The 226,584-nt window shown below is 61.5% G+C and carries 224 protein-coding genes and 4 pseudogenes (2 of these 228 running past the window's edge); 104 read left to right on the top strand and 124 right to left on the bottom strand.

Annotated elements, in window-relative coordinates; all coding sequences use genetic code 11:
* The 3 genes from QMO82_RS14885 to QMO82_RS14875 all read right to left on the bottom strand — a co-directional run.
* On the bottom strand, positions 1-177 hold the start of the coding sequence (locus QMO82_RS14885; protein ID WP_183607670.1) for a hypothetical protein. 426 nt of this gene lie to the left of the window's left edge; 177 of the gene's 603 nt are visible here — the first part of the coding sequence; the start codon lies at positions 175-177; the stop codon falls past the left edge of the window.
* A 142-nt stretch (positions 178-319) separates the two neighbouring features.
* Entirely contained in the window at positions 320-622 is a 303-nt protein-coding gene (locus QMO82_RS14880) for a hypothetical protein (RefSeq protein WP_183606823.1), read from the bottom strand.
* Between the two features lie 274 nt (positions 623-896).
* Positions 897-1,568 carry a hypothetical protein gene (locus tag QMO82_RS14875; protein ID WP_183606824.1) on the bottom strand — a complete coding sequence of 224 codons (672 nt, stop codon included), beginning with the start codon at positions 1,566-1,568 and terminating at the stop codon, positions 897-899.
* Between the two features lie 360 nt (positions 1,569-1,928).
* Between QMO82_RS14875 and QMO82_RS14870 the strand changes: the two genes are divergently transcribed.
* Complete coding sequence (locus QMO82_RS14870) at positions 1,929-4,712, top strand: EAL domain-containing protein (protein WP_183606825.1); 2,784 nt, start codon at positions 1,929-1,931, stop codon at positions 4,710-4,712.
* A 268-nt stretch (positions 4,713-4,980) separates the two neighbouring features.
* Here the strand turns inward: QMO82_RS14870 and QMO82_RS14865 are convergent, their stop codons facing one another.
* The 25 genes from QMO82_RS14865 to QMO82_RS14745 form a co-directional block, all read right to left on the bottom strand.
* Positions 4,981-5,649, bottom strand: coding sequence for a hypothetical protein (locus QMO82_RS14865; RefSeq protein ID WP_183606826.1), 669 nt, complete (start codon positions 5,647-5,649; stop codon positions 4,981-4,983).
* 247 nt (positions 5,650-5,896) lie between these two features.
* The gene (locus QMO82_RS14860; protein ID WP_183606827.1) at positions 5,897-6,235 is read right to left on the bottom strand and encodes a hypothetical protein; all 339 of its coding nucleotides are present in this window, start codon (positions 6,233-6,235) and stop codon (positions 5,897-5,899) included.
* 7 nt (positions 6,236-6,242) lie between these two features.
* On the bottom strand, positions 6,243-6,803 hold the full coding sequence (locus tag QMO82_RS14855; protein WP_183606828.1) for a hypothetical protein: 561 nt from the start codon (positions 6,801-6,803) through the stop codon (positions 6,243-6,245).
* Between the two features lie 4 nt (positions 6,804-6,807).
* A complete protein-coding gene (locus QMO82_RS14850; RefSeq protein WP_183606829.1) occupies positions 6,808-9,174 on the bottom strand; it encodes a SpoIIE family protein phosphatase in 2,367 nt (788 codons plus the stop codon).
* Entirely contained in the window at positions 9,174-10,346 is a 1,173-nt protein-coding gene (locus QMO82_RS14845; protein WP_097621990.1) for a class I SAM-dependent methyltransferase, read from the bottom strand. The genes QMO82_RS14850 and QMO82_RS14845 overlap by 1 nt, the downstream gene beginning before the upstream one ends.
* Positions 10,343-10,816, bottom strand: coding sequence for a hypothetical protein (locus tag QMO82_RS14840; protein WP_183606830.1), 474 nt, complete (start codon positions 10,814-10,816; stop codon positions 10,343-10,345). Before QMO82_RS14840 ends, QMO82_RS14845 begins: the two co-directional genes overlap by 4 nt.
* Before the next feature lie 80 nt (positions 10,817-10,896).
* Positions 10,897-12,549 carry a bifunctional diguanylate cyclase/phosphodiesterase gene (locus tag QMO82_RS14835; protein ID WP_183606831.1) on the bottom strand — a complete coding sequence of 551 codons (1,653 nt, stop codon included), beginning with the start codon at positions 12,547-12,549 and terminating at the stop codon, positions 10,897-10,899.
* A 205-nt stretch (positions 12,550-12,754) separates the two neighbouring features.
* Positions 12,755-13,759, bottom strand: coding sequence for a C-terminal binding protein (locus tag QMO82_RS14830; RefSeq protein WP_183606832.1), 1,005 nt, complete (start codon positions 13,757-13,759; stop codon positions 12,755-12,757).
* A 37-nt stretch (positions 13,760-13,796) separates the two neighbouring features.
* Entirely contained in the window at positions 13,797-14,774 is a 978-nt protein-coding gene (locus QMO82_RS14825; RefSeq protein WP_183606833.1) for a ketopantoate reductase family protein, read from the bottom strand.
* A 39-nt stretch (positions 14,775-14,813) separates the two neighbouring features.
* Entirely contained in the window at positions 14,814-15,995 is a 1,182-nt protein-coding gene (locus tag QMO82_RS14820) for an acyl-CoA dehydrogenase family protein (protein WP_183606834.1), read from the bottom strand.
* Between the two features lie 114 nt (positions 15,996-16,109).
* Positions 16,110-17,213, bottom strand: coding sequence for an LLM class flavin-dependent oxidoreductase (locus QMO82_RS14815; protein ID WP_183606835.1), 1,104 nt, complete (start codon positions 17,211-17,213; stop codon positions 16,110-16,112).
* A gap of 138 nt (positions 17,214-17,351) precedes the next feature.
* On the bottom strand, positions 17,352-18,443 hold the full coding sequence (locus QMO82_RS14810; RefSeq protein ID WP_183606836.1) for an LLM class flavin-dependent oxidoreductase: 1,092 nt from the start codon (positions 18,441-18,443) through the stop codon (positions 17,352-17,354).
* Positions 18,440-20,167: an ABC transporter ATP-binding protein gene (locus QMO82_RS14805; RefSeq protein ID WP_183606837.1), complete on the bottom strand. Its 1,728-nt coding sequence runs from the start codon at positions 20,165-20,167 to the stop codon at positions 18,440-18,442. Before QMO82_RS14805 ends, QMO82_RS14810 begins: the two co-directional genes overlap by 4 nt.
* A complete protein-coding gene (locus QMO82_RS14800) occupies positions 20,146-20,994 on the bottom strand; it encodes an ABC transporter permease (RefSeq protein ID WP_183606838.1) in 849 nt (282 codons plus the stop codon). The genes QMO82_RS14805 and QMO82_RS14800 overlap by 22 nt, the downstream gene beginning before the upstream one ends.
* Positions 20,991-22,001, bottom strand: coding sequence for an ABC transporter permease (locus tag QMO82_RS14795; protein ID WP_183606839.1), 1,011 nt, complete (start codon positions 21,999-22,001; stop codon positions 20,991-20,993). Before QMO82_RS14795 ends, QMO82_RS14800 begins: the two co-directional genes overlap by 4 nt.
* 37 nt (positions 22,002-22,038) lie before the next feature.
* A complete protein-coding gene (locus tag QMO82_RS14790; RefSeq protein WP_183606840.1) occupies positions 22,039-23,691 on the bottom strand; it encodes an ABC transporter substrate-binding protein in 1,653 nt (550 codons plus the stop codon).
* A gap of 96 nt (positions 23,692-23,787) precedes the next feature.
* Positions 23,788-26,148 carry a molybdopterin guanine dinucleotide-containing S/N-oxide reductase gene (locus QMO82_RS14785; RefSeq protein ID WP_183606841.1) on the bottom strand — a complete coding sequence of 787 codons (2,361 nt, stop codon included), beginning with the start codon at positions 26,146-26,148 and terminating at the stop codon, positions 23,788-23,790.
* Positions 26,149-26,193: 45 nt separating this feature from the next.
* Entirely contained in the window at positions 26,194-27,570 is a 1,377-nt protein-coding gene (locus tag QMO82_RS14780; protein WP_183606842.1) for an FAD-binding oxidoreductase, read from the bottom strand.
* Between the two features lie 158 nt (positions 27,571-27,728).
* A complete protein-coding gene (locus QMO82_RS14775; protein WP_183606843.1) occupies positions 27,729-28,331 on the bottom strand; it encodes a 2-hydroxychromene-2-carboxylate isomerase in 603 nt (200 codons plus the stop codon).
* Positions 28,332-28,333: 2 nt separating this feature from the next.
* Entirely contained in the window at positions 28,334-28,912 is a 579-nt protein-coding gene (locus QMO82_RS14770; RefSeq protein ID WP_183606844.1) for a TetR/AcrR family transcriptional regulator, read from the bottom strand.
* A gap of 436 nt (positions 28,913-29,348) precedes the next feature.
* A complete protein-coding gene (locus QMO82_RS14765) occupies positions 29,349-30,200 on the bottom strand; it encodes a sugar phosphate isomerase/epimerase (RefSeq protein ID WP_183606845.1) in 852 nt (283 codons plus the stop codon).
* Entirely contained in the window at positions 30,197-31,402 is a 1,206-nt protein-coding gene (locus QMO82_RS14760; protein WP_183607671.1) for an NAD(P)/FAD-dependent oxidoreductase, read from the bottom strand. Before QMO82_RS14760 ends, QMO82_RS14765 begins: the two co-directional genes overlap by 4 nt.
* Positions 31,403-31,474: 72 nt before the next feature.
* Positions 31,475-31,786: a MocE family 2Fe-2S type ferredoxin gene (locus QMO82_RS14755; protein WP_183606846.1), complete on the bottom strand. Its 312-nt coding sequence runs from the start codon at positions 31,784-31,786 to the stop codon at positions 31,475-31,477.
* Positions 31,783-32,817: a sterol desaturase family protein gene (locus QMO82_RS14750; RefSeq protein WP_183606847.1), complete on the bottom strand. Its 1,035-nt coding sequence runs from the start codon at positions 32,815-32,817 to the stop codon at positions 31,783-31,785. The genes QMO82_RS14755 and QMO82_RS14750 overlap by 4 nt, the downstream gene beginning before the upstream one ends.
* A gap of 152 nt (positions 32,818-32,969) precedes the next feature.
* Positions 32,970-33,971 carry a LacI family DNA-binding transcriptional regulator gene (locus QMO82_RS14745; protein ID WP_183606848.1) on the bottom strand — a complete coding sequence of 334 codons (1,002 nt, stop codon included), beginning with the start codon at positions 33,969-33,971 and terminating at the stop codon, positions 32,970-32,972.
* Positions 33,972-34,239: 268 nt separating this feature from the next.
* Between QMO82_RS14745 and QMO82_RS14740 the strand changes: the two genes are divergently transcribed.
* From QMO82_RS14740 to QMO82_RS14730, 3 genes are all read left to right on the top strand, one after another.
* A complete protein-coding gene (locus QMO82_RS14740; RefSeq protein ID WP_183606849.1) occupies positions 34,240-34,932 on the top strand; it encodes a type 1 glutamine amidotransferase domain-containing protein in 693 nt (230 codons plus the stop codon).
* Positions 34,933-35,073: 141 nt separating this feature from the next.
* Positions 35,074-35,487, top strand: a complete 414-nt coding sequence (locus QMO82_RS14735) for a GFA family protein (protein ID WP_183606850.1) — start codon at positions 35,074-35,076, stop codon at positions 35,485-35,487.
* Between the two features lie 133 nt (positions 35,488-35,620).
* Positions 35,621-36,064 carry an SRPBCC family protein gene (locus QMO82_RS14730; protein ID WP_183606851.1) on the top strand — a complete coding sequence of 148 codons (444 nt, stop codon included), beginning with the start codon at positions 35,621-35,623 and terminating at the stop codon, positions 36,062-36,064.
* Positions 36,065-36,230: 166 nt separating this feature from the next.
* Here QMO82_RS14730 and QMO82_RS14725 read toward each other — a convergent pair whose 3' ends face one another.
* Positions 36,231-36,401: a hypothetical protein gene (locus QMO82_RS14725; RefSeq protein ID WP_246718254.1), complete on the bottom strand. Its 171-nt coding sequence runs from the start codon at positions 36,399-36,401 to the stop codon at positions 36,231-36,233.
* A 562-nt stretch (positions 36,402-36,963) separates the two neighbouring features.
* Between QMO82_RS14725 and QMO82_RS14720 the strand changes: the two genes are divergently transcribed.
* Entirely contained in the window at positions 36,964-44,478 is a 7,515-nt protein-coding gene (locus tag QMO82_RS14720) for a VCBS domain-containing protein (protein WP_283196649.1), read from the top strand.
* A 208-nt stretch (positions 44,479-44,686) separates the two neighbouring features.
* Here the strand turns inward: QMO82_RS14720 and QMO82_RS14715 are convergent, their stop codons facing one another.
* Positions 44,687-44,860, bottom strand: coding sequence for a hypothetical protein (locus QMO82_RS14715; protein ID WP_183606852.1), 174 nt, complete (start codon positions 44,858-44,860; stop codon positions 44,687-44,689).
* A 156-nt stretch (positions 44,861-45,016) separates the two neighbouring features.
* On the opposite strand from QMO82_RS14715, the gene QMO82_RS14710 reads away from it, so the two are divergent.
* A complete protein-coding gene (locus tag QMO82_RS14710; RefSeq protein WP_183606853.1) occupies positions 45,017-45,217 on the top strand; it encodes a hypothetical protein in 201 nt (66 codons plus the stop codon).
* 1 nt (position 45,218) lies between these two features.
* Positions 45,219-45,422 carry a hypothetical protein gene (locus QMO82_RS14705; protein WP_183606854.1) on the top strand — a complete coding sequence of 68 codons (204 nt, stop codon included), beginning with the start codon at positions 45,219-45,221 and terminating at the stop codon, positions 45,420-45,422.
* 104 nt (positions 45,423-45,526) lie between these two features.
* Here QMO82_RS14705 and QMO82_RS14700 read toward each other — a convergent pair whose 3' ends face one another.
* Complete coding sequence (locus QMO82_RS14700) at positions 45,527-46,417, bottom strand: SDR family oxidoreductase (protein ID WP_183606855.1); 891 nt, start codon at positions 46,415-46,417, stop codon at positions 45,527-45,529.
* Between the two features lie 91 nt (positions 46,418-46,508).
* Between QMO82_RS14700 and QMO82_RS14695 the strand changes: the two genes are divergently transcribed.
* Together QMO82_RS14695 and QMO82_RS14690 are read left to right on the top strand one after the other, a co-directional pair.
* Complete coding sequence (locus QMO82_RS14695; protein ID WP_183606856.1) at positions 46,509-47,339, top strand: helix-turn-helix transcriptional regulator; 831 nt, start codon at positions 46,509-46,511, stop codon at positions 47,337-47,339.
* A 252-nt stretch (positions 47,340-47,591) separates the two neighbouring features.
* Positions 47,592-49,124 carry an Ig-like domain-containing protein gene (locus tag QMO82_RS14690; RefSeq protein WP_183606857.1) on the top strand — a complete coding sequence of 511 codons (1,533 nt, stop codon included), beginning with the start codon at positions 47,592-47,594 and terminating at the stop codon, positions 49,122-49,124.
* Positions 49,125-49,232: 108 nt separating this feature from the next.
* Here QMO82_RS14690 and ftsZ read toward each other — a convergent pair whose 3' ends face one another.
* On the bottom strand, positions 49,233-50,255 hold the full coding sequence (ftsZ, locus tag QMO82_RS14685) for a cell division protein FtsZ (protein ID WP_183606858.1): 1,023 nt from the start codon (positions 50,253-50,255) through the stop codon (positions 49,233-49,235).
* Positions 50,256-50,491: 236 nt separating this feature from the next.
* Here ftsZ and QMO82_RS14680 point away from each other — a divergent pair, with 236 nt between their 5' ends.
* Positions 50,492-50,890 (top strand): hypothetical protein, encoded by a 399-nt coding sequence (locus tag QMO82_RS14680; RefSeq protein WP_183606859.1) that lies wholly within the window; start codon positions 50,492-50,494, stop codon positions 50,888-50,890.
* A 372-nt stretch (positions 50,891-51,262) separates the two neighbouring features.
* Positions 51,263-52,963 carry an acetolactate synthase 3 large subunit gene (locus tag QMO82_RS14675; protein ID WP_183607673.1) on the top strand — a complete coding sequence of 567 codons (1,701 nt, stop codon included), beginning with the start codon at positions 51,263-51,265 and terminating at the stop codon, positions 52,961-52,963.
* Between the two features lie 126 nt (positions 52,964-53,089).
* On the opposite strand, the pseudogene QMO82_RS14670 reads toward QMO82_RS14675, so the two are convergent.
* Positions 53,090-53,333, bottom strand: a pseudogene (locus QMO82_RS14670) (hypothetical protein); the annotation flags it as partial.
* A gap of 131 nt (positions 53,334-53,464) precedes the next feature.
* Here QMO82_RS14670 and blh point away from each other — a divergent pair.
* Positions 53,465-54,745 (top strand): bifunctional sulfur transferase/dioxygenase Blh, encoded by a 1,281-nt coding sequence (blh, locus tag QMO82_RS14665; RefSeq protein ID WP_183606860.1) that lies wholly within the window; start codon positions 53,465-53,467, stop codon positions 54,743-54,745.
* Between the two features lie 155 nt (positions 54,746-54,900).
* A complete protein-coding gene (locus tag QMO82_RS14660; RefSeq protein WP_183606861.1) occupies positions 54,901-55,470 on the top strand; it encodes a hypothetical protein in 570 nt (189 codons plus the stop codon).
* Here QMO82_RS14660 and QMO82_RS14655 read toward each other — a convergent pair.
* Entirely contained in the window at positions 55,461-55,958 is a 498-nt protein-coding gene (locus tag QMO82_RS14655) for an HIT family protein (protein ID WP_183607674.1), read from the bottom strand. The two genes, QMO82_RS14660 and QMO82_RS14655, sit on opposite strands and share 10 nt — an antisense overlap.
* Before the next feature lie 208 nt (positions 55,959-56,166).
* Between QMO82_RS14655 and QMO82_RS14650 the strand changes: the two genes are divergently transcribed.
* The 9 genes from QMO82_RS14650 (at position 56,167) to QMO82_RS14610 (ending at position 63,196) form a co-directional block, all read left to right on the top strand.
* On the top strand, positions 56,167-57,090 hold the full coding sequence (locus QMO82_RS14650) for an MYG1 family protein (RefSeq protein WP_183606862.1): 924 nt from the start codon (positions 56,167-56,169) through the stop codon (positions 57,088-57,090).
* 198 nt (positions 57,091-57,288) lie between these two features.
* Positions 57,289-57,678, top strand: a complete 390-nt coding sequence (locus tag QMO82_RS14645; protein WP_183606863.1) for a cytochrome c family protein — start codon at positions 57,289-57,291, stop codon at positions 57,676-57,678.
* A 147-nt stretch (positions 57,679-57,825) separates the two neighbouring features.
* Positions 57,826-58,644 (top strand): cytochrome c oxidase subunit II, encoded by an 819-nt coding sequence (locus tag QMO82_RS14640; RefSeq protein WP_183606864.1) that lies wholly within the window; start codon positions 57,826-57,828, stop codon positions 58,642-58,644.
* 104 nt (positions 58,645-58,748) lie between these two features.
* The gene (gene ctaD / locus QMO82_RS14635; protein ID WP_183606865.1) at positions 58,749-60,518 is read left to right on the top strand and encodes a cytochrome c oxidase subunit I; all 1,770 of its coding nucleotides are present in this window, start codon (positions 58,749-58,751) and stop codon (positions 60,516-60,518) included.
* Entirely contained in the window at positions 60,515-61,228 is a 714-nt protein-coding gene (locus tag QMO82_RS14630; RefSeq protein ID WP_183606866.1) for a cytochrome c oxidase subunit 3, read from the top strand. The genes ctaD and QMO82_RS14630 overlap by 4 nt, the downstream gene beginning before the upstream one ends.
* A 9-nt stretch (positions 61,229-61,237) precedes the next feature.
* Positions 61,238-61,957: a heme-copper oxidase subunit III family protein gene (locus QMO82_RS14625; RefSeq protein WP_273880997.1), complete on the top strand. Its 720-nt coding sequence runs from the start codon at positions 61,238-61,240 to the stop codon at positions 61,955-61,957.
* Positions 61,958-61,964: 7 nt separating this feature from the next.
* Positions 61,965-62,330, top strand: coding sequence for a cytochrome C oxidase subunit IV family protein (locus QMO82_RS14620; protein WP_183606868.1), 366 nt, complete (start codon positions 61,965-61,967; stop codon positions 62,328-62,330).
* A 27-nt stretch (positions 62,331-62,357) separates the two neighbouring features.
* Positions 62,358-62,954, top strand: coding sequence for a dienelactone hydrolase family protein (locus QMO82_RS14615; RefSeq protein ID WP_183606869.1), 597 nt, complete (start codon positions 62,358-62,360; stop codon positions 62,952-62,954).
* A 38-nt stretch (positions 62,955-62,992) separates the two neighbouring features.
* Positions 62,993-63,196 carry a hypothetical protein gene (locus QMO82_RS14610; RefSeq protein WP_183606870.1) on the top strand — a complete coding sequence of 68 codons (204 nt, stop codon included), beginning with the start codon at positions 62,993-62,995 and terminating at the stop codon, positions 63,194-63,196.
* Between the two features lie 141 nt (positions 63,197-63,337).
* Here QMO82_RS14610 and QMO82_RS14605 read toward each other — a convergent pair whose 3' ends face one another.
* From QMO82_RS14605 to QMO82_RS33820, 9 genes are all read right to left on the bottom strand, one after another.
* Positions 63,338-64,576: an SfnB family sulfur acquisition oxidoreductase gene (locus QMO82_RS14605; RefSeq protein WP_183606871.1), complete on the bottom strand. Its 1,239-nt coding sequence runs from the start codon at positions 64,574-64,576 to the stop codon at positions 63,338-63,340.
* A 37-nt stretch (positions 64,577-64,613) separates the two neighbouring features.
* The gene (locus tag QMO82_RS14600; protein ID WP_183606872.1) at positions 64,614-65,393 is read right to left on the bottom strand and encodes an ABC transporter ATP-binding protein; all 780 of its coding nucleotides are present in this window, start codon (positions 65,391-65,393) and stop codon (positions 64,614-64,616) included.
* A 101-nt stretch (positions 65,394-65,494) separates the two neighbouring features.
* Entirely contained in the window at positions 65,495-66,838 is a 1,344-nt protein-coding gene (locus QMO82_RS14595; protein WP_183606873.1) for an ABC transporter substrate-binding protein, read from the bottom strand.
* A gap of 72 nt (positions 66,839-66,910) precedes the next feature.
* Positions 66,911-67,957, bottom strand: coding sequence for a branched-chain amino acid ABC transporter permease (locus QMO82_RS14590; RefSeq protein WP_183606874.1), 1,047 nt, complete (start codon positions 67,955-67,957; stop codon positions 66,911-66,913).
* 3 nt (positions 67,958-67,960) lie between these two features.
* Complete coding sequence (locus tag QMO82_RS14585) at positions 67,961-68,857, bottom strand: branched-chain amino acid ABC transporter permease (RefSeq protein ID WP_183606875.1); 897 nt, start codon at positions 68,855-68,857, stop codon at positions 67,961-67,963.
* A complete protein-coding gene (locus tag QMO82_RS14580) occupies positions 68,857-69,768 on the bottom strand; it encodes an ABC transporter ATP-binding protein (RefSeq protein WP_183606876.1) in 912 nt (303 codons plus the stop codon). The genes QMO82_RS14585 and QMO82_RS14580 overlap by 1 nt, the downstream gene beginning before the upstream one ends.
* Positions 69,769-69,878: 110 nt before the next feature.
* Positions 69,879-70,988 carry a dimethylsulfone monooxygenase SfnG gene (sfnG, locus tag QMO82_RS14575; protein ID WP_183606877.1) on the bottom strand — a complete coding sequence of 370 codons (1,110 nt, stop codon included), beginning with the start codon at positions 70,986-70,988 and terminating at the stop codon, positions 69,879-69,881.
* 28 nt (positions 70,989-71,016) lie between these two features.
* On the bottom strand, positions 71,017-71,601 hold the full coding sequence (gene msuE, locus QMO82_RS14570; RefSeq protein WP_183606878.1) for an FMN reductase: 585 nt from the start codon (positions 71,599-71,601) through the stop codon (positions 71,017-71,019).
* Positions 71,602-71,639: 38 nt separating this feature from the next.
* A complete protein-coding gene (locus QMO82_RS33820; protein WP_312863022.1) occupies positions 71,640-71,990 on the bottom strand; it encodes a hypothetical protein in 351 nt (116 codons plus the stop codon).
* Here QMO82_RS33820 and QMO82_RS14565 point away from each other — a divergent pair.
* The 7 genes and pseudogenes from QMO82_RS14565 (at position 71,980) to QMO82_RS14535 (ending at position 81,672) form a co-directional block, all read left to right on the top strand.
* Positions 71,980-73,049, top strand: a pseudogene (locus QMO82_RS14565) (helix-turn-helix domain-containing protein). The gene QMO82_RS33820 and the pseudogene QMO82_RS14565 sit on opposite strands and share 11 nt — an antisense overlap.
* A gap of 242 nt (positions 73,050-73,291) precedes the next feature.
* A complete protein-coding gene (locus QMO82_RS14560; protein ID WP_183606880.1) occupies positions 73,292-74,485 on the top strand; it encodes an efflux RND transporter periplasmic adaptor subunit in 1,194 nt (397 codons plus the stop codon).
* A 130-nt stretch (positions 74,486-74,615) separates the two neighbouring features.
* Positions 74,616-75,320, top strand: a complete 705-nt coding sequence (locus tag QMO82_RS14555; RefSeq protein WP_183606881.1) for an ABC transporter ATP-binding protein — start codon at positions 74,616-74,618, stop codon at positions 75,318-75,320.
* The gene (locus QMO82_RS14550) at positions 75,317-76,456 is read left to right on the top strand and encodes an FtsX-like permease family protein (protein WP_183606882.1); all 1,140 of its coding nucleotides are present in this window, start codon (positions 75,317-75,319) and stop codon (positions 76,454-76,456) included. The genes QMO82_RS14555 and QMO82_RS14550 overlap by 4 nt, the downstream gene beginning before the upstream one ends.
* 4 nt (positions 76,457-76,460) lie before the next feature.
* Complete coding sequence (locus tag QMO82_RS14545; RefSeq protein WP_183606883.1) at positions 76,461-77,660, top strand: ABC transporter permease; 1,200 nt, start codon at positions 76,461-76,463, stop codon at positions 77,658-77,660.
* A gap of 445 nt (positions 77,661-78,105) precedes the next feature.
* On the top strand, positions 78,106-79,593 hold the full coding sequence (locus QMO82_RS14540) for a right-handed parallel beta-helix repeat-containing protein (RefSeq protein WP_183606884.1): 1,488 nt from the start codon (positions 78,106-78,108) through the stop codon (positions 79,591-79,593).
* A gap of 594 nt (positions 79,594-80,187) precedes the next feature.
* On the top strand, positions 80,188-81,672 hold the full coding sequence (locus QMO82_RS14535) for a right-handed parallel beta-helix repeat-containing protein (protein ID WP_183606885.1): 1,485 nt from the start codon (positions 80,188-80,190) through the stop codon (positions 81,670-81,672).
* A 65-nt stretch (positions 81,673-81,737) separates the two neighbouring features.
* On the opposite strand, the gene QMO82_RS14530 is transcribed toward QMO82_RS14535, so the two are convergent.
* Both QMO82_RS14530 and QMO82_RS14525 read right to left on the bottom strand, forming a co-directional pair.
* Positions 81,738-82,019, bottom strand: coding sequence for a nodulation protein (locus QMO82_RS14530; protein ID WP_183606886.1), 282 nt, complete (start codon positions 82,017-82,019; stop codon positions 81,738-81,740).
* A gap of 175 nt (positions 82,020-82,194) precedes the next feature.
* Positions 82,195-82,971, bottom strand: a complete 777-nt coding sequence (locus QMO82_RS14525) for a protocatechuate 3,4-dioxygenase (protein ID WP_183606887.1) — start codon at positions 82,969-82,971, stop codon at positions 82,195-82,197.
* Positions 82,972-83,304: 333 nt separating this feature from the next.
* Here QMO82_RS14525 and QMO82_RS14520 point away from each other — a divergent pair, with 333 nt between their 5' ends.
* Positions 83,305-84,885, top strand: a complete 1,581-nt coding sequence (locus tag QMO82_RS14520; RefSeq protein ID WP_183606888.1) for a Na+/H+ antiporter — start codon at positions 83,305-83,307, stop codon at positions 84,883-84,885.
* A gap of 144 nt (positions 84,886-85,029) precedes the next feature.
* Here the strand turns inward: QMO82_RS14520 and QMO82_RS14515 are convergent, their stop codons facing one another.
* Complete coding sequence (locus QMO82_RS14515) at positions 85,030-86,931, bottom strand: potassium transporter Kup (RefSeq protein WP_183606889.1); 1,902 nt, start codon at positions 86,929-86,931, stop codon at positions 85,030-85,032.
* Between the two features lie 412 nt (positions 86,932-87,343).
* Between QMO82_RS14515 and QMO82_RS14510 the strand changes: the two genes are divergently transcribed.
* Positions 87,344-88,519 carry an MFS transporter gene (locus tag QMO82_RS14510; RefSeq protein ID WP_183607675.1) on the top strand — a complete coding sequence of 392 codons (1,176 nt, stop codon included), beginning with the start codon at positions 87,344-87,346 and terminating at the stop codon, positions 88,517-88,519.
* 489 nt (positions 88,520-89,008) lie between these two features.
* The gene (locus tag QMO82_RS14505; RefSeq protein WP_183606890.1) at positions 89,009-89,431 is read left to right on the top strand and encodes a TIGR02594 family protein; all 423 of its coding nucleotides are present in this window, start codon (positions 89,009-89,011) and stop codon (positions 89,429-89,431) included.
* A gap of 36 nt (positions 89,432-89,467) precedes the next feature.
* Here the strand turns inward: QMO82_RS14505 and QMO82_RS14500 are convergent, their stop codons facing one another.
* Together QMO82_RS14500 and QMO82_RS14495 are read right to left on the bottom strand one after the other, a co-directional pair.
* Positions 89,468-90,253: a class I SAM-dependent methyltransferase gene (locus QMO82_RS14500; RefSeq protein WP_183606891.1), complete on the bottom strand. Its 786-nt coding sequence runs from the start codon at positions 90,251-90,253 to the stop codon at positions 89,468-89,470.
* A gap of 277 nt (positions 90,254-90,530) precedes the next feature.
* Entirely contained in the window at positions 90,531-91,928 is a 1,398-nt protein-coding gene (locus tag QMO82_RS14495) for an aspartate aminotransferase family protein (protein ID WP_183606892.1), read from the bottom strand.
* Positions 91,929-92,344: 416 nt separating this feature from the next.
* Here QMO82_RS14495 and QMO82_RS14490 point away from each other — a divergent pair, with 416 nt between their 5' ends.
* The 3 genes from QMO82_RS14490 (at position 92,345) to QMO82_RS14480 (ending at position 94,644) form a co-directional block, all read left to right on the top strand.
* On the top strand, positions 92,345-92,707 hold the full coding sequence (locus tag QMO82_RS14490; protein WP_183606893.1) for a hypothetical protein: 363 nt from the start codon (positions 92,345-92,347) through the stop codon (positions 92,705-92,707).
* Between the two features lie 277 nt (positions 92,708-92,984).
* Complete coding sequence (locus QMO82_RS14485; RefSeq protein WP_183606894.1) at positions 92,985-93,491, top strand: GNAT family N-acetyltransferase; 507 nt, start codon at positions 92,985-92,987, stop codon at positions 93,489-93,491.
* A gap of 220 nt (positions 93,492-93,711) precedes the next feature.
* Entirely contained in the window at positions 93,712-94,644 is a 933-nt protein-coding gene (locus QMO82_RS14480; RefSeq protein WP_183606895.1) for an ornithine cyclodeaminase family protein, read from the top strand.
* Between the two features lie 247 nt (positions 94,645-94,891).
* Here QMO82_RS14480 and dapB read toward each other — a convergent pair whose 3' ends face one another.
* The 3 genes from dapB to QMO82_RS14465 all read right to left on the bottom strand — a co-directional run bounded on the left by dapB (position 94,892) and on the right by QMO82_RS14465 (position 96,355).
* On the bottom strand, positions 94,892-95,710 hold the full coding sequence (dapB, locus tag QMO82_RS14475) for a 4-hydroxy-tetrahydrodipicolinate reductase (RefSeq protein ID WP_183606896.1): 819 nt from the start codon (positions 95,708-95,710) through the stop codon (positions 94,892-94,894).
* Positions 95,711-95,723: 13 nt separating this feature from the next.
* Positions 95,724-96,077 carry a hypothetical protein gene (locus QMO82_RS14470; RefSeq protein WP_183606897.1) on the bottom strand — a complete coding sequence of 118 codons (354 nt, stop codon included), beginning with the start codon at positions 96,075-96,077 and terminating at the stop codon, positions 95,724-95,726.
* Between the two features lie 62 nt (positions 96,078-96,139).
* Positions 96,140-96,355, bottom strand: a complete 216-nt coding sequence (locus tag QMO82_RS14465) for a hypothetical protein (RefSeq protein ID WP_183606898.1) — start codon at positions 96,353-96,355, stop codon at positions 96,140-96,142.
* A gap of 186 nt (positions 96,356-96,541) precedes the next feature.
* On the opposite strand from QMO82_RS14465, the gene QMO82_RS14460 reads away from it, so the two are divergent.
* Entirely contained in the window at positions 96,542-96,931 is a 390-nt protein-coding gene (locus tag QMO82_RS14460; protein WP_183606899.1) for a VOC family protein, read from the top strand.
* Between the two features lie 110 nt (positions 96,932-97,041).
* Here the strand turns inward: QMO82_RS14460 and QMO82_RS14455 are convergent, their stop codons facing one another.
* Entirely contained in the window at positions 97,042-97,602 is a 561-nt protein-coding gene (locus QMO82_RS14455; protein ID WP_246718255.1) for a histidine phosphatase family protein, read from the bottom strand.
* Positions 97,603-97,918: 316 nt separating this feature from the next.
* Here QMO82_RS14455 and QMO82_RS14450 point away from each other — a divergent pair, with 316 nt between their 5' ends.
* Positions 97,919-98,392: a VOC family protein gene (locus QMO82_RS14450; RefSeq protein WP_183606900.1), complete on the top strand. Its 474-nt coding sequence runs from the start codon at positions 97,919-97,921 to the stop codon at positions 98,390-98,392.
* 103 nt (positions 98,393-98,495) lie between these two features.
* On the opposite strand, the gene QMO82_RS14445 is transcribed toward QMO82_RS14450, so the two are convergent.
* Positions 98,496-98,897 carry a GFA family protein gene (locus tag QMO82_RS14445; RefSeq protein ID WP_183606901.1) on the bottom strand — a complete coding sequence of 134 codons (402 nt, stop codon included), beginning with the start codon at positions 98,895-98,897 and terminating at the stop codon, positions 98,496-98,498.
* A gap of 428 nt (positions 98,898-99,325) precedes the next feature.
* Here QMO82_RS14445 and QMO82_RS14440 point away from each other — a divergent pair, with 428 nt between their 5' ends.
* A complete protein-coding gene (locus QMO82_RS14440; protein WP_183606902.1) occupies positions 99,326-101,194 on the top strand; it encodes an ABC transporter ATP-binding protein in 1,869 nt (622 codons plus the stop codon).
* A 19-nt stretch (positions 101,195-101,213) separates the two neighbouring features.
* Here QMO82_RS14440 and QMO82_RS14435 read toward each other — a convergent pair whose 3' ends face one another.
* The 5 genes from QMO82_RS14435 to QMO82_RS14415 form a co-directional block, all read right to left on the bottom strand.
* On the bottom strand, positions 101,214-101,366 hold the full coding sequence (locus QMO82_RS14435) for a hypothetical protein (protein ID WP_246718256.1): 153 nt from the start codon (positions 101,364-101,366) through the stop codon (positions 101,214-101,216).
* A gap of 5 nt (positions 101,367-101,371) precedes the next feature.
* Positions 101,372-101,821 carry a LysE family transporter gene (locus QMO82_RS14430; RefSeq protein ID WP_246718257.1) on the bottom strand — a complete coding sequence of 150 codons (450 nt, stop codon included), beginning with the start codon at positions 101,819-101,821 and terminating at the stop codon, positions 101,372-101,374.
* A 155-nt stretch (positions 101,822-101,976) separates the two neighbouring features.
* Positions 101,977-102,753 carry a phosphodiester glycosidase family protein gene (locus tag QMO82_RS14425; protein WP_183606903.1) on the bottom strand — a complete coding sequence of 259 codons (777 nt, stop codon included), beginning with the start codon at positions 102,751-102,753 and terminating at the stop codon, positions 101,977-101,979.
* 264 nt (positions 102,754-103,017) lie between these two features.
* On the bottom strand, positions 103,018-103,191 hold the full coding sequence (locus QMO82_RS14420) for a hypothetical protein (protein WP_164735915.1): 174 nt from the start codon (positions 103,189-103,191) through the stop codon (positions 103,018-103,020).
* A 245-nt stretch (positions 103,192-103,436) separates the two neighbouring features.
* A complete protein-coding gene (locus QMO82_RS14415) occupies positions 103,437-104,651 on the bottom strand; it encodes an argininosuccinate synthase (RefSeq protein ID WP_183606904.1) in 1,215 nt (404 codons plus the stop codon).
* Between the two features lie 125 nt (positions 104,652-104,776).
* Here QMO82_RS14415 and QMO82_RS14410 point away from each other — a divergent pair, with 125 nt between their 5' ends.
* On the top strand, positions 104,777-105,244 hold the full coding sequence (locus tag QMO82_RS14410; RefSeq protein ID WP_183606905.1) for an Lrp/AsnC family transcriptional regulator: 468 nt from the start codon (positions 104,777-104,779) through the stop codon (positions 105,242-105,244).
* A 209-nt stretch (positions 105,245-105,453) separates the two neighbouring features.
* Here QMO82_RS14410 and QMO82_RS14405 read toward each other — a convergent pair whose 3' ends face one another.
* On the bottom strand, positions 105,454-106,293 hold the full coding sequence (locus tag QMO82_RS14405) for an SDR family oxidoreductase (RefSeq protein WP_183606906.1): 840 nt from the start codon (positions 106,291-106,293) through the stop codon (positions 105,454-105,456).
* 128 nt (positions 106,294-106,421) lie between these two features.
* Here QMO82_RS14405 and QMO82_RS14400 point away from each other — a divergent pair, with 128 nt between their 5' ends.
* On the top strand, positions 106,422-106,799 hold the full coding sequence (locus tag QMO82_RS14400; RefSeq protein ID WP_183606907.1) for a helix-turn-helix domain-containing protein: 378 nt from the start codon (positions 106,422-106,424) through the stop codon (positions 106,797-106,799).
* A 27-nt stretch (positions 106,800-106,826) separates the two neighbouring features.
* Here the strand turns inward: QMO82_RS14400 and QMO82_RS14395 are convergent, their stop codons facing one another.
* On the bottom strand, positions 106,827-107,639 hold the full coding sequence (locus QMO82_RS14395; RefSeq protein WP_183606908.1) for a hypothetical protein: 813 nt from the start codon (positions 107,637-107,639) through the stop codon (positions 106,827-106,829).
* A gap of 247 nt (positions 107,640-107,886) precedes the next feature.
* On the opposite strand from QMO82_RS14395, the gene QMO82_RS14390 reads away from it, so the two are divergent.
* Complete coding sequence (locus QMO82_RS14390; RefSeq protein WP_183606909.1) at positions 107,887-108,762, top strand: helix-turn-helix domain-containing GNAT family N-acetyltransferase; 876 nt, start codon at positions 107,887-107,889, stop codon at positions 108,760-108,762.
* 133 nt (positions 108,763-108,895) lie between these two features.
* On the opposite strand, the gene QMO82_RS14385 is transcribed toward QMO82_RS14390, so the two are convergent.
* The gene (locus QMO82_RS14385) at positions 108,896-109,099 is read right to left on the bottom strand and encodes a hypothetical protein (protein ID WP_183606910.1); all 204 of its coding nucleotides are present in this window, start codon (positions 109,097-109,099) and stop codon (positions 108,896-108,898) included.
* A 469-nt stretch (positions 109,100-109,568) separates the two neighbouring features.
* Positions 109,569-110,210 carry a dihydrofolate reductase family protein gene (locus QMO82_RS14380; protein WP_183606911.1) on the bottom strand — a complete coding sequence of 214 codons (642 nt, stop codon included), beginning with the start codon at positions 110,208-110,210 and terminating at the stop codon, positions 109,569-109,571.
* Positions 110,211-110,300: 90 nt separating this feature from the next.
* Here QMO82_RS14380 and QMO82_RS14375 point away from each other — a divergent pair, with 90 nt between their 5' ends.
* The gene (locus QMO82_RS14375; protein WP_183606912.1) at positions 110,301-110,822 is read left to right on the top strand and encodes a helix-turn-helix domain-containing protein; all 522 of its coding nucleotides are present in this window, start codon (positions 110,301-110,303) and stop codon (positions 110,820-110,822) included.
* A gap of 15 nt (positions 110,823-110,837) precedes the next feature.
* Here the strand turns inward: QMO82_RS14375 and QMO82_RS14370 are convergent, their stop codons facing one another.
* Genes QMO82_RS14370 through QMO82_RS14360 form a run of 3 tightly spaced genes read right to left on the bottom strand, consistent with a single transcriptional unit; the run spans position 110,838 to position 113,460 of the window.
* Positions 110,838-111,641 (bottom strand): ABC transporter permease, encoded by an 804-nt coding sequence (locus QMO82_RS14370; protein ID WP_183606913.1) that lies wholly within the window; start codon positions 111,639-111,641, stop codon positions 110,838-110,840.
* 2 nt (positions 111,642-111,643) lie between these two features.
* A complete protein-coding gene (locus QMO82_RS14365) occupies positions 111,644-112,444 on the bottom strand; it encodes an ABC-2 family transporter protein (protein WP_183606914.1) in 801 nt (266 codons plus the stop codon).
* Positions 112,441-113,460 carry an ATP-binding cassette domain-containing protein gene (locus tag QMO82_RS14360; protein ID WP_183606915.1) on the bottom strand — a complete coding sequence of 340 codons (1,020 nt, stop codon included), beginning with the start codon at positions 113,458-113,460 and terminating at the stop codon, positions 112,441-112,443. The genes QMO82_RS14365 and QMO82_RS14360 overlap by 4 nt, the downstream gene beginning before the upstream one ends.
* A gap of 174 nt (positions 113,461-113,634) precedes the next feature.
* Between QMO82_RS14360 and QMO82_RS14355 the strand changes: the two are divergent.
* Positions 113,635-113,733 (top strand): annotated as a pseudogene (locus QMO82_RS14355) (NAD(P)H-dependent oxidoreductase); the annotation flags it as partial.
* 68 nt (positions 113,734-113,801) lie between these two features.
* Here the strand turns inward: QMO82_RS14355 and QMO82_RS14350 are convergent.
* Positions 113,802-114,392 (bottom strand): GNAT family N-acetyltransferase, encoded by a 591-nt coding sequence (locus QMO82_RS14350; RefSeq protein ID WP_183606916.1) that lies wholly within the window; start codon positions 114,390-114,392, stop codon positions 113,802-113,804.
* A gap of 53 nt (positions 114,393-114,445) precedes the next feature.
* On the opposite strand from QMO82_RS14350, the gene QMO82_RS14345 reads away from it, so the two are divergent.
* Positions 114,446-114,643 (top strand): hypothetical protein, encoded by a 198-nt coding sequence (locus tag QMO82_RS14345; RefSeq protein ID WP_183607716.1) that lies wholly within the window; start codon positions 114,446-114,448, stop codon positions 114,641-114,643.
* Here the strand turns inward: QMO82_RS14345 and QMO82_RS14340 are convergent.
* From QMO82_RS14340 to QMO82_RS14325, 4 genes are all read right to left on the bottom strand, one after another.
* Positions 114,640-115,128: a BA14K family protein gene (locus tag QMO82_RS14340; protein WP_183606917.1), complete on the bottom strand. Its 489-nt coding sequence runs from the start codon at positions 115,126-115,128 to the stop codon at positions 114,640-114,642. The genes QMO82_RS14345 and QMO82_RS14340 overlap by 4 nt on opposite strands.
* Positions 115,129-115,337: 209 nt before the next feature.
* Positions 115,338-115,547, bottom strand: coding sequence for a hypothetical protein (locus QMO82_RS14335; RefSeq protein WP_003580016.1), 210 nt, complete (start codon positions 115,545-115,547; stop codon positions 115,338-115,340).
* Between the two features lie 187 nt (positions 115,548-115,734).
* Positions 115,735-115,971, bottom strand: coding sequence for a hypothetical protein (locus QMO82_RS14330; RefSeq protein ID WP_179874152.1), 237 nt, complete (start codon positions 115,969-115,971; stop codon positions 115,735-115,737).
* Positions 115,972-116,044: 73 nt separating this feature from the next.
* Positions 116,045-116,881, bottom strand: coding sequence for an alpha/beta fold hydrolase (locus QMO82_RS14325; RefSeq protein ID WP_183606918.1), 837 nt, complete (start codon positions 116,879-116,881; stop codon positions 116,045-116,047).
* 499 nt (positions 116,882-117,380) lie between these two features.
* Between QMO82_RS14325 and QMO82_RS14320 the strand changes: the two genes are divergently transcribed.
* Entirely contained in the window at positions 117,381-118,337 is a 957-nt protein-coding gene (locus QMO82_RS14320) for a S1C family serine protease (protein WP_183606919.1), read from the top strand.
* 38 nt (positions 118,338-118,375) lie between these two features.
* Here QMO82_RS14320 and dusA read toward each other — a convergent pair whose 3' ends face one another.
* The 4 genes from dusA to QMO82_RS14300 all read right to left on the bottom strand — a co-directional run bounded on the left by dusA (position 118,376) and on the right by QMO82_RS14300 (position 121,271).
* The gene (gene dusA / locus QMO82_RS14315) at positions 118,376-119,377 is read right to left on the bottom strand and encodes a tRNA dihydrouridine(20/20a) synthase DusA (RefSeq protein WP_183606920.1); all 1,002 of its coding nucleotides are present in this window, start codon (positions 119,375-119,377) and stop codon (positions 118,376-118,378) included.
* Between the two features lie 189 nt (positions 119,378-119,566).
* A complete protein-coding gene (locus QMO82_RS14310) occupies positions 119,567-119,779 on the bottom strand; it encodes a cold-shock protein (RefSeq protein ID WP_003540801.1) in 213 nt (70 codons plus the stop codon).
* 554 nt (positions 119,780-120,333) lie between these two features.
* A complete protein-coding gene (locus QMO82_RS14305; RefSeq protein WP_183606921.1) occupies positions 120,334-120,801 on the bottom strand; it encodes a DUF3828 domain-containing protein in 468 nt (155 codons plus the stop codon).
* Between the two features lie 83 nt (positions 120,802-120,884).
* A complete protein-coding gene (locus QMO82_RS14300) occupies positions 120,885-121,271 on the bottom strand; it encodes a GNAT family N-acetyltransferase (protein ID WP_183606922.1) in 387 nt (128 codons plus the stop codon).
* Between the two features lie 334 nt (positions 121,272-121,605).
* On the opposite strand from QMO82_RS14300, the gene QMO82_RS14295 reads away from it, so the two are divergent.
* Both QMO82_RS14295 and QMO82_RS14290 read left to right on the top strand, forming a co-directional pair.
* Entirely contained in the window at positions 121,606-122,328 is a 723-nt protein-coding gene (locus tag QMO82_RS14295) for an SOS response-associated peptidase (protein ID WP_183606923.1), read from the top strand.
* A gap of 122 nt (positions 122,329-122,450) precedes the next feature.
* Positions 122,451-123,149: a hypothetical protein gene (locus QMO82_RS14290; RefSeq protein ID WP_183606924.1), complete on the top strand. Its 699-nt coding sequence runs from the start codon at positions 122,451-122,453 to the stop codon at positions 123,147-123,149.
* Between the two features lie 766 nt (positions 123,150-123,915).
* On the opposite strand, the gene uvrB is transcribed toward QMO82_RS14290, so the two are convergent.
* Positions 123,916-126,897: an excinuclease ABC subunit UvrB gene (gene uvrB / locus QMO82_RS14285; protein WP_183606925.1), complete on the bottom strand. Its 2,982-nt coding sequence runs from the start codon at positions 126,895-126,897 to the stop codon at positions 123,916-123,918.
* A gap of 277 nt (positions 126,898-127,174) precedes the next feature.
* On the bottom strand, positions 127,175-128,965 hold the full coding sequence (locus QMO82_RS14280) for a glycoside hydrolase family 15 protein (protein ID WP_183606926.1): 1,791 nt from the start codon (positions 128,963-128,965) through the stop codon (positions 127,175-127,177).
* Between the two features lie 388 nt (positions 128,966-129,353).
* On the opposite strand from QMO82_RS14280, the gene QMO82_RS14275 reads away from it, so the two are divergent.
* From QMO82_RS14275 to QMO82_RS14260, 4 genes are all read left to right on the top strand, one after another.
* Positions 129,354-129,695, top strand: coding sequence for a lipoprotein (locus QMO82_RS14275; protein ID WP_097619213.1), 342 nt, complete (start codon positions 129,354-129,356; stop codon positions 129,693-129,695).
* Positions 129,696-130,072: 377 nt separating this feature from the next.
* The gene (locus QMO82_RS14270; RefSeq protein ID WP_246718259.1) at positions 130,073-130,306 is read left to right on the top strand and encodes a DUF982 domain-containing protein; all 234 of its coding nucleotides are present in this window, start codon (positions 130,073-130,075) and stop codon (positions 130,304-130,306) included.
* 146 nt (positions 130,307-130,452) lie between these two features.
* On the top strand, positions 130,453-130,842 hold the full coding sequence (locus tag QMO82_RS14265) for a hypothetical protein (RefSeq protein ID WP_183606927.1): 390 nt from the start codon (positions 130,453-130,455) through the stop codon (positions 130,840-130,842).
* Between the two features lie 220 nt (positions 130,843-131,062).
* Positions 131,063-131,440 (top strand): hypothetical protein, encoded by a 378-nt coding sequence (locus QMO82_RS14260; RefSeq protein WP_272782312.1) that lies wholly within the window; start codon positions 131,063-131,065, stop codon positions 131,438-131,440.
* A gap of 268 nt (positions 131,441-131,708) precedes the next feature.
* On the opposite strand, the gene QMO82_RS14255 is transcribed toward QMO82_RS14260, so the two are convergent.
* Complete coding sequence (locus QMO82_RS14255) at positions 131,709-132,164, bottom strand: DUF805 domain-containing protein (protein WP_183606929.1); 456 nt, start codon at positions 132,162-132,164, stop codon at positions 131,709-131,711.
* Positions 132,165-132,343: 179 nt separating this feature from the next.
* A complete protein-coding gene (locus QMO82_RS14250; RefSeq protein ID WP_183606930.1) occupies positions 132,344-133,111 on the bottom strand; it encodes an adenylate/guanylate cyclase domain-containing protein in 768 nt (255 codons plus the stop codon).
* 338 nt (positions 133,112-133,449) lie between these two features.
* Between QMO82_RS14250 and QMO82_RS14245 the strand changes: the two genes are divergently transcribed.
* Positions 133,450-135,663 (top strand): adenylate/guanylate cyclase domain-containing protein, encoded by a 2,214-nt coding sequence (locus QMO82_RS14245; protein ID WP_183606931.1) that lies wholly within the window; start codon positions 133,450-133,452, stop codon positions 135,661-135,663.
* A 19-nt stretch (positions 135,664-135,682) separates the two neighbouring features.
* Here the strand turns inward: QMO82_RS14245 and QMO82_RS14240 are convergent, their stop codons facing one another.
* Complete coding sequence (locus tag QMO82_RS14240; protein WP_183606932.1) at positions 135,683-136,207, bottom strand: YHS domain-containing (seleno)protein; 525 nt, start codon at positions 136,205-136,207, stop codon at positions 135,683-135,685.
* 44 nt (positions 136,208-136,251) lie between these two features.
* Positions 136,252-136,842, bottom strand: coding sequence for an ankyrin repeat domain-containing protein (locus QMO82_RS14235; protein WP_183607677.1), 591 nt, complete (start codon positions 136,840-136,842; stop codon positions 136,252-136,254).
* A gap of 328 nt (positions 136,843-137,170) precedes the next feature.
* Here QMO82_RS14235 and QMO82_RS14230 point away from each other — a divergent pair, with 328 nt between their 5' ends.
* Positions 137,171-137,554 carry a response regulator gene (locus QMO82_RS14230; protein ID WP_183606933.1) on the top strand — a complete coding sequence of 128 codons (384 nt, stop codon included), beginning with the start codon at positions 137,171-137,173 and terminating at the stop codon, positions 137,552-137,554.
* 49 nt (positions 137,555-137,603) lie between these two features.
* Positions 137,604-137,858 (top strand): hypothetical protein, encoded by a 255-nt coding sequence (locus QMO82_RS14225; protein WP_183606934.1) that lies wholly within the window; start codon positions 137,604-137,606, stop codon positions 137,856-137,858.
* A gap of 33 nt (positions 137,859-137,891) precedes the next feature.
* On the opposite strand, the gene QMO82_RS14220 is transcribed toward QMO82_RS14225, so the two are convergent.
* A complete protein-coding gene (locus tag QMO82_RS14220; protein WP_183607678.1) occupies positions 137,892-138,812 on the bottom strand; it encodes a LysR family transcriptional regulator in 921 nt (306 codons plus the stop codon).
* 100 nt (positions 138,813-138,912) lie between these two features.
* Here QMO82_RS14220 and QMO82_RS14215 point away from each other — a divergent pair, with 100 nt between their 5' ends.
* Positions 138,913-139,794 carry an NmrA/HSCARG family protein gene (locus QMO82_RS14215; RefSeq protein ID WP_183606935.1) on the top strand — a complete coding sequence of 294 codons (882 nt, stop codon included), beginning with the start codon at positions 138,913-138,915 and terminating at the stop codon, positions 139,792-139,794.
* A 231-nt stretch (positions 139,795-140,025) separates the two neighbouring features.
* Positions 140,026-140,835, top strand: a complete 810-nt coding sequence (locus QMO82_RS14210) for a class I SAM-dependent methyltransferase (protein ID WP_183606936.1) — start codon at positions 140,026-140,028, stop codon at positions 140,833-140,835.
* 62 nt (positions 140,836-140,897) lie between these two features.
* Here the strand turns inward: QMO82_RS14210 and QMO82_RS14205 are convergent, their stop codons facing one another.
* The gene (locus QMO82_RS14205) at positions 140,898-141,728 is read right to left on the bottom strand and encodes an RDD family protein (RefSeq protein WP_183606937.1); all 831 of its coding nucleotides are present in this window, start codon (positions 141,726-141,728) and stop codon (positions 140,898-140,900) included.
* 285 nt (positions 141,729-142,013) lie between these two features.
* Between QMO82_RS14205 and QMO82_RS14200 the strand changes: the two genes are divergently transcribed.
* From QMO82_RS14200 to QMO82_RS14190, 3 genes are all read left to right on the top strand, one after another.
* The gene (locus tag QMO82_RS14200) at positions 142,014-142,361 is read left to right on the top strand and encodes a DMT family protein (RefSeq protein ID WP_003560330.1); all 348 of its coding nucleotides are present in this window, start codon (positions 142,014-142,016) and stop codon (positions 142,359-142,361) included.
* Between the two features lie 185 nt (positions 142,362-142,546).
* Complete coding sequence (locus tag QMO82_RS14195; RefSeq protein WP_183606938.1) at positions 142,547-144,058, top strand: DUF1800 family protein; 1,512 nt, start codon at positions 142,547-142,549, stop codon at positions 144,056-144,058.
* 12 nt (positions 144,059-144,070) lie between these two features.
* The gene (locus QMO82_RS14190) at positions 144,071-145,243 is read left to right on the top strand and encodes a DUF1501 domain-containing protein (RefSeq protein ID WP_183606939.1); all 1,173 of its coding nucleotides are present in this window, start codon (positions 144,071-144,073) and stop codon (positions 145,241-145,243) included.
* Between the two features lie 302 nt (positions 145,244-145,545).
* On the opposite strand, the gene QMO82_RS14185 is transcribed toward QMO82_RS14190, so the two are convergent.
* Positions 145,546-146,133: a hypothetical protein gene (locus QMO82_RS14185; RefSeq protein WP_183606940.1), complete on the bottom strand. Its 588-nt coding sequence runs from the start codon at positions 146,131-146,133 to the stop codon at positions 145,546-145,548.
* A 19-nt stretch (positions 146,134-146,152) separates the two neighbouring features.
* Positions 146,153-146,539, bottom strand: a complete 387-nt coding sequence (locus QMO82_RS14180; RefSeq protein ID WP_183606941.1) for an acyl-CoA thioesterase — start codon at positions 146,537-146,539, stop codon at positions 146,153-146,155.
* Positions 146,540-146,775: 236 nt separating this feature from the next.
* On the opposite strand from QMO82_RS14180, the gene QMO82_RS14175 reads away from it, so the two are divergent.
* The 6 genes from QMO82_RS14175 (at position 146,776) to QMO82_RS14150 (ending at position 153,877) form a co-directional block, all read left to right on the top strand.
* Positions 146,776-148,596 carry a methyl-accepting chemotaxis protein gene (locus tag QMO82_RS14175; RefSeq protein WP_283196648.1) on the top strand — a complete coding sequence of 607 codons (1,821 nt, stop codon included), beginning with the start codon at positions 146,776-146,778 and terminating at the stop codon, positions 148,594-148,596.
* 157 nt (positions 148,597-148,753) lie between these two features.
* Entirely contained in the window at positions 148,754-150,100 is a 1,347-nt protein-coding gene (locus tag QMO82_RS14170; protein WP_183606943.1) for an extensin family protein, read from the top strand.
* A 113-nt stretch (positions 150,101-150,213) separates the two neighbouring features.
* Positions 150,214-150,561 (top strand): CAP-Gly domain protein, encoded by a 348-nt coding sequence (locus QMO82_RS14165; protein ID WP_097619117.1) that lies wholly within the window; start codon positions 150,214-150,216, stop codon positions 150,559-150,561.
* A 318-nt stretch (positions 150,562-150,879) separates the two neighbouring features.
* The gene (locus QMO82_RS14160; protein ID WP_183606944.1) at positions 150,880-151,275 is read left to right on the top strand and encodes an Ohr family peroxiredoxin; all 396 of its coding nucleotides are present in this window, start codon (positions 150,880-150,882) and stop codon (positions 151,273-151,275) included.
* 107 nt (positions 151,276-151,382) lie between these two features.
* Positions 151,383-152,447 (top strand): DUF3095 family protein, encoded by a 1,065-nt coding sequence (locus QMO82_RS14155; RefSeq protein WP_183606945.1) that lies wholly within the window; start codon positions 151,383-151,385, stop codon positions 152,445-152,447.
* 131 nt (positions 152,448-152,578) lie between these two features.
* A complete protein-coding gene (locus QMO82_RS14150) occupies positions 152,579-153,877 on the top strand; it encodes an epoxide hydrolase family protein (protein ID WP_183606946.1) in 1,299 nt (432 codons plus the stop codon).
* 43 nt (positions 153,878-153,920) lie between these two features.
* On the opposite strand, the gene QMO82_RS14145 is transcribed toward QMO82_RS14150, so the two are convergent.
* The 3 genes from QMO82_RS14145 to QMO82_RS14135 form a co-directional block, all read right to left on the bottom strand.
* Complete coding sequence (locus QMO82_RS14145) at positions 153,921-154,331, bottom strand: NUDIX hydrolase (protein WP_183606947.1); 411 nt, start codon at positions 154,329-154,331, stop codon at positions 153,921-153,923.
* Between the two features lie 27 nt (positions 154,332-154,358).
* Positions 154,359-154,862, bottom strand: a complete 504-nt coding sequence (locus tag QMO82_RS14140; RefSeq protein ID WP_183606948.1) for a MarR family winged helix-turn-helix transcriptional regulator — start codon at positions 154,860-154,862, stop codon at positions 154,359-154,361.
* 116 nt (positions 154,863-154,978) lie between these two features.
* The gene (locus QMO82_RS14135; RefSeq protein WP_183606949.1) at positions 154,979-156,034 is read right to left on the bottom strand and encodes a GlxA family transcriptional regulator; all 1,056 of its coding nucleotides are present in this window, start codon (positions 156,032-156,034) and stop codon (positions 154,979-154,981) included.
* A 162-nt stretch (positions 156,035-156,196) separates the two neighbouring features.
* Here QMO82_RS14135 and QMO82_RS14130 point away from each other — a divergent pair, with 162 nt between their 5' ends.
* From QMO82_RS14130 to QMO82_RS14105, 6 genes are all read left to right on the top strand, one after another.
* On the top strand, positions 156,197-157,075 hold the full coding sequence (locus QMO82_RS14130; protein ID WP_183606950.1) for an ABC transporter substrate-binding protein: 879 nt from the start codon (positions 156,197-156,199) through the stop codon (positions 157,073-157,075).
* Between the two features lie 183 nt (positions 157,076-157,258).
* Positions 157,259-158,011, top strand: coding sequence for an amino acid ABC transporter ATP-binding protein (locus tag QMO82_RS14125; RefSeq protein ID WP_183606951.1), 753 nt, complete (start codon positions 157,259-157,261; stop codon positions 158,009-158,011).
* 7 nt (positions 158,012-158,018) lie between these two features.
* Positions 158,019-158,678, top strand: coding sequence for an amino acid ABC transporter permease (locus QMO82_RS14120; protein WP_183606952.1), 660 nt, complete (start codon positions 158,019-158,021; stop codon positions 158,676-158,678).
* Entirely contained in the window at positions 158,675-159,337 is a 663-nt protein-coding gene (locus QMO82_RS14115; RefSeq protein ID WP_183606953.1) for an amino acid ABC transporter permease, read from the top strand. Before QMO82_RS14120 ends, QMO82_RS14115 begins: the two co-directional genes overlap by 4 nt.
* 23 nt (positions 159,338-159,360) lie before the next feature.
* Positions 159,361-160,590, top strand: a complete 1,230-nt coding sequence (locus QMO82_RS14110) for an Atu1372/SO_1960 family protein (RefSeq protein WP_183606954.1) — start codon at positions 159,361-159,363, stop codon at positions 160,588-160,590.
* 1 nt (position 160,591) lies between these two features.
* Positions 160,592-161,803, top strand: a complete 1,212-nt coding sequence (locus QMO82_RS14105; protein WP_183606955.1) for an FAD-dependent oxidoreductase — start codon at positions 160,592-160,594, stop codon at positions 161,801-161,803.
* Positions 161,804-161,956: 153 nt separating this feature from the next.
* Here the strand turns inward: QMO82_RS14105 and QMO82_RS14100 are convergent, their stop codons facing one another.
* Positions 161,957-162,727, bottom strand: coding sequence for a siderophore-interacting protein (locus tag QMO82_RS14100; RefSeq protein WP_183606956.1), 771 nt, complete (start codon positions 162,725-162,727; stop codon positions 161,957-161,959).
* Positions 162,728-163,051: 324 nt separating this feature from the next.
* On the opposite strand from QMO82_RS14100, the gene QMO82_RS14095 reads away from it, so the two are divergent.
* The 4 genes from QMO82_RS14095 (at position 163,052) to QMO82_RS14080 (ending at position 166,211) form a co-directional block, all read left to right on the top strand.
* On the top strand, positions 163,052-163,357 hold the full coding sequence (locus tag QMO82_RS14095) for a hypothetical protein (RefSeq protein WP_183607717.1): 306 nt from the start codon (positions 163,052-163,054) through the stop codon (positions 163,355-163,357).
* Positions 163,358-163,497: 140 nt separating this feature from the next.
* A complete protein-coding gene (locus QMO82_RS14090; protein ID WP_183606957.1) occupies positions 163,498-164,280 on the top strand; it encodes an alpha/beta fold hydrolase in 783 nt (260 codons plus the stop codon).
* Positions 164,281-164,526: 246 nt separating this feature from the next.
* Positions 164,527-165,486, top strand: a complete 960-nt coding sequence (locus QMO82_RS14085) for an acetylxylan esterase (protein ID WP_183606958.1) — start codon at positions 164,527-164,529, stop codon at positions 165,484-165,486.
* Positions 165,483-166,211, top strand: a complete 729-nt coding sequence (locus QMO82_RS14080) for an esterase family protein (RefSeq protein WP_183606959.1) — start codon at positions 165,483-165,485, stop codon at positions 166,209-166,211. The genes QMO82_RS14085 and QMO82_RS14080 overlap by 4 nt, the downstream gene beginning before the upstream one ends.
* Before the next feature lie 16 nt (positions 166,212-166,227).
* Here QMO82_RS14080 and QMO82_RS14075 read toward each other — a convergent pair whose 3' ends face one another.
* The 13 genes from QMO82_RS14075 to QMO82_RS14015 form a co-directional block, all read right to left on the bottom strand.
* On the bottom strand, positions 166,228-167,220 hold the full coding sequence (locus QMO82_RS14075) for a dihydroxyacetone kinase subunit DhaK (RefSeq protein ID WP_183606960.1): 993 nt from the start codon (positions 167,218-167,220) through the stop codon (positions 166,228-166,230).
* A gap of 51 nt (positions 167,221-167,271) precedes the next feature.
* Positions 167,272-167,679: a hypothetical protein gene (locus tag QMO82_RS14070; RefSeq protein ID WP_183606961.1), complete on the bottom strand. Its 408-nt coding sequence runs from the start codon at positions 167,677-167,679 to the stop codon at positions 167,272-167,274.
* A 1-nt stretch (position 167,680) separates the two neighbouring features.
* Positions 167,681-169,261 carry a putative PEP-binding protein gene (locus QMO82_RS14065; protein ID WP_183606962.1) on the bottom strand — a complete coding sequence of 527 codons (1,581 nt, stop codon included), beginning with the start codon at positions 169,259-169,261 and terminating at the stop codon, positions 167,681-167,683.
* On the bottom strand, positions 169,245-169,589 hold the full coding sequence (locus QMO82_RS14060) for an HPr family phosphocarrier protein (protein ID WP_183606963.1): 345 nt from the start codon (positions 169,587-169,589) through the stop codon (positions 169,245-169,247). The genes QMO82_RS14065 and QMO82_RS14060 overlap by 17 nt, the downstream gene beginning before the upstream one ends.
* Positions 169,589-169,987 (bottom strand): dihydroxyacetone kinase phosphoryl donor subunit DhaM, encoded by a 399-nt coding sequence (dhaM, locus tag QMO82_RS14055; RefSeq protein WP_183607679.1) that lies wholly within the window; start codon positions 169,985-169,987, stop codon positions 169,589-169,591. The genes QMO82_RS14060 and dhaM overlap by 1 nt, the downstream gene beginning before the upstream one ends.
* Positions 169,988-170,001: 14 nt before the next feature.
* A complete protein-coding gene (gene dhaL / locus QMO82_RS14050) occupies positions 170,002-170,622 on the bottom strand; it encodes a dihydroxyacetone kinase subunit DhaL (RefSeq protein ID WP_183606964.1) in 621 nt (206 codons plus the stop codon).
* Between the two features lie 47 nt (positions 170,623-170,669).
* Positions 170,670-172,313, bottom strand: a complete 1,644-nt coding sequence (locus QMO82_RS14045; RefSeq protein ID WP_183606965.1) for a dihydroxyacetone kinase subunit DhaK — start codon at positions 172,311-172,313, stop codon at positions 170,670-170,672.
* 53 nt (positions 172,314-172,366) lie between these two features.
* Positions 172,367-173,374, bottom strand: a complete 1,008-nt coding sequence (locus QMO82_RS14040) for an ABC transporter ATP-binding protein (RefSeq protein WP_183606966.1) — start codon at positions 173,372-173,374, stop codon at positions 172,367-172,369.
* Positions 173,367-174,464: an ABC transporter ATP-binding protein gene (locus QMO82_RS14035; RefSeq protein ID WP_183606967.1), complete on the bottom strand. Its 1,098-nt coding sequence runs from the start codon at positions 174,462-174,464 to the stop codon at positions 173,367-173,369. Before QMO82_RS14035 ends, QMO82_RS14040 begins: the two co-directional genes overlap by 8 nt.
* A 3-nt stretch (positions 174,465-174,467) precedes the next feature.
* Entirely contained in the window at positions 174,468-174,686 is a 219-nt protein-coding gene (locus tag QMO82_RS14030; RefSeq protein ID WP_183606968.1) for a hypothetical protein, read from the bottom strand.
* On the bottom strand, positions 174,683-175,636 hold the full coding sequence (locus QMO82_RS14025) for a carbohydrate ABC transporter permease (protein WP_097619133.1): 954 nt from the start codon (positions 175,634-175,636) through the stop codon (positions 174,683-174,685). The genes QMO82_RS14030 and QMO82_RS14025 overlap by 4 nt, the downstream gene beginning before the upstream one ends.
* Positions 175,633-176,601 carry a carbohydrate ABC transporter permease gene (locus QMO82_RS14020; protein WP_183606969.1) on the bottom strand — a complete coding sequence of 323 codons (969 nt, stop codon included), beginning with the start codon at positions 176,599-176,601 and terminating at the stop codon, positions 175,633-175,635. The genes QMO82_RS14025 and QMO82_RS14020 overlap by 4 nt, the downstream gene beginning before the upstream one ends.
* 119 nt (positions 176,602-176,720) lie before the next feature.
* Positions 176,721-178,046, bottom strand: a complete 1,326-nt coding sequence (locus tag QMO82_RS14015) for an ABC transporter substrate-binding protein (RefSeq protein ID WP_126829532.1) — start codon at positions 178,044-178,046, stop codon at positions 176,721-176,723.
* A 518-nt stretch (positions 178,047-178,564) separates the two neighbouring features.
* Between QMO82_RS14015 and QMO82_RS14010 the strand changes: the two genes are divergently transcribed.
* The 4 genes from QMO82_RS14010 (at position 178,565) to QMO82_RS13995 (ending at position 185,035) form a co-directional block, all read left to right on the top strand.
* The gene (locus QMO82_RS14010; protein ID WP_183606970.1) at positions 178,565-180,010 is read left to right on the top strand and encodes an MFS transporter; all 1,446 of its coding nucleotides are present in this window, start codon (positions 178,565-178,567) and stop codon (positions 180,008-180,010) included.
* A 279-nt stretch (positions 180,011-180,289) separates the two neighbouring features.
* Positions 180,290-181,354 (top strand): sensor histidine kinase, encoded by a 1,065-nt coding sequence (locus QMO82_RS14005; protein WP_183606971.1) that lies wholly within the window; start codon positions 180,290-180,292, stop codon positions 181,352-181,354.
* Between the two features lie 715 nt (positions 181,355-182,069).
* A complete protein-coding gene (locus tag QMO82_RS14000) occupies positions 182,070-183,089 on the top strand; it encodes an alpha/beta hydrolase (RefSeq protein ID WP_183606972.1) in 1,020 nt (339 codons plus the stop codon).
* 11 nt (positions 183,090-183,100) lie between these two features.
* Positions 183,101-185,035, top strand: coding sequence for a mechanosensitive ion channel family protein (locus QMO82_RS13995; RefSeq protein WP_183606973.1), 1,935 nt, complete (start codon positions 183,101-183,103; stop codon positions 185,033-185,035).
* A gap of 28 nt (positions 185,036-185,063) precedes the next feature.
* On the opposite strand, the gene QMO82_RS13990 is transcribed toward QMO82_RS13995, so the two are convergent.
* Positions 185,064-185,423, bottom strand: coding sequence for a hypothetical protein (locus QMO82_RS13990; RefSeq protein WP_183606974.1), 360 nt, complete (start codon positions 185,421-185,423; stop codon positions 185,064-185,066).
* Between the two features lie 78 nt (positions 185,424-185,501).
* Positions 185,502-186,146, bottom strand: a complete 645-nt coding sequence (locus QMO82_RS13985) for a helix-turn-helix domain-containing protein (RefSeq protein ID WP_183606975.1) — start codon at positions 186,144-186,146, stop codon at positions 185,502-185,504.
* A 157-nt stretch (positions 186,147-186,303) separates the two neighbouring features.
* Here QMO82_RS13985 and QMO82_RS13980 point away from each other — a divergent pair, with 157 nt between their 5' ends.
* Positions 186,304-187,263 (top strand): hypothetical protein, encoded by a 960-nt coding sequence (locus tag QMO82_RS13980; RefSeq protein WP_183606976.1) that lies wholly within the window; start codon positions 186,304-186,306, stop codon positions 187,261-187,263.
* Between the two features lie 373 nt (positions 187,264-187,636).
* Here the strand turns inward: QMO82_RS13980 and QMO82_RS13975 are convergent, their stop codons facing one another.
* From QMO82_RS13975 to QMO82_RS13965, 3 genes are all read right to left on the bottom strand, one after another.
* Entirely contained in the window at positions 187,637-189,427 is a 1,791-nt protein-coding gene (locus QMO82_RS13975; RefSeq protein WP_183606977.1) for a hypothetical protein, read from the bottom strand.
* 92 nt (positions 189,428-189,519) lie between these two features.
* Positions 189,520-190,188, bottom strand: coding sequence for a response regulator transcription factor (locus tag QMO82_RS13970; RefSeq protein WP_183606978.1), 669 nt, complete (start codon positions 190,186-190,188; stop codon positions 189,520-189,522).
* Entirely contained in the window at positions 190,178-191,404 is a 1,227-nt protein-coding gene (locus tag QMO82_RS13965; RefSeq protein WP_183606979.1) for a sensor histidine kinase, read from the bottom strand. Before QMO82_RS13965 ends, QMO82_RS13970 begins: the two co-directional genes overlap by 11 nt.
* A gap of 455 nt (positions 191,405-191,859) precedes the next feature.
* Here QMO82_RS13965 and QMO82_RS13960 point away from each other — a divergent pair, with 455 nt between their 5' ends.
* From QMO82_RS13960 to QMO82_RS13940, 5 genes and pseudogenes are all read left to right on the top strand, one after another.
* Positions 191,860-192,066, top strand: a complete 207-nt coding sequence (locus tag QMO82_RS13960) for a hypothetical protein (RefSeq protein WP_183606980.1) — start codon at positions 191,860-191,862, stop codon at positions 192,064-192,066.
* A gap of 148 nt (positions 192,067-192,214) precedes the next feature.
* A pseudogene (locus QMO82_RS13955) lies at positions 192,215-192,992 on the top strand (arginine deiminase family protein); the annotation flags it as partial.
* A gap of 204 nt (positions 192,993-193,196) precedes the next feature.
* Complete coding sequence (gene cax, locus QMO82_RS13950) at positions 193,197-194,291, top strand: calcium/proton exchanger (RefSeq protein ID WP_283196647.1); 1,095 nt, start codon at positions 193,197-193,199, stop codon at positions 194,289-194,291.
* Complete coding sequence (locus QMO82_RS13945; RefSeq protein WP_272782353.1) at positions 194,288-194,653, top strand: potassium channel family protein; 366 nt, start codon at positions 194,288-194,290, stop codon at positions 194,651-194,653. The genes cax and QMO82_RS13945 overlap by 4 nt, the downstream gene beginning before the upstream one ends.
* A gap of 126 nt (positions 194,654-194,779) precedes the next feature.
* The gene (locus QMO82_RS13940) at positions 194,780-195,016 is read left to right on the top strand and encodes a hypothetical protein (RefSeq protein ID WP_028756251.1); all 237 of its coding nucleotides are present in this window, start codon (positions 194,780-194,782) and stop codon (positions 195,014-195,016) included.
* Positions 195,017-195,051: 35 nt separating this feature from the next.
* Here the strand turns inward: QMO82_RS13940 and QMO82_RS13935 are convergent, their stop codons facing one another.
* The 5 genes from QMO82_RS13935 to QMO82_RS13915 all read right to left on the bottom strand — a co-directional run bounded on the left by QMO82_RS13935 (position 195,052) and on the right by QMO82_RS13915 (position 200,481).
* Positions 195,052-196,206, bottom strand: a complete 1,155-nt coding sequence (locus tag QMO82_RS13935; protein WP_183606982.1) for an AI-2E family transporter — start codon at positions 196,204-196,206, stop codon at positions 195,052-195,054.
* Positions 196,207-196,370: 164 nt separating this feature from the next.
* A complete protein-coding gene (gene ppk2, locus QMO82_RS13930; RefSeq protein WP_183606983.1) occupies positions 196,371-197,213 on the bottom strand; it encodes a polyphosphate kinase 2 in 843 nt (280 codons plus the stop codon).
* A gap of 26 nt (positions 197,214-197,239) precedes the next feature.
* Positions 197,240-198,931, bottom strand: a complete 1,692-nt coding sequence (locus tag QMO82_RS13925) for a SulP family inorganic anion transporter (protein ID WP_210305703.1) — start codon at positions 198,929-198,931, stop codon at positions 197,240-197,242.
* A gap of 51 nt (positions 198,932-198,982) precedes the next feature.
* Complete coding sequence (locus QMO82_RS13920; protein ID WP_183606985.1) at positions 198,983-200,140, bottom strand: HlyD family secretion protein; 1,158 nt, start codon at positions 200,138-200,140, stop codon at positions 198,983-198,985.
* Positions 200,140-200,481 carry a DUF3302 domain-containing protein gene (locus QMO82_RS13915; protein WP_183606986.1) on the bottom strand — a complete coding sequence of 114 codons (342 nt, stop codon included), beginning with the start codon at positions 200,479-200,481 and terminating at the stop codon, positions 200,140-200,142. The genes QMO82_RS13920 and QMO82_RS13915 overlap by 1 nt, the downstream gene beginning before the upstream one ends.
* A 312-nt stretch (positions 200,482-200,793) precedes the next feature.
* On the opposite strand from QMO82_RS13915, the gene QMO82_RS13910 reads away from it, so the two are divergent.
* Genes QMO82_RS13910 through QMO82_RS13900 form a run of 3 tightly spaced genes read left to right on the top strand, consistent with a single transcriptional unit; the run spans position 200,794 to position 203,507 of the window.
* A complete protein-coding gene (locus QMO82_RS13910; protein ID WP_183606987.1) occupies positions 200,794-201,108 on the top strand; it encodes a hypothetical protein in 315 nt (104 codons plus the stop codon).
* Positions 201,109-201,150: 42 nt separating this feature from the next.
* Positions 201,151-202,539, top strand: coding sequence for a DUF3300 domain-containing protein (locus QMO82_RS13905; protein WP_183606988.1), 1,389 nt, complete (start codon positions 201,151-201,153; stop codon positions 202,537-202,539).
* 29 nt (positions 202,540-202,568) lie between these two features.
* A complete protein-coding gene (locus QMO82_RS13900; protein WP_183606989.1) occupies positions 202,569-203,507 on the top strand; it encodes a DUF2950 family protein in 939 nt (312 codons plus the stop codon).
* Between the two features lie 127 nt (positions 203,508-203,634).
* Here the strand turns inward: QMO82_RS13900 and QMO82_RS13895 are convergent, their stop codons facing one another.
* A complete protein-coding gene (locus QMO82_RS13895) occupies positions 203,635-204,138 on the bottom strand; it encodes a CYTH domain-containing protein (protein ID WP_210305704.1) in 504 nt (167 codons plus the stop codon).
* A 25-nt stretch (positions 204,139-204,163) separates the two neighbouring features.
* A complete protein-coding gene (locus QMO82_RS13890) occupies positions 204,164-204,631 on the bottom strand; it encodes a hypothetical protein (protein ID WP_183606990.1) in 468 nt (155 codons plus the stop codon).
* 263 nt (positions 204,632-204,894) lie between these two features.
* Between QMO82_RS13890 and QMO82_RS13885 the strand changes: the two genes are divergently transcribed.
* The 4 genes from QMO82_RS13885 to QMO82_RS13870 all read left to right on the top strand — a co-directional run bounded on the left by QMO82_RS13885 (position 204,895) and on the right by QMO82_RS13870 (position 210,563).
* A complete protein-coding gene (locus QMO82_RS13885) occupies positions 204,895-206,667 on the top strand; it encodes a hypothetical protein (protein WP_183606991.1) in 1,773 nt (590 codons plus the stop codon).
* Between the two features lie 336 nt (positions 206,668-207,003).
* Positions 207,004-207,555, top strand: a complete 552-nt coding sequence (locus QMO82_RS13880; RefSeq protein ID WP_183606992.1) for a DUF924 family protein — start codon at positions 207,004-207,006, stop codon at positions 207,553-207,555.
* A 91-nt stretch (positions 207,556-207,646) separates the two neighbouring features.
* On the top strand, positions 207,647-210,184 hold the full coding sequence (locus QMO82_RS13875; RefSeq protein WP_183606993.1) for a mechanosensitive ion channel family protein: 2,538 nt from the start codon (positions 207,647-207,649) through the stop codon (positions 210,182-210,184).
* Positions 210,185-210,296: 112 nt separating this feature from the next.
* Positions 210,297-210,563, top strand: coding sequence for a hypothetical protein (locus QMO82_RS13870; RefSeq protein ID WP_003560251.1), 267 nt, complete (start codon positions 210,297-210,299; stop codon positions 210,561-210,563).
* Between the two features lie 17 nt (positions 210,564-210,580).
* Here QMO82_RS13870 and arsK read toward each other — a convergent pair whose 3' ends face one another.
* From arsK to QMO82_RS13840, 6 genes are read right to left on the bottom strand one after another with little or no spacing between them, the layout of a single operon-like run.
* A complete protein-coding gene (gene arsK / locus QMO82_RS13865; RefSeq protein WP_183606994.1) occupies positions 210,581-211,816 on the bottom strand; it encodes an arsenite efflux MFS transporter ArsK in 1,236 nt (411 codons plus the stop codon).
* Positions 211,813-212,538 (bottom strand): arsenical resistance protein ArsH, encoded by a 726-nt coding sequence (gene arsH / locus QMO82_RS13860; protein WP_183606995.1) that lies wholly within the window; start codon positions 212,536-212,538, stop codon positions 211,813-211,815. The genes arsK and arsH overlap by 4 nt, the downstream gene beginning before the upstream one ends.
* Positions 212,513-212,935 (bottom strand): arsenate reductase (glutaredoxin), encoded by a 423-nt coding sequence (arsC, locus tag QMO82_RS13855; RefSeq protein WP_183606996.1) that lies wholly within the window; start codon positions 212,933-212,935, stop codon positions 212,513-212,515. The genes arsH and arsC overlap by 26 nt, the downstream gene beginning before the upstream one ends.
* Positions 212,932-213,627: an MIP/aquaporin family protein gene (locus tag QMO82_RS13850; RefSeq protein WP_183606997.1), complete on the bottom strand. Its 696-nt coding sequence runs from the start codon at positions 213,625-213,627 to the stop codon at positions 212,932-212,934. Before QMO82_RS13850 ends, arsC begins: the two co-directional genes overlap by 4 nt.
* A complete protein-coding gene (locus tag QMO82_RS13845; RefSeq protein WP_183606998.1) occupies positions 213,627-214,154 on the bottom strand; it encodes an arsenate reductase ArsC in 528 nt (175 codons plus the stop codon). The genes QMO82_RS13850 and QMO82_RS13845 overlap by 1 nt, the downstream gene beginning before the upstream one ends.
* Positions 214,151-214,507: a helix-turn-helix transcriptional regulator gene (locus tag QMO82_RS13840; RefSeq protein WP_183606999.1), complete on the bottom strand. Its 357-nt coding sequence runs from the start codon at positions 214,505-214,507 to the stop codon at positions 214,151-214,153. Before QMO82_RS13840 ends, QMO82_RS13845 begins: the two co-directional genes overlap by 4 nt.
* A 42-nt stretch (positions 214,508-214,549) precedes the next feature.
* Between QMO82_RS13840 and QMO82_RS13835 the strand changes: the two genes are divergently transcribed.
* The 6 genes from QMO82_RS13835 (at position 214,550) to QMO82_RS13810 (ending at position 219,227) form a co-directional block, all read left to right on the top strand.
* Positions 214,550-215,074: a DUF6428 family protein gene (locus QMO82_RS13835; RefSeq protein ID WP_183607000.1), complete on the top strand. Its 525-nt coding sequence runs from the start codon at positions 214,550-214,552 to the stop codon at positions 215,072-215,074.
* Between the two features lie 133 nt (positions 215,075-215,207).
* Positions 215,208-215,711: a DinB family protein gene (locus QMO82_RS13830; protein WP_183607001.1), complete on the top strand. Its 504-nt coding sequence runs from the start codon at positions 215,208-215,210 to the stop codon at positions 215,709-215,711.
* Between the two features lie 16 nt (positions 215,712-215,727).
* The gene (locus QMO82_RS13825; protein WP_183607002.1) at positions 215,728-216,339 is read left to right on the top strand and encodes a TetR/AcrR family transcriptional regulator; all 612 of its coding nucleotides are present in this window, start codon (positions 215,728-215,730) and stop codon (positions 216,337-216,339) included.
* A gap of 249 nt (positions 216,340-216,588) precedes the next feature.
* Complete coding sequence (locus QMO82_RS13820) at positions 216,589-216,732, top strand: hypothetical protein (RefSeq protein WP_183607718.1); 144 nt, start codon at positions 216,589-216,591, stop codon at positions 216,730-216,732.
* Between the two features lie 146 nt (positions 216,733-216,878).
* Entirely contained in the window at positions 216,879-217,709 is an 831-nt protein-coding gene (locus tag QMO82_RS13815) for a response regulator (protein WP_183607003.1), read from the top strand.
* A gap of 186 nt (positions 217,710-217,895) precedes the next feature.
* Positions 217,896-219,227 (top strand): diguanylate cyclase, encoded by a 1,332-nt coding sequence (locus tag QMO82_RS13810; protein ID WP_183607004.1) that lies wholly within the window; start codon positions 217,896-217,898, stop codon positions 219,225-219,227.
* A 93-nt stretch (positions 219,228-219,320) separates the two neighbouring features.
* On the opposite strand, the gene QMO82_RS13805 is transcribed toward QMO82_RS13810, so the two are convergent.
* Together QMO82_RS13805 and QMO82_RS13800 are read right to left on the bottom strand one after the other, a co-directional pair.
* Positions 219,321-220,340: a GlxA family transcriptional regulator gene (locus tag QMO82_RS13805; protein WP_183607005.1), complete on the bottom strand. Its 1,020-nt coding sequence runs from the start codon at positions 220,338-220,340 to the stop codon at positions 219,321-219,323.
* 294 nt (positions 220,341-220,634) lie between these two features.
* Entirely contained in the window at positions 220,635-220,835 is a 201-nt protein-coding gene (locus QMO82_RS13800) for a hypothetical protein (RefSeq protein ID WP_183607006.1), read from the bottom strand.
* Between the two features lie 277 nt (positions 220,836-221,112).
* Here QMO82_RS13800 and QMO82_RS13795 point away from each other — a divergent pair, with 277 nt between their 5' ends.
* The 3 genes from QMO82_RS13795 (at position 221,113) to greA (ending at position 222,332) form a co-directional block, all read left to right on the top strand.
* Complete coding sequence (locus QMO82_RS13795; RefSeq protein WP_171602806.1) at positions 221,113-221,346, top strand: DUF2171 domain-containing protein; 234 nt, start codon at positions 221,113-221,115, stop codon at positions 221,344-221,346.
* 124 nt (positions 221,347-221,470) lie between these two features.
* Positions 221,471-221,656, top strand: coding sequence for a DUF3008 family protein (locus tag QMO82_RS13790; RefSeq protein WP_028756545.1), 186 nt, complete (start codon positions 221,471-221,473; stop codon positions 221,654-221,656).
* 193 nt (positions 221,657-221,849) lie between these two features.
* Complete coding sequence (greA, locus tag QMO82_RS13785) at positions 221,850-222,332, top strand: transcription elongation factor GreA (RefSeq protein ID WP_183607680.1); 483 nt, start codon at positions 221,850-221,852, stop codon at positions 222,330-222,332.
* Positions 222,333-222,527: 195 nt separating this feature from the next.
* Here greA and QMO82_RS13780 read toward each other — a convergent pair whose 3' ends face one another.
* Positions 222,528-223,421, bottom strand: coding sequence for a LysR family transcriptional regulator ArgP (locus QMO82_RS13780; protein ID WP_183607007.1), 894 nt, complete (start codon positions 223,419-223,421; stop codon positions 222,528-222,530).
* 100 nt (positions 223,422-223,521) lie between these two features.
* On the opposite strand from QMO82_RS13780, the gene QMO82_RS13775 reads away from it, so the two are divergent.
* The 3 genes from QMO82_RS13775 (at position 223,522) to QMO82_RS13765 (ending at position 225,594) form a co-directional block, all read left to right on the top strand.
* Positions 223,522-224,130: a LysE/ArgO family amino acid transporter gene (locus QMO82_RS13775; RefSeq protein WP_183607008.1), complete on the top strand. Its 609-nt coding sequence runs from the start codon at positions 223,522-223,524 to the stop codon at positions 224,128-224,130.
* 268 nt (positions 224,131-224,398) lie between these two features.
* The gene (locus tag QMO82_RS13770; RefSeq protein ID WP_183607009.1) at positions 224,399-225,340 is read left to right on the top strand and encodes a LysR family transcriptional regulator; all 942 of its coding nucleotides are present in this window, start codon (positions 224,399-224,401) and stop codon (positions 225,338-225,340) included.
* Between the two features lie 98 nt (positions 225,341-225,438).
* Positions 225,439-225,594, top strand: a complete 156-nt coding sequence (locus QMO82_RS13765) for a hypothetical protein (protein WP_003560194.1) — start codon at positions 225,439-225,441, stop codon at positions 225,592-225,594.
* 124 nt (positions 225,595-225,718) lie between these two features.
* Here QMO82_RS13765 and QMO82_RS13760 read toward each other — a convergent pair whose 3' ends face one another.
* Positions 225,719-226,069, bottom strand: coding sequence for a hypothetical protein (locus QMO82_RS13760; RefSeq protein ID WP_183607010.1), 351 nt, complete (start codon positions 226,067-226,069; stop codon positions 225,719-225,721).
* Between the two features lie 33 nt (positions 226,070-226,102).
* Positions 226,103-226,584: the final stretch of a glycine betaine ABC transporter substrate-binding protein gene (locus tag QMO82_RS13755; protein WP_283196646.1), read on the bottom strand. 520 nt of this gene lie beyond the right edge of the window; the window shows 482 of its 1,002 coding nt (coding positions 521-1,002); its start codon lies off the right edge, out of view; its stop codon occupies positions 226,103-226,105.

Raw genomic sequence — 226,584 nt, 5'->3', positions numbered from 1 at the left:
CAGCTTTTGTTCGGTGAGACCCGGACCCTCCGGCTTGTAGAATACGGAAAGGAAAGGCACTTCTCTGGTCAGCAGCACGCCCTGTTTGGTCTCATTGGCGGTTAAGCAATTGCCAAAGGCTGGCACCGCTAAAGTTATTCCGACCAGTAGCGACAAACTTCTTAGCAAGATTGACATTCGGGGTACCCCCTCATCCAAATCCGCTACCTCGCTTGGATGAAATTGCTCCATCTTGTTCAAGCCGTCCCATCGGCTCCGCCGTCTTCATCCAGATCATGAACCGGCAGATACATATTCTTCTCCAATAATCCGCCGACTGCTACCGTCCACAACCGACACAGTGTTTGATAATTCCCATCAGATCCAAAGCAAAAAATATCGTCAAAAAAGAGCTTATCGCCACCGCAAAAGGCATAGCGATAAAAAACTTCGCTTTCGGCTTCGCCAGGAAGCGATCATGTGCATAAGTTCCCCAATAGACCTTGGGGCCGAAGTCTTCGCTGAAATCGAAGCCGTTCTTGCGGTAAAAAATGATCGATGTGATGCACCAATACCAGCAATAAGCGCAAAGGCCGCCCACGACGCAGAAAGGCAGCCACAGTTCAAATTGATCTTCACTCAATCAAGATTCCCCATCGGTGGAAATCTCGTCGATCCGGCGGGCGGGGCGTCCTCGACGAGGGTTGCGGTGTCAGTGGCGGTCATGGTGTCCGGCTCGGCCGTAGTTCTTTGGTGCGATCCGCGCAACTAAAAGTATCTCCGGTCGACACTATTTTTTCACGAGGGCAATCACTCAAAGTGCGTTGGAATGGAAAAGCGCAGCCGCCGAGGACGGAAGCCACCAGAAACAGGCAAACGAAGCGGGTCATCATTTCTCTACTACAATGTGGAGATGCTTATTTGTTCGATGTTAAATTGGCTCTCGCGTATTGGCCGCGCAGCGGTTCTCGCACCGCTGATATGTTGACCTTCTTTCTGAGGATTGCGCATAGTTCGATGGCTAGAACGTTCTCAGGATGCAGCAAGGTCTGCCGCTCGGCTTTGGTTTCTCCTAAATCCTCGGTAACTACTTGATACATATCCGCTATTTCCATCCGTGGAATCGGCTTGCGGAGCTTTCCATCCTCATAGGCAACACGCTCAGCTTCCTGATACTGCCGATAGGCCTCATTCACGCTGGGAATGTTCAGCGCTTGGGAAGAGATGTCATTCCGAACAAACTCCATGCACCCTCGCGGATAGTGATCGCCCAGGGCATCAAAGACATCGCCTGCCCTCTTCAGCACCTCGATTGCAGAAGCGTCGCTCGCAGCCGACAATGCCGCTTGGCCGTATTTCCGAAAAATTTCGGACGCAGCCGTCAACGCGACCTCCTCGTCTCCTGCCTGGAACTTCGCGTTTACCTCCCTTGCTTCATCCATATGGTCCATGAAAATCGCGTGGAGCAACGGGTTGGTGCTCGCAAGATCATTCATTAACTCCTCGACCGATCCCGGCATCGCATCTTGTGCGATCGCTGCCGATGCCAGAAACCCAACCCCCGCGCATAACAATAAGAAATTTTTCATCCAAACCCTTTCCCACTTTGCACGACCTCAAAGACCCATCAGTCCATCGTGACGCCGTCGGCGTCAATGTGGCTGTCCGCTGGGTTGATCGGCTATCCGCAGGTCTAGCTATTGGCGTTGCAGATGCGCGTTTATCTGAGATACGCGGCCATGATGCCTTGACGGCCTTACCGATGACCGCCAGCCGAAAATCCATTCACCATATCAAGACACTCCCCATAAACGTTAATCCCATAACAGCACCTCCAGCGCGCCCAAACCCCCGCATTTCCCTACGCCATCCCCGCCAGCTGCCGCACGCCTTTCAACCTTCCTTAAGCGCCCGCTGATTAGCGTGTCCCCGAATTGAGGGTCTGTCTTATGTTCACCGTTCTGACGTGCGTTACCGAGCAGCATAATCTCACGCTGGTCGGTCTCGCGGGTTTGATCTGCTTTCTCGCCAGCCTTTGCGCGATGGTTCTGCTCGATCGGGCGACGTCTTCCGATGGCGCTGCCCGGTGGGTGTGGATCGGGACGGCGGGGGCGGCTGGCGGCTTTGGGATCTGGGCGACGCATTTCGTCGCCATGCTGGCTTACGACCCCGGTGTCGTCGTGGGTTATCATGCCGGCTTGACGCTGGTTTCGCTGCTGGTCGCGATCGTCGCGACCACAGGCGCGATCGCAGCCAAGATCGGCTATACCAGGTGGGTGGCGAATATTCTGGCGGGCGTGCTCTTCGGCGCCGGCATCGGGTCGATGCATTTTTCCGGAATGCTCGCCATCGAATTCCCGGGCGATATTTCGTGGGATGGCGGGTTCGTGGCGGTGTCGGTCGCACTCGGCATCGCCTTTTCGGTCGCGGCCTTTCGGTTTGCGGGCAGGGGCGAGCGGTCGCTTCTCGGCAGGCTCGCGCCGACGCTTCTGTTGACATCAGGTGTGGTCGCCCTGCATTTCACCGCGATGGCCGGTGTCACCGTCACGCCCGGCATTGTGGCGCTCGATCCCGCGACGCTGCTTTCGCCCGCGGTCATGGTGGTGACGATCGCCGCCGTCACCTTTTCACTGCTGGCAGCGGGTTTTGCGGCGGCCATTTTCGCCGTGCGCTCGGAGGCCAAGACCGCCAAGGCGGAGCGCAATTTCAAGCTGCTCGTGCAGGGCGTCACCGACTACGCCATCTGTATGCTCGATCCCGACGGCAAGGTCAGTAACTGGAATGCCGGCGCCGAGCGCGCCAAGGGCTATCGCGCCGAGGAGATCGTCGGCAAGGATTTCTCGCTGTTCTATTCGGCGGAAGACTGCCGGAAAGGCCTGCCGCAGCGGGCGCTCGAGACCGCCCGCACCGAGGGCAAGTTCGAAGCGCAGGGCTGGCGCTATCGCAAGGACGGCTCCTCCTTCTGGGCCGATGTCGTAATCGACGCGATCCGTGACGAAGCCGGCGCGCTGATCGGCTTTGCCAAGATCACCAAGGACAACAGCAAGCAGAAGGCCGATGCCGACCGGATCGAGGAGGTGACCCGCAATCTCGACGTGGCGCTCCAGAATATGGGGCAGGGTATTTGCATGTTCGACGGAGACGAGCGCCTGGTGCTCTGCAACAAGCGTTATCTCGATATCTTCCGCTTCCCCGAGGGTTCGGTGCGGCCGGGCATGCCCTACCGGCAGATTGTCGAAATCGGCTATGCCGCCAACACCGAGGATGCGGCGGAAGCGGCTGCCCAAGCCGAGGCGCATTACATCAGGAACATGGCGCTGATCCGGGCCGGCGCCGGCAGCGCGGTGCACACATATGCGAGCGGTAAGTCGATCCAGCAGAATGTCAACATGCTGGCCAATGGCGGCTGGGTCGTCACCTTCGAAGACATCACCGACCGGCTGAAATCCGAGGAGCAGGTCGCCTTCCTCGCCAAGCACGATGGGCTGACGGGCCTGCCGAACCGGCTGCAGTTCGGCGAGCGCGTTTCCGAGGAACTGATGGTCGCGGACCGGGTGAGCGGCCATGTCGCCGTCATCGGCATCGATCTCGACAAGTTCAAGGAGGTCAACGACCAGCACGGGCACGCCACCGGCGACATCGTTCTCGTCGAGCTCACCCGGCGTCTCGGCGCGGCGCGGCAGGAGGGCGAGTTCATCGCCCGCTTCGGCGGCGACGAGTTCGCCGCAACCAAGCGCTTCGACGATTTGAACGCGCTCCACGATTTCATCAGCCGGCTCGAAAGCGCGCTCGGCGGCACGGTCACCGTCGACGGCTTCGAGATCAAGACCGGCGCCAGCCTCGGCGTTGCGATCTATCCGAACGATGCCGAGAGCGTCGATGGGCTTCTCGCCAATGCCGACCTGGCCATGTACCGCGCCAAGCACACCCTGCTGCAGAGGGTCTGCTTCTATGAGGCTGATATGGACGAGACCGCGCGCCACCGCCGCGCGCTCGCCAACGACCTCTGGGCCTCAATCGATCGCAACGAGCTTCATCTGCACTATCAGGTGCAGAAATCGGTGCGGACGGGAGAGATCACCGGCTACGAGGTTCTCTTGCGCTGGCGCCATCCCGAGCGCGGCAATATCCCGCCGATGGATTTCATCGGCCTTGCCGAGGAATGCGGCGCGATCCTGCCGATCGGCGAATGGGTGCTGCGCGAAGCCTGCCGGGAGGCGGCGAGCTGGAGCAACGGCCACAAGATCGCCGTCAACCTCTCGCCGGTCCAGCTCGGCCATGCCGACATGGCGGTCGTGATATCAGGCATCCTCGCCGAAACCGGCCTCGACCCGCGGCGTCTCGAAATCGAGATCACCGAAAGCTCCATCATCATCGACAAGGACAAGGCGCTGCGCACCATGCGGGAGATGAAGGCGCTCGGCGTCTCGATCGCCATCGACGATTTCGGCACCGGCTACTCCTCGCTGGAGACGCTGCGCTCCTTCCCCTTCGACAAGATCAAGCTCGACAAGAGTTTCATGGCCGAGGTCGAAAGCAACGCCCAATCCAAGGCGATCGTCCGGGCCATTCTGGCGCTCGGCCGCAGCCTGGAGGTGCCGGTGCTGGCGGAAGGCGTGGAAACGCAGGCGCAGTTGGATACGCTTTTAGAAGAGCAGTGCGACGAGGCACAAGGTTATCTGCTCGGAAGGCCGCAGGCGATGCGCGCGCCGTCGATCGAAAAGGCGGCTTGAACAGTAAAGGCGGACGGGAGCGGAGAGGTTGCGGCTTAGTTCCTTCGCCCCGTTTACGGGGGTCCGAAGGACGGGTCGAGACCCGTGGCTCGACCCCGGTCGGTGGCGGCAGCCGGATGAGGGGCGTCCTCATCCATCTCCTACAGCAGGTTTGAGCCGGAAATCGCAAAAAAAGAGCATTTCCGTTACTCAAACAAACGGAAATGCTCTCTTAATTTAGTGCGGAGCCATTCTGGGGCGCTTCGCACCGCCTGCACCTCACTCGCGGCTATTCGTCTGACGTTGCCGGGGGACGTTTTTCCAGCGAGGTGCGGATTTGATCGATCTTTCCGTTCGCGTCGCCAACGCCAAGGATGGTCTTGGCTTGGTCAAGAACGGCCGGGCTGACCTGACCGGTTTTCGTTGCGGACGCCAATGCCTCCTCCAGCGCCTCGTCCCCTAACAGAGGGTCATCGGCTGCGGGCTCGGTTCCATTGTCGAGTTCGTATTGGGCATAAGCCACGGCATAGGCCGCGATGGCGGTCATGCGTGGGTCCGACGTATGCATCAACGCCCTGTAATTCCGTTTCAGAGAGTTCAGGCCCGCAAGTTGCGCCGACAGGTTCTTCTCTTTCTTGACGGTTTTGGTCTCATCCGCCTTGGACTTGCTGCCTGCGTCAGCGGATTTGCCTTTCAGGCCTGAGGATTTGGCGCTGCCATGGGCTGCACCGCTGTGATGGCTTGAGCCGTTGCCCTGGTTGCTGCTGCCGTGGCTGCCGCTGTTTCCATTGCCGCCGCCGTTACCGCCGCCATTGCCGCCGCCGTTGCCACCCCCATTTCCGCCACCGTTGCCGCCGTCCTTTGCGAGCGCTGATATGTCGAAGCCTGCAATGGTTGCCGGGCTTGCTGCAAGGGCCAGCGAGAGTGCGGCCAAGGACGCCAAAGTTGCTATCCGCATCATTTTCCTCCGGATCGGCTCATCAAGCGCGGTGTGAGTGCACCGCGTCTGGAGATGTCAGAGGTTAGACCTTGATTGCGTCTTGCACATCGGCCCGAGGTCCGGATGTCGGTCGGACTATGGTCCTAAACAAATGGAAGTACTTAACAAATCCATATCATCACCCGGGCCGGCGTCAGGCGATATCCGCGCGGGTCAGCGGAGACCGATGCCCTCACGCAAGCGTCCCGATTGGACCGAAGGAGAATCACGCCAAGCGCAAATCGAGAAGCGGGTGTAGCTTCTTGAGGTTCGGCAGCGACTTGGCCTGCCAGGGATATTGATTGGTGCCTTTGATGACGAGCAGCAGGTCGCCGATCTTTCTAGCTTCGATCGTCAATTTGGCCAGGAGATTTATGCCCGAGGAATTGAGAAACTCGAGACCGGTCAGGTTGAACGTCACCTGTTCGTGCCCCTCATGAAGCAGGCCTGAAATCAATGAATAAATGGGTGCATAGGCGTCCGGTCCTGCCAGCCGGAATACGCCGTCGAAATATACCTGGTTTCTTTCCGCCCATACGCGGAAATTTTCGTCGCTGATTTCCATTCTTCGCTCACGGATTGGAGGAGGGCGGCATCGCCACGGCTGCAGTCGTCGTCAGTATGATCCGCTGGTCATTGTTCTCTTCGAACGCCCAAGCCATTTTTGCCTCGTAGTCGCTCAGAAGGGTGAGCAATCCCAAGCCCGAACCGCTCGTTGTCGATATGGCATTGGTTTCGATTTGCTCAAGAAGAAGTTCCCCCGGGTCTTTCGATTGGAGGCGATGCAGCAGTTGCTGGAAGCGGGACGATGTCACGCCATCGATCGTGTTCTTCACCCTTATCAGAAAAGCTCCGTCGAATATGCCGGCTTCAATGAGGATCTCGCCAGGCTGTCGAAACTTGACGGCATTTTCAATCAATTCGTTGCTGAGATATTCGATGTCATGATGCGCCTGCACGTAGTCTTTCTTTGAACGTGAATACGGCAGAGCCATGACTTCCGCTATGAAGTCCGCCGTCATTCCCGAGTGCTTCCATCCCAGCTGAAGCGGTCCGTCGCTTAACGTGAGGCGGGTGCCCGAGCCTAAGCTTATATCAGCCAGAGATTCCATGCCATATACCGTTGGCGTCATTGGTTCACCTATGCCGCACGGCGAGAAGGGTGATGTCGTCGTAAATCTTCTGCGATCCGACAAAGCGCATCAATGCCGCTACAATTCCTGAAACGACTTTCTCGGCATCCTGACCCTTCAATCGAAGTGCTTCGCGGCAGAGACGTTCGATGCCGAAGAGTTCTCCCGCGTCGTTTGCGGCTTCTGTTACGCCGTCGGTATGCAAAAGTATGAGGTCTCCCGTCTCGAACGCGATTTCACGGGTTTTGATGAAAGCGGAAATATCGGCTTCCAGCCCGATCGGAATGCCCAGATCCATGGTGTCTATGCGCTCGACCTCGCCGTTCGCCCGCACGACGACAACTTCCTCGTGTTGTCCCGACAGGATCATCTCTTTCCCGTCGTAGTCAAGAAACGCCAGAGTGAGGTGCTTATCGATTTTCGTCCTGACGATATTCTTAAACAGGGCGCTGTTCAGATTGGTGAGAAATTTCACCGCATCGGTATTTCCGGCTTCCTGCAGGGCGCGGGCGACGGACTGAACCATCAGCATCAACACGCCGCTTTCCAGCCCGTGTCCGGTGACGTCGCCGATGCCGATCTTCAACCGGCTTCCGCTCTTCAAAACGTCGTAATAATCGCCGCCGACTTCTTCCGCCGGTCTCATATAGGCGGCGATCTCGAGCGCCTGAAAGTCCTCAAGCTCCTGATGCAGCGGAAGAACCATCAACTGGATTCTCTCGGCGACGGCCAGCTCTGTTCCGAGACGCCTGTTTTCTCGCTGAAGTTGTGAATTCAGCATCGAAATCTCTTCCTTTGCATCTGCGATCTGAGCGGTTCGCTCCTCGACGAGCTGTTCGAGATTTTCCGTGTGATAGCTGATCTCTTGGGCCATCCGATTGAATGCTTCGCCAGCCGCGCCGACTTCATCCTTGCTTGTTATGGCCACCCTGACCGAATAATCCTTCGCCTGAATACGTTTGGCGGCACCTGCCAGTGCACTGATGCCGCCGGTTATTCGTTTCGAGGCGGCAAATACCGCGATGGTCACGATCAGCAATGACATCAAAATCGCTAGGATTTGGTAGAGCACGATCCGGTTCGTCGCCTCGGAAATCTTGGCCTGGGCAGCATAGAGCGAGGCCTCGATTTCTCGCTCGGGCACAACCACCCCCAGCAACATCGCCTCTTGCCGAACCGGGCCACTGACCCAGAGATTGGTCGCCGGCAGTTTCTTGACGATAACGATATAGGGGACCTCGTTGCCGTCCTGCTGCAACAGCAGGTGCTGAATGCCCTGTTCTCGGTCAAGAGCCAGTTTGGCGATGGCAGGCTGGGAGCTTCCCTTCAGCGAGCGCTGCAGGCCGGTCAAGGCGCCGGCGCCGGCGCCGCCCGCATCGCTCGCAGAACGCAGACCGAGGGTTTTTTCTCCTGTGCCGTTGATCGCCACGACGTTTCCGTCGGACATTGCCAGAAATCCAAAGCCGGACTGGGCCACTTTCACATTCTCGACAATCTGTGCGAGCTGGTCGAGTGTGATGTCGGCGCCGGCCGTCCCGGCAACGTCCTTCCTGTCGGCTGTCCACAATGGATGGAAGAAACTGACGATCAGCTTGCCGGTAATAGCATCGGTATAGGGCGCTGTCTGGGTTATATCGTCGGCGACCGGACGCGTTTTCATATCCTTGGCCCAGCCCTGCCAGGACTCATAAAGTCCGGGAAAAAAGAAGTCCCAGAAATCGGCCTCGTTGTGACCGGGATAAAGCCGGTCGAAGGTCTGAGCCTGGTCGGTGTAGGGCGCGGTCCTGAAGATCGGTCGTGCTTTCGACCCGATATAATACATCTGCAGCTTTGAAGCACCGTGCTGCATCAGGCTCGGCGCAATAAGATCCAGAACAGCGCTCGCCTGGATATCGCTCTCCACAGCGGGCCTCGGTCTATGATCTTGTCCGAGCAAGTACCCCCAGACGCTCACGACAGAGACAGAACCCGGAGCGTTCTGGGACCACTTCCCCTTCTGATCGTAGGACAGGCTGACGCTGCCGGGAGAAGTGCGAGCGATTGCCGCGCCGACGTCCGAATTCCGCTCGGGATCGTCGATCTGCGCCTGGAGCACACCTGCCAGGGTACCGACGTCGCTATGAACCTGCCGCAGGAGCAGGCTCACCTGGGCTGCTGTGGAATCGGCATAGGTGCGGATGTATTCCTGGCTTGCAGCTTCAAGACCCTGGCCGACCTCGAGCGTTGCGTCACGCGATAGCCTCTGAACGTTCCAAAGTGCCAGTCCACCGCTGACCAGCAGGTCAAAGAGGACGGCTCCGCCGACGACCAGGATGAACTTTGCCCGAAACGAGGCCAATCCTGCCGGTCTTTTCGATAATTGCGCGTCCATTACAGCGGCTTTCTTCCGGATGCAGCCCAGATCGGCCAGCCTGCGTAACCCTTGGGGTGAAGAGCGGCAAAGATGTGATCCTTGAATCCCTGCCGGAACCTGCGAATGAAATCCACGGAGTCGCCCCGTCGGACGGCCATCTCACCGGCGTAGACATTTTCCCAAGCTTCGATGATGTCTGCGAAGTCCTGGGGATCCCCATCAAGGTTGGTCACCATGAAGCAGTCGACCTTGATGTCATCGAACCCCGCATCGGCGAGGAGATGGCGGCTTTTCGGCCCCATTTCGACATCCATGTGGAAATGCCTGAACAGTTTGGCGACCTCCTCGTAAGTCCATTTTATTGTTTCAGCATGTGGCTCGCCCAGGCAATGCGAATTTTTCTCGTTGGTGATGTAGACGCGGCCGCCTGGTTTGCAGATTCGGTAAAGCTCCCGCAGCAGCATCTCGGGACGGTCGAAAATCTGCAGCGAATGTCGGCAGGTGACAAAGTCAAATTGGTTGTCTCGAAGCAGCATTTGCGAGGCGTCACCATAGGTGTACTCGATTCCCTGCAGATCGAAATCGGCAGCGACCTTGCGGGCATAGTCGAGGCTGCGCACGGAATGATCCAGCGCGACAAGGCGTGCCGGTTTGAACTCCCGCTGAACCAGGGCGGCAAAATCACCAATTCCGCAGCAGATATCGGCGATGACAAGGCCGTTGCGCAGGCCATGGCGAGGCAGCAGTTCGCGTTCGTGCCTCCATGTCATTTTCGTCTGGGTGCGCAGAATGGGAATGAAACTCTCATCCTCGACGAAGGTCTGGCCCGGATAAAATGCCGAATCGTAGACTTCGACCGACAAGTTTGGTTGTGAGGCGACCAAGGTCTCGAACAACGAGGTCGACCATGCCACCACGCTCGACGTAATGATGACGATCCTGCGTTCCGGCCTGGCCCGGCAGCTTGCCGTCAGGACATCGGACAGGGCGGCGAAGGCCGTCATGTTGATGTGCGTCAGACGTTTGACATTGAGGTAAACGACCCCGCTGTATTTTTCCAAACTTTGCCGCACGAGCTTCAGGACATCGGCAATCTCACCGGCGCTTTCGGGCCGCATCTTGCCAGCCAGCAAAAGTTCCTGATTTGTCGGATCGAAATGCGCGGTGAAGGGCAGGGGAAGCAGGTTCATTGGAAGTCCTCCCTGGAGGGGAAATCCGCGATGATTTGCATCCCGTGCACGTCGTCTTCTTCAATACGGATAGCGGCGCGGAATATTGTCGCCAAATCTCGGAGCAAGACTGTTTCTTCGGACTTCGTGACCAGGTCTGCGGAGCCGGCGACAGGCTGACGGTCAAATGCGTCCTCGCGAGGAAACGCAATTCTCAGCCGATTGAATGTCGCGCTGCGATAGAGACCGAACCTGATCCTTCCAGGCGCTCTGGTCGAACGGAAAGCAAGTTCAACGAGTTCGTTTGCCGCGACGGAAAGAAAATTGGAATATCGAGCGGGATCGCTGTGGCTTTGCCCCAGAATTTCCGAGAGATATTCGGTAATCCCGTCGCAAAGCTGCCACCGGGATTTGAACATCGCAAGGTTCATTTCCAGCGATACCATCGGCACGAATGCGTGGTCGTCGAAGCCAGATGCTTCCTCTTCCAATCCACCCTCCATCAGTTTTGCCCGGGGCGTCAGGCTAATGCTTGCGACAGTTGAAGGCACGGCAAAAAATCGGTTGTTCGTTATGGCAGAGCGTGCCGCACAGATGTTTCCGCCCGGGCGATGAACTCGTCGATTGCCTCGACCGGTAGCGGCCTGCTCACCAAATAGCCTTGAAGTCTGTCGCAGCCCACGTTGCGCAGCCATTCCGCTTGAGCCGGCGTTTCAACACCTTCGGCTGTCACCTGCATGTCGAGACCATGTGCCAGGTCCACAATACAGCGGACGATTGTCTGACTTTTCGGATCGCTTTCGAGATCGGTGATAAAGTATTTGTCGATTTTGATCGTGTCGAAAGGGAATGTCTTCAGATAGCTCAGCGAAGAATATTCGGTCCCGAAATCATCCAGCGAGATTCGTAGCCCCAGCACGTTGAGCGTATTCAAGGTATCGATGTTATTGACGGTCCGCTCAAGCAGCACGCTTTCGGTTATCTCGAGTTCCAGACGATCGGGCGGCAACCCGACCAGGTCGAGCGTCTGGGATATCCGATCGGTGAGGCCGCTCGTCAAAAATTCAGCCGCCGACACATTGACGGCGACGAGGTAGTTCTGCGGCCACTTCATTGCCTCGCGGCATGCCTGCTCCAAAACCCATGCACCTATTTCGGGCATCAGTCCATCGGCCTCGGCCATCGGAATAAATGTCACGGGGGGAATATTTCCAAGGAGAGGGTGGTGCCACCTCAGCAATGCTTCGAAGCCGACAATGCAGCCGCCCTCTGCGATGGGTTGGTATTCGACGGAGAATTCCTGTTGGACCAAGGCCATGCGAAGGCTGCGGCGCAGCAGTTCGCGTTGCTCCAGCAATTCAAGCATTGAGGGATCAAACGCGCTGGCGCGGCCGCGCCCCTCTTTCTTCGCAGCGTAGAGTGCGAGGTCGGAGGCTTTCATCAGCTGCTCCGGAGTTGTTCCATCAGGTGGAGCGGTCGATATGCCAATGCTGGAACCAACAAATACCGTGATGCCATCTATGGTGAAGGGCTTTTTGAATGCGGCAACCAAAGCTTCTGCCAGGTGGTGTGCTTTGGCCGGATGCCCCGAGCCCGTCGATATGACGGTGAATTCGTCACCCGCCAGTCGATAGGCTCTGTCATCAGCGGTCAGGCAGCCTTGAATACGCCTTGCTGCGAATTGAAGAAGCTTGTCTCCGGCCGGATGCCCGAGCGTGTCGTTCACGGGCTTGAAATCGTCAAGGTCGAGCTGCATCAGGGACAGGGTCTCGTTCGAGGCTGCGGTCTCCTGTAACAACTCGGTGAGGTCGTCGCTGAACTGGCGTCGGTTCGGCAGTCCAGTCAGTGGATCGTGGGTGGCGAGATGCAAAAGGGTTGCCCGCTCCTCGTCGATAGGTTCCTCGGACCGAACCACGGCAAACAGATCTCCGATCTTGTAAATCGTCAGTCCGCGCCACCCAGACCTGCTGGGATCGCCAAATATCCGCAAAGGCTGGGTACCATCGCCCATGGAAGCGAAAGCGAGGGTAATTTCCGATTTGTCTAATTCTGTAAAATGCTCCCAAAACGACGCTGCTGGTTTGACGGAAGCAGGCAGCTCATTGCCCAGCAAATTCTCGACGGGATTGAAATCGCGGTCAAAGAACAAAAGCCGGTCGATCGAGCTCAAAACTTTTGCCTCCGTTTTTCCGCCGGCCGAGCGGGCCGCACGAATTTTCCGCATGTCCAAGGCTCTCCCTCGCCGCAGGTCCTAATCAGTTATCGTAGCAGTTCGACTCCCACACAACTTGTGCACGTTAAGATTTACATTAGGCATTTCTGATTAACAATCCCCAACCGCAGCATTGAGATACACTTATGTCACGGATAAGAAGAAGCAATCGATCGCCCTCACGCCGGTCTCTGAAGGACAGGACCACGGGAGGCCGTCACGCGGTGATCCGATTTCGAAGCCTGCCTTCATCGAGCAATATTCTCACCGTCCGCGCTGCGTTTTGGCGCATCTCGACCGCGGCGTGATCGGAGTAAAAGGCATTGTGCGGGGTTATCACCAACCGTCCTGCGAGCCAGTCTTCGCGGTTGCGCCAGGCCGAAAGCAGCGGATGGTCGCCTGGCGGCTCCTGCACCAGCGTGTCAATCGCGGCCGCTGCCAGGTGACCGCTCCTCAGGGACGCTTCAAGCGCATCGAGATCATCGATAAGTTCGCCGCGGGCCGTATTGACCAAAATGGCTCCGGGTTTCATCCGGGCCAGCCCGTCGCCGTCCAGCATGCCGCGTGTCTCGTCCGTGGCCGGACAATGGAGCGTGACGATGTGAGACCGTGCGAAAAGATCGCTCGGATTGTCGGTGCGCTCGTACCCCACCGCCTTTTCGTGACCAGGCGGTTGGCCGGGATCATAGCCGAGGATGCGAAAGCCGAACGGCTTCAGGCGGTTGATGACCGCCGTTCCGATCCGTCCGACACCGACGACGCCCACAGTGGCCCGGTTTGCGCGGGAAAGCGGCTTGAGGCTGTGGACCTGCCAGCCGGACGTATAGCCACGGGCGCGCGCGTCATGTTCCCACAGCCGTCTTTGCAGAGACAGGATCATCGCGACCGCGTGGTCGGCAACCTCCTCGGTGCCATAGTCCGGGTTGTTGGCGAAGGGGATGCCGGCGTCCGCCAAGGCCGCGATATCGATCTTCTCGTAACCGACTCCGTACCGCACGACGCCCCTGCAGCGGGTGAGATGAGCGATGCTTCGCCGCCCGAGCCGTGCGCCCCAGACCATCAGGGCGTCGAGCCGGGCGAGGCGATCGGCAGCGAAAAGCGTTTCATCCGTGGTGGCGAAGAAGTCGATCTCGACATCCTTGCCGAGCACCTCGGCCTCGAGGTCCGGCGTGCCGATCATGTGGTCGGTAATTCCGACCACATATTTTCTCTGTTCTGTCATTCGGAAGAAGAGCCGCCCTCGTTTATCGATCCCTTGGTCATGCGAACCGTCCTACCTCTTCAATGCCCAGCGAACCCGGCTTGCCCCCATCGCGTGCGAGCCTTGCCGCCGCTCGTTGGAAGGCCGCGTTGAGGGGGGCGGCCACGCCGTGAAGACGTCCGAGCCGCACGATCTCACCGTTCAGGTAATCAACCTCACTTGACGTGCCGCGCACGAAGCTCTGCCATGTCGATTGCTGGCCGCGTTCGATGCCGCTGTCTTCGGCGACGCGCCAGCCCGATATGTCGACCCTCCGTTCCGACGGAGCCGCCAGATCGTATCCCGCCGCCTTCAGGACGGTGCGCGCTTCCTCTGCCAATTCGGCGGCTGCTTTTGCGCGAGCCTCCGGCGTGCCGGCGAAAAGCTCGACCGCGTTGGTGGCATTGTGCTGCAGCTTCGCGGCCTTCCAGCGGCGAATGTCCGCACGGGCTTCGGCCAGATATCCCGCCTTCGTCAGGTCGGAGACAATTGCCGATGCGGTATCGTCCAGCCCGTGCGGATAGCGTCCGAGCGTGACAACGCCGAGATTCGGTTCACCGCCGACGACGACCTCACCGGTCACGGTGTAGCGCGCGGGAATGAGAATGCTGGCCGCATAGACATGATGGAAGCGCCGCAGCGCGATATCCTCGGCGGCCAGCCCGTTTTGGAACGTGACCAGCGGCAGATCGGATGCGAGGCCCGCGCCGTCCACATCGCGCCAGGCCCAGAAATCGGTTGCCGCCTCGACATCCTGCGCCTTGACTGTGAGGATCAGGATATCGTCCGGCTTCAGAGCGGGCGGCGTTGCGGTGTCGACCACGTTGAGTTGAACCAACCGGGTTTCCCTCGGGCGGCGATAAGAAAGCCCATGGGCTGCGATATGAGCGATCTGCGCGCCGCGTCCCACCAGAACGTAAGGAATGTCGCGGGTTTCGAACTCGGCGGCAAGGCTGGCACCGACCGCGCCGGCGCCGATGATGATGTAACGTGTCATGTAGGTCCGCTGCAAATTGAGTTGAGAGGTCCTGTCGCGTCAGGCAGTTTTAAGGACGGGGACGCCTGTCGAATAGGTCGGTAGAGCGGCCTCATCCCGGTTCCAACGGTCGAAGGCGGCGCGCCCCAAAATGGAAATCGATACGTCTTCCTGCGGAGCGTGGACGAGCACGGACTGGATGTCCCGGAAATGCCGTTCAAGCCCCAGCTCGGCGTTAAGGCCCGGATTGCCGATGCCGCGCACCGCGATCTGGACGGCCTCACGCAACTGCCGGCCGGCAATAAGCCGGGCTCTTATGAATTTTTCCGCGTCACTTTGGCCGGCTTCGAGCGGGCCAAAAATGATCTGGCGGGCGCCGGAGACAAGCAGGTCGATTTCGCCCGAAAGCGTCACGAAACGCTCCGTGCGGGCAATGGGATGGCCGAGATTGGTCGGCACCCGCTCATGCGCGAAGCGGATGAAGGCGGCCTGCGCGGCTTCGGCCACGCCAAGATAGAGCGCGGTCAGCGCCAGCGTGAGCGCCGCATGGGCGCGATTGTCCTGTTGCGCCACTGTGGCGTCGGTGAGATCAAGCACGTCTTCTACCGGGATTTCGACGTCGATATATTCGACGTCATGCGAACCTGTGGCGCGCATGCCGAGGCTGTTCCAGTTTTCGATCACGCGAATGCCAGGCAGTCCATTCGGCACGACGAAGGTTCCAACCCGCGTTGGGGTTTCATCGGTATGCGCCCAGACGAGGAAATGCGTGAGGCCATGCGCGCCTGTTACGAAGCGCTTGCGACCGGTGATCGACCAGCCGTTCGCCGTACGACGGGCGCGCGTTGCCGGCAGACCGCCACGCGCCGGCGACCCCAGTTCCGGCTCGACGCGGGCGGCGTTGAGCAGCAGCGGGCGCTGCTTCCCCTCCGCGAGCAGGCTGGTGTAGAGATCTTCCGGCCAATGGTTTTTTCCCGCCTGGCCGAGATGGGTGAAGATCGTCATGGCGCTGATCAGCGCGACGGACGGATCGCCCCGCCCGAGAGCGGCTAAGATGTGAGCCGTGTCGGCAAGGGTGGCACCACCTCCGCCATAGCGGACGGCGACGGTGCTTTCCAGAAGGCCGCTTTCATGAACGGCACGAATACCCGTCCATGGAAACTGACCAGTACGATCCGCTTCCGGAGCAGCCTCGGCTAGAACCCGCGCGGTTGCGTTCAGGACGCTTGTGTCATGGGGCATGTCGTTGAAGCCTTCTGATGGACGCCCGAGCGATATCCTCCGACGCGATGAAGGTAGCGTCGCCTGCCCGTTCGGGGATTGAATGCACGGTCCTACCGTACCGGACCGCGATCATCAGGCGGCCGCCTTCTTCTTGGCCTCTTCCCGCTCGCGGATACCTTCGCGCACGAGCGGCAGGATATAGCGGCCATAATCGACGGCATCGTTGTAATTGTCGTAGCCGCGGATCGAGATCAGATCGGCGCCAAGATCGATATAATCGAGGATGGAATCGGCGATGGTGCGCGGCGAACCCACCAGCGCGGTGGTGGCGCCGCTGGCATTGGTGGCGGTCACAGTCGGATACCACAGGGCGCGGTCCTGCACATGGCCGCGCGCCGCAATGTCCAGCAACCGCTGCGAGCCGACATTTGCCGGACGTGGAGCCGAAAGCGGCGCGCGGCTCAAACCCTTCTCGCGGTTCTCGTTCAGCCGCTCCAGAACCTTGTGCGCCTTCGCCCAGGCCAATTCGTCGGTCTCGGCCACGATCGGTCGGAAGGTGACCCAGATGCGCGGACGGTCTGCGCGGCCGGCCTTGGCGGCTTCGTCGTAAATCCGGTCGATCTGCTGCTTGGTCTCGGCAAGCGGCTCACCCCATAGGCCGAAAATGTCGCACAGCGAACCGCCGATCCGGTAAGCCGCATCCGACGAGCCGCCGAGCGAGATGGGGATGAGGCCCTTGGTGGGACGCACGGCGCTGCGAAACTGCTTGAACTGGTAGTATTTCCCATCGAAATCGAAGGGCTCGGTCGACGTCCAGGCCAGACGCAGGATGCGAATATATTCCTCCTGCCGCTCGTAACGCTCTTCCTTGTTGAGGAAGTCGCCTTCACGCGCCTGCTCCTCGTCGCTGCCGCCGGCAATGAAGTGAACGACGACACGCCCGCCACTCAACTGATCGAGCGTCGCCAGCGACTTCGCCGCGACCGTCGGATAGACAGTGTTCGGACGCAGCGCGACGATGATGCTGAGCTTTTTCGTATGGGCGAGGATCGTCGCTCCGAGCGTGAACGGATCAAAGGAGGACGAGGAATAGGGGATCAGCGTGTAGTTGAAGCCATAATCGTCGAGCGCGCGTGCGTACCGCTCCAGAAAACGCGCATCCACCGGCGCGTCGGGAATGGGGTTGAGGTCATTGGAGGCATTGGCAAAGCTTGCGCTGATGAATTCCGCGGCCATGTGAGCGTTTCTCCCGGGGTTGCCGAACATGCCTTCACGTTATGGCGCGAGAAATCCAATAGGAAGACAGGTCTTTCTTTTTCTACTAAAACTGTAGAAAATATTCGCGCGCCGCTGCCGGGCGGAGAAGAGTGTGGTTCAAACGTTAGGCGACCAGCCGAGGTTGGGAGCCACCGTGTCTGCCAGGTCCGCCAGCAGCCGTACGTTTTCGGCAAGGTCGAAGGCGGGGGGAAGGAAGAGCACAACCTCGTCAGCGGCGGCAAGGCCCGGGTCGTCAAGCACAGCCTGAAGCACCTGGTCGGGCGTGCCTTGGAAGACAGGGGAAATCTGGATGCCGGGCGGCTGATTGACTGGCGCGGCCGGCGTCAGCGCGCCCTTGGGACGGGACGCGGCAATTCCCTGGGTGCGGCGCTCGAGGTCGTAGGCGGCGTATTTTTCCCGAAGCTCGGCCGTGGTGCCGACCAGGATCGAGGCGGCAACGGCGACCGGCGGCGGCTGGGTAGCCCAGGTCTCGCGCCAGGTCGCACGGTAAGCCGCGATGCAGCGGGCCTGATACTCCCCGAAGGTTTCGCCCTCGTCATGGTCGTGCTGTACGGTCCCTGAGATCAGCCCGATCCCGAGCTTGGCAGCCTGCACTGCGGAATCCAGGCTCGCCGAGCCCTGCCTGATCCGGGACCGCAGGGTCGGACTGTGCGGCGTCACCCGCAGTTCGGTGCCTTCCGGAGCGCCTTGGGCTTGCCCGGCTACGGTGTGGAGGACTTCGCCCGAGATCGCGGCGAGGAAGCGCGCCTGGCGGCGCTTGGCTTCCGTCCGGGCATCGGTGTCAACCGCACCGAAGACAGCGTCGAACGCCGCATTGGCGCCGGTCGAGATGGCCAGTTCCAAGCGGCCGCCGATCAGCAAGTCGGTCGTGCCGGCCGCTTCGGCGAGCAGGATCGGGTCCTGGTAGCGCATCGGGATAACAGCCGAGCCGAGCGTGATATGCTTTGTATGCTGGCCGGCCGCGGCGAAGAACGGAAGCGGTGAAGAGAGGTAGTGGTCGAAGTGCCGCTGGTAGGCCCAGCCCGACTGATAACCCAGCCGCTCGGCGGCCTTGAACAGCTCGATCCCGTCGCGCAACCCCTGCGCCGGCCCGGCGTCGTCGTTGAAGGACACCCGGGTGTTGAAGCCGAGCCGCTGCTTCGGACGGAACGGCGCGGGCAGGGGGACGGCAGGCGCGGCGATGGTCATGCGATCTTTTCCTCGTTGACGAAACGCTGCGGTCTAGGGTTGGGCACGCGGGCGATACCGGCGGCGCCTGATGGGATCGACTCCAGCAGCGAGCGTGTGTACGGCTCCCGGGGGCGTTCGAAGATGTCGGTGACGGTCCCATGTTCGACGATGCGCCCGCGCTGCATCACCGAGACTGTGTGGGCGAGCTGGCGCACCAGAGCCAGGTCGTGGGAGACGAAGACATAGGTCAGGCCGAGCCTGGCTTGCAGCGACAGTAGTACCTCGACGATGTCGGCCTGGACGCTGACGTCGAGCGCGGAGGTCGGCTCGTCGAGCACGATCACATCAGGCTTGAGCACCAGCGAACGGGCGATGGCGACGCGCTGGCGCTGGCCGCCTGACAGGGCTTCCGGCTTGCGCAAGAGTAGGTGCTCGCCGAGCCCGACATTCTCCAGCGCTTCGCGCACCCGCGCGGACCGCTCCTCGCTGGTTCCGATCTTGAACCGGTCGAGCGGTTCTCGCACCAGCTGCTCGACTTTCCAGGTCGGGTCCAGTGACGTGAACGGGTTCTGGTAAACAAGCTGAAGGTGACGCCATACCGCGCGCAGGGACTCGGGCGAGCGACCGGCGAGCTGCTCGCCGGCGACAGCGATATTGCCGGTGTCGGGTTGCTCGAGCCCGAGCAGCAGCCGGATTGCCGTTGTCTTGCCCGAACCGGATTCGCCGACCAGCGCGTGTGTGGTGCCAGCCGGGACGGCAAACGACACGTCATTGACGGCGGTGAGAATCTTGCCGTCCACCGTGAAAGTCTTGGTGACGCCGCTGACCTCGATCTTCGGTGCCTTGCCGGCCTTGGTCCCCAGGAAACGGAAGCCGGGGTCGCGCAGCGCACGGTAGCGATCGGGGTTGAGGGCAGGGACGTCGGCGTGCAGCTTCCTGGCGTATGCCGAGGTGGGCGCGGAGAAGACGGAAGCGGTGCTGCCGGCTTCCTGGACGACGCCGTCCTTGAGCACCACCAGCGAGTCCGCCCGCTCGGCGGCGATCGCCAGGTCGTGGGTGATGAGAAGCAGGCTGATCTCAAGCTCGTGCTGCAACTTGGAAAGCAGGTCGAGGATACGCTTCTGGATCGTGACGTCGAGCGCAGAGGTCGGCTCGTCCGCGACCAGCAGCGATGGCCGTGGCAGGACAGCAAGGCCGATCAGCACACGCTGCAGCATCCCGCCGGAGAGTTGGTGCGGGTAGGAGTCGTAGACACGCTGAGGGTTGTCGAGCCCGACCTGGGCGAAGGTTTCCAGGATGAGCGCCTTGCGGATTGCCTTATTGGGCTCGTCGAGGAGTGCGGCCGCTTCCATCGCCTGGGCGCCGATTGTCCGCACCGGGTTGAGCGAGTTGCCGGGATCCTGCGGGACGAACCCGATCGCCCGTCCTCTGAGCGGCCGGAAATGGCGCTCCGGGAGGCTTAGCACCTCCTGCCCGTCGAACTCGACGCGGCCGGCAGCGCGTCCACCGCCGGGGAGCAGCCGCAACACAGCGCGGGCGATGGTCGACTTGCCCGAGCCCGACTCGCCGATGAGGGCAAGGCTCTTGCCGCGGCCGAGTTCAAACCCGACGTTGCTGACGACTTCGTGCGGTCCGTAGGAAACCGACAACCCGTCGATCCGGAGCAGGGGGGCTGATCGCTGGGGTGCCGAGCCGGCGTCGTTGCGGGCGAAAAGCTCAGTCAGTCTGTCTTGCGAAGCCATCGGCTGATCCTGTTCACGGAGAGGACGGTTGCGATCGTGACGAAGGCGGGCGCGTAAACCAGCCACGGCCATTTGAGATAGTCCTTGCCGATCGAGATCAGCAGGCCCCAGTCGGAAGCCGGCGGCGGGTCGCCGTAGCCGAGGAAGGCGAGACTGGCGATCACCAGGATCGAGTCGCCGAACTGCAGCACGGCAAGCGGCAGCACCGAGCGCGAGGCGTTCGGCAGCACGTGGCGCCACAGGATGTGCCAGCGTGATCCACCGAGCAGAAAGGAAGACTCGACGAATGTCGCCTGCCGGGTCTTGATCACTTCCGAGCGCATCACCCGGGCGAACAGGGCGACGGCCGAAACGCCGGTTGCGATGGCGGCATTCGTGGTGTCGAAGCCGATCGCGGTGACGACGATGACGGCCAGCAGGAATTTTGGAATGGCAAGCAGCACGTCGACCAGGCGGGCGAACAGGATGTCCACCCAGCCGCCGAAGAAGCCGGCCAGGAGGCCGATGAGGCCACCGGCGACAACGCCGATGACGACGGCGATCAACGCGCTCGCCACGGAGGAGGCCGTGCCAAAGACGACGCGGGTGTAGAGGTCGCGGCCGAGGTGATCGGTGCCGAACCAGTGCGCCGCACTGGGGCCGAGCAGCTTTTGAGCGGGAACGCCGTTGACCGGGTCATAGATCGTGAACAGGCCCGGGGCGAGCGACCAGGCGATGGCAAGCGCGACGATAGCGAAAGACAGCGCGACGACCGGTGGCACGCGCAGGGCCGTCAGCCGGCTGATCGCCGTGGCGCGCGAGCTGGAGTATGTGGAAGCGAGGGTCATGACGTCACCGCCTTGGGGATGCCGGCGGAGCCTTCGTCAGCCGTGGTTGGACGGCGCTCGGGAGCGCCAAGCAGTTTCACGCGCGGGTCGAGCAGCGGGTAGGTAAGATCGGCGATCAGGTTGACGATCACGAAGACCACCGCCGCCAGCGAGACGACCGCCTGGAGGACGGGCAGGTCCTGCGTGCTCACCGACCGCTGCACCAGGCTGCCGAGACCGGTGCGTCCGAACACCGTCTCGGTGATCAGCGAGCCGCCGAGCAGTTCGCCGATCGTCAGCGCGATGACGGTGATAACCGGCAGCGATGACGGCTTGAGCAGGTGCTTGGCGAACAGGCGCATTTGCCCGAGGCCGCGGCCCCTTGCGACGGCGGCGTATTCCTGCCCGGACTCATGATCGAGGTTGGCGATCAGCACTTCGGCGATTTGCGCGGAGATGGGGATGCCGAGCGCGGTGGCCGCAAAAAGGGTTGCCCAGAAGCTGTCAGGCTCGATCACGCGAAAGACGCCGAGCTGGAAACCGAAGAGATGGATCAGCACCAGGCCGATCACGAAGTTCGGCACCGACAGGAACAGGGACGGGAAACCGCGCAGCAGGCCTTGGCCGAACCGTTTTGGCAGAAACTGCGTGCCATAGGCGATCACCGCCGACAGCAGCAGTGCGACGACGAGGCCTGCGGAAGCAAGGACCAAGGTCGACGGCAGCACTTCGGCGATCAGGGTCGATACGGGCCGATTGGTCCGCATCGACAGGCCGAGATCGCCGGTCACGAAGTCGGAAAACGACGTCCATAGCTGAACGGGGATCGGCTTATCCAGGCCCTGGGCGGCGATGATCTCCTTGATCTCATCCGGCGTGAAGCCGTTCTGAGGGTTGTTCAGGACATTGGTGATCGGGTCGCCGGGCAGGATGCTGACGACGACGAAGGTGAAGACATAAGCCAGCAGGATCACGACGATCGCCTGTACGAGGCGTTTTGCGGCGTAGTTTAGGTAGGCTTTGCTCATGCCGTCACCCTCTTACGTTGCTCGGTGGAATTGCGGGTTATTCGCTTTTCGTGGCCGTGTAGTAGCTGGCATAGGCGACACCGTTATAGACCTCGCCCTTGAGCTTCGGAGACTGCACGTAGATCCGCTGGACAATCTGCGTGCGCGGGATGAAGTAGCCCTGCTCAAGGATGTATTTCTGCAGTTCGTCGAGGAGCGGTTTGCGGCTTTCGATGGAGCCGGCGCCGGCGATCTTGTCGCGGAGTTCGTTGAGGGTCTTGTCGCTCTCGTCGAGGGCGAACCAATTCTCGCCGTTGTTGGCGTTCGTCAGGATACTGGCGACGGTGCCTGCGTCGATGAAGCTGCGGGTCACCTCGTAGGCCGGCACGGCGGGGCTGCCGTATTTGACCTTTTGGCCGTAGGTGACGACATCGTAGGAACGGATAGCGACTTTCCAGCCGATCTTGCCGAGTTGCTGGGCGATAAGCTCATCGACCGATTTCGAGGTTGCGAGGTAGGGGTTGGAATTCAGCGTCAGCACCAGCGGCTCGCCGTTCTTGGTGCGGATGCCGTCGGCGCCCTTTGTCCAGCCCGCTTCGTCCAGAAGCTTCTCGGCCTTTTCGGGGTTGTAGGCCAAAAGCGCGCTTTGGTCGGTCGCTCCCGGCACGTTGCTCTGGATGAAGGAGGTCGCCAGTTTCCAGTCTGATGTATAGACGGTGTCGATGATCTCCTGGCGATTGATGCCGGCCTGCAGGGCCTGGCGTACTTTCACGTCGTCATATGGCGCAAGCTTGGTGTTGACAGCCCAGCCGTTGACGAAGCCGAGATAGCGTGGTGTCGCGACGGTGAAGCCCTCTGCCTTCAGAGACTCCAGCTCCTGCGGCGAGGCGTTGTAGGCGACGTCGGCCTGGCCCGACTGGACAGCAGCCACGCGCAGCGACGGCTCGGACACCAGCTTATAGGTGATCGTGTCGAGGTAGGCCGGGCCGGTATGGCCGACCGCTGAGGGACCCCAGTTGTAATCCTTGCGCTTGACCAGCTTGACGAAGTCGCCTTCCTTCCAGGAATCGACCACATAGGGGCCGCTGCCGGAGGTCTTGCTGAGGTCGGCCTGTTGGGCGGCAGGCTGCGCGAGGGTCTTGGGAGAGATCAGGATCGATCCGTGGTAGCCGAGCGTCGGGATGAAGCCGAGCGTCGGCTTCTTGAAGAAGACCTTCACTGTGCTCGCGTCGACGGCCTCGGCGTGGTCGTAGGTTTTCGGGAAGAGGCCGATCGGGTTGATGCCTTCGCTCTTGCGGCCGGCGTACCAGATGTCGAGGTTGGCGACGACGGCTGATGCGTCAAGTGGCGTGCCGTCCGAGAAGGTCACGCCGCTCTTCAGGTGTAGGGTGAACTCAGTGGCTTTGTCGTTCTGCTCCCAGCGCTCGGCGATCCAGGGGCTGACCTTGCCGTCGGCATCGACGTAAAGGAGCTTATCGGTCACGTGGCCCCAGATGTGGCCCTGGAAGCTTGAGATCGCGCTGTTGTTCGGGATCCAGGTATCGCCCAGCGAGTCGATAAGGAAGGTGATGTCACCGCCATTGTGCGGGCTATCGGCACTCAGAGCCGGATTGAACTCCGCCGTTACCACCAAGGCGGCGATTGCCAGTGCAGAGGTGGCGATCAGCAGACGACGCCGGGGAAGGGAGAACGGGGAAAAGCGTTCGATCATAATGCGGTCCTGTATTGTTTGCCGAGGAGATCACGACGCATAGCCTAAGCAGGGCAACAGGAGGGAGAAAGACCAGTTGTTCTTTTTCTACTAAATTTATGGATTATTTTGTTCGGTTTCCGGGTGTGTGCGGATCAGCTTTTCCGGAGACTTCTCAGCTTGGTCCAAAAACGTCATTCCCTCGAATATCCGCACCGGAGGCGGTTCGCCGGCGAACCGCTCCGCCTCAACCCTGGTAAGCTGTCCGGTCGAGCCCTGAGCCAATTGCGAGGTTCCGACGTCGCGGGTGAGGATGTTCGGGTTGCCGTGGATGCACATGGACTTCTCGGCAGTCGGGCCGTCGGGCTCGAACCATGCACCCGTCGCAAGCTGCATCACGCCTTTTCGCACGTCCTCGCTGATCACCGCTGCCGCAAGGCAGCTGCCGCGGGCGTTGAAGAGCCTCAGGATGTCGCCATGGGCGATGCCGCGCTCGGCCGCGTCGGCTGGGCTGATCCGGACCGGTTCCCGGCCTTTGATCTTGGTGGAACGACTGAAATCGCCATAGTCCAGCTGGCTGTGCAGCCGCTGATGCGGCTGGTTGCAGACCAGATGGAGCGGGTAGCGGCTCTCGTCGGCCTCTGCCTCCACCTTGGCAGGATACCATCGCGGATGGCCGCGGCAGTCGTCGTAACCGAAGCTCTCGATCGTCTCGGAAAAGATCTCGATTTTTCCGGATGGCGTTTGCAGCGGAGATGCAAGCGGATCATCGCGAAAGGCACGCGCCGGTCCGCCGTCGTCGGGTTTGAGCGGCAGGCGTATCTCTCCGCGTTCCCAAAACGTCTCGAAGTCCGGAGCTTCGTGTCCACCGGCGATGAGCGCCTTGCGCGTTGTTTCGAAAAGGAAGGTGAGCCATTCCCGGCTGGTGCGGTTTTCGGTGAACTCTTCGAATTTGCCGAGACGGCGGGCTATCTCGGAGAAGATCTCATAGTCGTCCCGCGCTTCGCCGACCGGCTCGATCAGCTTCTTCATGGCGATCATCAGCGGATCGCGGTCCGCCGCGCCGATGTCGTCCCGCTCGAGCGTGGTCGTTGCCGGCAGCACGATATCGGCGTGGCGGGCGGAGGACGTCCAGGCCGTCTCATGCACGATGATGGTCTCCGGCCTCCTGAACGCCGCCCGCAGCCTGTTGAGATCCTGATGGTGATGGAACGGGTTGCCTCCTGCCCAATAGACGAGGCGGATATCGGGATACCGCATCGCGTGGCCGTTATAGTGGAATGGGTCGCCCGGATTGAGGAGCATGTCGGCGATGCGCGCGACGGGAATGAAATCCGGCACCGGATTTTTGAACTGGCTAAAGGTCGGCAGCGGGACGGCGAGCTGGTGTTTGCCGATATTGCCCAATGCCCCAAGGGAATAGGAATAGCCGCCGCCATCCAACCCGATCTGCCCGAGCATGGCGGCGAGCACGATGCCCATCCAGACCGGCTGTTCGCCATGGTCGGCACGCTGCAGGGAATGGCTGACGGTGATCAGCGTCCTGGCGCGCGCCATGGAAAGCGCGAGCTTCCTGATGGTGTCAACGCCGATGCCGCAGATGTGGGACGCCCATTCCGGGCTTTTTTCGACACCATCGATCCGGCCAAGCAGGTAATCTTCAAATCCTTCGTAGCCCACCGTGTAACGGTCGAGGAATCCACGGTCGTGCAATCCCTCGCTGACCAATACATGCGCAAGACCGAGCATCAGCGCGACATCGGTGCGTGGCATGATCGGCAGCCACTGTGCATTCACCTCAGCAGGAAAATCGTCTTTCAGAGGGCTGACGAGGACAAAACGCGCACCTCGCGCGTGCGCGCCGTTCAGCGTCCGGGGCACGATATGGGCGCTGATGCCGCCGCCATGCACATCGGTGTTCTTGAGCGCCATTCCGCCGAAGGCGACGACCAGTTCGCTGCTCCGCTCGATGGCGTCCCAGGTGACGCTCTTGCGGTCGAAATGGTCATATGGTCCCAAGACGTGCGGGATGATGACCATCGCCGCGCCGGAGCTGTAAGTGTTGACGGATCGCACATATCCGCCCAACACATTCAAAAACCGGTGGATCTGGCTCTGTGCATGATGGAAGCGTCCAGCGCTCGACCAGCCATAGGACCCGCCGAACACGGCTTGCGGGCCGAAATCTGCATAAACGCGCCGAAGCTCCTTCGAAACGAGGTCCAGCGCCTGCGGCCAGCTGAGTTCGACATAATCGTCCGCTCCGCGATTTTGTGCGTTTCCGGTGCTGCCCTCGAGCCAGCCGCGCCGGACGGCCGGACGCCTGATGCGCGCGGGGCTATGAGCGACAGCCGGCAGATTGCCCAGCAGGGGCGATGGATGCGGGTCGGCCGGATGGGGCCGAATTTCGAGCTTTCCGTCTTCGTAGCGGCCGGAAAAGGCGCCCCAGTGGGAGCTATGGGTCTGAAACGAACTCATCTATAAAGCTCCAGGCAAACAAGGGTTTCAACGAGCCGCCGGCGTCTATCCGGGCAGGACTTTGCCCGGGTTCATGATGCCTGTCGGATCGATGGCATTCTTGATGACGGCCATCAGATCCACGGCATCGCCATATTCCCCGCGCAGATAACCAATCTTGCCGGTGCCCACGCCGTGTTCGCCGGTAGAGGTGCCGCCTACCGAAATCGCATGTTGCACCATCTTTTTGTTGATGGCTGCGACCTCATCGAGTTCAACTTGGTTCGTCGGATCGACGGCGAAGACGACGTGGTAATTGCCATCGCCGACATGGCCGAGAATGGCGGCGGGAACGCTGCAGTCGCGCAGAAGCTCGCGCGTCTTCAGAATGCAGTTGCTGAGCTGTGAGACAGGGACGCAAACGTCGGATGACCAGCCTTTGGCGTTCTGTCGCTGGGAGACGACCGCGTAGAACGCGTTGTGACGCGCCTTCCACAGCCGGTTGCGCTCTTCGGCTGCGTTTGCCCATTCGAAATCCTTGCCGCCATTCTCCTCGACGATGGCCTTGACCATATCGACCTGCTCCTGAACCCCAGCCGGAAAGCCATGGAATTCGAAGGCGAGCGTGTCCTCGATCTCCAGCGACAGATTGGAATAGGCATTGACGGCCGCGATCAGGCCGCGGTCCATCAACTCCATGCGGGCAACCGGTATGCCGAGCTGCACGACCGCAATTGCCGCATTGACCGCCTGCTCGACGCTTTCGAACGAGCAGAGTGCTGCGGAAATCGTCTCCGGGAGACCGTAGAGCCTGAGTGTCACCTCGGTGATGATGCCGAGCGTGCCCTCGGAACCGACGAACAGTCTGGTCAGATCGTAGCCGGCCGACGATTTGCGCGCCCGGCCGCCGGTGCGGATGACCTGGCCGCTCGGCAGGACGACGGTCAGCGACAGGACGTTTTCGCGCATGGTGCCGTAGCGCACGGCGTTCGTCCCCGATGCCCGCGTTGCGGCCATGCCGCCGATCGAGGCGTTGGCGCCGGGATCGATCGGGAAGAACAGGCCCATATCGCGCAAATATGTGTTCAGTTGCTCGCGGCTCACCCCGGCCTCGACGGTGCAATCGAGATCCTCGGCGCTGACGCGGACGATCTGCGACATGCGGGAGAGATCGATCGAGACGCCGCCGCGCACCGCCGTCAGATGGCCTTCGAGCGAGGTGCCCGCGCCAAAGGCGATCACCGGCACGTCTTCCGCCGCGCAGAGCCGGACGATCTCGGCCACGTCCTCGGTGGTTTCCGCAAACACGACGGCATCCGGGATGGCGGGTGTGTGGTGAGATTCACCGCGGCCGTGCTGTTCGCGCAAGGCCCGCGAGGTGGAGAAGCGATCGCCGAAACGGATGCGAAGCGTTTCGGAAAGAGCGGGAGAGAATGCACTCATTTGCCGTCTCCGCGCCCGTCAGGAATGATGAGGTTCGGATGATCCGGATGCGCCACCGGCCATTCGGTGGAGATGATGGACATGGAGTGCTCCGGATGTACTCTGGCGTGCGGGCGAACGGGCCGTAGCCGTCTGGCGCCGACCTGCACGGTTGTGGGTCAGGCGGCGATTTTGTCGCCGTTGAGATGGCGCTCGAGGAATGGCAGGCTGTCCTGCCCCCAGTACAGTTCATCCTCGTATCGGAAGGTCGGAAGCCCGAAAACGCCGGCGGCCTTGGCGGTCTCGGCGTTTGATTTCCAGATCGCCTGGGTGTTCTCGGCTTGAGCGCGTTGCTCCAGAGTTGCGCCGTCGAACCCTGCCTTATCCGCAATTGCGCGACGAACCTCGGCTCGGCCGATATCCTCGCCACGCGTCCAGAAGGCCTCCTGAAGAGCCTTTGTCAGCCTGAGCCAATCCTGCCCCGCATCGATGGCGGCAATGACCAGGAAACCGGCGGGCGTCGGATCAGACAGGGCGGCGCGGTTTTCGAAGTTGAGCACCTTGCCCCGCAGCGCGGCCCAACGTTTCAGGTCCTTAACCCAATAGGCGCGGCGCGCTTCCGGCCGGTTGCGTGAATAGATCGCGCCATTATCCTCGATCAAAGGGATCACATAGGGGCGGATCGATGCCCCATGCTCCGAGGCGAGAGCCGCAAACGGCTCGAGGCCGATAAAAGCCCAAGGAGAGCCAATGCCGAAGAAGTAATCGATGGTCTTTGTCATGTTCAGTTCTTCTTAGGAGATGTGGTCGAGTAGATTGCCGCGTCGAATACGGAAAGTGCGCAGTCCCGGGCGACGAGAACGGCCTGGGGATCGCGTCCGACCGCGACCGTGGCAAGGGCGCCCTCATAGAGAAGGGAAAGGTGAGCCGCCGCTTGATCGGGCCTGACATCGGCCTTCGACAGGATGGTGCGAAATATGTCCCTCACGACCTTCTTGTGCGTTCGCGCGACGGTCAGGACACGTTCGGAATCGCCGTGCTCGGCGACGGCAAGTGCAAAGGCGCAGCCCCGAAACTCCGGGCTATCGGCCTTTTCGTACAAGCGTTCAAAAATCAGTTTGATCTGATCCCTCGGAGCGCTCGCCGCATCCAAAACCTCCTGTAGCGACCGGATGACGCGGTCGTGGCGATCCTGGAGATAGGCTGCCACGAGATGGTCCTTGGAGGGGAAGTGTCGATAGAGTGTCGCCTTGGCAACATTCGCTTCTTCGATGATTCGATCTATGCCGACGGCGCGAATGCCCTCGCTGTAAAAAAGCGCGCTGGCGGCGGTCAGGATCTGATCTGATATAGGCTCTTTCATTGGATCGCTTCGGGTTGGGAATGTCTCATGGGATCAGCAAGCCTATATCATCAGGCCATTGCAAGCGTTCCTGCCGGGGTTCGGTGCATTGTTTGGCGATCGGTTGCGTCGAACGGACGAGAAACCGAGAAGTCAAAGGTTTGGCTATGCTGCCTTCGACCGGTGGAGTCCTTAAGGAACAGGTCGTTTTTGTTTTTCGTCTCGCTTGGCACTCCCTATCGACCGTTGGCAGATGATTCCGCTCGATTTGTCATGCGAAAGCTAGAGGATTGAGACATGTCGAGAAAGACAGGTCGTTCTTTTTCTACTGAATTTGTAGAAAATGTTTCGTCCGCGGCTGTTGCAGACAGCGGAGTTTTTCGCGGCCATAGGCGGCAATCTCATGCGCGGGTCCGTCGACCATGGCTTTCGCGAATCTCGGGATGCCGGCCCCGATTTAAGGCGCAGCAGCCTCGAGGCCAGTCGCTACCCAAAGTTCAAGGATCATCTGCCGAAGCGCCAAGGCCTCCGCCCACCGGTCCGTCTGGTCGTTGCCGTCTCTGCCGGTGATCGCATAGGGTTTTGGCCCCAGTTCACAGGTGAAGACCAGCTCGGCGTCATCGGCGGCGCGTGATCGCCAATGGCGAAAGCCATATTCCCACCACTGCAGGAAGAGATCGACCCAGGTCCGGTGATGCGGAAAGGAGATCTCGATCTGCACCTGCTCGCGCGAGGCGACCCGGCCGTGAAATGCGTGGGCGTTCTGCAGAATGCGGTGGATCAGCACGTGGTTTTCCTCGTCGACGGGAAAGGCGAATTCGCGGCCGACGAGGTAGTGCGACAGGTCGGCCAATAGCGGCAGCTCGGGACGCCGGTCCAAAAGATCCAGCGTGAAGAACAGGTCCGTCGTCATCCTGTCGCGATGGGTTTCGATGAACACCGGAATGCCGGCTTCTCCCGCGAGCTGCATCCAGCCGTCGAGGAGCGGCAGGCAGGCCTCGATGCGGCGCGGACGGATATCAGGCTGCAGGTTGATGTGGCTGACCGGAAATTCCGCGGCAAGTTCCAGTGGCAGACGCAGGTCGTCGACGCAGCGAGGGAAGCAGACCGCCTCGATCTTCAAGCCGGTGCCCCGGGTTGCGTCGTTCAGAAGAATGACATCCCGGCGGTTTGTGTAGTGCGCACTGATGCCGTCGAACCCGGCCTCGGAGATCATTGCGATGTTCTCGTCGAGACTGCGCTCGAACCCGTCTGTGTGCCGGCGCTCCATGGCCCAGAGCGACTGGAAGATCAGCAGCTTCTGCATCATGCGGCCCGCGCGCTCTTCAGAAGCGTTTTGAGGTTTATGCCGGGGTCGGCCAGTTCCACAGGGCTGGGGCTGATACCTGCGGCAATCAGCATCTCGGCGAGTTTGATGTCCTTGGCGAGGCTATTGCCGATGCCGAGACCCGCCGCAGCCACCAGACGCCCATCGTCCAGATAGAATTCAAGCTCGCCGTCGGCGATCGAACGCAGAATGATCTGATGCGCGGGCTGCGGCCGCCCCGCCACCTGGAGGCCGAGATCATACTGGTCGGACCAGAACCAGGGGAGGGCGGTAGAATTCTCGGCGGCACCGAGCATGTTCCGCGCTGCGGTCTCGGCCTGCGTCCTGGCGTTCCGCCAGCTTTCAAAACGAATATGTCCGCCGCCGGGTTGGGCCACCGCCGCGCAATCGCCTGCGGCGAAAACATTCGGTGCGCTGGTGCGAAGACAGATGTCTGTCAGAATTCCGTTGCCCGTGGCCAATCCGGCCGCTTCCGCGAGGGCTGTTTCCGGCAGGACGCCGATCGCACCGACGACAAGATCGGCGGCCACCAGGCTGCCATCGGTCAGGGTGACGCCATCATCGCCGATTGCCGCAACGCCGCGATCGAGGTGAAAGCGCACGCCTTCGGCAGCATGTCTGGCATGGAGCTTTTCGGCAAAACGGGCAGGGACGGCGCGGCCCAAAGGTTTCGGCGCGGCTTCGATCACGCTGACCTCAACGTCCTTTCCGCGAAGGACCGATGCAAGTTCCATCCCGATCAGACCCGCGCCGATGATCGCCACACTCCGGCCCGGCGCAATATTGGAGAAGATCGCTTCGGCGTCGGCGTGGGTACGGAAGTCGAGCGCGCGCTCTGCCCCGGGGCATGTGAGCCGTCTTGGCCGCGCGCCGGTGGTGAGAAGCAGCTTTTCGTAACGCAACGCCCGCCCGTCGCTCAAGGTCACCATTTCCGTGCCGGTATCCAGTCTTATGGCCGACACCCCTTTGAGATAGGCGATGCCGGCCGCATCCAGCGCTTCTGCCGCGCAGATCAGCTTCATCTGCACCGCATCGTTGACGGTCTTCGACAAAGGAGGCCGTTCATAAGGCAAGTGAGGCTCGGTTCCGACCAGTGTGACGGACCTGGAATAGCCCGCCTCGCGCAGGGCAAAGGCCGCCCGGGTGCCGGATTCGCCCGCGCCGATGATGACGATGCCGTCCATGTTTTCTCCATAAAAACGCCGGGTCACCCGGCTTCCTCCCGAAGGGCATCGGGGCCATCCGATACGCGCGGCCTAGCCGAGGGCGACGCGAACCTCTCCGTCGATCACCTCTGCCGGATAGGTCTTCAGGTTTTCGCAGGCCGGAAGCCTGAGGGCCTCGCCGGTGCGATAGTCGAAGGAGCCGGAATGTTTTGGACATTCCACTTCGAAATCCATGACCAGGCCTTCCGCGAGGTGGATCGCCTCGTGGGTGCAGAGGCCGGCGGTGCAGTAGACGCTGTCGTCAGGCCCACGGTAGATCGCGTAGGTGCGCCCGCCGTGGTCGAAGCGGATGGCCCCTTCCTGTTCGATATCGTCGAGTTTGCCAACTGAAACCCAGGTCATTCGGCCGTCCCTCCGACTTCCAGGCGGGCCTTGCGAGCCGCAAGCCTTTCCTTCCGTCTGCGGTAGCGCTCCTGCATCTGTGCTTCACCTTCGGGGGAGCCGTCGTGCCAGGTGCCGAACCATTTATCGAGCGGGATCAGGGCGTCGCCGTAGTTCACCTCGAAGTATTTGTGGTGGAGGTAATGTGCATAGGCGTGGCTATCGACCAGCCCGTCCTTGCCGATCTCGACCTTGTCGAAGCCGACATGGCCGGGAATTGCCCCGAAACCCGCATAGTGGATCTGGTAGAGCATGATGATCGGGTTGGAGGGCAGGAACAGGTGGTAGAGGGCCGTTCCGAAATAGAGCAGATGCTCGACAGGGTGCATCGACAGCGATGACCAGGGCGAGGGGTTCACCGAATTGTGGTGAACCGAGTGCACCCACTTGTAGAGGAGAGGTGTGTGGATGAGCCGGTGAATGCAGAAAAAGTGGAACTCGTGAATGATCGGCACCACGAGCGCGACGAGCGCCAGCGTCCACGGGTTTTCCGCGAAGCTCAGCCACGGCGCGTAGCCATTGGCATAGGCCCAAAGCATCCCCACCTCGATGGCGGTCCAGATCACCACGCCGGACAGGAAGGTGCGCAGGATGTTGTCGAGGTTCTGACTTTCGAACCAGAACGCCTTGCTCTTCTGCTCGGCCGGGAATTTGCCATTGTATTTGAAGCGGTTTTCCTGGCGCTTCAACACATAAAGATGAAGCTCGAAAGCGCCGTAGAACAGGAAGACCGAGACGGCGTTGACGGCATAGAGCCACGCGACCCAGCCCAAGCTCAGCGATTTCATCGTATCGACCGGGGGAATGACCCAGGCCCAGTAGGCGAGCGCAGACAGGGCAAAAATCACGTTCCAGGGAAGGAAGTAGTGCGGCAGCCATTTCAGGATCGCCGTCAGCCGCGGCGGAAAGGCGAAAACCGGCGCGGTCTCGACCGGCTGGTCCGGCGCCCAGTCGCCGCGCTTGTTGCGCTTACCGAATTTCATATCATCCATTGGCATCTCCTCCGGGCGCCGGAGATCTCCGTGCCCCACACATATCTCTGGTGGGGTGATCCGGTGTCGCTCGTCTCGCGCCGGGTCTCCTCCCCGACGCGAGAGTAGCAGGGGCGCTTGCGAACGCCGAAGCCTTCTTTGATCTGATTAGATCAAAGGCCTTCCTTGGTGATGGTGATGAAGTGAATGGGAGCCCGGTCCGGCTCGATATCGGTCAAACCGATGCGGCGCAGGATGACGTCGAGTGCGCGGCGCGCCTGCGCCTCCGGCGCCTGATCCAGCACCACGTCCATGATGCCATCCAGCAAGGCGGCGCGCGTGTATTCGGTCAATTCGTGCCCGACGAAGAACACGTCGCGGCCGCGCGGATGCCGGCGAAGCACTTTGATGAGGGCGGAGTTGGCGCCGCCGGCATTATAAAGACCGGCAAGGCCGGGATACATCTCCAGGGCCGACCACAGGAGATCGGCACTGGAGCGCTCCTCATCGCCGCCGAATCCCAGCCATTCGAAGCTGGAGGCGCTGGGATGTTCATGAAAATAGGCTGAAAAGCCGCGGATCCGATCGCGATGCACCTGATAAATGGGGTGGCAGATTGCAACGACAGGCCCGGTCCGGGCAGCCATTCGGCTGATGTAGAGCGCGGCCGTCCGGCCGGCGGCATTGTTGTCGATACCGATAAATTCGCCGACGTGCTCGGACGCGCGTGTCACGACGTGCACGACCGGCAGACCTTGCGCATTTACCTTTTCCACTGCGGCACTGATCACCGGGCTGCTCGGCACCGCAAGGATCAAGCCGGCACGGGAAAGGTCGGTCGACAGGATGCGCCGCGCGATCGCCTCCGGATTCAGTTCGTCGGTGAAGCTGCGGTGCACGACGACCAGGGGGTCGAGGGTAGCGGCTATTCTTTCGAAAGCATGCGAAAGGCGACGGTAGAAGCTCGTCTCCGGGCGAACCATCAGCACTTCTATCCTGAGCAGGCCGCGATGGGTTTCGGGAAGCTTGCGCGGGTAATCCAGGCGACGTGCGGCGGATATGACCTTCTCGACCAGTTCGGGGCGAACGCCCCCACGCCCGTTCAGCACCCGCTCGACCGTGGCTGTTCCCACGCCGGCATGGCGGGCGATGTCCCGGTAATTCGGCTTGCTCACTTTCCAGGTCCCTCGAATGGCCTTACGCGACGTCGTTTCCTCTTCATACACCTTAGCCTCAAATCTCACAGAGGCTAAGGGGCGCGCGACATCGGTTCTTGGTGAGGTTGCCTAAAGCAATTCCCGCAAACACCATGCGAGAGAGCTTGTTTCGCGGCGCAGCCGCTCTATGTCCCCTCCGGTTTCAGCATGAGATTGCAGGCAGTATTTCACCGTAAATCCGGGTGCCGACGGTTTGTCCGCCGGCCGGCTTTGAAGGAGCTGAGCAATGAAAATTCTCATGGTTCTCACATCGCATGATCAGTTGGGAAACACCGGCAAGAAGACGGGTTTCTGGCTCGAGGAGCTTGCCGCTCCTTACTTCGTTTTCCGTGATGCCGGGGTCGACATCACGCTCGCTTCGCCGAAGGGCGGTCAGCCTCCGCTCGATCCAAAGAGCAATGAGCCGGCCTTCCAGACGGAAGCGACGCGACGGTTTGAACAAGACACGGCCGCAAAGGCTGGGCTCGCCAACACCGTGAAGCTGTCCGAAATCAACCAGGGGGACTATGACAGCGTATTCTTTCCCGGAGGGCACGGCCCGCTTTGGGACCTGACGAACGACCGTTATGCGCTGTCGCTCATCGAGGACATGCTTTCAGCGGGAAAACCCGTGGCGCTCGTCTGCCACGCCCCCGGTATCCTGACGAATGTGAAGGCGCCGGATGGAACGCCCATCGCCAAGGGCCGGGCCGTCACGGGGTTCACCGATTCCGAAGAAGAAGCCATGCACCTTGTCGACGTTGTTCCCTATCTGCTCGAGGACGTGCTGAAAGAGCAGGGCGCAAAGTTTTCGAAGACGGCGGATTGGGGCGTGCATGTCGTTCAGGATGGTCTGCTGATCACCGGCCAGAATCCGGCTTCGTCAAAACAGGGCGCCAGAACGCTCCTTGAGGCTTTGAAAAAGCAAGATGCGGCTTAGGCGACGGCCACCGCCGGAGATCAAAGAGAAACCGTTCATTGGGCCCGTCGGCCCGGCCGCAGGCACGTCTCCACGACGGCCTGCGGCATGACGGCGTCGGCAGCCAACGTAAGACGCGCGAACTGATGAAAGGCGCCGGACATGACCGGGAAATATACGGGGCAGTGCGCCTGCGGCGCGGTAAAATTTGCATTCGACACCGACCCGAACTTTGTCGCCAACTGCCATTGCCTGGATTGCAAGAAGGCGTCGGGCGGCGAGGCGGCGACATTCTTCGCCATACCGCAGGATGATTTTTCCTTGATCGCCGGCCGGCCGAAAGCGTTTCATTACATCGCCGCTTCCGGCAAGGGACTCGATCGCAATTTCTGCCCGGATTGTGGCGCCAGACTGTTCAGCAGCAACCTGGAAAGCTTTCCCGGCCTTGTCTTCGTGACGCTCGGCAGCCTTGACCGACCCGAGCTGATCGAGCCGGGGGTCGAAATGTTCACCAAGCGCCGGCTGAAATGGGCAAGGCCGCTCGATCTCCCGCAATTCGACGGCATGCCCGGCTGAACTGCTCGACTGCATGCGCAGTGAACGCGGCGCGCCAAGCAATTTTCTTGAAGAAATATTCGATCCGGTGTCGGATCGGCCAAATCACACCCGTCCTAGCTTCGTCCATTCCGTCATTCAAAGGATTACGATCATGCCGAACACCATACGCCTGCACCGTGTTCTCGCGACCAGCCCGGACAAGGTCTATCGCGCCTTCATCGAGGCCGACGCGCTCGCCAAATGGCTTCCGCCGAACGGTTTTCTCTGCACCGTGCATCATCTGGAGCCGGCTGTCGGCGGCACCTTCAGAATGTCATTCCGCAACTTCACGACTGGCAACAGCCACGCCTTCGGCGGCGAATTTCGCGAGCTCGTCCCGGGCGAACGCGTCCGCTATACGGACAAGTTCGAAGACCCGAACCTGCCGGGCGAAATGGAAGTCACCGTGACGCTGAAGAAAGTCTCGGTCGGCACCGAGGTGGACATCACCCAGGCCGGCGTGCCCGACGTCATCCCGCCCGAAGCCTGCTACCTCGGCTGGCAGGAGTCGCTGCGCAATCTTGCCCGGGTCATCGAGCCGGATATCAACGATTAAGTTTCGTCAGGTTGAAGCGTAGCCGCTCGCAGCCGCTTGCTGCGTCTGCGCATGGCTCGGCCCTCTGCCTCCGCCCGTCATTCCGCGAATATCCTCGGAATTCTGGGCGGAGAGTTGAGCGTTCCAGAGGTGGCTGGGGTGCGACCCGACGGCATCGATCGATTTGCTAAGCATAATCCGCGCTCTGATCGATCGTCTCGCGTGCGGGAAGCAGTGACGTTAACCAGAGGGAATACGCCAGGGACATGCCTGGCGACCACACGATCATCGGCAGTGTTATCACCTCAGAGATCAGCTTGGCCATTCCCTGCGGATCGAGCTCCCAGAAGAACAGCATGGGCGGGGTGTCCAGTCTTTCCTTTCGCATGTCTTCGAGCACGGACGCGGTGGCTGCTTGTTCGGCTGGTGACGCGTTCTGAACTGGAACGATGGCGGTTGTACCATTATTTTCGGCTTCGTCGGACGTTTGGAGCTCCTTCTTTGGCTTCGTCGTGGAAAGCCGATCCGAGACAACATCCCGATGAAATGATCGGCGTGGAGCAGCCGGTGCAGACCTAAGCGAGGAAAAGCGGAAAGGCTCTCAAGTTTGGGCCCGCGCTTCGTAAGCGCTTTGCGCGCCGTCATCCCACCCCACCGCCCGTCAGTATCGAGGTCTGCGACTTCGGCGTCTCTCGCGGCGAATTCCTGGATAAATTTACCATCGCAAGAAAATCGTCTTTCATTTCACAGTATATGTGTTAACACTTTATTAGGGATGGGGAGTATTCCGGCTATAATTTAAGAAAAATTGGCGTTGTTGCCGATAGTGCCGGCGCGGCCGCGTGTTCACGCGTGTCGTTCTGGTTTGATAGTCTTGAATCATCGCCGGGTTACTTGTTTTGTGTTATGGGAGTATTTTGATGGGTACGCAAAGCACCGGCGGCGGCAGCACGACTTCTTTCTCCAATACGCCGCAGGCGAAGGATGACTCTTACATCTGGACAGAAGACCAACTGCTCAGTCTCCAGCTTTACAATGCGGCTACCAAAACCATAACCCTTGACGTGATGTCGAACGATCTTGGCGGGAATGCCAAATCCCTCTTTTCGGTCGACGACGGAGATGGCAATCCAATTACCACCGACTATGAGCTTCTTGCGAAAGACGTCGGAACGAATGGGACATCTGCCTGGGAGAAGACCCTGCTCGGCAATTGGGTCAGGATCAATAATGCAAAGATCGAATACCGTCTTAGTGATGGAAGCGGCATCGCGGGCTCGGGCGCGGATATCAACACGCTGTCTGCCGGTGAAATCCTCAAAGATAGTTTTGTCTACGCGATACGGCTCGGCAATGGCACACTAAGCGAGGCAAATGTCTCGATCTCGCTCACCGGCGCCAACGATGCGGCTTCGATCGTCGTCGATGCGACGGTCACCGACGATCGGGCGACGGTCGAGGCGGGTGCGGCCGGCAGCGGCGATGCGAGTGCCTCCGGCAAGCTGACGGTCAGCGATGTCGACGACGGCGAGGCGGCGTTTGCCGTCCCGGCCTCCCTCAACGGCATCTATGGCAGCTTCACCTTCAATGCCGCCAGCGGCAGCTGGACCTATACGCTCGACAACAGCCGGGCAGCGACGCAGGCGCTCAACCAGGGCGACGCCGTCAGCGACACGCTGAGCGTCAGCTCGCTCGACGGCACGGCCAGCCACAACATCGTCGTCGCCATCACCGGCGCCAACGATGCGGCTTCGATCGTCGTCGATGCGACGGTCACCGACGATCGGGCGACGGTCGAGGCGGGTGCGGCCGGCAGCGGCGATGCGAGTGCCTCCGGCAAGCTGACGGTCAGCGATGTCGACGACGGCGAGGCGGCGTTTGCCGTCCCGGCCTCCCTCAACGGCATCTATGGCAGCTTCACCTTCAATGCCGCCAGCGGCAGCTGGACCTATACGCTCGACAACAGCCGGGCAGCGACGCAGGCGCTCAACCAGGGCGACGCCGTCAGCGACACGCTGAGCGTCAGCTCGCTCGACGGCACGGCCAGCCACAACATCGTCGTCGCCATCACCGGCGCCAACGATGCGGCTTCGATCGTCGTCGATGCGACGGTCACCGACGATCGGGCGACGGTCGAGGCGGGTGCGGCCGGCAGCGGCGATGCGAGTGCCTCCGGCAAGCTGACGGTCAGCGATGTCGACGACGGCGAGGCGGCGTTTGCCGTCCCGGCCTCCCTCAACGGCATCTATGGCAGCTTCACCTTCAATGCCGCCAGCGGCAGCTGGACCTATACGCTCGACAACAGCCGGGCAGCGACGCAGGCGCTCAACCAGGGCGACGCCGTCAGCGACACGCTGAGCGTCAGCTCGCTCGACGGCACGGCCAGCCACAACATCGTCGTCGCCATCACCGGCGCCAACGATGCGGCTTCGATCGTCGTCGATGCGACGGTCACCGACGATCGGGCGACGGTCGAGGCGGGTGCGGCCGGCAGCGGCGATGCGAGTGCCTCCGGCAAGCTGACGGTCAGCGATGTCGACGACGGCGAGGCGGCGTTTGCCGTCCCGGCCTCCCTCAACGGCATCTATGGCAGCTTCACCTTCAATGCCGCCAGCGGCAGCTGGACCTATACGCTCGACAACAGCCGGGCAGCGACGCAGGCGCTCAACCAGGGCGACGCCGTCAGCGACACGCTGAGCGTCAGCTCGCTCGACGGCACGGCCAGCCACAACATCGTCGTCGCCATCACCGGCGCCAACGATGCGGCTTCGATCGTCGTCGATGCGACGGTCACCGACGATCGGGCGACGGTCGAGGCGGGTGCGGCCGGCAGCGGCGATGCGAGTGCCTCCGGCAAGCTGACGGTCAGCGATGTCGACGACGGCGAGGCGGCGTTTGCCGTCCCGGCCTCCCTCAACGGCATCTATGGCAGCTTCACCTTCAATGCCGCCAGCGGCAGCTGGACCTATACGCTCGACAACAGCCGGGCAGCGACGCAGGCGCTCAACCAGGGCGACGCCGTCAGCGACACGCTGAGCGTCAGCTCGCTCGACGGCACGGCCAGCCACAACATCGTCGTCGCCATCACCGGCGCCAACGATGCGGCTTCGATCGTCGTCGATGCGACGGTCACCGACGATCGGGCGACGGTCGAGGCGGGTGCGGCCGGCAGCGGCGATGCGAGTGCCTCCGGCAAGCTGACGGTCAGCGATGTCGACGACGGCGAGGCGGCGTTTGCCGTCCCGGCCTCCCTCAACGGCATCTATGGCAGCTTCACCTTCAATGCCGCCAGCGGCAGCTGGACCTATACGCTCGACAACAGCCGGGCAGCGACGCAGGCGCTCAACCAGGGCGACGCCGTCAGCGACACGCTGAGCGTCAGCTCGCTCGACGGCACGGCCAGCCACAACATCGTCGTCGCCATCACCGGCGCCAACGATGCGGCTTCGATCGTCGTCGATGCGACGGTCACCGACGATCGGGCGACGGTCGAGGCGGGTGCGGCCGGCAGCGGCGATGCGAGTGCCTCCGGCAAGCTGACGGTCAGCGATGTCGACGACGGCGAGGCGGCGTTTGCCGTCCCGGCCTCCCTCAACGGCATCTATGGCAGCTTCACCTTCAATGCCGCCAGCGGCAGCTGGACCTATACGCTCGACAACAGCCGGGCAGCGACGCAGGCGCTCAACCAGGGCGACGCCGTCAGCGACACGCTGAGCGTCAGCTCGCTCGACGGCACGGCCAGCCACAACATCGTCGTCGCCATCACCGGCGCCAACGATGCGGCTTCGATCGTCGTCGATGCGACGGTCACCGACGATCGGGCGACGGTCGAGGCGGGTGCGGCCGGCAGCGGCGATGCGAGTGCCTCCGGCAAGCTGACGGTCAGCGATGTCGACGACGGCGAGGCGGCGTTTGCCGTCCCGGCCTCCCTCAACGGCATCTATGGCAGCTTCACCTTCAATGCCGCCAGCGGCAGCTGGACCTATACGCTCGACAACAGCCGGGCAGCGACGCAGGCGCTCAACCAGGGCGACGCCGTCAGCGACACGCTGAGCGTCAGCTCGCTCGACGGCACGGCCAGCCACAACATCGTCGTCGCCATCACCGGCGCCAACGATGCGGCTTCGATCGTCGTCGATGCGACGGTCACCGACGATCGGGCGACGGTCGAGGCGGGTGCGGCCGGCAGCGGCGATGCGAGTGCCTCCGGCAAGCTGACGGTCAGCGATGTCGACGACGGCGAGGCGGCGTTTGCCGTCCCGGCCTCCCTCAACGGCATCTATGGCAGCTTCACCTTCAATGCCGCCAGCGGCAGCTGGACCTATACGCTCGACAACAGCCGGGCAGCGACGCAGGCGCTCAACCAGGGCGACGCCGTCAGCGACACGCTGAGCGTCAGCTCGCTCGACGGCACGGCCAGCCACAACATCGTCGTCGCCATCACCGGCGCCAACGATGCGGCTTCGATCGTCGTCGATGCGACGGTCACCGACGATCGGGCGACGGTCGAGGCGGGTGCGGCCGGCAGCGGCGATGCGAGTGCCTCCGGCAAGCTGACGGTCAGCGATGTCGACGACGGCGAGGCGGCGTTTGCCGTCCCGGCCTCCCTCAACGGCATCTATGGCAGCTTCACCTTCAATGCCGCCAGCGGCAGCTGGACCTATACGCTCGACAACAGCCGGGCAGCGACGCAGGCGCTCAACCAGGGCGACGCCGTCAGCGACACGCTGAGCGTCAGCTCGCTCGACGGCACGGCCAGCCACAACATCGTCGTCGCCATCACCGGCGCCAACGATGCGGCTTCGATCGTCGTCGATGCGACGGTCACCGACGATCGGGCGACGGTCGAGGCGGGTGCGGCCGGCAGCGGCGATGCGAGTGCCTCCGGCAAGCTGACGGTCAGCGATGTCGACGACGGCGAGGCGGCGTTTGCCGTCCCGGCCTCCCTCAACGGCATCTATGGCAGCTTCACCTTCAATGCCGCCAGCGGCAGCTGGACCTATACGCTCGACAACAGCCGGGCAGCGACGCAGGCGCTCAACCAGGGCGACGCCGTCAGCGACACGCTGAGCGTCAGCTCGCTCGACGGCACGGCCAGCCACAACATCGTCGTCGCCATCACCGGCGCCAACGATGCGGCTTCGATCGTCGTCGATGCGACGGTCACCGACGATCGGGCGACGGTCGAGGCGGGTGCGGCCGGCAGCGGCGATGCGAGTGCCTCCGGCAAGCTGACGGTCAGCGATGTCGACGACGGCGAGGCGGCGTTTGCCGTCCCGGCCTCCCTCAACGGCATCTATGGCAGCTTCACCTTCAATGCCGCCAGCGGCAGCTGGACCTATACGCTCGACAACAGCCGGGCAGCGACGCAGGCGCTCAACCAGGGCGACGCCGTCAGCGACACGCTGAGCGTCAGCTCGCTCGACGGCACGGCCAGCCACAACATCGTCGTCGCCATCACCGGCGCCAACGATGCGGCTTCGATCGTCGTCGATGCGACGGTCACCGACGATCGGGCGACGGTCGAGGCGGGTGCGGCCGGCAGCGGCGATGCGAGTGCCTCCGGCAAGCTGACGGTCAGCGATGTCGACGACGGCGAGGCGGCGTTTGCCGTCCCGGCCTCCCTCAACGGCATCTATGGCAGCTTCACCTTCAATGCCGCCAGCGGCAGCTGGACCTATACGCTCGACAACAGCCGGGCAGCGACGCAGGCGCTCAACCAGGGCGACGCCGTCAGCGACACGCTGAGCGTCAGCTCGCTCGACGGCACGGCCAGCCACAACATCGTCGTCGCCATCACCGGCGCCAACGATGCGGCTTCGATCGTCGTCGATGCGACGGTCACCGACGATCGGGCGACGGTCGAGGCGGGTGCGGCCGGCAGCGGCGATGCGAGTGCCTCCGGCAAGCTGACGGTCAGCGATGTCGACGACGGCGAGGCGGCGTTTGCCGTCCCGGCCTCCCTCAACGGCATCTATGGCAGCTTCACCTTCAATGCCGCCAGCGGCAGCTGGACCTATACGCTCGACAACAGCCGGGCAGCGACGCAGGCGCTCAACCAGGGCGACGCCGTCAGCGACACGCTGAGCGTCAGCTCGCTCGACGGCACGGCCAGCCACAACATCGTCGTCGCCATCACCGGCGCCAACGATGCGGCTTCGATCGTCGTCGATGCGACGGTCACCGACGATCGGGCGACGGTCGAGGCGGGTGCGGCCGGCAGCGGCGATGCGAGTGCCTCCGGCAAGCTGACGGTCAGCGATGTCGACGACGGCGAGGCGGCGTTTGCCGTCCCGGCCTCCCTCAACGGCATCTATGGCAGCTTCACCTTCAATGCCGCCAGCGGCAGCTGGACCTATACGCTCGACAACAGCCGGGCAGCGACGCAGGCGCTCAACCAGGGCGACGCCGTCAGCGACACGCTGAGCGTCAGCTCGCTCGACGGCACGGCCAGCCACAACATCGTCGTCGCCATCACCGGCGCCAACGATGCGGCTTCGATCGTCGTCGATGCGACGGTCACCGACGATCGGGCGACGGTCGAGGCGGGTGCGGCCGGCAGCGGCGATGCGAGTGCCTCCGGCAAGCTGACGGTCAGCGATGTCGACGACGGCGAGGCGGCGTTTGCCGTCCCGGCCTCCCTCAACGGCATCTATGGCAGCTTCACCTTCAATGCCGCCAGCGGCAGCTGGACCTATACGCTCGACAACAGCCGGGCAGCGACGCAGGCGCTCAACCAGGGCGACGCCGTCAGCGACACGCTGAGCGTCAGCTCGCTCGACGGCACGGCCAGCCACAACATCGTCGTCGCCATCACCGGCGCCAACGATGCGGCTTCGATCGTCGTCGATGCGACGGTCACCGACGATCGGGCGACGGTCGAGGCGGGTGCGGCCGGCAGCGGCGATGCGAGTGCCTCCGGCAAGCTGACGGTCAGCGATGTCGACGACGGCGAGGCGGCGTTTGCCGTCCCGGCCTCCCTCAACGGCATCTATGGCAGCTTCACCTTCAATGCCGCCAGCGGCAGCTGGACCTATACGCTCGACAACAGCCGGGCAGCGACGCAGGCGCTCAACCAGGGCGACGCCGTCAGCGACACGCTGAGCGTCAGCTCGCTCGACGGCACGGCCAGCCACAACATCGTCGTCGCCATCACCGGCGCCAACGATGCGGCTTCGATCGTCGTCGATGCGACGGTCACCGACGATCGGGCGACGGTCGAGGCGGGTGCGGCCGGCAGCGGCGATGCGAGTGCCTCCGGCAAGCTGACGGTCAGCGATGTCGACGACGGCGAGGCGGCGTTTGCCGTCCCGGCCTCCCTCAACGGCATCTATGGCAGCTTCACCTTCAATGCCGCCAGCGGCAGCTGGACCTATACGCTCGACAACAGCCGGGCAGCGACGCAGGCGCTCAACCAGGGCGACGCCGTCAGCGACACGCTGAGCGTCAGCTCGCTCGACGGCACGGCCAGCCACAACATCGTCGTCGCCATCACCGGCGCCAACGATGGACCAGATAGGCAGGCACCGACCGACATTAAGCTGACGCCTGTCGTTCCGGCGGACAGCGTCAACTTCAATAATTTTGAGTTCAGTGGTTTGCTGTCGGCGACTGATCCCGACACAGGTGGGTTCAGCTTCAGCATTGCCTCGCAGTCGAATCCGGGCTTGTTTTCGATAACCGGCAATACGCTTAGTTCGGGTGAGCTATCGACGAACGGTTCGTTTTCAGTGACGGTAATGGCGACGCAGACCGGTGATCCTATTGGGCCGACCTTCGAAAAGACCGAGACGTTCACGATTATCACCGGTGGCAATGGCAATACACAGGACAATCCGAGCGGTGGAACGGGCGACGATGTGCTCTACGGCGGTGGCGGTAACGATATGATGTTCGGGCTCGGAGGTGACGACACTCTTTTTGGCCAAGACGGCAATGACACCCTAAACGGTGGTGTTGGCAACAACACCCTGACCGGGGGCGTGGGAAATGACACCTTCTTTTTCCAAAGATTTGCCACCACCACGAACCATATGACTGACTTCAATGCTGGGACGAATAGCACAACCGTGGACAGGTTCCAATTGGACGTTGGAGGCGGCACGTTCGAGTTCGCCGTCGGCAACAACAATACAAGCGTGGACAACGTGAAGGTGGGAAACAACGGCACGATCAATGTTGCCGGAACGGAGGTTGCCGTCAAAACGGACGTGAGCGTCACGAACGCGACCGTCCAGAGCACCATCAATAGTTACAGCAACATAACCACAGGGGCATTGTTCGTGTTCCACAACACGGATCTCGGCCATGCGGCGGTCTACTACGATCAGAACCCAAGTTCAGCCGGCGGAGCGGTGCTGGTCGCTGAATTCGACAACATCACCACCCTCGGCGGGCTTTCAAACTTCAACTCGGGCGACTTCTTGTTTAGCTGAGGCGGTCTGTGATCACTCGACTGCGGCGTCAATGACAGGATCCATCGGCGGCGCGGGCAGGTGTCTTCCGACAGCAGCGAGATTCTGCACTCATTCCCGTGCTCGGGCCTGACGGGGAGGTCCCGGAAGTTTGTGCGCCCAGCGCGCTGGGCGCGAAGGATTCATCGGGTGAGCATCAGGTCACACGCGTTGCGGCAGCCTGCCGACCTCAATTGCTGCCGTCGTTTGGCCGTGCTTTGGCGCTGTCATTGCTGCTGTCCGAGGCGGTTTTCCCGTCCGGCTGTTGGCCGAAATAGGTGCCACCAAGGTGGCCGCCGGCGCTGGTATTTCTGACCTGTCGCTCGGCGCGTTTCTGAAGGTCACGAACGTTGGTCTTGCTCATCTTCGGCTCCATGTTTCAGGTTGCGACCTCACACCAACCGATGGGCGGCGCCACTGTTCCATATTTTCTGTGCCAACTCCCCGCCGTGATCTCGCAAAAGCGTGGAACAGTTCCGGCTCTTTGCGGTTTTCCTTACTCAAACCAAGGAGAACGAAGATGGGAATGACGACACCGAGGGATGGCGCTCCCGGCACCACCGACCAGTCCCCCCGCTGGGAGGGTCCGAAGGGCAATAGGCCGCGCGGCTACATGAAAGCCAAGGATGATCCGGATCGCGATCGCGACGCGAAGGGCGAAAACAACCGCGATCCCGAAACGAAGAATATCAGCGATGGACTGAAGCAGAAGGGCGAATGAGATGGCTGATCCCGAAAAAGACGCAGCCGGCCAGTTCGCCAAATCCCAGGCCGACCGGAAAAGCAGCGGTGTGGCCTCCGCCAAACCGACCGTCATCACCGGGTCGGAAGATGCCACGGTGAACAAGAACCCGCCCGGCAAGAAGAAACCCGAGAAGGATTGGGATATCAACTACGATCCGGCCGACAGGAACGAGAGCCGTTAGCACTAGCTCCGGCTGTCGCTGCTTCTCCTCACGAGCCACGCCGCGAGGTATTTCCGTTTTCTCCAGTCACGGAAATTGCTCCAATCATATCTAGACACCTGTTCTTACCCCCCGAAATAGGCGGGATGGTCGATATCGGCGAGGAGGCCGGGCTGCTTTGGCTGCCAGCTGAGCAGCGCGCGGGTATGCTCGCTCGATGTCGGGACGTCGAAGCCGGCGAACATGCCGAACCAGCCAAAATGCTCGGCCGCTTCTTCTCGTGAGAGCGAGACAGCGGGCACATCGAGACGCCGGCCGATGACCTCGGCAATCTGCCTGAAGGAAACTCCCTCTTCCGCGACTGCCAGGAACGGGCCGCCGACGGCACCGCGCTCCAGCGCCAGGCGATAGACGCGGGCGGCATCGAGCCGGTGTACGGCCGGCCAGCGGTTCTGCCCTTCGCCGATATAGGCTGAGACGCCCTTGCGCCGGGCCAGATCGATCAGGATCGGCACGAAGCCGTGGTCCCCATGGCCATGCACCGAGGGCGGCAGCCGGACGGTGGAGGCGCGCACGCCACGCGCGACAAGCGATACCGCGGTGATTTCGGAGGCGCGAGGGTAGGTCTGCGACGTCGGCATGGGCGGATCCTTCTCGGTGCCAACGCGGCCGGGGGCAAAGCCGAGGCCGGCTGTGACCAGCAGCGGACGATCGGAGCCTTGGAGGGCTTCGCCGAGCGCCTCGATGGCGCGCCGGTCGGCGGCGCAGTTTTCGGCGAATTTCGAGAAATCGTGGTTGAAAGCCGTATGGATCACGGCGTCCGCCCCAGCTGCACCGCTCTTCAGACTGCCCAGGTCGTCGAGCGTGCCGCGATGGACCGCAGCACCGGCTGCCGCCAGTTGATCCGCTCCCTTGTCCGAGCGGGTGAGGCCGAGCACCTGATGGCCGGCGGCGATCAATTCATTGACGACGGCCGAGCCGACCCAGCCGGCGGCTCCAGTGACGAATACGCGCATGTGGTATCTCCAGTTTTTGCCGGAGACACATATCGGCCCTGCCTATATCATGGTAAAGTAGTGACATTATCATGGTATAAAGGCTAACAGGATGGGTGAATTCGTCACCTCGGAGAACCGGCTCGGCGCCTATCTGAAGGATCGCCGCGTCAGGCTCGATCCCGCCGCCCTCGGTTTTGCGGGGGAGCGGCGGCGCACGCCGGGTCTGCGGCGCGAGGAGGTGGCGAGCCGCGCCAATATCAGCCCGACCTGGTACACCTGGCTGGAGCAGGGGCGCGGCGGGGCGCCGTCTGCCGACGTGCTCGACCGGATTTCTCGCGCGCTGATGCTGACTGATGTCGAGCGCGAGCATCTCTTCCTCATCGGTCTCGGCCGGCAGCCCGAGGTGCGCTACCACAGGCAAGAGGGCGTGACGCCGAGGTTGCAGGGCGTGCTCGATGCGCTGGACCCAAGCCCGGCGCTGATCCGCAACGCCATCTGGGACGTGATTGCCTGGAACCGGGCGGCAACCGTGCTTTTGACCGATTACGGCGCGCTGCCGCCGGAAGAGCGCAACGTGCTGCGCTTCATCTTCCTCGATCCCCGCGTGCGCGCTGCCCAGTACGACTGGGAAAGTGTCGCCCGCTTCGTCGTCGCCGCCTTCCGCGTGGATGCGGCCCGCGCGGGCGCCGCGGCCGAGGTCGAGCCCCTCGTCGACGAACTCTGCCGCAAGAGCCCCGAATTCCTGGCGATGTGGCGTGACAACGACGTGCGCGCCCACGGCGAGGGTGCCAAGCACATCAAACACCCCATCCTCGGCCCACTCGCTTTCGAATATTCCGCCTTCCGGGTGGATGGCCGGCCGGATCTCAGCATGGTGGTGTATAACCCGGCGACGGCGGAGGATGCGGCGAAGACCAAGGGGTTGCTGGCCGAGAGGTGAGGGCAATCGTCCATCGATGATATAGCGATCATCATCGCCTCTGAGGATGGGCGCGCCCGCCTCAAAGCTGCAGCCTCCGGCTTCAGGATGAGGCTGTCCTGAGCGTGGGCGCAGGCATCCTCCGAGCTCTTTTGCGTGACAAAGCTGTGAAACTCTAAAATACCACTCCTGATAGAGAATCTGTTGACCTGCCCGGTCCTGGCTGCTTTCCTCCCGATAGACAGAGGCGAATGGATCTTGAAGGAGATATCCATGACAGAGCTTGCAAAACCTGTGGCGGTCGATGATGTCAGGAGCGCTTCCGAGAATGATGTGATTTCAGGCAATCTGCTGGATAATGATCTGGCTGGAGGCTCCGGGAACCTGTTTCTCAGCTTCTTCGACGGCGAGCGGGTACTTGCCAAGAAGGGTGGCGCGATCACTGATATCGAGGGAGAACACGGCACGTTTCACGTCAGGGCTGGCGGCTCCTACAGCTATACGCTGAACGAGGCCTCCAAGGCGGGTTTTCTCCAGGGGATGACGCTGACCGAGACGATTGGCTGCAAGATTTCCGACGGCGCCGGCAATACCGATGTCGGCCACTTCAAGCTCGACATTCACGGCGTCACGAGCCCGCCGGTCGCGGTCGATGACGGCTTCTCCTTTCACGAGGGAAGCGAGATGGCACGCAACGTGCTTGCCAATGATCGCGCGGGAGAGGTGGATGCGCTCTTCTTGCGCTCGGTCAACGGCACCAGCATTGCTGCCGGGCAGGGCCAGACGACCGACGTGGCGGGGGAATTCGGCACCTTCCATTTCGCAGGCGATGGAAGCTTTACCTACGATCTCGATCCGGCAGTGAAGGGCGGCCTCGACGACGGCGAGCATGTCACGGAGAAGCTCCAGTACAAGGTCTCCGATGGCGCCGGCCATGCGGATGCCGGCGTGATCACGCTGACCGTCGACGGCGCGACGGACGGGAAGTCGTTGAATACGGATCATGTCGAGGCCCAGGCCGATGTCGTGCGCCCCTTCGATGACCACTACGAACTCCAGGGGGTGGCGATTGATCCGCTGACGGGCAAATTTTACGTCAGCTCCGGCCATGGTTTCCCGGATGATTCCATGGTGAGCATCTACGACAACGCCGCCGCATTCGACGCCGGCAAGGCCAGCGGCGCCATCTCTCTCGGCGACTATGACAAGGGCGAATATGACATCGGCGGAACCTATTTTTCGGTCCGCGGCGGCGAGATCATCGGCCGAACCAACGAGGCGAGAGGCGAGGAGGACCCTTTCCCCGATCAGACCTATCTCGCAAAGTGGGATGCCGCCGACGGCTCGCTCGATCAGAAGGGTGCTTCGATTCCCGGCCTTATCGGTGAGAATGGGGCGGGTACGTTCGACTGGGGCGGATTCACGGCCGTCAATACGATGCAGGATTCGACCGGCATCTACGTCGTCGGCCGCATCAATGATTCCACCTGGCAGGTCTCCAAAATCGATCCCAATACGCTGAACCCGATCGAATCCAAGACCTTTTCGGCCGGCGGGCTCGGATACGGCTTTGCCGTCAACGGCACGTTCTTCTTCGGCGATTCCTCCGGCAGCGAGCATATCGGCACGGCATTCGACTTTGCGACCGGGGTCAAGACAACGGTCGATGTCAACATCGCCACATCAGGAGACGACTCTACCACCAACGTGGTCTATGATTCAGCGGCGGACAATCTCTACATCACCAACAGCATGACCGACGAAATCTCGGTGGTGCACAACATCTCGGACATACTCTTCGCCTGACGGTCTTTACTGGCCGAATGGTAACGCTGCCCCGCCCGTTTTTCACAGGATGGGGCGGCGTTTATCCGCTCGGTGCCGTGGTGAACAGACCAATATAACAGTAGCCGCTTACTGCAGCGTACGCGTCTGGATCTGTTCGGCCGGGGCGTGAGAAGCGGATGCGGGCAGGGAGCTGCCTTCCAGGCCGGTCGCCACGACCGAGACGCGGAACTTGCCGTCAAGGCTGCGGTCGAAGATGGCGCCGACGACGATATCGGCGTCATCCTGCACCTCGTCGCGAATGCGGCTTGCCGCTTCGTCCACTTCGAACAGCGTCATATCCGAGCCGCCCGATATCGAGATCAGCACGCCTTTGGCGCCTCTCATCGAGATATCATCGAGAAGCGGGTTGGCGATTGCCGCTTCCGCCGCCTTCATCGCGCGGCTCTCGCCGGAGGCTTCGCCAGTGCCCATCATGGCGCGTCCCATGCCTTGCATGACCGACTTCACGTCGGCAAAATCGAGGTTGATCAGGCCTTCCTTGACGATGAGATCGGTAATGCAGCCGACGCCGGCATAGAGCACGCGGTCGGCCGTCATGAACGCCTCGGCGAAAGTCGTTTTCGCATCGGCGATGCGGAAAAGGTTCTGATTGGGAATGACGATGACGGTATCGGCTGCCTGACGGAGTGCCTCGATGCCGACTTCCGCCGTCCGCATGCGGCGATTGCCCTCAAAGGTAAAGGGCTTGGTGACGACGCCGACCGTCAGGATGCCGGCGGCACGTGCGGCGCGCGCGATGACAGGTGCAGCACCTGTGCCCGTCCCGCCGCCCATGCCGGCGGTGACGAAACACATGTGCGATCCTGCCAGGTGATCCATGATCTCATCGATCGACTCCTCGGCCGCCGCATGGCCGATCTCAGGCAGTGACCCGGCGCCGAGACCCTCCGTCACGTTCGCGCCGAGTTGAATGCGCCGCGTCGCCTTGGACGTGGCGAGGACCTGGGCGTCCGTATTTGCGGCGATGAATTCAACGCCTGCCAACTTTTCCGCGATCATATTGTTGATCGCATTGCCGCCACCGCCACCGACGCCGATGACTGTAATATGCGGCCGCAGTCCCGAAATGCCGCTCTTGGCGTCCGTCATCGCACTCTCCTTTGATGCTTCGTTCACGCCACGCCCTCGTCGTGGCCAGCGAATCGGCGCTTAGGATAGCCGCCCAACAAGGCAGAGGCGAGGCGAAAGAAGTCTTAGGGGCCGCCGTCGAAAGCCCGCCGCACGAATGAGTTGCGGATTTCGACAAAAGCCCTGACGGGGCGTGAACCAAAGCCGCGCCGGGGTGTTTACCGACATGTCTCATATCTCCCGAAAGGACGGTTCCCATGCAAAGTCTTCTTCTATCGGGCCTTGCCCTTGCGGCGCTAGCCGGCGCTGCCTTCGCGCAAGAGCCGTCCGCCCCGCCATCCGCCGGGACGCCGCCCGCGGCGGCCGAGCCAAGCTCACCGCCTCCGCCTGCATCCGGCGATGAGGGGGCGATGCGGGGCGGGCAGGATGGGCCGCCGAGAGACCGGCCCGATTACCGATGGCACGGTTCGAGAGGCCACATGGGCTTTCGTGGTTTCCGGGGCCATCACCCGCCACCGCCGCTGTCCAAGGCAGCGCATTTCCGGATCGAGGACGGGAACACCCGGATCGATCTGCAATGCGCCGAGGACGAACCGACGAAGGCTTGCGCCGATCTGCTGCTGCAGGTGATGGATCGTTTGCAGGGCCAGGATTAACCTTGCTCATCCGCGCGTGAAACGGGATGCCGGCGACGATGCGACCAACCGCGTCTCGGGTCTCCCGCTTCCGACCGGCTGTCGGGCTCCTCAAGTACAATTTCTCCGGGAGCATTGACGACGCCCCAATTTGCATTTAGCTATGCTGCCATGAAAATCGCAATGGTTCTGGCAGTGGTGATCGGGCGCATGGGCAGGGTGGTGTAACCATCCGGCGAAGGCACCCATGCGCGGTAAGCAGGCTCCTGACGGGGCCTTTTTTTATGCCCTGAATCCGGGCGCGCGCCTCGTCGGACTTTCCACACATCATCACACTGATCAAGGAACGGAACCATGAGATCCCGTCATTCCATCGACATCCCGCGCGCGCAGATGACCGGCGCGGAAATCGTTCTCCAGGCGCTGAGAGACAACGGCGTCCGGCATATTTTCGGCTATCCCGGCGCTGCCGTGCTGCCGATCTACGACGAGCTTTTCCAGCAGGAAGACATCAGGCACATTCTGGTTCGCCATGAGCAGGGCGCCGGCCATGCCGCCGAGGGATATGCCCGCTCGACGGGCAAGGTCGGCGTCATGCTGGTCACGTCGGGTCCCGGCGTCACCAACGCGATCACGCCCCTCCAGGATGCCTTGATGGATTCCGTCCCGCTCGTCTGCCTGTCCGGCCAGGTACCGACGACGCTGATCGGGTCCGATGCGTTCCAGGAATGCGATACCGTCGGCATCACCCGAGCCTGCACGAAACACAATCGGCTGGTCGGCGACGTCAACGACCTTGCGGCGACCATCCACGAGGCCTTTCGCATTGCCAGATCCGGCCGGCCCGGCCCCGTTCTGGTCGACATGCCCAAGGACGTGCTGTTTGCGAGCGGCAGCTACACGCCGCCGGAGGCCGTCGCCCCGCGAATAAGCTACCAGCCGGACCGTCGTGGCGACATCGGGAAGATCGAGGCTGCCGTCGCTCTGATGGCGACGGCGCGCCGGCCGGTCATCTACGTGGGCGGCGGCATGATCAATTCCGGCCCTGAAGCGGTAAAGCTGTTGCGGGAGCTGGTCGATCTCTCCGGCTTCCCCGTCACGTCGACGCTGATGGGGCTCGGCGCCTATCCGGCTTCCAGCCCGAACTGGCTGAAGATGGCCGGGCTTCACGGTTCCTATGAGGCCAATATGGCGATGCACGACTGCGACCTCATGCTCTGCATCGGGGTGCGCTTCGACGGTGGGATCACCTCCAGCATCGATGGTTTCTCACCGAATTCCCGGAAGATTCATATCGATATCGATGCTTGCTCGCTCAACAAGACTGTGTGCGCCGATATCGGCATCCGGGGCGATGCCGCCCACGTGCTCGCCGACCTCGTTCGTCTGTGGCGGGCGCTGCCGCAGGCGCCGGAGCGGGCGGGACTGACCGAGTGGTGGGGCACGATTGCGGGCTGGCGGGCGCGGCGATCGTTTTCCTACGCGATGCGCGACGACGTCATCATGCCGCAATATGCCATCGAGCGGCTCCATCAGCTGACGAAGGATCGGGATACTTACATCACGACGGAGGTCGGCCAGCATCGGATCTGGGCGGCGCAATATTACGACTTCGAGCGGCCGAACCGCTGGATGACATCAGGCGGCCTGGGGACCATGGGATACGGGCTGCCCGCCGCCCTCGGCGTGCAGATCGCCAATCCCAACAGCCTCGTCATCGACATAGCGGGCGATGCCTGCGTGCAACTGACGATGAAGGAAATGTCGGCCGCCGTACAGTACGAGGCGCCGATCAAGATCTTCATTCTCAACAATGGCTGTTCGGGAACGGTTCGGCAGCGGCAGCACGGAAACCCGGATTTCGTGAAACTTGCGGAAGCCTATGGCGGACACGGCATTCGTTGCGAGAAACCCGGCGAACTCGACGACGCGATCCTGGAGATGATCGAGGTCGACATGCCTGTTCTGTTTGACTGCCGCGTCGCAGAACTCGCCAATTGCCTGCCGATGATCCGCAGCGGCCGGGCACACAATGACATGCTGCTGCCCGGCGGGCTCGACAATCCGCCATTTGACGTCGGCAGACCTTGGTAGAAAGGGGCAGCCCTGAAGCGCGCACCGCGACGGCAACATCAAGGCCGTATGCGTCGCATGCGTCGGACGCTGACGCACCCGCCTCGTCCCTCGAGCCCCTCCGGGACACCGCAGGATGAGGCTCTCTTGGGTATGAACGCCGCGGCGGAGCACGGGAATCTCACGCCACGGCTTCTGCGGCAGGTCGCTGGTCGGCAGCACCAGCATGCCGTCTCGCTGAAAGACTGGCCAGCGACGGCGCGGCATCGGTCCAATCGCCGGTCGGCATTAAGCAGAATTGCAGCGATCCCGAAAGACGGGCTGCGACGCTGTCGTTTTGACCGGGGAGCCGGGGCCGGGCGGGAGTTTGGGAAAAGCCTCTCGCCGGTATCGTTGGGCTTTCCGGCTGGGCTGCAAGCGCAGGGGAGTGCCAAGCGTCTATTCTTGCGCTCGGCAATATACTTGTGAGATTGTATCGATATACATGCGATAATGCCTGATCAGGGCAGCGCGGGGGCTTCGATGACATCCGTGAGGGTCAATGAGCTGATATCGGTGGCGGGACAGCCCGATGCCGCGGGCTTTGCCGCTTTTGCGGCAGACGGCTTTGCCGGCGTCATCAATGCCCGGCCGGATGGCGAGGAGCCGGGGCAGCCCGGCAATGCGGCGGAAAAGGCTTCCGCCGCCGCTGCCGGGCTTTCCTACAGCTTCATACCGGTGAAGGGGCAGGAGATTACCGAGGCCGACATCCGCGCCTTCCAGACAGCGATGGCCGAGGCCAGGGGGCCGGTTGTCGCCCATTGTAAGAGCGGCACGCGGGCGCTGACGCTCTATGCGCTGGGCGAGGTGCTCGACGGGCGGATGAAACCCGGGGATGTCGAGACTTTCGGTCAAAACCTCGGCTTCGATCTTGCCGGCGTGCGCCGCTGGCTGGAGAAGCGGACAGGGCAGGCGGCTGATGTGAAGGCCTTCTTCGAACCCCGCACCTGCAGCGTGCAATATGTCGTTGCCGACCCGGTGACGAAGCGCTGCGCCATCATCGACCCCGTGCTCGATTTCGATGAGATGTCCGGGGCGACGGGCACGGTCAATGCCGACGCCATCCTCGCCCATATCGAGAGCGAAGGGCTGACCGTCGAGTGGATCCTCGACACGCATCCGCATGCCGATCATTTCTCCGCCGCACATTACCTCCAAGGAAAGACCGGTGCGGCGACGGCAATCGGCGCCCATGTCACCGATGTGCAGGCGCTCTGGAAGGAGATCTACAACTGGCCGGCACTCGCAACCGACGGCTCGCAATGGGACCGGCTGTTTGCCGAAGGCGACACCTTCGAGATCGGTGCGCTTGGAGCCCGCGTGATGTTCTCACCTGGCCATACGCTTGCCTCGATCACCTATGTCATCGGCGACGCCGCCTTCGTGCACGATACGGTGTTCACGCCGGATTCCGGCACCGCGCGCACGGATTTCCCGGGCGGCAGTGCTGCCGCCCTCTGGCACTCGATCCAGGCAATCCTGTCGCTGCCCGAGGAGACACGGCTCTTTTCCGGTCACGACTATCAGCCTGGCGGCCGCCACCCGCGCTGGGAAAGCACGGTTGCCGCCCAGAAACGCACCAATCCGCATATATCAGGCATCGACGAGGCCGGCTTCGTGGCGCTGCGCCAGGCGCGCGACCGCACGCTGCCGAAGCCGAGGCTGATGCTGCACGCGCTGCAGGTCAATATCCGCGGCGGGAGGCTGCCCGAGCCGGAGGGGAACGGCCGGCGATATCTGAAGATTCCGCTGGATGCGTTGTAGGGGCGGCTGGTGCTGGCAACAGCCGAATCGTTCAAGGCGCATTTTCTGCCGGGAATTCGACCTTGAGGCGGCGGCGCGACCTCACTGGCCTTTTTCCTGGACTGGCGTATGATTTCTGAGCGCCGCCCGCGCGCCCGGTCGAACGGAGTTTCGAGATGCTCGAACGAAATCAGTTTCCCCTGCGCCCCGTCGTCCCCGGCTTTGCTGTCGCCTGGGTCGTCGTCATTTCAGGTGCGAGCGTCGCCCTCAGCCTGCTTTTTGCCTGCGTCACGCCCTTCGTGGCCCTGGCGGCGGTATCGGCGGTCATTCTTCCCCGGCGGATGGCGGTAACGGCGGTGCTGCTGGCCTGGCTCGCCAACCAGATGGTCGGATACCTCGTGCTCGGCTATCCCCAGACCTGGGACAGCTGTGCCTGGGGTCTGGCGATCGGTGTTGCGGCATCTGCAGCGCTCGCCGCAGCGCTTGGGGTGCTTCGTCTGGCGGCCGACCTTGCCGTCACCATGGCCGGCGCTTTCCTGGCCGGATTCATAACCTATGAAGGTGTGCTCTTTGCCGCCACGGCGGTGCTTCCGTCAGGCGAGGGCGCGTTTTCGGCATCCGTCGTGGCCGATGTCCTGCTGATCAATTCCCTGGCCGCGATCGGGCTGATCTGCCTGCATGCCGGCGCTGCTGCCGGCCGTGCGTTCGTCGTACGCCAGCCGGGACCGGCGCTGTCTCAAGCTTGAGGCGGCTGAAACCACATTGCTTCCCGCAACAACTGGATGACCTCTGAGACCGATGGCCCTTTAACCGGCGGCGGCTCTGCACGTTCGCAGAACTCGCGCCAGACAAACAGCGTCAGTTCCGCGCCATCCGTTGCGGTTTCCCCCGGTCGCTCCGCAAAATTCCGGAGCAGGCGATAGCGAGCATCCTTCCAGAATAACTCTTCCACCCAGTCATATATCGGGATCACATGGAAATGGATCGGATAACCGGGCGTGTGCCCATATCGGCCGATATAGACGCGCTGCGCATTCAGTTCCCGTTTCAGAGCGCTCTGAGCCCTTGCGAGCAACGGGCCGAATTCGGCCAAGGCGTCTACGGACAAATTCCACAGATCGTTGGTGTTGGTCTTGGAGCTGATCATGAGATAGCCGGGAAGGGCGGAGTCCATCCGGTGGTTCACCAGCCAGCCGGACGTTTCGGCAACATGAAAGTGCGGAGGAATCTCCAAGCGCTGCCTCTTTTCGTTTTCGCAAATGTCGCCGTTCACTTCTGATGGCCGCAGAATAGGCAGTTTTGCGAGGGCTGCAAATGGCGCATCCGAGACACAACCAAGGCCGAAGTCCAAGAGCCTCATCCTAGAGAGACTTGTCGTCATATCCGCCAACCGCTATCTGGTGCTGACCCAGGCGAACCCGCCGAAAACGATAAGGCCTTTCATGATCCCCGATTTCCTCGTCACCCATTCCGGTGGCTTTCATGCCGACGAATTGCTGTCGAGCGTCGTCCTGAGCCGGCTTTTCCCGCAGGCGCGTATCGTCCGCAGCCGCGCGCCGGAATGGATCACGCCGGGCGAAGACCGCATCATCTATGATGTCGGCGGAACCTATGACCCTGCTGCCGGGATATTCGATCACCATCAGCGCGGCGCGCCGCTGCGCGAAGATGGCCAGCCCTACAGCTCGTTCGGCCTGATCTGGAAGCACTACGGCCGTGATTATCTTGCAGCCACCGGTCTTCCAGAGGCACATGTCGAGGCGATGCATGGCTCTTTCGACGCCAGCTTCGTGCTGCCGATCGATCTGACCGACAATGGCGCGCTCAGCCCCTCGGGGCCTTTGGCCGGCTTGACGCTGCCGGTGCTGCTGGAAACCCTGAAACCGGTTTTCGATGAAGCGGAGCCGGAGGCCGACGATCGCGCCTTCCACGCTGCCTTGGCCATCGCCCGCAGTTTCGTCGAGGCCAGGATCGCTCAAAGTGCCGCAAAATTGCGGGCCGAGGCGATCGTGCACCGGGCAATCGAGGCTACGGGGCAGGGGCGTGTGCTGGAGTTGCCGAGGGGAATGCCCTTTCGTCCAGCCATCGTCAAGGCGGGCGCCGATCATCTGCTGTTCGTCGTCCACCCGCGCGAAAAGGATTGGTGTGTGACCGGCATCCGCCGCGCCGAGGAGGGCTTCGAGCTCAGGGCCGAACTGCCGGCGGCTTGGGCCGGCCTGACCAATGGCGCGCTGGAGGCGGTGTGCGGCATAGAGGGCGCGAGCTTCTGCCACAACGGCCGCTTCATCGCCGCTGCCAGGACCCGCGAGGCGGCGCTTGCCATGGCCGAGTTGGCGGTAGATGAGGCGCTTTCGATCGGGACGTAGGTCGAATGGCGGCAGCTCAGGCAGGTCATCCACGCCGGATCCACCGAAGATCAGATCGCCTTCAGGTAGCCCCAATTGTGGAACGGATTGACTTGCGGCCGCGAAGGACTAAGCTTTAGCCATAACAACCACTACCCATACGCGAGAGATCGCAGAGGGTGCGAGTGGCTGGCGACCTTGAGGAGGATGAGGTTTGCCGTGGATTACCGTATTGTTCTGCTGATCGCCACATCCGTTATTGCCCTTTTCCCTGGTAGCGCCGGGGCGCAGGAGGGTGATGCGACGGCCGGTGCCGTCGTTTTCAAGAAATGCGCAACCTGTCATGTCGCCGATTCCGATACGAACAAGGTCGGTCCGTCGCTGAACAAGCTGTTCGGCAGGAAGGCCGGGACGCATCCTAATTTCGCCTATTCGGCTGGAATGAAGGCTGCCGGCGAAGGCGGTCTCGTCTGGGACGAGACAGTACTGCGCGACTATCTGCACAATCCGAAAGCAAAGGTGAAGGGCACGAAGATGGCCTTCGTCGGCGTGAAGGACGATCAGGAGATCACCGATCTCATCGCCTACCTCAAACAATATTCTCAGTGATGGGCAATACTCCAAACGACGGGCCTTTGATCGGCGTCGCATGCCTAAATCGCCGTAATTGCCGATATTTTCTATCTGTGCGATAATAAAGACGGACTTTTTGCGGAATGTGGTTTCACGGGTCAACCTGCTCGAGGAGGAGCGGACATGGCTGTCGTGCTGATCCTCGTCCTGATTGTCGTCGGCTCCGTGCTGTTCCATGTGCTGAGCCCGTGGTGGTGGACGCCGATCGCGTCCAACTGGACTTATATCGACAGCACCCTCGTCATCACCTTCTGGATCACCGGCATCGTCTTCGTGGCGGTGGTCTTGTTCATGGCCTATTGCGTCTACCGTTTCCGGCACAAGCCGGGCAACCGGGCGCATTACGAGCCTGAGAACCGCAGGCTGGAGGTGATGCTCGCCTCGGGAACGGCGGTCGGCGTCGCCGCCATGCTGGCGCCCGGCCTCATTGTCTGGAACCAGTTCATCACGGTGCCCGCCGATGCCGCTTCGGTGGAGGTCGTCAGCCAGCAATGGCTGTGGAGCTTCCGCCTGCCGGGGGCGGACGGGAAGCTCGGCCGCGCCGAGACACGCGACGTCACGCCCGAAAACCCGCTCGGCCTCGACAAGAACGACGCGAGCGGTCTGGACGATGTGATCGTCGAGGGCGGCGAGCTGCATCTGCCGATCGGCAAACCGGTGCACATTTTGCTACGCTCGATCGATGTGCTCCACGATTTCTACGTGCCCGAGTTTCGCGCCAAGATGGACATGATCCCCGGTATGGTCACCTATTTCTGGCTGACGCCGACGCGCACGGGGACCTTCGAGATCCTCTGCGCCGAACTCTGCGGCGTCGGCCATCCGCAGATGCGCGGCACGGTTGTCGTCGATAACGACGCGGACTACCAGACCTGGCTCGGGCAGCAGCAGACATTCACCCAGTTGACGGCGTCTTCGGGAGAGCCGCCGCCGGTCAACTGACGTGGCGCTGCGGCCTGGAGGCCGCGTGCCGGTTCAACGAACCGGAGAAGCAGTCGCAGGCGGCAGCCGGTTCAAGGAACCGGCGGGGAAAGGGAAGAGAGATCATGGTCGAGATTCCATCCGGCAGCATCCCCTCCGCCGAAGTCGAGGATGTCGAGCTTTATCACCCGCACAGCTGGTGGACGAAATATGTGTTCAGCCAGGATGCCAAGATCATCGCCGTGCAATATTCGATCACCGCCATTGCGATCGGCCTGGTGGCGCTGGTGCTCTCCTGGCTGATGCGGATTCAACTCGCCTTTCCCGGCACTTTCGCCTTTATCGATGCCGATCACTATTACCAGTTCATCACCATGCACGGCATGATCATGGTGATCTATCTGCTGACCGCGCTCTTCCTCGGCGGCTTCGGCAACTACCTCATTCCGCTGATGGTCGGCGCCCGCGACATGGTGTTTCCTTATGCCAACATGCTGAGCTACTGGATCTATCTGCTTGCGGTGCTGATCCTCGCCGCCGGCTTTTTCGCTCCCGGCGGCCCGACGGGGGCCGGCTGGACACTTTATCCGCCGCAATCAGTTCTCTCAGGCACGCCTGGTGGTAAGGACTGGGGCATCCTGCTGATGCTCACCTCGCTGATCGTCTTCATCATCGGTTTCACCATGGGCGGGCTGAATTATGTGGTAACGGTGCTTCAGGGACGGGCGCGGGGCATGACGCTGATGCGGATGCCGCTCACCGTCTGGGGCATCTTCACCGCGACTGTGATGGCGCTGCTCGCCTTTCCCGCCCTCTTCGTCGCCTGCGTCATGATGCTGTTCGACCGCGTGCTCGGCACCAGCTTCTTCATGCCCGCCATCGTCGAGATGGGCACGCAGCTGCAGCACGGCGGCGGAAGCCCGATCCTCTTCCAACACCTCTTCTGGTTCTTCGGCCATCCCGAGGTCTATATCGTGGCGCTGCCGGCCTTCGGCATCGTTTCGGACCTGATCAGCACGCATGCGCGCAAGAACATCTTCGGTTACCGGATGATGGTCTGGGCGATCGTCGTCATCGGGGCGCTGAGTTTCGTCGTCTGGGCGCACCACATGTATGTCAGCGGCATGCACCCGGCCTTCGGCTTCTTTTTCGCCACCACGACGCTGATCATCGCCATCCCGACGGCGATCAAGGTCTACAACTGGGTGCTGACGCTCTGGCGCGGCGATATCCACCTGACGCTGCCGATGCTCTTTGCGCTCGCCTTCATCGTCACCTTCGTCAATGGCGGGTTGACCGGCCTCTTCCTCGGCAATGTCGTCGTCGACGTGCCACTGTCGGATACGATGTTCGTCGTGGCCCACTTCCACATGGTCATGGGGGTTGCGCCGATCCTCGTCATCTTCGGGGCGATCTATCACTGGTATCCGAAGGTGACGGGACGCATGCTGGACGAGGTGCTCGGCCAGATCCACTTCTGGATCACCTTCCTCGGCACCTATGCGATCTTCTTTCCGATGCATTATCTCGGCCTGCTCGGCGTGCCGCGCCGCTATTTCGAGATGGGAGAGACGGCCTTCGTTCCGCCTTCGGCCCATACGCTGAATATCTTCATAACAGTCATGGCCCTCGTCGTCGGCGCCGGGCAGATGGTCTTCCTGTTCAATCTGGTCTGGAGCCTTTTCCGGGGCAGGGAGGCCGGCGGCAATCCATGGCGGGCAACGACGCTGGAATGGCAGACGCCGCAGACGCCACCGGCGCACGGCAACTGGGGCAGGGACCTGCCCGTCGTTTATCGCTGGGCCTATGATTACAGCGTGCCGGGGGCCGCCGAAGATTTCATCCCGCAGAATGTGCCGTCAAGCGATGGCGTCACCCGCGAGGCCCCGGCATGAGCGTCGTATTGATCTTTCTGGCCGCCATCGCCGCCATCATGATCTGGTGGCTCTCCGGGCAGCGGCTGACTTCGAAGCCCTGGCTGGAGACCGGCTCGGTGCAGATGCCGGTTCATGACGGCACTGAGCGGCCGCCGGTGCCGGCGGTGAAGATCGGCCTCTTCGTGTTTCTCGGCGTCGTCGGCGCCGTCTTCAGCCTTGCCGTCAGCGCCTATTTCATGCGTGCGGCGTCGGCCGACTGGTGGGCCACACCGGTTCCGCGGTTGCTCTGGGTGAATACTGCGGCACTGGCCTTGAGCAGTGCGGCGCTGCAATGGGCGAAACGAGAAGCGGGGCAGGGCCGCATGGAAAGCCTGCGGCCGGCGCTCGTTACGGCACTTGCGCTTGCCGTCTTCTTTCTCGCCGGGCAGATCCAGGCATGGCGGGAGCTGACGGCGGCCGGCTATGTGCTTGCCGACAACCCTTCCAACAGTTTCTTCTACATGCTGACCGGCCTGCACGGGTTGCATATCCTCGGCGGGCTTGCCGTGCTCGCGCACACGACGGTCAGGGCATTTTCAGCCGACGTCGCGCCGGAGAGGCTGCGCCTCAGCGTCGATCTTTCCGCCATCTATTCGCATTTCATGCTCGCCGTCTGGCTGCTGCTCTTCGCGCTCTTTGCCGGCTGGGCCAATGACTTCGTCGATCTCTGCCGCACGTTGATTAGCTAGGGGGTGCAGATGGCACAGACTATCGAGACACACAGCGGGGCGGACCTCAGGCCGGCGGGCCTTCGCGGTGTCGCCGCCGATTTCAGCTCGGATCAGCGCGCCTTCAAGACCGCCTCCTGGGGCAAGGCGATGATGTGGATCTTTCTGCTCAGTGACACCTTCGTGTTCGGCTGTTTCCTGATCGCCTATATGACCGCCCGCATGTCGACGCCAGTCCCATGGCCCAATCCGAGCGAGGTCTTCGCGCTGCATATCGGCGGGCAGGACGTGCCGCTGATCCTGATTGCGATCATGACTTTCGTGCTGATCTCGAGCAGCGGCACCATGGCGATGGCGGTCAATTTCGGCTATCGCCGCGACCGCCGCACGACCGCGATCCTGATGCTGCTGACGGCTCTTCTCGGCGCAACCTTCGTCAGCATGCAGGCCTTCGAATGGACGAAGCTGATCACCGAAGGCGTGCGCCCCTGGGAAAACCCGTGGGGGGCGGCACAGTTCGGATCGACCTTCTTCATGATCACCGGCTTTCACGGCACCCATGTCACGATCGGCGTCATCTTCCTCCTCATCGTCGCCCGCAAGGTCTGGCGCGGCGATTTCGATGTGGAACGGCGCGGCTTCTTCACCAGCCGGAAAGGCCGCTACGAGGCCGTCGAGATCATGGGCCTCTACTGGCACTTCGTCGACCTGGTCTGGGTCTTCATCTTCGCATTTTTCTATCTGTGGTGAGGTCGTCATGAGCGAGACAACGGCGCATGCACAAGTCCAAACGGCGCATGCTGAGGCACACACCGGACAGCAGCACCCGATCGGGCTCTACTTCTTCGTCTGGGGCCTGCTCTTCGTGCTCAGTGCGGCATCCTACATGGTCGATTATCTCGGCGTCCAAGGCTATCTGAGATGGACGCTGATCCTGCTGTTCATGATGCTGAAGGCCGGGCTGATCGTCGCCGTCTTCATGCACATGGCCTGGGAAAGGCTGGCGCTCGTCTACGCCATCCTGCTGCCGCCGGTGCTGGTGCTGGTTTTCGTGGCGCTGATGGTCTCGGAAGCGGATTATACGATCTTCACCCGGCTCGCCTTCTTTGGTACGACACCGTAGATAGCGATCATCGGTGGAAGGCTCGGTATGGCTGAGGTCTTGTTGTTTCACCACGCACAGGGGCTAACCCCAGGTGTGCGTACGTTCGCCGACGCTTTACGGGCAGCCGGCCACATCGTGCACATGCCTGATCTGTTCGACGGGCGCACATTCCCAAGCATCGAAGAAGGGCTCGCCTATATCGGTCAGATCGGGTTCGACGCCATCAGGGAGCGCGGCGTCCGCGTCGCCGACGAACTGCCAGCCGAGCTCGTCTATGCCGGGTTTTCGTTCGGTGTGCTGCCGGCGCAGAAGCTGGCGCAGACGCGGTCTGGCGCCCGCGGGGCTCTGCTCTTCTATTCCTGTCTGCCGATCCGTGGCGAGTGGGCCTTCGGACCCTGGCCGGATGGAGTGCCGGTCCAGATCCACGGTATGGACAACGATCCGATTTTCGTTGGCGAGGGCGACATCGATGCCGCCCGCGAGATCGTCGAGACGGTCGAGAATGCCGAGCTTTTCCTCTACCCCGGCGATCAGCATTATTTCGCCGACAGCTCGCTCCCGTCCTATGACGCGGATGCGACCGCGCTCCTCACCAGCCGAGTGCTCGCGTTCCTGGACGCCTTGGAGGACACGTCTGGCTGAGGCCGTAGGGCAAAGCGACGGGGGTGAGGGTGGTCGAGATGGCTCCGCCGATGGTCGACACCAACCTCGGCGGCGGCGTGCGTGCCGGGGGTGCGAAGCGGCAATACATGATGTCGCCGGAGGAATTCGCCATGGAGGCGCTTGCCCAGCTGGAGAATGACCAGGACGAGCTGCTGGTCGGCACGTCGGTCCACGCGCGAAAGCACCGTGAGGGAATGTTCGAGCGGTTGAACGGCGGCTGACCTCAAACCGCTGACATTCCAGGGAGCAGATCATTTCGAAACGTCGAGCTCCCTGAACGATCTCGGTATATATACAGTGGCGATGAGGTTCCTCTCGCCACTGCAATATTCTGATTTTCGAAGCGCGAATGACAGCCTGGTTTAACTCCAGGCGTGCAGCGGCGGCTTCTCTCCATTGAGGAAGTATTTGCCGAGGATCGAGTATTTCCACCGCACCGGATCGTGCAGCGTATGCGTCCGGGCATTGCGCCAGTGGCGGTCGAGATTGTGTTCGGCAAGCGTCGAGCGCGTGCCCGCCAGCTCGAACAGCTTGTTGGTCGCCTCGATAGCGATCTCGGTCGAGAGGATCTTGGCCTCGGCCGTGAAGACCTGGGCTTCCGCCACGGTATCGGCAGTGGGATCGGCAACCGCCCGGTCGATCGCATGTCCGGCTTTGTCGAGCAGCGCCTGCGCCGCATGCAGGCGGAGTTGGAGGGCGCCGACTGCCTGGATCGTGTAGGGATCGTCCCAGGCGTGGTCGAGACCACTGTCCACCCAGGCGCGGGACTTGGTCCGAACGAAGTCGATCGTCTCCTTGATCGCTGCCGACGCGATGCCGGTATCGACGGCAACCTGGATGATCTGGAAGATGGCGCCGTCCGCCGTCGGCTTGTCGTACCCCTTGTATCCCGGCACCAGCCAGGTCTTGTCGACTTTGACATTGTCGAGGATGACGGTGCCCGAGAGCGTGGTTCGCTGGCCGAAGCTCGACCAGTCGTCGATGACGGTCAGACCCGGCGCATCGCGATCGGCGATCGCGTACCAGGCGCGGCCCTCGTCATCGAGCGCGACGATCGGCACCTTATGGGCAAGCAAGGCGCCGGACGAATAGAATTTCCGACCGGTCACCACCACGTGGTCGCCATGGTCGACAAACTTGGTTTCGAAATCGACCGCGCGCTTGGAGCCGAATTCCGAAAAGGCATTGCCGAAGCGGGTGCCCTTGAGGATTTCGCCGAACAGCAATTCCTGCTGCGCTTTGTCCGAAGCCGTACGGATTGCCGCTACGACGCCGAGATGGTTCTGCGAGATCTGGCCGATCGACGAATCCGCCTCGGAGATGATCTCGACCACCTTTGCAAGCGTGACGTAGGAGACCTCCGGTCCACCGAACGCCTTGGGCACATTGATCGACCAGAGCCCGCTCTGCGAGAAGGCATCCAACTCTTCCGCCGGCCAAATCCGCTCGCGGTCACGCTCTGCTGAGCCCTTGACGAACTCCGCGGCGAGCCGGTGGGCGACCGCGATCGCTTCTGCGTCGTCCTTGATGATATGCGCAGGTTTTTCCGGGCGTTTGACACCGGGTACGGCAACCCTGTCTGTTTTAGCGATGACGTTCATTTCGGTCTCCCTTCTGAATGATGGATATGAGGGTGGATCAGGCCGCCGGCCTGTCATGGGCGAAGGCCGCGCCTTCGCCGAGATAAAAAGCCTTGATGTCGTCACGGCTGCGCAATTCGGCCGCGGAACCCGACAGCACGGCGACGCCGTTTTCGATGACGGTGGCATGGTCGGCATATTGAAGCGCCACCGTCGAATTCTGTTCGGCAACTAGGATGGAAAGCCCGTCCTCCCGGTTGAGCGCCTTGAGCGAACGGAAGATATCCTTGATCACCAGCGGTGCCAGACCCATCGAGGGCTCGTCGAGAACAAGCAGCCGCGGTCGCGACATCAGCGCGCGGCCGATCGCCGTCATCTGTTGCTCGCCGCCTGAAGTAAGCCCTGACGCCGCACGGCGCTTCTCCTTGAGCCGGGGGAAAATGGCATAGATGCGCTCGAGGTCGGCAGCGATCTCGCGCCTGGATGACGAGCGCCCGAGACCGCCGGAGATGAGATTTTCCTCGACCGACAGGCTTTTGAAGCAATGCCGCCCTTCGAGCACCTGTACCAGGCCCGATCGCACCAGATTGGCGGGCTTTTCGCTCAGCACATCGCGGCCTTCGAAACGGATCGTGCCCGATGTCACCTGGCCTCGTTCGGCCGGCAACAGGTTCGAGATAGCCTTCAGCGCCGTCGTCTTACCCGCACCATTCGATCCGAGCAGGGCGAGGATTTCTCCGCGCCGCAACTGAAAGCTCACGCCGTTCAGGGCCTTGATCGTCTTGTTGTAGACGGCATGCACGGACTTGATATCAAGAAGGATCGTTTCGTCGGACATGTCGCTCGTTCCAAATCAATCGGCAAGAGAGGCGCGGCGTAGCAACCGGATCCGCCGCACCATGGGATGAGGGATGGCGGCTTGCGCCATCCCTTGACTCGTCAGTTCGTGGTCGCGATGCCTTCGGCATCGGCCGCCGTGCGCAGCTTGATGCCCTTTTCCTTGGCGTAGGCCTCCGAGGACTTTTCGATGATCGGACGCAGCAGCTTCCAGTCCGGCGCGATCCAGTCGGAGACGACGTTCCACTTCTTGCCGTCCCATTGCTGGAAGGTCACATAGCCATCGCCTTCATGGTTATCCCAGGAGACGTTGATGGAGTGGAACAGGTCCTTGGCGCCCAGTGCTGCGACCTTGGCCTCATCGAGCTTCAGGTGCTCGAAGCCCCAGCGCACTTCGTCGCCGGTCAGCGTACGCTTGCCGAATTTTTCCTGTGCGGTGCGGATCGCCTCGACGTTCAGGATGCCATTGACGATGCCGAGGTTGTGGTAGACCGAGCCGATGCGCTTCTTGTCTTCGAGATTACCCTTGCCTTGATCGTAGAGCGTCTTCACGATCTCCTGCAGGACTGGATACTGCTGACCCGAAGCCTGGGTGGTGATCGCGGTATAGCCGACCGCCGCCTCGCCAGCGGGGATCACGTCTTCTTCCGAATTCGACCAGACATTGCCGACGATCTTGGAGGCGGGGAAGCCGACCTTGGCCGCCGTCTTCAGCGCCACCGGGTTCATCACGCCCCAGCCGCGCAGAACGACGTAGTCCGGCTTGGCGCGACGGATCGTCAGCCACTGCGACTGCTGCTCGTTGCCGGGATGCGGCACTTCGATCTGCTGAACCGTGAAGCCATACTTCTCGGCCAGCAAGTCATAGATCGGAATGGTTTCCTTGCCATAGGGCGAGCCGTGATAGAGCACGACGATTTTCTTGCCCTTGAGCTTTTCGAGACCACCTTCCCTAGAGGCAAGGTAGTTCACGATACCGGACGTTTCCGAATAGGGGTTGAGCAACAGCGGGAAGACGTAGGGGAAGACGCGTCCGTCGGTAGAGTCGGTACGGCCATGGTTCACCGTGATCAGCGGCACCTTGTCGCCGGTGATGCGGTCGATCATGGCATAGGCGATGCCGACCGAAAGCGGGTTCCAGGCCGCCGCGTTCGGGTGGCTCTTCTGGCGCTCGTAGCATTCGACGCCGCGCTCGACCTCGTACTGGGTTTCGCATTCGTCCCAGGTGAGCTTGACGCCGTTCACGCCGCCATCGCGGGTATTGATCAGGTTCAGGTAGTCGATGAAGCCACCGAAGAATCCGGTGCCGCCGGCGGCATAAGGTCCGACGCGATAGCTCTGCAGCGGGAAATATTGCTCATCGGCATGGGCAGGCGCCAGGCCGACCCCGCCGATGATGGCAAGCGCTGCGACCGCCGCCTTGACTGTGGTTTTCAGACTTTTCATTGGACAAACTCCCTCTGTTGACCGGCGCCGCCGGCGTTCCAACGCGTTAAAAGATGATGATGATGTGGCAGCTCAGCCGACGGGTTCGGGCGTGTTGGGCCTGAACCGTCCGGTCAGCCGCCTTCCGAGCGCAGCGAGCCCATCGGGTTCGAGGATCAGGAAGGCAATGATGAGTGCGCCGATGACGATGCGCTGGCTCATGTCGAGCACGCCGGAATCGAACAGATCGCCCAGCAAGAACGATCCGACCCGCGACAGTACGACCGGAAAGACCACCATCAGCGCCGCGCCCAGGAAGGAGCCGCGGATCGTCGCCAGCCCGCCGATGATGACGATGAACAGAATCTGGAACGACCGGTCGAGATTGAAGCCGGCCGGCTCCACCGTGCGCAGATAGGCAAAGGCCCAGAGCACACCGGCGACCCCGATGATGAAGGACGAAAGTGCGAAGGCGAGCAGCTTGGTGCGCAGCACCGGCACGCCAATGATCCGGGCCGCCGTCTCGTTGTCCCGAATGGCGATGAAGTTGCGGCCGGTCTGCGAGGATGCGACGCGCCAGGCGAAGAAGGTCAGCGCAGTGACGACGATCAGCGCGAAATAGTAGCGTCCGGTCGAACTGTCGAAATCGATGCCGACGATGGTGAGCTTCGGCGCGTCGATCACGCCTGACGGGTTGTCGTTGGAGAACCAGCCGAACTTGGTCAGCGCCCACTGCACGAAGAACTGTGCTGCAAGCGTGGAAACGGCGAGATAGAAGCCGCGCAGGCGCAGGCTTGGCAGGCCGAAGACGATGCCGACCGCAGCGGCGATGCCGCCGGCGAGCGCGATGGAGACGAGAAGCGGCAAGCCTTCGACACGCAGATTGAAATTGAAGGCGGCGAAGGCGCCGACGGCCATGAAGGCCGCACTGCCGAGCGATACCTGCCCGGCATAGCCGGTCAGCAGGTTAACGCCGACGCCAGCCAGCGACAAAGCCAGGAACGGCAGCAGCAGCGCTTCGATCAGATAGCTCGAGCCGATAAAGGGCACGATGCCGAAGGCGAAGACGAGGATGACAAGCGGCGCGATCCAGCCCGGAAATTTTGCCGAAACGATGGGTTGGGAGGTGATGGCAGCCATGGCTCAGACCCTTTCCACGAGCTTCTGGCCGAACAGGCCGGATGGGCGGATGAGCAGGAAGACCAGCGCGATGGCGTAGGCGAACCAGCCCTCGATGCCGCCGCCGAAATATTCGCCGATATAGACTTCGGCGAGCTTTTCCGAGGCGCCGATCAACAGGCCGCCGACGATGGCGCCGGCAATTGAATCGAAACCGCCGAGCACGAGCACCGGCAGGGCCTTCAGCACCACCAGCGACAGCGAGAACTGCACGCCGCTGCGCGCACCCCAGAGAAGGCCTGCGACCAGGGCAACGAGACCCGAGGTTGCCCAGACCGTGGCCCAGATGCGCGGCAGGCGAAGCCCGACGGCGAGTGCCGCGAACTGGTCGTCCGCCACCGCACGGAAGGTCAGGCCGACCCGGGTATAGCGAAAGAAGAGCGTCAGCCCGATGACCATGAGCGCTGCGACCGCCGAAGCGAAGAGATCGAACTGCGAGATGAAGACACCATAAAATTCGAAGGGCACGTCCTCGATGCCGAGTTCCAGGGCATGGACCTGCGTGCCCCAGAGAAGCTGGGCAGCACCCTCGATGACGTAGGAAAGCCCGAGCGTCGCCATGAACAGCGTGATCGGCGGTTTGTTGACGAGCGGCCGAAGCACGGCGCGTTCGATACCGATGCCCAGCAGCACCATGATGGCGAAGGTGAGCACAAGCGCGAGATAGAAAGGCACTCCGCGCTCGACCAGCGAAACGAATGTGAGAGCGGCAAACAGGAGCAATGCCCCCTGCGCAAAATTCAAGACACCCGAGGTCTTGTAGATCAGCACGAAGCCAATCGCGACGAGCGAATACATGATGCCGGAAAGCAATCCGCCGGTCAGCACCTCGAGGAAGAAGAGATAGTCGAAACTTTCCATCACACGTCTGCCTCTTCCTGGTCTTCGCGGGCAACGCCGAGATAGGCGTCGATGACGGCCTGGTCGGCGCGGACTTCCGCCGGCGTGCCGTCGGCGATCTTGCGGCCGTAATCGAGCACGGCGATTCGGTCGGAAAGTCCCATGACCACGCCGATATCGTGTTCGATCAGGATGATCGTCGTGCCGTAATCCTCCCGCGCGGCGCGGACGAAGCCGGCCATTTCCTGCTTTTCGGTGGCGGTCATGCCGGCCATCGGCTCGTCGAGCAGCAGGATCTGCGGATCGGGCACGAGTGCGCGAGCAAGTTCGACGCGCTTCTGCAGGCCATAGGGCAGCGAGCCGGCCAGCCGGTCATGCACATGGCCGAGACGCAGGAAATCGATGACCTGCCGTGCCCGTTCGCGCGCCTCGCGCTCTTCGCGGCGGGCGCGGGGCGAACCGAACGCCTGGCCGATGAACGTCGAGCGGCGCTGGAATGTCAGCCCGGTCATGACGTTTTCAAGAACCGTCAGCCCTTTGAACAGGGCAAGGTTCTGGAAGGTGCGGGCGATGCCCAGCCGTGCGGCTTTTTGCGCCGGCACCTGCTTATAGGTCTTGCCATTGAGGCTGACATCGCCGGCATCCGGCCGGTATTGCCCTGAAATCACATTGATCAACGAGCTTTTGCCGGCGCCGTTCGGGCCGATGATCGCGCGAATCTCGCCCGGCTGGACCGCAAGATCGACATTGGCGATCGCCGTGACGCCTCCGAAGGAGAGCGTGATACCCGCGAGCGCCAATATCGGCGGGTGGCTCAGCGCATTGCTGTCGACATTCGCCACGCGACGGGTCGATGGACCGGACACCGGCAGCGGGGAATAGTCCCTCACCGCAGAGGTCTCATCAAGTGCCGTGTAATGCGCATTCACCATCGTCTGCTCCGTTGTGCGCAGGACCGCAGGCCTTGCCTGCAGACACGCGCCGCCATCCGGTTCCCCTGGAATGGGGAGCCGTTCGCGATTTCAATTTGGGAAGGAAGCCGTTACTCGGCGGCTTCCAGCCGCTGATCTTCGATCGCTTCCAGTTCGCGGACGATCGGCAGGACGTGCTTGCCGAAGTATTCCACCTCTTCCTGGAAATGCAGGAAGCCAAGGAGAATGAGGTCCGCCCCCGCCCGCTTGTGACCGATGATGCGTTCGGCCACCTGTTCCGGCGTGCCGATCAGGTTCGAACGGAACCCGTCATTGTATTGCACCAGATCCTGGAAGGTGGACTTCGCCCAGTTGCCTTCGCGCTCCGGCGACGAATTCCCGGCATTCTGGACCTCGTGATGGAAACCCTTGACCGCTTCCGGAATGGCCTTGTCGAGGATCTCCTGGAGGACCTCCTGCGCTTCCTTCTCCGAAGAGCGGACGATGCCGAAGGCATTCATGCCGATCTTCGTGCGCCAGCTCTTGCCGAAAGCCTTTTCCTTGGTGCGGATGTCATCCACCTGGGCCTTCAGACCTTCCGGCGTATTGCCATTGGTGAAGTACCAGTCGGACACGCGTGCCGCCATGTCGCGGGCCGCGCGCGAGGAACCGCCCTGGAATACCTGCGGAATGCCGCCGATCGGCTTCGGCTTCATCGAATAATCCGTAAAGCGATAGAAATCGCCGCGCAGATTATAGACGTCTTCCGTCCAGATGCCGCGGATCGCACGGATGAACTCCTCGGAGCGGCGATAGCGTTCATCATGGTCCAGCCAGGGCTCGCCGATGGCGGCGAACTCGCCGCGGAACCAGCCGGAGACGATGTTAACGTCGACGCGGCCGTTGGTGAGGTGGCTGATGGTGGCGATCTGCTTGGCGAGCAACGCCGGGTTCCATGGCCCGGGCAGGACGGCGGCAATGACACGGAGCTTTTCGGTGGCCGCAAGAAGGGCGTGGGAAAAGGAGACCGACTCGTGCTGGTTGTCGGCGCCGTATCCGGCCGTGAAGCGAATCTGGCTCAAGGCAAACTCGAATCCTGACTGTTCGGCGATTTGGGCGAGCTTGCGATTGTAGTCGATGCCCCAATCGGTGCGTTGCTCGACCGAGCTGATGACCAGGCCGCCCGATACGTTCGGCACCCAGTAGGCAAACTTCAAGGGTTCTTTCTTCGATTGTGACATCGGTCTCTCCGTGCTTATTCGTGATTTGTCAGGCGGTTAGCCGCGATTGTTCTTCAGCGCGGGACAAGGCGAGTGTCTTGGCGTGCGGAAGGATCAGTTCCAACTCGCGCACGGCCGCTCTGATCCGTTTCTGGATGTCTGAACTTGCAACGGCATAGGAGTCGAACTCGCTTTCGAGTGCATAGACCGAAGTTGGGAGCGGCAGTGCCTTGAAGAAGCTGAACAGGGGCCGGAGCTGATGGTCGATCATCAAACCGTGCAACGGCGTTCCGCCCGTTGCGGCGAGGATCACCGGCTTGCCGATCAGCGCCTCATAATGAACCAGGTCGAACAGGTGCTTGAACGCCCCGCTATACGAAGCGCGATAGACCGGGGAGCCGACGATGAGGACATCGGCGCTCTCAACCGTGCGCACGATCTCCGCGCCTTCCTCATCCAGTTGGTCAGCCCGCAAGGCTCGAAACAGCGCTGGTGCAGAGACAGCCAAGTCAATGTGCCGTCCAGGGAGGCCAAGTTCAGACTCGATGCGTCGAAGGACGGACGCGACCAGCGCCGATGTGCGGGATGGCGCCTTTACGTTTCCTGATATTCCGACGATGCGCAGTTTGTGCATGGGATCCTCCAATGCATAAAACCTATAAATTAACTAGATTACTGGCAATGAGCTGACCGTCCGATTTGACCGGCGATCGGAATATCAAATTCCAAAGAATGTCCATTTTTAGAAATATTTTCATCTGCCTTCGAAGGTGCCGGCACGTGAAAAGCGGTCGCCGCAACATCCCACGGGCGAATTCCGGCCTTTGGCCAGTTGTCCTTGCCGCGGTCCCTGACGAATCTCCCGTGGAGGCTTTCGGGGGGAAGGAGTTGGTCGGAGGAGGTGCGCCTCGAAGCCGGATGGGCCGGCAAGACATGTCGGCCATCAAAAAAATCCCATCCGAAAACAGGTCCTAAAACATGATGGAGGTCGCGCCGGGTGGCGATCTCGGCAATGATGGCCACCTATTCGTCACCCCGACCTGCCAGGCCATGATCTTCATTCCACTTCCCTTTGTCGTCGCCCTTTTGCTGCTCATCCTCTTCGTCGTCGTCCTCAGACGCGACGAAGAGGATGAGCCCAATCGGCCGTTTCTGGTGCTCATCCTGCTCGCCGCGCTGCAATCCGTCCTCTCCGGCCTGCGCTGGGGCTATGAGGTGCAGGCAATAGGCGTGATCATGCCTGTGATCGCGGCGATGGTGCCGCCGCTTGCCTATGCCGGGGTCTCCAGGTTGGTGAGGACGAGCCGGAGGCCGCTGCCGCTGCGGATCGCGCTGCATGCCGTTCCCACCGCCCTTATCCTGGCGTTGATGGCCGTCTGGCGGGAGGCGATCGATATCGCACTGGTGCTGATCTTTGTCGGCTATGCCCTGGCGATCCTGCTTCTGATGCGACCCGGCGCCGATGCGCTGCGGCTGGCGCCCTTCGAAGGGGCGGTGCCGGCCTATCGGGCGATCATCTTTACGGCCGCCGCCCTGTCTCTCTCGGCCGCAGTCGATATCTTCGTCTTTCTCGATTTCACCTGGGCGCATGGCGAGCATGCGCTGACGCTGATCAGTGTCAGCAACCTTGCCGCGCTCGTCATCCTCGGTACCGCGGCGGCCGCCGCCAGCCGAAGCCGGGCGCCGGCTGAGATGGTGGAGACGGGTCCGCGGCCGGAAACGAGCGAGGACAAGCAGACGATCGCCACGGTCGATGCGCTGATGGAGACCCGCAAACTCTATCGCGACGCCAATCTCAATCTCGACAGGCTGGCACGCAAGGCCGGAATCCCCGCCCGCCAGATCTCGGTGGCGATCAACCGGGCGATGGACAAGAACGTCTCGCAATATGTCAATGATTACAGGATCGGCGAGGCCTGCCGGCTGCTTGCCGCGACCCAGAAATCGGTGACCGAGGTCATGTTCGAGGTCGGCTTCCAGACCAAATCCAACTTCAACCGAGAATTCCGGCGGGTGACCGATATGACGCCGCTTGCCTGGCGGGAGAGGAAGGGCGGGGCGGGGGGCTCTCCGGCTTCCTGAAGTAGCGTATCTCCCTCAGTCTACATTCAGGCAATCGCCCGCCATCGTGGTTCGAGACGGCCCCTCGTTCGTCACTGCAATCGATTCACTGGATCGCTTGCTCCGCTTCGCGGATCGCTTCTCACCCTCACCATGAGGACTGACCCGGGGGGCATTGCCGCACCACGTACACAATCGCGATCAAAGACGGCCAGAAACATGTTCGAGGTCGCGGTTTTGCTACCGTCGGCCATTCTGTCGGCATGAACACGACATCAGAACATGACCGAAACCTCGCCGCCAAGCTGAGATCGCTTTCGATCGAGTCCGCGGCCTTCAAGACAGAGCTGCCGGAGCGCCAAGCCCGGCGGCGTGTGATGCCGCTGGTTATGCTGGCGCTTGCCGCGACCGTATCGCTTGCGGTGGTTCTTCTTTCTCGGTCCCAAACGCCGGAGCGCATCGAAACCGTGCTTGCGAGCTTCACGGGCAAGCCTGGGGCGACGACATCGATGGACGGAGCGGAGGCGCCTGCCGAGGGTGTCGTTTCCGAGCAGGTACAGTCACGTGTTGCGGACGGGCTGGTGGCTCCGGCCTCGTCGGCCCGGGAAATCACCGGCTCCGGCTACGTCGTCGCACCCGATATCGCCACCGTCTTTTCGAAATATGAGGGCCGGATCGTCGCGGTCGAGGTGGAGGCGGGGGACAGGGTGGCGGCGGGGCAGGTGCTGGTGCGGCTCGACGATGCCGGCGCGCGCTTTGCGCTTCGGGGGGCGGAGATTGCCGGGCGGGCGGCGGCTTTGGCGCTTGATGCAAAGAATATCGATCTCGCGCAAGCGCGGTCTTCCCTGACGCGCACCGAGCGGCTGGCCGGGCGCGATGCCATGTCGGCGCAGGCGCTGGAGGAGGCGAAAACGGCCGCCGACAGGGCCGAAAATGCCACCCTGCAGGCACGCCAGAATGTCGCCAAGGCGGATCTCGATATCGACAGAGCACGCGAGCAGGTGGAGGCGCTGACCGTGCGGGCGCCGATCTCCGGCACCGTCACGCGGCTCGACGTGCATGCCGGCGACACCGTGCTGTCGCGCGAGGACAGTGTGCGGGAGAATGAAAGCCTGCTTGCGATTACCGACACGGCCAACATGGTCATCGATGCCGATGTGGCGGAGACCAATATCGCGCAGATCCGTCCAGGCCTGTCCGGTGAGGCGGTGCTCGACGGCTTTCCCGATCGGCCCTTTGCGGTCGAAGTGTCGAAGATCGCGCCCATGATTTCGCGGGAGAAGGGAACAGTGACGCTTCGCCTGTCGCTGTCTTCGCCGCCATCCGGCATGCGCCCTGCGATGGCCGCGCGCATCCGGTTGGTGATGGGGGAAGAGGCCGGCTTGGGCGCCCAGTCACCCGCCCTTGGTCCTTCGAGATTTCGGCCTTTGGCCGCCGCGCCTCGGGATGAGGGCTGATCGGCAGGCCGTCTCTCCGACCTCATCCTGGGGCGCCCCGCAGGGGCTCAAAGGACGAGGTCGGCCTCCGGTTTTCAGGCCGAGAGACTCCGGCCGCGACATCGATAACCCATCAGTAAGGAGCAGAGCAGTGACAGACATTGGGGAATCCTACATCGCCTTGAGGGGCGTCAGGAAGGCATTCAGGATCGGCACGGAGACGATACCGATCTTTTCCGGGCTCGACCTTTCCATACCGCGCGGCGATTTCGTCGCGGTCATGGGACCGTCTGGTTCGGGGAAATCGACGCTGCTGAATATGCTCGGCGGCATCGACAGCCCCGATGGGGGCGAGATCCGCATCGGGCGCAGTCATCTCGAGCAGATGGGTGAAGGCGCAAGGGCTGCCTGGCGGGCGCACAGCATGGGCATCGTCTTCCAATTCTACAATCTGCTGCCGATGCTGAATGCGGCGGAGAATATCGAGCTGCCGCTGCTGCTCAAGCGGCTCGGGCGCAAGGAGCGGCGGGCGCGCGTCGATACGGTGATGGATCTGGTGGGGCTCGCCGGGCGGCAGCGGCAGTTTCCGTCGAGCATGTCGGGCGGCCAACAGCAGCGTGTCGGCATTGCCCGCGCCATCGTCGCCGATCCCGATCTCATTCTCTGCGACGAGCCGACCGGTGATCTCGACCGGAAATCGGCCAATGATATTCTGGAGATGCTGGGCTTCCTCAATCGTGAGCTTGAGAAGACCATCATCATGGTCACCCATGATTCCGAGGCCGCCGTCTTTGCCCGGCGCACGCTGCATCTCAACAAGGGCGAATTCGTCGAGCAGCAAGGGAGGGGCCGATGACCTTCTTCCAGCTCATGCGGCGCAATGCCTGGCGCAAGCGGCTGCGGGCCATTTTGCTGATGTTTTCGGTCGGCGTCGCCTTCCTGATCTACGGGCTGACGGCGAGTTTCGTCAGCGGCAGCCAGGGGGCGGCCGGCGCCAGCGACGACCTGCTCGGCGTGTTCAACAGATCGGGCCGGGGGCTGCCGCTGCCGCTTGCCTATCTCCATCGGATCGCGGCGGAGGGCGATGTCGCGGCCGTCGCCTATACCGCGCGCATGCGGGGCTTCGTCGAGGTCGAGAAGAATGTCGTGGCCGTCAGCGCGGTCGATCCGCGGGCGATTGCCGCCGCCAACGGTGCCGAACTCGGGCTGACGCCTGATCTGATCGCGGCGCTGGAAGAGGGCGGCGACCGGGTGCTCGTCGGCAGGGCGTTGGCTGAGGCGCAGGGCTGGTCGATCGGCCAGCGCATCGGCGTCACCAGCCAGATCGTAAAGGCCGACGGTAATCGGAACTGGAGTTTCACCATATCGGGCATCTTCGATGGTGCCGATGCCAGCACCGACACCTATTTCATGCTGGCCCGCTGCGACATGGTAAATGCGGCCCGCGCGCGCGACAACGATACGGTCGACGCCTTCGTCGTGCGCCCGCGCGAGGGGGTATCATCCGGCGTGCTGGCGGCGCGCATCGACGCGCTGTTTGCCAATTCGGTGGCGCAGACCAGGACGCAATCGGAAAAGCAGTTCCTCGAAGCGTTTCTCCGGCAGTTCGCCGATGTCGGCCTGATCGTCAGCCTCGTCGTCGGCGCCGCCTTCGTGACGATCCTGATGATATCGGTCAACACCATGCTCTTCGCCATCAGCGAGCGCCGCTTCGAGATCGGCGTGATGAAGGTGCTGGGCTTTTCCCGCGGGCGGATCGTGGCGCTCATTCTCGGCGAGACGCTGTTTATCTTTGCCGTCGGCGGGGCGGGCGGGCTCATTCTGGCAAAGCTCGCAACGCTGGTGATCGGGCCGGAATTCGGCCTCGTCTTCAGCCGTGAGGTGCTGCTGAAGTCCGCCGCGATCATTGCGGGGCTTGGCTTGCTGACCGGCCTGCTCCCCGCCGTCAACGCCATGCGGCTGCCCATCGTCAACGCCTTCAGAACGAGATAAACCAATGTCATCAGCGCTCAAGCAGACCTTTCTCATGATCAGAGTCAATCTCGGCAGCCTGCCCAGGCGGCTGTGGATATCGCTGTCGATGGTGCTGTCGGTCGCCCTCGTAGTAGCAGTGCTGTCGGGCTTCCTGGCGATGGCGCGCGGCTTCGAGGCCGCCCTTGCCGGGGCCGGCTCGCCCGATATCGCCGTCATCCTCGGCGGCGGCACCAACCAGGAAAGCGGCTCGGACGTGCCGGCCGATGCGATCCGCAGCCTTGCCGCCATGAGCGGCGATACCGGCGTTGCGCGCAACAGTGCGGGCGGGCTTTCGCTGTCGCGCGAGACGGTCGTTCCGATCGATATCAGGGGAAGCGACGGCGGCGAGCAGACGCTGTCGCTCAGGGGCATGGATGCGGGAGGGCCTGGCCTGCGCGAGCGCGCCCGGCTTTCTCAAGGCCGGCTGTTTTCGCCAGGTGCACGCGAGATCGTCGTCGGCGCCCGCATCGCCGAGATGTTTTCCGGCTTTGCCGTGGGTGAGACGGTGCGGCTCGGCACGGTCGACTGGACGGTCGCCGGCCATTTCAGTTCCGGCGGCAGCGCCTTCGAGTCCGAGATCTGGGCTGATCTCGAAGCGGTGCAATCGGCCTTCGACCGGCAAGGGCAGGTGCAGAGCCTGCGGGTGCGGCTCGATGGCGCCGGCGGGATGGCGGCATTGCGTGGGCGGCTTTCGGGTCTTTCCGGTCCGGCGCTCGCTGCCGTTTCCGAGGCTGATCTTTACGCGGCGCAGGCTGCGCGTACCGAGAGTCTGATCCGCCTGTTCGGCTGGCCGATCGCGCTCTTGATGGCGGTGGGTGCCACGGCAGGCGCGCTGAATACGATGATGAGTTCGGTTTCCGACCGCGCCGTCGAAATGGCCACGCTGCGACTCTTAGGCTTTTCCCGCCTGCCGGCCTTTGCCGCGACCTGGATGGAGGCGATGCTCTTGTCGGCGGCGGGGGCGGTCGTCGGCGTGGCGGGTTCGAGGCTGGCTTTCGATGGCTGGCAGGCGAGCACGATGGGCCCCAACAATACGAAGATGGCCTTTCAGCTCGAGGTGACGCCTGATGTGATTATAACCGCCGGGCTGTTGGGGCTGGCGGTCGGGCTGATCGGCGGCGCTTTGCCGGCGCTGGCGGCGACGCGGCAGCCGTTGGGGGCGGCGTTGCGGGCGAGGGGGTGAAATCGCCTCGTGATTATCACCCGCCCTCTTGGTTCGAGACGGCCCTTCGTTCGTCACAGCAATCGATTCACTGGATCGATTGCTCCGCTTCGCGGATCGCTTCTCACCCTCACCATGAGGGCTGATCGGTGTGCCATGCCGCTGTGAGATGAGCGCAAGCAAAGGGCAGAATCACCTGCCGCACAGCCTGAAGATGAGGTGCGTTCCTCCCAGCTTCCTCGATTTATTCGCCTCGAAGTCGCTGTTTCTCGGCCGAAGTTGAAACTTTCGAGCCTCCGACCGGCGCCCGCTGTGGAAGACGGCCCAAGAACCGGCCGCTGCCCCATTGACAACATTTTGTCGCCTTTCTTGCCGTGGACGGTTGCTCCCGCCGCGTCCGATCGGCCGATCCCGGTCGATCTTCACGGCGACATAGCGATCCGACGAACAGGGCAACATTGGCGATATGACAATCTACTATGTGAACTCAGCGACTGGCTCCGACCGCAACAACGGAACCGGCCAGAACTCGGCTTTTGCGACTTTGTCCAAAGTGGAATCACTTAAGCTGAAACCGGGCGACAGCGTGCTTCTTGCCAAGGGAAGCGTGTTCAACGAGCAGTTTGATATCAAATATTCCGGCACCGAAAGCGCGCCGATCAAGATCGGCAGTTACGGGACGGGGACAGCGCCCGTCATTCACAGCGGCGGCGACGGCATTCACAGTCTTTATGCCTCGAACATCGTCATCGAGAACCTCAAAATATCGAATACCGGGACCGCCGGCATTTATGGCGGCAGCGTCACGAACTGGACGGTCCGCAATGTCGAGATCACCAAGACGGGAATGTCGGAAAATGCCGGCGCCGTCACCTTCCGCAGCAGCACGAACATCACGGTCGAAGACAGCAAGATAACCGGGGTCAAGGGCGACGGCTTCTGGATCGAGAAGGTTGCTGGTGTCAAGCTTCTCGACAACACCGTCACCAGCGCGAACGGCTCGACCGCCGATGCCGTGCAGGTAAACGACAGCAGCAATATACTGATCAAGGGCAACCATCTCGACCAGACCAACGCCGATAGCCCCAAGGGCGTGATCGCGCTGGTGCGGGCCACCAATGCCGTGGTCGAGGACAATGTGCTCACCGGCGGCGGCTTCGGTATCAGCGCGCCGGCCGGCAAGAACGTCGCTATCCGCGACAACGACATATCCGGATTTCACGGTTACAGCTGGTCCTTCGCCGTCGGCCTCGGCGATCAGGGCAATGCGCGGGACTATGATATTTCAGGCAACCACATTCACGACGGCGCATGGGGTGTTGCCATCAGCGACGCCAGCGGCACCAGCTATAGCCGCACGAATATCAAGATCCACGACAATGTCTTCGACGACCTCTCGCAGGCGGCGCTGAAGGTCGATAGGCCGGCTTCCGGCTCCTTCACCAACAATACGATCGAGACCGGCACCAAGGCCACCGCCATATCGCCTTCCATCGTCGACGCGCACACCTTCACCGTCAGCAACAACCATACGGTCGCCAATGTCGAGACGGCACTGGCGAGCCCGGTTGCGAAGACTGCCGGAGTCACGGAGGCGTCCGCGGATCCGGCTGTTGTCGCCGTCCATGACAATTTGAAGATCTTCACCGATACGGGCGAGGCCCATCGCGGCAATCTTCTCGAAAACGACAGCTCCGATAATGGAACCCTGGCGCTGCGCCGCTTCGGGGATGAAAGCGTCGGCAAGCACGGCCTGACGCTCGCCGGAGAGTACGGTGACATCCACGTGGACCGGGAAGGCAACTATGCCTACACGCTCGATGAAACGAAGCTCCCTGACCATGGCGGACATGTGAGCGAGACCTTCAGCTACGGGGTCAACGATGGAACCTCGCAGCATAGTGATGGGGATACGCTGACAGTCTACATCCATCTGGATGGCCTGCTGAGGTGAGAGTGCGGGCTGCAATTGACACAAAGAGAAATCCCGGAAAAATTCCGGGATTTCATGGGCCGCCGTCAGCCCCCGTCCGGAGCGCAGACGCGTTTTTTCAAGCTCAACCGTAAGTTTTCGCTGGCCGCTTCATTGCTGCGGGATTGGATTCAGGCAGCGACCGAATGAGCACAACCTTCACCGCAGCTGCAACCCGATCGCGCATTGGCGGAGTACCGCCTTCCAGGGCGCGCACCTCGTCCTTGCCCGCGGAACGTTGCAGTGTCTCATGATGAACCGCCGCTGCATTCAAATGCACCGGAAAGCCTGCAAAAGCGTGTTCATTGTCATCTCAGGTGACCATTGGTCGCGGTCTGCGATACGGTTCGTTCACCTTTCGATCGTTGTTCTGTAGATTGTTTTCGTATAAGTTGTAGTCTCTAATATACCGCCACCGCCAGGCGTTTCTCGGGAGCAAGGCAGGCCCATAGGGTCTGTCAACCGCCGTGAAGGCAATACCGAAGGCCCTCTTGATGGCCTTTAACCCCGACCGCATCCGATCCACGCGTTGCAGCCGCTCCAGACGGCTGCGCGGCAATTCGAGAACAAGGCGATATGGCAATCTATTATGTGAATCCTGCGATAGGCTCCAACGGCAACAATGGAACGAGCGAAGACACGCCGTTTGCATCCTTCTGGGCGGTGGAAAACTTGAAGCTGCAGCCCGGCGACAGCGTGCTGCTCGCCGCCGGAAGCGTGTTCAACGACCAGCTCGACCTGAAATATTCCGGCACCGCCAGCGCCCCGATCACCATCGGCAGCTATGGGGTCGGCGATGCGCCTGTTATCCATAGCCCCGGCGACGGCATTCACAGCCTCTATGCATCGAACATCGTCATTGAGAACCTCAAGATCTCGGACACGGCGGGCGCGGCCATCTATGGCGGCTATGTTTCGAACTGGACCGTCCGCAATGTAGAGGTGGAAAATACCGGCAGTTCCACCAAGTCCGGCTCCGTCACCTTCAGGACCGGTTCGAACATCACCATCGAAAACAGCACGATCACGGGCGTCAACGGCGACGGCGTCTGGATCGAAAAGGTCAACGGTGTCAATTTTCTCAACAACACCGTCACCAACGCCCACGGCACCGCGGCAGATGCCGTGCAGATGAACGACAGCAGCAATATCGTCATCAGCGGCAATTACCTCGACCAGACGGGCGCCGCGACGCCGAAGGGCGTCATTACGCTCGTCCGGCCGGTGAATGCCGTGGTCGAGGATAATACGCTGATTGGTGGCGGCTTCGGGGTCAGCGCCCAAGCGGGTACGAATATCGCCATCCACGACAATGATATTTCGGGCTATGGCGGTTACAGCTGGTCCTACGCCATCGGTCTCGGCGACCAGGGCAATACGCGCGACTACGATATATCAGGCAACTATATCCATGACGGCGTATGGGGCGTGGCGGTCAGCTCTGCCGGCACGACCAGTTACGTTCGCGAGGGTATCGAGATCTACGGCAACGTCTTCGACGACCTGTCGCAGGCGGCGCTGAAGGTCGACAGACCGGCATCGGGCTCTTTTCATGATAATGTCATCGCCAGCGATGTTACGCCCTACAGCATATCGCCGGCCATCATCGCCGCGAACACCTTTCCCGTCAGCAACAATACGACGCTCGATGAGGCCCAGCTTGCGATCCTTGATAGCCACGTTGCGGGAGATACTACGCATGCGGACGCGACCCCGACGATCGTCGCAACGCATGACAGCCTGAAAATCTCAGCCGAAACGGACGGCGCCCATCACGGCAATCTCCTCGAAAACGACAGCTCGGCCAATGGGATCCTGCTCCTTCGCCGCTTCGACGGCGAATTGGTCAACAAGAACGGTCTGACGCTGACCGGCCAATACGGCACCATCCATGTCGACGATCACGGCGACTATAGCTACACGATCGACGCGACGAAGCTCGCCGGGCTTAGCGGTGAGGTGAGCGAGACCTTCCAGTATAAGATCTCCGATGGGGCCGCGCATCATTTCGACACGGATACGCTGAGCATCTCCATCCATGTGGATGACGTGCTGACCTGAACAGGGATGCCGGCAGCAAACGGCGCCTCGCCCGGTTCGAGGCGCGGCGGTGGAGAGCACATGTCTCACCGGTCGTCGAACAGGATCCTGGTGACGTCGATTTCGATTTCGGCGCAGATGATCTCGTATTCGGTGATGATCGCTGGATCGGCCGACATATCCCTACGCATGCGATCTAGGGCGGCGCAGGCCTCGCCATAGGCTGCGCACAGTTCGTAAAGATGGGGCCGCCTCGCCGCGGTCACCCTGATCGTTGCCCGCGTCGCGGGCAGCCGCATCATCAGCCTGGCCAGCCCCTGTTCGGCGGCCTGCCGGGGAATGTGTGCTCGGCCTTCTCTCCTGACCATGCCATCAACCCTCGCCTTCGTTCTCCTGTCCTGAGGGTTAGTACGCACGAATACTGCATCTGGTTTCATGCCGGATGCAGGATTGATGCGACTGCCACGCGTCTTCCGCTGCGCTTGGCATGGCGACACGGAAGGCCGCAGCCGGCGATTGTCGGCTTTCTCAGCCGCTATCGGCTCAGGAAGAGAGGCCGATGGTGATGGTGGCGGACAGCACGCCGCCGTCGAGTTTCTCGAAATCGAATATGTGATCGGCCGCGTCCTCGGGGAAGATGCCGTCCTCGTCATTGCGGGTATCGCGGGCAGGGCGCCCGAGATAATCGGGATGCTCGCCATAGATGATGTCGCTCAGCGTATCGTCGAAATAGATCTGGCTGACGAGAAGCTCCTTGCCGTCGAACAGGATGCGACAGTGAACATGCGGCGTGCGGCCCTTGTACCATCCGGGATAGGCCGTCAGGAAGCTCGCCTGGCCGTTCCCGTCAGTCAACTGGCGGCCGCGGAAGGCGAGCCCGCTGATCGCCTCGGCATCGCCGAGTGTACACATCTCCGCAGCCTCGCGGCCGGAATAGACGCCACGGCGATCGGTATGCCAGATTTCGATATCGGCGTTTTCGACCGGCCGGCAATCGGCTGCATGAACGATCCTAACGGCCAGCCGCAACGGCAGTCCGGCCTTTCCTTCCGAGACGTCCTGACGGACGGGAATATTATTCACGTGGCAGGGACCAAGGGTCTGGACGAGGGGCGCGACGCAATTCGGATGGGTGCGGAAGAGCGGCGCGGGCAGTTTTTCCAAGGCGATCGACTTTGTGCCGCCGCTCAGGAAATCCGTTCCCTTCCAGTCGAATGCCCTGGCGGCGACGGTGATATGCCGCCGTGGCCAGATCGCCACCGCAGCCACGGAGGAAGCGACAATGGCCGCGCCCCCAAGCACGAGGGTCCGCCTCTTCATATATCTTCCTCCTTTGCCTCAAGACGCCGGTGTAAGGAGGATGCCCAGCAAACTCCAATTAAATCCAGGCAATGTCGACGGCAACGCGATCTCTGGCATCAAATGCCTGCCGAGACAGTAGGCTGCGGTCCCGAGCGGCATTCCACGCGGCGCATTGACGAGAAAGCGTATTCTGCCGATGCTAGCACATGGACGGTTTCTAAGGCGTCCACCGGGTTCGTCGCGAATATACAGGGTAACGCTTTGAATTATTGTATAATTCTTTGAATCGACTCCAGATTTGAATTATGCAGCAGGCATCCGACATCCGTTGCTGAGCGGGGGCAGAGGCAGATGGAACCAACCCACTTATTCGAGCTTGTCATCGCGATGTTTCTCGCGATCATCGCGCTGCATTATGCCGCCCACAGGCTTGGATTGCCGCCGTCCGTCGCGCTGCTGACCGGTGGCTCCTTGCTGGCCTTTGTGCCGGGGCTGCCGGCGATATCGGTCGATCCCGGGCTGGTGCTGGTCATCTTCCTGCCGCCGCTGTTGATGGACGGCGCCTGGTCGATCGCGCTGGCGCGGCTGCGGCGTCATATGATCGGCATCGCCTCGCTCGCCGTCGGCGCGGTGCTCTTCACCTGTGCCGTCGTCGCGGTTGTGGCCCATTTCCTCTTTCCCTCACTTCCCTGGGCGGCCTGCGCGGCACTTGGCGCCATCGTTGCGCCGCCGGACGCGGTTTCGGCCCGCGCCGTGCTGGAGCGCGTCAGGCTGCCGCGGCGGCTACAGATTTTGCTGGAAGGCGAGAGCCTGCTCAACGATGCGAGCGGCCTGGTTCTCTTCCGTTTTGCCGTTGCCGCCGCCGCAACGGGAGCGTTCAGCGCGGGGGAGGCCGTTGGCAGCTTCTTCGTGCTGGCGCTCGGCGGCGCCATCGTCGGCATCGTGGTCGCAGCGGCATGGGTCAAACTCATCCGGCATCTCGGCGACGACTATCTCATCATCGCAGCCACCGTGCTGCTCGGCTGGATTTCCTATCTGCTCGGCGAGCTGCTGCATGTTTCCGGCGTCATCGCCACCGTTACCACCGGCCTGATCGCCTCCTGGCACCAGCACACCGTATTTTCAGCGGCAACGCGCATGCGCGGCACATCGTTCTGGACGGTGATGATCTTCCTGATGGAGGCTGCGGTCTTCACCTTGATCGGGCTGTCGCTCCGGGATGTCGTCGAACGCGGTGGCGGCTTGACCACCGTGATCGCGACGCTGGGACTGCCGATGCTGGCGATCCTCATCACGCTGGTGGTTGCGCGTTTTGCCTGGGTCTTCGCCTCCGACTCCGTCATCAGGTTCTGTGCTGCCCTGGGATTCACCCGCGCCCAACCGCTCGGTGTGGGTGGTGCGACCGTGCTCAGCTGGGCGGGCGTGCGCGGCGTGGTCACGCTCGCCCTGGCGCTGAGCCTGCCTGAGGGATTTGCGGGCCGTGACTTCATCCTCGCCACCGCATTTGCCGTCATTCTCGGAACCGTGCTCGTGCAGGGCACGACATTGGGGCGGGTGATTGCCTGGGCGCGGCTGGCGCCGGAGACGGAAAGAGCGCGCCTGACCATGAGCCAGGCCGAAGCCGCCATGGCGCAGGCGCAGTTCGGGACCGTCCAAAACCTGGCATATGACGCAGACGGGAAACTCATCCATCCGCAATTGCTGGAGCGTTACCAGCGCCGGGCTACGTCGATCGTCGACTATGCCGAGAGAACCGAGCACTACATACCGGTGCTGCATGCGCATTTCGACGTCGTTCTCGAAGCGGTTGCAACGGGACGCCGGGAACTCATCCGCCTCCACCGCGCCGGCGAGATCGATGACGAGACGTTGCGGGAGCTGGAACGGGATCTCGATCTCGAGGAACTGAGCGCGATCTCGGCCAAGGCCTGAGGGGCACCGTCATCATGCTCTAGAGCATTTCCGTTTTTCTTCGAATCACGAAAATGCTCTATCTCTTTGTTTTCACGCAATTCCCGGCAAAAGCGTTTCACGCTTTGCCTGGCAAAACCGCTGCACACTTTTGCTGGAATTGCTCTAAATGGCGATCTGCTCGCCGAGTTCGACGACGCGGTTGGACGGCAGGTTGAAATAGTCGGAAGGATCGATGGCCAAGCCCTCCAGCGCCATGAATATGCGCTCCTGCCAGGCGGGCAGCCCGGTGTTCGGCGTCCTGACGAGGTTCCGGCGGCCGAGATAGAAGGAGGTCCTCATGATCTCGAACTTGAAGCCGCCCTCACGACAGAGAGCCAATGCCCTGGTGACATCAGGGTCGTCCATGAAGCCGAAGGTGATGTCCAGACGGACGAAACGCGGCGACAGCTGGCTGATCTTGATGCGGCGGCTGTCGGGAACATAAGGTTCGTCCTCGGTCCACACGGTCAGGATGACGTTCTGTTCGTGGAGCACGTGGTTGTGCTTGAGATTGTGGAGCAGAACATTCGGCGTGCGATCCGGGACGCTGGTCAGGAAGACTGCCGTTCCCGGAACGGTGACCGGCGAATGGTCCGATTTTCGCTCGATCGACCGGATGAAGGACTCGAGCGGGATCTCGTTGTTGGCCCGCAGTCTCTTCAGATAGGCTTGGCCTCGGGTCCATGTCCACATGAGGATCATGATCGCCAGCGCAAGAGCGACCGGGACCCAGCCGCCATCGTAGATCTTCAGCAGATTGGCCGCCAGGAACATGACTTCGATGGTGAAGAGCGGCAGTAGCCAGGCGGCGGCGAGCACGAGGGAGTAGCCCCAGACGACCCGAAGGAACTGGAAGACCAGCATGGTCGAGATGACCATGGTTCCCGTCACCGAGATGCCGTAGGCCGTCGCCAGAGACTCGGAGTCGCCGAAGGAAAAGATCAGCATCAAGACGCCGACCAGCAGGAGAAGATTGACGGCCGGCACGTAGATCTGGCCGGTGTTCGTTTCCGACGTGAACTTGATCCTGAGCCGCGGCAGGAAGCCCAGGTGAACCGCCGAGCGGGACAGCGAAAATGCGCCTGTTATCACCGCCTGGCTGGCGATGATCGTTGCCATCGTCGCCAGAAGAACCATCGGCGGCAAGGCCCAGTCGGGATACATCAGGAAGAAAGGATTGCCGGCCGTTTCGGGATGAGCCAGAACGAGCGCCCCTTGTCCAAGGTAGTTCAACAACAGTGCCGGAAAGACGAGCACGAACCATGCCATCTGGATCGGGCGGCGGCCGAAATGCCCGAGGTCGGCATAGAGCGCTTCGGCGCCCGTCACTGTCAGAAAGACGGCGCCGAGCACGATGAGGCCGACGCTGCCGGCATGGGTTAGGAACAGGAGTGCATTGACCGGATTGAGCGCGGCCAGAATTCTCCAGTCGTCGCCGATATGGATCAGGCCGCCCGCTGCCATGGCCAGGAACCACAACACCGTGATCGGACCGAAAAACGTCGAAACAGCAGCAGTTCCCCTCGACTGGACTGCAAAGAGAACGATCATGATCCCCGCCGACGCAAGTGGGACGTATTCGGCAAAGGCGGGTGTGACCAATTTCAAGCCTTCGAGCGCCGACATGACGGACAGGGCAGGCGTAATCATCGCATCGCCGATGAAGAGGGCTGCGCCGATCAGGCCGGCGAAGAAGAGCACCGGCACATTTCGCCCCATCTTCTTCATCAGGAGGGCGAGGAGTGAAAGCGCGCCGCCTTCGCCGTCATTGTCTGCCCGCAGCAGGAACAGCACATATTTGAAGGTCACGATGATCGTCAGAGTCCAGACCATCAGCGAAATGAGACCGATGACTTCGGCCTCGTGTACGCCATCGGCGGCAAAGGGCCTCAGTGCCTCGCGAAACGCATAGAGCGGGCTGGTGCCGATATCGCCATAGACCACGCCGACCGCGCCGACGACCAGTCCGATAAAGCCCTTTCGGCCGGCACCTTCACCCGTATTGTCTCTATGCGTCGACGCCATGGTTCCCCGCTTATGCCCCTTGCCTATGAACACAAACATATGCCGCATTGCAGAACGGCAAGTAAATTGATGCGGGTGTGAATTTTTTGTGGGGCGGAGCGGCGTGGGGAGGGGCGGGTGTATTGATCGTCGGCGGAGGTTTGCGGATGAACGGCGCCAGCGTAAACGGCGAGGCAACGCAGCTTGGTACGCCGACGTCCAGGATGGCGTCATCCGGCTGTCCGTCGGCAAGAAGCGCACGTTCTCCTTCAATCAGCGGCGTCATCATCATGATGACAGGGGCTGTCAGCAATGGTGGTCGACAATGCGGAACCGCGGGTTTCCGAGCCAGTCGCCATTTCGTCGGAATGTCCAGCTATCCCACGGGGGATAGTTGAGCTTAATCCCGCCAATCGGAGCAGAGTCCCCCGAGATGAAGCCGCACCATCGTATTTTCTTCATTCAGTTCGCCGTGGCCCTATCCGTAGGTGCGTTTCTCTCACGGTTGCCTGACCTCCAGCTCAAGTTTAGCCTGACCGAAGGAGGGCTGGGTCTTTTGCTCGCCATCATGTCCCTCGGGGTTCTCTGCGGCTTGACGTTCGCGGCGAGGTTTACCGAGAGGCTTGGCGCGCGCGCAACGGCTTTCGTCACCGTCTTTGGTGCGGCGTTGTTTTATGCGCTGATCCCCTGGATGCCTTCAGTTCCCCTGGCGATGCCATTGTTCTTTATTTCAGGCGTTTTCGCCGGGGCATTCGAAATCAACGCCAATATCGAAACCGATCGCCATGAGGCGCTGCTCGGCTACCGCATCATGAGCCGGGCTCACGGCATGTGGAGCCTCGGCTTCTGCATCACCGCCCTCGTTGCCGCTGGCATGCGGCAGGCCGCCGTCTCCATCGAACTGCATAGTTTCATCGTCCTCGTGACGGTCTTGATTGCGGGATCGATCGTTTTCTCCGGGATCGAGAATGCGCCCCGGCGGCATGACGCTCACCCCGGCGATGCTCCGCTCGTCGCTTTTCCGACGATCGGGCTGCTGCCCCTTTGCCTCATCGGCGCAGCTCCGCTTCTCGCCGAAGGCGCGAGCGTCGATTGGTCGGCGATCTATATGCGCGACGTATTCGCGGCCGAGCCATTCATCGGCGGGCTCAGCGTGGCCATTTTCTCCGCGTTCATCGCCATCGGACGGTTGGCTATGGACCCTGTCATCGACCGCTTCAATCCGCGCCCGGTCACAATGACTCTCCTCGGGATCGCGGCCATCGGTCTTGTCATGGTTGCGATGGCGGCACACCCTGTTGTCGCGCTCGCAGGCTTTGGCCTGACAGGGATCGGCTGCTCTTCGGTCTATCCGCTTGCCATCTCGGCAGCGGCCCGGCGCACGGATCGACCCGCATCGGTCAGCGTTGCAGCGCTCGGGCAAACGACGTTCCTGGTGTTTTTCGCCGGGCCGCCGCTGCTCGGTTTCGTCGCCGAACACTTCGGTATCCGCTTTTCCTACTGGGTTGTCGTCCCGGTCATCGCCGCCGCACTCCTGGTCACCAGGGCGCTTGCCGCTGCTTCTGCCCCGGTCACCGGCCAGCCCGAACCGGCGCAGCCACACGGTTGACGCGCCGCGGCGTCCTCAAGTCCTTCAGGTCTGCAACCGGCAGGGGTGACCACCGGCTTTCGCTGGTGAACGGAGGGAGAAATGTATTTCCCACAATCACTAAGTATTACTAACAGCCGTTGTAACTATAGCTCATATAGGTGAGGGCGTGGGTCGCGCACTGTCTTCAATTCTTGGCGAATAGTCTTGCCGCTCAAGCACTTGCGGGCATGGTCAATCATTCTCTGAATGAACTTGGTTTGGGTAGCGACACTCAAGCCCTTCGGCCCGGAAGGCAAGGGTTCCATGGGTTTTCGATGGTCTCGTCAGGCTGAAAAAAGAGGCTTGTCGGCTACCGGCTGCGCCTTTGTTCAGACATGCTTTCGCCGTCAAAATGCCAGTATTAGTTGTTTCTAAATCACGCCATAATTCGCATCTACGTTGCCGCGCCTGTTTTATTCTTCGCCACATTTCGGAATTTCAACATTATACAAACAATGGTGGGTAACTATGAAGGTTATTCTCGTCATCGTCCTCACGGCACTTGCCGTGCCCTGTGAGGCGGACATGCTGGGCACGGCATCCAGGTATAAAAGCATGCACGAACGTTCGATCTCCTTCCTCAGCATCAATCCACGCAGAGTATCGTGGTGCGGGGCGTTCCTGGCCTTTGTCGCCAAGCGATCGTTCCGGCAGCCGCCGCCCAACCCCAACATGGCGGCGTCCTGGAGGAAATTCGGCAAGCCGGTGTTCTTCCGCGCCGCCAGGCGAGGGGATGTCGTGGTGATCCGCACCGGCCGGCGCTTTCATGTCAGCCTGTTCGATCACATCGACCAGCGCCGGCAATATGTCTATCTGTTCGGCGGCAACCAATCCAACCGGGTTCAGCTGTCGCGTTATCGTGCCAGTTCGGTGGTCGCCGTGCGACGATGAAGCCGGTCAAACCTCGACGGCGGTGGGAAACAGGCCCTATGCCTTGCGTGCCCTGATATGCAGGAAGATCGGCGCAATGCGGGTGTCGGCGACGATTGGTTCGGCCAGCGCCACCTCGACTGAAGCCCTCGGCTCGCCGAAGGCCTCGATCGCAAGCCCCGCTTCGACGATCATCGACACCCAGGTCGACAGCGTGCGGTGAAAGCGCGGGATGGCAAACGGCGTTAGCGTCGCGCGTTCGGCCTCAGGGATGGAGGAAAAGATCCAGCGCTCGATGCGGTCGTCGCTCTCGTCGAAATAATCAGCGATCTCGACCGCGACGCGCTCGCCCGCCTCGTTGCGGATATTGCGCCGCGTCGGCGGCATGAAGCAGGGATGCAGGATCGAAAACTGCAGGAAGCCGCCGGGTTTCAGGATGCGGTGGATGCCCTTCAGCACCTCGCGCTGGTCGGCCATGTCCATCATCGACATGAAGGCGGTGACGAAATCGAAACTCGCCTCGGGGAAATCGATACTCTGGCCGTCGCCGAGCACGTAATTTATGCCGAGCGGCGCTTCTGCCTCGCTCTCGCGGGCATAGCGAATGAAGGTCGGCGCAATGTCGAGGCCGGTCATGCGGGCACCGAGACGGGCGACGGTGCGGGTATTTGAGCCCTCGCCACAGCCAAGGTCGAGCCCGGTAAGGCCTGCCACTGGCGGCAGAATCTCGAGGAAGGCCGGCGTGTTCAGCGCGTCACGATATCTGTCGTAGCCGGCGCGGCTATAAATCGTCCAGGTCTCGGCATTGCTCTCCCAATGGGCGGCGACATCGTTGGCGTTCATGGCTCTGCTCCTTGCTCGATCGGGACGGGCAGGGAGCTATAGGCGGAGCGGGTGACAATGGGAAGACGGGCGAGCGTCCGCATCGTCCTTCGAGGCCGCTGCGGGATGCCCCAGGATGAGGCTCTCTTGGGCGTTCTCTCTTGGGCGTTGGCGCACCAAGCGGCGCCCCGCAGCGCTGCTTCTTGCATCCACGCTCACTCCACGAGGTGGCCGTCCTTGTGCTCGTCGAACCCAAGCGCCTCACGTGCTGCCATGGATCCAATTAACGACATCAGCCCTAGCTGACACTCTTGAACGCGGCAATGATGCTGTGTGCGGCGAGTTGCGCCTGATCGGATGTCGTTTGGAAATTGGTGACGGAAAGGCGCAGCACGTCGCGGCCGCGCCATTTGGCGCCGCCGGCAAAGATCATGCCGTCCGCCTGGATCTTCTCGATCGTCTTTCGGGTCAGAGCGTCGCCGTCTTCGGCGGGCAGGTCGGCGCCGAAGCGGATGACGAGCTGGTTCAGCGTCACCTCGTTCAGAATGGCGATGCCGGGCTCGCGGGCGAGCAGATCGGCCACCTCGTGCGCCGAGGCGCAGCACTGATCGATGAGGGCGGCCACACCTTCGCGGCCGAGATGTTTCAGCATCGCCCAGGTGGCAAAGCCGCGCGCCCTTCTCGAAAGCTCCGGCACGTAATGGGACGGATCGCGTTCGCCTTCGCCGGCGAGCGGCAGATAGCTTGCGGCAATCGTCATGGCGCGGCGATGAGCGAGCTCGTCGCGGACGATCGCATAGCCGCAATCATAGGGCGTCTGCAGCCATTTGTGGCCGTCGGTGGCCCAGCTGTCGGCCGCTTCGATGCCACGGCTGAGATGGCTGGTCTTCCCCGATGCCTGCGCCCAGAGGCCGAAGGCACTGTCGACATGCACCCAGGCACGCTTCGCCTTCAAGAGCGGGATGATGGCGGCGAAATCGTCGAAGGCGCCGGTATTGATCTGCCCGGCCTGGAGAATGGCGATGACAGGACCAGAGACCGAATCGAGCGTGCCCAGCAGCGCTGCCGGGTCTATCCGCCCCACCGGATCGGTGCGCAGACGCCGCACGCGATCATGCCCGAGGCCCAGGAATTGCAGCGCGGAGAACACCGTCGTGTGGGCGTCGTCGCCGATCAGCACGGTGATCTCGGGCGCCCCGAACAGGCCGTTGGCATCGGCATCCCAGCCCACTTGGCGCAGCACCTCGCCACGCGCGGCGGCAAGGCAGGTGAAGTTCGCCACCGTCGCGCCCGTCACGAAGCCGACCGAGCTTTCGGCCGGCAGCTTCAGGAGATCAAGCAGCCATCTCGCCGCGACAGTCTCGACGGCGGCCGCGGCCGGAGCGGCGGTATGGTTTCCGGCATTCTGGCCCCAGGCGCTGGTGAGGAAATCGGCGGCGACGCCGACCGGATGGGAGCCGCCGATGACCCAGCCGAAAAAACGCGGGCCTGTCGTTGCATGCAACCCCGGTTCGGCGTCATTCGCCAGCTGCTTGATGACGTCAAGCATATCGGAACCGGCGGCCGGCAGCGGCTCGTCGAAACAGGCAAGCGAGGTTGCGTAGTCGTGCGTGGGTACATAGCGGCGAGGTGCTGCCTGCCTGAACCCCGCCGCAAGCCGGGCGGCTTCCTGAAACAGAGATGCAATTGCCGACATCGGATCCCCCTTGCCGCCGCCGATCCCTGCCCCCTCGAAGCTGGCTGTCGACGCTATGCAATCTAGCCGATATAGCCGGCGCTGTCTTGGCCGAGCCTCCCGCCAATGGGGCAGCCTGGAATAAGCGCCCGCGCCAGCGCACGGCGAGGCGTCGCGGAACTCGCCGGCTTTCGAATTCCAGGCGCGATACTGGAGGATCTCGTGACTGCGGCAGCCGCCATCGGGCGTCTCGCCTTTGCCGGGATACTTAAGATAAATCGAGCAATGCGGGAGTTGTTTCCTAATTCTCTCCAATAACAACTTGTAATCTGCCGTAAATTTCTAAAAATACTAACATATGTCTAAAATCTATTGCATTTTATCTAAGTATCGTTCAATAATTTGGAAATATCATTCGCGCCGCTGTCGAGGCCGCTATGTCAATCAGCGAGGGATATGCACTGAAGTATTTCGTTCTCTACGCGCTGGTGTGCTCTGTGGTCGGGATAGTTCTTCTCGTCTTCATCCATCAGGTTACACCCTTCAAAATGGACGGACCGAACGATCAAGCGACCGATTGGTCAGCCGATAAATCGGCGACCGGGTCTCCCGATGAAACCGCGACGGGGTCAACCGATCAGCCGGATAATCTGGTCGTGCGCTCGACGCGCGAACCGAGTGAGCGAACGGGTGCTCAGCCGCCCGATCAATGGAACCTTCGGCCAACGAACCAACCGGCCCAGCCCTCCGATCAACCGGGCGTCCGCAAGGGCGGCCGGGTGGGAACTCCGGCTCAGTAGTTGCAAGCGGAGCACCCGCCTCGTCCTTCGAGGCCCCTGCGAGGCGCCTCAGGATGAGGCTCTCTTGGCGCTGGCGCGAGCCGGTGGCGTAATCGTCGCCCGGAGCAAACCGCGGCAATCCACCGCCTGTTATTGAAGCGCGGTATCTTCCAACGTCCCTCATCCTGAGGCGCGTAGCCCATCGGGCAGAGCCCGAAGGGCACGCCGCAGCGCTGCTTCTTGCATCGGCCGAAGCTCTCTGCAATGACGATAACTGAGATATCCCACGAGGTCCCCGATGGATGCAGGCGGCGCGACGATCAGGCTTATCCAGGTAGATGAAGTGGAGGTTTTCCGGCGTATCCGTCTGGAAGCGCTGCGCGCCGAGCCTTCCTCTTTTGCGAGCCGCTACGAAGATTGGGAGGTCTTGCCCGACGAGGAGTGGGCCAATCGTCTGAACGAGCCGGTTTTCATCGCGTTCCAGGACGGCGCCCCGGTCGGCATCATGGGACTGTTTCGGCAGCGGCCGAGCAAGATGGTCCATCGCGCCACGATCGTCATGGTCTATGTCCGTGCCAACCTGCGTGGAACGGGACTTGCCGGGAAGCTGCTGGAGGTGGTTTCCGACCACGCACGCGGTATCGGCGTCCGGCAGCTGGAACTCTTCGTCAGCGCGGAGAACCCGGCGGCGATACGGTTCTATCAGCGGCAGGGCTTTGCCGAGATCGGCCGAATCCCGGGTGGGGTTTTGGAGGAGGGCAGGGAGATAGACGACGTCATGATGGCGCGGCGTTTGAGCGGATAGGACCAGGGACGGTCGGTTGATGCTGCGGATTTTGTTTGCCGTCGCCGCTATGCCACCGCTCTGCGCAGACACTCCAGAGAGCCTCATCCAGCATGCCTCACCCAACGAGAGGCGTTCGAGCATGCCATGCCCAGGGACGGAGGCGCATGGATTTACCCGATCTCTTGACCTTAAGCGGGTTGGGGTTGCAGCATGCCCGGCACCAACTGGAGGTTCGGCGGTGACGAAAATTTTGAGCGATGAGGATCTTGCGGACGGCGGGTTAATGGCGGTGGCGATCGATGCGCTCGAGAGCGCTTTTCTCGCGAGAGCCGGCAATCGGCTGATGTCTCCGCCCCGGCATCATGTCTCGTTTCCCGATCGCGGCGATCTCGTCTTCACCGTCGGCGGCATCCTTGGCGACAAACCGCTCGCGGGCTTCCGGGTCTACGAAACATTCGAAGGGGCGGAGCATTCGCAGATCGTCGCGGTCTGGTCGGCCAACGACGCCAGGCTCAAGGGCATTGTTCTCGGAGAACGGCTCGGCAACCTCAGGACCGGCGCGATCGGAGGTCTCGCCATCCGACATCTCAGCGCGCCGGATGCCAGGATCGTCGGGATTCTCGGCAGCGGAGCGCAAGCGCGAACCCAGCTTGCCGCGGCCGCCGCCGTTCGAAAACTGGATCACGCCCGCGTCTACAGCCGCGACGAGAAAAATCGTCTCGCCTTCGCAAGCGAGATGCAGCACGCCTTGGGACTTGATATCGAGCCTGCCGACAGCGCCCGGGAAGCCGTTGCCGACGCCGACATCATCATCTGCGCGACGACCAGCCAAACGCCCGTCGTCCACGCGCGTGATTTGAAGCCCGGCGTGCATGTCAACACCGTCGGCCCGAAAACGCTTCAGGGACACGAGCTCAGCCTGGATGTCGCCGATGCCGCAGCCGTGATCGCGACGGATTCTCCCGAACAGGCGCATGCCTACGCTTCGCCCTTTTTCCTCGCCGGTTCCGGCAACGAAGTTCGCATGGCCGACCTTGCCGACATCATTGCCGGGAAGGCGGCCGGGCGGAGATCGCCCGAGGAGATAACGCTGTTTTGCTCCGTAGGCCTCGCCGGAACCGAAGTCATCGTCGCCTCTGCGATCCTCGATAGGTTGTGTGTGCCGGGGTAGATTTTGATTCAGGAGCGGGCTTCAAGTCCTTGTTTTTCATACAGGTCATCGTGGGGATTCTAGGTCGCAGGATTTGCGACAAGGGCAGGGAAATCGACGACCTCAAATGGAGGGCGCGGCATCCGCCAACGCCTCTCGTCCTGAAACACGCAGCCCACAGGGCGGAGCCTCGAAGGACGCGCCGCAGCGCTGCTCCCGGCATTCATCCGCCGCCATCCCCGAATTGGCGATGCGCCTAGAATTTGATTCAAAGACGCGCTTGAAGACGCTGTTCACTCGCTCTGTTCGGCCCTTCTGCCGCCAGGCCCAGGACATCCCGCATGCCGTATTCGCCGGGTGCGCGCCCTGCGATCCAACGGGCGGCGGCAAGTGCGCCGCGGGCAAACATGCCGCGATCGAGCGCCGAATGCGAGAGCGTCACGACTTCCTCGGCGGCGGCAAAGAGCACGCTGTGTTCGCCGACAAGCCCGCCGGCGCGCAAGACGGCGAAGCCGATCTCGCCGGGCGGCCGCTCGCCGGTGATGCCGTCGCGCCCGCGCCGCTCGACGGATGAAAGGGAAACGCCACGGCCCTCGGCGGCCGCTTCGCCGAGCATCAGCGCCGTGCCGGACGGCGCATCGATCTTCCTGTTGTGATGGGCTTCGAGGATTTCGATATCCCAGCCTTCAGCGGAAAGGGCGCGGGCCGCCTGGGCGACGAGGCCGACCAGCATGTTGACGCCGATGGAGAAGTTGCCGGAGCGCAGAATCGGAATCATCCGGGCGGCGCCGGCGATCCGTTCCAGTTCATCCGGCTCGAAACCTGTCGCCCCGATCACCAGCGCCGGCCCGCCGGCCGAAGCGCAGAAGCCGGCAAGTTCGGCCGCAGCACTTCCCGTCGTGAAATCCAGGATCACGTCGGCCTGGGCGATCGCAGCCGATCGATCGATCAGCTCGGGACCCATGGAGCCCTCACGGCCGATGCCGCCGACGAAGACAAAAGCCGGATCCGCCGCCAGCAGCGGCACGATGCTGCGACCCATGCGGCCGTTCACGCCGGCGACAGCAATTTTGATTGGTGAGATCACGGTCTTTCCTAACTCAGGAGGGCGAATGTGGCGCGAGGGAGGTTTGTCGCGTTAGACGCAGATAAAGCAGAATGACAGCATAAGCGACGAGTACGATCGGTGTTTCTCCCAAGATTGGAAGCAGGATCATCCCGCCGCCAGGCCCAGCCTCTTCTCCTGGCGCCATCGTCGGCGTTATCAATATGGCGAGCGTGAATGGTGAGAGGAACACCCATAGAAATGCGAATGTGTGTGGCAGCCATCTACGTCGCTGGAGCTTTCGGGCAATCAAGATGGCCGAAACGGGTATCAGGATGTTCAAAACGAAGACAAGCGGAAGCGCGATGAACTCCGGCAGGATTGTCGGGTAGTGCGGATCATATTCCATCAGGTTTTCTCAAAGACTGCTATCGATGGGATGTCGGCCGGTCCCAGCGGGTCAGCTGAGGCTTACCAGTTGCCGGGGTCGGCGGTGTGATCGATGGTGGCGAATTCGTCGGCCTCTTCCCGGTCCAGCTTCACCTCCGTGGTAGCCTTCGTCTCGTCGGTGACGGAGTAGCGGTCAGGGATCGGCCCCGTTGATAATTCCTGGTACATGAGCAACGCGGCTTCCTCGGCGGTGTCGGCCTCGATTTCCCGGGTGATGGTGACGGTGAACTTGTGCATGGCTTCGGGCCTTCTCGAGCGTCGCGCAGGCGTCTGTGCAGTTTGCCACGAGTTTTGTGTCAAGGACACAAAAAGCGCGTCGTTTAGAATTTGATTCATGCGACGGTCGCAGGTCTTTGTTTTTATACAAGCTGTCGTAGCGGACCGCTGCACCCTTTGGGTGAACTCAGCCGAGAAGGAGAGATCATGCGCCTGAACCAAGTGACCGTTACCATGCCTGACCTCGATGCAGGCTGGAACTTCTACTGCGCCCTCGGTCTCAAGCCTGTCGTTGACTCCCGTCCGCGGTATGCGCGCTTCGTCTGCCCGGATGGGGACAGCACCTTTTCCCTGCATCAGGGCGAAAGTGGCGGTGGTGGAACCACAGTCTATTTCGAGTGCGAGAGCCTGGACGAAACGGTCCGCAGTCTCGGCGAGGCCGGCCTTCCCTTCGTAAGCGGCCCCGAGGATAAGAGTTGGCTCTGGCGCGAGGCAGAGCTCCTCGATCCCGGCGGCAACCGCATCATCCTTTATTTTGCGGGATCGAACCGCGTCGATACGCCGTGGCGGGTGGATCAAGGCCGCAGGTCCGACTAGGGATCTCGGCGCCCGCCTCGACGCCGATGTAGCCGCATGTGTCGATCTCCGACATCAAGCCGCGCCATAATCGGCAATGACCTTAGCAGGCCGCTGCGGTCACCCGGTGATTATGGACTCAGGAGGGATATCGCATCGGCCGAAGCGCTTACCAAACAGAATTCACGATCGCAAAGGTGATAGAATCCGTCTTGAGGAACGGGCAGTTCCAACATTTCCCGTTTTGAAAGGCCGGCATATACGCCGCGTACCAATCTGCCGAACAGCCCGTGAGAAATCGCAACGGTTGGTTCATGTATGCCTGAGATCCAGTCTTCTGCTCGCGCACAGGCGTCGTCGAAGCTCTCTCCGTCGGGAGATTTGAAATACCAATCAAATGCGTCGGACCCGTCCAGCATTCCCGGAAACTCGTTGTCGATCTCGAACTTGGTCATGCCGTCCCAAGAACCGATGGTCACCTCCATGAGCCGCGGTTCCGGACGAGCCGCCAGCGGCAATACCCGGCCGATGCGGGCCGCAGTCTCCTGCGTTCTGCCAAGAGGGCTGACGTGGAGCTGGAACGATTGTTCGCTGCCTGCAATTTCCTTCCTCAGAAGTCTCGCCATTTGTTCGGCCTGTTCGATACCGCGCTCTGTCAGCGGTGAATCTTTTTGGCCCTGGAACCGACCCAAGGTGTTTCAAATGGTCTCGCCATGGCGAAGCAGGTAAATCATGGTGTTGTCCTAAATGAATTTGATGAAACAATTGGCTGAGCTGCCCGCCCGAGGCGCGGTTTCTGCAGCCAAGTGATGCGACAGGTCAGCGATGAGCGCAACTGATGCGATCCCGATGAACCGGGTCTTCTGCTGTCGGTCAAAGAAGGTATTTTAACCATTTGGCAGCGCTCGGCAGTGGCCCGCATGAAATCGCTCGGACCGGGCTGGAGAAAGCCGGTTTGCCTCTTATTTCAGAACGGAAATGCCAAACGAAATGCGAGAGGATCACGCAATGGCAAAGAACACGATCTGCGTATGGTACGACAAGGACGCCGAGGCTGCAGCCCGCTTTTATGCCGCGACGTTTCCCGACAGCGCCGTCGGCGCCGTCATTCGTGCGCCGGGGGATTATCCCGATGGGAAGCAGGGAGACGTCCTGGTCGTGGAATTCACCGTTGCGGGTATTCCCTGCATCGGCCTGAACGGCGGTCCCGTGTTCAAACACAACGAAGCCTTCTCCTTTCAGATCGCAACCGACGATCAGGAAGAAACCGATCGTTACTGGAACGCCATCGTCGGCAATGGCGGCCAGGAAAGCGAGTGCGGCTGGTGCAAGGACAAGTGGGGTGTGTCCTGGCAGATTACGCCGCGCATCCTCTCCGAGGCGCTTGCCGCGGGTGGCGGTCAGGCAAAGCGTGCTTTCGATGCGATGATGACCATGAGGAAGATTGACGTCGCGGCGATCGAGGCCGCCCGGCGGGGCTGAGGTAGCCTCGCGCGGAACGTTTTTTGTCAGAGCGCCGTAGCCGGTGCGCTCCGGCCAGGTGGCGATCTTCGCAATCGGCCGGAGGTCTGCACGCGGCAGGCTGTCAGAACCAGAGGTCGCGCACGCAGCGTCCTTTGGACGGAAGGTCTTCAAACGTTTCCAGACCGTCGAAATGATCGATAGCCAGATCCTGAACGAGATCCGGCGGCGCAAGCCGCATGTTGACGGCCATGCGCCGGCGGCCATCCTTTCGAAGCCGCAGGCCGCGCCAGCTCAAGACACAGGCGCAGGATGGGCAGAACAATATTTCGAGAGACGGCTCGTCCCTGTCGGCGCGGGTGTAGGAGGCGGTCTCACCGGCGAGAGCGATACGCTCTCCTTCGTAATCATAGGCCCACAGCGTGCCGTAACGCCGGCAGAGCGTGCAGTTGCAGGCGGTGATTGAGCCCGGATCACCCTTAAGTGTCCAACTCGCCTTGCCGCAATGACATGAGCCCGTCAGCATGATGGTCCGTCCGATCCTGCTTCCTGTTCCATGACGGCATCCTGCCTCAACGGCGCGATGATCGCAATTGGGCGATCCGGGTGCGAAGGTCGGCGGTTCCCGTGCCCGTCTCTGGTGGGGCTGTTCGACTTTTGCTGCGAGCACGGGTTTATCGATCGCGTTTATCCATGGATGCCCGCAGGAGGCTTGCGAGCCAGGCCACCCCTTCGTCCCGCATTGCTGCCTTCGGCGCAGTGGCGTTCATCGGATTGAAACGATCGGCTGAATGGGTGGCTTGCTTCCTCGCGCTCGCGGACCGAACTTTTGCGACAAACGTTTGTTTGGGAGATTTTCTGAAATTTCTAATTGAGATAACGGGCGGAAGATGATTTTCTGCGACCCAGCGTAGCTGACTCCACGCCTCCTCCCGATTTTGATCCGAGCGGCCCATGTCGATTTCAGATGCGATCTATCGTCCCTTCGAAACCTTGATCCGGCCGCTCGATATCCCCTACCGGCCGCTGCCGTCGAAGGGGCCAGTCATGGTGCTCCTGCATTTCATCTCGATGTTTCGGGGTGTGCTGATTGCGCTGGCATTTTGCTCCATGGTGTTCGAGGTGATCAACCTGACGATCGTCTGGGGACTTTCGGTCATCGTCGATGGTGTGACGCAACAGGGCGCTTCCACCTTCCTGCGCGATGAATGGCTGCTGCTGACCATTCTCGGCTTTCTGATCTTTCCGGTCATGCCGATCGTGTCCTTCATGCTCAATACGCTGAACTCGCACACGCTCGGCATCGGCATGCCGGCCGCCATTCAGTGGCAGGGCCACAAGGCTGTCGAGCGGCAGGACCTTGCCTTCTTCCATGATCTCTATGCCGGCCAGGTTTCCTCACGGCTGCAGCAGGTCTCTTCCGCCGTCCAGCAGCAGATCCTCGCGGCCTTCCAGTCCATCCCGCGCTTCCTGACGCAGTTGGTCGGCTCCGTGATCCTGCTGAGCGCGCTGGCGTGGCAGCTTGCCCTGCCTGTTGTCATCTGGATCGTGCTCAATGTCATATTCACCGCCAGGATCGTGCCGATCTTCGTCGAGCGCTCGCGCCGCACCGCGAAGCAGCGCAGCCTGGTGGCCGGCGCCATCACCGATCTCTATACCAACATGCAGATGATCAAGCAGTTTGCGGCTGAAGATAGCGAGGCAGGCGCGATCCGCCGCATCATAGGAAAGGCTGTGCAGACGCAGCACAGCGAACAGCGCATCTATCGTTCGTCGGAATTGACGGTCGTGGTTCTCAACACGCTGCTGTGGCTGACCATGCTGGCGATCGGATTTTCCGGCCTCGTCAAAGGCTTTCTCACGGTCGGCGAATTCGTCGGCGCCGTCTACATTCTCAACCGGCTGTCGTCGCAGATCTTCGTTTTCCTGCAGATGGGCCAACAGATCTTCCAGGCGATCGGCACGATCAAGGACGCCATGCCTGTTATGACGACACCGCCCACCATCACCGACCGGACGGATGCGAAGGACCTCGTGGTCGAGCGTGGTGAAATCCGTTTCGAAGATGTCGGCTTCGCCTACAAGTCCGGCAAACCTGTCATCGATGAGTTGTCGCTGACGATCCGGCCCGGCGAAAAGGTGGGTCTGGTCGGTCTCTCCGGGGCTGGCAAGACGACGCTCGCAAACCTGCTGTTGCGCTTTTACGACATCGGCAACGGCGCGATCCTGATCGACGGGCAGGACATCCGCGCGGTCACGCAGACAAGCCTTCGCCGCGCCATCGGCGTCATCGCGCAGGATGTCGCGCTGCTGCACCGTTCTGTCGGCGACAATATCCGCTACGGCCGGCCGGAGGCGGCGACGGACGAGATCGAAGCGGTGGCGAAGTTGGCCAGCGCCGATGCCTTCATTGCCGATCTTGCCGATGGCGAGGGCCGCAGGGGTTATGATGCTTTTGTCGGCGACCGCGGCATCAAACTTTCCGGCGGCCAGCGGCAGCGGGTCGCCATCGCCCGGGTTCTCCTGAAGGACGCGCCGATCCTGGTGCTCGACGAGGCGACTTCGGCTCTCGACAGCGAATCCGAAGCCGCCATCCAGGAAAGGCTGAACCTCGTCATGGAGGGAAAGACGGTGATCGCCATTGCGCACCGCCTGTCGACCATTGCCAGGATGGACCGGATCATCGTGCTCGATCGCGGGCGGATCGTGGAGGAGGGCAGGCCGGACGAACTGGTCGAACAGGACGGCCTGTTTGCCCGCCTGTGGAAACGCCAGACCAGCGGCTTCATTCCAGAGGAGATCGACGAAGCTTTGCCGGGATAAGCCGTACGCCGGGGTGACGTCAGCGAGCCCAGAGCAGGCGACCGCCGATGAGGATGAGGGCGGCGCCCATCACGCGCTCGATGCCGGCCTTGAACCGCAGGAAGCCGGCGGATACGCGGGGGTTGGAGAAGAAAAAGGCCAGGCCGCAATACCAGACAGCCGAAAGCAGCAAGCAGGTCAGGGCGATGACGCAATAGAGCCAGACAGGCGCATGATGACAAGCGCAAAGATACTGCCGAAGAAAGCCACCGATTTCGGATTGGTCATGCCGACGACGTAAGCGCGGCGCATGGCGGAGCGCCATGTGGCCTCAGTCGGCCCCGTCGCTTTTAGGGGCTTGGTCGCGCCGCGGATCATCTTCAGACCCAGCCAGATCAGATACAGCGCGCCGACCACCTGCAACGTTATATGCAGCCATTCGAAATGCGTCAGGAGAAAGCCGAGCCCCGCCATCGCCAAGACTGCCCAGGTCAGGGATGCGATCGCAAGTCCGAGACCCGCAAAGAGCCCGGCCGCGCGCGACACCGTCATGCTGGTGTTGGTGACGATGATGAAATTCGGTCCGGGGCTGACAAGGGAGGCGACGTAGACGCTGACGAGCAATGCGAGTGAATCGATATATTCCATCCGGCTTTCTCAAAGTTGCTGGCCGTGAGCCTATGCGCGGCTGGCGGTTTTTGAAAGGGCTCGTCATCCAAGGCTGGATGCATCAGGCTTTGGCTTGGCAGTGAAAGGTCGACTGACAGGATCGTGGGCCTGCTAGAAGCCGGCTTTTCCTTGCGCTATTCGACAAGCCCCAAGATGGGGCCGTAGCCGCCGTGCCAGGACCAGTCGTTGTGGCCCAATGCCGGATAGTAAAGCCCAACACCGCGTCCACCATCGAGAAACAACGCGTCGGGGCATTTCAGATGGTCGCGAAAGAGCCGTGCGAAATCGTGGAAATTGACCCCGTCTTCGCTGATTGCGAAGCGAATTATACCGCCCGTACAGACGCCGACACCGCTTCGGCGGGTTCGGTCCGTCGAGCCGACGATGAAGATCGGGTTCAGCTTGTTGGCGATAACAAGCATCGGGCCGGACTGTGTGGCGAACCGCACCTTGGGCCGACTCTTTAGAAATTCAGCTGTCGGGAGTATGCCGGCGCCTGCTTCACCCAGAAAGAACACGCCGTTCGGTTTCTTGTAGAAATTCGGCACCTGACCGGCGCTGCTTTCGGCCTTCGTCGTATTGGCGGGCTGCAATTCCCTGGCGTTCTCGACATAAAGTCCCATCGGCGAAAAATCGGCTCGATACATCCCGGCATTGACGGCGAAAGCCAGGGTTTTCCCCTCGGCGCGCACGGCTTCGGCAAGGCTTGAAAACGCGCGGTAGGGCGCGCCGTTGGCGTTCTTCCAGAACAATCGCAGGTCGGCTTTGCCCGGTTCCAGCGTGCAGACGACGTATTTTGCTTCTTCAAAGGTTTGCTGCTCGCATGGTTGCGCATCTGCCTGATGCAGCGATGTCAGCGTTGCTGCCAGTATGATGGCCGCGGCGAGTAAGCCGTGTTTGAGACAGGTCATTGGGGCTACATCCGCTCCTCTATATCGCCAATGAAGCGTCTGTTTGTCGGATTGCAATAGTTGATGGGGCGGCTGTCGTCTACGACGGCTGAGGTCAGCTCGATTGCCACTCTCCGATGTCTCGGGGAATGTTCAATTTGCCCTGCCATGGGGATCGGCGCCGCAGGCGTCCGACATGCAGGAAGCAGCGTTGCGCGCGTCCTTCGAGGCGATCCTACGAATCGCCCCTCAAGGATGAGGGAACTGGAGAATGCCACCCGATCCCTACCAGGCGGTACGGGCGGTGCCGAGCGCGGTGGTATGGGAGGATGAGACGTGGGCGACGTTGGCTTTGAGCGACACGACGCAGTTTCCCGGAACGCTTAGCTTGTGCAACGTCAAGTGTTTCAGCAATGTCTCCGGGTCGCGCTTTTCGGTCAGCGGAAATGTCACAGTCATGCGATTCTCCAACGAATAAACTGAGCATCCGCAAAAATTAATGTCTAAATTCTTTCGCGGTGCAACAAGAAAATTTTAACGATAAAATTAAAATCGATTAATTCTCGGGTCGCTGATTTTAAATCGTTTGAAGTTTGGTGCGGTGCTTCTCCGCGGATGTCTTGACTGCTCCGCCCTCCGAGAGAGGGAGGTGCCGATGTGGGCATTGACCTATCGGCCCATCTGGCTGACGTGAGATCGAGTGGTCATCGTCCGTTGCGGGCCGCCCAGCTCCTGAGCCGCAAGCCATTGAGCCTGATAAAGCCTTCGGCATCATGATGATCATAGGCGACGGCGCTTTCCTCGAAGGTGACGAGATCGGCGGAATAGAGTGAGCAGGGCGAGGTGCGGGAAATGACCGAGGCGCTTCCCTTATAGAGCCTGACCGTCACTTCGCCGCTGACGAAGGCCTGGCTTCGGTCGATCAACGCCTGCAACATGTCCCGCTCGGGCGCGAACCAGAAGCCGTTGTAGATCAGCTCGGCGTAGCGGGGCATGATCTCATCCTTCAGATGTCCGGCGGCACGATCGAGCGTGATCGATTCAATGCCGCGATGCGCCGCAAGCAGGATCGTGCCTCCCGGCGTCTCGTAGACGCCCCTCGACTTCATGCCGATGAAGCGGTTTTCGACGAGATCGAGCCGTCCGACGCCATGCCGGCCGCCGAGGCCATTGAGTTCGGTGAGCAATGTTGCCGGCGTCATCGCCTGGCCGTTCAGGGAAACCGGGTTGCCGCTTTCGAAGCCGATGGTGACGCTCTCGGGGACATCGGGAGCGTCGAGGGGATCGACCGTGCGCTGATAGATATAATCGGGCGCCACTTCCGCCGGATCTTCGAGGATCTTGCCTTCGGTCGAGGTGTGCAGCAGGTTGGCGTCGGTCGAGAACGGCGCCTCGCCGCGTTTGTCGCTCGGCACCGGGATCTGATGCTTCTCGGCATATTCGAGAAGCTGCGTGCGGGAGCGGATGTTCCATTGGCGCCAGGGAGCAATGACCTGAAGCGACGGATCGAGCGCATTGACGGCCAGCTCGAACCGGACCTGGTCATTGCCCTTGCCTGTGGCACCGTGGGCAACGGCATCCGCGCCAACCTGCCGGGCTATGGCGACCAGATGCTTGGCAATCAGCGGCCGTGCGATGGAACTGCCGAGGAGATATTGTCCCTCATAGAGCGTGTTGGCCCGCAGCATCGGAAAGACGAAATCGCGGACGAATTCCTCCCGTAGATCGACAATGCGGATGTCCTTGACCCCGGACACTCCCGCCTTTGCCCGCGCCGGCTCGAGCTCCTCGCCCTGGCCGAGATCGGCGGTGAAGGTCACGACCTCGCATCCGTAAGTCTCCTGCAACCATTTGAGGATGATCGAGGTATCCAGCCCGCCCGAATAAGCGAGCACGATTTTCTTTATGTTTTTTGCCACCAGCCCATCTCCGATTTAACGAGAAGAACGATAGGCCAGTTCATACGCAATGAGCTTGCAAAGCTTCTTCAAAAATGTAAATTTTTGGCATATTATGCCATTTTGTGAAAATTTGGAGCCATGAAATGCCAGACATGTTGGACGCGATCGATCGCCATATTCTGCGCGTGCTTCAGCGCGACGGGCGTATTTCGAATGTCGAACTGGCAAAGGAAGTGGGGCTCTCGCCTTCGCCCTGCCTGCGCCGCGTGCGCCTCTTGGAAGAGGCCGGGATCATCGATCGCTACGTCGCCGTGCTGGACCCGGCAAAGGTTGGGGCGGGGCTGACGGTTTTCGCACGCGTGTGGTTCAAGACCCAGGACGCTGAGGTGACGCTCCGCTTCGGAGAAGCCGTCAGGCGGTTTCCCGAGGTGATGGAATGTTACCTGACGACGGGGGAATGCGATGCCGTGCTTCGGATCGTCACCACCGATCTGCGCAGCTACTGGCGTTTCCAGGCCGATCACCTGACGCGCATCCCGAGCGTCCTCAGCGTCAAGACCGACGTGCCGATGGAAACACTGAAGCGGAGCTACCAACTGCCGTTGCGGTAGGCGTCGTTCTTTAGCCTATGGGCGCCTTGGAGGCCCCTTGGAGGCGCCTCAGGATGAGGCTGGAGAGAGATGGCAGTTCAGCTTAACGGCAAGGGGCATGCGCTCCCTGGGGATATCGCCTGGAGCGGCAGCAGCGGCGATTGCCGGACTTCATTATCGTTGCAGCAGCGCAGACGGCAGACACCGCCGTCTGCGCTTCGTTCTCGCGGTTACGCCTTCAGCGCCGCGGCATAATCAGCTGCGTAAGTCTTCAGCGAGCGCGGTGCCTTGCCGGTCAGCTTCTCGACATCGCCGGTAACGACGGCCGTCCAGCCCTGGCGGACCGGATAGAAGATCGAAGCGAGGAAGCTCGCATAGTCGGCCGGCACGCCGGCGCCGGTGAGAATGCCGATGAAGGCTTCGTCCGTGATGGCGTTGTAAGCGATCGGCTTGCCGGTGACCTCGGAAAGGATTGCTGCGGCTTGCGTATAGGAGAGGGCTTCCGGTCCGGTCAGGTTGAACGCCTTGCCGTCGAACGCCGCGGAGGTGAGGGCGGCGACGCCGCTTGCCGCGATGTCGCGGGCGTCGATGAAGCTCGACTTGCCCTCGGCCGCCGGGAGCGCGATCTGGCCATGGTCGATGCCTGGTTTCCAGAAGGTGTGGAAATTGTCGGCGAACCAGTTCGGGCGCAGGATGACGTAAGGTGTTCCTGATTTCTCCAGCGCGATCTCGACCTGGCGATAGGGAATGGAGTCATCGGCGTCGACGCCGAAAACGCTCTGGAACACGACCTTGACCTTGCGGCTGGCGGCCGCTTCGATGACGGGCAGCAGCAGGCCCTTGGCATCGACATAGCCGGAAGGCAGCAGCACATAGGCGCGGTCGACGCCCTCGAAGGCTGGGCCATGGGTTTCTGGTTTGCCATGGTCGAAGACAACGCCTTCGGCGCCGGTCACGGGTTTGCCCGTGCGGGAGGCGGCCTTGACGGTCTCGCCCTTGGCCAGAAGCCCATCCACCACATGCCTGCCGACTGTGCCCGTCGCGCCGACAACGAGAATCTTGTTGCTCATGTCACTCTCCTTGGTATCTATTGGAAACTATCTTACTGTGGGATAGATACAGGTAAATTCGGATTGGAAAAGAGAGCACTTTTTTGTCACCTGGTTTCCTCCTGGAAACCGGGCGGGAAGGAAAAGAGATGACGGCGATACAACAGGCTTACGATGTTTATGAGGATCGCTGCCCGACGCGGCTGGTGCTGGACCGGCTGGCGGATAAATGGGCACTGCTCATTCTCGACCGGCTGGAAGGCGGGCCGGTGCGTTTCAATCACATCCGCCGCGACATCAAGGGCATATCGCAGAAGGTTCTTTCGCAGACGCTGCGGAAGCTGGAGCGCGATGGGTTGATCTCGCGCACGATCTTCCCGACCGTGCCGGTGACCGTCGAATATGCGCTGATGCCGCTGGGGAGCACCCTGACGGACACCGTTTCCGCCCTTGCCCACTGGGCGGAGAAGAATATGGATGCCATCGTTGCGGCACAACGCGCTTATGACCAAACCCATGCGGCTTGACGGTTTGGTGCAACGCGGGTTTTAAGATCACTCGACCTGGATATGAAGATGGTCGTCGTGGCGGGCAGCGCGGCAGCCTTGGAAGCGGACATGACTGTCGGTAATCCCCAGCGCATTCTTCAGATGCGGCTCGATGAAGATCTTCTGCAGGCTGAAGCGCGCGACGCCTTCGCTGGTCAGCCAGCGAACCGCGGCTGACATCCGCTGCTCTTCGAGCCGATAGGTGGGAAACAACGGCTGCAGCGCGTCGAAATCCCAGCGGGTGGTGAGCCAGTCATGGCGGCCTTCGCATGGCAATTCATCGCCCGGCGCGGGCTCTTCGAAGGCGAAATAGCCGATCGGGGAGCGGGTGACGCCATTCAGGAAGGCGCCGTCCGCATCCTTGTAATAATAGGCGAAGTCGAGCTTCTTGCCATCGGCATGCGACAGATGCGGCAGCAGCGGAAAGCCGTTCAGGAAGGGGAAATTTGCATCCAGCGCAATGGTGACGGTTCCGGGAAATTCCTCGTCCATGTGGGCGGCCAGCGCCTTTGCCAGGTCGCGTACCCCTGCGGTGACGTAGTTGCGGTTCAGCAGGCAATAGATCGGAGAGCGGACCACGAGCCTGTCTGTGCTGCTTGACACGCAGGAGAGGGGAACCCGCCCGAACATCGGAGCGGCGAGGCCGGCTGCGAACGACGCCCCGACATAACAAAGCATGAAGATGGCGAGCTTCGCCGGAAAGCGCCGGATGCCGCAGGCGCGCGCCGCGGCCAGCGCGATGAGATAGGCGAGGCCGCCGATCTGGGTGAGCAGCGTCAGGATGACGACAATCAGGGCGTGGAGGATAAAGCGGAGCACCGGGCAGCCTTGCGCTAGGGAAGTCGCATTGCCATAGGTGAGGGAGTGGAGATGCGCAAGGTGGTCGGCGCCCCGCCTCGCCCTTCGCCAATGCGGCATCCTCCAAAAAGCACACGCCGCAGCGCCGCTCCTTGCAGGCATCAACAGCCGGCACACCGCCTCACCCATCGAAGAGTTCGGCTCGTTGCAAGTCCGCCTTTGGTGCTGTGAATTGACAGTGGAATTTATCTGACTTAAGTCAGGCAATATGGTTTACGACCCCGTCTCTCGCGTCCGTCGCTTCAACCGTGCCGTCACCTCCGAAGTCGGCGCTCTCGATACGTCTTTCCTCGGACGCGGGCGTCCGCTGGGCGCAGCTCGCGTGCTCAACTCGATCGGCCGGGGACAAGCGGATGTTGCGGTGATCCGCGATTATCTCGGCCTCGACTCGGGCTTGATGAGCCGTCTGCTGCGCGGCCTGGAAGAAGAGGGGCTCATCGAGACGGTGCCGAACCCTCAGGACGCGCGTCGCCGCGTCGCAAGATTGACCGAAACCGGCCGGTCCGAGTTTCAGGCCTATGAAGCACTTTCCAATGCGCAGGCGACATCATTTCTGGCGCGGCATCGCCACCCGGAAGAACTTCTGCGCGCCATGGATATCGTTGCTTCCTCGCTGAGACGCGACCGGATCGTGCTTGAGGAGAAAGACCCTCGCCACCCGGATGCCAGCTATTGCCTGAGCGAATATTACGGCGAACTTGCGCGCCGTTTCGAGAAAGGTTTCGAGGTATCGCTTTCGCGCGATCCCGATGCCGGGGATATGGTGCGTCCGCGTGGGGCTTTCCTAGTGGCGATGTTAGATGAGCTGCCGATCGGCTGCGTCGGGTTGAAGGGCAGTGGCGGCGAGGTCGCGGAAATCAAAAGGCTGTGGGTTGCCCCGTCCGCGCGCGGCCTTGGGCTCGCAAAACGCCTGATGACATCAGCCGAGAACATTGCCCGCGCGCTGGGTATCAAGCGCCTGCGTCTGGATACGAACAGCGCGCTGCCGGAGGCGCAGAAGCTCTATCGCGGAACCGGCTGGAATGAGATCGACCGTTTCAACGACGATCCGTACCCGGACACGTTCTTCGAGAAGCGCCTTTAGCCAAACAAATTCGATCAGGCTGAGTGCCCGCCTCGTCCTCGATGCCCCTGCGAGGCAGCTCAGGATCAGGCTCTCTTACATGCCGGCGTGCGCAGCGTTGCTCCTTACATCTCTCTGGGACGGTTCAATGGCCCTACTGGTGGCTCAACTGCTTCGATAGCTCGACAAAAAGCTTGTCGTGGTCGGTGTTCATCTGGACGAGATCGACGGCAATGGTGACGGCGCGGCGTCCTTCGATGCTGTCGATGTCGAGCTTCCTCTCGCAGCACCATTGCCGAACGGCATCGGTGACGATTGTTATTTCATCATCGTTGAGTGAAATGAGTGATAAAAGCATCGTCGTGCCCTCCATGAAGCGGCAAGAGCACCTATGGTCTCTCAAGCGGTCGTGCCGATGCCGATGGGCCGATGGCGTTCACTTTACGCCCATTTCCCAACAACACCACAGCTATTTTGACACGGTTTGGCGCCGGCCTAGTGTCCCCGGGGGCGGCCCGGCGCCATCGAACGGAGGGCCATCAGACCGGCACCTGCCAGGACTGCTTGATCGTCTAAATCGGGATGGCGACGATCACCTATCTCACGCGCATTATCTCTTCCTGCGCAACCGCACGCTCGGCCCGCGCCTGCGCGTCATCGCGCCCGACTTCGTGATCGGCCGGCCGGCGGATCCGATTGCTCTTGTGCTGACGATGCTGGCGGCAGCCTGACTGCCGGTGCTTCCGACCGTCATCATTGCCGTTGCCGCCACTGGCACCCTGCGGCATGCACTGGCGTGAAGCATACCGATCCCGATCGGCGGCTGGTTATTTCGCCAGTACGATATGCGTGGCGTGTTCGGTTGCGACATGTTCGACGACGCGGAAGCCGAGGGCGGGCAAGTCGATGCCTGTGAACATTGCTTCGCCCTTGCCGAGCACGACGGGCGAGATCGCAAAATGCAATTCGTCGATCAGACCGGCCTGCAGATATTGGCGGACGGTGCTGACGCCGCCGCCGATCTTGACGTCCCTGTCGCCTGCGGCCGCTTTCGCCTTGTCGAGGGCCTCATGGATGCCACCGGTGACGAAGTGGAACGTCGTGCCGCCCTCCATCACGATCGGTTCGCGCGGGTAATGCGTCAGGATAAAGGTCGGTGCGTGGTAGGGCGGGTTCGGCCCCCACCAGCCCTTCCAGGCCTCGTCGGGCCAATCGCCGCGAATGGGGCCGAACATGTTCCGTCCGAGGATGAAGGCGCCGAAATTGGCCATGCCGCGGGCGGCGTAATCGTCGTCGACACCTGAAGAGCCGTCGTCCTTTCCGATCATCGCCCGGAAGGTGCGGGTGGGGAAGAACCATTGGAACATTTCCGGCCCCCGCTGTCCGAGCGGATCGTTCAAGCTCTGCTCCGGCCCGGCGCCGAAGCCATCCACGGAAAGGGAAAACGCTGCAACACGCACTTTGGACATGCTTTCCTCCATCTGGTTTCGTTTTGAAACTGGTTGCGTTGTCGCATAAGTGATCCTATATTGCAACTGGTTTTTATAGGAGAGAGTTTCGTGGATATCGAACTGCGGTCGGGCTGCCCGATCAACCTGACGATGGAAGTGCTGGGCGACCGGTGGAGCCTCATCATCATCAGGGACATCATGTTCGGCAACCGCCGCCATTTCCGCGAGCTTCTGACCCATTCGGAGGAGGGAATTGCCTCCAACATTCTCGCCGCCAGATTGAAGCGTCTGCTCTCGCTCGGGTTCATCAGCAAGCGGGACGATCCGAGCCACAGCCAGAAAGCAATCTACAGCCTGACGGAGCCGGCGATCCAGCTCGTGCCCATCTTCGCCATGATCGGCGCCTGGGGGCGGCGCCATCTGCCGGTGAGCGAGGAGCTCAGCATCCGCGCTGAGCTTCTCGAGGAAGGCGGGCCGCCGCTCTGGGACGAGTTCATGGAGGATCTCCGGCAGATCCATATCGTCGATCCGATCGGCGGCGCCAATGGCACATGCACCTCACCGGTGCTGGCGAAGCTGACGGCGGCATTCCTCGAGGTCCGCGCGAGATTGTCGTTGCAGGCGCCGTGACGCCGGCTGGCCCGATCAGCCGCCGGCGCCCTGATATTTGCCGGTGGCGTATCGCCAGTGAGCGATTGCCAGCAACACCCAGATCGGCCCGGCGACAAGAGACACCGGCCCGGCCCAGCTCCCGAGGATCGGGATAGGCTTGCCGAGCAGGGCGCCGACGGGAACGGAACTGGTCAGCGCCAGCGGGACTGCGGTTATGAGGATGAGCTGTATGCCGCCAGGGAAAATATTGAGCGGGTAGCGGTTCAATTCCCAAAAGCCGAAGAAGATCGAGAACAAGTGGTTGGACCGCACCCAGATCAGCGCGGTGGCGCCGATCATGGTGATGAGCGCACCCGTCAGCAGTGTCGCGCTGATAAGTGCTGCAATGAAGAATGACGTGGACCAGACCGACCAAACGAAGTCGACGGACAGAACCGCCCACATCATCAGCGCCACGGCGAGGATGATGTGGCCGGCATAGCCGATATTGAGGCCGGAAAAGACCAGATAGGCCCAAGGGCTGAAAGGCTTGACCAGCAACGTGTCGTAAGTCCCGAGCCGCACCAGTTCTTCAAGCTCGCGCAATTGCACGAAGCTCATCGCAGCGCCGAGCGAATAAGCCAGCAGCTGGAAGCTGAACAGCAGCGCAAGCTCCGGCCAGGTCCAGCCGCCGAGCGAGTCGAAGCGGGCAAGCAGGATGCCGATGGTGGCGAAGACGCTGCCATAGGAGAGGATCTGCGCAAAACGGTCGAGCCAGAAAGCGCCGCGATATTCCATCTTGGAGCGGACGTGCATCCGCACCAGCAGCGGCAGGACACGCAGGTGATGCATGAGCATGATCAACCTCCCTGCACGGTGATGCGGCCGGAGGCGCAGCGCCACAGCCAGAGGAACCCGGCAAGGAACAAGGCGGCCCAGCCGAGCCCCAGGCCGAGATGAAGCCCGATCTCGGCCGTGGAAAGCCTGCCGAGATAGACGGCATTGGGGTAATAGACGATCCAGGCAAAGGGCAGATGGCGGGCAATCGTGGCCAGCGGTTCGGGGAAGAACCAGAAAGGCACCAGCAGGCCCGAGAATAATTGCAGCAGGGCGCCCAGGATCCAGTCGAGCGAGAAGCTCGTCATCAGCCAGAAGGCGATGAGGCCCAAAAACGCCGACATCAGGAACAGCAGCGTAAAGGACAGCGCCCAGAAGGCGATGAACATCAGGCCATCGAACAGGCTTGCCGGCGGCAGCATGCCGTAAAACAACGCGGTGAAGGCGACGGTCGGAATGACCTGGGTCATCAGGCGATAACCAAAGCTGCCGCATTCGTTGGCGAAGAGGTAGAGCGGATAGGACAAGGGCTTGAGCAGCCAGATCGCGACATCGCCGGTTTTGAGCGACCGGCCGATCTCGCCGATGATCCTTTCGGGGCGGGTTGCGCCCATCACGGCGCCGCCCAGCAGGGCATAGGTGACCATCTGCTGCAGGGAGACCCCGTCGACCACGATTGCGCCGACGCCGGCATAGGCCGCCTGCCAGATGGCGACACGCGCAAAGACCTGCACGAGTTTGCCGAAGATATTGGCCCATACTTCGTTGCGGTAGGCGAGTTGCGAATGGAAGGAACTGCGCGCGAAGGCGAAATAGGCGCTCATGATGCCAGGGCCTTGAGATTGCTACGCTGGTCGGCGTTGCGGCGCTGGTAGAAGGTGCGGATGACCTCTTCGATGTCGGGCTCATGCAACGCCACGTCCTTGAGGCTGCGCCCGCTGCCGACCTCCTGCAGGATTGCGACCAGCGAAATGTCTTCCCGCTCGACAAGATAGTTCTTGCGCAAGCCCTCGTCGCTGACGAGGGCCGCGGTGCGCAAGGGCAGCGGTCCAGGGTCGCTGGCAAATTCGAGCGTCAGCCGCCGGGCAGAGCCCAGGGCCGTGCGCAGGCTCCTCAACTCGCCGTCGAAGATGAGCCTGCTATGATCGACCATGATCAGCCGCGGGCAGATGGTTTCGATGTCCTGAAGGTCATGGGTGGTGAGAATGATGGTGACGCCGCGCTCGCGGTTGATCTCGGCGAGGGAGCGCCGCACCGCATCCTTGGCGACCACGTCGAGCCCGATTGTGGGTTCGTCGAGAAAGAGGATCTTGGGGTCGTGCAGCAGCGACATGACGATCTCGGCGCGCATGCGCTGGCCGAGGCTGAGCTGGCGCACCGCGCGGTCGAGAAAGGGCGAGAGATCCAGCAGCTCGCTGAAGCGCCGAAGATTATCCGCATAACGCGCGACGGGGATGTCGTAGATGCGCTGGTGCAAGGTAAAACTGTCAACCAGCGGCAGATCCCACCACAGCTGGCTGCGCTGGCCGAAAACGACGCCGATCTCCCGCGCATTGTCCATCCGCTTGAGATGCGGCGTGCGCCCGAGCACCGAGAGCGTGCCGGCGCTCGGCACCAGGATGCCGGTCATCATTTTGATCATCGTCGATTTGCCGGCGCCATTGGGGCCGAGATAACCAACGGCTTCGCCTGCCGTGATGTCGAAACCAATGTCGGAAACCGCCACAACTTCGGTGTATTCGTTGGTCACCAACGTCTTCAGGGCGCCGAGCAGGCCCGGAAATCTCTTGTGCTGCCGGAAGCGTTTGCTGACGCCCCGTGCCTCGATCAAAGCCGTCATGTGTGTTTCCCGCCGATTCGGCAGCTGCGAGGATTGGGAACTCAGGCTAACGCGGGGCGAAGACAGTGCAAGCAAAAGTCGCTTTTGGCCGTGACTCAATTGAGCAATTCAGAGTCCTGCAGGCGCTGTAGCCTTTGCGTTGACAGCCATGATCAATCGATTCCTGTTGGGGACATGAAGATTCTCGGAATATCCGGCAGCGCCCGGCGCAATTCCACCAATACATCAATGCTGCGGGCCGTGCGCGCCGTTGCGCCTGAAGAGATCGAGATTTAGATCTTCGACGGCGTGGCCGCTTGCGGTGCGCTCCGTCCGTCTGGAAATTCGTCGCGGGTTTCACGTCAGCCGGCGGTTCCGGGCTTCAGCCAGAAATACAGTTTGATCTGATCGGGCCTGTCGGAGGAATGCGGGCCGCGCATGAACAATTCACCGCCATTGCGCTCGATCACGCGCCGCGAGGCGTCGTTGTCCTCGTTGCAGAGGATGGTGAGACGGTTGAGGCCTTCCTTTGCCGCCACGGCCAGCAGAAGAGCGAGGGCCGTCGTCGCGTGGCCATTGCGCTGTTTCCACGGCACGACGGAATAACCCACATGGCCTGACACGTTGGGCGGCAGCGCCTCGGTGCCTGCTTGAAAACGCAGGCTGATGCTGCCGCAGAATTCGCCGTCTGAGATCCAGAACAGACGGGTGGTCAGCGGCGGCGGTCCCGATCCGGTGCGCCGCCTGCCATCCGCAATGAGATCGTCGAGAAACCTCGATCTGTCCTGGCGCAGCCGTTGAAGCTCGCCGCGGTTATAGGCCGCGTCGCCGGCGCGGCGCGGATCGAGAGACCAGCCGGCGGCGAGCGCCGCTTCGAAGCCCGACAGGTTTTCCTGATCTGGCGGCAGCAGGACGACGCGGCCGGCGGGCTTTGCTGTATTTCCAGATGTCATTTCGCACCTAGGTTCGTGTCGCCTAACCAACAATCTTGGCCGCGCAGGCAAGCATGACCGGCCGACGATTGGAAGCCGTGCAAGGGGCCTTCGGCCATCAAAAAGCCCCGCGTCTTCATGCGGGGCTTGCTCTGATGGATGGACCGGGCTGCGGTTCAGCTTATAACGGCAGCGCAGAACCGCTCTATCCTTTTGTTTTTACGCAATTCCGGACGGAAAACCGCTTCGCACTTTTCCTGAAATTGCTCTAGCGGCACTGGCGGCGCGGGCCGTAGTTCGGCTGGTAAGTGTTGTCATAAGCGCGGTAGGACCGGTAGCGGCTGTAGCAATAGTCTGCGTGCGAGCTGTAGCCACGTGCCGAATAGGCGCGCGGTTGCGAAGCGATGATGCCGCCGATGAGGGCACCGGCCGCCAAGCCGCCGATGATGGCGCCGGTATTGTCATGATGTCGATATCGGCGATCGTAGCGGCGATCCCAGCCATAGCGGTCGTCGCGGTAGTAGTCCCGATCGCGATAGTGGTGGCGGTGGCGATACCACCTGCGATCATCGTTCCCGAACTGACCCGGGCAGTTCGTGAAGTTATTGCAGCCGACGGTGATGATACGGGCATCGGTATTTTGAGACGACGGCTGCCCCGATTGTACCGGGCTCGGCACGAAAGCTGGACCTGCCGAGGCCGGCATTCCGGAGAAGGCCGTCGCTATCGACAGAGCAATAATGGCGAATCTGTTCATTTCACTCACCTGGGTCAACGGATGTATCGGAGGGATAACGCAGGGAAACGCAATAGGTTCATTAGGGATGGGAGGGTCGATGTATGTGCGTATATGCTAACGCATGGGCTAAGGCGGCGCTTGGCCGTCGCCGGTCGATGCAGAGGCGCGTCCCTGCCAGACTGGAGCAAATGCTGAATTTGCGCGTCAGCGGACGGCGCTTATCAGCCTCATCTTCCGCCGGCTAGCAATCGAAGCTGGTTCTCGTCATGCACACCTTGCCGGTAAAGCTCGATAATGAGAGCGCCGAGGCGGTCGGCTTCCGCGCCTGATCTGTCGATATTGAGCCCGTTGCAGAGGGCTTCGTGGACACGCCTGCACACATCGAGGTCTTCGGATGCGAGCGGTTCGTCACGCGTACTGAACAGCTTGTCTGACATCGCGATCTGCCCCTTTTCGATGCCGTGAATCGCTATCGAAAAAAAAGATAATTTCGCGATCTTGGCTCTGCAAGACGGGCGAAGGTCTGAAATACAAAAACAATTCGTGACGCACGGAAAGATGCCGACAAGGGGGGCGGCATGAGTATCAGATCCATGGGCGCATCGGCGCGACAGGGGGGGAGATCTACTTGGTTGCGGGATCCTTGCCGCTCTGCTGCGACAGGCGCAGCTCCTTCAGCCGCTTGGTTTTCTCCCGGCGAGCCCTCTGCTCCGCCTCGATGGTTTCCTTGGCGGCTCGCTCGGTGTTTTCGAAGCGATCCTGCCGATAAGCCTTTGATGAGGGTTCACGTTCTCTTGTCATGGCCGCTAAACGCAAATCGGCGAAAACGGTTTCATGGGAAAATGCGTAACTAGCCGTCAATCGATCGACGTGGCCCGTATCAAAGCCATCGTGGCCGCCGGGCGCCCTCGTCGGCGCCCGGTGACATCACGGATCAGCCCTTGATGAAGGCGAGGATGTCGGGATTGATGATGTCGGCATGCGTGGTGCACATGCCGTGCGGAAATTTATCGTAGACCTTCAGTGTCGCGTTCTGCAGCAGCTTGGACGAGAGCAGGGCGGAGTCGGCGATCGGCACGATCTGGTCGTCGTCGCCGTGCATGACGAAGGTCGGCACGGTGATGATCTTGAGATCTTCAGTGAAGTCGGTTTCCGAAAAGGCCTTGATGCCGTCGTAATGCGCCTTGGCGCCGCCGATCATGCCCTGGCGCCACCAATTGTTGATGATAGGCTCCGACACTTTCGCGCCCGGCCGGTTGAAGCTGTAGAACGGGCCGGCCGGCAGGTCGCGGTAGAATTGCGAGCGGTTGGCGGCGAGCTGCCGGCGCAGGTCGTCGAAGACCTCGATCGGCAGGCCGCCGGGATTGGCATCCGTTTTCACCATGATGGGCGGCACGGCGCCGATGATGACGAGCTTGGCGACGCGGCCCTGCGGCTGGCCATGGCGGGCGACATAATGGGTCGCCTCGCCGCCGCCGGTGGAGTGGCCGATATGGACGGTGTTCCTGAGATCGAGATGTTCGACGACAGCCGCGGCATCGGCGGCGTAATGATCCATGTCGTGACCGTCGCCCACCTGGGTGGAGCGGCCGTGGCCGCGCCGGTCATGGGCGACGACGCGGTAGCCCTTATCGAGGAAGAACAGCATCTGGGCGTCCCAATCATCGGAGCAGAGCGGCCAGCCGTGATGGAACATGATCGGCTGGGCGGTCTTCGGCCCCCAATCCTTGTAGAAGATCTCGACGCCGTCCTTGGTGGTGACTGTGCTCATCTTTTGATTCCCTTGGTTGGGTTGGATTGGATGAAGGCGGGGTGAATTTGCGCCGTTGCCGGCAAAATTGACAAGGCCATGGGCACGGTTGCGCACGGTCAGGTTGGTATATGCTGATGTTATCATCAAGCTATTCTTTATATTCAATTGACAACAGAATTTTGTCTAGGCCAGGGGATTCTTCGCTCAACAGAGCCTCCCCCTGAGGTGCGCAGGCCAAGGGCCGGAGCCTCGAAGGGCGAGGCGGGTCCTCGGCTGTCAGAGGCGATATGCGCGAAGCGGCGCTGCGGCATGTCCCTCGAGGCTTCGCCTGCGGGCAGCGCGCGGGATGGGGGACGTTGGAGGATGCCGCATTGCAGGCCCGCCGCCGGCGCTCACTTGAACGCGGATCGACGCCCAACCATCTAATCCTTACACAACAGCACAATGGCGAACCGTCGCAACCGCGACCGCTTCGCCGGCGGCGGAACGGCCGTTACTGCCGCCTGAGGATCAAACAATGGGTTACATGGACAAGGACATCGCGCCCCAGAATGACGGGGCGCTGATCGATGCCTATTCGCAATCGATCGCAGCAGCAGTCGATATCGTCGGGCCGGCGGTCAGCCGGATCGAGAGGGCGGGTGGCCGGCAGGGGCACGGTTCGGGCTTCGCCATTTCGCCTGACGGCCTGATCATCACCAACAGCCACGTCGTCGACGACGCCAAGGCCGTTCGCATCACCACGCCCGATGGCTTCGTCACCGAGGGTCGGGTGCTCGGCCGCGATGTGGATACCGATATTGCCCTCATTTGCGCCAATACCAGCACCGGCGCCTGGGCGAAGCTCGGAGATTCCCAGCGCTTGCGCCGGGGCCATATCGCCATCGCGATCGGAAACCCGCTCGGCTTCGAATGGACGGTTACCGCCGGCATCGTCTCGGCGCTCGGCCGGTCGATGCGGGCGGCCAGCGGCCGGCTGATGGACGATGTCATCCAGACCGATGCGGCGCTCAATCCCGGCAATTCGGGCGGGCCGCTGGTGTCTTCGAGCGGCGAAGTCATCGGCGTCAATACCGCCGTCATCCAGGGCGCGCAGAGCATCGCTTTTGCCGTGGCGTCGAACACGGCCAATTTCGTGGTTTCGGAAATTCTCCGTTATGGGCAGGTGCGGCGCGCCTTCATCGGCATATCAGGCGACACCATCGTGCTGCCGCGCCGGGTGGCGCTTGCCGCGGGCACGGTGCAGACGACCTCCGTCCGCATCCGGCGTGTCGAACCGGAGGGGCCGGCGGCAAAGGGCGGGCTGCAAGAGGGCGACTACATCCTCGCCATCGACGGCAGCCCGGTCGGCGGCGTCGATGATATCGTCCGATTGATGGATGGCAGCCGGATCGGCAGGGAGACGGAGATCCTGGTGTTTTCGGTGGCGGGCCGGATCGAGCAGAAGATCTTGCTGCCGATGGCGCGCTCATGACGCCGCGCATCGGCGCCATGACGAGACATCACGTCGCGTCAGGCGCTGACCGCCTCCTGCTCCGTTCCTGAAAAATCCACTGCGGCAAAGGCTGCGGCCAGCACCTCCGGCCCGGCACCGTTTTTGGCCGCGTCGGTCGAGAGGATCTGGCGGTAGCGCCTGGCACCGGGCAGGCCGGTGAAGAGGCCGACCATGTGGCGGGCCACGTGCTGCAGCCGGCCGCCGCTGGCGATATGGCGTTCGGCATAGGCCATCATCCGGCCGCAGAGCGCCTCCCAGTCCGGCTCGACCGCCGGCGCGCCGAAGAAGCGCTGGTCGATGTCGGCAAGGATTGCAGCATTCTGGTAGGCGGCGCGGCCGAGCATGACGCCGTCGACCTGTTCGAGGTGGGCTGCGGCTTCATCCAGCGTGCGGATGCCGCCGTTGATGCCGATAAAGACATCCGGCCAGCGCTGTTTCATCCGGTAGACGATCTGATAATCGAGCGGCGGGATCTCGCGGTTCTCCTTGGGGCTCAGGCCCTTCAGCCAGGCCTTGCGCGCATGGATCCAGATCGCGTCGGCACCGGCATCGAGGACGCGGGTGATCAGCTCGGGCAGCGCCTGTTCCGGCTCCTGCTCGTCGACGCCGATCCGGCATTTCACCGTCACCGGCACGGTCGCAACCCTCTTCATCGCGGCGATGCACTCGGCCACCGTGTCCGGCGTCAGCATCAGGCAGGCGCCGAAGGTGCCGGACTGCACGCGGTCGGAGGGGCAGCCGACATTGAGGTTGATCTCGTCATAGCCATAGGGCTCGGCGATCGTCACCGCCTCGGCAAGCTTTGCCGGGTCCGACCCGCCGAGCTGCAGCGCCAGCGGGTGCTCCGCGGCGTCATGGCCGAGCAGCCGATCGCGCGGGCCGTGGATGATCGCATCGGCCACCACCATCTCGGTATAGAGCAGCGCCTGCCGGCTGATCTGCCGGTGGAAATAGCGGCAATGCCGATCCGTCCAGTCGATCATCGGGGCCACGGCGAAAATCGGCCTGCTATAGGTCATCGACGTTCCATTGTTCCTTGGTTCGTGTGGTGCCATTGCATCGCGCGGTCTACGCCCTACGGGCGGGATCATCCATCCGCGCGCATATAACACTTGGCCGCGCGATCGACAAATGACTGCCGCTCGACACCAAACAGAAACGGCGCCCCTTGCGGAGCGCCGTTTATGCCGCCTGAGCGGAAATCTGACTTACGAAGCCGAGATGTTGACGGCCTTCGGGCCCTTGCCCATGCGGTCCGGCTCGGTGTCGAAGGTAACCTGCTGGCCTTCGCGCAGCGACTGGATGCCAGAAGCCTGCAGCGCAGAAATATGGACGAAAACGTCCTTAGCGCCGCCGTCCGGCGTGATGAAACCAAAACCCTTGTCCTGGTTGAAGAATTTTACGGTGCCCTTGGTGGCCATTGGGATCGTCCTTTTCCCTTAGTCTGTGTAGTATCCGCGCCCCCGAGAGGAAGCGGACGGCTTTAGCTTTCGCCCCGATCGATTGGGACGAAGGGTCAGTCGGAGAAGTCACGTACGGGGAAAGAACGTCTACGTAGGCGGGTAGTCCCGCGCCGCCTTCCAAACGGAAGGGATTACCACATCAGTCCAGTCACCGGCATGCAAATGCCCGAGTAGGTGAATTGGTGCCAGCTTTTCGGGCAAAAGGCAAGCGGGATTATTTTGGCATGCCTGCATCGATGTCAGGAAATGCCGAAGATTCAGATACTTGAGGAAGAGTTAGCGGTTCCTTGCACGGCTGTGCCATATCGGGATTCTGTGCCGGAATGAGATGAGCGGCAGATTCGATAGCCGGAGGCGGATTTTGCCGGGGCCTGTCGGGAATATAGAGGCACCGCGATCAGCCCTCATGGTGAGGGTGAGAAGCGATCCGCGAAGCGGAGCGATCGATCCAGTGAATCGATTGCCGTGACGAACGTAGGGCAGCAGACAGACGACCAGCTCTCATCAGCCCCTTACTGCGCATCCCCCAGCAACCCGCTCAGGCTCCACGGATTATCGCCCTTCTGGTTGGCGATGTCGTCCACCTTCCAGCCGCCGTGTTCGCGCACCAGGGTATAGAACAGCGTCACCTCTTGGCCGTTTTCGAATTCCACTTCCACCTCGGCCTTGTCATCCAGCAGGATCGGCTGGCCGATCCTGACGTCGCTGGCCACGCCATCCTGGCCCGCGATGACAGGATCGAAATCGATGGCGCCGGCATCACCTTCCGGCGTGTTGTCGAGATCGGCCTGGAGGAGCCCGTTCAGATGGTCGGAGAAGAAGATCGAATAGGGCGAGGGCGCCTCGGCATCGCTGTTGTCGGTGTTGTAGCTGTAGAGCGCCTTGAGCAGCGCCTTCGGTGTCTTGTAGGTCTCTGCCGACGCGGGCAAGGCGGCGAGCGCCGACACGGCGAGGGCGAGGATGAATGTGGGCAGAGGCATGCGGGCTCTCCTCCGATGAGCGAGGAATCATAGCTGAAACGGCGTCGAGGTGCAGCGGCATTTTCGGGGCCAGTGTTTCGGGCTTAGGCCAACTTGATGAGTCCTGCCTTCGTCGGCCTGAAACCGCAGGCGCGGTAGAATCCGGTCAGGTGCGGCTCGAAATAGACATGCAGCCACGCGGCGCCGCGCTCCCGCGCAACCCTTGTCGCCTCCCGGACCAGCCGTGTGCCGATGCCTTGCCTTCGCATGTCGGGGTGGACCGAAGTATCGAGGATGAAGGCATGGACGCCGCCATCCCAGGCGACGTTGATGAAGCCGACAAGCCTGTCGTCGTGGTAGGCGCCGATGTGGGCGAGGCTGCGGGACAGGATGGGCGTGAAATCGCGCGGCGCCAGGGTGCCCCAGGCGGCGGAAAAGAGGGCGTTCAATTCGGCGGCGGAGGGGAAGGGGTCGATGCGGAGTTCTGGCATGGGCGTTCCGCTTCCTTCATCGAGAAACTCTCCGGGATTGCTTCTCCGCCAGTTTTGCCGGTTTCGCAATGGGTTGATTGTTGCGTCGAACCGGCTCCTCTCAGCCTCGACACAAAGGCCGCCAACTTCTGGTCGGTGGTTCCCGAGCTTGTCACAAGAATGCAGCCATTGCCCTTCTGTGCGGTGAACGGCTCTCGTCAACGCAACAGGATCTCACGTCCGATCCGAGCGGCTAAGGGCATTGTTGATGGAACACAACTGACGCTTTGTTGACGATGTCCCGGATGAGAACATAATCAGAACATCCAGCATTCTCAGCCGGTAGGGAGGGCTTATGTGCGGACGCATCTTCGTCAAGACATCGCTTGAAGAACTGATCAGCAATTTCGCCCTTGCCGTCAAGGGCGGGGATATCGACGGGCTTGGAAACCGCTTTCCCCGTTGGAATGGCGCCCCGTCGCAAGATTATCCTATCATCATCAGGGATATCATCCGCGAACCCGATACGTCAGGCCCGATATTCGTGACTGCGCGCTGGGGTTTGATGCCTCCCTGGGCCAAGCCCGGCGGCAGGCCGCCGCCGGTCAATGTTCGATGCGAGACGATCGGCTCCAACGGCATGTCCCGTTCGGCATACCGGTCGCGCCGCTGCCTCGTGCCGATCAACGGCTTCTTCGAATGGAAGGACATTCACGGCACCGGCAGGAACAAGCAACCCTATGCCATCGCGATGAAGGACGGCTCTCCCTTTGCGCTCGCCGGGATCTGGGAGACGTGGAAGGACGACAATGCGGTTTCGATCCGCAACTTCGCCATCGTTACCTGCGAGCCGAACGAGATGATGGCGGCGATTCACGACCGCATGCCCGTCATTCTGCATCGCGAGGATTACGAGAGGTGGCTGTCAGCTGAGCCCGATCCCGGAGATCTCATGACACCGTTCCCGGCCGAGCTGATGACGATGTGGAAGATCGGCCGCGGCGTCGGCTCGCCGAGGAATGACGGGCCTGAGATCATCGAGGAAGTCGAGGACGATCCGGAACCGACGCTGATCTAAACAAATCAGGCAATGGCGCGTCGCAGTTTGCGTCCGCAATTGCTCTGACTCTCACTGGCTCGGGCGGGAGCCATTCACGCAACCATGCGGCAGAAAACATCCTCGCGAGGAGAGGACCACGCATGCAAGACGATATCGGAACGCTGTTAAGGTCGTTCCTCAACAATGTCCTTCGCCGCCAGACACAGCGCCGGATCCGGGATTTCGGCGGCTATGAGATCGGCAAGCGCCGGAAGCTTGATGTCATCGACGCGATTGCCGGCGACGCGGCCGATTTCCTCTGCACCTATCTCGACATCAAGGCGAACGGCCGGCCGGCAACCAGGGAAGGTGTCGCCTTCGCCATCGCACAGGCGTTGCGGAATGTGTCCGATGAACTTGCCTACAGGCTGACATCACGCCAGGACGAAGCGTGGAGTGTTGTCTGCGAGTCGGTCGCCGTCTTTCTGGAAGGCGGCATGGAATTTGATCGGAAACCCTATGACGGCTCGCTGACGGCGCGGTCGGACTATAATGGCTGGAAGAGCTGGGAGACGATTGTCAACGGCGAGCGGCCGAAGGGGAAATGGCGTCACGCATGGAAGGAAAAGCCGGGTGACGATTTCATCGGTTTTGACGGCGATGCCTGCATGGGGCGGATTTTCCGGATCGATCTGACCGGGTTCGACGAGCGCTGGTACTGGCTGGTTGCGGCCGATGGCAGCCCACGGCTGGGATGGCCGGCGGCGGGCTATGAGGCGAGTGCCAGGAGTGCGGCCTGTCGGGTGGAGCGGATTTACTTTGCGCTGGTGGCTGGGGAGGGGAGGGTTGTGATTGGGTGAGGGGGAAGGGCATGGGGCGTTTAGGTGGAGTTGCTGACTCCTTCGCCAGGATCGCGGCAGAGCGACCACCTCCCCTTCGACATTCCTGTGCTCGTCACAGGAATTCAGTGCGCCCAAGTCCTTGGGCGCGGGAGAAGCCTTTACCGAGGTGAGGTCATTCACCGCGCGGACGCGCGGTGGCTGGATTCCTGTGACGAGCACAGGAATGAGGGGAGAGAGGGCATGCCTCCACTACTCCACATCAGCCAGAAACGCGCTCAACTCCATGGTTCCTCGCCCTGTTGGTTGGCTTCATAAGAAGAGGAGCGGGGATAAGCTAAACATGCGCCCATATTTTCCGCAGTGGCGTTCCAAGGCATTCAGCCATTTTTCGGTCCTGCTCCTCAGTGGTATTGCCGATGCCTGGATTGTGCGCCTCGAGAGCAAAGCGGCCGAACGCGGCGGGCCAGACATACCGCAAGTCGTTCAATGATACGGTGGCGCTATTTCCACGGCGATATCTGTCTTGGAGAATGATAAATTTAGTCTTCCAGAAATGAGCGATCAATTGATCAATATAGCCAGACTCTATTATCTGGCTAATGATCGACGTTTCGTTCTGGTCAGATATTTGGTCGCAGCATGTTTTGGGGGAGGACTTGTGACAATGTTTATCCCATCTTTGATGACAATCAAGGCTGCGGCAAAGACTCTCATTTATTAGGTCCCTGTGCCGGTGCTCGGGCAGATCGTCGCGCGCCATTAGTTTAGCACGGCTTTCTTCTCATCACCGGCCCGGCCGCCCAGTCTTCCCCTTCGTCCGCCCCTTGCGCTTCTGCTCACCCGGGTCCTCATAGCTCCCGACACCCGTCTTCCCACGCACGACCGGCCGCACGTCATCGCGTTCCGGCTGCCCTTCAAGCAATGGTGAAAACCGCTTGGTGCCCTTGGCGGCATCCGGCTTTTCCGGCACGTGGCCGATCACCGGCTTTTCCGTCCGCCCGACGGTCATTTCGTCTAGGTCGTTTTTGCGGAAGAGGCTCTTCCTGGCGGGTTCGGCGATGTCGCGGCCCATGTCGTCCAGGTCCGGTTTGCGGAAGAGGGGCGTGGTCATGTCGGTGCCTGGGCCCATGTCGTCGAGGCTGGGTCTTGAGAAGTAGGAGGTTCCACGCCCGCCCTCGTGGTTCGAGACGTCCCCCTGGGCCTCCTCACCATGAGGGCTGCTGCTGGAGGCCGCCGCTTTGCCCTTGCCATTGGCGCGGCCGCCTTTTCCTTCCATCGCCTTCGCTTCCTCGCGCGCCATCGGGTCGTCCATGGCGGCGAGTTCCACGGCCTTGAGGCGTTTGATTTCGTCGCGGAGGCGGGCGGCTTTTTCGAAGTCGAGGTCGGCGGCGGCGTCGCGCATGCTTTTTTCGAGCGCGTTGAGATGGGTCTGCAGGTTGTTGCCGACGAGGTTGCCGCCATCGGCGAAGCCCTTGCCCGAGACGCCCGAAATATCGGCGCGGACGTGGTCGCGTTCGTAGACGCTGTCGAGAATGTCGGAGATCCTGGCCTTGACCGATTCCGGGGTGATGCCGTGTTCGGCGTTGTAGACCATCTGCTTTTCGCGGCGGCGGCTGGTTTCCTCCATCGCCCGCTTCATCGAGCCGGTGACATTGTCGGCATAGAGGATGACCTTGCCGTCGACGTTGCGTGCGGCGCGGCCGATCGTCTGGATCAGCGAGGTCTCGGAGCGCAGGAAGCCTTCCTTGTCGGCGTCGAGGATGGCGACGAAGCCGCATTCGGGAATGTCGAGGCCTTCACGCAAAAGGTTGATGCCGACGAGCACGTCGAAGGCGCCGAGGCGGAGATCGCGGAGGATCTCGATACGCTCCAGCGTGTCGATGTCGGAGTGCATGTAGCGGACGCGCACGCCCTGCTCATGCAGATATTCGGTCAGGTCCTCGGCCATGCGCTTGGTCAGCACGGTGCAGAGGGTGCGGTAGCCCTTGGCCGATGTCTCGCGGATCTCGCCGAGCACGTCGTCCACCTGAGTGCGGGCCGATCGGACCTCGACCGGCGGGTCGATCAGGCCGGTCGGGCGGATCACCTGTTCGGCGAAGACGCCGCCGGACTGGTCCATCTCCCAGGCGCCGGGGGTGGCCGAAACGGCGATGGTGTCGGGGCGCATGGCGTCCCATTCCTCGAAGCGCAGCGGCCGGTTGTCCATGCAGGAGGGCAGGCGGAAGCCGTATTCGGCCAGCGTCGCCTTGCGCCTGAAGTCGCCCCGGTACATGCCGCCGATCTGCGGCACGGTGACATGGCTTTCGTCGATGAAGACGAGGGCGTTGTCGGGGATATATTCGAACAGCGTCGGCGGGGGATCGCCGGGGTCACGGCCGGTGAGATAGCGCGAATAGTTCTCGATGCCCTGGCAGGAGCCTGTGGCTTCGAGCATTTCGATATCGTAGCGGGTGCGCTGCTCCAGGCGCTGGGCCTCCAGCAGACGGCCGGCCTTCTCCAGCTCGGCGAGGCGCAGCCTGAGCTCCTCCTTGATCGACTTGATGGCGCCGTTCAGCGTCGGGCGCGGGGTGACATAGTGCGAATTGGCGTAGATCTTCACCGATTTCAGGTCGCCGACCTTCTGGCCGGTGAGTGGGTCGAACTCGGTGATGGCGTCGATCTCGTCGCCGAACATCGAGATACGCCAGGCGGCATCTTCCAAGTGGGCAGGGAAGAGTTCGATCGTGTCGCCGCGCACCCGGAAGGAGCCGCGGGTGAAATCCATGTCGCGGCGCTTGTATTGCTGGGCGACGAGGTCGGCCAGCAGCTGGCGCTGGTCGAGCCGGTCGCCGACCGACATCTGGAAGGTCATCGCCGTATAGGTCTCGACCGAGCCGATACCGTAGATGCAGGAAACCGAGGCGACGATGATGCAATCGTCGCGTTCGAGCAGCGAGCGCGTCGCCGAGTGGCGCATGCGATCGATCTGCTCGTTGATCGAGGATTCCTTCTCGATATAGGTGTCGGAGCGCGGCACATAGGCTTCCGGCTGGTAATAATCATAGTAGGAAACGAAATACTCCACCGCATTGTCGGGGAAGAAGTTCTTGAATTCGGAATAGAGCTGGGCGGCCAGCGTCTTGTTCGGCGCCAGGATCACGGCCGGGCGCTGCGTCGCCTCTATCACCTTGGCCATGGTGAAGGTCTTGCCGGAGCCGGTGACGCCGAGCAGCACCTGGCTGCGGTCGCCGTTCTCCAGGCCCTCGACGAGGTCGCGGATGGCGGTGGGCTGGTCGCCGGCCGGCTCGTAATCCGACTGCATGCGGATCTGGATGCCGCCTTCGGATTTTTCCGGCCGGGCAGGGCGGTGCGGTGTCCAGATCTTGCCGTTCTTGTGCAGCGGATTGCCGCTCTCGATCAGCGCCGACAGCGCCTCGACGGTGGCGGTGACGGCGGTGCCTGCCTGCAGCGACGAGGCTTCCTCCAGCGTCGTATCCATGCCCGAGACGGGATTGAGCCCGGCCGCCGCGCGCGTCTTCGGATCGGTGGAGCCGCCCATGGAGGTGCCGCGCGCCGATTTCGAGGCGGCGATCTCCACCTTCTTGCGATGCTTGCCGGCCTTGGAGGCAATCTGGCGCTGGGTCTCGACGCCCGAGGCTTCCGCATCGGCCTCCAGCTGCTTCACCCAATCGGCAACCGAGCCGGAGAGCGGCGCGCCCTCGAAGGACGATTGAGGGGCTTCCTCGAAGCCATTCGGGGCGGGGGATTTCTTCGGAGATTTGGCCATGGCGCGAATATGGAGAGAGTCAGCGCGAAAGGGAAGAGGGATAGAGTACAAAAGGGAAACGAATGAATCGTTCGGATTTTTGAATAGTCTCCCGGTCGCGTGATACTAAAAGACCCCGCCCCAACCCCTCCCCACAGGTGGGAGGGGCTAATCCGGCGGCACCGCCTTGCCTCTTCCGAAACGTTGAGGCTTTGGAAAGCCGGCGCGGTAGGTTAAGCCCCTCCCCGTTGTGGGGAGGGGGTTGGGGCGGGGTCTTTCTTCAGCGGTTCTACACTCATCAAGCCGAACGCTGGTCCGCCGGCCCCTCCAGCCGCGCGAGGTTCAACGCACTGTTGATCAACCCGATATGGCTGAAGGCCTGCGGGAAGTTGCCGAGCATGCGGCGGGCGGCGGGATCATATTCTTCCGCCAGAAGCCCGACATCGTTGCAGATATTAAGCAGCCGCTCGAACAGGCGCAGCGCATCGTCGCGGCGGCCGATCATGCCGAGGGCGTCGACGAGCCAGAAGCTGCAGGCCAGAAAGGCGCCTTCGCCGGGCGGCAGGCCGTCGTCCACCTCCTGCGTCTCGTAGCGCAGCAGCAGGTCATCGCGCAGCAGCTTGCGCTCGATCGCCTCGACTGTCGCGACATAGCGCGGATCATCAGGCGGGATGAAGCCGACCATGCCGAGCTGCAGCAGGCTGGCATCCATCGCCTTGGAGCCATAGGCCTGCGTAAAGCAGCCGAGTTCGGGATCGAAAGCCTTCTCGCAAACCTCGGCATGGATGTGATCTGCGAGCGTGCGCCAACGTGCGGCGGCCTCGGGCTCGCCATCCGCCTCGGCAATCTGGACGGCGCGGTCGAAGGCCACCCAGGCCATGACCTTCGAATAGGTGAAATGCTGGCGCTGGCCGCGCACCTCCCAGATGCCTTCATCGGGCTCCACCCAGATTTTTTCGAGAAAGGGCAGAATGGCCGCCGCCAGTTCGCGTTCACGGTGATGCGGCGGAAGCCCGCCCTTGCGGGCCTGCAGCATGGCGTCGGCCACCTCGCCATAGACATCGAGCTGCACCTGTTCGGCAGCGGCATTGCCGATGCGCACGGGTGTCGAGCCCTCGTAGCCACTCAGCCAGGGAACCTGCCATTCCAGCAGATTGCGCTCGCCGGCGACGCCATACATGATCTGCATCTGCGCCGGGGCGCCGGCGACCGCCCGCAGCAGCCACTTGCGCCAGGCGCTGGCTTCCTCGTAGTAGCCGAGTTTCATCAGGGCGAGCAGGGTCAGCGTCGCGTCGCGCAGCCAGCAATAGCGATAGTCCCAGTTGCGCGGCCCGCCGATCTTTTCCGGCAGGGAGGTCGTCGCCGCGGCGATGATGCCGCCCGTCGGCATGTAGGTCAGCGCCTTGAGCGTGATGAGCGAGCGTTTGACCTGTTCCGTCCACTGGCCGACCTTCGGGCAGGCCGCGGCAAAGGATAACCAGAATTCCTCCGTGTCCGGCAGCGCATATTCCACCTGCCGCTGAGCCGGCTGCGGCATATGCGAGGGGGACCAGGTCAGCGTGAAGATCTGGCTCTCGCCAGCGGCAACCTGGAAGGAGCCGACCGTGCTCAGGCCGCGGCCTTCGAGCGGGACGGCGCAATTCAGGGTTAGCCTGTCCGGGCCGGCAATGGCGGTGATGCCGCCATCCTCGCCATGCGTGACCCAGGGAACGGTTCGGCCGTAATCGAAGCGAAGGTTGAGCTCCATATCGAAGGCGACAGTGCCGCTCTTGCCCTCGACGATGCGCATCAGATCGCTCGTGCCATCGCGAAGCGGCATGAAGTCGATGAGAACGGCGGCGCCGGTCTCGGTCTGAAACTCGGTTTCGAGAATGAGCGTGTCGTTGCGGTAGCGGCGCGTGACGCGGACATTTTCACCTGACGGTGACAGCGACCAGAAGCCGTTATCCCCAGCGCCGAGCAGGGCGGCAAAACAGGAGGGGGAATCGAAGCGCGGAAAACAGAGCCAGTCGATCGAGCCGTTCTTCGAGACGAGTGCGGCGGTTTCGCAATCGCCGATGAGCGCGTAGTCCTCAATGGGTACCGACACCGGAGCCTCCTTTGCATAGCAGTCGGGCTTTTAGGTAGAGGCCGTGCGCGGAGGTCAAGCGCGGAAACTAACGGGGCGGTAGGCGTGCCCGCTATCATGCAAAACTCCGGCTATCAATTGTGGGAAGATCTCCGACGCAGCTTTGACTGCCGCGCTCTGACGGATGATATCTGCACGGAAAGCGCGTTTCCCTTGTTCGCCATTGCCCAGGTCAGGCGAAAAGCGAGCTGTCAATCAGGCTGAGAGTGCTGACCCCGGTTACCGGAATCGAATCCGCTTTCGGAAGTACCGACCCACAAATAAAAGTCTGTGGTTGAAGGATGGGCCGCCTCCCGCAACGCGCGCGGCGATGTTACAGCTGCTGCGGGAATTGGGGACCGAAAATTTCATGAACAAGATCATCATTGCATTCGCAGCGACCGCGGCACTTGCCGGCTGCGCCAAACGTCCTGACGCCATCGTCCAGGTCGATATTCCGATGGCGGCCTATACAAATCTCAGTTGCCAGGCGCTCGGCGTGGAACTCAAGAAAGAGAAGGCCAAGCTCGACGACCTTTCCAAGCAGCAGATCAGCGCAGCGAACGGCGATGCTTTCGGCGTCTTCCTCGTTGGCGTCCCTATCGGCAGCGTGGCCGGAGGCGACAAGGAAGGGGAAATTGCCGCGTCTAAAGGCAAGGTCTCGGCCATGCAGTCCGCTGGCATGAGCAAGGGCTGCAAGCTGTCAGGCTGACAGTCGGGGCGCCATCCGCATTGCCCTTCGAGGCCCCTGGCGGGGCACCTGAGGGTGAGGCTCTCTCAGGCGTTGGCGCGATCTCCCTATAGCCTACCCAGCGAACGGTGGCTTTTCCGCTTATCGATGCGGCATCCTCCCAAGCCCCTCATGCTGAGGCGCGCAGCCCGCAGGGCGGAGCCTCGAAGCACGCGCTCGAGGGCTACTCCTTGCATCCATCAACTGCCGGCGCATCATCGACCGGCCCCGCACTGGAACCGAAATCAGCCTTCCGCAGTTAGTTTCCTGTCAATTGAGCTGCAGGTGCGACTGCCATTAGCGACCATTCCGCCTTCTGGAAAAAACCGATCACCATCGATCTCGATAGCGGCGAACGAATGGTTCTCCGATCGCCGCAGGATGCACTTTACGCACTCGTCTCCGACTGGCCGGTCAAGGGCGGCGTCCATCAGCAGCGGGCGGTCGATTTCTGCCGTGCCTGGCTTGCCGGCCGCATGCCGGCCGAGACGGTGCGGCAGGCCTTTATCCTGGCGGCGCTGGAAGCCGGGGTGGCGATCCACGATAATGATGAAGATGGGGCCGGAAGCTCTGTTTTGAATCCCTCAGTGTAGATGAGCCAACGCTGATATATCCGCGTCACGCAGCCGGTATCCCGCAGCAGCAGCAATATTCCCACGATGTATTGCAAATATTATTCTCGCTGTGTTTGTAGGAATAGGCAGCGTTTGCGCTCCGATTCTTTTAGGGATTTAGCTGAATGAAATTGAAAGTCCTTGTTTGCGCCGCGCTGCTGGCTCTCGCCGGCTGCAATGCGCCGGTGTCGCAATCCATTGCGGATTCGCAGCGTCCTCCCTCGAGTGACGTCCGGCAGAATTTCATCAACATCGTGTTCAAGAGAACCTACCGGCACGAAGCGGGAGAAGTCGTATGGGCCCGCATCTCCAGTGTGGTTCTGCTCGATCCTGAAAAAAAGATCTACGCTTACTGTGTGCGGGTGGTGCCCAAGCGCAGCTGGGGAGACTGGGCCTATCTCGGCGTCTCCTTCACGGATGACAAAATATTAGGCGCGACGGTGAATGATAATCGCTGCCGCGACAAGCGGCTGCGTTACTACCCGTTTCCTGAGATGAACGGCATGAAGACCTGACAGGGCGAGGGCTCCGGCCGCGTCGCCGTTCGAGGCTTTGTTGAGCGGCGGCGCGACATGCTTCCAGCATTGCGGGGGCGCGGCATTCTCCAACCTTCCTCATGCGGAGTGCTTAGCCGCAGGGCGGAGCCTCGAAGTACGGGATGTGACGTTGCTGCTTGCAGCCATCGCCTTTTGGAAAAGGCCGATCTATCGACGTCGAAATAGGAGATTCAACTGAATGAAGATCAAATTCATTGCTTACGCTGCCCTGCTGGCACTGGCCGGCTGCCAAACTCCTGCGCCGCAATCCGTTGCAGATTCCCAGCGTCCGCCCTCCAACGCGGTCCGACGCGAGTACGTCGATGCTCTGCGGGGAACCATTAAAGCGGGGAACTTCGTAAAGGCCGAGATTTCCAGCGTGGTTCTGCTTGATCCGGAAAAGCAGATATATGCTTATTGTACGCGGACGACGGAACGTGCCTACCCAAACTGGTCCTATATCGGCGTGGGCTTGCAGCACGACATGATATTGTACCTGAAAAAGGACGACTACCGCTGCCACGACAAGCGGCTGCGTTACTATGATTTTCCGGAACTGCGGAACATGAAGTACTGAGACAGAGGCGGGGGTCTTTGCCAGCCTCGCCGGTCCCTTTCGGACGCCATCAAAACCAGAGATACCTCACGCAACGGCCATCGAGGGATGTCGTCGAATGTGTCGAGGCCATCGAAATGGTCGATCGGCAGTCGGCGGCGAGTTCCGGGGCCGCTGGTTGACGGCCGGGCAGAATAGTATTTCGAGCGACGGGTTTCTTGCCGGAGTGGGTGTAGGAGGCGGTCCCTAAGCGAACTGCGCATTGCGCAGTCCGCGAGGCACACTTTGCTCAAGCAAACACGGCTTCCCTGGAATGATCCGCCGTCGGCGCTTTGCAATACCACACCAGCACTGCAATCGTTCCGATGGGAGCTAATAGTCCGAGAAGCTGGTGCCATCCGCTCCGGTTGACGTCGTGAAGGCGTCGTGCCGCCATGGCGATCGACGGAAGAAACGTGGCCAGAGACCAGATCCGATTCAAGGTTTCGCTCCGATCGACGACATACAAAGCGATCCCGACGAGAAGGACGAAGAGCGTCGAATACCAGAACTCCGATCGGCTCGCTCTGCCGCTGAAGGTCACATAATTCTTGAAGAAGCTTGCGATCGCCTGGCCGAAACCCATGGCCTGCGGCAGGCCGCCGAAGCGGTTCGGCCCGGCCGGCGGTTTTCTGAAGATGAAGATCAATGGCACGCCGATCAGGATCAAGACGATCAACCAGTGAAACAGAGAAAAACTGCCCATGAGATACCCCAGCTGTTAGAACAGCTTAGAGATAAGCGATGTTTGTTTCCGGAGGATTAACTTGCTTGTGATCCGATGTGTTTCGCAATCACAGCTTGAGAAATTGCGGCTGACATGTTGACGGAGCGATGATGTTTTGAGAAGGCGGCAATCGCAATCGCAATCGCAATCGCAATCGCTCAGCGCTTGAGCAGCACGCTTGCCTGCACCGGCTGCTCGATGCCCTTCAGCGCCAGCATACGCGTTTCTGCGCCCGCCGCGAGGTCGGGAGCTTTGGCGGCCGTCTCGGCCGAGACTAGGATCTCCCCGGCTGCGGCCTGGGATTCCAGCCTTGCGGCCTGGTTGACGACGCCGCCGATCGCGGTGAAATCGCTGCGGAAGGTCGAGAATTCGCCGATCTGGACCTCGCCGGAATGGATGCCGACGCCGACGCCGAGGGTGCGGCCGGGCAATAGCTCGAGCGCCAGGCTGCTCAGCGCCGCGGCGCAGTTCCGCTGTATCTGCTGCCCGGCCAAGATCGCGGCGGCGGCGTGATCCCTGCTGACGATCGGGAAATTGAAGATCGCCATCAGGCCGTCGCCCATCTGCTTGTTGACGATGCCGTCATGCGCCCAGATCGCCTGGGCGCAGCGATCCTGGAACAGGCTGACGATTTCGCTCAACTGCACCGCCTCGATGCGCTCGGAAAGATCGGTAAAGCCCCGGATATCGGCAAACAGGATAGTGGCGTCGACGGTGATCTGGCGCTGCTTCTTCACATACTGGAAGGAGCGCTCGCAGATCGTGCAGATATCGGGGTTCATCTTGCTGCGGGTGATGCCGAAGGCGCGGAAGGGAAGCGCGAGCGGGCCGCCGATCGGGATCGGCATATGCATCTGGTCCCAACAGCCGCGGCAGATTCTGGCGCTGCCGTGCCTGGCCGGCTCATTTGTTGAGGCTGTCGTCATATCGAACAATCCGTCGCCCAGAGCATGATGCCGAAACGTGAGAGCGGTTTTCTCATGACATCATGCTCCCACTATTTAATGTGGAACAGGAAGACTTCAGGCCGACCCGACCTAAAATCATCTTGTTCTCGCCAAGGAACAAGCTTCCGCTACTCGCCTGCTTTTGGCAACTCTCCCGATCATCGAAGTCGACGATGGCTCGAATTATTTCGTGCGGCCCATTCTCATCGGGCAGATCACCGCCAGGTCGAATATCGCGCGAGCCGGCGATAGCATCGTGATGGGACCTACTGTAGGATGTTGTTAACAATACATTCGCTCTCCAGGAAAGACCGGGGATGGAGCGCCGTCTTGCAGCAATCCTGATCGCCGATGTCGTCGGTTACAGTCGATTGAGCCGGATCGACGAGGAGGGCACGCGTGCGCGTTTCCAGGCGGATCAGGATGATGTCTTCGAGCCGGCGATCGAGCGGCATCACGGCCGGTTGGTCAAAACCATGGGCGATGGTTTGCTGGTCGAATTCCAGAGTGTGGTCGATGCCTTGCGTTGCGCGGTGGAGGTTCAGCAACGGAAAGCCAGCCGTAATGCCGTAGCCCTCCCGCAACACCGGCTCGAGTTCCGGATCGGCATCAATCTCGGCGATATCATCGTCGAGGGCTGGGATATCCAGGGCGACGGCGTCAATGTCGCCGATCGCGTGCAGGCGCTGGCGGAGCCGGGCGGCATCGTCATCTCGGGAACGACCTACGACCAGGTAAAATCGAAAGTCCCGGTCGGTTTTGCGTCGCTCGGCGAGCAGCGGTTGAAGGGCATCACCGAACCGGTCCGGGTCTATCGCGTCCTGCTCGATCCCGTCGCGGCCGGCAAAACGCTGAGAACCCGCCGGCGCCTGCCGATGCGGCCCCTCGTTGCCGGCATCGCGGCGGCCGTCATCCTCGCTCTCGCCGGTGCGGCACTCTGGTGGCAGCCGTGGATGCCGGCAAGACCGGGGGCCGGCGAAGGTTTCGCCTATCCGTTGCCGGACAGGCCGTCGGTCGCGGTTCTGCCCTTCATCAATGTCAGCGGCGATACCGAGCACGACCATCTCGCAGAGGGGCTGACCGATGATCTCATCACCGAATTGTCGAAAGTATCGGGCCTCTTCGTCATCGCCCGCCATTCGGTCTTCGCCCTCCAGGGCTCCGTCGGCAAGATCCAGGATGTGGCCGCCGAACTTGGCGTTCACTATGTGCTCGAAGGGACATTGCAGCGGGCCGGGCAGCGGCTGCGGATCAATGTCAAACTGATCGACGCGGTTACCGGCCTGTCGCTCTGGGCGGAGCGCTACGACCGCCAGTATACCGATCTGTTTGCCGTTCAGGATGATGTGATCGGCAAGATCATCGCGGCCCTGTCGGTCAAGCTCAGCGCGCGCGAGCGCGACCAACTGGCTCGAATCCCGACCGAAAATCTCGAAGCCTATGATTATTACATGAGGGCCGAGCAGGAGGGTTTCATCTTCAGGGATGTCGATACCTATCGCCGGACGCTGTCCTTCTATCAGAAGGCGATCGACCTCGATCCGGGCTTTGCCAATGCCCATGCGGGGATCGCGCGGGTCGCCGTCGATGTCTGGCGCAACGACTATAATTATCTCTGGTCGGCGGCCGTTGCCCGCAAGATCGCCTATGACGCGGCCGGACAGGCGCTGAAGCTCGATCCCAACAATGCCAGGGCGCACACCGTCCTTGCCCTGCTGCAATGGGTGGATGGGCGCGAGACGGAGGCCAGGAATTCCGCCAATATGGCCGTCGCGATGCAGCCGAACGATGCCGAGGCCGCCGCCAATCTCGCGCTCATTCAGGTCCACACCGGAGATAGCGGCCAGGCCGTCACTGAGATGGAAAAGGCCTTACGGCTCGACCCATCGCCGGCCCCGAGCTTTCAACTGCTGGCGGGGATCGTCTTTTATACCGCGGGCGACGATCGGCGCGCCATCTCGCTGATCGAGCCGACGCTCGATGGGCTGCCGAAGGTCGAGCCGGCGCGCGAATATCTGGCGGCTGCCTATGCGGATCAGGGCAATGACACCAGGGCCGCGGCGGAGAGGGCAAAGCTGCTGGAGCTCTTCCCGGAAAGCAATCTGACCTATTACGGCTATCTCTATGATTATTGGCGGGACGGCGATCTTCAGCGTCATCTGGCCGGATTGCGAAAGGCCGGCATTCCGGAATGGCCCTTCGGTTTTACGGGCAATCAAGCCGACAGGCTCGGCGAGGCGGAGCTGCGCACTCTCGTCGATGGCAAGAGCTGGACCGGCAAACACAAGAACGGCACGGATTTCATCCAGTATTTCGACAAGGACGGAAATACCGCCTATCGCAGTGCCAATACCAACATCACCGGCACGATCGAGGTGCGAGGCGACAGAATCTGCGAAAAATTCGACGGCTATTTCCTCGACCGGATGGTGTGTGGATATGTTTACCGCAACACCACAGGCGAGCAGGGCGACAGGCCCTACATCCACGTCACGCCGCGTGCCCTGACGTTCTTTTCGTCACCGCCCTGACGTGCCGGGCGATGCGGCTTCATTTCGTCGCCGGTTGCTGCCAGACGGTGTGCATCTTCTCCGAAATCAGCGTCTGTTGAACTTCGGACCAATGCTTCTTGGAGTCGGTCACCTTGGTCGGGTTTTTCTCCATGCCTTCCGCCGCGCCGGGATCATAGCTGAGATACAGTTTGCCATCGATGATCCGCCAGGCTTTCGGATCGATATTGGTGGTCACCGTTCCAAAGGACACTCCATCGGCGCAATAGCCGCCATATTGCGGCGCGTATCTGGAAGGATCGCTCTTGAAGAGGTCGCGATTTTCAGCACTGGAAAAATGCCAGGTGGCGCCAAGCCAGCGGTAGGAATAGTCCTCGGACCCTTCGACGGCCTGGTTTTCGGTGAAATAGGCGACCGGGTCGTAGCCCTTGATCGCGATATCGCCGAAATAGCCGGTATTGACCAAATCTTCGGCCCCCGCGGGCCGCGTGAAGGAGAGCAGCATGACTGCAGCGCCCAGAGCCACTGCCGTCAGCATTCCGCATTTTTGCATATGGTAAGACATAAGATGCTCCGTTTCCGGATGCGGTCTTTTACTCCGGCGAAAGCCTATTGCCGTTTGGTGCATTCCTTGTAGAGCGGTTCGCCAACAAGCTCGGCTTTCTGGCAGACTGCTCCCGCTTCCATGAGTAATTTTGCCGTATCCCAATGCGCCCGCCACCCGGCCTGAGTGAGGGGCGTATAGCCGTTTCTTTCGGTCGCTTCGACGTCTGCATCCTTCGTCAACAGAAAGGCGACAACGTCGGCGTGGCCCTCCTCGGCGGCACCATGCAAGGGCGACATCTGATAGAAATTCTTGCTGTCGTTGACATCAGCCCCGTCTGCGACAAGCAGTTCCACCACCTTCAGATTTCCTGCATAGGCTGCAGCATGCAATGCAGTCAGCCCGCCTTTGTTGCGAGCTTCAATGTCGGCGCCGCGGTCCAGCAAAAGAGCCACGACATCGGCATGCCCCGCCAAAGCCGCTATGATCAGCGCCGGCTCACCCGCCTCATCGGCCTCCGACACATCGGCGCCTCGGTCGAGCAACTGTTCGACGCGGGCGAGATCGCCGTCCTTGGCCGCTTCATCCAAAGGGCCAGCCGATGATGGCACGGCGCCGATGAGAAGCGCAGCCAAAGTCGCGATATGAATATTCACGGGCACGATCTCGGCTTGATTGGGGTTTGCATGCGCCGTTTGTGGCGTTTTAGCACGCGTCCCATTCGTAAACAAGATTGTGCTAATGGACGCTCGCCCAGGCAACACCACTCACGCGCCACGGCTGCGACCGACGGTTCCGGGGAATACGGTCACACTTGTTACTACCCTCTGTTCGATTTCCGATGCGAACAGGCGCAACGGCATCACTGAACGGTGGCATATGACGCCGTGAAAGAAATTCAATGCAAAGTGGAAACATTCGGCGGAGAATGCGTTGTACCGGTTGCCGGCAGCTTGCCCGCAATGTTGATGAGGGAGGCTAAACATGAACGTCCTGATCGTTGAAGATGAGAATATTATCGCGCTGGAACTCGAACGCATTGCGCAGGAGGCCGGGCACCAGACAATCGGGCCGGTCTCGACGATGGAGCAGGCTCTCGCCCACGCGCAAAGAAGCGATGTTGCGCTCGTCGATCTCAGTCTCTCCGATGGGATGACCGGCGCCCAGCTTGCGCGCCGGCTGATCGACCGCCACCGGGTCGACGTCATCTTCGTGACCGGTCGTCCCGAGAATGTCGGTCACGGCATCGAAGGCGCGCTTGACGTGATCTCCAAGCCCTTCACCGATGAGAGGATCGTCGGCGCGCTCTCGCGGGCGGAGGCTGCCCGACGCAAAGATTTCGACAGCAGCAAGGTCGTGCTGTCATAGTGAAATCGGCCGCGCTCGGCGGCCGATGCCTTCTGGAGGAGATAGTCCTGTGAAGCACGTGCTCATGGCCGTTCTCTTCGCCGCCCTTTCGGCCTGCGCCAGCTCAGGAAACCCGCTGCCTCTTCCGGGTAGCCTGACCTATGGCGGGAAAGTCGTCCATTCGCCCTATCGTCCCGGAACGGTGGTCAAGAATACCTTTCTTGGCGATTTCGGTTATCGCGTCTTCGAGACCTACGTCGTTCAGCCTGACGGGACGCTCAAGCTGACGTCCCAGAGCACGGGGCCGGACTTCCTTTGGCAGTGAGAGAGGATAGCAACATCCCGGCGGATGTCGGGGCTAAGGCGACACGATCACAAATTCGTCGTTGCCGTCGGTTCCCGCATCCAGCCGGCTGGCCGCAAGTTCGATGAAGGACTTGACCAAAGGCGGCAGGTGCCGGCTGCTGGGATAAACGACGTACAGGCCGCCGACCGGGGTCGCGTAACCGTCGAGAACGCGGCACAGCCGGCCGTCCTTGATGCAGGTCTGGCCGACTCGGTAGGGCAATTGGGCGATGCCGTAGCCGGCGATCGCGGCGGCCATCACCGCTTGCATTTCATTGGCGGCGAAACGTCCCGAGACCGAGACCGTCTCCCGGCCGTGCGGGCCTTCGAGCAGCCACGGCGTATGGGCGGATTGGCCGGCGATGACGCAGTCGTGGCGGGTGAGATCCGCCGGGTGGTCGGGCGTGCCGCAGCGGGCTATGTATTCGGGGCTGGCGCAGAGGATTCTGTGCGTGGAGCCGAGCTTGCGGGCGATCAGCGTCGAATCCTCGAGGATGCCGGTGCGGAAGGCGAGGTCTATGCCGTTTTCGACAAGGTTCAGCCTGTCGTCGGTCAGCCGCAGTTCGACCCTCGTCTTCGGGTAGGTCGAAAGAAAATCGAAGATCGCCTCCTGAAGGAAGGGACCGCCGAAGCCGACGGGCGCCGATATGCGGATCGTGCCGGCGGGCTCCGCCCGCGCTTCGGCAAGGCGCAGGTTGGCGCCCTCGATCGTGCGCAGCGCCTGGCTGCTTTCTTCATAATAGAGGCGGCCCGCATCGGTCAGGTTGAGGCTGCGGGTGGTGCGCTGCAGCAGCCGGACGCCGAGTTCGCGCTCGAGGGTGGCGATGCGGCGGCTGACCGTCGTCTTCGGCATGCCGAGCAGGCGCGCCGCGGCAGTAAAGCTGCCTGCCTCGATGACGCGGGCGAAGATCATGATATCGTTGAGATCGAGCATTGTATCCTGGGATGGCACGATGTTTCCCAACTATATGCCATTATGGTTCAATGCGACAGGCCCTAACTTTGCTGCATCCGTCACAACAAGGAGCAGACAGATGAGCAACACACGAAACGTTCTGGTCACAGGCGCCACCGGCCAGCAGGGCGGCGCGGTCTTGCGCGCGCTGATCGCGCGGGGACACCGCGTCAAGGCTATCAGCCGCCGGCCGGACAGCGAAGGCGCGAAACGGCTTGATGCTGCAGGCGTCGAGGTCGTCGCCGGCGATCTCGATGATGCAACATCCGTCGTCAAAGCCGCAAGCGGCATCGACACGATGTTCCTGATGGGCAGCAGCTACGAGGCCGGGACGGAGGCGGAAACCCGCCAGGGCATCACGGTCGCGGATGCGGCAAAGGCCGCCGGCATCGGCCACCTGATCTATTCCTCCGTCGCCGATGCCGACAAGAAGACCGGCATTCCGCATTTCGACAGCAAATATCTGATCGAGAAGCATATCGCCGGCCTCGGCATTCCCTATACAATCAGTGCGCCCGTCGCCTTCATGGAGAACACCGTGGCGCCCTGGGCGATCGACGGGCTGCGCCAGGGCGTCTACGCCGCCGCGCTGGCGCCGGCGCGCGTGCTGCAGCAGATCACCATCGATGACATCGGCGCTTTCGTCACGGCATTGGCCGAACGGCGCGAACAGGTGTTCGGCAAGCGTTTCGATATTGCCGGCGACGAATTGTCGGGCGAACAGCAGGCGAACATCTTGTCCGAGGTGCTCGGCCGCCCAATCACTTACCGGGAATTGCCGATCGCGGCGATACGGCAGCAGAGCGAGGATACGGCGCTGATGTTCGAATGGTTCGACCGTACAGGCTACGACGCCGATATCGCCGCCCTGCGCCGCGACTTTCCTGAGGTCGGTTGGCACAGCTACGCCGACTGGGCGCGGGGCTTCGATTGGAGTGTGCTCGGTAAGGCGGCGGGCTGAGTTAGTCGTCGCGTCGGCGATGTCGCCGCTTGGTGATATTTGCTGGAAGCGGATCGATCGGGGGTTGCTTCACGGCCGCTTCGGAACAGAGGCGGCGCTTGGCGCCTCCTCCGCAGGCGGGCGCCTGGACGCCTAGCCTGACCGCTTCCACCTGGGAGAAGCCCGCTTGCACAGTCGCCGGCGAATCCTATTGTTTGACGGCAGACCTGCGTCCTTGAAAGGGAGGCTTTGATGCCGTCGAGTTTCAATGTCGAAAGTGCTGATGGTTATGAACGGCTGATGGGGCGCTGGAGCAGGAGGCTGGCGCCGATGCTGATCAATTTCGCCGGCCTTGCGGGCGGTGATCGTGTGCTCGATGTCGGCTGCGGCACCGGCAGCCTGACATTTACTTTGGCGGAAACGCCTGGCCTGCGAGAGATCGTCGCCGTCGACTATTCGCCGGTTTTCGTCGAGGCGGCGAAACGGCGCAATACCGATCCACGGATCACGATACGGCAGGCCGATGCCTGCGCGCTCCCCTTCGAGGACGGCCGCTTCGACCGGGCGATGTCGCTGCTCGTGCTGCATTTCGTGCCCGAAGCGGGAAAGGCGGTGTCCGAGATGGCCCGTGTCGTGCGCCCGGGCGGCATGGTCGCGGCAGCCGTCTGGGATCATTATGGCGGCATGTCAGGTATGCGGATGATGTGGGACACGGCGGCGATGCTTGACGAGCATGCATTGCCGTTGCGGCGCAAATATTGTTTCCAGCCGATGATGCGGCCTGGGGAGATGAGGGAGAGCTTTGTTAGCCAGGGCCTTGTCGACGTCGAGGAGACGTCGCTGCTGATCCGGATGGAATACGGCTCCTTCGAGGACTACTGGCAACCAATCGCTGCCGGCGAGGGGCCGCTCGGCAAATATGTCGCCGGTCTGGACCCGGCCAAGCGGAAGGCCGTCGGCGATGCGGTCAGGGCGGCATATGAGGCGGGCGAGCCGGACGGGCCGCGATCGTTTGCGTCGGTGGCGTGGGCGTGCCGGGGCAGGGTGCCGGGCAAGAGCTAAAGAGGCCGGCGGCTGGTGTCGCCGGGCTTTCTTTTGCCTGGCCGCCTGATTGCGAACGCCTTTCAAGCATTCACCACCTCGCAGGCGCAGATGTGATCGTAAAATGCATGTCCTCGCCAGACGAACGGCAAGAGCCACCAGGCCATGGCCGCCGTTGCCCAGATGACGTACAGCTCGGTAGTGTCATTGTCCGGAGGCGTATATCCGTCGCGGACCATGTCAAGCAATGCCTCGAAATCTTGCGTCGGATAGATCGGAAACAGCGAGATTACGAAAACGACAGCGCTAATAAGGAGAAACGGGCTAAATTTGAGGATTTCGCGTTTAAACGCGGCGCCGATGTCGGGATATTTACCGTCGACTGACTGTACTCTCAGGAAGAAAACCGCCTTTCCGAATGTGCGGCGGCCATTCGCCGAAAAGCAGGCGAAAGCTAGCGCGATCAGCACGGTATTGACTATGCCTGATATCAAGCTGGAATAGGCAGGCATGGGCTGGACCACCGGATTGTTGTCTGCATCTAGAGGGATGGTCAACTCCTGGCCTGATGTCCAAAAGTCATCTTCGGTTTTGTTGCCTGTCCGTAGATATCTCTCCGTCGTCGAACCGATTTGACCTACCTCGCAGATCTCGCTGGTACGAATTTCGTCTGTTGGCAACGGCCATCCCGCTTCAATTCGCTGTGCAAGCTGACTGGGGATCGCTTCGGTGCACCAAGTGGATGTCCGGCCGGGAAAACGGAAGTCCAGCGGGAAAACCGTTGAAATGTAGTGGACTGCTATGAGGATGGCGGCCTGAAAGATGATGATGTCGACAGCGAAAGCCGCAAAGCGCCGCCAGAAGTGGCGGAAAGGTAAAGTCATGGATTGCGGCATCTCGGCTGTATTATCCATGTGCTCCCCTGATAACATCGACGCAGCCTGGTCCGGCGCATAGAGTCCTTTCAACATGAAGTAGCAAATTTCGAGGTGATTGATACAGGCGCTTTTGCGTTCTCGTCTCCCCGAATGCTTCGGGGCAGGCAATTCGGCCTTGCTGTCGCCGGCGATGCCTGCCGCCTCGATGGCATGAGACGATCGGTCCGCGCCCCGGGATTTGCCGCCGAACGACAGCGTGCTAGGTAAGGCCCGCCGGTATCTCGCCGGATCAGTTTTCCTTCACAGCCCCCGAGTTAGCCCATGTCCTTTTCTCCCGCCGCCGTCTGGCCCGTCGTCATGCTGTTTGCCTCCAACATCTTCATGACCTTTGCCTGGTACGGGCATCTCAAGCATAAAAGCAGCGCGATCTTCCTGGCCATTATCGTCAGCTGGGGCATCGCCTTCTTCGAATATTGCCTGGCGGTGCCGGCCAATCGTATCGGCTCGGCGGTCTATACGACGGCGCAGCTGAAGACGATGCAGGAAGTGATCACGCTGATCGTCTTCTCCGGCTTCTCGATCTTCTGGCTCGGCGAGAACCTGACCTGGAACCATGCGATCGGCTTCGCCCTGATCGCGATCGGAGCATCCTTCATCTTCCGTGCATAAAATTTAGCCTTTTCAATAGATTACAAATCGTCCATGTCTCGATATCGCCGCATTTCCTACAGATTGCGGTCGCAATCGGCTGGCAGCCTGTCACCTCTAGCTTTTTGTTTTGCGCAATTCCGGGCGCAAAACCGCTGTGCACTTTTGCTGGAATTGCTTCAGCAGTGATCAGGAGGTGAACTGCCATGAGCCTGTCTTTCCCGACTATGGCGGCGATCCGGTTCGGCTATGGCTTCCGGCCGGGCGAGGCGCCGCCTGAGAGCAAGGACGAGCTCATCGGCCAGCTGCGCGAGGGGGCGGCCGCGATGCCGGACTTTCCCATGGGAGGCCCCGACATGCGCCATCGGGCGATCCTCAGCCTGCAGTCGCAACTGGCGCAGATTCGGGAGGATGCCAAAACGGTGACCGACGACACGACGCAGCGCGAGATGCGCAAGGGCGTGCAGCGGCAGGCGCAGCAGCAGTTCCAGCACGATTCGAACCTGCGGCTGATGCAGGCGGTGCTGTCGCCCTACGGTTTTTACGAGCGGCTGGCGACCTTCTGGACCGATCACTTCTCCACCAGCGCCAACAAGAGCCTGCCGATGCGTCTCATCGTGCCGCTCTACGAGGCTGAGGCGATCCGGCCGTTCATATCGGGCAGGTTCGGCGATCTGCTGCGAAGCGCCACCGCTCACCCCGCCATGCTGATCTATCTCGACCAGGCGGAGTCGCTCGGGCCGGATTCGGCCGGCGGCATCAAGCGCAACAAGGGGCTGAACGAAAATCTCGGCCGCGAGCTGCTGGAGCTGCACACGCTCGGCGCCGGCAGCGGTTATACCCAGGCGGATGTCACGGCGGCGGCGATGGTGCTGACGGGGCTCACCATCGACCGCAAGGAGATGGACATCGCCTTCCGGCCGAATATTTCCGAGCCCGGCACCCATGCGGTGCTCGGCGTCAGCTACGGCGGGCGCAGGCGCTCGCGCGACGATTATCTCGATATGCTCGACGATCTCGCCGTCCATCCGAAAACGGCGGCGCATATCAGCCGCAAACTGGCGGTGCATTTCGTCTCCGACCAGCCCGATGAAGGGATGGTGTCCGATATGGCTGCGGCCTGGAAGAAGACGGGCGGCGATTTGACGGCCGTCTATACCGCCATGCTCGACCATCCCGCCGCTTGGCGCGACGGGGGCGTCAAGGCGCGCCAGCCCTTCGATTATGTCGTCGCCGGTCTCAGGGCCTTGAATGCGGGGCCGGTCAACGGCGTCGTCGGCAGCTTCCTGGCGGCCAACCAGCAGGGCACGGAAGAGGGAGACATGGCGGCGAATACGCCTGGCATGGCAGGGGCGCCGGTGACGACGGATCCCGCCGGCGAGGCAAGGGATAAGCGCCTCAAGGCCTTCCGTGCGGCGCGGGCGCTGGGGCAGGGCGCGTTGAAGCGCATGGGCCAGCCGACCTGGCTGCCGCCGAGCCCGGCCGGCTTCGAGGAAGGTTTTTCGGCCTGGATCACCGGCAGCCAGCTCTCCGAGCGGCTGGCCTGGGCAAGGCGGGCCGCAGCGCAGTTCGGCCGCGACGAAGATCCACGCGAGTTCCTCAAGTCGACGCTTGCCGATGCGGCGCGCGACGAGACGATCCGCGTGGTGTCGCAGGCGCCGAACAAGATCAGTGGGCTGACGCTGGTGCTGGCATCCCCCGAATTCAATCGCCGATAGGAGCGTCTGCCCATGAGCCAGATCCTGCTTTCCCGCCGCGGCTTTCTGACGTCGGCCTGCTGTCTCGCCGCCGCCCCCGCCTTCACGCCGGTCACCTTCGCGGCGATGCCGGGTGACAACCGTTTCGTCACCATCGTGCTGCGCGGCGCGATGGACGGGCTGGATCTGGTGCAGCCCTATGGCGATGCCGGTTTTGCCGCGCTCAGGCCGACCCTGGCGCTGACGCCCGACACCGGGCTTCTCGATCTCGACGGGCATTTCGGCCTCAATCCTGCCGGCGCCGAACTGATGCCGCTGTGGAAGAGTCGGGAACTCGCCTTCGTGCATGCGGTGTCGACGCCTTATCGCGACCAGCGCAGCCATTTCGACGGGCAGGACATGCTGGAGTCAGGCGGTGAACATGTCGCCGAGGAAAAGACCGGCTGGCTGAACCGGGCGCTCGCTGTCATTCCGCGCTCGGATGCGCGCAGGGCGATCGACGTCAACACTTCGACCGAGCTGATCCTCTCCGGGCCGAACAATGTCGACGTCTGGGCCTCGGATTCCAATCTGGCACCGGCGCGCGACGAGATGCAATTCCTGGCGCGGCTCTATGCCGGCGATCCGCCGTTTGCCGCTGCCCTCGCCGAGGCGACGCGGGCCGACACCGCTTCGATGATGGTCGAGCCGGACGGCCAGCGCGGCGAGAAGGTTGCGGATGTGGCAGCACTCGCGGCCCACATGCTGAAGGGCGATTACCGCATCGCCAGTTTCTCGATATCAGGCTGGGACACGCATATCGGCCAGGCCGGCCAGTTCAAGCGGCCGGTGCAGGACCTTGCGCAGGCGATCAACACGCTGAAGACCACGCTCGGGCCGGAGATCTGGTCAAAAACGGTGGTGCTTGCCATGACCGAATTCGGCCGCACCGTCCGCCAGAACGGCTCAGCGGGCACCGACCACGGCACCGGCGGCTGCGCGCTGTTATCAGGCGGCGCCATCAACGGCGGCCGCATCCTCGGCCGCTGGCCCGGAGTTGGGGATGGCCAGCTGCTTGACGACCGCGATTTGATGCCGACGGCGGACGTGCGCGAGGTGGCGGCGGCGATGCTTTACAGGCAGTTCGATGTTGGCGTGGATGACCTGACGGGGAAGATTTTTCCGGGATTGGGGTTTGATAAGGGCTCTCAGTTTTTGAAGGCGTGAGGGGCGGAGGTGCCCGCGGCACACCGACCAGCCCTCATGGTGAGGAGGTCTGAAGGGCCGTCTCGAACCACGGGGGCGGGTGGCTGGGCGCTACGCCGGCATCCGTATTTTCCGAGGGGGGTGGCCAGCCTCGTCCTTCGAGGCCCCTGCGGGGCACCTCAGGACGAGGCTCGAGAGAGGGTGCGGGCTTTGAGGTGAAGGCTTGTGGAGTTTGTTGCTGGCCGGCTCTTCGCTTGGCTCAGGGCGTTCGATGCTGCAATCGATTCACTGGATCGATTGCTCCCGCTTCGCGGGATCGTATCTCACCCCAGCACATCATAAAGCCGGAAGATGAAGCTCACCTGATAGATCAGGTTGACGATGACGAAGGCGGTGTGGAAGCGGCGGTTCGGGGTCCAGGCGGCGATGGCGCAGAGCAGGATGTAGACGATGTTGCGGGCGGGATATTCCCAGCCGAGCGAGAGGATGCGCTCGTGGCCTTTGATCGCGGTGTCGAGGATATCGATGGCGTAGGTGAGGCCGAGGATGCCGAAGAACCATTTGCGCCGGGAAATGAAATATTCCTCGTAGCCGCCATATTCGTCGAGGCTCGCCGGGAAGAGCAGGGCGCAGAGCAGGAAGAACAGGCTGCAGAAGCAGACGAGGAAGAGATAGATGCCGAAACCGATGACCGGCACGGCCTGCAGGCGATATTCCCACCACCAGATATGGATGATGAACAGGAACAGAGACAGCGCCCAGCCGAGATGGACGGGGTAGACTTTCGCCTTGCCGGGATGCTGGACGATGCCGGCAACGCCGGTCAGCACCCTGGCGAGCGAAAGGCTGATGACCATGCCCATCACCACCTTGATGTGAAGGAAGACCTCCGGCGAGCTGACCGTTTCCATGCTGTCGATCCCCGGTCTGTCACTCTTCGGGGACTTGCTTCGGCTTTCCCTCTTCGTCGAGCGCCACCATGATGAAGGTGCCGGCCGTGACCTTTTCCATCTTGGCGTAACGCGAGCGGTGCGCCCAGGCTTCGACGATCAGCGTGATCGAGGTGCGCCCGACACGCTCGACATCGGTATAGACCGACAGCGTATCGCCGATCTTGACCGGCAGCTCGAAGGCCATTTCCTTGACCGCGGCGGTGACGACGCGGCCTTTGGCGCGCTCGGCGGCGCGGATGCCGGAGGCAAGGTCCATCTGCGCCATGACCCAGCCGCCGAAGATATCGCCGGCCGGATTGGCATCGCCGGGCATGGCAAGCGTGCGCAGCGTCAGTTCGCCTCTCGGCTTGGCGGCATCGGTCATCAAGGGTTCTCCATCTGAGGGGGCGATTCACTGGAGAGCAGCCTAGTGCAAAGACCGTGAGCTGTAAAAGACGGTGAGCCGCACCGATTTATTTTGGTTCGATTTCAACTGGTTGAATTTTACAACCGGCACCTCACCTTACGTTATTTGATCATCTCCTAATTAAGCTTTACGCTCCGGTAATTCCGGTGGTTCAGAATGTGATGGATTTCACATATAGAATCGCCGGGAACCTCATGCGCAACGTCAAGATTTCCACCCGCCTTTACTGCCTCGTCGGCTTCACGCTTGCCGTGCTTGCGGCGACCATGGTCTTTTTTCTGAACTATTCCTATTCCGAGCTGCAAGCGGAGCGGAAGGCGGGGCTGGAGAAGATGGAGGCGACGGCGCTCGGTATCTTCGACAAATATTACAAGATGGAGCAGGCGGGCGCGATGACCCGCGAGCAGGCGCAGGCAGCGGCCAAGGACGTGATCGGTGCGATGCGCTATGGCACGGACGGTTACTTCTGGATCAACGACATGCGTCCCGCCATGGTGATGCACCCGATCAAGCCGCAGTTGAACGGCACCGACATCTCGCAGATGAAGGACCCGAACGGCAAGTTCCTGTTCGTTGAATTCGTCAACAAGGTCAAGAAGGACGGCAAGGGCTTCGTCGATTATTATTGGCCGAAGCCGGGCGCCGATGAGCCGGTTCTCAAATATTCCTATGTTGCCGGTTTCGAGCCCTGGGGCTGGATCGTCGGCACCGGTGTTTACGCCGATGACCTTGCCGCGCTCTATCGCCAGAATGCGATCTGGGCGGCGGTCCTCTGCCTGCTTGGCGCGGCCGCCACGGTTGCCATCGCCTATGCCATCGTGCGCAGCGTGACGGCGCCGATCGCCCGGCTGAAGACGGCGATGAATGCGATTGCGGAAGAAGAAGCATCGGTGGAGATCGCCGGCAGCGAGTGCCGCGACGAGATCGGCCAGATGGCCAAGGCGCTGCTGGTGCTGCGCGATTCCGTCGACGAGCGCAGCGCGCTGCGCGGACGGGAAGACGAACGGCAGCAGCAGATCGAAGAAGAACGCCGCGGCAACGAGGCAAGCCTGCGTTCGGCTTCCGAGCGGCAGACCCGTGCGATGCAGGCGATCGGCGTCGGCCTGGAGAAGCTCGCAGGCGGCGACCTGACGGTTGCGATCGGCGATATCGGCGAGGATTACGCCAAGCTCAGGGGCGATTTCAACGCCGCCGTCGATGCGCTGAACGGCGTCATCCATGCAATCGCCGAATCGAGCCATGTCGTCAACGAAAGTGCTTCCGATATCAGCGAGGCGACCGGCAATCTGTCGAAGCGGACGGAACAGCAGGCGGCGGCTCTCGAAGAGACGGCGGCAGCGCTCGACGAGATCACCGCGACGGTCAAAACGGCATCCGAGCGGGCGAACGAGGCGCGCGAGATGGTGGCCGAAACCAAAGCGAGCGCCGGCCGCTCCGGCGATATCGTCCGCAATGCGGTGACGGCGATGGGCCGGATCGAGGAATCGTCGAGCCGCATCAACCAGATCATCTCGGTGATCGACGAGATCGCCTTCCAGACGAACCTGCTGGCGCTGAATGCCGGGGTCGAGGCGGCGCGGGCAGGTGAGGCGGGCCGCGGCTTTGCGGTCGTCGCCCAGGAAGTGCGCGAACTCGCCCAGCGTTCGGCCAATGCGGCCAAGGAGATCAAGGAACTGATCAGCCGCTCGGCGGCGGAAGTCGAGGGCGGGGTGGCACTGGTGCGCTCGACCGGCGACGCGCTGCTGGAGATCGAGTCGCTGGTCAATAAGGTCAACGACCACGTCGCCTCGATTGCGACGGCGGCGCGCGAACAGTCGACGGGGCTCAACGAGATCAATGGTTCCGTCAACCATATGGACCAGATGACGCAGCAGAATGCGGCCATGGTCGAGGAGACGACGGCGGCAAGCCGCACACTCGCCGATGAGAGCACCCAGCTGAAGACGCTGCTTTCGAACTTCCGCCTGCGTGGGGCAGGGCAATCGCTTGAAGCCCGATACACACGGGCAGCGTGAGTTAAAGACAGATGAAACGACAGATGAAAGGCCGCGGAAGCGGCCTTTTGCAGTTCCGTCGCGTTCAGATTGTGCCGGTAAGTTTTCGTTCACCGTTTTTAATTAAAATTGGACCGAGTTTTTTTGGTCACTGCCGGCCTGCGGAAGCGATAAGAGTATGGCGTTTGTTTCCTTTCCTCGGCGATCCCTTTTGCCTGTGCTGCTTTCGGTGGCGCTGACGACCTGTTCGATCAGCGATGGGCTGGTGCCGCCGGCCAATGTCGACAGCGGCACCAGGGTCAGCTCGATCTCGCCGGCACGGGGGGCGGCGCGCATGGCGCCTTCCGTCCGGATGGCGCCGGTGGAGAGCCAGGCCTCCTATCCCGTTTCCAGCGCGCCTGTCGGCAATAGCCAGGGTTCCGTCGATTATCTCGATACGCCGAACCTTGCCGGCACCGGCCATGCAGCACCGGCGGCGCGCAGCGCGCCGGGGTCGGCGGGCGCACGGGGTGCGCGCGGACTGCCGATGATCGACAGCGACGAGGCGCTGGCTGCAGGCCAGCCGAGCGGCAACTGGGGCGGCACGCAGAACCTTGCGATCCCTTCCGGCGGCGTCAACATGGATGACGAGCTCGGAGCCGAGCCGGTCGTCGGCCTGGCGCAGGAGCAACAGCAGCAGATCGCCGAGGGCAACGCCACCGAACCCGTCGTCGACGGCATCGGCACCGACAATCCGATGCAGCTGAACCAGCCCGGGCGCCAGCCCGCACCGCGGGCCCTGCGGCAACCCATGCCGCAGCCGGCGGCAGAAGCGCAGATGAGCCGGGCGCCTGCCTGGAGCGACGGCAGCCCGGTCGTGGCGCCGGCCCGTGTTCCCGAAGAGGATGAGAGCGAAGAGGTCGCGATGCTGCGGCCGAACAATCCGATGATGAGCGAACCGGCAGCACCCGTCGATCCCAGCGTCATGCCGGCCTCCGAGCTTGCCTGCCGGCGCGAGCTGAAGCGCATGGGCGTGCTCTTCGACGACAAGCCGCCGATCTCGCAAGGCCCGGCCTGCCAGGTGCCGTATCCGGTGTCGCTGAAGGGGCTCTCCGGCAATATCGGCGTGCAGCCGGCCGTGACGCTGAACTGCCAGGTAACGCTCGCCTTCGCCAAATGGGTGAAGAACGAGCTGGCGCCGTCGGCGCGCTATCGCTATTGGAGCGGCATCAGGACGATCCAGCCGCTCGGCGGCTATTCCTGCCGGCGCATGAACAACAGCCGGCAGCGATACAATCCGATGTCGGAACACGCCCGCGGCAACGCCATCGACGTCGGCAAGTTCGTGCTGAAGAACGGCCACGAGATCGACGTGCGCAAGAAGGGCTTGTTCTCGCTGCGCGAGGGCCGGCTGCTGAAGGCAGTGCGCACCGATAGCTGCCGCTATTTCAATACCGTGCTCGGGCCGGGCAGCAACCCGGAACACTGGAACCACTTCCACTTCGACCTGCGCTCCCGCAAGGGCGGCAAGGTCTATTGCGACTGATGCATTCGCCTTAAACCGTCGGCGCGGTGCGGCTGTTGTCGCGGCGGCTAGACCCGGCCGGGCCGGGCGCGGTATAGATCGGTGGGGCGGATTGCCGTTTGAGAGTTTGATCCATGAGCTATGATTTTCACGTCGGCCAGAAGGTCGTCTGCATCAACGATACCTTCAAGCATGTCAGCATCGACCAGCTCATCCGCAAGGGCGAGATCTATACGATCCGCTGGGTGGGCGAATATACCCATTATGTCGACGGCACCTTCATCGGGGTAAAGCTCGCGGAAATCCATCGCGGCAATGATGACGGGCCGGAAGGTTACGGTGCCGCCGACATGCCCTATCGCGCGACGCGCTTCCGACCGCTGGTGAAGGACAAGATCGCGTCGCTGCGCAAGCTTCTGGCCCCGACGCCCGATGCGCCGGTCGAGCCGAAGGAAAAGACCAGGAAAAAAGAGAAGGTTTGAGCCTCGCCCGGGGGCGCTAAAGCGTGTCGCGTTTTACCGGATGCGGAATGTGTCATGGGCAGTTGCATCCTGTCAGCCCGTCTATGGAGGACATCTCAATTCTCCGCCTTCCCAGTCAAATCTCAGGAGCCAAGGCGGAGCCTATAGAGGGCCTCGTTCCCAGGCAAGACGGCACTATCCGCGTCCTTCGTTCGCGAGCGAAACAAATCGTATCCGATTAAATCGGAATGTTGTTGACATCGAATTCATCTCGGCATATTAAGGCGCATCCGATTTAAGCGGATGCGTTATAATTGATCAAGCCGAAAGGATACGACAATGACCGAGAAGCTTCTTTTCACCGGCAAGACCCACATCGCCGGCGGCCGCAACGGCTATGCACGCAGCAGCGACGGCACGCTCGACATCAAACTGCCGCAGCCGCATCCGGCGGCCGAAAACCTGTTCGGCGCCGCCTGGTCGGCCTGCTATATCGGCGCCATCGAGCTCGCCGCCGCGCAGCGGAAGATCGCGCTGCCGGCCGGTCCCGAGGTCGATGCCGAGATCTCTCTCCATGCCGATAACGGTTCTTTCTTCCTGCGCGCACGCCTTGATGTCAGCCTGCCGGGTATTGATCGCGCCATCGCTCAGGAACTGATCGAGGCAGCCCATGGCATTTGCCCCTATTCCAAGGCGACCCACGGCAATATCGACGTCGACACCAGGCTTGTCTGAACGGGAAGGGCGGCCTCGTCGCCGTCATCTTCAAGCGGGGGTCTGCCGAAAGGCGGTAGGCCCGTTTCTGAGCCAGCAGCCAAAGCTGCCGATCCGGAGAACATGCCATGACCAACAGCCACGCGGAGCCGCGCCAGGCCTATGACGAGTTTTCGCTTGTGCTCGATCCTGATGTCTACGAGCCGCTGCCGGACGATTGGCTGATCGGCATCACCGACGTCGTCAGCTCGACCGCGGCGATCCGATCGGGGCGCTATGAAGACGTCAATTATGCCGGTGCATCAATCATTGCCGCCCTCGGCAATGCCTGGGGTTCGTTCGATTTTCCCTTCGTGTTTCGCGGAGACGGGGCAGCCTTCGCCTTGCCGGCGAACGGCATCATGGCCGCGACATCGGCCTTGCGTGATGTGGCGGGCTTCGCCAAAACCGATCTTCATCTCGACTTGCGTGTCGGGCTCGTCACCGTCGGCGAAATCCGCGCGAACGGGCGCGACGTCAGGACCGCGCGCTATGCCGCTTCCGAGAGCGCGATCTATGCGATGTTTGCCGGAGGCGGGCTCAAATGGGCGGAGCAGCAGATCAAGAACGGCCGCTTTCTGATCAAGCCCGGCCGTTATGCAATGAGGCCTGACCTCAGAGGCTTGAGCTGCGACTGGGCGCCGTTCCCGAGCCAGCGCGGCGAGATCCTGTCGCTGCTGGTCGAGCCGCGCGACCACACGAATCCCAACGTCTTTGCGGCATTGGCGAAGCGCTTGCTCGAGGTTTTCGATGCCGCGCCGCGCCGATCTCATCCGCTGCCCGGGGATGTCGCGGGTATCAGCGGGGGGCAGGTCGATGCGCAACGGTGGTCGGAGGTCGCCTCCAATTCGGATTTCCGCAAATTCGACGACGGCCTGCGCCTGACGCTGGATTGCACGGCGGACCAGATCGACAGCGTTGAAGCCATCCTCGTTGCTGCAAGGGAGCGCGGCGAAATCGATTTCGGGCTGCACCGCCAGTCGCATGCGCTGATGACCTGCCTCGTGCCATCCGGCCGGTCGGAGTCACACCTGCATTTCCTCGACGGAATGGGCGGCGGTTATGCCAAGGCGGCCGAGATGATGGAGGAGGGCGTAGTGGCCGCGCGGTCATCGCGCCGGCCGGAAAGGCCGGTCGTGGCGACTGTCGCATAGCCTGACCGGGCAAGTTGACCCAGGGATTGCCCAGGCGCATAGTCCCGGCCAGACGCGAATGACCTGCCCTAACAACGAGGTCGGCCAGTCCCCTCGTCCCATTCAACAGATCGAACGGAGAGGAGAGCGTCATGTCACCGACATCCCTATCATCGCCTACAAGGCGCGAGCTGCTTGCGGCGACGGCCGCCGCCGGGGCCGTCAGCCTGCTTGCTGCGGCGGGCGGCGCGCAGGCGAACGGCGATGCGATCAGCCCCTTCAGCGTCAACTTCCCCCAAGAGCAGCTGGACGACCTGCGCCGGCGCGTGGCGGCGACCCGTTGGCCCGATAAGGAGACGGTCACGGACGACACGCAGGGCGTGCGGCTCGCGACGATTCAGAAGCTGGCGAACCACTGGGCGGCGGATTACGACTGGCGCAAAATGGAGGCGCGGCTCAATGCTTTGCCGCAATTCGTCACCGAGATCGACGGGTTGGATATTCATTTCATCCACGTCCGCTCGAAGCACAACAATGCGTTGCCCTTGATCGTCACCCATGGCTGGCCGGGATCGATCGTCGAGCAGCTGAAGATCATCGAGCCGCTCACCGATCCGACCGCGCATGGCGGGAGCGAAGCGGACGCGTTTGACGTGGTGATCCCGTCGCTGCCGGGTTACGGTTTCTCCGGCAAGCCGGCGGCGCCGGGGTGGAATCCTCCTCGCATCGCACGCGCCTGGGCGACGCTGATGCAGCGCCTCGGCTACACGAAATTCGTGGCGCAGGGCGGCGACTGGGGCAACGCGGTCACCGAGCTGATGGCTCTGCAGGAGCCGCCGGGATTGCTTGGCATCCACACGAACATGGCGGCCACGGTTCCGGCCGATATCGCCAAGGCGCTCGGAGCCGGCGGGCCGCCGCCCGCGGGTCTTTCGCCTGAGGAAAAGCAAGCCTGGGTCCAGCTCGACGACTTCTACAAGAACGGGCTCGGCTATGCCATCGAGATGAACAACCGGCCGCAGACGCTCTACGGGATCGTCGACTCGCCGGTCGGCCTGGCGGCATGGATGCTCGACCACGACATTCGCAGCTACCAGATGATCGCCCGCGTTTTTGATGGAAAACCGGAGGGGCTGACGCAGGACGACATCCTCGACAACGTCACGCTCTACTGGCTGACGGATACCGCAATCTCCTCGGCGCGACTCTACTGGGACAACGCGCATTTCCCGTCGGGAGGCTTCTTCGATCCCAGGGGCGTGAAGATCCCGGCTGCCGTGAGCGTTTTTCCCGACGAGATCTATGCGGCGCCGCGCAGCTGGGCGGAGAAGGCCTATCCGAAGCTCATTCACTACAACAGGCTCGAGAAGGGTGGTCACTTTGCCGCCTGGGAACAGCCCATGGCCATGACGGCTGAGCTCAGGACGGCGTTCCGGACCTTACGCCAGTAAGGCAAAGCTGCGTTGTGCGGAATCGGCTTCGTGCGACGCGGTTTCAGTCTTTGCTGCCCTGCGAGGCAAGGTTTGCGAGTATTTTGCTGAGCTGCGGCAATGCCAACTCGGTTTCGCATTCTATCTCGGCGGCGGTAAACCATCGCAGTGAGGTGTGTTCATCATCGACAAGCCTTGGGACACCATGCCAGCGGTCTACGATATAGACATGGAAGGTGGCGGATGCCCCGGGCGGGCCTTCCGACCGGAACTTTGCGGCCAACTGCCAGTGCTGTGGTGTCACGCCGATTTCTTCCAGCAATTCCCGGCGCATTGCCGTCTCGGCATCTTCGCCGTCTTCGACATGGCCTCCCGGCAGGCTCCAACGATCGGGGTGCGTCCGGCGCTGCGAATTTCGCCTGGCCAGAAGGACGGTCCCATTCCCGATCAGGGCGCCTATTGCGATTTCGGGCATGTCACCAGGCGCTGACATGTGCCGCGATCACGATTTTGCCGGTTCGACCGGCGCCCGCAACAGGTTGTCGCGCAGCCGCGTCACCGATTGTTGTACGACGGGAAAGTCTTCGCCGAGACCGGTGGCGGCGATCAGCTCGGAGCTGGGATCGGTTTCGAGGAGATCGCGTCCCGCCGTCGTCAGGCTCACGCGCACCTGCCGTTCATCGGCGGGATCGCGATGGCGGGTGATAAAGCCGACCGACTCCAGCTTCTTGAGAATCGGCGTCAGCGTGTTGGATTCGAGGAACAATTTTTCCCCCAGCATGCCGACCGTTTGGTCGTCCTCCTCGGAGAGGGCCACAATGGCGATATACTGGGTATAAGTCAGGCCGAGCGCGTCCAGGATCGGCTTATAGGCGCGGCCGAAGGCGAGATTGGCCGAATAGACCGCGAAGCACAGGAAATTCGAAAGTTTCCTGCCTTCCTTGCCCGCTGGCGAGGAAGTGGGCGCAGGCATATCCGGCCCCTTAGCTGCTTTAGATGTCGGCATCGGTCCATCCTGTCGAAGCTTTCTGACGATGATCTCTATATAAATCGCATCCGATTAAATCGCAATAGCGTCGAAGTCGGTTTTCGATCCTGCCGTTTGTGGTGACTCGACAAAGATCAGCGGAAACTCCTGGGAGGCTTCCCATACTTCTTGCGAAAAGCGGTCGCGAAATGGGCGGAGTCGGAGAATCCGATTTCAAAGGCGATCGCCGTCATGGGCAGTGTGCTGTTTTCGACCAGAAACCGGCCATAGCGCAATCTCGTCTCGACGATAAAGCGCTTCGGAGTCATGCCGATATTGTCCTGGAACAGACGCGCGAACTGGCGTGGTGACAGGCCGACCAGAGAGGCCACCTGTTCCGGTGAGACGTCGCGACCCTTCCGACTCTCGATGAGCACGACGGCTCGCTGTATGCGCGAATCTTCTGTGCGGCGAAATGTCGTGGCGCGGCCGTGATCGAAGGCGCTCATGTGCTTCTGCTCCGAGAGCGAAAGCTGGTGCACGGCCTTGGCCGCCCGATCCGGTCCGCAATGCGTGCGGATGAGTTCAGTCATCAGCGACAGGATCGATACGCCGCCAGGCACGGTAATGCGGCCGTTTTCGATCAGGAAGTCATCGCGCGTGGAGAAGGCAAGGCGCGGGAAGGCAATCCGGAAATCCTCCGCGTGAAAGGGATGAACGCACGCCCTGCGTCCGGCGAGCAGTCCCTCCTGCGCCAATATGAAGGCGCCCGTGCAGACGCCAATTATCGGGACACCTGCCGATGCCGCCACCCTGAGATAGTCGCGATGCTTGCTAGGTGCGGCGCGCAGATGTGGCAGGAGGCCACCGATAACCACGACGTAGTCGAAGTCGGTCGGGTTAATGTAGGGCGCATCGGCGTGAACCCGGATGCCGCAGCTAGCGACCGCCGCATGGCCCGGAGCCCCCATGATCGACCAGCGACAATGTAGTGGACGGGAATTGTCGGCAAAGTCCGCCGCATGCCTGAGAGGCTCGACGATACCCGTCAGCGACATCATCGGGAAGGTCGGCCAGAGGAGAATGCCGACAGAGAGATCGGCTTTTCGGTCGCGTGCGACCAGAAGTCGCTCGGCCCAAAGATCGTCGAGCCAGCGCACATAGTCCGGCTCGTTGGCAGATATTTCGGAAGGTTCCTCGGATGTGATCATGGCGCACGGCAATGATAGAACAACCATGTCCTTTTTTCAAAGAAAATGTCTGATTTATAAAATTCAGCGGCAGTCTTCAGTGTCAAGTTTGCTCTCGTCGAACGCGACATCCGGGGACAGAAACCACCGGACCGGGGAACCAACAAATCAAGGATCAGAACAATGGCACTTTCTCTTTCGAGAAGGATGGTGACGTGCGCTCTGCTGGCAGGCAGCTTCATGTCCCTTTCATCTATCGCCAATGCTTTCGAACTTGCCGAGCAGGGCAAGCTGACGGTTGCCTTCACCGGCGACATGCCCGGCTCCGGCTGGCAGGACGGGAAGCTGGTAGGCTATGACGGCGAAATCATGCAGCGCATTGCCGACAAGCTCGGCCTCAAGATTCAGCCTGCGCTCATGGAATGGTCGGGTACGATCGCCTCCGTTCAGTCGGGCCGCGTCGACGTCATGCTCGGCACCATGGGCTGGACCGAAAAACGTACGAAAATCATGACTCTGTCCGAGCCGATCCACTACTTCAAGAACGGCATCATGCAATCGACGAAGACGAGCTGGGACAAGCTTTCCGACCTGGAAGGCAAGAAGATCGGTACGATCACCGGCTTTTCGTTCATTCCGGAATTGAAGAGCATCAAAGATCTCCAGCTCTCGCTCTATGACACTTCCGATGCGGCTGTGCGCGATCTTATCGCCGGGCGCATCGACGCTGTCATCGGCGATCCGCCGGTGATCTCCTACGCCATCAAGCAGAACCCTGATTGGAATATGCACTTCCTTGCCTTCACCGATAACAGTCCGGATTTCCCGCTGCTGACCGGTCTCGGCCAGGTCGTCTATGGCCTCAACCAGAAGAACGACGATCTGCGCCAGAAGATGGACGCCATCATCGCCGACATGTGGAAGACCTGCGAGATGAAGGAAATCGGCGCCCGCTACGGATTGTCGTCGGATGTCTGGTTCAAGCCCGTGGGTCAAAACTTCCGCGCCGGCGTCGATCGCCCCGCAGATTACAAGCTGCCGTCCTGCGCAGCTGGCGGCTGAACGGCGGTGTGGACGGAAGCTGCAATCGGCGGCTTTCGTCCACCCTCTTCGCCTACTGCATAATTCCTTCAATCGGAATCGATTTCAGGAGAAAATTATGCAGCAATTCAAAGTGCTACAGCGTCCTTGGCGCGTCTGAAAAGACGCGCGGCGCTGTAGATATGATCACATAAGGAAACGGCGATGAACGCGCTTCTCAGCGTTGCAGGCCTGCGCAAGAGCTATGGTCCTATCGAAGTTCTCAAAGGCATCGATTTCGATGTCGCGCCGGGTGAGAAGATTGCCCTGATCGGTCCGTCCGGCTCCGGGAAATCCACCTGTCTGCGCTGCATGAATTTTCTGGAAAAGCCCAGTGCCGGCGAGATCCGCCTCGATGGCGAGCGGATCGGCGTGCGCAACGGCCAGGTTATGAGCGACCGGCAACTTGCACCGCAGCGCGCCGAGATGGGCATGGTCTTCCAGCTCTTCAATCTCTGGCCGCATCTATCGGTGACGGAAAACGTGGCGATCGCGGCGCGCAAGGTGCGCGATCTGCCAGCTGCCGAGGCCCGCGAACTGGCTTTGGAGATGTTGGCCAAAGTCCATATGACACACCGCGCCGACGCCTCGCCGCTCGAGCTGTCCGGCGGCCAGCAGCAACGTGTCGCGATTGCGCGAGCGCTTGCCCAGAAGCCAAAGCTCATGCTGTTCGACGAGCCGACATCCGCACTCGATCCCGAACTGGTCCAGGAGGTTCTGAAAGTGATGGAGGAGTTGGCGGCCGAGGGACGCACGATGCTGATCGTCACGCACGAGATCGCGTTTGCGCGCGACATTGCCGACCGCGTCCTGTTTCTTGACGGCGGCACCATCGTCGAAACCGGGCCGGCACGCCAGGTCATAACCGCACCCCGCGAAGCGCGCACGAAAGCGTTTCTCAACAAGATCCGGCACTAGGCGCGTCATGACCGGATTTTCCCTATTCTTCTCGGTCGTCGAGGGGCTCGTCGCCGGGCTTGGCGTAACCGTTTTCGTCACGGTCGCCTCACTGGCGCTCGCAGCCGCTTTCGGGTTCCTTCTCGCCCTGCTCAGGCAATTTGCCGGGATCAAATTCATCGATCTGGCGATCGATGCCTGCTGCGAGATTCTCTGCAATGTGCCGGCCTTGACGCATCTGTTCATCCTCTATTTCGGGCTTGCCAGCCTCGGCGTGAAATTGACGTCGATCACGGCGGCCATCCTCGGCCTCGGGCTCATCGGGGCGGCGATCACCTGCGCAATCTTTCGCGCCGGTTTCGCCGCGCTGCCGGGTGGGCAGGCGGAGGCGGCGCTTGCCGCAGGGCTGACCCCGCTCCAGACGATCTTTGAGATCCTGACGCCGCAGGCCATGCGGATAGCGCTTCCAGGGCTCGGGAACTACGCGGTGCAGCTTCTCAAGGATACATCCGTCGTCTCGGCCATTGCGGCGCCGGAAATCATGTTCTTTGCCCGTTCAATGGTGACGTCGTCCTTCCAGACAACAATGATCTACGCGACGGCGGCGGCACTCTACCTGTTGCTGAGCTTGCCATTGATGCAGGCAACGCGGTTCCTCGAAAGACGTTACGGGAGATTGAAAGGATGAGCGCTTTTCTAGCGCCCTATGGCGATTATGGTGTCGAATGGCTGCCTCTGCTGCTGCGGGCGATGGTGAATACGGCCCTGCTTTCCGTTTGTGCCTTTGCCCTGGCATTCGTTTTTGGCCTGCTGCTGTCGCTCTGCCAGAAATCCAGTTTCGCGGCGCTAAGGTATTTTGCGGCCCTTTACGTGACGATCGTGCGTGGCGTGCCGCTGCTGGCGGTTCTGTTTCTGCTTTATTTCGGCTTGCCGGGTATCGGAATCGTCTTTGATGCTTTCGGCGCGGCGATTGCAGGCCTGGCGTTGTGTTTCGCGGCTCAGGTCGCAGAGCTTTTCCGCGCCGGCCTGAAGGCTATACCGGCCGGGCAGAGCGAGGCAGCGTTGGCTGCGGGCTTCACCCCGGCCCAGAGCTTCGTCCTGATCATCCTGCCGCAGGTCGCGCGTGTCATTCTGGCGCCGATGATCATCACCTTCGTCTCGTTGCTCAAGGATTCGTCTCTCGCTTCGCTGATTACCGTCAACGAACTGGTCCTCACCGGGCGGTCAATGGCGACCGAGTATTTCCTGCCCTTGCAAATCTACATTGCCGTCGGCCTCTGCTATTTCGCGATAGCCTGGCCTTTCTCGGTCCTCGCGCGCCGGCTAGCCCTTCCGGCCGCCCGCTAACTCGTCATCACAAGGCCAAGACCATGACCATTGAAACGACCGTTGCCACGGGCAACGCAGGTCGGCATGCAACGCAATCGCATGAACCGCGTTGGCCGGTGATCCTCATGACGCCCGATGTTAGCGAGGCGCCTGATGCGCCGACCGAAACGGAGTATGTGGTGCGTGCCAACTATGCGGACGCCATAGCCGAGGCCGGGGGAATTCCGTTGATCCTGCCTTACAACACCGAGAACCTGGCATCGGCGTTGGCGCTCGCCGATGGGATCGTCCTCACCGGTGCGCGGCCGGGGACTGAGGTGACAGGCGCGCGCAGACAGTTCGAAATTCAGCTGGTCGAGCAGGCCTTGAAAACGGGCAAGCCGCTTCTTGGCATATGCCACGGCATGCAACTGATCGGTGAATGCCTTGGAGGCAAATTTCAAACCGAACTGCCGGCCGCCGCCGTATCCCACATCCCGCAAGATATCCCCGACGTTTTGGCGCACGAGATCATCGTCGAGCCGGGCAGCGTGCTGACCGATTGGGTGGGGAAGGGGCCGGCACGCGTCAATAGCCTGCACCGCCATGCGTTGGCTGGCTACGGGCGCTTCCGTATCGCTGCAAGGGCGCCGGACGGCACTATCGAAGCATTCGAAGGGGAGACGGACGGCTTTTGCCTCGGTATCCAGTGGCACCCTGAATACCGGCTGACCGAACTCGACAGGAATATCATAGCGGCCTTCGTCGACCGCAGCGCAGAAGCGGCGGTCCGCAAGGCACGCGATGCTTCATCGGCTGGAAGCGATCGCGTACGCCAACGGCTGGCACAGCTCGAGCTTGCTCTGCCGGAAGCATCCTCGCCGCCAGGTGCATTTTCCGGGGCTGTGCGGACCGGCAATGTCATCACCGTTTCCGGTCAGGTGCCGCTGAAGGACGGCGTAGTGCTGCAGACCGGACACCTCGGAGCGGACGTCTCCATCGAAGAGGGGCGAGAATGCGCGCGCTGGGCGCTTCTCAATGCGCTTGCGCAGCTGGAGGGGGCTGCGGGCGGCTTTGACAACATTCTGGGCTTCGTCCGGCTGGCGGGCTATGTCGCGGCGGATGCTGCTTTCGAGCGCCACGGCGCCGTCGTCGATGGCGCTTCGGAACTGCTCCGAGAGCTTTTCCCGGATCGATGGGCGCATGCCCGTATCGCGATCGGCGTAACGTCCCTGCCGCGCGGGGTTCCCGTTGAGGTCGAGTTGGCGGCCGTCGTCGGCGACGAGGCTTGAGATGGCGCGCGTTGCGGTGATCGGCGCCGGCGTCATCGGCGTATCGTCGGCCTATCTTCTGGCCCGGGCGGGGCATGATGTGACACTTATCGATGCGGCAAGTGAGCCGGGCATGGGGGCGAGTGCCGGCAACGCCGCGCAGCTGTCCTGGGCCTATGGTGATGCTATGGCATCACCAGCCCTGCTGAAGCATCTGCCAGCCATTGCGATGGGCCGCGATCCGGCCTTCCGCATCCAGTGGCAACTCGACCGGGACTTTCTCTGCTGGGGCCTGAAATTTATTGCCAATGCCCCGTTCAGATGTTGGTGGAACAATACGCAGGACATCCTGCGCCTTGCCGAACAATCCCGTCACGAGCTCGCAATCCTGCTGAAGGAAACCGATGTCGAATTCGATTACCGTGTCGCCGGAAAACTGCATCTCTACGCCGATCGGCAAAGTTTTGCTGCCGCCGATTCCGGTGTCGCGCGCAAGAACGCCCTTGGCTTCGAACAGCGCCTGCTGACGCGGGTGGAGGCGGAAGAGATCGAACCTGCGCTCGCCGCGTATCAGGGAGAGATTGCCGGGGCCGTTTACACTCCAGGTGATGCCCTCGGGGATGCGGCCGGATATTGCCGCCAGCTCACCGCCTGGATGATCGAGCGCCGGCAGCTGTCGGTGCTTTTCGGCAGGAAGGTCTCGAGCTTCGTCCAAACGGGAGGCGTGCTGACAGGATTGAGGTTCGAGGACCGCGACGAGCTTCGCGTCGACGCAGCCATAGTTGCCGCAGGACCGCAGATCGGTTCCCTCATATCCGATTTGCCTGAGGCCCGGGACATACGCCCCGTGAGAGGCTACTCGCTCACCATTCCGAGAACTGGCCTAGCACCCAGTATCAGCCTGACGGACGTCAAGCGAAAGCTTGCCTTTGCAGCCATCGGCGACCGTTTTCGTGTCGCCGGACTGGCAGACATCGAGCGTCCCGGGGCCGGTTTTGATGCCAGACGTTTCGACACGCTCAAGCTGGCCGCGTCTGCAGTGCTGCCCGACCTTTTCGAGCGATCGGACGAACTGATGAGATGGTCGGGCGAGAGGCCTATGACTCCGACCTCCAAGCCCATTATCGCCGCCTCCCGACGCATCAAAGGTCTCTACATCAATGCCGGTCACGGCATGTTGGGATGGACGCTCGCATTGGGCTCTGCCCGCCGCGTGGTCGATCTCTTTCAATAGGTCGGTGGCTGGCGTCCGGTGTGTTCCGGCAGACGTGGGACTTCGCTCAATTCATACACTTCATGTCCGCCTGATCGTTCCGGATCATAAAAATCCGGAACGAAGTGTCAGATCTCTCGTCGGCAAATGGAATCTCGAATGTGGATTGACCCCTCAGCCGAATTTTTCCGTCGTATCGGCCTTGCCGAATACCCAGTAGCCGGATGCCTTGATCCAGCTCAGGGGATAGCCTCGTTCAAGCAGATGGGCGCGGACAGCGCGTGTCACTGAGGCCTCCGCCGCGACCCAGACGAAGGTCTCCGGCTGGATATCGACTGTGCTCAACAGCTTCAGCAGCGCTGCGGCATCGATTGCCTGCGAGAGAGGTCGGTGTGCCCAGCGGACATCAAGTTCGGCACGGGTGTCGAAACTCTGCTCGTCCTGCGGGCCGGCGACGGCGGCGATGGTGGTGATGACGGTTCCGGCACCGCTCTCTTCGATGCGCCGACCGATCGCCGGCAGCGCCGTTTCATCGCCGATCAGCAGCCAGCGTTTGACCGTCGGCGAAACGACGGCGGAGCCTCTGGGGCCGCCGATATCGAGCCTGTCGCCGAGGCGCGCGCCGATCGCCCATCGCGTCACCGGGCCTGCCTCGTGCAAGGCGAAGTCGATGGTCAATCTCCGCTCGGCATTGTCGTAGCGGCGCGGGGTGTAGTCACGGCGTTCTTCGTCGCCATCGGCACCGGGAATGAAGATCTTGATGTGGTCGTCGGGCGCCAGGCTGGTGAAATCGGCAAGATCGTCGCCGGCCAAACTGATACGGCGCATGCCGGGGGTGATATCGACGACGCTTTCGACCGAGAGCGTGCGCCGCCGGGTGTCGTGGCGGACCCGTTCGATGGCGGGGGCAGGTGAAACCTGTTCTTTGAAGTGATTGTTATCCATGTATCCTCAGGAACTTGAAAGCTCGATCCGCAGGACACAGTCGCGCAGATCGAAGCCGCAAAGCCGTTCGATCATACGCGTTGAGTGACGTTAACGCTTACGTGGCCGGGTGACCCGACCATTGAGGTTTGATGTAACCGACGATGGCGGCATGTGCAACCGTGGGGGAACGGACAATGGCGATGATTGCCAAAGTTTAACTTCCGGTGCGGTTTCGATCGGCAATGATCGGCCGATCGACGGCCAGCAAAGATGACAGGTTGAAGCTAATTTCCGACACTTTCCCGATCAAAGCTCCGCTCCGTCGAGCGCTTGGAAAGTGTGATGTCGGGCATTCTTATCACCACTTTGTTGGCAACGGTTTCAGCAAAGATTCCCGCCGGGTTTTCCAGCGGTGACCTGCTTTATTCCGATTGCAGCGGTTCGCGGCAATTTCTCGTCGGATACGTAGCCGGTTGGTTCGATAAATGGAACAGGGACGGGTATCTGGCCCGCAACTCACGCCAGCTTGCCGGCTTCGATGAAGCGGCTAAGCGAGGTGACTTTCTGGATATCGGGAATAGATATATCTTCAGCAGGCGGGCTTGCGCATTGGCAGGCCGCTTCAATGCCGAATTGAAATACGCATGAGAGCTCGCGTAACGCCGGGTGGGATGAGCCGCCCGACACAGCGTCATAGACCCACCGATTTTCAGCTGCGCGGGATCTCCGGCCTCGAGCCAGCATGCTTTCGATCCTTCAATGCTCTCCATTCGGAAGGAAACCAGATCATGATGATCAACAGACGCGCTTTCTCGGCCGCCCTCGTTGCCGGCGCCGCCGCCTCTCTGCTAACCACCCGCGGCATCGCCGCGACATCAGCTCCCGTCAAAGCACGCAATATCGTGCTGGCGCATGGGCTGTTTGCCGACGGTTCGTGCTGGACCGAGGTGATCACGCGCCTGCAGGCGGCCGGGCTGAACGCCACGGCGGTGCAGAACCCGCTGACGACATTGCCCGAGGCCGCCGCTTCGGTAAAGCGGGTGCTCGATCGGCAGGATGGCCCGACGGTTCTGGTCGGGCATTCGTTTTCCGGCATGATGGTCACGGAGGCCGGCGTGCATCCAAACGTTTCGGCGCTCGTCTATGTCGCTGCGCGGGCACCGGATGCGGGTGAGGATTATACCGCTCTTGCCAAGACCTTCCCAACGCCGCCTGCGTCCGCCGGCATCGTCTTCGATGGCGACGAGGGGCGTCTGAGCGAAGCGGCTTTCCTGCGTGATTTCGCCGGCGACCTGCCGGAGGCGAGGGCGAAAGTGCTCTATGCCGTGCAGCAACCGTTCCAGAAGCCGCTGCTGACCGGCAAGACCACCGCGGCTGCCTGGCGTTCGAAGCCGAGCTGGTATGCCGTCTCGACGGAGGATCGGACGATCGATCCCGATCTCGAACGCTTCATGGCCAAGCGCATGGGCGCAAAGACGATAGAGCTGACGGCCAGCCACCTCTCGCTGATTTCCCATCCCGACGAGATCACCCGGCTGATCCTCGAAGCGGCGGGGCAGAACGCGGACTGAGCCGGGGCGGTGAAGCCGTTGCACTGAGCGATCGGCGGCTTGTTTCGGCAACGGGCCGGTTGGCCGAACATGAACCTTGCCAGCCTACGCGGCCGCGGGGTCTGTCGGCGCTTTCCGGCGCCCGTGAGCATTGTTGACGCCGGCAGGCGCGCAAGTCGCTGTCGAGTCTTGGCGCGTGACGGGCGGCTTTTGCCCGTGGTGCAGCCAGAGCCTTGCGCAACCGACCGTTTCACGGGACAAAGCCGGATGAGCATTCCGACGACACATCCCTTCGATTTCGATCCGACCTACGGCATGCGGCTCGAAGAGCTTCTGGCGATCGGGCCGCCGGAGGAGCCTGACGGTTTCGACGCGTTCTGGGGCGCGCGGTATCGCAAGGCGTTGACGATTGATCCGCAGCCGGTGCTTTCCCGCAGCGAACTCACCCATCCCGATTGGCACGTGCTCGACCTCGTCTATCTCTCCACGGATGCGTTCCGGATCGGCGGCTGGCTGCTTCTGCCGCGCGGGCAGGAGGTGAGGCGCGGTCTCGTCGTCGGGCATGGTTACGGCGGGCGCGATCGGCCTGAATTCGATTTGCCGGTCAAGGAAACAGCAGTGCTTTTTCCCTGCTGTCGCGGGCTGTCGCGCAGCGCTCATCCGCCGATTTCCGAGAATCCCTCCTGGCATGTGCTGCACGATATCGATAAGCCGGAGGCCTATATCATTGGCGGCTGCGTCGAAGATATCTGGCTGGCCGTCTCGACGCTCGTCGCGTTCTATCCCTGGCTTTCTGGGCATATCGGCTATAGCGGCATCAGCTTCGGCGGCGGCATCGGGGCAATGGCCATTGCCTATGACGAGCGCATCGACCGCGGGCACCTCGCGCTGCCGAGCTTCGGCCACCAGCCGCTGCGCCTCAAGCTGCCGAGCGTCGGCAGCGCGCAATCGGTGCAGCAATATCAGGCGGAGCATGGAAATGCGCTCGAGACGCTGCGCCTTTATGATGCGGCGACCGCTGCCCGCCGGATCAAGGTGCCGATGCTGACGGCCGTTGCGCTTTTCGATCCTTCGGTCGCGCCGCCCTGCCAGTTCGCTGTCGCCAATGCGATACCGAAATTTAATGAAATCTTCATCCTGGATGCAGGGCATTTCGATTACCCTGGAAGTGCTGACCAAGAGGCGGTTCTCCGCAACAAGATCGGACAATTTTTCAGGGTGCCATGAACCGCGAATATCTGCGCTGGTACAGTCAGCGGCTGCATCGAGACATGGAGATGCTCGTGTTCGGACATGCCGGCGCCAAGGTGCTGGTGTTTCCGACGCGGGAAGGGCGCTTTTTCGAATATGAACAGCTCGGCCTGGTCGCGAGCCTTGCCGACAAGCTGCAGGCCGGTCATCTCCAGCTCTATTGCATCGAGGGCCTGGCCGCCGACAGCCTCTATGGCATCCACCACCACCCAGCCGAGCGCATCCGCCGGCATGCGGCGCTGGAGGATTATATCCTCAACGAGGTGCTGCCGCTGATGGCGGCGAAGAATGCGCATGACTGCACCATCGTGCATGGATGCAGCCTCGGCGCCTTCCAGGCCGCGAGCCTCGTCTTCCGCCACCCGCATCTCTTCCGTAAGCTCGTCGCCTTTTCCGGCCGCTACGACCTGACGATGAAGGTGGAATCCTTCGGCGACTTATTCGACGGCTATTACGACGACAGCGTCTACTTCCACACGCCGACGCATTTCCTGCCCGGCCTCGGCTCCGACTGGCGGCTCGACAGGCTGCGCGAGATCGATATCGTTCTCACCATCGGTGATGCCGACCCTTTCCTCGACAACAACCGCTATCTCAGCCGGCTGCTGGGCGAGAAGAATGTCGGCCATCAGTTACATGTCTGGGACGGACGCGCCCACCGCGCCGGCGCCTGGAGGAAGATGGCAGCGCTTTACATCTGACACCCTTGGGATGCCGTCACGGCCAACGCAGTGCCGCCGTCGCCACCGGCGCGTCCCAGAGCGCGATCTCCTCGTCGGTCAGCAAGGCAAGGGTGACGGACAGTCCCTGCATGTCGAGCGAGGTGACGTAGGTTCCAACCAGCGAGCGCTCGATCGGAATGCCTCTTTCCTCGATGAAACGGCGGGCGCCGTTATAGGCGAGGTAGAGTTCGGCCGGTGGCGTGCCGCCGAGGCCGTTGACGAACAGCAAGGCTCGCATGCCCGGCGCTGCCGCGATGTCAGCGGCGATGGTTTCGCAGAGATGTCCGATGATGGCGTCGGCGGCGGCGAAGGGCTGCCTGGCATGGCCGGGCTCGCCATGGATGCCGACGCCCATTTCCATTTCGTCGGGTCCGAGCGCAAACGTCGTGCGCTCGGTCTGCGGCACCGTCACGCCGTTGAGCGCCACACCCATCGAGCGGATGCGTGTGTTCAACCCCTCGCCAAGCTGCTTCAATTCGGCAAGCGACATGCCGCGCTCGGCTGCTGCCCCCAGGAGTTTTTCGACGATCAGCGTTCCGGCGACGCCGCGCCGGCCGCGGCCTTCGCCTGTTCTCGATGTCTCGATATCGTCGCTGACGACCACCATGTCGAGGCTGTGGCGGTTGCCGGCCATCTCGATCGCCATTTCGAAATTCATCAGGTCGCCGTCGTAGTTCTTGACCACGAGCAGGCAGCCGACGCCGGTATCGGCCTCCTCGATGGCGGCGATGATCTGACTCGGTGTCGGCGAAGTGAAGATATGGCCGACACAGGCGGCATCCAGCATGCCGTGGCCGACGAAGCCGATATGCATCGGTTCGTGGCCGGCGCCGCCGCCTGAGATGAGCGCCACCTTGCCTGGGGTGAGATGGCGGCGGCGGATGGATTTGCGCTCGGCCCCGAACACCACGAAGGCCTCATGGGCGCGCACGAAGCCTTCGACGCTTTCGGCGACCATGGTTTCCGCAGTGTTCATGAACTTCTTCATCAAGCCCCTCCCAAGGCCAAAAGCATTACGTTACGTTAAGCGACTCACTCGTCATTCCGCACCCGATATCGCGACGATCTTCTGCACCAGATCGGAAATCGCCTCTTCCAGCAGGCGGTTTTTCCTGTCGTCGCCGAAGTCGGGCACCATCAGCGACAGGTGCCGCAATTTCTCGGAATGGCCGAGATCCGGCAGCTTGCCGGGATGGGCGGCCTGGTAGGCTTCGAGAAAGCGCTCCTGTTCGGCCGCGCTGAAATGGCAGACGCCGACGATGGTGGCCAGATGGCGCGCCGGCAGCGGTGTCGCATAGGTCGGGCTGGTGATCTGGGTGACGAAGCTGCGATGTTTGCCAAGCGCCGTCGCCAGGCGCTGGCGCGTGCCCGATGGCCTGTTGTCGATGATCTGCGCCAGAATGGACTTGTAGGCGATAATGGCGTCTTCGGTGTCTTCGCGCGCCATTCTATTCTCCGGCTGCCTTTGTGCCATCGGCATTGAGACCGATGATCGCCGATCTTATCGCGGGACGCCGGGCCGGCGCCACGGAAAAATGCCGGAGGCCGGCGGCGAGCAACCCCGAGAGATAGCGGGGATCGCCGGCCATGTCGCCGCAGATGCTGGTGGGCTTGCCGGCGGCAAGCTTCACCGCCTGGGCAATCAGCCGGAGCACGGCGGGCGCTGCCTTGCCGGCATCGGCGTCGAGGTCGTCGCGGGTGGATGCGGCGAGGTACTGGGTCAGATCGTTGGTTCCGAACGAGAAGAATGCCGCCGACCCGAACGTGTCGAGCATCAATGCGGCCGATGGCACCTCCACCATCATGCCGATCGGCGGCATCCGGTGGAGCAGGGCGCGGCGGCCGAGCTTTTCGGCTTCTTCGCGGAACAGCTCGCGCATCCTGTCGATCTCGTCGGGAAAGGTCACCATCGGCAGCATCACCGACAGTTTGCCGAAGACAGCGGCGCGCAGCAGGGCGCGCGCCTGCACCCGGGCGATTTCCGGCCGGGCAAGCAGTAGCCGGATGCCGCGCAGGCTCGAATTGGAGAGAGCCGGCAGGTCTTCCAGGCCGGCAAGCGGCTTGTCGCCGCCGATGTCGAGCATTCTAATGATCACCGGCTTGTCGCCCGCCTGCTCCAGCACGCGGCGATAGATCGCCAGCTGGCGCTCCTCATTGGCGGCATCGGCGAGTGAGGTGACCGAGAATTCCGAGCGCATCAGGCCGACGCCCGCCGTTGCCGGATCGAGGGCATCGATCTCGGCGGGATCGTTGATGTTGATGGAGATGAGGATCGGCACGCCGTCCGCCGTGCGTAGCTCGCCGCTTACAATTTGCGCGTCACTAGCAGGCGCTTGAGCGGGTGCGAGCGGCGGGATCAGCTTGCCGCCGGCTTTCAGGATGACCGCGCCGGCGTCGCCATCCACGCTGACAGGATCTCCGTCTGCTGCCGAAAAGCGGCCGGTGCCGACCACCATCGGTACCGATTTCGCCCGGGCGAGCAGGGCGACGTGGCCGGCGGTGCTGCCTGCAAACAACGCGATGCCGCCGCCTTTCGACCAGTCATGGGCGAGAAAACGGCTCGGTTCCATGTCCTTGCCGACGAAGACCGAGCCGGGCGGGAAATCGGCGATCGGGGTGCCGGCGAGTGCGCCGAGCACCCGGTTCTTGATGTCGAGAATATCGACGGCGCGCGCCCGCATCTGTTCCTCGTCGGCCGCTTCGAGTTCGCCGATATAGGCGTCGAGGGTGGCGACCCAGGCGAAGACGACGTTCTCATCGGCCAGCATGCGTGCGCCGGTCGCCTCCGCGATTGTCGGATCGCGCAACACCTCGATCTGGAAATCGATGATATCGCGGCTTTCGGCATCGGCGCCCTCGGCAAGGCGCTCGAGTTCGCCGATCGAGATATAGATCGCCGTCTCCAGCGCGCCGTATCCGCCGGCAGTTCTAGGCTCAGGGGCGCCGCCTGGCCGCTCGGCCAGAAAGGCCGGGCCGGATGCGACGCCGGGGGATGCGCTCTTTGCTTTCAGCCTAAGCGGTTCGGCCATGTTTCTTTTCCTCATCGAAGTTGCGCTCGATGAGTTCCTTCAGCGCGCGGATCGCCTCTTCGGCGAGAATGCCGTCGGCGCGGATCCTGAGGATCGACCCTTTGCGGATTCTCGCGCCCATGATCTTGATGATGCTCTTGCCGTTCAGCCAGACGTCGCTGCCGTTGACAGCGATCTCGATCGAACAGGGAAAGGACTTGGCAAGCCGGGTGAAGGTGACGGAGGGGCGGGCATGCAGTCCGACACCGTGCTTGACTTCCACCTCCGTCTGGCAATTCACGTGCAATGGATCGGGCTCCTGTCTTTCACTACGCAATCCGCTCGTCATCAGGGGGACAGTTCCTCGGCTGTGGCGACGACTTTGGCCAGCGACGCGCCCCCCGACGCCTCGGCAGCGGCGATGACGGCGCCTTCGACCAAAGGCGCGTTGCAGATGGAGACGAGGGCCGCGCGTGGAAGGCCCAGCATTTCGATCGCCATCTCGCTGTTGGTTTCGGCGCCGCCGAGATCGACGAAGACAGCGACGCCGGCATCGGACCAAGCGGCCTCGATCGCCCGCAGGATGCCGCCGGCATCGGTGCCGAGCTCGCCATGGACGTTACCGCCCGACCAGGCGACCGGCACGCAGTCGCCGACCATCTGCCGCACCATGTCGGCGATGCCCCGTGCCACCAGCGGCGAGTGGGAGACGATCACGATGCCCACGTTTGCGGTCTTTGCAGTCATGTCGGTCCTTGCATTCATTGGGGGCGATGCTCCCCGAGATAGCGGCAGATCGCCGTGGTCAACAGTGCGCAGCTCGACGCGCCGGGATCGACATGGCCAATCGAACGATCGCCGAGATAGGCCGCGCGCCCGCGCATCGCCTTCATCGCGGCGGTCCTGTCGGCGGAGCGCTCGGCCTTGCGGGCGATGTCGCCGAGCGGTGACCTCTTCGCCAGTGCCGCATGCACGGGATAGAGCACGTCGAGCAGCGTCTTGTCGCCGGCATGGGCGCGTCCGCGTCTTGCCACCGCGTCGATCGCCTGTTTCAGCACCTGCGGAAAATCGGCCGTTTCCTCACTTTTGCGAAGCTCGCGGCCGATCTCCATCAGCAGCGTGCCGTAGAGCGGCCCGGCCGCCCCCCCGACATTCATCACCAGCGTCAGGCCGATCTTTTCCACGGCGTCGGGAAAGGGCAGGCTGGACAGGCTTTCGCCTTCGGCGCTCACTGCCTCGCAGCCGCGCCGCATGTTGGTCCCGTGATCGCCATCGCCGATGGCGCGATCGAGCGCGCAGAGATGATCGCTGTTTGCCGCGATCGTCGCGCGGCACACCTCGATCAATCCTGCCACAAGCACCGGTTCCGCCTGCACTGCCATCCTCCCTGTCGCCGCGTCTCCCGCGCGGCTCTCAAACTTTACGCCGGTCAGGCGAAGCTTGCCACCACGCCGAACGCGCCGGCAACGGCGACCGCACCGGGATCGGCAACACCCGCCAGATCCCTTTCGCCGACATAGGAGGCGCGTCCGGCTCTCGCCTTCGTCATCGTCCTGGTCGACTCCGCACCCGCTGCCGCTGCCCTTGCCGCGGCGGCGACATCGCCGGATGCGAGCGCATGCAGGGCAGGTGAGAGCGCATCGACCATCGTCCGGTCGCCGACTGCGGCTCCGCCATAGAACGTCATCCTGGCGAGCCCGGCAAGAAGGGCCGCCGATATATCGGCTTTGTCGGCCATCGCCTTTGCCGCCGCGGTGAAGAAGATCGACAGCAGCACGCCGCTCGATCCGCCCATGCTGGTGCCGAGGATATCGCCGAGTGAGGCAAGCGTTGCCGCCGGCCGGTCGAGCGGCAAGGTATCGAGGCGGGCCAGCACGCTGCGGGCGCCTGTCGCCACCGTCGAACCGGTATCGCCGTCGCCGACGCGGCCGTCCAGCCGGTTGAGTTCGCTTTCCTGCGAGATCAGATGCTCGCAGAGCGCCGTAATCAGGCGCCGGTTGCGTTCATTTTCCCCGGCTGTGCCATTGGCGCCGTTCAAGGCGGCTGATGTTCTCGGTGCGGCGATGATCTGGATTTCGTGGCGTTCGACGGCCGGCATCCAGGCGTGCGGCTCGACCGCTGCCGTTAGCGCCGCCTCGCGCGCGGCGTCCAGCCGGATCAGCGACAAAGAGAAACCGTTCATGTTGAGCGCGGTCATCATCGGCGCCGGGCCGATGATTAGCCGGACGCGGCGGCCAAGCGGCGAGGACAGCACGGCATTCGCGATCACGGTCATTTCGAGCGGCGGCACGGCGCCGAGATTGTTGATCAGGAGGGCGTGGCTTGCTCCTTCGCGCAAGGCCGGGGTCAGGCGCGCTACCATGGTGGCGACGATATCGGCGACCGGCTGCAGCGCGATACGTTCGACGCCCGGTTCGCCATGGATGCCGAGGCCGAGTTCGCCTTCGTTCTCGCCGAGACGGTCCTCATGGGCTTGGCCGGGCACGCTGCAGGTGGAGAGAGACATGCCGAGCGAGACGATGTCGCCGGCTGCAGCCGCGGCATGGGCTGCGACCGTCTTCAGGTCCTCGCCCTTTTCGGCGTGATGGCCAGCGATCTTGTGGACGAACAGCGTGCCGGCGACGCCGCGGGGCTGGTTGATGCCGGGAATGGCGATGTCGTCGGCGACGATGACCATCTCGACGTCGAAGCCCTCGGCGCGCGCCTTTTCGGCGGCGAGGCCGAAATTCAACCGGTCGCCGGTATAGTTCTTGACGATCAGCAGCGCGCCCTTCGGGCCCGCAACGGCGCGGATCGCCGTCAGCACGGCATCGACGCTCGGCGAGGCGAAGATTTCGCCGGATACGGCGGCTGTCAACATGCCCTTACCGACGAAGCCGGCATGGGAGGGCTCATGACCGGCGCCGCCGCCTGAGATGATCGCCACTTTCGACTTGTCCCAGTCCGCGCGCAGGATCACCTTGATGTCGGGATAGCTGTCGAGGCGGGCAAGTCGGCCGGCACCGCTCGTCAGAAGCAGACCGTCCAGAGCTTCGGTGACGATGTTTTCCCTGCGGTTGAAGAAGTGTTTCATCGATTGAGACCCGTCTGTTTGTTTTTCATGCCATCGTCATGTCTGTTTGCCGGTCAGGGCAGGCGCTGTCCAGCCGCATCGAAGTAAAGCGGATCGCGCAGCGTCAGGCTGATCCGGTCGCCCGGCGCGATCGCCAGATATGGATCTGCAAGTGTGACGAGCTTGTGATTGCCAGCCCTGATGTGCAGATGGTTCTGGTCACCGAGATGCTCGATCCAGTCGATCTCGGCATTGGCATCCCGGCCGACGACGATATCGAGATGTTCGGTGCGGGCGCCGACCGTTTTCGTACCGGCCGGCGGCCGGCCGCCGGGAAGCAGATCTGCCGGCAACAGGTTGATGTGCGGCTGGCCGAGGCGGGCGGCGACATGCAGGTTGGCGGGATTGCCGTAGATCTCGCGCGGCGTTCCCACTTGCATCAGCCGGCCCTCGGCGACGATGCCGATACGGTCGGCCATGGTCATGGCTTCCACCTGGTCGTGGGTAACATAGAGCAGCGTCGAGCCCAGTTCCTTCTGGATGCGCTTCAGCTCCAGGCGCAGTTCGGCGCGAAGTTTAGCGTCGAGCGAGGACAGCGGCTCGTCCATCAGATAGATCGCCGGCCGGCGCACCAGCGCCCGGCCGATCGCGACACGCTGCATCTCGCCGCCGGAAAGCCTGGTCGAACGGTTCTCCAGCTTGTGGTCGATCCGAACCATGCGCGCGACCTCGCGCACGCGACGGTCGATCTCCTCGGCGCTCAGCTTGCGGACCGGCGCCTTCAGCGGAAAGGCGAGGTTCTCGTAAACCGTCATGTGCGGATAAAGCGAATATTGCTGGAAGACGAAGGCAACGTCGCGCTCGGCGGGGGCTTCGGCGGCGACATTGCGGCCGCCAATCTCGATGCGGCCGCTATCGGGCTTTTCCAAGCCGGCGATCAACCGCAGCGTCGTGGTCTTGCCGGCGCCGGTGGGACCGAGCAGCACGACGAACTCGCCGTCGCGGATCGACAGATCGAGATCGGCCAGAGCCTGGGTGTCGCCGAAGCGCTTGGCGAGGTTCCTGAGAACGACATCAGCCATGCCGGGTCTCCTGATAGAGCGAGGACGGTACGGCACGGCCCGACGTGCAGTCGAAGAGCGCGAGTTTCGCTGGGTTGAATTCCAGGCCGACGGTCTCGCCGATCCGGAAGCTGCGATTGGCGGGAACGCGGGCCTTGATCAGGCCGCCCGGGGTTTCCACAGCCACGACCTGGTTGGTGCCGAGATATTCGCTGCCGTAGACGGCGCCGCGCAGCCGCGAGGCGTCGCTGAAGCGGATATGCTCCGGCCGCACGCCGAGCGCCAGCTCGCCTTCGGCCATATCCTTATGGATTTCGGGGACGGCGACATCGACGCCGTCGAGCAGGATGGAACGGTCGCCGCTTTTCAGGCCGGAGGTGAAGCGCATGAAGTTCATCGGCGGCGAGCCGATGAAATCGGCGACATACATGGTCGCCGGCTTGGCATAGATCTCCTGCGGCGTGCCGAACTGCTCGATGACGCCATGGTTCATCACGGCGATCTTGTCGGCCATCGCCATTGCCTCGTGCTGGTCATGGGTGACGTAGACGGTGGTGGCATGAATGCGGTTGTGCAGTTCGCGCAGCTCGTGGACCATGACCTCGCGGAACTCGGCGTCGAGCGTGCCGAGCGGCTCGTCCATCAGGAAGCATTTCGGGCGCCGGACGATGGCGCGGCCGAGCGCCACACGCTGCCGGTCGCCGCCGGCAAGGCCGGAAACCGAGCGGTCGAGAATATGATCGATCTGCAGCAGGCGGGCCGTCTCTTCCACGCGCTGACGGATCTCGGCCCTGGGCATGCCCTGCGACAGCAGCGGGAAGCCGATATTTTTGCGCACATTCATATGCGGATAGAGCGCGAAGAGCTGGAAGACGAAGGCGATGTCGCGGGCGCTGGCGCGGTTGAAGGTGACGTCCTCGCCGTCGAGATAGATTTTGCCGCTCGACGGCAGTTCGAGGCCGGCGATCATGCGCAGTGTCGTCGTCTTGCCGCAGCCCGATGGACCGAGCAGCGCCAGGAACTCGCCGTCACGGACGGTGAAGCTCGAATCCTGAACGGCGACGAAGCTGCCGAATTCCTTGCGGAGATTTTCAATCCGGATATCCGCCATGGCTCACTCCGGGAATTTCGAAACGATGATGAACATGACGGTGCCTGCAAGCAGGGTGACCAGCGAATAGGTGTAGAGCACCAGCAGGAAGGGCTGGAACAGCATCAGGAAGCCGAGCCCGATCAGCATGGTGACGATGGCCTCCATCGGGCCACGCCGCAGGAAGAACGGTCGCTTCGGGCGAGGAGGGGTGCGGGTGCGTGTCTCGATCAGATGGCTCATTTGCGGACGGCTCCGAAGGTAATGCCGCGCAGCAGCTGCTTGCGCAGGAGAATGGTGAAGACGAGGATCGGGATCAGGAAGATCGTCGTGCCGGCAGCAACGGCCGGCCAGTCCTGCCCGCCTTCGCCGATGATCGTCGGGATGAAGGGTGGCGCGGTCTGGGCCTCGCCCGAGGTCAGCAAGGCGGCGAAGGCATATTCGTTCCAGGCGAAGATCAGGCAGAAGATCGCGGTTGCGGCAATGCCGGTCGTTGCCTGCGGCAGCACGACCTTGCGGAAGGCCTGCAGCCTCGTATAGCCGTCGATCATCGCCGCTTCCTCGTATTCGCGCGGGATTTCGTCGATGAAGCCCTTGAGCAGCCAGACGGCGAGCGAGACGTTGACGGCGGTGTAGAGCAGGATCATGCCGAGTGCCGTGTCCGACAGGCCGAGCTCGCGATACATCAGGTAGATCGGGATGGCGACGGCGATCGGCGGCATCATGCGCGTCGACAGGATGAAGAACAGCAAGTCGTCGGCGAGCGGCACCTTGAAGCGGGAAAAGCCATAGGCGGCGAGCGTGCCGAGGAAGACCGCGAGGAAGGTGGAGCCGAAGGCGATGACAAGCGAATTGACGAAGCGCGGCACGAAGTTCGACGGGCCTGCTATCACCATATTGCGCTTGCGCGTCACCTCATCGCAGGTGCCGACCGGCGCCGGCAGCGAGGCGATATAATCAGGCGTCTGCCGCGTGCGTGTGGTGAACAGGTTGCAGTAGCCTTCGAGCGACGGCGTGAAGACGATCTTGGGTGGATAGCTGATCGAATCCGGTGGCGACTTGATGCTGGTCAGGAAGATCCAGACGAGCGGAATGAGGGTGATCAGCGCGTAGAGGACGACGATGGTGCCGGCGATGCGCTTGCTGTTGAGGCTCGGTTCGACGACCGAATGGGCGGAGTTGGCGGCGCTCATCGTTGCTTCACCTTGTTCAGTGCCTTGACGTAGATGTTGGCGAGGCCGAACACCGCGACGAAGAGGATGATGGCGAAGGCCGAGGCTCGGCCGGTCGCCCAGCTTTCGAAGGCGGCGCGTTTCAGCGTGATCGAGGCGACCTCGGTGACCGAGCCCGGTCCGCCGCCGGTGAGCAGCGTCACCATGTCGAACATCTTGAAATTCTCGATGCCGCGGAAAAGTACGGCGAGCATGATGAAGGGCAGGGCCATCGGCACGGTGATCGACCAGAACTGGCGCCAGGGCGAAGCGCGGTCGACCTCGGCGGCCTCGTAGATATAGTCGGGGATCGAGCGCAGGCCGGCGAGGCAGATCAACATCACATAGGGCGTCCACATCCAGGTATCGACGATGATGATTGCCCAGGGCGCCAGAGAGACGTTGCCGAGCATCTGGATATCGGAAGTCGGAATGCCAGAGACCAGCGACACGGCATAGGCGAAGAGGCCGATCTGCGGTTCGTAGAGGAAGCGCCAGAAATTGCCGACGACGGCAGGCGACAGCATCATCGGGATCAGGATGATCGTCGTCCAGAAGGCATGGCCGCGAAACTTGCGGTCGATTAGATAAGCCAGCGTGAAGCCGATTACCGTCTGCAGCAGGATCGTCCAGAAAACGAAATGCGCGGTGGTCTGCATCGCCTGCCAGATATCGGGATCGTTGAGGACGCGCTGGTAATTTCCAAGGCCGACACCTTGGACCGGCGCATTCGGCCGGTTGGCGCGGTAATTGGTGAAGGAGAGATAGACCGCCCAAAGCAGCGGAAAGATGTTGATCGCCAAGAGCAGGCTGATGGCGGGCGCAATGAACAGCCAGGCGATCGCCCTGTCGGAGAGACCGCGGACGCGCCGGGCGACCGAGACCGGCGTTGCTCTTGCTGTCGCGTCGGCTGCCTTCTCGACGATGGAGGAATGGGAAATGGTCAAGTCTTCACCCGGTCTTTTAGGATATAAGAAATCCGGCGGCCCGGCTCGTTTGCCGATCCGGGCCGCCATCCTGGCGAGGATGGCGCGCAGAGGGATGCCGCCCGTCCCGTCGTCCGGCACTAGATCTTGCCGTCGTCCTTGAAGACGTCGCTCCAGTCCTTCACCAGGCCGTCGAGCGCTTCCTTGGCGGTGCCGTTGCCTGCGACCACGTAGTTATGGACGCGCTTCTGCATGGCCTGCAGCAGCGAAGCATAGCTCGGCTCGGCCCAGAAGTCCTTGACGATCGCCATCGAGTCCAGGAAGGCCTGGGCATAGGGCTGGCTCTTGGCGAAATCGGGCGCGTTGACGACCGAATTCAGGCAGGAGAAACCGCCGAGTTCCCACCATTTGGCCTGCACGTCGGGCTGTGCGAACCACTTGATGTATTGCAGGGCGGCATCGCGCTTGTCGGAGTAGGAGACCACCGAGATGCCCTGGCCGCCGAGCTGGGCGAAGTGCGCCTTTTCAGCAGGATTGGGGAAGAAGCCGATCCTGTCGCCGCCGACCTTCTCGTCCTTGTAGAGGCCGGGCCAGGTGAAGGCGAAGTTCATCTGCATGGCGACCTGGCCGGATTTGAAGGCATCGGCGGATTCGACCATGTAGACATTGGAGCTGCCGGGCGGGGTGCAGCAGTCGTATAGGGACTTGTAGAATTCGAGGCCCTTGACCGCGTCGGCCGAGTTGACGAAACCTTCCATGTCGTAAGGCTTCTTCGGGTTCTCGTACTGGAAGCCCCAGTCATAGAGGACGTTGGTCACGCCCATGGTGATGCCTTCGGAGCCGCGCTCGGTATAGATCGAGGCGCCATAGACGGTCTTGCCGTCGATCTGACGCTTCTGGAAGAACTCGGCGATCTGCTTCAGCTCGTCATAGGTCTTCGGGGCTGCGAGATCGTGGCCGTATTTCGCCTTGAATTCCTTCTGCAGTTCCGGCTTCTCGAACCAGTCCTTGCGGTAGGTCCAGCCGACGACGTCGCCCATGGCGGGCAGCGCCCAGTAGTTCGGCGTGTTTTTCGGCCATTCCGAGTAACCGACGACCGTCGCCGGCACGAAGTCATCCATCTTGATGCCTTCCTTGTCGAAGAAGTCGTTGAGCTTGACGTAATGGCCGTTCTCGGCCGAGCCGCCGATCCACTGGCTGTCGCCGATGATGAGATCGCAGAGCTTGCCGTGGGAATTCAGCTCGTTGAGGAAGCGGTCGGCATAACTCGTCCAGGGAACGAATTCGAACTTCATCTGCGTGCCAGTCTTGGCGGTGAAATCCTTCGACAGCTCGACCAGCGCATTCGCGGGATCCCATGCGGCCCAGCACAGCGTCAGTTCATCGGCTTTGGCGAGATTGGGCAATGCCGACGACATGACGAATGCCGTGGCCAGCCCCAAAAGGGCTTTCGATGTTTTCTGCATAAGTTCCTCCCAGAACCAAAAGCCGGCTCCCCGCCGGCGTCGCATGTTCACCCACTTCAGAGAATGCTCACATGAACTCCTCATTTATCATGTTTAGCAATATGTTTAGTGATATCCTCTTTTATAAACATTGCAAGTGGCAATCGTTGCTGCAGTGCACAGGCGTTTCGCCTATCTTTGGGAGCGGTCTTTCGGGCGATCCGGGGATTTCATTCCCAAGCGTACCGACACGGCGAAATCTGGCCTCGCTGCCGGCGGGCTCGCAGGATATAGACCTCCACGCCGCTCCTGTTTTCCCGGAGCGGTTCAAACTTGGCCTCGCTTCGGTGGGGCCTTTTTCTTAAGTGGACGCGCCACCTCGGGAATATTCCGTCGCAGTGCGAGATTTAGCCTTTCCGGCCTGATGCAACGGGCGTATTCAGCCAGTGCGCGGTTTGTCCGCGCCTCCCGCGGCAAATCTCCAATCAGCTTCCTTCCCGTTCCCTGTCGCGACACCCGGAATTTCCATTGGCAGATCGATGACCACGGCAGAGACGAGCGAGCAGGGGCAAGAGGCGGCACGCGGCCGCCAGGCGAAGATCGTGGCGCTGGTCGTTGCCGTTTCCTTCTTCATGCAGATCCTCGACGGCACGATCGTCGCCACGTCGCTGCCGCAGATGGCGGCGAGCTTCGGCGTGCAGCCGGTATCGATGAGCATCGGCATCACCGTCTACATGCTGACGATGGCCGCCTTCATTCCTCTGTCGGGCTGGCTCGGCGACCGGTTCGGCGCGCGGCGTGTCTTCCTGACGTCGATCGGCGTCTTCACGGTTGCCTCGCTGTTCTGCGCGTTCTCCGGCAGCCTTGCGGAATTCGTGCTCTGGCGCGCCGTCCAGGGGGCGGGCAGCGCACTGATGACGCCGGTCGGGCGCATCATCGTGCTGAAGAACGCCCGCAAGTCCGAACTCGTCCAGGCGATCGCGCTGATCACATGGCCGGCGCTGACGGCGCCCGTCATCGGCCCGGTGCTTGGCAGCTTCATCACCACCTATGCCAGCTGGCACTGGAACTTCCTGATCAACATCCCGATCGGCGTCATCGGCATGGGTCTGGTGCTGCGCTTCGTTCCAGAGCAACGCGAGTCCGATCCCGGCCGGCTGGATATCCTCGGTTTCATCCTGAGTGCGGCAGGGCTGACCTTCCTGCTTGCCGCCCTGGAGCTCTCGGTCAAATGGGACGGCGGGCTTCTGCCTGTCATCGCGATGCTGGCGGCGGGGATCGTGCTGTCCTTCCTGGCGACGCGGCATTTCCTTGCCGTCGACAATCCGCTGCTCGATCTCTCCGCCTTCCGCGTGCAGACCTTCTCGATGTCGACGCTGTCGGCGGGCACGGCCTGCCGGACGGCGATCAATGCGACGCCGTTCCTATTGCCGCTCCTGTTCCAGCTCGGCTTCGGGCTGAGTTCGATTGCCGCCGGCGCCTATCTGCTCGTCTATTTCCTCGGCAATCTCGGCATGAAGACGGTGACGACGCCGCTCCTGCGCTTTTTCGGCTTCCGCACGGTGCTGGTGTTGAACGGGTTGATCGCCGCGTTTTCGATCCTCGCCTGCGCCTTCCTTTCGCCTGACACGCCGCAGTTTTTCATCCATGCGCTGCTTTTTGTTGCCGGCCTGTCGCGGTCGATGGAGTTCACGGCGCTCAACACGCTCGCTTTCGCCGATATAGGCCCGGCGCAGAGAAGCTCGGCCTCGACGCTGTCGAGCATGCTGCAGCAGGTGTCGATGCTGCTCGGCGTCGCGGTGGCGGCCGCCGTGCTCAATATTTCCTCGGCCCTGAGGGGCGCCGACAATCCCGTTCTTGCCGATTTCCGCTGGGCCTTCGTCGTGGTCGGCGCTATCGGCGTCGCCTCGTCGCTGCGCTTCCTGCAATTGCCGGTAGAGGCTGGGGCCGAAGTATCCGGCCATCGGAAATTCCAGAAGAATTAGCTTGGCCTGCGGAACCGATCGGGCCGTTCGGCGTTTATGAATTTCATTTCAGGGTTTTCGTTTCCCAACCTCTTTCAACGGCTTTCATGGGGTCCTCCCCAGGCCAGGGTCATGTTCTGAAAATGCCGGCTGCCCGACATCCTCCTTCCGCCCCGCCTGCGCCGAGAGCGAGGAATAGCCGCTGTTTACCTCAGGGGGCCAATGCAATACCACATTGCCATGCGGACGACTCGGACGCTTGCGGGCGTTCGTCGCTCAGAGAGAACGCCGGGAGACGGAATGAGCAATTCTAGCGGCGATGCGGATGCCCTGTTCCGCATCCTCTATATCGACGATGACGAAGGGCTGGCCCTGCTGATGCAGAAGAACCTCAGTCGGCGCGGCTTTTCTGTCGAGTGGGCGCGGAACGGCGCTGCCGGTCTTGCCAGGCTCCGTGAAGGCGGCATCGATGCCGTCGTGCTCGATCATATCCTAGCCGACGAGACCGGTCTCGACATTCTGCCCTGCATCACGGCGATGCGGGATCATCCGCCTGTCATCTACGCCACCGGTTCGGACGATACCGGAATCGCGGTCGCGGCGCTGAAGGCGGGCGCTGACGACTATATGCTCAAGGGGATCTCGGCGGATTATTTCGACCTGCTGGCCGCCGCCCTCGAACAGGCGCTGGAGCGGGCGCGCTTCCGCCGCGAGACGGCACAGGCACAGGAAGTGATCCGCCAGCAGCGCGACCTTGCCGAGATGCTACTTGCCGAGGTCAATCACCGCATTGCCAACAGCCTCGGTCTGGTCGGGGCGCTGATCCGCATGCAATCCTCGATGACCAAGGACCAGGTGGCGATCGACGCGCTGCACGAAACGCAGATGCGCATCAACGCCATCGCCAGCGTGCACCGGCGGCTCTATACCAATCGGCAGGTCGGCTCGGTGCAGGTCGACGAATATCTGAACAGCCTGCTCACCGAACTCGAAACCTCGATGCGCGACGACAAGCGGCCGCACCGCATCGTGTTGACCGCCGAGCCGGTCAATCTGGCGACCGACAAGGTGATCACGCTCGGGCTGATCGTCAGCGAACTCGTTACCAATGCCTTCAAATATGCCTATCCGGACAGCGTGCCGGGCGAAATACGCGTCTTCGTGGACCAGGCGGACGAGGCGTTGAGGGTCATCGTCGAGGATGACGGCGCTGGTTTCGACCCGTCGAACCCGGCGAGGGGAACCGGCCTCGGCACGCGGATACTGACGGCCATGGCCGCGAGTTTGAAATCGGATTTCGCTTATGATCCCGGACATGACGGAACCAAGGCGACATTGGTGTTTTCGTTGCATGAGGGGAAGTAGGGTTTGTGCAGCCGAAATTTTGCGCGATGGAGTCTATAGTCCAAGAAGACTGCGCCTGACCCTAACCTTGCCGGGGTTACGCCACGGGTTCGACCCGTCCTTCGGACCCCCGCAAAAACGCTAAGGGATTACACATCTCGCAAGGCCCAACCTGCGGCACATGCTTTGAAGTATTGTAGGCGGCCATTGAAGAAGGTGATGGGGCCTGGCGGCTTGGAGGAGGCATAGCCGTTTCAGCCTCCGAGCTTGGCGATGATCCAGGCGGCCCGGGCCAGTGAGGCCTTGGGATGGGGATTGGATTACAGCTTGGTCTTGCCCTTGAAGCTTTGCTCGAGGGCGGCGAGCGTGTCGATCTCGTCTGCGGTAAAGGAAAGGCTTGCCGGCCGATCTTTTCTTGCAAGGTTGTGCGCTCTGAAGCAGCGCCCGGGCTCCAGAGCGCGATGATCTGCTAGTGGGCGGACCCGCAGCAGGCATGGGAAGAAGTCTGCCCGCAGCCGTCGGATAGCCGCACACTGTACTATATATCCGACACCTGCCGCCAAAGTTTCCTTTCGCTGCGCTCGGACGGCCTGTGCGGGACGTGACTCCTATCCACGCCTGGTACCGATCGCTTCCAAAGCGTACAGATATTACGTGATGCTACAGGCGCCGCTGCGACCCACCTGCTAGTATCCCGGCTCCAAAGCCTCCTCCAGAGCGATTGCTGGATGCGTGAATGGCAAAGCGTAGCGTGGCTCTTTTTCTTCTTCTAACGAGTTGCGGGCATCCGGGCGGCGTGATGGCATCCGTTTCAATTTCATCGTCGACGCCGCCGACATCAAGGGTCGACATGCTGGTTGCGACCACGCGCGAGCCTTCGGGAAACCCGGCCACACTCTTCAACGGCGAGCGCAGTTCAAAGCCACATCTGACCCAGATCTCTGTTTCAATCCCGGCGAAGCGCGAAGCCGGCACGGTTCAGTGGCCTAAACGCCTTCCCCCCGATCCTGCCACCGACTTTGCCGTAACGAACGTTCAGCAGATCGACACCATCGCGCAAGGCCGCGTCTGGTTCCGGCAGCACGTGAACGGCGGGCATGCACTCGTCTTCATTCACGGCTTGAACAACACCTATGAGGATTCCGTCTTCCGGCTGGCGCAGATCGTACACGACAGCAAGATGCAGGCGATGGGGATACGCGACGGCCACGTCAATTCGAAAATCCACAATGTCATCCTGGCCTCGCCCGACATCGACATTCAGGTATTCGCCAAACAATATGTGGAGATGGGTGAACCGCGTCCGAAATTCACGATCTTCGTCTCCCAGGATGACAAGGCTCTTGCAGTCTCCAGCTTCCTCACCGGACGTGTCTCCCGTCTCGGCGCGATCAACCCTGCTGAAGAGCCCTACCGCTCGAAACTGGAAAAGGCCGGTATCACCGCCATCGACCTGACGAAGGTGAAGACCAACGACAGGCTCAATCACGGCAAATTTGCGGAAAGTCCCGAGATTGTCCAACTCATCGGCCAGCGCCTTATGACAGGCCAGCCCCTTACCGATTCCAAGGTCACGCTGGGCCAGGGCATTACGGCTGTCGTCGGCGGCACGGTGGCAAATATCGGCACTGTAGCTGCCACCGCCGTCGCGGTGCCGGTTGCGATCATCGAGCAGCCCATCACGTGGAAGAGACCGCCACGATCCGCCAACGAGACGCTCGACGGCGACCTGAAACAACAGACACTGACGCAATGAGGAGTTTCAGGTTGAAATGGCTGCTTTCCTTCACCGCCGTTTTTCTCTTCGCGTTGAGTGCTTTGGCGCAAACGCCGCCGGTGAGCCCTCAGCAGAAGATCGACGAACTCGTGCGCCTGCTACAGGATCCCGAAGTGAAGGTCTGGCTTGATAGCCGCAAGCAGGAGAGTGGGGCCGTGCCATCCGTTTCACCGCCCGGCCGCTCGGCCTTGGCCAGGTGGGAGGCCGATGCGCGGGGGCGTGTGAACGCGATTCTGGCGGCAATCCCGGCAATTCCGGCAGAGGTGACGGCGGCGGCAACAAGAGCAAGGCGCGAAGCTGCCGGCAGAGGCTATGCGCCCGTATTCGTCATATTCGGCGGCCTGGTCGCTTTTGGTCTTGCCGCCGAGGCGGTGTATCGCAGGTTTGCCGCGCGCCGCGAGGCGTTGTTCGGCCGGCTTATCCCAGTCGGCATATTCGCCGGCGCGATGGGCGTCGTCTTTTTCGCGGTCGAATGGCCGCCGCTCGCGCGAGTGACGCTCCTTGCCTATCTCTCGGCCTTCATCCTGTTTCGATTGGCGGCTGCGCTGCTGTCCGCGGCGGCGATGGGCTCGTCGCTGCGGATGAGGCTATTGATCCTGTTCGGGGTCATCAGTTTTGCGATCGCGACAGCAGCCGTCGGCGAGCCGCTCGGCGTTTCCCCTGAAGTCAGCGACGCAATCAGCTATTGCTTCTCCGTGATTGGACTGCTTTTTGCCGTCGAGGCCGTGTGGTCGATCTGGGAAGGAAGCCGCGCCTGGAAGGCGGCGATAACGGCCTTCCTCGTCGTCCTGTGGCTCGTCTGGTGCCTCAATATGAAGGGCCTGTTCTGGATCGGCATTTACGCGCTGGTGTTGCCGGCGATCCTGAATGCCGTCGGCCGCATGGCGCTATCCTTCACCAGCGATCCCGGTAGCCTGCGCAGTATCCTGGTCGCCCGCGGTGCGCGGGCCGCGGTTATCGCGCTCGCCGTGGGATGGCTGGCGCTTGTCTGGCATCTCAATCCAGACACGCTGGGTCGGCGCGACCCGATGATCGCGGCTCTGTTTTACGGCTGCCTGAAGAGCGTCCTGATCCTCGTGGTCGCGGACCTTCTTTGGCAAGTGGCGCGGGGCTGGATCGACCGAACGCTGAGCGCATCGACCGGCACGACATCGCTTGCGCCGGCCGACGCCGCCCGGCGCGCGCGGTTTCGGACGCTTCTCCCGATCTTTCGCAATGCATTGGCCGTTGCTGTCGCGGTCATGGCGGGGCTGATCGTACTGGCGCAATTGGGCGTGCAGATCGGACCGCTGATCGCGGGAGCGGGCATCTTCGGAGTCGCCATCGGTTTCGGCTCGCAGACTTTGGTCAAGGACGTCATCAACGGTTTCTTCTACATGTTCGACGACGCCTTCCGTGTGGGTGAATACATCCAGGCCAAGGACTACAAGGGGACGGTGGAAAGCTTCAGCCTGCGCTCGGTGCGTCTGCGCCATCATCGCGGCCCGGTGTTCACGGTGCCGTTCAGTGAGTTGGGTGCTGTCGAGAACATGAGCCGCGACTGGGTGATCGACAAGTTCAGGATCACCGTCGGATTCGATACCGACATAGACAAGGCCCGCAAGCTGACCAAGAAGGTTGGAGCCGATCTGATGGAAGATCCGGAACTCGGCCAACACTTCATCGAGCCGCTGAAAATGAAGGGCGTCGAGCAGTTCGGCGACTACGGCATCGTGTTGAGCTTCGCCATGACTACGGTTCCGGGCATGCAGACCTATATCCGTCGCAAAGCCTATGCCAAGATTCGCGAACTGTTCCTGGCAAACGGCATCGCATTCGCGCAGCCAACGGTGCAAGTCGGAGGCGACGACAAGGGCGGCGGCGCGGCGGCCGCTCAAGCGATCCTTGCGCAGCAGGCGGCAAGCGCAGCGACGCCGGCAAAGTGACCTCGCCGGCCAAGGCAGATGAACGGCGCTAAGGTTTCAGATCATAGGCCTGCTGCGACGCACGAAGCTCCACCAGCGTCTTGCCGACACAGCTGCCGCCGCCGGCGCCGCCGATTGCCTTTGCCTTTCCATCGAGCGTGATCGTGCCGGCGATCCGGTCGGATGCGACATAGGTCGCCACGCCGTCTTGCGAGACACGCGATATGTAAAAGGCATGGTAGGTTTCGTTGTACTTGCAATGGATGACCAACGGAAACTGAGAGAAGGGATCATCCTCGGCATGGACGGCGTGCAGTGGAAAAACTGCCACCAGAGTTGGGGCGGCGACCAGGCCGGCAAGAACTCTTTTGGGCAATGCGATCGATTTTCGGCGGGACGCATATGTCAATGGTTCAATCCCTCTATCGTGGCCTGCAGCGCCGCGCGTGTCGTCAGATCCGCAAGGACGCTGTCACACTCTGCATTGCTAAATCGTCAAGGCGACGAGCGCATCGCGATCGAGAAGCCGAACAATCCGTTGTGATTTGCCGGCAAGACGAAGGATGCGTTTTTCCCGGAGCTTCGTAAAGGAGCGGGCAACCGTTTCGACTGTCAGCCCGAGATAGTCGGCAATATCGCTGCGAGACATCATCATATCGAATTCCGGATCCTCGGGATGGCGGTCGGCCATCTCCTGAACGAAGGCTGCAAGGCGCTTCAAGGCGCTTTGCTCGCTGATGATGAGTTGTTTGCATTGCGCCTTTGCCAGGTTCGTCAGGGCAATGTGCAAAAGATCGATGGGGACGACTGCGTCCTGATTGGTGCGAAACGGCCTTACGCGCGTTTCGCAGATGGCCTCTGCGAAATCGGTTCGGACATTCCCGTTTTCGAGCCCGAACCATTCGCCCTTGCCGCAGAAGGATAGGATATGCCGCTGGCCGTTCGACGTCAGGCGGTAAATCCGCACGGCGCCTGCCTCGACCTGGTAGATGGCAAGGGCGTATTCGCCTTCGCTGTAGATCGTTTCGTCGGCGCTGAGTTTGATCGACTGATCTTTGGCTATCGCGGAAACCGTTCCATGGTGGTGGCCGGGAACCGTTGCGTATTTTCCGATCGCGTGACCCTGGAACATGTGCGTCGTCCCCCATCCGCGTCCATCATAAGCAATCGTTGCTTGCCTCGGTATTCGAGATACCCCTTACGTATTGCTACGGAAGCACGCGACCGCCGACGGGTGTATAATGCTTCCACCCCTTGAGAGTGATACGGCGGTATCGCGGGAGGTCTAGATGGCACCGGAAGAGGGAGGGGGCAGCCAGGCACGTCAAGACAACGAAAGCGTTCGCGCGCAGCTTGATCGTATACTCGCAAGCCCGGAATTTCTCGCGCCTGAACGCGGGCGCCGCTTCCTGCAATATATTGTGGAAGAGACGCTTGAAGGGCATGCCGGACAGCTCAAGGCCTTTACGATTGCACAGGCGGTGTTCGGCCGTGATGCCTCCTTCGATGCACAGAACGATCCGGTTGTCCGTATCGAAGCGGGGCGTATCCGTCGCGCCCTTGAACGATACTATCTTGTCTGCGGAAGCAGTGACCCGATACAAATCACCATTCCAAAAGGGGGCTATGCTCCACATATTTCGAGCGATGAAGACACTTCGAACGTCAAGGCCGCCGATGTACCAAATCCGGAGAACAAGCGCCGCCATCCCGGGCATGAGCGATCGATGCGATATCGCGATCTTCTCCTGCCGATCGGCATTCCCGCCCTCTTCGGTGCAATGGCGGTACTCGCCCTCATCCGTCCGCTCGAATCCTACCTCTCGCCGCCGAAAACGCCGCCGGCTGCCGCCTCGACATTGAAAAGCAAAACCAGGATCGTTGTCGAACCCTTCGCTGCCCTCGGCGGTACTGCGCGCGGCGCGGATTTTGCCAAGGGGCTGGCCGATCAGCTGATCGCAAAGCTCATAAAAGTGGACAACCTTGTCGTGCTTGCTCCCGATCGATCCGGCATGGAGACGACCGGCTCGCTATTCAATCTGCAGGGAAGCGTCCTTGTCGAGGGCACGGTCCTGCATCTGCATGTCCGCCTGATCAACGGCGCCGACGGCGCGGTCGTCTGGGCAAACCAATATGACCGCGAGCTGCGCGATCAAACCATTCTCGATGTCGAGGACGAAATTGCCGCTCAAATCATCATGGAAATTTCTGGCGACCGCAAACTGAGCGGCGCAGACCCGATTCCATAGGCGCATCGCAAGCGATCGCGCCTCGGATCGCGGCCGGGACCGCCCACTCGGGATCGTTCGCGCCGTTAGAGCCTTTCCGGGTTAGATTGAAGCATTCTGTTGGCTCAAACGGAGTCGGATGGCCGGTCGATCAGCCGGCCTGTTTCAGCCAACCCTCCCGCAGATTTGCCTGGCAAATCCGCAAGACTTAAGAATCGCCGGGCGCACTTGTCGCTTCGCCATGGCGAAGCGGTGCGGCCGGTGGGCCGGGCATCTCTAACCAGGATCAAAGGCGATCGGCTCGGACGTACCAAGGGGTATGCCCTTCGCCAATCGCCTCTGCCCTGACGAAAACCTGCTCCGGCAGAATGCTTCAATCTAACCCGGAAAGGCTCTATCCTCCCGATGGCAAGTCAACGGCCACCCCCGCGGCGCGCAGGCCGGCAAAGAACCTTTCGCGATCCGCCGGGCGCTGCAAGCGCAGCGAAATCTCCTGGCGGATGTTCGTCATCAATGCCGGCGCGTGGGACTGGAGCCAATCCTGCTCCAACTTGGCTTCGCCCATTTTGCCCGCGGTTCCGAGAATGGACAGCAAGGCAAGGTGGCGCATGGGGTTGCAATCGAGATCTGATATTCGCGACCATTGTTCCGCCGCTTCGATATCGCCTCTCATAAATGCGCACATCGCCATACCCGCCTCGTAGTAGCCACTGGGGCCGGCATTTTTGTCAAGCGCGATCGATATCAACTCGCAACCCGATTGCCATTTTCCCGACATCGCCAATCGCAAGCCGTACTCGCCCGCAACTTCCACATCGTCGGGATCCGCGGCATAGGCTGCCGTCCCGGCCGCCAGTGCCTTGTCGATATCTCCCCGGAAGAAGTTCACTAGCATAACGGCGCGAAGCACGCGGGGATTATCCGGCGCCAGCGATGCCGCCCGCTGCGCCGAAGCCGTTGCCAATGCGAGGGCCTCGGCCGATGATGGTGTGCCGAGCCTGTAGCGAAATCTCATTTCGTCAAGATAGACCAGGGACAAGAGCGCCCATGACGTCGCATTATCGGGTGTGCGCTGGATCGCCTGTTGCAGGCATTCGCGCACCGCACCATGGCTTTGCGCAGTCATCGCCTGGAGATAGCTATAGTAGGCCGGGATACAGGCATGGGCATCCTGGTCTGCCTTCTGCGCCGGCTGAGCGATCATGGCTGTTTCGGCTTGAAAGATGGCGCCGTGAGGCTGCGCTATCGCACCGGCGATTTGCCGGGCGACATTTGTTTGAATCCAGAGCTTGTTCTGAGCGCGAAGATCGGCATCGAAATTATTGGCCCAGATGACCGCCCCGTCTGCCCGACGCACCAGCCTGGCAACGGAGCGCAACCGGCTTCCGTCCGTCTGGACGTTGCCCTGAAGCGCGTAGTCGGCAGCAGCGACATGATCACCCGTCGGCGGATCGGGATCGGCGACCACGACGATGTCATCGAGCTGGGCAAGCTGGCCGATAATATCGTCCCTGAGGCCGTGGGCGATATCCGAAGCGGAATCGACGGAGCTGCTCTCTGCAAAAACCTCGACAGCAACCGTCGGCGGGGAGGCTTCCGACGGCAATGGCCTGATAAGGGCACTTCCCGTCACAAAAAATGCCAATGCGAGGACGAGAAGAAGAAGAAGAAGGATGGCCAGCAGACCGGTTCTGGGACTACGAGCGACCGGCGGCTGCGGACGGCGCGTCTCCTGAGGCGATTGATTTTGATCTGCAAATTCTCCGATCCGCGGATTTTCCGGGTCTTTTTCTGGCCGAGCCGGCACCGGCGCGTCGCGGGTATATTCGAAATGCGGCACGTATCCGCCTTTCGGCACGGTAATAATGACGTCATCCGCCTGGCCTGCGACGAGATAATAACGTTCCAGGGCCTTTCGTATTCGGCCCGCCTCGATCCTGACGACCGGATCATTCTGCGGGTCGAATGACGCTTCCCGACCAAAAACGATATTTGCGATGGTAAACGCCTTCAGGAAGCTTGATCGGCCAGCGAGCGTCTCACTGACAACAAATTCCAAAAAATTTCGCCCGCGCTTCGGCGCGTGAAATTCTTCACTCGCGAGAATTCGCTCGACTTGCCGGCAGATTTCCTCAGCCGTCGGTCCAAGACTGCTGAATACATCGATCTTTGTTGCGTTTCTCATGATCGCCCCTACGACTAGATCACGCAATTATATAAGCATCTTCTAAAGCACAATATCTTAGGGGCGTCCAGTTGCAAGCATCGCTTTTCGAATTATCGGGCGCAGGCTGGCCAGGTGTCGGCCGGTGAGATCCGGCCGGTTTCGGTCGGCTGCTCAACCGCGTCGATGGCGATGGCCATGCGCATGAGTTCTGCAAGATTGCGAGCTCCCATCTTCGCCATCACATTGGCGCGATGGACCTCCACCGTGCGCGAGCTGATGCCGAGATGATAGGCGATCATCTTGTTCTGCAGACCATCGAGCACGCCGTTCAGAACCTGATGTTCGCGGTCCGTGAGCTGACGAACTCGTGCTGCGACGCTTTCGGAATCGGCGACCGCGCAGCCTGGCCGCCTTTGTCCCATCGCCAGATTGATCGCCGCGATCAACGCTTCCTCCCCAAGGGGCTTTTCCAGGAAGTCCGACGCTCCTGCCTTCATTGCTTGGACGGCCGCGGCTATATCGCCCTGGCCGGTAATGACGATCGCCGGAACGTCCGCGCTGAACCGGCGCAGACGGTGGAGCAATTCGATGCCGTTGACATCAGGCATGCGCAGATCCGTCACCAGGCAGTTTCTGCCCGAAAGAGGCAGAATATCCAGAAATGCCTTTGCGCAGCTATGCGCTCGCACGGCAAAACCTGCCGATACCAGCAAGAATGTCAAAGATCGTCTCAATACCTCCTCGTCATCGACGAGATGGATCGTAAGGTCATTCGTCATCGATTTCGGTCTCCACCAAAGGAAGCGAGAAAGAGAAGACTGAACCATTCTCTGTTCTTCTGCGCGCGCTTATGCGGCCTCCATGCGCCTCGATAATGCGCTTGGACAATGCCAAGCCCATGCCAAGGCCATGCGGCTTGCCGGTCACGAAGGGACGAAACAACGACTCTTCCATCTCGGCTGCAATCCCGCAGCCATTGTCGGACACGTCCACAACGATATGCGAGGAATTCTCCAGTGTTGTCCGGATCGCAATCGAGGGCTGCTCGACACACTCGGTCGCCTCCAGGGCGTTGCGAACGAGGTTCGTCAGCACCTGCACGATCTGAACGCGGTTTCCAAGGACAGTGTTCTGTGATGCTTCGAGCCGAAAGTCGGTGCGAAGGTCTTTTCGCCGCGCCCCAATCAGCGCGAGCCTTGTTGCCTTATGGATCAGGTCGTGCATCGCCTCCGGCTTCCTCTCGGAAGCGCCACGCTCGACGAATTCTCTGACGTTCTGGACGATACTTCCTGCCCAGAGCGCCTGCTGCGTAATTTCCAGCAGCGCTTCGCGAAGCTCTTCACCGCGCCGGCGACGGTTGCCCCTGACCAGGCGCCCGCACCCCTCTGAATAGGCTGCGATAGACGACAGCGGCTGGGAAAGTTCATGGGCAAGTGTGGACGCCATCTCTCCGAGTTCAGTCATTCTTGCAAGGCGGGCAATCTCATGCTGCAGCTCCTGAACCTGCTGCAAGGTCTCGCGTTCGGTTCGAAAGTCCTCAAAAATCGCCGCAGTGAAGACGCCTTTTTCATCATCTTTCCTGATAATGGTAAGGGCTGTCGGAAATTGAACCCCGCTCTTGGTGATCGCCAGACCGGCACGCACCGCCCCATGGTCTGCCCAGCGCCCATTCAATCGAACATTCGGTGTCGCATGCCAGACGAAGCCGATCTTTCGGCCCGTCAACTCGCGCTCTTCATAACCGAACATGGCGACCGCAGCCTTGTTGCAGGCTGAAATTCTGTGGCGGTCATCAATTAAAAACACCGCGTCCGGCATGTGTTCGTGGAGTTGCCGGATCCAGTCCATCCGCAGTCCGCCGTCTCCTTCGCGCAAAGCGCGCGCCGGCTCGCGAGACAGCGTCTGCGACGTTCCGGATGGGACTTGTCCTGCCATGACCGCGACGGTGGAACCGGCTTCGGCGGCGACACGCGGCGCCTCCATCTTGATGGACATGATGGTCTCCTCCGTCCCTTGAGAAGTCTTGGCCCATGGACCGTTTTTTTTGTCCTCCAGAATGACGTTACAATACCACCAATGGGCGGGTAGTCCGTGTAGTATCGCGTAGCCTCTATTGGTCTTGCCTCGCCAACCTTCGGCGCAAACCCACAGCGGGCGTTGATCCGGCTCAATGCCTCCGCCTCATTGTTCCGCTATGGTGGGGAACAGAGGGCAAGTGGCCGTTTTGAGGGAGTCAAAGGATAGGGACGCCCTTGCCGCCCGTGGGCGGATGAGCCGCAAGGAATATCGGCGATCGAGTGATGGCCAAAGCTCGTCTGATCTATTTCTGCAGACAAGATCCACAATTTCCGGCTGATGGCCGGTCAGGCCAAAACACGCCGGTTGGATGATTGCCGTGCCGGAATGACAACCTCGTGTCCGGTTGAGTGGGTCATCGGGAGGGTTTGGTGATGTGGCGATTGCCAATCGAAGCTCCGTTCGAACAGGATATAGAGCTCGCCGTCATCGACGACGAAGGCGTCCATGCCCTGGTTTTCCCCTGCCAGCGTCTACCCGATGGCTGGATCAATGCGGTGACCGGCGACGCGCTCGACATTCATCCTACCCATTGGCGCTTATGGCAAATCCATCGCTGCGATGTTCCGGGTCTTCAATGAACTCCCGCGCCACAGCTGGCGGAAGCGCCGCAACATACTGTGCCGCGGATTGTCTGCGATCAATGACACGACCGATCGGGCCGAAATAGTCTGGTTTTCGAAGAACGGCCGACGCGGCCGCGATCCGGAAAGCTGGAAGGAGGACCACATGCGTGGTTTCGGGGTTCACTCGGAGGTCGGGAAATTGAGAACCGTCATGGTTTGCAGACCGTCTTTGGCTCATCAGCGCCTGACACCTGCCAACTGCCATGATCTGCTTTTTGACGATGTCCTATGGGTACATGAGGCTCAGAAAGATCACTTTGACTTTGTGCTGAAGATGCAGGAACGGGGCGTTGAAGTTCTCGAGCTCCACGACTTGCTTGGCCAGGCGCTTGCCAACAAACAGGCGCGCGATTTCGTATTGGACCGGCGCATTACCCCGAATGTGCTCGGCTCGCAGATCGCCGAGGCGATGCGACCTTGGCTTGACGAAATGCCGCCCACGCAGCTTGCCGCATTCATGATCGGCGGCATCGCAATCTCCGACCTACCTGAGGTCAAGGCGAAGTCGCTGATGCTCAGCGCCTTGCCGGAGACGGATTTCGTCATCCCGCCGATTCCGAACACTCTGTTCCAGCGCGACCCTTCTTGCTGGATTTACGGCGGCGTGACCTGCAACCCGATGTTCTGGCCGGCAAGACGCGCGGAAACGCTGATCCAGCGTGCGATCTACAAGTCCGATCTTCCTCGGCGGCGATTTCCAGATCTGGTGGGGCGATTCAGACCATCAGTTCGCCAATGCCTCGATGGAGGGAGGCGATATCATGCCGATCGGCAACCGCACGGTCCTGATCGGCATGGGCGAGCGTACGACCTATCAGGCCGTCGGCCAGGTGGCGCAGGCGCTGTTCCCTATGCGGCGCAGAATTTCCGGTTGTTTTTTACAACATGGTTTGGCCAGCCTGACGATGCGGTCGTGACCTTCTTCCGGCAGACGGCTCTTCCGGAATGAGGCCGCGAGCGCAGAGGGAAGATGAGCAAGACAGGGATCATCGGCGTCGGCCGGGAGCGAGTGGCAACAGATCATCTCAATCCAAGTAATCAGGGGCCAGGTAATCAGGGGCCAGGTGATCAGAGGGGAGTGAAGGTTGAGGCTTCTTTTCAAAGAGATTCGCGATAGCCCCATGCTCTGGCTGCTGGCCGCCGTGCCGGTGGTGTTCGCAGCTGCGGCGCTCTTCCCCGAGGCCCACACGGCGCTTTTCGTCCTGTCGGTGCTGGCCATCGTCCCGTTGGCCGGCCTGCTTAGTCATGCGACCGAATCTGTTGCCGCCAAGACGGGTGACGCCGCGGGCGGGCTGCTGAATGCGACCCTCGGCAATCTTACCGAACTGGTCATCGCGCTGGCTGCCCTGCAGGCCGGCGAATATACGCTGGTCAAGGCATCCATCGCCGGAGCGATCGTCACCAACACGCTGTTCATGCTGGGCGCTTCGTTTCTGCTCGGCGGGCTCAAATACCACATTCAGGAATTCAACCGGGCCAGCGCGCGTATTCAGTCCGGCCTGCTTTTCCTGGCCACAATCGCCCTGCTGATGCCTTCGGCGCTTGGCGGATTGGACGCGGCATCGGTCGCACCAGTCACTCAAACGCTCAGTCTCAGCCTGGCTGCCTTACTGATCGTCGGGTACGGGCTTGGGCTGTTGTTCACGCTTGGGACGCACCGGGAATTTTTTTCTTCAACGGAACATGCCGAGGCCGGCGAAGCGCCGTGGCCGATCGGCCTTGCTCTGGGTACGCTTGCCGGCGTCACCATAATCGTGGCCTTGGTGAGCGAGATTTTCGTCGAGTCCGTGCAGGAAGCGGCCGAAGCCTTCGGAATGACTCCCGCCTTTGTCGGTTTCATCGTCGTCGCCCTGGTCGGCGGCGCCGCCGAAATGGCCTCGGCGTTTGCCGGCGCGCGCAAGAACCGGCTGGATCTGAGCGTGGGCATCGCCCTCGGGAGCGCTTCCCAGATTGCCCTATTCGTTGCGCCCGTTCTGGTCTTGATGAGTTATATCATCGGTCCGTCACCGATGGATCTGCAATTCTGGCCAGGTGCCGTGACGATGATGTTCCTTGCGACGGTGACTGCGATGTTCGTCACCAACAGCGGGCGATCGGCATGGTTTGTCGGCGTCCTGGTGCTGATGGTGTACATGATTTTCGCCATAACGCTGTACGTCCTGCCGCCGGCAGTGCGATGAGATCCCGCGTTCCCAAACAGGAGCGATCGGGCGGCGGACCGCATACCCGCCAGGTGAGAAGGCTATTCTTCGTCGCACTTGCAAAGCAGCTTCGTGTCATCTGGCCGATCCTCTCCGGCATCGTGTCGATCATGGTCGCATCCGGACTTGCAATTTGGCGGATCGAGAATTGGCGGATCGATGAAGCGCTTTATTTTACCTTCGTGACGGGACTTACCATCGGCTATGGCGACTTCACGCCCAAACATGTTTCGGCACGAATACTGGCTTTGGTCATCGGGTTTGCAGGGATCGTGCTGACCGGCGTCATTGCCGCCATCACGGTAAAGGCCTTGAGCATGACGGACCGAGACAGCAGCTAGACCTCTCCGGGTCAGATTGCCGACACCGCCGGGCTCTCGTACATTTATTCGTGATCTCGGGGAACGATCCGATACCTTGGTGACTTCGTATCCGTTGCAGGGGTGCGTTGAATGCGGAGCTGATCCATGAGCAAAGAGCGTGGCCGCAGAAAACTGATGTTGCGGCTCCCCGATATCCGGCATCTTCTGGAGAGCATGACCAGTGAAGCGCTCGCGGAGATGTTTGAATCCTACGATCTTGCTGTCGATGCGCTGGAGCGGTTCCGAAGTAAGAGCCCGAGGGAAGAGAAGCTCATCATCGAGTATGAACAGCTCTGCCGCGAAATCGAGCAGGAGGTTGTCGTCTACTGCAAGAATAGGTGAGTCCCGCCAGGCGCCGCTGGCGCCTCGACGGACCGTCATTGCGTGTGTTCGATGCGTTCCGGTTGAGCATCGAATCTCGGGGGGCGGCTATTTTCCGATCCGGTCGAAACCGAAGGCCAGGCCCAGGCTTTCAGCAGTTCGTAGAAGACACCGAGAACGACCGGCCCCAAAAACAGCCCCAGAAGGCCTTGTGACAAAGTGCCGCCGATGACGCCGATCAGTATCACCGGCATTGGAGTGGAGAGGCCGCGCGCCATCAAGATCGGTTTCAGTATGTTGTCGACGATCATGATGGGGATCGCAACGGCGGTGAAAGCCAAGGCGATCCACAGGGGCCAGGAGAACCATGCCCAAACGATCACCGGCAAAAGAATAAGTGCAGGCCCGAGCTGCATCAGGCACAGGGCGAACACAAGAAAGGTCAAAGGCCCGCCCGCCGGAACGCCAAAAACGGTAAAACATAGTCCGCATAACAGCGCTTGCAGGAAGGCAACGCCAATGACGCCTCGCGATACATTGCGTACCGTGGCTCCCGCCAGCCGGGCAAAGCCAACACCCTTTTCACCGGCAATCCGGCTTGCCAGCACCTGTATGGTTGCAGCCAGGCGTGCTGACTGCGTGAGCAATACGCCCGAAAGAATGATCGAAACGACAAAGCTCAAAACACCGCCGCCGATCGAGGCAAGCTTCGTGACGACAACGCCCGTCACTTCACGAATGGGCGCCTGAAACTTGATGATGGTAGCGGCCAGATCGCTTGCGATCTTATTCCAGGCATCGTGGATCCGCTCGCCAACGACAGGCCATTCCCGAATAGCGGCCGGCGCTGAGGGGAGCGTGAAGTTCCCCGCCCGTAACTTGCCGATCAACGCCTGCGCGGTGTCGGCAAAATTGACCGCAACGAGGGCCAGGGGCGCGATGATCAGCACGAGACAAAAGACGACGATGATGACGGCCGCGATAACGGGCCTGTTTCCGATCAGCCTGGAAAGCGCCTCGAATATCGGGAAAAGGGCAACTGCAAGGATGGCCGACCAGATGACGATCAGCGCAAAGGGAGCAATCAGAACGACCGTCCAGTAGGCAAAAAGCCCGACGATGCCCAATCGGACAAGATCGCTTATTCTCGCCTCTATCGAAATCTGCCCTGACCCGGCTCCCTGCGCCGCCGTATCGCCTGTTTTCTCCATCGTTGCGTCCCGTCCGCCATGTTCGAGAGCGGTTCAGCTTTTCGCGGAAACGCAGAACCGCTCCAACCTTTTGTTCTGACGCAATTCCCGGCAAAAGCGCTTTGCGCTTTGCCCGGGAAAACCGCTTCGCACTTTTCCTGGATTTGCTCCAGGCTGAGGTCGTCTTATGACGTCGCGTCCGGCACAACATGGCGGATGCTGCGGTCCTCCACGAAATCCGCCGGCCGCTTCTGACGTTTGCCGAGATCGGGTGCTTCAAACTTCACTCGCTCATAAGGGATGGACTGCAGGATGTGCGAGATGCAATTGACCCGGGCACGTTTCTTATCGTCCGAGGGCACCACCCACCACGGCGCATGGTTGCTGTCGGTCATCCGCAGCATCTCGTCATAGACACGCGTGTAGTCCCACCAGCGCTGATAGGATTCAACATCCATGGGGCTGAGTTTCCACTGTCGCATCGGGTCGTCGATCCGGCGCCTGAAACGGCGTTCCTGCTCTTCCTCGCTGACCGTCAGGAAGTATTTCAGCAGAACGACGCCGCTTTCGACGATCGCAGCCTCGAAGCGGGGCGCCAGTTCAAGAAAGCGCTGCGCCTTCTTTTCGCTGCAGAATCCCATGACACGATCGACGCCGGCGCGGTTGTACCAACTGCGGTCGAATATGACGATTTCGCCGGCGGCCGGCATATGAGCGATATAACGCTGCATGTAGATCTGAGATTTCTCGCGGTCGGTGGGCGCCGGCAATGCCACGACCCGAAAGACCCGCGGACTGACTCTTTCCGTTATACGCTTGATCATGCCGCCTTTGCCGGCGGCATCCCGCCCCTCGAAGACGATGACGACTCTCGCGCCGGATTTCTTGATCCAGGCTTGCAAATGAGCCAACTCGACCTGCAGGCGCTCGATTTCCTTGTCATAATTCCATGATTTCTTTTTCTTCTTGTCCTTTCCGACGCGATCTGCCCCTCCATCCGCCTTTGCGGGCTCGTAATTCTCGTCCATTTCTCTCTCCCTTGCGCGAACATATCCTAGCCTGCCGACGCGGTGCCGCTGGCCTCGCCGCCACTTCCGATCAGCGCTCGCAAGGCCTCTTCCCTGCCGTTGAAAAGATTGTGGACGCCGATCGCTTCGACGACCCCCGCGCGCTCAAGGATGCCGCGGCTTTGTTCGCCGAGGTCGCTCATTGCGAAGACGATATTCCGCTTTGCCAGGATCTCGGCCACGGCATCGAGCGCGGCTGCGCCGGTGCTGTCGATATGCGTGATGGCGCTGGCATCGAGCACGAGGCATCTGGTTTCGGCAGGAAGTCCCTTCGCTACCGATGTCAGCCGCATGCGCACGTAATCGGCGTTGTAAAACAGAATGCTGCCTTGGATGGCGAAGACGGCGGCGCCCTCGATGGGGCGAGCTTCCGGAAAGCGGGCGAGATCGAAAAAGCCGTGCCGCCCTTCGATACGGCCAAGAAGACCGTCGCGGGGAAACATCGTCTGACGCAATAGATAGACGAGCGTTGCCGCAACCGCGACGATGACGCCGTTGAGAACACCGAAGCTGATTGCGCCCCACATGGCGATCAGCGCAAAAATGAATTCCATGCGGCTGATGCGCCAGATCTTTTTCAATTCGTGAATATCGATGAGGCTGATCGCCGCCGTCGCGAGGATTGCGGCGAGCGCGGGAATGGGGAGTATCCGCAGCGCACCCTGAAGGAAAACAAGCGCGGCGATCAGCGTCGCGGCCGATACCAGCCCTGCCACCTGAGAGACGCCGCCCGTCGACAAGTTTATCGCGGTTCGGGAATCCGAGACGCTGACGGGAAACGAACCGAACAAGCCGGGCGCGATATTGGCGGCGCCAAGTCCGATCAATTCCTGATTGGCGTCGACCTCCTCTCCGGTCCGTGACCCGAAGCTTCTTGCCGCGACGATGCCTGCGCCGAAGCTGACGAGAAAGATCGCGGCCGAACCGAGAACGATCTTATCGAGAGGCATCTGATGCAATGCAGGCAGGGATAGGCTCGGCAGTCCGCTTGGGATATCGCCGACAACGGCAATCCCCCGGCCTTGGAAGTCGAAGATCGCTGAAAGGACGACCGAGAGGACAACCACCAGGACAGGGCCCGGAACTCTGAACCGGAAGGCTCGGACGATCCATAACAGGGCGAACATGATGAGGCCGAGAACGAGCGAAGGCCAGTGGATCAAGCTGCTCTTGGCGAGCATTTCGACAAGCGGCGGGATCAGTCCGTCCGATTCGATCTTCACTCCGGTGAAGCGACCGATTTGTCCGACAAGGATCGAGAGCGATACGCCGGCGAAGAAGCCCACCAGAATTGGACGGGACAGAAAGCTCGCGAGAACGCCGAGCCTCAGCAATTTCGCCGCGATGCAGAAGACGCCGACGCCAAGCGCAAGGGCGGACGCGATGGCGACCCTGTCGGCACCTGCCGCCGTGGGTTCGGCCGCGATGATGGCGCCCATGGCGGCGGCCAGGACGGTCATGGTCGCAGCGTCGGGCCCGACGACCAAAAGCCGGGAAGGACCAAAGATCGCATAGGCGATCGGGGCGACGATGCTGGCATAAATGCCGGTCTCCGGCGGTAGGCCGGCGATGGCGGGATAGGCGATGGCGCTCGGCAAGCCGACTGCGGCGATCGACAGCCCGGCCGGGATGTCACTGCGGAGCCACTCTCTGTTGAAGCCGGCCAAGCCCCTCATCATCGGAAGACTTCCTATCACCGCTGGCTCCTTATCCTTTGCTGCTGGCACGCATCAATGTTCGAGGAACACGTAGTTCATCCAGCTGCTCATGCGCAGCAGCACCTTGCGCAGGACGGCGACATGGTGCCAATGGTGGGTGTAGACCGCGACCTCCGCGACCACGCCGCCCGGCAGTTGATAATCATCGGTGTTTTCGAGCAGCTCGATCCGAGCCAGTGTTTGTCCGGGTGATAGGCGCTCGGGCGATTGCGGGTCGATCAGCGCGCCGCTCGGCTGCAACTGGCCCTGGGCCATCACATCGATGACCTCTTGCACCCGCGCCTTGAATATCTTGCCGGGTACGGCTTTGAAGGCAACCTCGGCCTCGTCGCCGACGTGGACGCGCTGCAGCGAATTCTGGATGAAGGCTGCACCCAGCATGCGGTCCTGACTGTCGATGAAGACCATGACGGGCCGCAGCGGAAGGGGATTGGCCATCATTCCAGGGCGGAGGAAGACCTGCGTGACGTAGCCGTCGGTCGGCGCCCGCACCACCGTCTGATCAAGCTCGTATTCGGCATTGTTCAGTTCCGCCTGCAGCCTTGCAACCGTCGGGTTGGTTCCGTTGATGTCAGACTCGTAGGCGAGTCTTGCCTGCGCGGCTTGTGCGCGGGCGGTGTCGACCGTAGCTTCCGACGTCAGATAGATGCCGCGCCGGTTTTCGACCTCGAGTTCGGAAAAGACCGCGCCCCTGCCGCTCGACTTTGCATTCTCGTTCGACTGCTGGAATTTTTCGAAGGCCTGCAGGGACCTGTCCCTCGAGGCCTCGGCGCCGGTGACCGCCGCATTGGCTGCGTCCACGGCCGCTTTCAATTGCAGAACCGACTGCTCGGCTTCGGCGAGTGCGGCTTTCTTCTGATCGACCACGAACTGATAGGGCCGGGGATCGATGCGAAAGAGGATGTCGCCCTTCTTCAAGGGTGCATTCGGTGTCACCGGCACCTCGACGACCTGCCCCCCGACGACGGGAATAACGGGAGCCGAGGTGAAATAGATGCGCCCGTCGCTCGAATAGGGATGATTGTAGCTCATCAACAGCAGCAGGGTGGAGATGAGGAAGATCCCGCCGAGGACGGCCGTCGCGAGCGTCCACTGGTTCACCGGAATCCTGAATACTTTGAAGATCGTCCAGCAGATCGCGGCATAGGTCAGTATGAGGAGCAGATCCATCAGGCGGTCTCCTTCTCCGGCGTTTGCGCCTCGAGCTCGGAGATCCGGGCATGGAGACGAGCAATTTCCGCATTCGCTTCGCCTTCCGCCGATAATTTTCCGTCCTGCCGGATACCCCAGCCGCGGTCTTCACGGTAAAGCGTTGCCCAGATGAACAGAAACGGCCAGATCGCATGAAGCGTGAAGAGGCTGACCCATCCGGCGATATGGATGGCATCCTGATGGGGGTGATTGCGCGCCTTAGCGATCAGATGTGGAATGTCGTGAATGGCAATCACGGCATAGAAAAGGGTGACCACGACAAAGGCCAATACGCCCAAGGCAAAATAGTCGAGAAACACGACCCCTCCCTTCCGGCTTGGTCTCCCCGAGCCGTCGATCGCAAGCGAAGGGGGAATTGTAGGCCCGTTTCGGGGCAAAGGCCCGTAGCATCGCGTAATCTCTATCGGGGCGTTCGCGGACGATCCGCCGGGGAATTTGTCAGCGTGGGAAGCAAAGGTGCGAGATCGGCGACGAATCCCGTTCGCCGTCTCGGATGGGATGCGCCTCGCGGAAGCCGGCTGCCGTAGGATCGCGTATTTTACGTCTCCAGACGGTTCGCCTGTTATATAGTTTCCGGACTGCTTAGTGCAGTTTCGTCGGCGGGGGCGGAGATGGCGTCGGGAGAAACTGGTTCGACATATTTGTCCGTCCTTGAAACGGCAGAGGCTTATTTTCCCGACCAGGCGAGGCTGGTGCAGCGGCTTTTCTACGTCGATGAGGCCTTTCACAGCATGTGCGAGGATCTCGCTGCCGCAGCGCAGGCTCTGGCGCATGTCGAACAGTTGCCCGACACGTTGAGAGAAGCGCGGCGGCTGGAATATGCAGGCCTGGTCGATGCCCTGTTAAAAGAGATGAGGGAGGCGATTTTACAATCGAAAATTGTGATGCTCCGGCGGTCACCCGTCATCGGCCCGAAATCTCCGTGAACGCATCCGTCATTCAACTGATTCTAGGGAGGTCCATGTGCGATGAAAGCAATTTCCCGCAAACTGCTTGGTGGGTTGTCGGCTCTGGCGATCATTGCGCTGCAGCCAGCCTTCCCCGTGCGAGCACAGGCCCCTGCGCCGGCTGCGGCGCCCACCCAGACGGGCGCAGAGCAGCCCGCGGCTACCCTTCTTTCGGAGGATGATCTCGAGGTGCTGGTGGCGCGGATCGCGCTTTATCCCGACGAACTGGTCGCGGCGATTTCGGCCGCCTCCCTCTTTCCCCTGCAGATTATCGAAGCGCAGCGTTTCCTGGAAGCGAAAAAGAAAAATTCCGATCTCAAGCCCAAAAGCGATTGGGACGGCAGCGTCGTTTCGCTGCTCAACTACCCTGACATCATCAAGATGATGAGCGAGGATCTCGATTGGACTCAATCACTCGCCGATGCGCTCGCCAATCAGCAGAAGGACGTGCTGATTGCCATCCAGCAGCTTCGCGACGAGGCGGTGGCAAAGAACATCATCAAGACGGATGACAAGGTGACGGTCGTCACCGAAAACGACAACGTCATTATCCGGCCGACCGATCCCGAGAAGATCTATATCCCCCAATATCCGCCGGAAATGCTTTATGAACCGGACTATGCCGCGGCGCCGATCTCCTATTATCCCGATTATTACGACAGCTATTACTATCCGGGCGCAGCGTTCTTTGCCGGCGCGGTCACCGGGCTTGCCTGGGCGGCCGTCGTCAATTGGGACGACTGGGGCGTATGGGGTGGTCGCTGGGACGGCGATATCGACATCGATTGCAACAATTGCCTGAATGATCGCAACTTCAACGGAAAAATGAAGTGGAACGACGTCGACTGGGCGAATGTCGACCGCAGCAAGCTGAGCATCGGCAAAGACCAACTTGCCAAGCTGGACCGGTCGGCGATCAAGTCGGGACTTCAGGCCGACAATCGCAATCAACTGCGCAACAAGGCCGCAGATATGCAGGCGGGTCAGAGGCCGGGCAATCGCGGGACGGCCGCTCGCGCGGAAGATATCCGAAAAAATACGGCGCAAGGGCTGAAGGCCAAACCGCAGGCAAACAGGCCGACGGCGGCCAATCGTCAGAACGTATCCCGGCCCGAAACCCGTTCTCAAAATTCGGCTAATCGCCCCTCCGCCAAGCCCGCACAGAAATCCGTCAAGAAACCCAGCAAACCGCAGATGGCTGCCCGGCCCGACAATCGCGGACGCCAGTCGAGCGCACTTGGCAACGTGCAGTCCGGCCGCCAGCAGACCGTCGCCTCGAAACGAGGCGCGCAAAGCATGGGCGCTCACCGCCCGGCAGCCCGTCCCGTTCAGCACTCGCGCCCGATGCCGTCTCGCGGCGGCGGCGGCGGCCGCGGTGGTGGTGGCCGCGGTGGCGGCGGGCGGCGATGACACCCCTTACGAGCCCATGGAGTTACATCATGAGACGTCAATCGATGGTAATCTCGTTCATGCTTGCGACAGCGCTTTGCACGATGCCGACGACGCCGGCGCTATCGCAGGTACAGACGGATCTCGCCGAATACAAGGCGGCAACGCCCGCACCGAAATTCGATAGCCCGTCTCTTGCACTCGATCGGCTGAAATCGGTGCTCGGTTCCAATAATATCGGGGATCTTGGGGATCTGCTCGGTCTGAACGCAGACAAGCTGCGCTCGAGCAACGAGGCCATGATCGCTTATGGATTGATCCGGGAAGGCGCCGAGCGACAGATGATCTTGAAAGACGTCGAAGGTGCCAAGATCGTCGCGATTGGCGATCGGCTCTGGCCTCTGCCGTTTCCGCTGACTGAGGACAAAGACGGGAAATGGTCCTTCGACACGCAGCGCGGCCTCGAGGAGATCATCAATCGGCGCATCGGCGAAAACGAACTCGCGACGATCGACACGATGCATGAATATGTGGCTGCACAGTATCAATATGCATCCGATGACCGAGACGGTGACGGTATTTACGAATTCGCCAAGAAATTGATCAGCAGTCCGGGCAAGCTGGACGGCCTCTACTGGGACCCGAGCGTCTATGCGGAGGAAAGCCCGGCAAGCGCGCTGGTCGAGACAGCCGCCTTCGGCGCCGCCAAACGCGGGGAAGGTTATTTCGGATATCGCTATCGCATCCTGACCGCTCAGGGCGACAACGTACTGGGCGGCAAACAAAGCTACGTCATCAATGGTTATATGACCGGTGGCTTTGCGCTCGTCGCCTGGCCGGTCACATACCGGGTGACCGGCGTGCAGACCTTTGTCGTCAACGGGATGAGCGTCATCTATCAACGCGATTTGGGGCCGCAAACGGAACAGCGCGCTGCCGCGATCAAGGAATTCAATCCGGACACCAATTGGACGATTGTAAGCGAATAGGATCTTAGAGCGGTTGAGCTTCTAATGGAAGCTCAGGACCGCTCTCCTTTTGTTTTTACGCAATTCCCGGCAAAAGCGCTTCGCGTTTTGCCTGGAAAAACCGCTTCGCACTTTTCCTGGAATTGCTCTAAAGCGCGGCGCCGTGGTCAGGCGCCCCATGCATCTGCGGGCGGCGGCATGATGCAACCGCCATGGCGCGATTGGAATAGCGTTTGTTGCCCGTGACTTCCCGCCCAAGCCATTTCGGCAGGGCCGGACGATCATCTTCGCTTGCTATCTCGATCTCGGCGAGCGTCAATCCTTCATAGGCTCCGGCAAAGACGTCTACGTCCCAGGTTCTGCCCTCGTGCAGGACCGGGTAGCGGGTCTTTTCAATGACGTGGCCCGTCGCATGGAGAAGCAGGTCCCGTGCCTCCTCAATAGGAATCTCGTATTCATATTCGTCCTTGGCGAGCCCTACTGTGCGGAATTTGATCGTCAGGCAAGCAGAACGGTCGTCAATCAAGCGAACACGTACCGAGTTCTTATCTCGAGACAGATAAGCCTGCTGCAGGACATGCGACATGCCGGCGCAATCGCGCCAGCTATCGTTACGCACGAGGAACTTGCGCTCGATCTCGATTGCTTTCAATTTGATCGCCTCTATCTGCTGCCGGTCACTCGACGGGCGGCTCCCAAGTGAGGAAGAAGCCGACGTCTCCCGGCATGCCGTCCGGGAAGTTGATGACCATGGCCTTCAACCCGTAACCCTGCGGCCTGGCAACTTCCTCGAAAAGTTCGAGGAGTTCCTTTGCCTTTCCCTGCAGCGTCTTCTGCCATCCGGACAGGTTGTTGTTGATGGCCCGGCCGCTGTCTGTGCAGAACGTCGACGGAAAGCTGTAGATCAGCGCCTCGTATTTGCCGTCTGCGGCCGCTTTCATGACCAGCCTCTTGATGACGGCGCGTTCCGCTTCGCCAATGTGCTTGCGGAAAAAATCCTCGACGAACTCCGCGTGTTTCTTTGCTTCACGCGCCTTGATCTTTTCGCTGCGCTCCATCTCGACAAGCTGAAGCTCCAGAGCGCGTTTGCGCAGTTCCTCTGCGCTTGTCATGGGATGAGGTGTAGAGGTCTCAGGTGATGTCATCGCAGGCTCCTCCAGAATACACGGCGATGATAGAGCGCGCCTGGAGACTAAGGCAGTAAAATACATGTCGGCACCGGTAGAATACGGTATCCTACGCGGGCATTTCGTAAACTGTGACTTACGTCCATCATTTGGCTATTCATGGGATTCGGTCAGCGTTGGTTAGGTTATTCGGCTGGGCGGCATTGCCGTCACGCCTGACGGGGACTATTGTTTAGGACTGCGTGCTGCTGGTTGTTCGCAATCGGAGTCTGGGGGAACCGATGACGAGTGCAGGCATAAACAGGGTCACCGCCTCACAGGAGGAGGTGCAGCAGCAACTTGAGCGCATTCTTTCCAGCCGGGAGTTCCGCCTTCCCGAACGGGCAAGAAAATTCCTTGAATTCGTGGTCACGGAAACGCTCGCAGGCCGTCGCGACCACCTGAAGGCCTTTACCATCGCACAGGCCGTTTTTGGCAGAGACGCGAACTTCGATGCCCAACAGGATCCCTGCGTTCGCATCGAAGCCGGCCGGCTGAGACGAGAACTGGAACACTACTACCTGACCGCCGGCGACGCGGACCGGATCATCATCACCATCCCCAAGGGCGGCTACGCGCCAGTCTTCGATGTCATCAGCAGTGCTGCACCCGCTGATATGTCACCGCTCAAGCAGTCCGATCGGGCAAGCTCGTCAGGCGACGATAACGCTCAGATCAGTGCGGCCTCGGATACGATCAGCCCCGACCAGGCGGACCGGCGCTTATCGCCGGGCCGATATTGGCTTCTTGCGGCGGGCGCGGTGATTGTCCTGGCCTCTGCAGCGGCTCTTCTTCGGCAGGTCGGATCGCCGAGCACGGAGCGTGAAACGACATCAGGAGCTGATAATCGCCCTACCATTATCGTCGAGCGTTTTGAAAGCGCCTCTGACGGGAGCCTTGCCTCCGACATCTCTCGCGGCATGACCGACGACATCATCGAGAAGCTGGTCCGTTTCAATGATATCGTTGTCGTCACCGCCATGCCGCGGAATAAAACCGGCGAAGCTTCGTCGCAGCCGCTCTATGCCCTTCAGGGAAGTGTGCGGCTCGAAGGCAGCAGGCTGCGCTCGACAGCCAGACTCGTGCGGCGGGCGGATGCCGCCGTCATCTGGGCAAGCAATTATGATGCCGACATGAAGGTGCAAGGCATCCCGCAAACGCAAGCGAGCCTTGCCGGGGATATCGCCACGGCGGTCGCGCGTCCGTTCGGCGTCATGTTCCAGACCGATACCGCGACCATCGCCGGAAGCACGCACGTTTTTTCATGCGTGCTATCCTATTATAGCTACCGTAGCGAAATGACCGTGCAGGCTCACCAGGTGGCAAAATCCTGCCTGCAGCAGGCCGTGAAAAAGATGCCGGCCGATTCCAATATCTTCGCCCTTCTTTCGTTGATCCATCTCGACGAGTTCCGCTTTTCATACCAACTTCACACGAAATCGACGGCCGCCACGCTCGACCTCGCGAAGGAACTTGCCGAGCAGGCCGTGCGGCTCGACCCGAAGAATGCACGCGCTCTTCAGGCACTGATGCTCGCCAACTTTTTCGGCAATGATCCGGCCGGGGCCCTCAGCGCCGGCGCCGCCGCCTATGCCAACAATCCGAACGATACCGAGGTGGCGGGTGAATACGGCCTGCGCCTGTCGATGTCGGGAGAATGGGATAGAGGCTGCACACTGATTTCAGAGGCAGTCGGCAAGAATGCCGGACCACGCGGATATTACGAGGTCGGAATGGCGCTCTGTGCCTTCATGCGGGGCGATACGCAGGCTGCGGAACTATGGTCGCGCATGTCGGACCTCAATTACAATCCGATGCATCGTCTCGTATTGCTCTCCATTCTCGGCACGCTCGGAAAAAAGCAGGAAGCAGAGGAACAGCTTGATTGGATCAGGCGCGAGTCACCCGCATTGATCCCGAACATCAGGCAGGAGGTCGCCAGGCGGCTGGTGCGGACCGAAGATCAAAAGCGTTTTATTTCGGGAATTGAAGCCGCTGGCCTGTCTGTGCAATAGAGCGAAGCCCGGATCATTGCCAAGCTCTGAGGCTGGAACGGCTACTCCTCCTCCAAGCCGCCGGGCCCCATCACCTTCTTCAATGGCCTACAATATATCAAAGCATGTACCGCAGGTTGGGCCTTGCGAGATGTGTACATCCCTTAGCCCGTAACGGGGCGAGGGGAGTGCCGAACGAGGCGAGGGTGGGGATGGAGAGGTTGCGGCAAATCCCCTTCTCCCCGCAAGTGGGAAAGGTGCCGACAGGCGGACGAGGGGTTGATTTGATCAAAATTTTATAGCATTTACAATAATTTAAGTGATTCAATTGTATCCGCTCACGCTAGGGAAGGAAGCATGACGACGATCCGCCGACCTGGGGAAGTCTATGATTTCTGGTTCGTCAGATGCGGCCGGGAGCTGTGGTTCCGTGCGACGCCGGAACTCGACGCGGAGATTCGTGCGAACTTTCGTGATACCCATCTGGCCCTCGCCGCGAGCGTCGAGAACGAATGGCGCGCTGACCCGGCAAGCCGGCTGGCGGCTATGATCGTGCTCGACCAGTTTCCCCGCAATATCTATCGCGGCACCCCGCTTGCCGTTGCGACCGACGGGCTGGCGCTTCGGGAAGCCAAGCTCGCGCTCGCAGCAGGCGCCGACCAGGCGGTTGAAGCAGCCTGCCGCACCTTTTTCTACATGCCTTTCGAACATGCCGAAGACCTTGACGAGCAGGAACGTTCGGTGGCGCTGTTCACCGCGCTTGGCGATGAGGAATATCTAGATTATGCGATCCGCCACCGCGACGTGATCGCCGCCTATGGCCGTTTTCCACACCGCAATGCCATGCTCGGGCGGGAGTCGACGGCGGCGGAGCGCGACTATCTCTCCAGGCCCGATGCCGGCTTCTAAGGCTTTCCGGGGATATTCCGCCTTTCTGTCGCCTTTGTTTGCTATGACAAGCAGGCATTCTATCCTGACGACAACCTTTCCGGAGGCGCTTTTGCGGCTGAGACCGATCCTGCTTCGCACCATTCTTCTGCTGACGCTGGCGGTCGCCGGCGCGCATTTCAGGGGTGCCGCGGCCTTCGCCCAGGAGCCGCAGGCACCGGCGGCGGCCGCTCAGGCGCCGCTTGCCGATACGCCCTTCGATCAGGCGGCGAAGGAGATCGACAAGGCGAAGGTCCAACTGACGGCGCTTCAGGACGGCGCCAAGCAAAATGCCGACAATGACGATGCCCTGGTCGGGCTTGCGACCAAGGCCGACGAGCTCAGCCGCGCTGTCATCACCATATCGGTTAATCTCCGGCCGCGGTTCGACCAAATCAAGAACCGGCTTGCCGAGATCGGCGATCCGCCGAAGGATGGGCAGCCGCCCGAGGCGAAGATTGTCACGGACGAGCGCAATGCGCTGACTGCCGAGCGTGCGCAAATCAACGCGGTGACCGGTGACGCCGAAAATCTGTCGATCGCGGTGACGAAGCTCCTCAACGAAATCATCGAGATGCGGCGGCGGCTTTTCGCCGACACGCTTTTCAGGCGCACCGAGATCTCCGTCTCGGTGCTCGACGATGCCGTGAGCGCCTTCGTGCACGAGGCCGGCGAATTCTCGCAGGCTTTGTCGAGCTGGGCCTCTTTCGTCTGGAAGTTCAAGCGGTTCCCACTGTTTGCCGCGATCTTCCTATCGCTTGCGTCGGCGCTCATTCTGCTATCCGGCAGCTATCGGCTGTTCGGCTCGTATCTGCGCCGGGACGAGGCGATCGAGAACCCGTCCTATATCGGCCGGCTGTCGATCGCCTTCTGGTCGACGCTGATCCGTACGCTGGCGCTCTCCGTACTGCTCGTCACCTCGTTCTTCTTCCTCAATAGTTTCAATGTTCTGCGGCCCGACATCGCACCTGTCATCGGCGCCCTGTTCGCGGCGATCGGGCTCGTCTATTTCGTCGGCCGTTTCGTCAACGCCATCTTTGCACCGAACGAACCGCACTGGCGGCTCGTCCGGCTTTCCAATCTCGGCGCGCGCTCGATCGGCTATTGCGTGCTGGCGATGGCGATCGTCAACGCGCTTGATTATCTGTTCGGTACGATCGGCGAGGCGATGGGCTCGCCGCTGGTGCTGACCGTGGTCAGGAGCCTGATTGCCGCGCTGATCATCGGCCTGATCTTGATCGCGGCCTCGTTCGGAAAACCGATGCTGGCGAAGAACGGCGATCCCGACGCGCCGGGCCGGCATTGGCCGCGCGGCATGGGGATCATCCTGCGCGTCGTCGGCGCCGGCCTCATCCTCACCGCGCTGACCGGTTATGTCGGGCTGGCGCGCTTCGTCGCCACACAGCTGATCATCACCGGCGCGGTCGTTGCCACCATGTATGTCGGTCTGCTCTCCGGCAAGGCGATATCAAAGCAGGAAAGCTTCGGCGACACCTTCTTTGCAAGCTTCCTGACGCGCCGCTTCAAGCTTGGGCCGGTGGCGATCGACCAGGCCGGCCTGCTCGTCGGCCTTGCCATCTATGCGGTGGCGCTGCTCGTCGGCATCCCGCTGATCCTGCTGCTCTGGGGTTTCCATGTGCAGGACCTGCAGCTCATCGCCTACCGGCTGTTCACGGAGGTGAGGCTTGGCGGCATCAGCATTTCGCTGCTCGGCATCTGTACCGGCATCCTGCTGTTTGCCGGCGTCTACCTGCTGACGCGCTGGCTGCAGCGCTGGCTCGACGGCAATGTGATGGCGCGAAGCCATGTCGATCTCGGCGTGCGCAATTCGGTCAAGACGGGCATCGGTTATCTCGGCGTCGGCATTGCGGCAATCATCGGCGTTTCGGCCGCCGGCATCGACCTGTCGAGCTTCGCGCTCGTCGCCTCGGCGCTGTCGGTCGGTATCGGTTTCGGCCTGCAGAACATCGTTTCCAACTTCGTCTCCGGCCTGATCCTGCTCGTCGAGCGGCCATTCAAGGTCGGCGATCATGTCGTCTCGGGTACGGCCGAAGGCATCGTCAAGCGCATCTCGGTGCGCGCCACCGAGATCGAGACCTTCCGCAAGCAAGCGATCATCGTGCCGAATTCGGAGCTGATCAACGGCCTCGTCGGCAACTGGACGCACCGCAACAAGATCGGCCGCTCGGAAATCCCGGTTTCCGTCGCCTATAACGCCGATCCGCAGCAGGTGATGGACATCCTGCTCGAACTGACGGCGAAGATTCCGCTCGTCATGCGCAACCCGGAGCCACATGTCGAATTCCTGCGCTTCGGGCCTTATTCGCTGGATTTCGAGCTGCGCTTCTTCCTCGCCGACATGGGCGACGGCATGACGGTGCGCAACAATCTGAGGATCGAGATCCTCAAGCGCTTCAAGGCCGAGGGCATCGAGATCCCGCTGCCACAGACCGATCTTACCATCCACCGGGACGCTCGTCCCGCGTTTGCCGATGCGGGCAGGGATCTGTCGGATGGCCAGGAAATTCCAGGGGACAAGCCCATGGAGGAGGAAGAGCGGCCCGTGCGGCAACTGCGCGGGCGCAGGGCGGATGGCAGCTTGAAGAGCTGAACGGCTCATTCAGCCATCATTCACAGATCTATGTGCATCATCTCCACCATCGGGATCGCTGCCGAGGGCAGCACCGGTCGTTCGAGGGGAGGGCGCGTTCGCGCCGCCGCACATGATGGCAAGATTTGCCGCCGTTCTGCTTGTCCCGCTGCTTGCCGCGCCCGCGGCCGAGGCGGCATCCATCACCAACACCGACCCCGCCGCCGTGGTGCTTGTTATCACCGAGAGCGGCCAGCGCGTCGAGGTCGTGGTCGATGCCGGTGCTTCGGAGAGCCTCTGCCCTTCCGGCTGCTTCATGACGACGCCCGACGGCGACCGCATCGGCCTCGATGGCGGCGAGACGATCGACATCGTCAAGGGTTCCGCCGTCGTCAAATGATGCTGCGATGACCGGGCTCACGCTTCTCCTGCTTTGGGAATAGTTTCCGACCGGGCAACCGGGCGCGTCAGCCGCAAGATGGCAAGGAAAGCGGCAACGGCGACGGTGCCGAGCAGCGCTGCGACTGTGAGCGACCACGACACGCCGATCGTTCCCATCATGAAGGCGAGCGCAAAAGGCGCCGTCGACGAGACGACAAGGCGGACAGACAGCACCTGTCCCTGGCGCCGGCCATAACCTTCGCTTCCGAACAGCGCCAGGGGCAAGGTGCCTTGGACGATGCTGCTGAGGCCCGAGCCGAGGCCGAAGACGACGGCGAAGACCAGCGCGCCCGGCACCGATGGCGCGGTTAAGACAAGCACGGCAAGGGCTGCCGGCAACAGTACGGCGGAAATGAGGGCGAGCGTCAGCTGCGGCAGGCCGCTGCCGAAGACCATATTGACGAAGCGGCTCAGCACCTGCGACGGGCCGAAGAGGGTGCCGACCATCACCGCCATGGCGCCAAGGCCGAGGGCCGACATGACGGGCACCATGTGGACCAGAAGTGCTGCGTTGACGAAGCTTTGCAGGGCAAAGCCCGCGACCATCAGAATGAAGGCCGGCGTTCGGATCGACGCGGGAAGGCTGGGCTCGATGCGCCTTGTCTCGCTGCTCGCCTCGCGTCTGCCGATGTCGCCGGTGCTGCGCGCCAGCCAGGCATGAATGGGAAGGCAGACCGCCAAGTTGAGGGCGGCGAAGACGAGATAGACGTCCTGCCAGGAGAGGTGCGCATGCAGCGCCGTGGTGATCGGCCAGAAGATGGTCGAGGCGAAGCCGGCGATCAGGGTCAGGTAGGTGATGCTGCGCTGGGCGACACGCGGCCTGATCTGGACGAGCAGGGCGAAGGCGGCGGCATATTGCACGAGGTTCGAGGCCGTCTCAATGGCGATCAGGGCGGCGACGAAGGCAATTTTTCCTGGCGTGAAGGCGCAGGCGGCAAGGGCTGTGGCGGCAATCGCCGAGCCCGCCGTCATGATGCGGCCGGCGCCGAAGCGATCGATCCACGTGCCCATGAGAGGGGCGGCCAGGCCGCCGATCAGAAGGGCGGCCGAGAGCGCGCCGAAGATCCACTCCGATGACCAGTCAAGACCACGGGCCATGTCGGGCGCAAGAATGCTGAAGCTGTAGTAGAGTGTCCCATAGCCGATGATCTGCGTCAGACCGAGCCCGGCGATGGCGGCCACCGGCGCCCTTTCGGTGTCGTTCGTCGTCATAGGGATTTGAGGCTCACGCGCTGCTCCAGCTTCTCAGCCTCCTCTTTCCGCTCGCTGTAGCGATCGGTCAGATAGCTCGAGGCATCACGGGTCAGCAGCGTGAACTTCACCAGTTCCTCGCAGACGTCGACGACGCGGTCGTAATAGGATGACGGTTTCATTCGACCATTCGCGTCGAATTCCTGAAACGCTCTGGCGACCGAGGACTGATTGGGGATGGTGATCATCCGCATCCAGCGGCCAAGAATGCGGAGCTGACCTACTGCGTTGAAGGATTGGGAGCCGCCGGAGACCTGCATCACCGCCAGCGTCTTGCCCTGTGTCGGCCTGATCGAGCCGACCGACAGTGGAATCCAGTCGATCTGCGCTTTCATGATGCCGCTCATTGCGCCATGCCGTTCAGGGGTGACCCACACCTGGCCTTCCGACCATGCAGACAATTCACGCAGCTCTTGGACCTTTGGGTGGCTCGCCGGTTCCGCGTCGGGCAGCGGCAGGCCTTCCGGATTGAAGATCCGCACGTCGCAGCCGAAATATTCGAGCAGCCGTGAGGCCTCCTGCGCGAGGAGGCGGCTGTAGGACACTGTTCGCAGGGAGCCATAAAGGATCAGGATGCGCGGCTTGTGCGTCGAGAACGTAGGCCTGAGTGCATCCATATTCGGCTGATGCAGATGCATCGGAGAAGCTGCGGGCAGGTCAGACAATGCGCTTGCCTTCGGCATCGAGCACCTTCTCGCCATCTTCCTTGGTGAAGGCGCCCTTGTGGGTTTCCGGCAGGATATCGAGCACGACTTCGGAAGGCCGAGCAAGGCGCGTGCCGATCGGCGTGACGACGAATGGGCGATTGATCAGGATCGGCTGCACCAGCATGGCGTCGAGAAGCTGGTCGTCGCTGAGTTCCGGGTTGTCGAGGCCGAGTTCGCCGTAAGGCGTATCCTTCTGGCGAATGGCATCGCGCACGGTCAGGCCGGCATCGGCGATCATCCTGACCAGTTCCTGACGTGACGGCGGAGTTTCGAGATAGTCGATGATATCGGGTTCGATGCCGGCATTGCGGATCATCGCCAGCGTGTTGCGCGAGGTGCCGCAGGCAGGGTTGTGATAGATGGTGACGTTCATAGTTTTGCCTCTGACGACAGGGTTGATGAAGCGCCCGGCTTCAACAGCCAGGTGAAGAGGAGAAGGGCTGCGATCGCGCCTGATATTTCGGCGATCCAGAAGCCTGGAAGATCGATCGGGCGGATGCCGGAGAAGGTGTCGGTCAGCGACCGGGCCAAAGCGACCGCCGGGTTGGCGAAGGAGGTCGAGGCGGTGAACCAGTAGGCGGCGGTGATATAGAGACCGACCAGCCACGGCACTGCCTTCTGCTCGAACCTGATGCCGGCGAGAATGATGGCCACCAGGCCGAAGGTCGCCACGCCTTCGGAAAACCATTGCGCGCCGCCGGTGCGCACCTTGCTCGAGAGTTCTAGCATCGGCAGGGCGAACATCAGATGGGCGGTGATCGTCCCGACGATGCCGCCGAAAATCTGCGCGGCGACATAGCCGGCGAGATCGCGTTTCTCCAGGGTGCGCGACATCGCAAAGACCAGCGAGACGGCGGGGTTGAAGTGGGCGCCGGAGATCGGTCCGAGCACGGTGATCAGCGCCACCAGAATGGCGCCGGTCGCCAGCGTATTGCCAAGCAGTGCAAGCGCCGTATCCCCGGTCAGCGACGCTGCCATGATGCCGGAGCCGACGACGGTCGCGACCAGCATGGCGGTGCCGAGGGCTTCAGCGACCAGACGGCGCGGCAGATCGAAAGACGCCATCAGCCGGCCGCCGGTTTTGCGGTCGTGCCTTCCATGGCGCCGATCTGATGCAGGTGCTGTTCCAACGCCAGCTTGTCGATCGACGACAATGGCAGGCTGAGGAAGGCGATGATCCGGTTTTTGAGGAAGCGGGCGGCCTGCGCGAAGGCGCGGCCCTTCTCGACTTCGCTGCCCTCGACGGCGGCCGGATCCTCGACGCCCCAATGGGCAGTCATCGGATGGCCGATCCAGACCGGGCAGGCTTCGCCATGGGCGGTGTCGCAGACGGTGAAGATGAAGTCCATCTCTGGAGCGCCAGGCTCGGCGAACTCGTCCCAGCTCTTCGAGCGGAAGCCGGCCGTGGGGTAACCCTGTGCCGCAAGCTCCTTCAGTGCATGGGGATTGACCTCACCCTTCGGCTGGCTGCCGGCCGAATAGGCCTTGAACCGGCCCTTGCCTTCGGTTTCCAGGATGGATTCCGCCAGGATCGAGCGGGAAGAATTGGCGGTGCAAAGAAAGAGCACATTGTAAACGCGGTCTGTGGTCATTGCAGTTCCTCCTTGGTTGCGGGTCTACAGCATGCGGCGACGGCAGCAGCCGGAGCACAGATCTCCGGGTTCCCGCCGCAGCAATCCTCCATCAGAAAACGGATCAGACCGCCAAGCGTCTCGTAATTGGCGGTGTAGATGATCGAGCGGGACTCCCGCTGCTGAGCAATCAGACCGGAGCGCTCGAGTTCCTTCAGGTGGAAGGAGACATTGGACGGGGAGACCTCCGCCTTTTCAGCGATGGCGCCCGCCGCCATTCCATCCGGCCCCGACACGACAAGCATGCGGATGATATGCAGGCGTGTTTCCTGCGACAGCGCGCTGAATGCGGCGAGGGCTTGACGCTGGTCCATATTTCAATGATCCTTGAATTATTGAAACGAGGATTAGCCGATATGAACGCGATCGACAACGGGAAAATTCAAGAGGACGACATCAGTCTCGGTCTGCTGCTCGATACGCTCGCCGGGGAAAAGGATGCGCCGCTGGTTTTCTACTACAACGGCCAGCCGGTGAAGCCGGGCTATCATATCACCGAGGTCAAGGCGGGCCAATTCTCGGGCCTCGATTGCGGCGCCAATCCCGAAGCGTGGACGGAGATCTTCATCCAGCTCTGGGACATTGAGGAGGGCGACCGCACACATATGCCGGCCGGCAGGTTTTATTCCATCATCCGCAAGGTGACGGAGCATGTGCAGCTTGACGGTTCGGCCAAACTGACCTTCGAGGTCAGCGACGGAGTACGGCCGATGCAGCTCTATTGTGCCGCGACACCGATTCTCAGCGCCGGCGCCGTGTATGTCGCGCTATCGCCGCGGCCGGCAAGCTGCAAGCCGCGCGATCGCTGGCTGGCGGAGGAAAACAGCAGGGCAGCGGCTTGCTGCGGGCCGGCAGCGGCAACTGGCGGCTGCTGCGCGTGATACGAGATTGCGCGGCAGATGCACAGGTGGCGGTTAGATCTTTTGTAAACCCGTTGACTGACCGCCAGTCAGCCACGTAAATGGAGATCGTCGGCGTGATGCCGGCGCCACCCGTTTACGTACGGAGACCGCAATGAGCGCGCAGACCCTGTTGAACTCTCTGTTCCGATACAAAGCCAGCGTCGACGACGAGCTTCTCGACGCCTTGAACGGGCTCGGCGCCGAGACACGCTCCGACAATTTTCGCTCAGCCCTTCGCGTACTCAATCACGCTCATCTCGTCGATCGCATCTTCGCCGCTAACCTGCAGCGGCTGGATCATTCTTATACGGCGAGCTGGAGCAGCGAAGCGCCGCCTTTGGCGCAGCTGTCGGCCGATATCCGGGAAACGGACCGTTGGTACACCGACTACACCTCGCATATAAGCCTTCATGAGTTGGAGGAAGTCGTCGACTTCACCTTCACCGATGGTGGGCGGGGGCGCATGTCCCGCGAAGAGATGCTGGCCCATGTGGTGACGCATAGCGGTTATCATCGTGGGGAAGTGGGTCGCCTTCTGCCTGATATCGAGAGCACCGCAATGCGCGACGTGTTTACCGGCTACCTGCACAGGACCGATCCCGTGCGCCGTCAGTGAGGGACCAGTCCTGTCGATGCCGGCCAATCCTTCAAAACCGAGAACCAAGCCTCCGGAGGAGCGGCGCGACGAGCTCATGACCGCGGCCGAGCGGCTGTTTCTGGAAAAGGGTGTTGAGCAGACCACGATCGAGGAGATTACGACGGGGGCAGGGGTGGCCAAAGGCACCTTCTATCTGCATTTTTCCTCGAAGGCCGATCTTCTCCAGGCACTGCGCGCCCGCTTTGTGCAAGTTGTGCTGGATGGCATCGTCGCGGCCGTCGGGGGATGCAGGCAAGAGGACTGGCGCAGCAAGCTGGTCGCCTGGTCGACGGCATGCGCCACCGGATATCTCGATGCGGCCGGGCTGCATCATCTCGCCTTCGTGGCGGCACCCCCCGCATCAAGGGTAGGGCTTTCGCGCAACATCCTGATCGACCATCTGAGCGAACTCATCGCCGACGGGGCAGGCGGGGATGCTTGGTCGGCCGACGATCCCGGCTTTACGGCGGTGTTCCTGTTCAACGCCCTGCACGGCGTCGTCGATCAGCCCAGCATTGCCGAGACGCCCTCGGCCCGCGCCGAATTGCTGCGCGCGATCGAGGCGCATTTCCTGCGCGCGCTGGGTTTGCGGTCGGGCATTGACTGAGGGCCGGTATCGCGGTCGTCGCGTCATTGCGAGAGCAAAGGATGATGGCGAAAGGCGCCTGCCAAATGTGGCTTGCACCCGGGCAGGTCGTGTTGCAAAGCCTGGCATCGACAGCGAAAGACCCACAAGCGGCAAGGAAATTGGCTTTGGAAAACAAGGCGGAAATCCTGTCGCAAGTCCGTCCAACCAGTAGGAGATTTAACATTATAGGGGGAACAACCTGCGGCATGGAAAATCGACGCTGAAGCGGTGAGCGAATCCACCTGCATGCGGCGGCTGGATCACGCTCAGGAAAGCACGAAGCTGAAGATCAAGATCCTCGGGGCGACCTATAATGCGACGGTCGTCGGCGAAAGCCCGTTCGATGCTGAGAATGCGGCGCTTCGCGCCTGATTTCTTAATCATATCTGCAAGAAATCGGAGGCGGCCCCGTCGAGTCGCTTGTTCGTTTCATATCCAGGCCCACTGATTAATAATTATTCAAATCAATTGATGTATCGATTTGACCCGGGGACAGTTTTTTACATCAAAGGTTTGCTATGGCGTTTCTAGGTATTTCGGGGATGCAATATTCCGGGGAAATGTTTGCCGGCGCGCGCATTATTGTCGCGGAAGATTCCAACGTATTCACCTCGATGATCAGCAAACGCCTCAAGGAGCTGTTCGACATTGATGTCGAGATCTGCCGCACCTTCGAGGATCTGCAGTTTTCCTACGACAAGTCTTCCGACCCGATCACGCTGGCGATCTCGAACATCAACCTGCCCGGCGCTGAAAACGGCGAAGCGCTCGAATATCTGGTCGATCTCTCCATACCCACAATCGTCTTTACCGGCACCTTCCATGAAGGCATGCGCGACAAGCTGATGGCCAAGGATATCGTCGATTATATCCTCAAGGACAATATCTTCGCCGTCGACCTTCTGGCGGAATCGATTTGCCGGTTCCTGACCAATCATCGCCATCACGTGCTGATCGTCGACGACAGTGCAACGGCGCGCGCCCTGCTGTCGAGCCGGCTGAAACGCTACAATTTCCGTGTCAGTACCGCCGACAACGGCGCCAAGGCGCTGGAGATCCTGAAGGCCAACCGCGATATCGGCCTGATGATCACCGATTACAACATGCCCGACATTGACGGCTTCGAGTTGACGCGGCGCATCCGCTCCAATATCGGCTCGCACGAACTGCGCATCATCGGCGTGTCCTCCTCCTCGAACCGGCTGCTGTCGGCGCGGTTCCTGAAGGCCGGCGGCAATGATTTCATGCTGCGTCCCTTCATCGACGAGGAATTCTACTGCCGCGTCAACCAGAACCTCGATACGCTGCTGCAGATCCAATCGATGCGCAAGGAGCGGGCGGTTGCCTGACGGCTCCTCCAGCATCGGTATCGCCAGGCGCCCGGAGATGGTGGTCGGGAACAGTCGTCGAATTTTTGCAATTAGAGGTAATTCCGCCTTCATTTGTCCCCTTCACGCGCATAAGCCTCTCGGCTATCGTTCGCCCCGGGGAGAGGGCCGATTCGAGCCCGTCGGACGTATGGGGGAGTAGCGGCCGTGGCTTTTCAAGCGGATTTTCAGCGAGATGGCATCGGGCTGCGCTCCGGCGGGTTAAAAATACTTCTGGTTGAAGATTCCCGGATGTTTTCCGCCGTACTCTGTCACCGGTTCCAGACCGAACTCGGTCTTGCCGTCAAATCCTGCCCATCTCTGAAGGCTCTTCGCAAAGAGCTTGCCGAGGACGGTCACGGCTACACCATGGCCGTCGTCGATCTCAACCTGCCGGATTCGCCCTATGGCGAAGCGCTCGACTGCACGATCGAGCACGATATCCCGGCGATCGTCTTCACCGCGACATTCGATCTCAACACGCGCAACAAGATCATGGAGCGCAATGTCATCGATTATGTGCTGAAGGACAATGAATTCGCGCTCGACAATCTGGTCGCCACCGTCCGGCGGGCGATCTCCAACCGCAAGACGCGGGTGCTTGTCGTCGATGATGTCGCCTCGGCGCGCCAAGTGCTCGTCGACCTGCTCAAGGCACAGCAATATCTCGTCGTCGAGGCAAGTTCGGGGCTCGAGGCGCTGGCAGCGCTCGAAGCCTACAGCGATATCGAACTCGTCGTCACCGACCACCATATGCCCGATATGAGCGGCTACGAACTGACGCGGCGCATCCGCCATCGCTTCGGTTCGGACAGACTGCGTGTCATCGGCGTTTCCGCCTCCAACGACCGCATGCTGTCGGCGAGTTTCCTCAAGGCCGGCGCCAGCGATTTCGTCTACCGGCCCTTCGTCGCCGAGGAGTTGCAATGCCGCATCGCCAACAATGCCGAGACGCTGGCGCAGATGCGGCAGCTGAGGGCGGCGGCGGCCTGCGACTATCTGACAGGTCTCTATAACCGCCGCTATTTCTATGACAATGGCCCGAAGCTGGTGAATGAGTGCCTGCGGCTGAAGGTGCCGAGTTCCGTTGCCATTCTCGATATCGACCATTTCAAGCGGCTGAACGATACCTATGGCCATGAGATCGGCGACAAGGTGCTGAAGGCTGTCGCAAACAGGCTGTTTACGATCTTCGACGGCAGCGACAATCTTCTCTCGCGCCTCGGGGGCGAGGAATTCGCCATCCTCTTCCCGCAGATGGATTCGGCTGCCGCGACCAAACTCTGCGACGAGATCCGCTCGGACATTTCGCGGCTGAAGGTGACGGCCGACGATGAGGAACTCGGTGTTACGATTTCGATCGGCATCGCCGAGATCGGCGGTTACGAGACCTTCGAGAACTACCTCAATGCCGCCGACCAGTTCCTCTACATGGCCAAACACCGCGGCCGAAACCAGGTCTATTCCGACGCCAGGATGACGGAAGAGGCGGCGCAATAACGCCATCCGAAGGGCGGAGCCAAGCCGCCGCCTTTCACATCAGGCGGCGACAGGCTTTTCCAACGTCTCAAGCGGCGACGCCTTCTTATTGTCTCAAGCGGCAACCGCCTGCCTTGCCGTCGCCATGGTCAATTTGCGCTCGGCGCGCTCCTGCTGCGGCGAGCGATGGTAGAGTTCGCGATAACACTTGGAGAAATGCGAGGCCGAGACGAAGCCGCAGGCGACGGCGACCTCGACGACGGGCATCGAGGACTGCACCAGGAGGTGGCGCGCACGGTCGAGGCGGATTTCCAGATAGTAGCGGGCCGGCGAGCGGCCCATCTCCTGGCGGAACAGCCGTTCGATCTGGCGACGGGATAGGCCGGCGCCGTCGGCGATCTCGATCAGCGACAGGGGCTCGGCGAGATTGCCTTCCATCAACTCGATGATCGACAGCACCTTGGCGTTCTGCACGCCGAGGCGGGCGCGCAGCGGCAGACGCTGGCGGTCGTGCGGGTTGCGCACGCGATCGGTCAGGTGCTGCTCGCAGATGCGGTTGACAAGGCTTTCGCCGAAATCCTCGCCGACGAGGTTCAGCATCATGTCTAGCGATGCGGTGCCGCCGGCGCAGGTATAGAGATTGCCGTCGATCTCGTAGAGATCGGCATAGACCTCCGCCTGCGGGAAGGCTTCCGAAAAGCCCGGCAGGTTTTCCCAATGGATGGCGCAGCGCTTGCCGTTCAGGAGACCGGCCTGGGCAAGCACATGCGCGCCCGTACAGAGGCTGCCGACGGCAACGCCGCGATTGTAGGATTCGCGCAGCCAGGCATTGACCGATTTGTTGTTGAACTGCTCGACATCGATGCCGGAACAGACGAGCACCATGCCCGGCCGGTTTTCGCCGCCGAGATGGCGGCGTTCCTCGGCGAGCGAGGAATTGGCTTCGACGCCGATGCCGCAGGAGGAATAGACCTTTTCCCCGTCGACGGAGGTCAGCCGCCAAGTATAGGCCTGATAGCCGAGCATGCGATTGGCGATGCGCAAGGTGTCCACGGCCGCCGAAAAGGGCAGCATGGTGAATTGCGGTACCATAAAGAAGACTACCGAACGCTTCTTGATCTGCATCCTGTTCATAGCGAAATCCATGCTCGAGGGGCGATGACACATTCGTTGCGCGGAATGCGTCGCGCCGATGTCCTGAAAGCGACACTGGCATGGAAAAATGCGGCCGGGAAGAGCAAATATGCGACATCGGCCACGATTTGGCCGCTTAAACTACCGGAATGGCCTCAGGGAGGGCAGATGAGGGACTGATAGGCGACTGAAATTCAAGATTGAAAAGGGCTTGGGCATGAACGGTCAGGCCACGAAAAGGCGGCGTTGCGCAAAGCAGACGCCGCCCTTATCTTGAGAGGAATGTCGCATTCATTACATGGTCCGGTGTTTGCTGTCGTCCGTGCTCGGCCAGCCGATGTCCTTGCGGATGTCGAAGGGCATGGCTTCGATTTCGCGGGCCGTCTGCCAGCGTGTCCAGGCGAGCGTGAGCTTGCGGGCATAATGTGCCAGATCGAAGCGGCTGTCGCTGGAGGTGAGGGTCTTGCCACCACCTCGATAGGTGAGCGTGGTCATTTTCCGGTTCCTTTCTTAGGTCAGGGACATGGGGATCGATGGGAGGTTCGTCCATGTCCGTGATGCCAATATGGGCCCGGACCACTCATCATTCAAACGAATAGGGCTTATGGATAACATCAGAGTTATTGAATGATCGGAGCGTGCCCGGCGGTCCTAGGCTGGCCTCAACATCGGGCCGACGAGCATAATTCGGTGCGCGACAGGATGCCTCGGAACCAAGTCTGCTCCACCTCGTTGCCGCTTCGTACCCGACAATGATGCAAAGGAGGAAACGATGATTTCCGCAGATCAGATCCGCGAACATATGGAAGTACGGGCTGCCGACGGCACCCAAGTCGGCACAGTCGATCATCTCGACGGTCCCACGCGCATCAAGCTGACGAAGCTCGATTCGGAAGACGGCAAGCACCACTTGATCCCGATCGATTGGGTCGATCACGTCGATGCACACGTCCATTTGTCGAAGAATGCCAGGGATGTCCGGATGCAATGGGCCACCATCAACTGACAGCCGGTCGGCTGCGGCCTACGAGCCGCAGCCTCCCTGCAAGGGAGCCAACGCGCTATACGCAGGCCTGACGAACTCAAGATAGTTTGACGCGGGGGCTCCCACTCAAGAAAAGGAGATCGATATGCCAGCCAAGTCCAAGGCACAGCAAAAGGCGGCAGGCGCCGCACTTTCTGCCAAGCGTGGCGAGACGCCGAAGAGCGAACTCAAAGGCGCCTCGAAACAGATGGTCGAATCCATGAGCGAAAAACAGCTCGAGGAATTCGCATCAACCAAGAGGAAGGGCAAGCCCGAGCACGTGTCGAAATAAAGGTATTCGAGCCCCGCCATGCGGTGTCGGACCTTCCCGTCGCTCCCAATCTGCGGAGTCATGATCCTTGAAAGCGGCTGCCGATGAAGCAGGATTGGCGGTTCGTGCGCGGTCGATGTATGGTTTCGACAGAGATTTGGGGCAATTGCCCATCAGCTACAAGTGCGCACTGCGCCTAAAACGGAGTCCGAGATTGGCCGTCGCCTTTACCAAGGAAGAGAGTTTTGAAACGGCTTCGGAAACCCTGCTGCCCGACCGTCCGGTGTCGCCGCACCCGAACCTTGTCACGGAGGCGGGGTTGAAGGCTCTGGAGCTGCAACTCCAGCAGGCCCGCGAGGCCTATGATGCCGCGAGCATCATCGAAGACGTGAACGAACGGCGGCGGCAGACGGCCAATCCCTTGCGTGATCTTCGTTACTTAGCGGCAAGACTTCGTACTGCCCAGCTTGTGCCTTACCCAACGTCAAGCGACACCGTCACCTTCGGCAATACGGTGACTTTCCGTCGCGACGACGCGCGCGTGCAGACCTATCGCATCGTCGGGGAGGACGAAGCCGATCCCAAGGCCGGATCGATTTCCTACGTCTCGCCGGTGGCGCGGTTGCTGATGGGCAAGGCTGTCGGCGATGTCGTGGAGGCGGGCGGCCAGGAGCTGGAGATCATCGCTATCGCGTAAGAGAGCGATATTTGTATGCCTTTCCCATTATTTTAGTACCATTGGGTACTTTATTTATCGAAGCTTTACCGTCCGTGGCTACAACGATGACATTCCATCATCGAAAGTGACGCTCAGACGAGACCAGCGACTTCGGCAGCCCACGGCTTACGTCTAACAAAGCGAGCCGGTTCTGCTGCATCTTTAAGTGATGCATCAAAGACGGCGCTTGGCCACTGCGACGACTTCGCGCGTCAGATCCGCCAGGCGGTCGGCGGCGAGGCGGTTTATCTGCCAGTAGAGCGGAACATCGAGCGGCGTGTCGGGCACCAGCTCGACCAGCCGTCCGGATGCGAGATGCTCGCGGGTCAATTGGGTCGGGTTCATTCCCCAGCACATGCCGGAGAGGCTCGCCTCGACGAAGCTCTGCGGCGAGGGCAGCCAGTGGGTGGGATAATCGAGATCGCGCCCGAACGTTTTGCGTATCCAGCTGCTCTGCAGCCTGTCTTTCTGGTTGAAGGTCAGGGCCGGAGCATTGCGGATCGCCTCTGAGGTTACGCCCTGCGGAAAGTGGCGGGCGACGAAATCGGGCGTTGCCGTGGCGTGGTAACGCAGAACCCCAAGGGCAAAACGCCGGCATCCGCGGACCGGTTTTTCCAGGCTGGTGACGGCGGCGATCACCCGCCCGCGCTGCAGCCATTCGGCGGTGTGGTCCTGATCATCGACGGCAATGTTCAGCAGATAGGAAGAGCTTTTGGCGAAATTCGACATGGCCTCGACGAACCATGTCCCGAGGCTGTCGGCATTCGTTGCAATCTGAAGCGTGACCCTCTGGCGTGGTTCGTCGGGGTCGACGAGGGCCGGCAACTGCCCGAAGAGCTCGGCTTCGAGCATGCCGACATTCTCCATATGGCGACAGAGCCATTCTCCCTTTTCCGTCGCCGTGCACGGCGTGCCTCTGACGATGAGGACGACGCCGAGACGCTCTTCCAGCTGTTTCACGCGCTGAGAAATGGCCGAAGGAGTGACGTTCAGGACGGCCGCCGCTCTTTCGAAGCTACCTGTCTGGACAATGGTTGCGACGGCGCGCAGCGCGGGATAATCGAGCATGGATTAGTTTCACTTAATCGGAATAAGCTGGATTAACTAGTCTAAATCTCCTAATCGCGCTAGCGCAACCTCACCGAAATGAGGGGCGTTGGCCGAAGCGATGAATCTTTCAATTTATATAATCGGCCTGATGATGGGCCTCAGCCTGATTGTCGCCATCGGTGCACAGAACGCCTTCATCCTCCGCCAGGGCTTGCGCAACGAACATGTCTTCGCCGTCTGCCTCGCATGCGCGGTCTCCGATGCCGCGCTGATCGTGCTCGGGGTGACCAGTCTGCAGCAGATCGCCGGGTTGATGCCCTGGCTCGATCCCGTGATGCGTTATGGAGGGGCAGCGTTTCTGGTCTGGTACGGTGCCAAGAGCCTCTACTCCGCCTTGCGGTCTTCCGCTACCCTCACGGCGGCGGAGGCCAGAACGGCGAGTTTCCGTCAGACGCTCATGACCTGCCTCGCGCTCACCTGGCTCAATCCGCATGTCTATCTCGATACGGTCGTGCTGCTCGGCACGATATCGACACGCTATCCCGGGCAGCAGACTTCGTTTGCCGCCGGCGCGGTGACGGGTTCCTTCCTGTTCTTCTTTTCGCTCGGATATGGCGCAACGTGGTTGCGGCCGATCTTCTCGAAGCCTTCGTCCTGGCGGATGCTGGAAACGCTCGTCGCATTCACGATGTGGGTCATCGCCTTCAAGCTGTTGGGCGGCATGTGACCGCCGTTCCATCGTCGATCATCCGCTTCAGCAGCCGAGGTGTTCAACTCCATTTCGCGCTGACAATCCGCCAGCAGATGCGACGGAAACCGCTTTAGCTGCCGGATCGCATACTCATGGTTCGCATCCCGGCGCCTCTGCGACTTGAATGCGGAAAGGGCCTGTACGATATTCCAGATGCTTGATTGCGTCATGTCCGGCCTCCTTTGCTGGCATCATTGCTGCTGACACTGAAGATATGCGGCCGATTGACATTCAATCAAACAAAATGATATGGGGTTATAAATCAGAAAAATTGAAAGATGTGACGATGAGCATTCCCTTTCGCCGTCCCATTCCGCTGCTTGACAACGATGTGCTGCGTACCTTTGTCGCCATCGCCGAGACGGGCAATTTTTCGACCGCGGCCGAAGCGGTCTTCCGCACGCCGTCGGCAGTGTCAATGCAGATCAAGAAGCTTGAGGAGCAGCTCGGCGCGACGCTGTTTTTGCGCGACGCCCGCTCGGTATCCCTGACGCGCCATGGCGAGATGCTGCTATCCTACGCCCGCAACATCCTGGCGCTATCGAACGAGGCGGTGTCGCGCTTCATCATGCCCGAACTCAGCGGCGTCGTGCGGCTCGGCGCGCCGGAGGATATCGGCGAACGGCTGCTGCCGAGCATCCTGAAGAGTTTCGCCGAAAGCTATCCCGGCATCATGGTCGACGTGACGATCGACATGAGCATCGGGTTGAAGAAGCGCATGGAGGAGCAACGGCTCGATCTGGCGTTGATCAACTGTGCGACGCGCCCGTTCCCGACCGGCGGCGAGGTGGTTTACCGCGAGCGGCTGGTCTGGGCCGGCGCTAGGTGCGGTTCGGCGCATCGCCGCGATCCCCTGCCGATCTCGATCTGGGAGGACGGCTGTATCTGGCGTCAGGAGGCACTCACCCAGCTCGAGCGCAACAAGCGGCCCTATCGCGTCGCCTATCTCAGCGGCCACACGATGGCGCAGCGCGCCGCCGTGCTCTCCGATCTCGCCATCGCGCCGCTGCCGCTTTCCTATGTCAACGAGGACATGGCGCTCCTCGGCCCGAATGAAGGGCTGCCGGAACTCGGCGCCTTCGACATCCGCCTGCTGACCGCTTCGCAGATGTCGGGGCCGATCGAGACGGTGGCCGACAGCATTCGCAGCGCTTTTGCCGAAAGAGCGAAGGCGGTCGCTGCCTGACGATGTCTTCAACCGTTGAACCTTTTCTTCACTTGTGCGTTATCGGCGCGAACGGCATAAGTGCCGTTCGGGGTTGATTTCAAACAAGGATATTCGAAATGACGACAACGGCCAAAATTGCCGCAGCTTTTATGGTTCTTCTTGCCCTTTCCTCCTGCGGCAACACGATCCGCGGCATAGGAAAGGATACGGCAAACACCGTGAACGCCACCCAGGACGCCGGCCGCTCGGTCGATCGTGCTGCGAAGAAGTGATCGGCTGAGAGGTTTGCTTGATCGGGATGATCCTGACCGGATCATCCTTCGGATGACCGGGGGATGACCGGGTCCGGACCACCCTATCGGGTGACCGGGGCCCAACCGACGACCGGTCGGACCATTATAAAATGGCCGAGGGATAAGCCTTTTCGAGGCCGCCGGATCGGCTGAGGCCGGTCCGGAAGGCTTGATAGGCGGGGTGCTGGCTGGAGCGGGCGGTTTCCATCAGCCTGATCTGCAGACGGTCGGGCGCCTCGGTCCCCAGCCACAGTCCGAGGTTTTCGAGCTTCAGCGAGTTCAGCAACCGCGATCCGGCGGCAAGATCGAGATGGCGGCGCAAGCCTTCCAGCAGATTGTCGTCCTGCGCGGCGTTTTCCATGAGCAGCGCCAAGTATGACTTGTCGGCCTCCGACAGCGCGGCAAGCTTTTCCGCAACGGTATCGCGGTCGGGAAAGGGAACGTTGCCAGTCATTCGAATCGTCCGGTCGTTGATCGTCTCCTGACCTTATAAGCTCGCCTTGACCTTCTCGGCTACATCGACTGGCACCCATTTCATCCACAGGCCCTCGTAATTGCGAAGGAAATAGATCGCGGCATCCTCGTTGCTCTCGCGGTTTTCGTCTTGCCAGGCGAGCACCTGATTGATCGTGCCATTGTCCCATTTGCGGGTTTTGAGATAGGTGGTGACAGGCCCGGCGCGGCTGGCAAAGGATCTGGTCATCAACGTGAACGCGCGCGAGACGGGGTAGGAATTGAGCTGGGGCCTGTTGCAGCCGGCAACCGCCGTACAGCGGTCCCACTCGCTCTTGTCATGACCGACGCCGAAGCTCAGCCGCGTCGTGTCGTATTTGCCAAGGACCGCAGTCGGCGCCCAGTAGTATCCCAGCCAGCCGACCTTGTTGTCGAAGGCGCGGGCAATCGAGGCATCGAGCTGTTCGGGGCTGCCGGTTTCCACAAGCTCGAAGTCCTTCTTGTCCGCTGCGAGTG

It is taken from the genome of Rhizobium sp. BT04, assembly GCF_030053135.1.
GTDB lineage: Bacteria > Pseudomonadota > Alphaproteobacteria > Rhizobiales > Rhizobiaceae > Rhizobium > Rhizobium binxianense.
The sequence above is the reverse complement of the archived record's forward strand: the minus strand, read 5'-3'. Positions and strand labels throughout refer to the sequence as shown.

Coding starts and splice junctions, on each gene's coding strand:
- QMO82_RS13765 (WP_003560194.1), top strand. CDS start 225,439: ATGACGACAACGGCCAAAATTGCCGCAGCTTTTATGGTTCTTCTTGCC.
- QMO82_RS14215 (WP_183606935.1), top strand. CDS start 138,913: ATGAGCAACACACGAAACGTTCTGGTCACAGGCGCCACCGGCCAGCAG.
- QMO82_RS14620 (WP_183606868.1), top strand. CDS start 61,965: ATGAGCGAGACAACGGCGCATGCACAAGTCCAAACGGCGCATGCTGAG.
- QMO82_RS14130 (WP_183606950.1), top strand. CDS start 156,197: ATGGCACTTTCTCTTTCGAGAAGGATGGTGACGTGCGCTCTGCTGGCA.
- QMO82_RS14105 (WP_183606955.1), top strand. CDS start 160,592: ATGGCGCGCGTTGCGGTGATCGGCGCCGGCGTCATCGGCGTATCGTCG.
- QMO82_RS14830 (WP_183606832.1), bottom strand. CDS start 13,759: ATGACAGAACAGAGAAAATATGTGGTCGGAATTACCGACCACATGATC.
- QMO82_RS14495 (WP_183606892.1), bottom strand. CDS start 91,928: ATGTCGGCAATTGCATCTCTGTTTCAGGAAGCCGCCCGGCTTGCGGCG.
- QMO82_RS14335 (WP_003580016.1), bottom strand. CDS start 115,547: ATGTCAGACAAGCTGTTCAGTACGCGTGACGAACCGCTCGCATCCGAA.
- QMO82_RS14465 (WP_183606898.1), bottom strand. CDS start 96,355: ATGCACAAGTTCACCGTCACCATCACCCGGGAAATCGAGGCCGACACC.
- QMO82_RS14165 (WP_097619117.1), top strand. CDS start 150,214: ATGAGCTATGATTTTCACGTCGGCCAGAAGGTCGTCTGCATCAACGAT.
- QMO82_RS14725 (WP_246718254.1), bottom strand. CDS start 36,401: ATGCTGTTCTTCTGGGAGCTCGATCCGCAGGGAATGGCCAAGCTGATC.
- QMO82_RS14190 (WP_183606939.1), top strand. CDS start 144,071: ATGAGCCAGATCCTGCTTTCCCGCCGCGGCTTTCTGACGTCGGCCTGC.
- QMO82_RS14145 (WP_183606947.1), bottom strand. CDS start 154,331: ATGCCCGAAATCGCAATAGGCGCCCTGATCGGGAATGGGACCGTCCTT.
- QMO82_RS14815 (WP_183606835.1), bottom strand. CDS start 17,213: ATGGCCGCGGAATTCATCAGCGCAAGCTTTGCCAATGCCTCCAATGAC.
- QMO82_RS14515 (WP_183606889.1), bottom strand. CDS start 86,931: ATGGCGTCGACGCATAGAGACAATACGGGTGAAGGTGCCGGCCGAAAG.
- QMO82_RS13800 (WP_183607006.1), bottom strand. CDS start 220,835: ATGACCACGCTCACCTATCGAGGTGGTGGCAAGACCCTCACCTCCAGC.
- QMO82_RS14630 (WP_183606866.1), top strand. CDS start 60,515: ATGAGCGTCGTATTGATCTTTCTGGCCGCCATCGCCGCCATCATGATC.
- QMO82_RS13840 (WP_183606999.1), bottom strand. CDS start 214,507: ATGGACCAGCGTCAAGCCCTCGCCGCATTCAGCGCGCTGTCGCAGGAA.
- QMO82_RS14860 (WP_183606827.1), bottom strand. CDS start 6,235: ATGGAAATCAGCGACGAAAATTTCCGCGTATGGGCGGAAAGAAACCAG.
- QMO82_RS13850 (WP_183606997.1), bottom strand. CDS start 213,627: ATGGCGTCTTTCGATCTGCCGCGCCGTCTGGTCGCTGAAGCCCTCGGC.
- QMO82_RS14625 (WP_273880997.1), top strand. CDS start 61,238: ATGGCACAGACTATCGAGACACACAGCGGGGCGGACCTCAGGCCGGCG.
- QMO82_RS13940 (WP_028756251.1), top strand. CDS start 194,780: ATGAGCAAAGAGCGTGGCCGCAGAAAACTGATGTTGCGGCTCCCCGAT.
- QMO82_RS13980 (WP_183606976.1), top strand. CDS start 186,304: ATGGCACCGGAAGAGGGAGGGGGCAGCCAGGCACGTCAAGACAACGAA.
- QMO82_RS14595 (WP_183606873.1), bottom strand. CDS start 66,838: ATGAAAAGTCTGAAAACCACAGTCAAGGCGGCGGTCGCAGCGCTTGCC.
- QMO82_RS14205 (WP_183606937.1), bottom strand. CDS start 141,728: ATGGATAATACAGCCGAGATGCCGCAATCCATGACTTTACCTTTCCGC.
- QMO82_RS14585 (WP_183606875.1), bottom strand. CDS start 68,857: ATGGAAAGTTTCGACTATCTCTTCTTCCTCGAGGTGCTGACCGGCGGA.
- QMO82_RS13880 (WP_183606992.1), top strand. CDS start 207,004: ATGACGACGATCCGCCGACCTGGGGAAGTCTATGATTTCTGGTTCGTC.
- QMO82_RS14085 (WP_183606958.1), top strand. CDS start 164,527: ATGAGCATTCCGACGACACATCCCTTCGATTTCGATCCGACCTACGGC.
- QMO82_RS14365 (WP_183606914.1), bottom strand. CDS start 112,444: ATGAGCGCCTATTTCGCCTTCGCGCGCAGTTCCTTCCATTCGCAACTC.
- QMO82_RS13945 (WP_272782353.1), top strand. CDS start 194,288: ATGAGATCCCGCGTTCCCAAACAGGAGCGATCGGGCGGCGGACCGCAT.
- QMO82_RS14110 (WP_183606954.1), top strand. CDS start 159,361: ATGACCATTGAAACGACCGTTGCCACGGGCAACGCAGGTCGGCATGCA.
- QMO82_RS14660 (WP_183606861.1), top strand. CDS start 54,901: ATGCTCGAACGAAATCAGTTTCCCCTGCGCCCCGTCGTCCCCGGCTTT.
- QMO82_RS14200 (WP_003560330.1), top strand. CDS start 142,014: ATGTCCTTTTCTCCCGCCGCCGTCTGGCCCGTCGTCATGCTGTTTGCC.
- QMO82_RS13905 (WP_183606988.1), top strand. CDS start 201,151: ATGAAAGCAATTTCCCGCAAACTGCTTGGTGGGTTGTCGGCTCTGGCG.
- QMO82_RS14325 (WP_183606918.1), bottom strand. CDS start 116,881: ATGAGCACAGTCACCACCAAGGACGGCGTCGAGATCTTCTACAAGGAT.
- QMO82_RS13965 (WP_183606979.1), bottom strand. CDS start 191,404: ATGTCCATCAAGATGGAGGCGCCGCGTGTCGCCGCCGAAGCCGGTTCC.
- QMO82_RS13975 (WP_183606977.1), bottom strand. CDS start 189,427: ATGAGAAACGCAACAAAGATCGATGTATTCAGCAGTCTTGGACCGACG.
- QMO82_RS14820 (WP_183606834.1), bottom strand. CDS start 15,995: ATGCCCCATGACACAAGCGTCCTGAACGCAACCGCGCGGGTTCTAGCC.
- QMO82_RS13970 (WP_183606978.1), bottom strand. CDS start 190,188: ATGACGAATGACCTTACGATCCATCTCGTCGATGACGAGGAGGTATTG.
- QMO82_RS14400 (WP_183606907.1), top strand. CDS start 106,422: ATGACGGCGATACAACAGGCTTACGATGTTTATGAGGATCGCTGCCCG.
- QMO82_RS14720 (WP_283196649.1), top strand. CDS start 36,964: ATGGGTACGCAAAGCACCGGCGGCGGCAGCACGACTTCTTTCTCCAAT.
- QMO82_RS14245 (WP_183606931.1), top strand. CDS start 133,450: ATGGAGCGCCGTCTTGCAGCAATCCTGATCGCCGATGTCGTCGGTTAC.
- QMO82_RS14405 (WP_183606906.1), bottom strand. CDS start 106,293: ATGAGCAACAAGATTCTCGTTGTCGGCGCGACGGGCACAGTCGGCAGG.
- QMO82_RS13920 (WP_183606985.1), bottom strand. CDS start 200,140: ATGGATCTGCTCCTCATACTGACCTATGCCGCGATCTGCTGGACGATC.
- QMO82_RS14025 (WP_097619133.1), bottom strand. CDS start 175,636: ATGAGCGCCGCCAACTCCGCCCATTCGGTCGTCGAACCGAGCCTCAAC.
- QMO82_RS14175 (WP_283196648.1), top strand. CDS start 146,776: ATGCGCAACGTCAAGATTTCCACCCGCCTTTACTGCCTCGTCGGCTTC.
- QMO82_RS14850 (WP_183606829.1), bottom strand. CDS start 9,174: ATGGACGCGCAATTATCGAAAAGACCGGCAGGATTGGCCTCGTTTCGG.
- QMO82_RS14825 (WP_183606833.1), bottom strand. CDS start 14,774: ATGACACGTTACATCATCATCGGCGCCGGCGCGGTCGGTGCCAGCCTT.
- QMO82_RS14015 (WP_126829532.1), bottom strand. CDS start 178,046: ATGCAGAAAACATCGAAAGCCCTTTTGGGGCTGGCCACGGCATTCGTC.
- QMO82_RS14870 (WP_183606825.1), top strand. CDS start 1,929: ATGTTCACCGTTCTGACGTGCGTTACCGAGCAGCATAATCTCACGCTG.
- QMO82_RS14120 (WP_183606952.1), top strand. CDS start 158,019: ATGACCGGATTTTCCCTATTCTTCTCGGTCGTCGAGGGGCTCGTCGCC.
- QMO82_RS14790 (WP_183606840.1), bottom strand. CDS start 23,691: ATGATCGAACGCTTTTCCCCGTTCTCCCTTCCCCGGCGTCGTCTGCTG.
- QMO82_RS14470 (WP_183606897.1), bottom strand. CDS start 96,077: ATGGAATATGATCCGCACTACCCGACAATCCTGCCGGAGTTCATCGCG.
- sfnG (WP_183606877.1), bottom strand. CDS start 70,988: ATGTCACAATCGAAGAAAGAACCCTTGAAGTTTGCCTACTGGGTGCCG.
- QMO82_RS14535 (WP_183606885.1), top strand. CDS start 80,188: ATGGCAATCTATTATGTGAATCCTGCGATAGGCTCCAACGGCAACAAT.
- QMO82_RS14305 (WP_183606921.1), bottom strand. CDS start 120,801: ATGCCTCTGCCCACATTCATCCTCGCCCTCGCCGTGTCGGCGCTCGCC.
- QMO82_RS13960 (WP_183606980.1), top strand. CDS start 191,860: ATGTGGCGATTGCCAATCGAAGCTCCGTTCGAACAGGATATAGAGCTC.
- QMO82_RS14150 (WP_183606946.1), top strand. CDS start 152,579: ATGTCACCGACATCCCTATCATCGCCTACAAGGCGCGAGCTGCTTGCG.
- QMO82_RS14430 (WP_246718257.1), bottom strand. CDS start 101,821: ATGGAATATATCGATTCACTCGCATTGCTCGTCAGCGTCTACGTCGCC.
- QMO82_RS14750 (WP_183606847.1), bottom strand. CDS start 32,817: ATGGATGATATGAAATTCGGTAAGCGCAACAAGCGCGGCGACTGGGCG.
- QMO82_RS14680 (WP_183606859.1), top strand. CDS start 50,492: ATGCAAAGTCTTCTTCTATCGGGCCTTGCCCTTGCGGCGCTAGCCGGC.
- QMO82_RS14715 (WP_183606852.1), bottom strand. CDS start 44,860: ATGAGCAAGACCAACGTTCGTGACCTTCAGAAACGCGCCGAGCGACAG.
- QMO82_RS14010 (WP_183606970.1), top strand. CDS start 178,565: ATGACCACGGCAGAGACGAGCGAGCAGGGGCAAGAGGCGGCACGCGGC.
- QMO82_RS14135 (WP_183606949.1), bottom strand. CDS start 156,034: ATGATCACATCCGAGGAACCTTCCGAAATATCTGCCAACGAGCCGGAC.
- QMO82_RS14855 (WP_183606828.1), bottom strand. CDS start 6,803: ATGACGCCAACGGTATATGGCATGGAATCTCTGGCTGATATAAGCTTA.
- QMO82_RS14440 (WP_183606902.1), top strand. CDS start 99,326: ATGTCGATTTCAGATGCGATCTATCGTCCCTTCGAAACCTTGATCCGG.
- QMO82_RS14735 (WP_183606850.1), top strand. CDS start 35,074: ATGACCGGGAAATATACGGGGCAGTGCGCCTGCGGCGCGGTAAAATTT.
- QMO82_RS14550 (WP_183606882.1), top strand. CDS start 75,317: ATGACCTTCTTCCAGCTCATGCGGCGCAATGCCTGGCGCAAGCGGCTG.
- QMO82_RS14730 (WP_183606851.1), top strand. CDS start 35,621: ATGCCGAACACCATACGCCTGCACCGTGTTCTCGCGACCAGCCCGGAC.
- QMO82_RS14445 (WP_183606901.1), bottom strand. CDS start 98,897: ATGCTGACGGGCTCATGTCATTGCGGCAAGGCGAGTTGGACACTTAAG.
- QMO82_RS14045 (WP_183606965.1), bottom strand. CDS start 172,313: ATGAAACACTTCTTCAACCGCAGGGAAAACATCGTCACCGAAGCTCTG.
- QMO82_RS14775 (WP_183606843.1), bottom strand. CDS start 28,331: ATGACAAAGACCATCGATTACTTCTTCGGCATTGGCTCTCCTTGGGCT.
- QMO82_RS13870 (WP_003560251.1), top strand. CDS start 210,297: ATGATGGCAAGATTTGCCGCCGTTCTGCTTGTCCCGCTGCTTGCCGCG.
- QMO82_RS14650 (WP_183606862.1), top strand. CDS start 56,167: ATGATCCCCGATTTCCTCGTCACCCATTCCGGTGGCTTTCATGCCGAC.
- QMO82_RS14525 (WP_183606887.1), bottom strand. CDS start 82,971: ATGAAGAGGCGGACCCTCGTGCTTGGGGGCGCGGCCATTGTCGCTTCC.
- arsC (WP_183606996.1), bottom strand. CDS start 212,935: ATGAACGTCACCATCTATCACAACCCTGCCTGCGGCACCTCGCGCAAC.
- QMO82_RS14295 (WP_183606923.1), top strand. CDS start 121,606: ATGTGCGGACGCATCTTCGTCAAGACATCGCTTGAAGAACTGATCAGC.
- QMO82_RS14155 (WP_183606945.1), top strand. CDS start 151,383: ATGACCAACAGCCACGCGGAGCCGCGCCAGGCCTATGACGAGTTTTCG.
- QMO82_RS14260 (WP_272782312.1), top strand. CDS start 131,063: ATGAAGATCAAATTCATTGCTTACGCTGCCCTGCTGGCACTGGCCGGC.
- QMO82_RS14865 (WP_183606826.1), bottom strand. CDS start 5,649: ATGCGGATAGCAACTTTGGCGTCCTTGGCCGCACTCTCGCTGGCCCTT.
- QMO82_RS14310 (WP_003540801.1), bottom strand. CDS start 119,779: ATGGCCACCAAGGGCACCGTAAAATTCTTCAACCAGGACAAGGGTTTT.
- QMO82_RS14580 (WP_183606876.1), bottom strand. CDS start 69,768: ATGGTGAATGCGCATTACACGGCACTTGATGAGACCTCTGCGGTGAGG.
- QMO82_RS14600 (WP_183606872.1), bottom strand. CDS start 65,393: ATGTCCGACGAAACGATCCTTCTTGATATCAAGTCCGTGCATGCCGTC.
- QMO82_RS13830 (WP_183607001.1), top strand. CDS start 215,208: ATGAGCGCGCAGACCCTGTTGAACTCTCTGTTCCGATACAAAGCCAGC.
- QMO82_RS14770 (WP_183606844.1), bottom strand. CDS start 28,912: ATGAAAGAGCCTATATCAGATCAGATCCTGACCGCCGCCAGCGCGCTT.
- QMO82_RS14505 (WP_183606890.1), top strand. CDS start 89,009: ATGAAGGTTATTCTCGTCATCGTCCTCACGGCACTTGCCGTGCCCTGT.
- QMO82_RS14615 (WP_183606869.1), top strand. CDS start 62,358: ATGGCTGAGGTCTTGTTGTTTCACCACGCACAGGGGCTAACCCCAGGT.
- QMO82_RS14755 (WP_183606846.1), bottom strand. CDS start 31,786: ATGACCTGGGTTTCAGTTGGCAAACTCGACGATATCGAACAGGAAGGG.
- QMO82_RS14095 (WP_183607717.1), top strand. CDS start 163,052: ATGTCGGGCATTCTTATCACCACTTTGTTGGCAACGGTTTCAGCAAAG.
- blh (WP_183606860.1), top strand. CDS start 53,465: ATGACATCCGTGAGGGTCAATGAGCTGATATCGGTGGCGGGACAGCCC.
- QMO82_RS14115 (WP_183606953.1), top strand. CDS start 158,675: ATGAGCGCTTTTCTAGCGCCCTATGGCGATTATGGTGTCGAATGGCTG.
- QMO82_RS14805 (WP_183606837.1), bottom strand. CDS start 20,167: ATGGCTTCGCAAGACAGACTGACTGAGCTTTTCGCCCGCAACGACGCC.
- QMO82_RS14340 (WP_183606917.1), bottom strand. CDS start 115,128: ATGAACAGATTCGCCATTATTGCTCTGTCGATAGCGACGGCCTTCTCC.
- QMO82_RS13790 (WP_028756545.1), top strand. CDS start 221,471: ATGCCAGCCAAGTCCAAGGCACAGCAAAAGGCGGCAGGCGCCGCACTT.
- QMO82_RS14420 (WP_164735915.1), bottom strand. CDS start 103,191: ATGACTGTGACATTTCCGCTGACCGAAAAGCGCGACCCGGAGACATTG.
- QMO82_RS14345 (WP_183607716.1), top strand. CDS start 114,446: ATGACCGGCCGACGATTGGAAGCCGTGCAAGGGGCCTTCGGCCATCAA.
- QMO82_RS14290 (WP_183606924.1), top strand. CDS start 122,451: ATGCAAGACGATATCGGAACGCTGTTAAGGTCGTTCCTCAACAATGTC.
- QMO82_RS14230 (WP_183606933.1), top strand. CDS start 137,171: ATGAACGTCCTGATCGTTGAAGATGAGAATATTATCGCGCTGGAACTC.
- QMO82_RS14710 (WP_183606853.1), top strand. CDS start 45,017: ATGGGAATGACGACACCGAGGGATGGCGCTCCCGGCACCACCGACCAG.
- QMO82_RS14835 (WP_183606831.1), bottom strand. CDS start 12,549: ATGCGGAAAATTCGTGCGGCCCGCTCGGCCGGCGGAAAAACGGAGGCA.
- QMO82_RS13795 (WP_171602806.1), top strand. CDS start 221,113: ATGATTTCCGCAGATCAGATCCGCGAACATATGGAAGTACGGGCTGCC.
- QMO82_RS14590 (WP_183606874.1), bottom strand. CDS start 67,957: ATGGCTGCCATCACCTCCCAACCCATCGTTTCGGCAAAATTTCCGGGC.
- arsH (WP_183606995.1), bottom strand. CDS start 212,538: ATGCCGAAGGCAAGCGCATTGTCTGACCTGCCCGCAGCTTCTCCGATG.
- QMO82_RS14040 (WP_183606966.1), bottom strand. CDS start 173,374: ATGGCTGATGTCGTTCTCAGGAACCTCGCCAAGCGCTTCGGCGACACC.
- QMO82_RS13900 (WP_183606989.1), top strand. CDS start 202,569: ATGAGACGTCAATCGATGGTAATCTCGTTCATGCTTGCGACAGCGCTT.
- QMO82_RS13775 (WP_183607008.1), top strand. CDS start 223,522: ATGAATCTTTCAATTTATATAATCGGCCTGATGATGGGCCTCAGCCTG.
- QMO82_RS14270 (WP_246718259.1), top strand. CDS start 130,073: ATGGTTCTCCGATCGCCGCAGGATGCACTTTACGCACTCGTCTCCGAC.
- QMO82_RS14875 (WP_183606824.1), bottom strand. CDS start 1,568: ATGAAAAATTTCTTATTGTTATGCGCGGGGGTTGGGTTTCTGGCATCG.
- QMO82_RS14030 (WP_183606968.1), bottom strand. CDS start 174,686: ATGAGCCATCTGATCGAGACACGCACCCGCACCCCTCCTCGCCCGAAG.
- QMO82_RS14500 (WP_183606891.1), bottom strand. CDS start 90,253: ATGAACGCCAACGATGTCGCCGCCCATTGGGAGAGCAATGCCGAGACC.
- QMO82_RS14780 (WP_183606842.1), bottom strand. CDS start 27,570: ATGAGTGCATTCTCTCCCGCTCTTTCCGAAACGCTTCGCATCCGTTTC.
- QMO82_RS14370 (WP_183606913.1), bottom strand. CDS start 111,641: ATGCTCATGCATCACCTGCGTGTCCTGCCGCTGCTGGTGCGGATGCAC.
- QMO82_RS14195 (WP_183606938.1), top strand. CDS start 142,547: ATGAGCCTGTCTTTCCCGACTATGGCGGCGATCCGGTTCGGCTATGGC.
- QMO82_RS14450 (WP_183606900.1), top strand. CDS start 97,919: ATGGCAAAGAACACGATCTGCGTATGGTACGACAAGGACGCCGAGGCT.
- QMO82_RS14510 (WP_183607675.1), top strand. CDS start 87,344: ATGAAGCCGCACCATCGTATTTTCTTCATTCAGTTCGCCGTGGCCCTA.
- QMO82_RS14075 (WP_183606960.1), bottom strand. CDS start 167,220: ATGAAGAAGTTCATGAACACTGCGGAAACCATGGTCGCCGAAAGCGTC.
- QMO82_RS14795 (WP_183606839.1), bottom strand. CDS start 22,001: ATGAGCAAAGCCTACCTAAACTACGCCGCAAAACGCCTCGTACAGGCG.
- QMO82_RS14460 (WP_183606899.1), top strand. CDS start 96,542: ATGCGCCTGAACCAAGTGACCGTTACCATGCCTGACCTCGATGCAGGC.
- QMO82_RS14350 (WP_183606916.1), bottom strand. CDS start 114,392: ATGACATCTGGAAATACAGCAAAGCCCGCCGGCCGCGTCGTCCTGCTG.
- QMO82_RS14530 (WP_183606886.1), bottom strand. CDS start 82,019: ATGGTCAGGAGAGAAGGCCGAGCACACATTCCCCGGCAGGCCGCCGAA.
- QMO82_RS14065 (WP_183606962.1), bottom strand. CDS start 169,261: ATGGCCGAACCGCTTAGGCTGAAAGCAAAGAGCGCATCCCCCGGCGTC.
- QMO82_RS13885 (WP_183606991.1), top strand. CDS start 204,895: ATGACGAGTGCAGGCATAAACAGGGTCACCGCCTCACAGGAGGAGGTG.
- QMO82_RS14385 (WP_183606910.1), bottom strand. CDS start 109,099: ATGCTTTTATCACTCATTTCACTCAACGATGATGAAATAACAATCGTC.
- QMO82_RS14210 (WP_183606936.1), top strand. CDS start 140,026: ATGCCGTCGAGTTTCAATGTCGAAAGTGCTGATGGTTATGAACGGCTG.
- QMO82_RS13925 (WP_210305703.1), bottom strand. CDS start 198,931: ATGATGAGGGGCTTGGCCGGCTTCAACAGAGAGTGGCTCCGCAGTGAC.
- QMO82_RS14185 (WP_183606940.1), bottom strand. CDS start 146,133: ATGGAAACGGTCAGCTCGCCGGAGGTCTTCCTTCACATCAAGGTGGTG.
- QMO82_RS14800 (WP_183606838.1), bottom strand. CDS start 20,994: ATGACCCTCGCTTCCACATACTCCAGCTCGCGCGCCACGGCGATCAGC.
- QMO82_RS14760 (WP_183607671.1), bottom strand. CDS start 31,402: ATGGACGGCATCGTCATCATCGGCGCGGGCGAATCCGGCACCCGGGCG.
- QMO82_RS14255 (WP_183606929.1), bottom strand. CDS start 132,164: ATGGGCAGTTTTTCTCTGTTTCACTGGTTGATCGTCTTGATCCTGATC.
- QMO82_RS14000 (WP_183606972.1), top strand. CDS start 182,070: ATGGCAAAGCGTAGCGTGGCTCTTTTTCTTCTTCTAACGAGTTGCGGG.
- QMO82_RS14080 (WP_183606959.1), top strand. CDS start 165,483: ATGAACCGCGAATATCTGCGCTGGTACAGTCAGCGGCTGCATCGAGAC.
- QMO82_RS13760 (WP_183607010.1), bottom strand. CDS start 226,069: ATGACTGGCAACGTTCCCTTTCCCGACCGCGATACCGTTGCGGAAAAG.
- QMO82_RS14610 (WP_183606870.1), top strand. CDS start 62,993: ATGGCTCCGCCGATGGTCGACACCAACCTCGGCGGCGGCGTGCGTGCC.
- QMO82_RS14605 (WP_183606871.1), bottom strand. CDS start 64,576: ATGAACGTCATCGCTAAAACAGACAGGGTTGCCGTACCCGGTGTCAAA.
- QMO82_RS14140 (WP_183606948.1), bottom strand. CDS start 154,862: ATGCCGACATCTAAAGCAGCTAAGGGGCCGGATATGCCTGCGCCCACT.
- QMO82_RS13910 (WP_183606987.1), top strand. CDS start 200,794: ATGGCGTCGGGAGAAACTGGTTCGACATATTTGTCCGTCCTTGAAACG.
- QMO82_RS14220 (WP_183607678.1), bottom strand. CDS start 138,812: ATGCTCGATCTCAACGATATCATGATCTTCGCCCGCGTCATCGAGGCA.
- QMO82_RS14240 (WP_183606932.1), bottom strand. CDS start 136,207: ATGTCTTACCATATGCAAAAATGCGGAATGCTGACGGCAGTGGCTCTG.
- QMO82_RS14690 (WP_183606857.1), top strand. CDS start 47,592: ATGACAGAGCTTGCAAAACCTGTGGCGGTCGATGATGTCAGGAGCGCT.
- QMO82_RS14090 (WP_183606957.1), top strand. CDS start 163,498: ATGATGATCAACAGACGCGCTTTCTCGGCCGCCCTCGTTGCCGGCGCC.
- QMO82_RS14705 (WP_183606854.1), top strand. CDS start 45,219: ATGGCTGATCCCGAAAAAGACGCAGCCGGCCAGTTCGCCAAATCCCAG.
- QMO82_RS14700 (WP_183606855.1), bottom strand. CDS start 46,417: ATGCGCGTATTCGTCACTGGAGCCGCCGGCTGGGTCGGCTCGGCCGTC.
- QMO82_RS14810 (WP_183606836.1), bottom strand. CDS start 18,443: ATGACCATCGCCGCGCCTGCCGTCCCCCTGCCCGCGCCGTTCCGTCCG.
- dhaL (WP_183606964.1), bottom strand. CDS start 170,622: ATGGCAGTGCAGGCGGAACCGGTGCTTGTGGCAGGATTGATCGAGGTG.
- arsK (WP_183606994.1), bottom strand. CDS start 211,816: ATGACGACGAACGACACCGAAAGGGCGCCGGTGGCCGCCATCGCCGGG.
- ppk2 (WP_183606983.1), bottom strand. CDS start 197,213: ATGGACGAGAATTACGAGCCCGCAAAGGCGGATGGAGGGGCAGATCGC.
- dusA (WP_183606920.1), bottom strand. CDS start 119,377: ATGACCTATAGCAGGCCGATTTTCGCCGTGGCCCCGATGATCGACTGG.
- QMO82_RS13815 (WP_183607003.1), top strand. CDS start 216,879: ATGGCGTTTCTAGGTATTTCGGGGATGCAATATTCCGGGGAAATGTTT.
- QMO82_RS14070 (WP_183606961.1), bottom strand. CDS start 167,679: ATGGCGCGCGAAGACACCGAAGACGCCATTATCGCCTACAAGTCCATT.
- msuE (WP_183606878.1), bottom strand. CDS start 71,601: ATGCACAAACTGCGCATCGTCGGAATATCAGGAAACGTAAAGGCGCCA.
- QMO82_RS14160 (WP_183606944.1), top strand. CDS start 150,880: ATGACCGAGAAGCTTCTTTTCACCGGCAAGACCCACATCGCCGGCGGC.
- QMO82_RS14250 (WP_183606930.1), bottom strand. CDS start 133,111: ATGACGACAGCCTCAACAAATGAGCCGGCCAGGCACGGCAGCGCCAGA.
- QMO82_RS14390 (WP_183606909.1), top strand. CDS start 107,887: ATGGTTTACGACCCCGTCTCTCGCGTCCGTCGCTTCAACCGTGCCGTC.
- QMO82_RS14485 (WP_183606894.1), top strand. CDS start 92,985: ATGGATGCAGGCGGCGCGACGATCAGGCTTATCCAGGTAGATGAAGTG.
- QMO82_RS14845 (WP_097621990.1), bottom strand. CDS start 10,346: ATGAACCTGCTTCCCCTGCCCTTCACCGCGCATTTCGATCCGACAAAT.
- ctaD (WP_183606865.1), top strand. CDS start 58,749: ATGGTCGAGATTCCATCCGGCAGCATCCCCTCCGCCGAAGTCGAGGAT.
- QMO82_RS14125 (WP_183606951.1), top strand. CDS start 157,259: ATGAACGCGCTTCTCAGCGTTGCAGGCCTGCGCAAGAGCTATGGTCCT.
- QMO82_RS14320 (WP_183606919.1), top strand. CDS start 117,381: ATGGGTTACATGGACAAGGACATCGCGCCCCAGAATGACGGGGCGCTG.
- dhaM (WP_183607679.1), bottom strand. CDS start 169,987: ATGACTGCAAAGACCGCAAACGTGGGCATCGTGATCGTCTCCCACTCG.
- QMO82_RS14520 (WP_183606888.1), top strand. CDS start 83,305: ATGGAACCAACCCACTTATTCGAGCTTGTCATCGCGATGTTTCTCGCG.
- QMO82_RS14275 (WP_097619213.1), top strand. CDS start 129,354: ATGAACAAGATCATCATTGCATTCGCAGCGACCGCGGCACTTGCCGGC.
- QMO82_RS14490 (WP_183606893.1), top strand. CDS start 92,345: ATGTCAATCAGCGAGGGATATGCACTGAAGTATTTCGTTCTCTACGCG.
- QMO82_RS14640 (WP_183606864.1), top strand. CDS start 57,826: ATGGCTGTCGTGCTGATCCTCGTCCTGATTGTCGTCGGCTCCGTGCTG.
- QMO82_RS14410 (WP_183606905.1), top strand. CDS start 104,777: ATGCCAGACATGTTGGACGCGATCGATCGCCATATTCTGCGCGTGCTT.
- QMO82_RS14545 (WP_183606883.1), top strand. CDS start 76,461: ATGTCATCAGCGCTCAAGCAGACCTTTCTCATGATCAGAGTCAATCTC.
- QMO82_RS14265 (WP_183606927.1), top strand. CDS start 130,453: ATGAAATTGAAAGTCCTTGTTTGCGCCGCGCTGCTGGCTCTCGCCGGC.
- QMO82_RS14785 (WP_183606841.1), bottom strand. CDS start 26,148: ATGAGTTCGTTTCAGACCCATAGCTCCCACTGGGGCGCCTTTTCCGGC.
- QMO82_RS14695 (WP_183606856.1), top strand. CDS start 46,509: ATGGGTGAATTCGTCACCTCGGAGAACCGGCTCGGCGCCTATCTGAAG.
- QMO82_RS14765 (WP_183606845.1), bottom strand. CDS start 30,200: ATGATGCAGAAGCTGCTGATCTTCCAGTCGCTCTGGGCCATGGAGCGC.
- QMO82_RS14740 (WP_183606849.1), top strand. CDS start 34,240: ATGAAAATTCTCATGGTTCTCACATCGCATGATCAGTTGGGAAACACC.
- QMO82_RS13835 (WP_183607000.1), top strand. CDS start 214,550: ATGAACGCGATCGACAACGGGAAAATTCAAGAGGACGACATCAGTCTC.
- QMO82_RS14360 (WP_183606915.1), bottom strand. CDS start 113,460: ATGACGGCTTTGATCGAGGCACGGGGCGTCAGCAAACGCTTCCGGCAG.
- QMO82_RS13985 (WP_183606975.1), bottom strand. CDS start 186,146: ATGTTCCAGGGTCACGCGATCGGAAAATACGCAACGGTTCCCGGCCAC.
- QMO82_RS13770 (WP_183607009.1), top strand. CDS start 224,399: ATGATATGGGGTTATAAATCAGAAAAATTGAAAGATGTGACGATGAGC.
- QMO82_RS13825 (WP_183607002.1), top strand. CDS start 215,728: ATGCCGGCCAATCCTTCAAAACCGAGAACCAAGCCTCCGGAGGAGCGG.
- QMO82_RS13935 (WP_183606982.1), bottom strand. CDS start 196,206: ATGGAGAAAACAGGCGATACGGCGGCGCAGGGAGCCGGGTCAGGGCAG.
- QMO82_RS14560 (WP_183606880.1), top strand. CDS start 73,292: ATGAACACGACATCAGAACATGACCGAAACCTCGCCGCCAAGCTGAGA.
- uvrB (WP_183606925.1), bottom strand. CDS start 126,897: ATGGCCAAATCTCCGAAGAAATCCCCCGCCCCGAATGGCTTCGAGGAA.
- QMO82_RS14170 (WP_183606943.1), top strand. CDS start 148,754: ATGGCGTTTGTTTCCTTTCCTCGGCGATCCCTTTTGCCTGTGCTGCTT.
- QMO82_RS14060 (WP_183606963.1), bottom strand. CDS start 169,589: ATGACGAGCGGATTGCGTAGTGAAAGACAGGAGCCCGATCCATTGCAC.
- QMO82_RS13805 (WP_183607005.1), bottom strand. CDS start 220,340: ATGAACAGGATGCAGATCAAGAAGCGTTCGGTAGTCTTCTTTATGGTA.
- QMO82_RS14100 (WP_183606956.1), bottom strand. CDS start 162,727: ATGGATAACAATCACTTCAAAGAACAGGTTTCACCTGCCCCCGCCATC.
- QMO82_RS13890 (WP_183606990.1), bottom strand. CDS start 204,631: ATGACATCACCTGAGACCTCTACACCTCATCCCATGACAAGCGCAGAG.
- QMO82_RS13780 (WP_183607007.1), bottom strand. CDS start 223,421: ATGCTCGATTATCCCGCGCTGCGCGCCGTCGCAACCATTGTCCAGACA.
- QMO82_RS14300 (WP_183606922.1), bottom strand. CDS start 121,271: ATGCCAGAACTCCGCATCGACCCCTTCCCCTCCGCCGCCGAATTGAAC.
- QMO82_RS14035 (WP_183606967.1), bottom strand. CDS start 174,464: ATGGCGGATATCCGGATTGAAAATCTCCGCAAGGAATTCGGCAGCTTC.
- QMO82_RS14005 (WP_183606971.1), top strand. CDS start 180,290: ATGAGCAATTCTAGCGGCGATGCGGATGCCCTGTTCCGCATCCTCTAT.
- QMO82_RS14675 (WP_183607673.1), top strand. CDS start 51,263: ATGACCGGCGCGGAAATCGTTCTCCAGGCGCTGAGAGACAACGGCGTC.
- QMO82_RS13845 (WP_183606998.1), bottom strand. CDS start 214,154: ATGACCACAGACCGCGTTTACAATGTGCTCTTTCTTTGCACCGCCAAT.
- QMO82_RS14180 (WP_183606941.1), bottom strand. CDS start 146,539: ATGACCGATGCCGCCAAGCCGAGAGGCGAACTGACGCTGCGCACGCTT.
- QMO82_RS14380 (WP_183606911.1), bottom strand. CDS start 110,210: ATGTCCAAAGTGCGTGTTGCAGCGTTTTCCCTTTCCGTGGATGGCTTC.
- ftsZ (WP_183606858.1), bottom strand. CDS start 50,255: ATGACGGACGCCAAGAGCGGCATTTCGGGACTGCGGCCGCATATTACA.
- QMO82_RS14425 (WP_183606903.1), bottom strand. CDS start 102,753: ATGACCTGTCTCAAACACGGCTTACTCGCCGCGGCCATCATACTGGCA.
- QMO82_RS14540 (WP_183606884.1), top strand. CDS start 78,106: ATGACAATCTACTATGTGAACTCAGCGACTGGCTCCGACCGCAACAAC.